This is a genomic window from Noviherbaspirillum aridicola (assembly GCF_019656455.1).
GTDB classification, from domain to species: Bacteria; Pseudomonadota; Gammaproteobacteria; order Burkholderiales; family Burkholderiaceae_D; genus Noviherbaspirillum; species Noviherbaspirillum aridicola.
This window is the reverse complement of sequence record NZ_BPMK01000009.1, coordinates 56,814-222,590: the sequence shown is the minus strand read 5'-3', so window position 1 is coordinate 222,590 and position 165,777 is coordinate 56,814. Positions and strand designations below refer to the sequence as shown.

The following is a 165,777-nucleotide window of genomic DNA, read 5'->3' as shown; positions in this document are numbered from 1 at the left end:
GCCGAAATGCTCCATCAGTGGAACCACCACTACAACTGGCACCGCCCGCACCAAGGTATCGGCGGCAAAGCACCAATGTCCAGACTCTCAACCAACCGAAATAACCTCTTGCAACTTCACACCTAGCGCTACAGCAGCATCGCCTGCACCGGCTCGCCGCCGGCGCGCCTGGGCACCATCAGGTCCGGGCCGGGACGGCGGATGTGATAGCCCTGCGCATAGTCGATGCCGAGCGCCGCCACCGCGGCCAGCACTTCCGCGTCCTCGACGAATTCCGCCACCGTCTTCACGCCGAGCTCGCGCGCCAGCGTGACGATGCTCTTGACGAAGGCCATGTAGACCTCGTCATGCAGCATGTTGCGGATGAACTCGCCCTCGATCTTGATGTAGTCCACCGGGAAGCACTTGATGTACTGGAACGACGAATAGCCGGAACCGAAATCGTCGATCGCGAAGGAAAAGCCCTGCAGCTTCGCGTCGAGCACGAATTTCTCCAGCAGCGCCAGGTTGCGCACCGTCTCGCGCTCGGTGATTTCGAACACGATGCGATCGGGACGGATGCCGTGGCGTTCGGCGAGGCGGCCGACGCGGTCGGCGAATTCGCCGACGATCAGCGCCTTGGGCGACAGGTTCACGAAGAGCATGCCCTCGTAACCCTGGCGTTCGATCTGCGCGAAGGCCTTTTCCACCAGCTGATAGTCCATCTTGTGCGCGATGCCCATGCTCTCGGCCTCGGCGATGAAATCGTTGGCGGCGACCAGCTGGTCGTCCAGCTGTATGCGCATCAGCAGTTCATGAATCACGATCTCGCCCGTGGCGGCGTTGCAGATCGGCTGGAAGCTCGGCACGATGCGGTCTTCGTCGAGCGCGTTGCGGATCATCAGGTTCTTCTCGCCCGCCTTGCGGAACACATCCGCCATCTCGTCCTCGCTCGGGATGGCGATGGCGTTCTTGCCGCTGCGCTTGGCCTTGTACACCATGTTGTCGGCCACCAGGAACAGGTCCTTCGGATTGTCGCCGTGCATGGGACTGACGGCGATGCCGATCGAGGTGGTGGCCTTGAGGCGGATGCCGTCCGCGGTCTCCATCGTGAAGCCGTCGAGCGCCTCGAGGATGCGCTCGGCCACGGTGCGCGCCTGGTTTTCCGACGCCTCGGGCAGGATCACGCAGAATTCGTCGCCGCCGTGCCGCGCCAGCATGTCGCCGTTGCGCACCGCGCCGCGCAGCACATCGGCGAACTCCTGCAGGAAGCTGTCGCCGACGTGATGCCCGAAGCGGTCATTGATGGTCTTGAAGTTGTCGAGGTCGAGGACCATCACCGCGAACTGCTGGTCATGCCGGCGGGCGCGGCCGACTTCATAGCCGAGCAGTTCCCAGAACATGCGCTGGTTGTACAGGTCGGTGAGCGGATCGCGGGTGGCGTAGTGCTCCAGGTCCTTGGTGTACTTGTAGATCGCCTTCACCGAGCCGACCAGGTTGAGCAGCGTGGTCAGGATGCTGCCGATCACCATGTGGCGCACATTGTCCTGCGCCATCAGCGACTGCACGCCGATGCCGACGATGCCGCCGATCTTGGGCGTGTCCAGCAGCAGCGTCTTGGTCTGCAGTTCGATGTCGTGCGTGCTCAGCTCGGGCAGGTGCTCGCCGTCGCCGGCGATGTTGTGGGCGATCTGCAGCTGCACGCCGTCGCCGAAGAAGGCATGGCCCTGCAGCTGCGCGCGCAGGATGCGCTCGAACAGCGCGCGCGTGCGCGCCGTCGGCGGGCTGCGCCAGAAGATCTCGCACTCATACGCTTCCTCTTCAACGCGGAAGATGGTGACCAGCGCATAGGCGTCGATGATGGGATGGATTTCCAGCAGCAGGTTCTTGATGAACTCGCGCCAGTCGCGCACCACGTTGGAGGTGATGATGAATTTTTCCAGCAGCCGGATCTCGAATTCCAGCACGCCCTTGTCGACCGCGACCGCCTTGATCTTCTCCACCAGCGTGGCCACATGGCTGAAGGCCTGGTTGAATTCCTCGAAGCCGAAATCGGCACGCCCGGGATGGAAGCGCTCGAAATCCTTGATCGTGTTGATCGTCTCCACCTCGTGCCGGAAGGCCGCCGCCGAGCGGTCGAGCCGCCGCGCCGCGCGCCGCGTCAGCAGGCCGGCCGCCGCCAGCACCAGCGTGCCGAGCGCGACGAACAGCGCGACGTAGTAGCCGCGCACCGTGGCGCTGACGGTCTGCAGGCCGTGCACGATCTCGACCGCGCCGAGCACGTCTCCCTCGCGGGCGGCGCGATGGCAGCCGAGACAGGCGGATTCCGCCGCCAGCGGGAAGACATGGCGGACCGCGCCGCGCTCCACTTCACGCACCGGCTCCCCGTCCGCCAGCAGCCGGCGCACCGCCGGCGTGGCCATGTCGCCACGCGCATCGCCGCGCCCGTCATCCCGGCCAGCCGTCACGGGTGCGGGCCAGACGCGGATTTCCCGCACCGTGCTGGGAAAGGTGGCGCGGATGCCGGCCAGCGTGTCTTCCAGATGCGGCTGGCGGCCGCCCTGGCGCAGCGCCGCGATCACGTCGTCGCGGTTCTGTTGCGCGATCTCGGCGGAGGTTTCCAGGTTGCGCTCTTCCAGCAGCCGTTCGTACAGGAGCGACGATGCCAGGGTGGCGCCGAGAAAGACCAGCGCCGCCACGCCGACGGTCGCGCAGAACACGTAGCCGGTGAGGGTATGCAGCAGCCGTGCCGGCAGGGCGAGGAGCGCGGAGAGGGCGGGGAGGCTAGGCAAGCTGCACCTGCTGCGCGTGCTGTTCTTCGGTCCGGCCGACGCAGCGGTCCCTGCCGCCGATCTTGGCCAGGTACATCCGCTGGTCCGCAATCTCCACCAGCTGCGGCCAGCCGGCCGCGCCGTCGGCGGCGCGTTCGGCGACGCCGAAGCTCGCCGTCACATGACTGCCGTCGGGCCGCTTGCCGAGCCCGCCTTCGCGCAGGCGGCGCACCACCGAGGCCGCGGTCGCGCCATCGGTATTGGGCAGGATCAGCAGGAATTCCTCGCCGCCCCAGCGCAGCAGGATGTCGCCGGTGCGCAGTCCGGCGCGCATCGTCTGCGCTGCGTGCGCGAGCACGCGATCGCCGGCTTCATGCCCGAAACGGTCGTTGATCTGCTTGAAATGGTCGATGTCGACGAAGACCAGGGAGAGCGGGGCGCCGCTGCGCTCGGCGATGTGAAACTGTATCTCCAGCAGTTCCTCGCCGCTGGCGCGGGCGAAGCAGCCGGTCAGACCGTCATGCGTCGCCTGCCGGATCAGCGACATCATGAAACTGAGCTGGCTCATGCCGGCCAGGATGGCCACCGTCGCGATCAGCATCAGCAGCCAGAAAGCGCCGAGGTGGGAGGCCCAGTTCAGCATGTCCAGCTGCATCAGCGCGATCACCGCTTCGGCCGCGAGCACTGGCACCGCGAACACCGCGCCTTCGGACGCGGTCAGCGGAAACACGCTGAGCCCGGCCACCATCACGAAGGGGAGAAAGGCGTAGCCGGCGGCGATCGCGGCCGCCGGGCCGGCCACGCTGAAATGCGACAGCAGGGGATGCGAATAGATGAAGAACAGCGTCGGGATGCTGAACATGAAGGCGAGCGCGCGGTAAGCGTCGAACAGCCGGCCGCTGGGCCTGGCCGACACCGCCAGCAGCGCAAAGGCCAGCGTGGTCACTACCCGCCCCGCCACCAGCAGGCCGGCGACCGGCCACGGAAACACGAGCGCGTCGACCAGGATCCAGAGCGGCGTGAGCACGGCGAACAGGCCGGCCACCATCCGCACCCGCGAAATGATCATGTCGGCGCGCTTGCGCGACAGCAGCGGCGCATGGCCGCCCGGCAGGAATAGGCTGCCGAAGAATTTTTGCGGGGCGACGCCGAGCACGGCGCGCGCGAGCGCTTGCGAGGTGTTTTTAAGAGTTTGCACGAGCGGGCCTTGCGCCGGGCAGGACGTCTCCGGGCCTGTATTATGTTTACGTAAAGCAACAATTGAGGCGGACTCTACCCGCCCAGGTCCGCAAATTTATTGCTCTAGGTCAAACCTTCCCGAATAACGCGCGCCGCGGCGTGCCCTCAGTGCACCGGCGGCTCGTCGTCGGCGTCGATGGCGATGACGCGGAAGCTGCCTTCCTTGTACCCGAGCCGCACCGCGTTTTCGCTGGCCTCGCCGGCGCTGGCCCAGCGCCCGGCCTGATCCTCGCGGTCGGTCAGCGAGGCGTCGCCCGCGAACGGATAGAGATAACCATCCTCGGTCTTGACGATATAGACATGCATGACGACTCCTTTTCTCAGCCCGCGACGGAATGGCGCCGGCGCGTGGCGACGGCGATGCCGGCCCCGATCACGGCCAGCCCGAGCAGGGTTTTCGCGGAAGGGCGCGGCAGGCTCCGCAGCACGCGCTGCGCCTTCTGCACCGGCGCCGCCGGCTGCAGCCGCGGACCGCCGGCCGCCGCCGCCCCGGCCTCGGCGAAAAGATCGCACATGGCGCGGATGAAGGCATTCATGTCCTGCGGACTTCTGCCGGTCACCCAGTTGCGGTCCCGGACCACCGCCTCGTCGCGCCAGGCCGCTCCCGCCTGGACGAACTCCTCGCGCAGACCCGGCCAGGAAGTCAGCATGCGTCCACGCGCCAGACCGGCCGAGGCCAGCACCCCCGGCCCATGGCAGAGCGAGGCGACCGGCTTGCCGGCGGTGTCGAAGGCGCGCACGAAGGCCCGGGCTTCGGCCGACTGCCGCAGCAGATCGGGATTGACGAGTCCGCCGGGGATCAGCAGCGCGTCATAGGCTCCGGCATCGGCGTCGGCCAGGCTGTGGTCCACGCGGATGCGACCGGCGGGTTCATGCAGATTGACGCCGCGGATGCTGCCGGGGTGCAGGGAGACGATCTCGACCCGTGCGCCGCGTTCGCGCAGCGCGTCCGCCGGCGCGGTGAGCTCGGCTTTTTCGTAGCCGTCCGCAGCCAGTACGGCAACCCGTGCGCGCTTCAGATTCTTGCTTCCGAACATGCATCTCTCCTTTCCGGCTTGAAGGACAGGCGCCGGGGCGGGCCTGATGCGCGTCAGAGCATGGCGGGACTTGTTAGTTCGCGGCGGGCGCCGGGCCGCCCTCGTGCGGCGGCGGCGAGAGGACTTCCGCGAGGCGGCGGGTGAATTCGGCGTCGGTCAGCGGCTTGCGCTTGAAGTAGTTCATTTCCGCGACTGCCTCCAGCGTCGGACGTTGCTCGGGCCGCGCCGCCATCATCCGCGCCGCGCACCAGGCGAGTTCATCGGTGGGAAGATCCTCGATCACCTCGGCAGGGAACCCGGCCGGCGGCAGTCCATGCTCATGCCCGTGCGCCAGGGCGTAGAGGACCGCGCCTGTACTGTAGACATCGCCCGAGGTGGCTGTATTGCCAGTCGCGTAGAACGGCTGGATATAGTGATCTGTGCCGACTCTGACGCCCGACATGAATTCGCCGTCATCCGAGTCCGCGACGCAGACGTCGAGATCGACGAGTCTGACGCTGCCGTCGCGGCTCAGAACGAGATTCTCCGGTTTGATATCCCAGTGACGGTAGCCGAGGGCGTGGAAGGCGCGCACCGCCGCAAGTATCCGGCAGGCCAGAGCGTGAATCATCACTGCCCTTGTATCCGGATCACGCGTCAGACGGGCATGCAGTTCGTTGATCACTGTCTGCAGACTTCCCCAGCGGGCGAGCTGGCCCACGAGATAGGCTTTGTCCGGCGTCAGTGATACGCCGTGACGCGGGATGACCGCAGTGCTTTGCCCGATGCCGGTCCACATTGCCCGTCCGTTCTCGCCCACCCGCCTGTCGAATGCTTTCTTTGGCGCGGCGTCGCTGATTTTCACCGCCACGAAGTCTTCGCCGCCGCCGTGCTCGGTCAGGTTCACACCGGGGTACACCTTGCCTGTCACGCCGCCTCCGACAGTACCGTCCTCGTTCAACGCAGGGCCGCCCACGCTGCGGTAGCGCTCCTGAACCGCGGGTGGCAAGCCTTGCGCGGGAAGCCAGTAGAAGTGCGGCCTGTCGCCGGCGACACGTATGATCGCCTCGCCATTGCCGGGAATGCGGGACAGCAGCCGCCCGCCATTCGCATCGGAGTATGTAATCCGCGTCGGGCGGCGTACCAGTTCGTAGCGCAGCCAGAAACCGGCACGCGCGCCGCCGCTGTCGCCCAGCTGTGCGCGGGCGGCGTCCTTCAGCGGCTGCCGGTACTGGCCGCCCATGAAGGCATCGAACTCCGCGCGGCCGATGGCCTGTCGCACGGTTTCCCGCGTCCTTGACCGCACAACCGCGTGCCCGTGGCCGTGCCCGTGCCCCTGCGGGGCGGTGAGCGCTTCCCGCGCCGCCTCCCGGAAGCGGGCGCGCCAGCCATGGTCGGCGGCGGGCGAATGCCTTGCCCGGCTCGTGTCGGAGGGTCCCGGGGTGACGGGGGCGGCCGTCGCTTGCCGGGGCGCGGGAGGCGGCACGGGCTCGATGCGGAGGGACGAAGAGGAAGGGGGGCGGACTACGCTGGCGGTCATGGTGTAAGAGCGTGCGTTTGGAACGTGCCGCATGAGTGTACGGCGCAGGCCGGCCGTTCCGTCGCGCGCGCCTGAACGCCCCGTCACGCTTGATCCAGGACATTTTTTCCGGCGCGGCGCGGTGCTACCGTCACCAGGTAAGCATCCGGGAGCGAAACATGAGCAAACGCATCGTTCTTATCCAGGGCCATCCGGACCAGGCCGCCGGGCGCCTGTGTCATGCGCTCGAAGACGCCTACGCCCGCGGCGCCGCCGAGGCCGGCCACGAGGTGCGGCGCGTGCGCGTGGCGGAGCTGGATTTCCCGCTGCTGCGCAGCCAGCATGAATGGGAAAAGGGCGCCTTGCCCGCCGGCCTGGCCGACGCGCAGCAGGCGATAGGCTGGGCCGAGCACATCGTGCTGTTTTTCCCGCTCTGGCTGGGCGACATGCCGGCGCTGCTCAAGGGCTTTCTGGAACAGGTGGCGAGGCCGGGCTTCGCCTTTCACGGCGAGCGCAATGCATTCACCGCCAAGGGGCTCAAGGGGCGCTCGGCACGGGTGGTGGTGACCATGGGCATGCCGGCGCTCGTCTATCGCTGGTATTTCCGCGCCCACAGCGTGAAGTCCCTCGAGCGCAACATCCTCGGCTTCGTCGGCATCGCGCCGGTGGACGAAACCCTGATAGGCATGGCCGGCAACCTCAAGCCGGAGGATGCCGCCAAATGGCTGCGCAAGATGGAGGCGCTCGGGCGCGAGGCGGACTGACTGACTGACTGACTATTTCCCGCCCAGCCCCAGCCGCTTCTTCATCGCCGCCGTCAGCGATTGCCGGGTGCGGCCGAAGTCCCGCCATGGGTCGTCCCGCAGCGACTGCAGCCTGCGCGGCAGGGTGGCGATCGTCCATTCCCCGCCGCCGCCGATGTCGTGCAGCTCTTCCCAGGCGATCGGCACGGACACCGGCAGTCCGGGACGCGCGCGCACCGAATACACCGAGGCCGTGCTGGCCTGGCGGCGGTTGCGCAGGGTATCGATGAAGATCTTGCCGACGCGGTTCTTCTCGCCCATCCTGGCGGAAAACAGCCTGGGCAGCGTGCGCGCCATGTGCTGCGCGATCGCGAGCGAGAAATCCGCCGCCTCGTCCCATCCCTGCCGGCGCGCGAGCGGCACCACCACGTGCAGGCCCTTGCCGCCGCTGGTCTTGAGGAAGCCTTTCAGGCCCAGCTCGTCCAGCATCACCTTCAGCAGCTGCGCCGCTTCCACCATCGCTTGCCAGGGCAGCGAGGGATCGGGATCGAGATCGAACACCATGTGGTCCGGCCGGTCGATGCGGTCGGCCGTGGCATTGCCGGTATGGAGTTCGATCGTGCCCATCTGCGCGGCGCCGACCAGCGCCCGCGCATCGTCGATCACCATCAGCGGATCGTGGTCGGGATCGAGTTCGGGGTCGAGGGTGCGCATGCCCGGCACACTGACCCGGCTCAGATGCTTCTGGAAGAAATGCTCGCCCTGTATGCCCTCGGGACAGCGCAGCAGATACACCGGGCGATCCTCCAGGTAGGGCAGCAGCCACGGCGCCACCGCTTCATAGTAGAGCGCGAGATCGAGCTTGGTCAGGCCGCTGTGCGGATCGATCACCCGGTCCGGGTGGGTGATCTTCACGCCCTGCACGGTATCGCCGCGCGCGCGGGGCGCGGCGGCATCGGCCTTTCCGTTCACCGGCAGCGCCGCCGCCTGTTCCCGTCTCACCTCGCGCGCACGCTTGTCCTTGCGCAGGCCGTGGAAGACGGCCTGGCGAAGCATGTGATCGGCGGTCCATTCCGCGAACGACACTTCTGCCACCAGCTGCGGCTTGACCCAGTGCGTGTCGCCGCGCCTGAGGCCTGCCGGCATGCGCTCGAAGGGCAGGCTGTCCTGTTCCAGCGACTTGAGCTTCCCGTGCAGGTCCGCCAGCAGGCGTCCGTCGAAGCCGGTGCCCACCCGTCCCGCGTAGCGCAGCTTGCCGTCCTCGCCATAGACCGCCAGCAGCAGCGCCCCGAAGAACTGCCGCGCCCCCTGCGGCTCGGTGTAGCCGACCACCACGAACTCTTGCCGGCGCCGGCATTTCAGCTTGATCCAGTTGGGGCTGCGCTTGCCGAGGTAGATGGAATCGGCGCGCTTGCCGATGATGCCTTCCATCGACAGCCGGCATGCGCTTTCCAGCAGCGAGGCCGGCGGCTGGGGGATCGGCGCGCTGTAGCGCAGCGTTGGCGCGGCATTCTTTTCCATGCGCTGCTGCAGCAGCGCATGGCGTTCGATCAGCGGCGTATTGCGCAGGTCGTAGCCGCCGCAGTAGGGCAGGTCGAACACGAAGTACACGATGTCGGCGGTGCTGCGGCTGTCGAAGGCTTTCTGCAGCAGCTGGAACGACGGCACGCCCTGCGCGTCGAGCACCACGATCTCGCCGTCCAGCCAGGCGCTGCCGAGACCCAGAGCCTTGACCGCCTTTGCCACGCCGGGCAGCCTGGCCGTCCAGTCATTGCCGTCCCTCGTGTACAACGTGACCTGCGCGCCGTCCACCCGCGCCAGCATCCGGTAGCCGTCGAATTTGACCTCATAGATCCAGTCCGCGCCGCGTGGGATGTCTTCCACCAATGTCGCCAGTTGGGGGCGCAGCGTCTCGGGCAGGGGCTGCTTCACGGCTTTCGTGAGTTTCGCCGGCGCGAGCGTGGTGCCCGGGGCCGGCCGCGGGTTCCGCGCGCGCGCCCGGGCCTGCCTCGCCTGCTCCGGCGCCTCCACGCTATGCGGCATGTCCTCGGTGATGTCATAGTCGCGCTGCGCGCGCGCCTGTTCGTCCTGTTCCTTGATCAGCAGCCACTGCTCCTTGTCGCCGCTGGCCTGCAGCCGGGTGCGCACCAGCGTCCAGCCGCCCTGCAGCTTTTCGCCGTCGAGCCGGAACTTGAGCTTGCCCTTGCGGTAGTCCGCCGACGGGTCGCCGAGCGGCTCCCAGTAGCCGGTATCCCAGACTTCCACGTGGCCGGCGCCGTACTGCTTCTCCGGGATGTCGCCGTGAAAGTCCATGTAGTCGAGCGGATGGTCTTCCACATGCACCGCGAGCCGCTTTTCGGCGGGGTCGAGGCTCGGCCCCTTGGGCACCGCCCAGCTCTTGAGCGTGCCGTCGAACTCCAGCCGGAAGTCGTAGTGCAGGCGGCGCGCATGATGCTTCTGGATCACGAAGCGCAGCCGCTCGCCGGGTTCGGCGACCGCGCCGCGCGGCTCGGGGGTGACGCTGAAGTTGCGCTTGGCATGATAGGTGGCGAGCTTGTCCGGCATCACGCGTCCTCAATGAGCGGTCTTGCTGCCGCGCACCCGGGCGGCGGACTTGCGCGCGGCGGGCGGGGGCGCCTTCTTCGCCGGCGCCGGCTCCTTGCGCGGCGCGCGGGCGCCGGCGCCCTGCAGGCTCTGCCGCAGCAGCTCGGTCAGGTCGACGACGTTGCCGGTGGTCTCGGGTTCCTCGACCTGCACGTCGGTGATCTCTTCGGCCAGGCCTTCGTCGAACTTCTTCTTCACCAGCGCCATGATGTCGTCGCGGAAGGTGTCGCGGTACTGTCCCGGATTCCATTCCTCGCTCATGCTGTCGATCAGCTGTGTCGCCATCTGCAATTCCTTGGGCTTGATGGCGACGCCCTTGAGGCCTTCCTCCGGCAGTTCCAGTTCCTCGGTGTCGCGCACCTCGGTGGCCCAGCGCAGGGTGTTGAGCACCAGCGCCCGCGGCGTCGCGATCAGCGCCGCGAGGTGCTGCTTGTTGTGCATGACCACCAGCGCCAGCGCGATCTTCCTCGCCTTGAGCATGGCTTCGCGCAGCAGCGCGTAGACCTTGTCGCCACCCTTGCCCGGGGCGAGATAGTAGGGCGTCTCGTAGAACAGGAAATTGACGTCCTCGGCATCGGTGAAGCCGACGATGTCGATGGTGTGGGTGGACTTGGGGTTGGCGGCCTTGATCTCCTCATCCGACAGGATGACGTAGCGGCCTTCGTACTTGACGCCCTTGATGATGTCGTCCTTGCCGACTTCCTCGCCGGTTTCCTTGACGACGCGCTTGTAGCCGACCGGCTGGAGGGTGTCGCGGCGCAGCCAGTCGAAGTCGACTTCGTCCTGGTGCGAGGCGGGGTAGAGGGAGACGGGGGCGTGCAGCAGGCCGAAGCTGATGGCGCCTTTCCACATGGTTCTGGGCATGGCAACTCCTTTTGGACAGAAGCTTGTTCTTCATGCCCGGGACCAGGCTTGGATCTGTGGCCTTGGCTCTCGTTTTCGCGCTTCTCTCCGCTGCCGCAAGCCCGGAGACTCCGTGGAGACAAGCCGCGACCGGCCCCGGCAGGCTGTTGAAGAACCTGAAATGTTATCGATTCGACCCGCCGGTCATCGGCCGAGTTCTGAAGATGAATCTCTGTCAAGTTATGCTACTTTTTCGAACATAGCACGCGGTTTTGTTCGCTTTTTTCTATTCTCCCGCGCGCGTAGGATGGCCGTCGCTGTGGCCGGGTACGGCCCAGGACATCAACTACGGAGGAAGCAATGAAAAAGTTTTTGGCTGCGATGATGGTTGCGGTCACGGCAATGTCGGTCGTGGTGACCGATGCCCAGGCCAAGCGCGTGGGCGGCGGCGGTTCTGTCGGCAAGCAGTCGCAGAACGTGAGCCAGCAGTCGGCGGCCCCGATGCAGAACCAGGCAGCACCCGCGGCCGCCAAGCCCGCAGCGCCGCCGGCAGCGGCAGCGCCCGCGGCCAAGCCGGCCAGCCCGTGGAAGGGTATCCTCGGCGGCGCACTGCTCGGCCTCGGTCTCGGCGCGCTGCTGTCGCACCTCGGCATCGGCGGCGCGCTCGCCAGCATGATCAGCACCATTCTGATGGTGGCCCTGCTGGCCGGTGCCGCGTTCTTCATCTATCGCATGCTCACGAAGAAGCGTGACGGCGGCGCGGTGGCCAGGAGCGGCATGCAGCCGGCCTGGGCCGGCCCCGGCAGCACCGGCGGCGCGAGCGCCACGCCCGAGATCGGTTCGCGCCTCGAGCCGTCGGCCCAGCCCGCCGGGCTGCAGGCTTCGTCCTTCGGCAGCAGCGGCGCGCAGGCGCCGGCCTGGGAAGTGCCGGCCGACTTCGATACCGCAGGCTTCCTGCGCCACTCGAAGACTTACTTCATCCGCCTGCAGGCGGCATGGGACCGCGCCGATGTGAACGACCTGCGTGAGTTCACCACGCCGGAGATGTACGCGGAGATGAAGCAGCAGCTGCTCGAGCGCGGCGCGTCGGCCAACCATACCGATGTCGTCTCGCTGGACGCCGAACTGCTCGGCATCGAGACCGCCGGCGGCGAGTACCTGGCCAGCGTGAAGTTCACCGGCATGATCCGCGAAGCGGAAAACGCGCCGGCCGAAGCCTTCACCGAGGTCTGGAACCTGTCCAAGCCGGTCAGCGGCAACGGCGGCTGGGTACTGGCAGGCATTCAGCAGCTGTCCTGATCCGCAATTTCTCAGCACTTGGAAAAGGCCGGGCGACCGGCCTTTTTTTTCGTGCTCGACGCAACACTTCCGACCTTCCGGCGCGTGTCATCCGCCAGTCTTGCCAATGTTTCCAGTAAGATACAGCCGCCCGGAGGCCGCCAAAGGGGGCGGCGCCGGTGAACAATCAAACAGGACAGAAATGAAGAAAATCACAGCAGCTTTGGGGATCCTGTCGTGCGCCCTCGCGGGCAGCGCGGCAGCGCAGACGAATGTCACGGTCGGTGGTCTGGTCGACGTGTTTGCGGGATCGGTTCAGTACAGCGGTGAGGCCGGCCGCAGGGCAGTCGTCAACAGCGGCGGCATGACCACTTCCTGGTTCGGCTTCAAGGGCAATGAAGACCTGGGCGGCGGCCTCAAGGCGGAGTTCGCGCTGACGGGCTTCTTCCAGGGTGATACTGGCGCGTCGGGGCGCTTCGGTGGGGATACCCTGTTCTCGCGCGATGCCAACGTCGCGCTGGCCGGCGGATTCGGCCGCGTGGAACTTGGCCGCGGCCTGGCCCCGAACTTCCTGCCGACCGTGCTGTTCAACCCGTTCGGTGACTCCTTCAGCTTCTCGCCGCTGGTCATTCATGGGAATGTTCCGACGTTCGCTGCCGACGGCAGCCTGCGCTGGGGCAGTACGAATGCAGCCGACACCGGCTGGAGCAATCAGATCATCTACACGACGCCGAAGCTCGGCGGCCTCACTGCGAATGTCCACTACCAGTTCGGCGAGCAGGCGGGCGACACCGGCATCAACAACGTCGGCATCAATGCGCTGTACTTCAACGGTCCCATCGGCCTGACCGCGTTCTACCACGACGCCGAGCTGCGCAATCCGATCCCGGCCGTCAGCGCTACCCGCCAGAAGACCGTGATGGTCGGCGGCAGCTACGACTTCAAGGTAGTGAAGGCTTTCGCAACCTGGCAGCGCAACAAGAATGAACTGGCGACCACCGGCGCCGAAGCCTCGACCGACAAGCTGTACAGCCTCGGCCTCTCGGCACCGGTCGGCAACGGCAACGTGCTGGCCGCGTACGCCAATACCAAGCGCGACCTGGTCGCCGCCGCCGACACCAAACGCAACACCTTCTCGGTCGGCTACGACTACTTCCTGTCCAAGCGCACCGACGTCTACGGCGTGGTCATGGCCGACAAGCTCGAAGGCTTCGACCGCGAGACCAGCGTCGGTCTCGGCATCCGTCACCGCTTCTGATCGCGGACGGCAGCAGTCAACCAACCGGGCCTCGCGCCCGGTTTTTTTTCGTCCGCACCGTCCGCGATCTTTCTCGGTGCATCGGGGCGGTGCGGCTTGCGCCGGGTTGGGGCATTTTCCGGGACCGGATTGTGAACAATCCGGGGTCGCGATCGAAACCCAAAGCACCAGCCTTGCTTCGCCATGCGCTCACCCACGGGGCAAAGGCGCGCGGCACCGGCCTGGGCGACAAATCACGGCGCGCATCGTGAGCGCGGGTGAGCCAGTGGCACGCATGTTGCTATTGAGCATCCAGTTCGCTTCCGGATCGCTTTCATGCCTGCCGTCCCCAAACTCGTTCCCGTAGTCCCGCCGCCGCACCCGCCGCTCGCGCCCGAGGAGCGGATGTACATCGACATCTACGACGCGATCATGGAGCACCGGCTGCCGGCCGGCACCAAGCTGACCGAGCAGGCGCTCGGCGAGATCTACGGCCTGGCACGCCACAACGTGCGGCGCGTGCTGGCACGGCTGGCGGCCGACGGCGTGGTCGACATCGAACGCAATCGCGGCGCCTGCATCGCCAGTCCCGGCGAGCGCGAGGCGCAGGACATGTTCGAGCTGCGCCAGGTGCTCGAGGCCAAGGTGATGGACAAGCTCGCCGGACAGCTGGGCGATGCCGACTACGCGAGCCTGCGCCGGCTCATCGATGAAGAGCGCGATGCCTACATGCGCGGCGACCGCCCGCTGTGGATACGGCTGTCGGCCAACTTCCACATCGAGCTGGCCAAGCTCGCCGGCAACCAGCTGCTGGTGGAGGCGCTGCGGCGGCTGGTGTCGCGCACCACGCTGCTGATCTCCACCGTCGATTCCGCCGGCCAGCAGCCGTGCTCCTTCGACGAGCACAAGGCGGTGGTCGATGCGCTGCGGGACAAGGACCGCCACCGCGCGCAGCAGGAAATGGCGCGCCATCTCGACCAGTGCGCGTGCCGGATGATGGCGCGCGGCTCCCGACGATTTGATTTGCGTACGGCCCTGGGCAAGCCGAACGCGCTCGGAACCAGTCCCGTCAACAACATCTAGGAAATACGAATGAAAAAAGTCAAAGCAGCTTTGGGGATCATGGCATGCGTCGCGGCGGGGAGTGCGATGGCGCAGACGAATGTGACGGTGGGAGGGTTGGTCGATGTCTATGCGGGCACCAGGCAGCTGAGCGGGCAAGCCGACCGCGCCGGCGTGGTGCACAGCGGTGGCATGACCACATCGTGGTTCGGCTTCAAGGGCAGCGAAGACCTGGGCGGCGGCCTGAAGGCGGAATTCGCGCTGACCGGGTTCTTCCAGGGTGATACTGGCCAGTCGGGACGGGGCTTTAATGGAGACACCTTGTTCTCGCGCGATGCCAATGTGGGTCTTGCCGGCAGCTTCGGCAGAGTACAGTTGGGACGGGGCCTGGCTCCGAACTTCCTGCCCACGGTGCTGTTCAACCCGTTCGGCGATTCCTTCGGCTTCTCGCCGCTCGTCGTGCACGCGAACACGCCCGGAAGCGGCGGATGGGGAAGCGGGGTAAACGCCGCCGATACCGGCTGGAGCAATCAGATCATCTACACCACGCCGAAGCTCGGCGGCCTGACCGCCAACGTCCACTACCAGTTCGGCGAACAGGCGGGCGACACCGGCATCAACAACGTAGGCGTCAATGCCCTGTACTTCAATGGTCCGATCGGGCTGACCGCGTTCTACCATGACGCGGAGTTGTCCAATCCGGTCCCGGCAGTCAGCACGACACGCCAAAAGACCTTCATGGTCGGCGGCAGCTACGACTTCAAGGTCGTGAAGGCTTTCGCAACCTGGCAGCGCAACAAGAACGAACTGGCCACGACCGAGGCTGAAGTCTCGACCGACAAGCTCTACAGCGTCGGCCTCTCGGCCCCCATCGGCAACGGCAATGCCCTGCTCGCGTACGCCAACACCAAGCGCGACCTCGCCGCCGGCGCCGACACCAAGCGCAATACCTTCTCGGTCGGCTACGACTACTTCCTGTCCAAGCGCACCGACGTCTATGGCGTCGTGATGGCCGACAAGGTGGAAGGCTTCGACCGCGAAACCAGTCTCGGCCTGGGTATCCGCCACCGGTTCTGACGTAACCCGGTCGTGCAGGTCTCCGTGCCTGCACCGCGGCGCACGCCCGGGCGGCGCCGCAAGCGATTTTTCTGCGGACGCCCGCAACGGTGCAGGCACGGAGGCCTGCACTACCTAGAAGAGGAAATATTCATGCGCTCATCACGCGTATCACGACTCGCCGCCGGCCTCGCGCTGTGCGTGCTCGCCCTGCCGGCCCTGGCGCAGGAAACCAGGATCAAGTTCCAGCTCGACTGGCGCTTCGAAGGACCGTCGGCGCTGTTCCTGGTCGCCAAGAGCAAGGGTTACTTTGCGCAGGAAAAGCTGGACGTCACCATCGACGCCGGCAACGGCTCCGGCAACGCCGTCAACCGGGTCGCCTCCGGCACCTATGACATGGGCTTCGCGGATCTCGCCGCCCTGATGGAATTCACCGCCAACAATCCGACCGCGCCGGGCAAGCCGGTGGGCGTGATGATGGTGTACAACGACACCCCGGCCGCGATCTTCGCGCTCAAGAAGAGCGGCATCAGGACGCCGGCCGATCTGACCGGCAAGAAGCTCGGCAGCCCGGTGTTCGACGCCGGCCGCCGCGCCTACCCGATCTTCGCCAAGGCCAACCAGCTCGATCCGGCCAAATCGACCTGGGTCAGCATGGATCCGCCACTGCGCGAAACCATGCTGGTGCGCGGCGACGTCGACGCCATCACCGGCTTCTACTTCACCTCGCTGCTCAACCTGAACGCGCGCGGCGTCAAGGATGAGGACGTGGTGGTCATGCCCTACCCGAACTACGGCGTCAAGCTGTACGGCAACGCGATCATCGCCTCGGATGCGTTCATCAGGCAAAAGCCGGAAGCGGTGAAGGGCTTCCTGCGCGCGTTCGCCAGGGCGGCGAAGGATGTGATGGCCAATCCCGAAGAGGCGATCAAGAGCGTCAAGGAGCGCGACGGCCTGATCGATGAAAAGCTGGAGCTGCGCCGCCTCAGGCTCGCCATCGCCAGCTCGATCGCCACGCCGAACGCAAAGGCCGAGGGCTTCGGCCAGGTCTCCGCGCCGCGCCTGTCGCTGATGGCGTCGCAGGTCTCGGATGCCTACGGCACCAAGACCCGCGTCGATCCGAAGGCGATCTGGGATTCGTCCTACCTGCCCGCCGCGGCCGAACTCAACGTCTTCCCGAAATAATCTTTCGGACCCCATCCCCCCGCCAACGACGGCGGGGGCAACCTGAAAAGCATCATGTCCGAAACCTTCGTCGATTTTCAACGCGTCTTCCTCGCCTACGGCAACTCCGACGAGTTCGCCGTCGAAGACATCTCGCTGCAGACCCGGCAGGGCGAATTCATCGCCATCGTCGGCCCCTCCGGCTGCGGCAAGTCCACCTTCATGAAGCTGGCCACCGGCCTCAAGCCGCCGACCCGGGGACGGGTCAGCATCGGCGGCGAACCGGTGACCGGTCCGCTCAAGTTCGTCGGCATGGCCTTCCAGGCACCGACCCTGCTGCCGTGGCGCACCACGCTCGACAACGTGCTGCTGCCGCTGGAGATCGTCGAACCCTATCGCAGCAACTTCAAGCGTGAGCGCGCGCGCTACGAAGAGCGCGCACTGAAGCTGCTCAGGACGGTCGGTCTGGACGGCTACGCCCACAAATACCCGTGGCAGCTGTCCGGCGGCATGCAGCAGCGCGCTTCGATCTGCCGCGCGCTGATCCATGAGCCGAAGATGCTGCTGCTCGACGAGCCCTTCGGCGCGCTCGACGCCTTCACCCGCGAAGAACTCTGGTGCGTGCTGCGCGACCTGTGGGCCGAGCGCAGGTTCAACGTCATCCTCGTCACGCACGACCTGCGCGAGGCCGCCTTCCTGGCCGACACCATCTATGTGATGAGCAAGCGCCCGGGACGCATCGTCGCCCGCCGCGAAAACCCGCTGCCGCAGCCGCGCGAACTCGACATCACCTATACCGAGCCGTTCACCGCGCTCGTGCATGAACTGCGCGAGCACATCGGCCGCGTGCGCAGCAGTTGAAGGAGACACCATGAATACCAAAGCCATCAAGACTTTCGCCCCCTGGGTGCTGCTGTTCGCCATCCTCATCCTGTGGCAGATCATCTGCAGCGCGTTCGCCGTCTCCGAGTTCATCTTCCCCAGCCCCTATGCGATCGGCCAGTCGCTCATCGAATACGCCGGCCCCATCGCCACCCATGCCTGGCGCACCTTCTGGGTCACCATGGCGGGCTTCGGCATCGCCGTCGCGGTGGGCGTCGCGCTCGGCTTCCTGATCGGCTCCTCGCCGGTGCTGTATGCGGCCGCCTATCCGCTGATGACCGCCTTCAACGCGCTGCCCAAGGCCGCCTTCGTGCCGATCCTGGTGGTGTGGTTCGGCATCGGCGCCGGTCCGGCGATCCTGACCGCGTTCCTGATCTCCTTCTTTCCGATCATGGTCAACATCGCCACCGGCCTGGCCACGCTGGAGCCGGAGCTGGAAGACGTGCTGCGCGTGCTCGGCGCGCGCCGCATGGACGTGCTGCTCAAGGTCGGCCTGCCGCGTTCGATGCCCTACTTCTTCGCCTCGCTGAAGGTGGCCATCACGCTCGCCTTCGTCGGCTCCACCGTGTCGGAGATGAACGCCGCCAATGAAGGCATCGGCTATCTGCTGGTGTCGGCGGGCTCGTCGATGAAGATGCCGCTCGCCTTCGCCGGACTGGTGGTCATCGGCGCGATGGCGATGGCGATGTATGAGCTGTTCGCCATTGTCGAGAAGCGCACGACGGGTTGGGCGCATCGCGGCGGCACGGCCTCCTAGTTGCCGCCGCTTCCTGCCCCGCCCGGCGGCGGCCGCGGTCGGGGCCGATTTCGTCGACCGCCGCAGACCGGGGCGGAATGTATTCGAAATCGCACTTCCGAAGGCCGCCACCAGCATCGCCGGACGGGAAATGGGTTTCTAATTGTTACCACGTCGCTGCGTTCGTTCCGCCGTTGCCCCGGCCGCTGATCTCAAAAGCGAAACACGCGGATAATTCCCCCGACACGCCAGGTTCGCGAGGCATCTCCCTTGTAAAACAAGGCCTCACGCTTGCGGCGCCACTGTTTCGCGCAGCACGCACCGTTTCAATCCTGCGACACTCCCTGCCCGCTTTTGCGCTACCGATAACGTAGCGAAATCATCGCATCACCTTGCACCGTTGGGCTCTTGCCACATTGACAGTTGAATACCTGTTAACTATCTTCCTCCGCTCGCTGTTGCTGTTTTTCTAACTCACCGTACAGGAGGACATCGTGGGCAGGCTTTCCATCAAGCGCAAACAGACGGGGCAGGGCATGACGGAGTACATCATCATCGTCGCACTGATCGCGGTGGCGGCGATCGGGGTGTATCAGTTCTTTGGGCAGACGATACGTAATCAAACGGCCGGTATTGCGCAGGAGGTGGCGGGTCAATCGGCAAGACCGGCGATTCAGCAGGCACAAACCTCCGCCGATGGCGCCATGGGCGAAACACGTGCGAAGGGTCTGGACAGCTACGACAACGCTACCGCGCGAGCTGCAGGCGCAGGCGGTGGCGGCGGAAATTAAGCATGTCCCATCGTACTTCGTCCCCCGTTCCAGCCAGCCGTACCACGCGCAGGCAGAGCGGCGCACGTTGCGGGAACAGGAAACAGCGCGGCCAGGCCCTGGTCTATGGTCTCTTCATCATGACCGGCGGCCTGGCGGCGCTGTTCTTCCTTTTCAATACCGGCCAGCTGTCGAGTGAGAAATCGAAGCTCGTCAATACCGCGGACGCGGTTGCCTACAGCGCCGGCGTCATGCATGCGCGGACGCTCAACTATCTCGCGTACACAAACCGGGCGATGCTGGCCAATACGGTGGCGATTGCGCAGTTGGTGAGTTTGTCTTCGTGGCGGCAGTATGCGGACACCGCGGCGCAGAGAGGGAGCCGGCTCGGTAATCCCGTCAAGTACCCGGCATATTTCTCGAGCTATTTGGCGCTTCAGGAGCGGAGTGACAACTCGAATGGCGGAGGCGAGAGAGATGAACTTGAAAAATTGGCTCGTCAAGCCGACGAGGCGATTTCGGGTTTGCTGAGGAATGCGCAGACGACCGCGTACCAGGGAATGCTGACCGCGCGTCAGCAGGTGATGGACGAGGTCGCGGAGGCCAACTACCGGAGGGGGGCCGACGGAACGGTCGTCGCCGAGCCGCTGCCGTCAGGACCGGATTCGTTTCGCTCTTTCGTCAAGGAGTACACCGGCAACGAGCGCGAACGATTTGGCGAATTGGCGCAGACCGCAGCGAAGCTGGACAGATTTCAGGAATCCCGCTCGTGGTCGCTCGACGCCACCTACCCGGACTGCTCCACTGCGCGGAATCACAATCATACCGACTGGATTGCGCGAGCCGGAGGAACAGAACTACTTGGCCTGGACGAGTGGAAAGCGATCGACACGATGTCCGAGCATGTGTGGAAGCCACAGAACCAATGGGACACGCAATGCTTGAGACCGGTCGAAAAGATCGTTGGGACAGGCGGGCAGTCGGCTGCCGAAACAGCGAGCGTGGACCCGGACCCGCGGCACTATGACTATTCAGTTCTGAAGAATAAGTTCAACACCCCGCTCGCCATGGCGACCTCATTGTCCTCTTCATGGGGTTACTCCGGCATACCCGAGTTTTTTGATCTGTCACGGGAAGATATTGAGTCCGAAGATCCCTCACTGCGTTTTTCCGTTCGTCTCAGACGCCATGTGGCGCAAACAAGCACATCAGAAGGTCGGTCCCGTATCGTCGTTACTCCACGCCTGAACAACAACCGGGCCAACGCCCCGTCGAATGAGCTTGTCGCGGTGTCGACAAGTAAGGTGTATTTCCGCCGGCCTCTCGGGAGCTGTGCGGGAGGCCTCGGGGGCTCACGGGACAACTGTCGCGGCGGCCACGAGACAGGCAGTCTGTTCAATCCCTACTGGCATGTGGGCCTCGTGCAGGACGGAAGCGTGGCTACAGCGCGAGCGCTTCAAGGAGTTGCCCTGCCATGACTGTCACTTTCCGCTTGCATGCCTCCTCGGCAGCCATCTTTATTCTGTCAACCATCATGAGTGCACTTGGATGTACCGGCGCAAGCGCCGCCGAGGATAAAGGAAGACTGGATGAGCGTGTCGTCGGCCACTACGTGCACCTCGTATCGAAACAGGAGAGGGAAACCTCGCCATACGGTATGAGAGACTTGATTGATCAACATAGAACCTGTGTGCGTAATAACAAGGCGGATGGAAAACCCTACCTCCTGGAACCCACAGGCGGCTGGCCTGCCACCCGCAGCCGGGCGGAACGCGAAATTTACTACTCTCGCACGCGCACGATCGCTTTCAATCGCGTGTATCGCTACCGGGTCAAGCGCTCAAACTGCGATCTAGAGGAGCGCTCGTATGAAAAGATCGTTCTCCGGTCTGCAGCAGGTAGCTGTCTTGCGCGGACGACGGAGAAGACTGCCTATGGACAGTGCGACGTTGCTGCCCACCGGCGCATGGTCGCACCGCCTCCCAATGCTCGCTATCCCGGTTTCCGCAAGGCGGGCGTTCGCGACATTGCCGGTTATCCGTGCAACGTGTATCTCGGCACGCCACCCATAGAGATCTGCATAGCGCAGCCAAAGAGCGACTTTCCGATCATGGATGCATTTCATGACGGACATCTGCCCGGTTTGCAGCTGCAGTGGAAAGATGCGGTGCACGACTTCAAGGCGGACGTCGTCCGGATGAACATCGAATTCCCCGAAAGCGTCTTTTCGATCCCGGAAGGCCTTCGTCAAATCCCCATGCCTCCGGTGGAGGACGATCACGAGGATAGGGAGAGGAAGAAATGAACTTTCGCGCATCCAATGTTGCCGGCCAGGCCCTCACCGAGTTCCTCGTCCTTGCCTTCGCCCTGATTCCGCTCTTTTTGCTGATTCCGGTCATCGCCAAGTATCAGGACATCGTTCATGCAACGCAAATGGGAAGCCGCTACGCCGCGTTTGACGCAAGCATCCGCAACCACACCGGCAGCTGGAAACCTGAAGATCAGCTTGCCAGCGAAATCAGGCGGCGCTTTTTCAGCAACAGCGAGGCATGGATCAAGACCGGCGACACGGCAGGCAACTTCGCGGCCCATCGCAACATGTTCTGGCACGGGCCGCGGGGAGACCCGCTTATCAATGACATCGACAGCGATGTCACCGTCAGCTTTGGCGAGAACGCCGGTTCACACCACGAAGACGCTTTCATCCGCTCTTCGGACCGCGGTAATTATCAGCCGCTCGCGGATCGCATCGGCGTTGAAACGCCGGGGATCTACCGCGCAGACGTATCGGTTCGCATTGCCAATCTTCCTTCCGGCTTGCGGAGCTATGAACCATTCGACCGCATCAACCTCGCTGTCACCCGCACCAGCAGCGTACTGATCGACCCATGGACGGCCTCGAGTCCGGACCATACCGACGAACGAGTGTATCGCGTGACGGAGCTGGACGGCCTCAGATCCCTTGGCGCCGAGGCGGACGCCGAGGTAACGCCGATCGACCTGGTCGGCGGCATACGAGGACCCCGCCTGGGGCAGCTCGATTTCTGGCAGGACCTCGTCCCGGATGATCGCACGCGTTGAAGGAGGCACTCATGCACATTTTTTCACTAGCTGAACGCCAGAAACGCGGCCGGTTTGTGGTCCGGCACGCTTGCTTGGCGCTGGCGATCGCCGCACTCGCTGCGGCGTTCTCCGCCCAGGCCGCCGACCATCCTCCCATTCCTCCGGAGGCCAGACGCGTCGACGTCGATGCCACGACGTTCAAGGTGAATGGGGTGACGTCTCGTGTCAGCGGCTTCATCTCCCCGCGCCCACCCTCCAGCGTCGTCAAGTGGTATCGCCAGCAGCTCGGTGAGCCGCTGGCCGAGAACAAGATGGGGAATCGGCAGATTCTCGGCAAGGAATGGGCGGGGCAGTACATCACGGTACAGCTGGAGTCCGCAGGCCAGGGTACCAAAGGCCTTGTTTCCATTGCTTCCCTGAAAGACATACAGCGCGGCCATGACGCAGAACTCGCCGCAAGGGAGCGCTGGCAGAACCGATTGCCCAACGGGTCGCAGCTGTTGAGTCGTATCGAATCGGTTGACGCGGGCCAGACGGCGACTTTCATCGCCTTCGTCAACGGTCACGACGAACTGCTCAACCAGGAGAGCCTCAAGCGCATATTGCGTGAAGAGGGTCTCCAGCTTGAGCGAACCACCGGCGGGGGCGTATCGCCGGCAGCTGCGTCAGGACGGGCCATGACAGGAACGACGATGTACTTCAAAGGCAGTGGCAAGGAGGGAATGGCCACCGTCTTCCGGACGGGCGAAGCCCAAACCGCCGTCATTCTGAATCTCACCACGGTCACCGGGAGCGAGCAATGACAGACCAGCGACTCCGTTCAGTCCGCCGCCACCGGGTAACGGGCCAATCCTCCATCGAATACGTCATCGTCTGCGCCGCACTCGCCTTCGCACTCGGCGTCGGCATGCAAGGCGAGGACAGCGTGCTCAGCCAACTGCTGTCGGCATTCCAGACCGCCTACCGTCGCTTCAGCTTTGCCTTGTCGCTTCCGTACTGACCATGCGCATTTCCATACCTGACACCATCCGCCAGAACAAGACGTGGGCCGTGCTCGCCGCCGCCATCGGCATCGGCCTGGTCGCCGCGCTGATTGCCTACAGCTACCTGTCGCGCCAGATCGCAGAGATCGAAGCCAGAGCGAAAGGCAAGACCGTGCCGGTGATCGTCGCCAAGCGGGACCTGAACAAAGGCACGCCGCTTACCTCGGAGACGGTCGCGATACGCAACGTGCCGGTCGATTACGCGCATTCCGTCGCCGTCACGCCCGAGCAGTTCGGGAATCTCAACGGACAGGCCCTGGCCTATCCCATGAAGGCGGGCGAGATGGTGATCTGGGGTCTGGTCGAGGGGCGGAAGACACCGACGTTTTCCGCGCGCGTCGCGAGCGGACGACGGGCGATGACGGTGCCGGTCGATGAAATCAATTCCATCTCCGGCATGCTGGAGCCCGGCGATCTCATCGACCTCATCGTGACGATCGACCGCAAGTCGAAAAAAGCGACGCTGCCCTTGATGCAGGGCGTGCAGGTGATGGCGACCGGACAGCGCTCGGTGGACGATCCAAAGAGCGGCGAGAAACGCTCCTATTCCACGGTGACGCTCGACACGACCGCGGAACAGGCCCAGAACATCATCATCGCGCGCGAGGCGGGCAAGCTGACGGCCTTGCTGCGCAACCCCAACGACAAGCAGCCGCTGACCGTCAACCACGCCGCGCTCGCTGCCCTGCTCGGAAGCGACGTCGAACTGCTGCAGGGCGACGGCGCCCGTGAAATCCCCGTGCTGTACGGGAACGCCTCGAAACTGACGCCGGAAGCGCTCAATCTGCAAGCGTTTCGCCCGCCACCCTCGTTCAAACCGCCGGAAGCAGCGACCACGCAGCCAGCGCAGCCCGCGGCACCGCCGGACAAGGACCGCGCCACGACTTCCCGCGCCGCCGCCGCCGAACACTGAAAAAGCGAAAACGCCGCACCGCCGTGGCGCGGACGGCGCTCGTCCCCGATTTCGTCACAGATGAGCAAGCACGACAAGCCTGATATGCCCGAATCCAAACATTCACGTCCACGATCAGATATTCCCTCGGCCGCCGGCGCCGGCCTGGTTCATGTTTCTACCTTCATTCTGCTGGCGATCACGGGCATCGCCCTTCCCGCCGTCGCCCAGGACGACCGGCCGCCAACGAAGCCGTCCGTTGAAGCACCGCAGCCGCCCGCGCCGTCGAACGCGCAGTCAAGCCCCCAGCCGAGCGCACAGGCGCCACGCAATGCATTCGGCGAAAACATCGTGCCGAAGGCAAGACCGGCAGGCGCGCGTGCCCAGCGCCCCTACGTCCCCATCAAGAAGCCCGACGACGAGACGGAGATCCCGGAAATCGAGATGTTCGTCGGCGAGTCTCGGGTATTTCCCGCGCCCGGGGTCGCCCGCATCGCCGTCGGCAACGGCCAGATCATGACTGCCGCCGCACTCGACGGAAAGGAAGTCATCCTGTTCGCCAACGGCGTCGGCACCTCTTCGCTGTTCGTCTGGAACGAGGACGGCCGCTACCAGCGGGTAAAGGTCAACATCGTCCCCGGTGACACGACGCGGGTGGCGCGCGAGGTCGCATCCTTTCTGACCACCATCCCGCATGCCAAGGCCTCCATCGTCGGCGACAAGGTGATCGTTGAAGGCGATGCGCTGACCGACGCCGATCTCGCCAAGATCGAACTGCTTGAAAAAAGATATCCGCAGATCGTCAACTTCACCAACCGCCTCGGGTGGGAACCCATGGTGATGCTCGACGTGAAGGTTGTCGAATTCCCGGTGAGCGAGTTGCGCGAGCTCGGCCTCAGATGGAGCACGACCGGCGGCGCCGCGGTCGCCGGCGTATGGAGTCCTTCGAGGAGGGGACATGACGGGCCCTATCAGCTCAACATCCATACGGGGCAGGGCAGTCAGCCGCCGGTGACCTCTGCGGACGGCGGTACCGACGGTGTGAAGCTGACGTCGTCGCTCAACGTGCTCACCGGCCTGAACATGGGCCTCAACGCGCAGCTGAACCTGCTGGCCCAGGACGGCAAGGCCACGGTCCTGTCCGAGCCGCAGCTCGCCGCGCGCAGCGGCGCCAGGGCGAGCTTTCTGGCCGGCGGCGAGTTTCCCTATTCCGTCGCCACGCGCGACGGCATCACGGTCCAGTTCAAGAAGTACGGCGTCAAGCTGGATATCGAACCCAAGGTGGACAGGACCGGTGCGGTACGCGCGACGATGGACGCAGAGGTCAGCAAGATCGATCCCTCGGTTTCCACCCCTAACGGTCCTGCGCTCCTCACTCGCACAACACGTACCGAGTTCAACCTGCGCAGCGGCGAGACCATGGTGATGTCCGGGCTGATCGAACGGGACCATAGTACGAACGTCGACAAGATTCCTCTGCTCGGCGACATTCCCGTCCTCGGGGCCTTGTTCCGGTCCAGGCGCTTTCAGAACCGGGAAACGGAGCTGGTCGTATTCGTCACGCCGCGCATCGTCGATCCGGGCTCGCCCGGACAGGCGGACCGGATAGAGAAGGTGCACGAGCGGCTGGGACAGAGGCTCGGCCCGAAACCCTATCTGAGCGATCCGCTGCTGCCCGGCGTCGATCCGGCGGGACCGTTCCCGGCAAGCAGCCAGCAGGCCCCCGTTCCCGCCGCGCCGGAGCAGGACTCCGCCAGCGCCGGCATCAAGGGACCCCTGCCCGTGGAGCCGGTGACTCCCGTGCCGGTTGCTTCTCCATCCGCCGCTGCTCCTGCGCGGATTGCCAACGCATCCGCCGCGTCCGCCTTGCCGGCTGTGTCACAGGTGCGGCGCGACCCGGGCGGCACGCCGCTGCGCGTCAAACACGACAAGGCGGCCGTGCGTGCCGCGCCTGATCATCGGGCCGATGTGCTGCTGCAGCTGGAACGCGGCGCTATCGTGCGTCTGGGCGACAAGGGCGTGGCCGGCGCCGCTGGCAGCTGGCGGCACGTCGCGGTCGGCGAGTTGCAGGGATGGCTGCCTGCCGATGCGGTCACCCCCCTGCAGGGCGAACCCGGCCAGTCATCTCACGGCCCGGCCTCAATTCCCGGCACCGAACAGCAGGGACGGAACCTGCAACTCGGCGCGTCCGCCGGCGTGCTTCCCGTCCCGGGACGCCGAGTGACTGCGGACTTGCCGTCAGGTCCGGCAGCCGGCCAGGGTCAGACAGGCTATCGCGTCATCCTTAATCGGCTGGCGCTGCGCGTGGCGCCGGACATCAACGCCGACGTGGTCACTCATCTGTCCGCCGGCCAGTCGGTCCGCGCCCTCGACCAGCCGCCGCGGCGGCAATGGATGGCGGTCGAGGCCGACGGCAAGCGCGGCTGGGTGTCGGGGCAGTGGCTCAAGCCCGATGATCAACAGCCGACCGGCGATGCGAAGAAATGAAGGAGGCGCAATGCTGCAGGTTGAGATAACCGGGCCGGACGGCAGGCAACGCATGGTCGAGGCACCGGAAGAATGCACGATAGGCAAGAGCGTGCAGAACGAAATCCGGCTCGACAGCTGGAGAGTGGCCAAGGAACACGCGCGACTGTTCTCGACGCCGTCCGGCGTGCTGCTCGACGACCTCGGCGGGTTCGGCGGCGTCAGCGTCAACGGCAAGCGCGTCGAGGTGCAGTATGGCCCCCTCAAGGAGACCGACCTCATTTCGATAGGCCCCTTCACGCTGCGGATCCTCAAGTCCGCGCAGTCTGCGCCTCCCGTGCAGGCCGCGTCGCCCCAGTCGCGCTCGGACACCGCGCCGCGGCGCAACCAGGCCGCGGCCGAAGAAATCCAGGCATCGCGGCGTCTCGCCGAGAAGGCGCAGAAGGCCGTCCTCGAACAGCGCGCCCGACCGACTCACACCGTGGCGGGGGACACGCCAGGGCCTGACGAACGGAAAGAAACGGCCCTGGTCGTCGCGCCCGATCCCACGCTCAAGGAACTCGAATTCGAATGGCGCAAGCGCATCCATGGCAAGCTGCTCGAGACGATGGACCTGAGGCGGCAGGATGTCTCTAGCATGAGCGACGACCGCCTGCGGGCCGAGACCGAAGCCCTGATCCGGCAGATCATCGAGGACCAGCACAAGCACATTCCCGAGGAGATCGACCGCGCGCTGCTGCGCGTGCAGGTGCTCAACGAGGCGATCGGACTCGGCCCGCTGGAAGAATTGCTGGACGACGACAGCGTGACGGAAGTGATGGTCAACCGCTACGACGAGATCTACGTCGAGCGGCGCGGCAAGCTGTTGCGGCATCCGCTGACCTTTACCGGCGACCGCGCCGTGCTCGGCGTCATCGAGCGCATCGTCGCGCCGCTCGGGCGCCGCATCGACGAATCCTCACCGATGGTCGATGCGCGCCTCAAGGATGGGTCACGGGTCAATGCCATCATTCCTCCGCTCGCGCTCAAGGGGCCGGCGCTCACCATCCGCAAGTTCGCCAAGCGCAAGCTGCAGGCAAGCGACCTGGTCGCGTTCGATGCCATCAGCCAGGAGATGGCCGACTTTCTCAAGGTATGTGTCGAGGCGCGGAAAAACATCGTCGTCTCCGGCGGCACCGGCTCCGGCAAGACCACGCTGCTCAACATCCTCTCCAATTTCATCCCCTCCGGCGAAAGAGTGATCACCGTCGAAGACGCGGCCGAACTGAAACTGCATCACGAGCACCTGATCAGCCTGGAAGCGCGTCCGCCCAACATCGAAGGCAAGGGCGCCGTCCTGATCCGCGACCTGGTGAAAAACACGCTGCGCATGCGCCCGGACCGCATCGTCGTCGGCGAATGCCGCGGCGCGGAAGCCCTCGACATGCTGCAGGCGATGAACACCGGCCACGAGGGCTCGCTTACCACCCTGCACGCGAACACCACACGCGACGCGCTCGCCCGGCTCGAAACCATGGTCCTGATGGCCGGCATGGATCTGCCGCTGACGGCGATCCGCGAGCAGGTGGCGTCCGCGGTCGATCTGATCGTGCAGCAAACCCGCTTCGCGTGCGGCAGCCGCAAGGTCACCAGCATCGCTGAAATCACCGGCATGGAGAGCGGCAAGATCCAGATCCAGGAGCTCTTCCGCTTCGTCCACCAGGGTTACGGCGGGCCGGAGGGCAAGGTGCAGGGCTATTTCACCGGCTGCGGGCTGGTACCGGGATTCTACGAGGAGCTGCTCGCGCGCGGCGCCGCGCTCGACATCGGCATCTTCAAGACCGTGCTCGCGGACGACGTCGCATCTCTTGCCGGCGAGGCCTACGAATGAACGCGACGATACTGCTGGTCACACTCATTTTCGCGATCGCGGCATCGCTGCTGGCGTGGTTCGTCATGGACGTCGGATCGGGCGCGATGGCACGTTATCGCGCCAGCTTCACCGAACGAGCGAGCTTCCAGGCCAAGGAGTTCTTCCTCTTCATCGATCCGCAAAAGCTGTTCGCCGCCAATCTCGCCGTCATGCTGCTTGCCGGTCTCGGCATCTGGATGCTCAGCGGCAGTGCGGTACTGGCGATCACCCTGTTCTTTTCCATGACCTTCCTGCCGCGGCTGCTGTACCGCCTGTTGCGCGCGCGGCGCCTGCGCAAGTTCGACGAACAACTGCCGGACGCGCTGATGATGCTCGCCGGCGGCATGCGTGCGGGCGTCGGCCTCGTCTCCGCGATCCAGCAACTCGTGATGGAAGCGCAGGCGCCGCTCGGGCAGGAGTTCGCCGTCCTGCTGCGGGAGCAGCGCATGGGCGTCACGCTGGAGCAGTCCCTGAACAACCTGTCGCGCCGTGTGCCGACGCAGTCGACCATCCTCATCATCTCCGCGATGCGCATTGCGAGCGAGACCGGCGGCGGACTCGCCGAAACCCTGGAGCGTACCGCGCACATGATCCGCAGCCGCCTGCAAATGGAAGGCAAGATCGGCGCGCTGACGGCGCAGGGCAAGCTGCAGGCCTGGATCGTCGGCCTGTTGCCCATGGTGATGATGTTCATTCTCGACCGCATGGAGCCCGAGGCGATGTCGCATCTGTGGCATACGCGCCTCGGCTGGGGCGTGCTTGCCGTGATCGCCTTCCTGGAAATCATGGGCATCTACGTGATCCGCCGCATCGTCGCCATCGACGTCTGACGCACAGGGGGAGCGCAAACATGACAGAGGGAGTCTTCAGGCACGCGGGCACGGTCATCTGGCTGGTGGCGTTGGCGATCGGCCTGTCGGCGGCGCTCGTCGGCTGGCTGCTCAGCCGCGCGCTGGCCGAAGTGCCGGAAGAGGATCGCCAGTACAAGGACCCGCCGCCCGCCGGCTTCCGCCTTGCATGGCTGCCGATCCAGTGGGTCAGCCATTATCTGGCCCCCTTCGTCCACGGCAAGGCGCGCGATCGCATCGCCGCCCGCCTGTTGCGGGCCGGACTGGATTACTGCCTGTCGCCGGCGCAGTTCATCGCCTCGCGCATCGTCTGCGGCCTGCTCTGCGGCGCCCTCGCATGGTGGACCCTCGGCTCATTCGACCAGCGCGAGATCGGCGAGCCGGGCTTCGGCAACGGCATCTATCTGCAGGTCTTCCTTTATGCGGCGCTGTTCGGCGGCTTCTATCCCGGCATCTGGCTCAAGGACAGGATCGCCCTGCGGCGACGCGAGATGCTCAAGTCGCTGCCGTTCTATCTCGACATCATCACGCTCTGCGTCGAAGCAGGCCTGAACCTGCAGGGCGCGGTCCAGCAGGCAGTCGCCAAGGGCCCCGGGGGCGTGCTGCGCGAGGAATTCCAGCGCATGCTGCGCGACGTTCGGGCCGGCAAGCCGCGGGCCGAAGCGCTGCGCAACATGGCAGAACGCCTGCAGGAACCCGCCGTGTCGCATTTCGTGATCGCCGTCATCCAGGCCGAGCGCATGGGCATGAACCTCGGTCCGGTGCTGCGCGCGCAGGCAGACCAGCGCCGCAGCGAACGCTTCCTGCGCGCCGAAAAACTGGCGATGGAGGCCCCGGTGAAGATGCTGTTCCCGCTGATCTTTTTCATCATGCCCTGCACCTTCGCGGTGCTGTTTTTCCCGATTGTCATGAAGTTCATGCATTCCGGCTTGTAGCCGTGTTGCCTGCTCAGCTTTTCGTGGGCGGCCCCGACAGGAGCCGCGCAAGTGTAGACCGTGACCGAATGAGGAATCGCCATGCCCGTCACCGAAGCCCTGATCCAGACCCGTTCCGCCAGTCACCCGCTCCGTCTGCGCGTGGCCAACAGTTTCTGCAGCCGTTTCGCCGGACTGATGTTCAAGAAGCGTCTTGCCGCCGACGAGGCACTCCTGCTCACCTGGTGCCAGAGCGTGCACACCGCCTTCATGCGCTTTGCGATCGACCTCGTCTACCTCGACGAGAACGGCTGCGTGACCAAGTGCGTCGAGAAGCTGAAGCCCTGGCGCTGCAGCCGCAGCAGCCTGCCAAAGGCGGACCGCTGTCCCGCCGCGCTGCCCGCGCGTCATGTGCTGGAACTTGCCCCGGGTACCATTGCCCGGCTGGGCATCCGCGAGGGTGACCGCGTGGTGTATCCGGAAGCCGAACGGCATCGGGCAAGAATGGCGGGCAGCACGGAAACGACGCGGCCGCGCCCATCCCGGCAGGGCGGCGCCGGCATGGTCGAATTCATCGTCGTCGGCCCCATCCTCACCATGCTCGGCCTGTCGGTGCTGCAGTACGGCATGCTGTTCTTCGCCAAGAACCAGGTCAATCACGCCGGCTTCATGGCCGCGCGCGCCGGAGCCATGATGAACGCCAGCGTGAACGCGATCGAAGACGCCTACGTCGATGCATTGATCCCGGCATACGGCGGCGGCACGAGCGCCGGGGAGCTGGCCGAAGCCCGTCAGCGCGCGCGCACGGACCTGACCGGCAGACCGGACGGCCGCATGCTCGCGATAGAAATGCTCAACCCGACGAAGGAAAGCTTCGACGACTGGAACGACGCCGGCCTGCAGCAGACCGTCGGCAACAGCCGCCGCGTCATACCGAACTCTGAACTTGCCCTGCGCGATCCCGGCCGCATCGGTTCCCAGTCGGGTCAAAGCATCCACGACGCCAACCTGATCAAGCTTCGCATCACCCACGCCTACGAACCCAAGGTACCGGTCGCCGGGACAGTCTTCAACCGCTATCTGCGGTGGATGGACAACGGCAGCAACCCCGACTACAGCCGCATGCTCAGCGCGGGCCGCATACCCCTCGTCACGCATGTGACGCTCAACATGCACAGCGACGCCATCGAGCCGCCCAATCCCGTCTCCATGCCGGGGCCGGGCAACAACGGCCGGCCATCCGATCCCGGCACGCCGCCCGCCAACGGCAATCCGCCGCCATCCTGCCTCACGGCCGGCTGTACGGTGGAGACGCCGCAGACCGCCTTTGCCCCCGGCGATACCGGCACCGGTGGCGGCGCGCAAACCGGAAGCCAGGAGCCCCCGCCGTGCATGTGACAACGATACTGGGCTTGCTCGTCGGGCGCGTATTCGGTCCGGCGCTCCTGCTGCTGCTGCTGACAATCCTGAGCCCGTCGCATGTGCTCGCGCAGACAGCAGGCGGAGCAGCAGAAACCGCGGGAACCTCGGTAACGACACCGGTCCCCGTCTTCAGAATCTGCGACCCGCCACCGGTCTGCTTCGCCAGCGTCGAGGCCCGCCAGGCCTGGGCCGCGCAGAACCGCTGCCGCTTCCTGGAAGACGTCTGCACGCAAACCACACCCGAAAACGATCATCGCGGCGCGCAGCAGGAAGACCGCGGGTTCTGGGGCAATCTGTGGCACGGCATCGAGTCCCGGCTCGTCTATGGATACGAGTTCGTCAAGGGCTTGCTGACCGGGTTGAAGGACCAGGTGGCCGACCTGTTCAGTCTGGTCACGAACATCGACGAGGCAGTGCAGGGCCTGGTCGCCCTCGGCCGCGCATTCCACGACGACCCGCAGGCCACGCTGCGCACGCTCGCCGGCCTGCTCGGTCAGGCCGCGGTCGACACGATCACGCGCGCCACGCACTGCGGCGCCTACGACCTCGGCCGCGTGGTCGGCCAGCACGTCAATCCCGCCGTGATGCTCAGACTCGCCACCCGTCTGTCCCGCTATGGCGATGACCTGGGCGCGGCGGTCAACGCGACGAGACACGACTTCGGCTGCGCAAGCTTCGCGGCCGGCACGCCCGTTCTGACCGACAGGGGACGCGTACCGATCGAGCAGATACGGATCGGACAGATCGTGCTGTCGCGAGACGGCCGGAGCCAGACAGACATTCCGCGGCCGGTGACCGACGTTTTCAGTCGAACCACAAGCAGTCATCGGATACTCAGAACCGAATACGATACGCTCAGAGTCACCGACGAACACCCGTTCTGGGTACAAGGCAAGGGCTGGACCCAGGCCAAGGACGTCACCGACGAAGATGTCATCGCCGGGCGCGAGGGCGACGCGCTGGTACTGAGCAATCAGGAGGTGAAGCAGGCCCTCAAAGTCTTCAACTTCAGCGTTGCCGATACGGCGAGCTACTTCGTTGGGGAGGGCGGGAGTTGGGCGCACAATGCATCTTGCGCCCTGGTACCCGGAGGTGGCTTGGCCGCACATGAAGCGGCAGGAGGGCATGCGATAGCACGCCATGTGGGGCGTACTGAACAGCAGCTACGTGCGCGCTTCGAAGATAATCCAAGAATGAAAATATCTTCAACATTCGTCGATCGTGTATCCGCTGAACGTTTTGTATCGGCCGCTATTAACGCTGAGCAAGAGAGAGTTCGCGAGTTTGCAGCAAGTGGCCGCCCTTCCCTCACGATCGATTATGTTGCGAAAGATGCTACAGGGATTTCAGTGCAAAGAGGAATCCCTGGAATAGTCCACGTGAACGGCGTAAGAATTGTTTTGATAAAAGCCCCAAGCATGCCGGACGGTTATTTGATCCTTACAGCGTACCCACAGCCATGAACTCGTCCCGATATCCTGCTCTTAGACATCTATTCGGCGCATACTTTCATCAAGATTTTGATCTCGAATACAAAGACGCAGAAGACGCAATCAATGGTTTTCTATCTTTGGAGCCCCAGCAAGAAATTGAGGCATCAGTTGTGGAGTTGCATGACTTACTGAAGTTGGGTCTTAGTGAAAGCGATCTGGAACGCTTGCTTATTCGACTGGGACTAGCTTATGACGCTACATCCACAGGGCTAACGAATTCAGAGTGGCTAGAACATGTCAAGCAGCGTTTGGAGACCCGCAGTAATTGGAATCGAAATTCGTGACAACTCCACATCGCGTGCACTGCCATTCTTCATCGAACTACTGGCAGAAGTTAACTGATATGGAAGAGGATGCAATCGCACAGGGGACGATATTCCGATTCCCGGCCAAATGGCCATATGAGGAGATGGTGGACCTGATGTTGCTGAACCTGCCGGAAGAGGGAACCGAACATTCCCTGGTCGTTACATCCGGACTCAAGGCAGGTCGCCTCTTGGTCAGACTTCCACTCGAAGCAGAACTACAAGGGCCAATTGCTGTAAGTAGAAAGTGGCTTATCGAGAACTGGGCGAAGTGGATTTACCCGGATTGCGAGGCGGAAGAGGTTATGTGTACGCGACATTACCCGGTTCCCAAGCGGCCAGTATTGACATCAGCTCCGCCTTTGCCCTAGTACGCCGGTGCTTCCAAGCCTCGACCTACGCCGTCAGGGAGATTTAAAGGATGAATAAACTGTCATGCGAATCGTTGGCTCAACTGCTCTGTTGCTACTTCCATCAAGATTTCATGGAGGAGTACGAAAGTCCCGACCACGCCATCGCCGCATTCATTGCGGAAGAGCCAATTGGATACATACAAAAGACACTGGAAGACATCGAGAAACTACTGTCCACGCGTATTTCTGATGAAGATATCGATAAACTAATTTCAAATCTCAGCTGCGCGTACGATCCGCATGCCGAGGGCAGGACGAGCAGGCTATGGCTGCAGCATGTCCAGCAGAAGATTAAAGAAGCCATGGAGTGACAATTTTGATGAGTAGAGACCAGAGGCGTTCTTATCCTGTCAACTTGGAACAGGTTTATCCGTCACTTCACCAGTTCTTTGGAGGCTATTTTCATGAAGACTTCAATCTCGAATTTAAGGACGAAGAAGATGCGATCAATACGTTTCTGACGGACGAACCATTGGAAAAGATTTCTTCGTCACTCGCTGAGTTGGATCAGGTTCTAGAGGTGGAGATTATTGAAGAGGAAGCCTCCCGGTACCTCGAAGATTTTGGATCCGCGTACTATCCTGCAGCCCGAGGAAGAACGGCCTTGGAGTGGTTGAAGCACGTCAGGGAGAGGCTGGCCAGCTATGTCAGTTCCAAGTCGAACGCTGACCAATGACGAATCCATAAGGGTGGCATGACAATAGTCTTGAGAATCGGTTGACTTAAGCCGGACACATGTACCTGGCAGCGCCCAACCTCAATCATGAACTCTCCCCAGTATCCTGCGCTTGGACATCTGTTCCGTGCGTACTTCCATCAAGATTTTGATCTCGAATACAAGGATGGGGATGAAGCAATCGAGGGTTTTCTTTCGTCGGAGCCGCAGGAAGAAATTGAGGCATCAGTTATCGAGTTGGAACTGGAAGTTTCTAAATTGACGACACACTGCGGACTATGAGCGCCTGGCAAAAACTTGTCTCGCTTAAAGCACGGTCCATCATCCGAGGAGCAGTATTCCGATTCCCGGCGAAATGGCCGTATGAGGGAATGGTTGATCTTCTGGTGCTCCGTCTGCCCGGAGACACCACATTGCATTCTCTAATTGTCACGTCTGGGCATAAAGCGGGCCACCTGCTTGTTCGGTTACCGATTGAAGCGGAGCTGCCAGGCGTGAATGCTTTGAGCAGGCAATGGATCGTCGATAACTGGGCAAAGTGGATTTATCCGGAGTGCGACGTGCGGGAAGTTCTTTACGCCAAACATTACGCCGTGCCCCGTCGTCCTAAGGACGCGCTTTGATTTCTGAATGGTGTCGGCTGCTTCGTGTACTTGCCGGCTAGCTGCGCCGACTGCATCCACTTTGTGCCCTTCGAAAGTAGTTTTGTACTCAAACTCATGAGGTGTAAATGAGCATAAGTTTCATCGCAGGGAATCTGCTAGGCCGCGCCGCAATCAGCTATCTCATCGTTCTGGTCATCGTCTCGCTGTTGAGTAAGCTCGACTGGCGTCTCGCTTTGCGGCGCAGTGTGCGATGGTACGGCCTGCTGTCAGTGCTGGTTCTGACATTGGCTGGAATCGGGGTCGCCGCATCGAGAGGGGGATTCGCCGCATGAGTACCGAATCAGGCATGAATCAGTTCGACAACAGGCGTCGCCGTCTTCTCGTCGCCGGTGGCCTGTATGTAAGTGGCGGCGTGTTTGCCGGCGTCGCCCGGGCGGGCAGTTCAGAAACGAACGCGCAGGCGCCGCGCGAGATGCAGATTCACAAGGTTCGCGAACTGGGTCTGGAGATCTGGGTAGAGAACCAGCCGCCCTGGCGCACCGAGCTGCAACGCGGGGCGCATCCGACTTTCATTGCGGAGGCACCTGAAGCGCATCATCCGCCTGCGGTGATGAGCTATTCGAGCTGGCCGAAGGAGCGTGTCGCCGAGGGGGCATTCGCGACGATGGCGAGGACCGCTATCACCCGTGCGAGTCAGAATTTTGGATTGAACGTCGCCGCGAGCCGGGCGCTGACGATTTTGCCGGCAAAGCATGCTTCGCTGAGCGGGCATGAGGCTGATTTCGTGGGCACGGTGCAGGGCGTTGCGATGGATGTCCGGATATTCGTCGGACAGGAGAAGGGGCGGTTTCCGGTGGTTCTGACGCTATATACCCGGAAGGGCAAGATTCATCACCTGGAACAGCATGTGCGGCGAGCCTGGGGACGGCTTGCGTATCTGTGATCCCCCAGTATGCGGCCGCACTGCCCGCATACTCAGGAACAATCCCCGTTGTCGCTCGGGCGATCAAAGACCATCGAGGAATTTGCCGCCGCTGCGTGGGCAGCACGATTTCATCCGCATACGTTGCCTGGGGATTACCGGTCGATGCAGTATCTGTACTGATACCAGACCCGTGAAGTGGCACGTCCCTGAACGGAAAGCACGCCTCCCGAGGAGACGTGTTCCCGGTCCCGCTCGGTGCCGCACATGCTTGCCAAAAGCTTACAAAGCAACTAGGTAGCAATGTCTCACCCGGCTTGTTTTATCCTGCGCTCTCTGGCTGTGTCGGAGAGCCGCTCATTTACGAGCGGTCTAGGGCCGCCGTCGGTGTAGACCACGGCTTTGATCCCGCCGTATTTATGATGGTAATGGTCCTCGATCCTGGTTACTCTGTCCGACTTGATTTCAACCCGGAACACGCAGGCGTATGGGAAGCTGAAACCAGCAACTGTCGTGCCTTCCTCGACGCCGAGAAAAGTCAACTTCTCTATTACTCTGACCGTCGTCGGCGGCTCGTTTCCATGTTGGCTTATCCAGTCGAAAGTGCTTGTTGTACTGTCGCCTGGCTTGTAGGGGGCGTTGCCGTTGCTGATATCCCCTAGTTCCAACGGTATGTGAGTGTAAGTGTAGTTTTGTACGGTATTACCTGAGACGGTCGTAAAGCCGGTTGTTTTCATCCAGTGCCTTGCGCCGCGAAGTGAAAGTTCTTCCGACACGAGTTTGGGGTAGTGGCCGTTTGCCGATACATGTTCGGGATTTTCATCCGTAATTAACACGCCCTGCCGTCCGGCGTACGAATAAGGGACAACTGCTGTCACGGTGTTCGTTTGGTGCATTGTCTCAATCTGATTTGTCCAAGAGTCAAATTCTTCAACGCCGTCCACAGCTATATCCCCAACCTGCACATCATCATGCCGCGGAAAGCAATCGTCGTAGGTCACCGAACGCGAACTCGCGGTAAACACCGGTGCCGGGCTGAGCTTGAGCGGGTTGTTGTCGATGGTGTTGATGTTGCTGGTTTGCGGGGCTTCGTTCCCGCTGCCTGCGCCCGCTTCGGTGCTGCTGCTTGCGGTGCTCGCGTCGCCGCCATCGCCGTCGCCGTCCCCGCCGCAGGACGTCAGACCCATTACGAGTGCCAATGCACAGACTGCCTTCACTTTCATGCTGCTCGCCTTTTCTCTTGTTGAAAAGACAAGATGCTAAGTTGGCGCTGACATGACAGGGGTTCCAAAATGTTAATGTTGCAACGACCGCTCTCGCGCTGCGTCGATTACAACGGTTGAACACCGGGCATGCGGCCCAAGATAGTCGAAACGCCGCGGCGTCCTGTCCGCGCGCGCTTCGACCGCGTATACCCATCCCATGCACCTGCCACGCTCCACCACCGTCATCCTCGCCATCCTCGCGTCGCTGCATGCCTACATCGGCTGGCGCATTCTTCCCGCGCTGCCGGTGCCGCTGGCGGTGCAGGTGCTCGGCGCGCTCTGGCTGGTGGCGTCGTTCGTCCTGATCCCGGCGAGCATGATGTCGCGCGGGATGCGGCAGCCGATGGCCGACCGGGTGGCGTGGGCGGGGTTTCTGGCGCTCGGCCTGTTTTCTTCGCTGTTCGTGCTGACCCTGCTGCGGGACGTGGCGCTGGCAGTCGCGGTGTTGTTCGGCGCGGGGTCGGAGTCGCTGGTGCGCGGCACGGGCATCGGCGTGCCGGTGCTGGCGGGCTTTGCGGCGCTGGCGGGTTTCTTCAATGCGCGCCGGGTGGCGCGGGTGGTGGAGGTGGACGTGCCGATCGCGGGCCTGCCCGAGGCGCTGCATGGTTTCACCATCGCGCAGATCAGCGACATCCACGTCGGGCCGACCATCAAGCATGGCTACCTGAACCGTATCGTCGATGCGGTCAATGCGCTGCAGGCCGACGCGGTGGCGGTGACCGGCGATCTGGTCGACGGGGCGGTCCGCCACCTCGCGCCACATACCGCGCCGCTGGCCAGGCTGCAGGCGCGGCACGGGGCATTCTTCGTGACGGGCAATCATGAATACTATTCCGGCGCCCATGCCTGGATCGCGGAGGTGCGCCGCCTCGGCCTGCGGGTGCTGATGAATGAGCACGTGGTGCTGGAGCATGACGGCGCTTCGCTGCTGCTGGCGGGCGTGACCGACTACACCGCGCATCATTTCGATCCCACCCACCGCAGCGACCCGCACAAGGCGCTGCTCGGCGCGCCGGAGGGGGTGGGGGTGAAAGTGCTGCTCGCGCATCAGCCGCGAACCGCGCCGTTTGCCGCCAGGGCCGGTTTCGACCTGCAGTTGTCCGGCCACACGCACGGCGGTCAGTTCTTCCCGTGGAATTTCTTCGTGCCGATGCAGCAGCCCTGGGTCGCCGGTCTCAAGCGGCTGGAAAACCTGTGGGTCTACATCAGCCGCGGCACCGGCTACTGGGGGCCGCCGAAACGCTTCGGCGCGCCGTCGGAGATCACCCGGGTGCGCCTGGTCCGCGCCTGAGTTCTCTTGACCGAACGCAACTAAGCTTGCGATTCCGGCTTTCATGCCGGTTTTCAAGCACGGTCGTTCGGAACAAAAAATTGCAGCTGATCCTCAAAACAGCAAACAAGGGGCGCCTGCCGGCGCTCCGATAACGAACGAGGAGACAGTCATGAAAAGACCGGAGACTTTCGGCCGTCATCGCGCAGCCCGCGCATCGCATCCCGCTCCCCGCACGCGCGAATGCCCCCGCATTCCGCCTCGCCCTCGCTGATTACCCCCATCCCTGAAACCGCCGCGCCTGCCGCGCCATAAGCGCGTTCGGCCGGCATTCCGTGCGACGCCGCGCGTCCCGCTGCGCCGGTGGTGGTCGCGCATATCCCGTTCATCAAGGAGCATCATGCGTAAAACAGGAAACGTCTTTCTGCTGCCCGTGCTGTGCAGCGCCGCCGTACTGCTGGCCGCCTGCGGCGGTTCCGATCCCGCCGGTACGGCTTATACCTCGGGGACCAGCATCAAGCCTTTGCTCGGCCTGCTCGATCCGCTCGCGCCGGAAACGGATCTCGGCGGCCCTGATACCCCGGAGACGGACTACAGCAGCCGGTCGCTCTACAGCGGGCCGGCGCCGCGCCCCGGTCCCGATCTTCTTTACGCGAAGCCGCCTCGTGCGCCGCAGCTTGAAAACACCGGCATCTGGCGCGCAAGGCCGATCCTGGTCTCGGGCGCGAGCGCTTACCGGCAGGGCGAATTCCTCTACCAGGACTATCTGTACGACGACCGCGGCGCCAACGGCACGCTGTTCGATCCCACCGATGCCCGGCGTTCCAACGAGACGTTCTCGCGCGGGAACGGTACCTACACCTATCCGAACGATCCGGCGTACGCGGGCAACGCGGCCGACATCGTGGAATTGCGCATCAAGCCGCAGTCGGGCTTTACCGCGTTCCGCGTGACGCTCAACAGCCTGATCGATGCCGAACGCGTCGGCATCACGATCGCGCTCGGCGATTCGGCCTCGCCGCGGGCCTTCCCGTTCGGCGCCAATGTCGCGGCGCCGGGGCAGTACTTCCTGACGGTGCACGGCACGCAGGCGGTGCTGACCGATGCCGCCACCGGCGGCGTGGTCTCGCCCGCGCCGGAGGTGAGCGTGGACATGGAGCGCCGGCAGTTCGAGGTGCGGGTGCCGGTCACCGCCTGGAATCCGGGGCGCAATGTGGTGCGGGTGGCGGCCGGCGCGGGCTTGTGGGACCGCGCGAACAATCGCTACATGACGCCGCAGGCGGTGGCGAGCAGCACGACACCGGGCGGCTCGGGCACGCTGACGCGGCCGGCAGCATTTTTCAATGTCGCCTTCCGCTTCAACGAGCCGATGCTGCGCATCAGCGAGATCGCGTCCGGCACCTCTTACTGGCGGGAGAATGCGCAGGCCTCGGCGCTGGCATCGGGGGACATCAGCGCCTTCCACGCCAGCGTCGACTTCGGCAAGCTGGCGGCAAAGGTGAACGATGACATGCCCGGCCAGCCGCAGGGCGTGCCGCAGACGGGACCGATCAATCGCATCTTCGCCAGCGCCGTGGAGACCAGGCAGGGAGTGGACTTCTCCGTCGAATGCGGCAGCGCGCCGACCTGCAAGGGAGAGTACCGCGGCCAGCTGCAGCCGTACACGCTGTACGTGCCGGTCAAGCCGCGCCCCGCCGGGGGCTACGGGCTGACGCTGCTGCTGCACTCCCTCGGCGGCAATCACAACCAGTACCTGGCGTCGCGCAACCAGTCGCAGCTCGGCGAGCGCGGTGCCGGCCACCTGGTCGCCACCGCGCTCGGCCGCGGCCCGGACGGCTGGTATGTGGATGACGCGGCGGCGGATACCTTCGAGATGTGGGCCGACATCGCGCGGCATTATCCGCTCGACCCGGAACTGACCTCGATCAGCGGCTATTCGATGGGCGGGCATGCGACCTTCAAGTTCGGCACCCGCTATCCGGACCTGTTCGCCCGCGCCCATGCCGTGGTCGGACCGCCGGCGCTCGGCATCTGGGTGCCGCCGGCGGAACCGACCGGCGGCGACGCGACCAACACCTATCACCTGCTGCCGGGCCTGCGCAATCTGCCGATCATGATGTGGGTGCAGGCGGCGGATGAACTGGTGCCCTATGCCGGGACCCTCGCCCAGGCGCAGCGTCTCGACCAGCTCGGCTACCGCTATCGCTTCGACACCTATGCGAGCGGCGAGCACCTGACGCTGGCCGTGCACGACCAGTATCAGGGCAGCGCGGACTTCCTCGGCGACGCGCGCGTCAATCGCAATCCCGCTCATGTGACGTATGTCGCCAACCCGGCGATGGATGTGCCGTCGCGCGGCCTGGTCGGCAATCACGCCTACTGGCTGTCGGACATCGCGGTGCGGGACACCGGCTCGTCCGCGCCGCGCGGCAGCATCGACGCGGTATCGCGCGGCTTCGGCGAAGGCGATCCGGCGGTGTCGCCGACGCAGAGCGGCGCCGGGGTCACCACCGGCGATCTCGGGCTGCAGGCCTATGTGAGCCAGTTCCGCACCTGGGGCCTGCCCACCGTCGCGCCGGCCGCCAACCGGCTCGATCTGGTCGCGCGCAACGTCGCCGCCGTCACCGTCCATCCCCAGCGCGCGAAACTGAATTGCGATGCGCAGCTGGTGGTGGACACCGACGGGCCGCTGACCGTGACGCTCGCCGGATGCAACCGGCAGCTGCGCTATCCGTGAAGAGATTTGAGCTGCCGCAACCGGCAGGGTGACTGGTAACACATCGACATAGTCCGATACGCGCGCCGCCGAACCCGCTTCGGCGGCGCCGGTCGAAATCCTCGCATTGCATCGAATTGATGCAACTATTGAAGCAAGGAAATCGGCTGAAGGAGAAGGACGTGGGCATATTAGGCAGCATCCTGGGCAAGCGTGACAACGGGATGCCATACCGGACCGTGGACGGGGGCCATCCGGCACCGTATCCGGACATGACCGACGAGCAGTTGTACAACTACGAGATGGCGTTCAACGTTCCACGCAGGACATTCGACCGGCCGCCGACGCCGGCGCCGGCACCCGGACAGGCACAGCCTGCGGCGCGCGGCGGCAGGCAGGAACCCTCGCTGGCAACCGACGGCATGGCCACCGAGCAGGCCGTCGAGGCGCCGCCGGCCGCGGCTCCGCGGCAGATGGAAGACGAGCAGGAAAGCGAAGAGCGCCGGTTCGACGCGCCGCGCTACACCGCCCGCGCGCAGACGGGCGCCGCCGATGCGAGCACGCTCGCCCGCACCATGGTCAACCCGGCGCTGCCAAGCAGGACGCCGGCGCCGCCGCTGGATTTCAGCCGGCCGGTGAGAATGATCACGACCAGGCAGCCGGTCGAGATCATCACCACCCGGGCGCGGCATCCCGTGTACAAGGTGCACGGCTACATCGGCGACGACGACGTGGTGACGGTGTTCACCAGCGACGGCCGCCTCTCGGAAAACGGATTGCCCTACCTGGAGAATGTGCCGGAGATGGAACGCCTTTACCTGAACATCTACCTCAACCGCGACGGCATCAGCACCGACCGTTTCGTCGTGACCCAGCATCCGACGCGCGAGGCGGCCGACGCCGAAGCCGAGGCCAATGCGCAGAAGGGCAAGGGCGATCGGATCAAGTGCGTCGACGTCGAACTCGATCTCTGACTCAGGCGCCGCGGAACAGCCGCTTGATGCCGTGCGGCGGCGCGCGGAAGTATTGCGGCGGCCCATCCACGTGGGCGCCGAGTTCGGCCGCCGCATGCCACGGCCAGCGCGGGTTGTAGAGGATGCCGCGCGCCAGCGCTACCATGTCGGCCTTGCCCGAGCCGACGATTTCTTCCGCCTGTGCGGGTTCGGTGATCAGGCCCACCGCCATGGTCGGCAGTCCCGACTCGCGCCGTATGCGTTCCGCGAACGGCACCTGGTAGCCCGGACCCAGCTCGATCTTCTGCAGCGGCGAGAGGCCGCCGGTGGAGACATCGATGAATGCGCAGCCGCGCCCGCGCAGTGCCTGTGCGAAGGCCACCGTCTGTTCCAGGTCCCAGCCGCCTGCTACCCAATCGGTAGCTGACACGCGCACGCCGACCGGCTTGTCGGCGGGGAAGGCGGCGCGCACCGCGTCATAGACCTCGAGCGGGAAGCGCATGCGGTTTTCCAGCGACCCGCCGCAGGCGTCGGTGCGCTGGTTGGACAAGGGCGACAGAAACTGATGCAGCAGATAGCCGTGGGCGGCGTGCACCTCGATCGCGTCGATCCCGAGGCGGTCGGCGCGGCGCGCGGCGTCGACGAAGCGGTCCCGTACGCGCCGCAGGCCCGCTTCGTCGAGCGCGATCGGGGTGGCGTCGTGGTCGGCGTACTTGAGTGCCGACGGCGCGGAGGTGATCCACCCGCCGTCCTCCGGCAGGATCGATTGCCCGCCTTCCCACGGCACCCGCGTCGATGCCTTGCGTCCGGCATGCGCCAGCTGCACCGCGATCGGCATCGGCGAATAGCGGCGCACCGCCTGCAGCACCCGGGCGAGCGCGGCTTCGGTGTCGTCGGACCACAGGCCGAGATCGGCCGGGGAGATGCGGCCTTCCGGCTCGACGGCGGTCGCTTCCAGAATCAGCAGGCCGGCGCCGGACAGCGCGAGATGGCCGAGATGGATTTCATGCCAGTCGGTGGCGCAACCATCCTGCGCGGAATACTGGCACATCGGCGCGATGACGATGCGGTTCGGCAGGCTGAGGCCGCCGAGGCTGATGGGAGAGAAAAGTGTGCTCATGCGCTATCCATGAAAGAAAACGCGCCGCAATGCCGGCGCTGGCGATTTCAACTATGCTGCTGCCATCTTCGGCAGCGGAAACGGCATGCGAGAACCAAGACTCGATTTGATCATTGTTTCGTCTTATCTGCTGGCGGCCGCCGCGCTCGCGATCGTGCTCTGGAAAGGACTGCTGGCGGCATTGTTCGCCGGCCTGCTGGTGTACTCGCTGGTCATCGTGCTGGCGCCGGTGCTGGGCAGGAACATCAGCGACCAGCGCGCGCGGGTGATCGCGGTGGCGCTGCTCGGCTCGCTGATCGTGCTGCTCCTGACGCTGACCGTCTGGGGGACGGTGAGTTTCTTCCGCAGCGACGCCGGCAGCGTCGAGGCGCTGATGCGCAAGATGGCGGACATCGTGGAAGCCTCGCGCGGCCAGCTGCCGCCGTGGCTGGAAGCGCGCATCCCCGACGGCGCGCAGGCGATACAGGAAGCAATCACGCGCTGGCTGCGCGAGCACGCGTTCCAGGCCCAGGCGCTCGGCCAGGAAGCGGGGCGCGTCATCGCCCACCTGCTGATCGGCATGGTGATCGGCGCCATGGCCGCGCTCTACGACACCACCACCGCCCCCAACTACAAGCCGCTGGCGGCGGCCCTGCATGAGCGGCTGGTCAACCTGCACCGGGCGTTTCGCAGCATCGTCTTCGCCCAGGTGCGCATCGCCGCGCTCAATGCGGTATTCACCGCGCTCTACCTGGCGGTGCTGCTGCCGCTGCTCGACATCCGGCTGCCGCTGACCAAGACCATGATCGCGGTGACCTTCTTCGCCGGCCTGCTGCCGGTGATCGGCAATCTCATTTCCAATACGGTGATCGTGATCGTCAGCCTGTCGCATTCGCTCGGCATCGCGCTGGCGTCGCTCGCCTTCCTGGTGGTCATTCACAAGCTGGAATACTTTCTCAACGCGAAGATCATCGGCCTGCACATCAATGCGCGCGCTTGGGAACTGCTGGCCGCGATGCTGACGATGGAAGCGATATTCGGCCTGCCGGGCGTGGTCGCCGCGCCGGTGTTCTATGCCTACCTGAAAAAAGAGCTGAGCGACCGCGGCCTGGTCTGACCGGATGTCACGCGTCGCCGACGGTGACGATCACCACGCCGGTGCCGCCGCAGTTGGGGCAGGGTGCAGAGGCGGCATCCCTGCCGCTGCCGGCGCACACCGGGCAGGTGTTTTCGCCGGTCTGCTCGGCGCCGGGGCTGGCTTCGTCGCCCGGATTGCGGGGCGCGGGCGTGGGCGCATTGGTATTGGTCGTGCTCATCCTTGCTCCTCTCTTCATCGTTCCGATGCCTGGCGGCCGATCGCCGCGCGCACCGCATCCGCATATTTGTCGCCGCGCGAAATCGCTTCGAAGTAGTTCTGCATCTGCTTGCGCGTGACCTGCGGCGGCAGCGGCGGCACGCTGGCATCGACCACCGCTTCCAGCAGGAAGGGGCGGTCGGCCGCAAGCGCTTCGTCCCAGGCGGCGCCGATCTGCTCCGGGCTGTCCACCCGCCTGCCGTACAGGCCGAGCATCCGCGCGTAGTCGGCATAGGCGAAGTCCGGCAGTTCCTGCGACACCGGGTACATCGGCTCTCCCTGCTGGCCGCGCTGTTCCCATGTGACGAAGTTCAGGTCGCGATTGTTCAATACCAGCACGATGAGCCGCGGGTCCCGCCAGGTGCGCCAGTCGCGGGCGATGGTGATCAAGGCGTTCAGGCCGTTCATCTGCATCGCGCCGTCGCCCGCCAGCGCGATCACCGGCCGCTGCGGGTGCGCGTACTTGGCGGCGATCGCATAGGGCAGCGCGCAGCCCATGGTGGCGAGCCCGCCCGAGAGCGAGGCCATCATGCCGGCCCGCATGTCGAGGTGCAGCGCATACCAGGCGGTGGCCGAACCGGAGTCGCAGGTCAGGATGCAATCGTCCGGCAGGCGCGGTGACAGCTCGGTGAAGACGCGCTGCGGATTGACCGGATCGGCCGGGTCCTGCGCCCGCCGCTGCATCAGGTCGCGCCATTGCCGGACCTGCTGTTCTATCTGGTGCTGCCAGCCGCGGTCGCTCTTGCGCTCCAGCATGGGAAGCAGCGCCTGCAGGGTCTGCCGGGCGTCGCCGGTCAGGTTGCATTCCATCGGATAGCGCAGGCTTGCCCGCCGCGCATCGATGTCGATCTGCACTCCGCGCGCCTGTCCCTCGGGCGGCAGGAATTCCGCCCAGGGAAAACTCGAGCCGACCATCAGCAGCGTGTCGCAGCCGTTCATCATGTCGGCGCTCGGCCGGGTGCCGATCATGCCGATGGTGCCGGTCACGAAGGGCAGGTCGTCGGGCAGGGCCGCCTTGCCGAGCAGCGCCTTGGCCACGCCCGCGCCGAGGACGTCGGCAACCGCCGCCACTTCGTCACCCGCATGCAGGGCGCCGGCGCCGGCCAGTATCGCCACCTTCTTGCCGGCGTTTAAGATGGCCGCGGCCTGGCGCAGGCTGTCCTCGTCCGGCACCAGGTTGCGCCCGGTCGTGCCGATGCCGGAATGCACGCTGCCGTGTTCGCGCGGCGGCGTCTCCACCGCGGCCAGTTCCTGCAGGTCGTTGGGCAGGATGATGCAGGTCACCGCGCGCTGCTCGCGTGCGATGCGCAGCGCGCGGTCGACCAGGTGCCGCACCTGCTCCGGCACCATCGCCGTCTGCACGAACTCGTGCGCGACATCCTTGAACAGCGACTGCAGGTCGACTTCCTGCTGGTAATCGCCGCCGAGTCCCATGCGCGCCTGCTGGCCGACGATCGCCACCACCGGCTGGTGATCCAGCTTCGCGTCATACAGGCCGTTGAGCAGGTGAATCGCGCCCGGCCCGGAAGTCGCCATGCACACGCCCACCTCGCCGGTAAATTTTGCATGCGCGCAGGCCATGAAGGCGGCAAGTTCTTCATGCCGCGTCTGCACGAAGTCGATGTCATCCTGGCGGCCGAAAGCCTCCATCAATCCGTTGATGCCATCGCCCGGATAGCCGTAGATGCGCCGCACGCCCCACTGGCGCAGGCGCTTGAGGATGAAATCCGCGACCGTCTCGCTCATTGCCGTGCTCCCGCAAAATGCCGGGATGGCACGCAAGATGCGCGCCGGATGGTGGATGGAACCCCGCTACCGCATGCGGGTCAACCCGCATTTGCGCGGAAAGGAAACAGCATGCTGCCCTCCCTCGGCTACGGCGCGACCAGCGCCACTTCTCCCCTGCAGGCGATCCGTTTCGAGCGCAGGGATCCCGGACCGCGCGACGTGCAGATCGACATTCTGTATTGCGGCGTCTGCCATTCCGATCTGCATACGGTGCGCAATGAATGGCACAACACCGTGTACCCGGTCGTGCCCGGGCATGAAATCATCGGCCGGGTGACCGCCGTCGGCAGCGAGGTGACGCGCTTCAAGCAGGGCGACATGGTCGGCGTCGGCTGCATGGTCGATTCCTGCCAACACTGCCCCAGCTGCGCCGAGGGCCTCGAGCAATATTGCGAGAACGGTTTCGTCGGCACCTACAACGGCGAGGAAATGCATTCCGGTGGCATGACCTACGGCGGTTATGCGACCAACATCGTGGTGACGGAGAAATTCGTGCTGCGCGTGCCAGAGGGACTCGATCCGGCGGCGGCCGCGCCGCTGCTGTGCGCCGGCATCACCACCTGGTCGCCGCTGCGCCGCTGGAAGGTCGGGCCGGGCCAGAAGGTGGGCGTGGTCGGACTGGGCGGACTCGGGCACATGGGCATCAAGCTGGCGCGCGCGCTCGGCGCGCACGTGGTGCTGTTCACCACCACGCCGGACAAGCGGCAGGATGCGCTGCGGCTCGGCGCGCATGACGTAGTGGTGTCGAAGAACGCGGACGAGATGGCCGCGCACGAGAACAGCTTCGACTTCATCCTCAACACCGTGGCCGCGCCGCACAGTCTCGATGCCTTCCTGGTGCTGCTCAAGCGCGACGGCACGATGACGCTGGTGGGCGCGCCGGCCGAGCCGCATCCCTCGCCGCAGGTGTTCAACCTCATCATGAAGCGCCGCCATCTCGCCGGCTCGCTCATCGGCGGCATCGCCGAGACGCAGGAAATGCTCGACTTCTGCGCGCAGCACGGCATCGTGTCCGACATCGAGATGATCCCGGTGCAGAGCATCAACGAGGCCTACGAGCGCATGCTCAGGAGTGATGTGAAGTATCGCTTCGTGATCGATATCGCCTCGCTGCGCGGCGCGCCCGCGCAATAGGGCGGCTTCAGGTCAGCGGCGCGTCCCGTTCCCAGCGGCGGTCGAAAACCTGCCGCATCGAGGCGCGCAGCGCCGGCCGCGCGACCTCGCGCAACTGGTCTTCCGCCTCGCGCAGCTGCTGCGACAGCGCCCGGTACCCATAGCTCGACGCGGTGCCGCGCAGGCGGTGCAGCTCGCGCCGCAGCGCTTCGGCGCTGTCGGCGCCGCCGTCCTCGTACGCATGCCACAGGCTCTCCAGCTGCCGCAGCCGCTCCGGCAGCCGCGCATCGAAGGCGGCCGCCACTTTCTGCAATGCCTCTTCCAGTCTCCGGCCGGCGTCGCTCATGACCGCTCCTCCTGGTGCCGGCGCCACATGTCGCGCAGCTGCTGCGCCAGGCGCGCGGCCTGGAAAGGCTTGACGATCACGCCGAGGGCGCCGATGCCCTCATAGTGCGCGATGTCCGACGGCTGCGCTCTGGCGGTCATGAAGACCGCCGGCAGCTCGGCGCAGCCCGGCAGGTCCCGCAGCGCGCGCAGCGTGGTCGGACCGTCCATCAGCGGCATCATCACGTCCAGCAGCACCAGGTCGGGCTGGAAGCCGGGCAGGGCCTCGAGTGCTTCCCTGCCGCCCGAGCAGATACGCAGGCTCAGCCCGCCGACATCCTCCAGCGCCACCTGCACGATGGCCTGGATGTCTTCGTCGTCTTCGATATACAGCACGCGCTGCAGGGGGCGCGCGCAGGCGCTTGCGTCAGTCATGTTCGTCGGGAAGCGATGGCTCGAAAAAAAAGACCTCGCGCCCAGCGCCGCGCGGGATGCGCTGCGGCTGAACGGGATGGACTCGTACTTGATGTTTTCCGCGGGCTTGCGTTCCGCACCGGCATGCGCAAAGCATCGGTCAACCTCAGGATAATATTTCCGCACGGAAATATAACCCATTAAATGCCGCATCCGGCGCAGGGCAGCGGCTCGCGCGTGAAAAAAAACCGACCGGCGACAAGAAAAACAGATTGGACGGGGGCCGAACTCTTTGCCATGCACCGCCACTCACCGTTGTTTTTTTCTGCAAGGGGATGGCAAGTGAGTGAACAGAACAAGCGGGTCGAGGAACTGCAGGCGCGTGTAAGCAAGACGGCGGCCGCCCGCTACCGTGCCAGCGAACGGCTGGAGAAACACCAGAAACTGTCTTTGTGGACGCTGGCATGCCTCGCGCTGGCATTGGTGCTCATACCGCTGATCCAGACCATGGAAGTGCCGACCGGAATAGAGCCGCTGTGGCTGCATGGCGCCGAGGCCGTGCTCGCGGTGCTGGTGCTGATCTATGCGCTGCTGGTCGGCATGGAGAAGTTCGTCGCCCAGACCAATGCCATGCGACGCAGCGGCGTGGAGCTGGACCGCCTGTCGCGCCGCATCGCCGCCCGCGACCCGAACAAGATGACCGAGGCGGAATTCAGCGCCTTCGTGCGGGACTATTTCGACATCATCGACCGCTACGAACATCATCAGCCGGTCGACTACCAGTTCACCCGGCTGGCGGCGATGCCGAAGAACGGCAACGAGTGGCCCGCCTATGCCTGGCTGTGGACGCGGGTGCAGGCCGGCAGCCTGTTCAGCTATCTGCACTATGTGGCGGTGCTGGCCTTCGTCGCCTTCGTCTTCGTCATGCTGCTGGGCGGGATCAAGCGCCACGCCGATCCCGATGCCTTGCTCCATCTGCGCAGCAGCGAGGGTCTTTCCGGCAGCGTCGCCCGCGCCGACGACAGCGGCGACGCGGCCGGGGAAAAGCGGCGCTGACAGGCGAGCGCCGCGTCGCTCAACCGGCGCGCGCCGGCAGTACGTCGCGCAGCACCAGGTGGGCGTCGCGGATCATCTTCTCCGTCACTTCCCAGCCCACGCAGCCGTCCGTCACCGAGCAGCCGTAGACGAGCCTGGACAAGTCTTCGGGAATGGCCTGCTTGCCGCCCACGATGTTGGATTCGATCATCACGCCCACCAGCGAGCGGTTGCCGAAGCGGATCTGGTTGACCACGTCCGCCATCACCAGCGGCTGCAGGTCCGGGTTCTTGAAGCTGTTCGCATGCGAGCAGTCGACCACGATGTTGGCCGGCAGCTTGGCCTTGGCCAGGGCCTGTTCGGCCATGGTGACCGACACCGTGTCGTAGTTCGGGCGGCCGTCGCCGCCGCGCAGCACCACGTGGCCGTAGCGATTGCCGCGGGTGCGCACGATGGATGTGCGGCCCTGGCTGTTCACGCCCAGGAAGGCATGCGGATGCGAGGCCGACAGGATGGCATTGATCGCGATGCCGATGTCGCCGTCGGTGCCGTTCTTGAAGCCGACGGGCGTCGACAGGCCGGATGCCATCTCGCGATGCGTCTGCGACTCGGTGGTGCGCGCGCCGATCGCGGTCCAGGCGATCAGGTCGCCCAGGTACTGCGGCGAGATCGGGTCGAGCGCCTCGGTCGCGGTCGGCAGGCCGAGCTCGGCAACGTCGAGCAGGAAGCGGCGCGCATTGGCCATGCCGCGCTCGATGTGGAAGGAATCGTCCATGTCGGGATCGTTGATGTATCCCTTCCAGCCGGTCGTGGTACGCGGCTTCTCGAAATACACCCGCATCACCAGCAGCAGCGAGTCGGCGACTTCTTCCTGCAGGCGCGCGAGCCGGCGCGCGTAATCCAGGCCCGCGACCGGGTCGTGGATGGAGCAGGGACCGACCACCGCGAACAGGCGCGGATCCTTGCGGTCGAGGATGTTGCGCAGCGCCTCCCGGCCCTGGGTCACGACGGTGCCGGCACGGTCGGACAACGGCAGCTGCGCATGCAGCTCTTCCGGCGTCGGCATCGCTTCGAACGAGCTGACGTTGACGTTTTCTACATTGAAGATGGTCATGAGGCGGCGCGCAAAAAAGCGGACAGTTTAGCGCGTGCCGGCGCCGGCGCAACCGCCGGGCAAAAAAAGACCCGCGCAAGGCGGGTCATGAGGGGAAGGGTAAATCGCTTAGGTTTCAGCGGCCGCCGAAACGGCCAAAACGGTCCATGCGTTCGCGTTCCGCACGCTGCCACTGCGCCAGACGGCGGGCAGCCGGGGTCGGGCCACTGCCGTTGTGGAACTTCTTGTCGGCCTGAACGGGTTGACGGGCCGGGTCGGACATGACGGGTTTGTCGAACATGTTTGCACCTCCTGAAGGGCAGCGCAAAAGCTGCGGGTCGCGGTTGATTGACGGGGATATTCCCATACAAGACTTAGACCAGCCTTAAGAAAGCGAAAATGACGACAAAACATGAAAAATGCGGCGTGATGGCGGCATTCGCACCGGTCGGGTGCATCCGGGCGCACCCGTCGGATGCTCAATCGAGCGTCACCGCACGATAACGGTTCACCTGGTCGCTGCCGACCAGGCTGGCCCGGTTGCCCCAGCTGTTGCGGATGTAGGAAACCAGGGTCGCGACCTCGGCGTCGTCGAGCTGGGCGCTGAAAGGCGGCATGCCGAAGGGCCGCGGATTGCCCGCCGTGCTGGGCGGATAGCCGCCGTGCAGCACCGCGCGGATCGCGTTGACCGGCTCCACGTGCAGCACCGCACGGTTGCCCGCCAGCGCCGGGAAATGCGGCGGCTCGCCGGCGCCCGTCGATTTGTGGCAGTCCACGCAGTGCTTTTCATACAGGCCGGCCCCGGCCCTGAGCACGCGATCCAGTTCCGGCCCGGCGGCCGGCGGCGGCGAGCTGCGGGTCTGCCCCTGCGGCAGCGTCTTCAGATAGACGGCCATCGCGCGCACGTCGTCTTCGCTCAGATGCTGCAGGCTGCCCGCCACCACTTCGGCCATCGGTCCCGACACCGCGCCGCGCGCTGATACGCCGTTGCGCAGCAGGTCGGTCAGTTGCTGCGTGTCCCAGTCGCCCAGTCCGCCGTCGGCCTCGCCGGTCAGCGCGGACGCGTACCAGTTGAGCATCGGGATCATGCCGCCGCCGAGGTCCGCGCCGGTATCGGTGGCGCCGAGCGCATTGCGCGCGGTATGGCAGGCGCCGCAATGGCCGAGACCCTGCACCAGGTAGCCGCCGCGGTTCCATTGCGCGTCGCGGCTCTGTTCGGGCCGGTACTCGCCCGCCCTGAAATACAGCGCCCGCCAGCCCGCCAGCAGCGGCCGGAAATTGAACGGGAAGCGCAGGTCCGGCTCGCTACTGGCCTGGCGTACCGCCGGCAGGCTGCGCAGATAGGCGTACAGCGCATCGGAGTCGCCGCGGGTGACGCGCGTGTAGTTCGGATAGGGGAAGGCCGGATACAGCAGCCGGCCGTCCTTGCCCTTGCCGTTATGCAGCGCCCGCCAGAAGTCGTCCGCGGTCCAGTCGCCGATGCCGGTCTCGCGGTCCGGCGTGATGTTGGGCGCAGGGATCGCGCCGAACGGCGTGCGGATCGCGCGGCCGCCCGCATAGGGGGAGCCGCCGCGCTCGGTGTGGCAGGCCATGCAGTTGCCGGCGCGCGCGAGATAGGCGCCGCGTTCGATCATCTGCGCCGCCGGCAGCGGCGACGGCGGCGGCGGACTGCCCGCATCCTCGCGCAGTCCCAGCCAGGCGACGACCGCCAGCGCGATACCGGCCAGCAGCAACAGGAGCAGCGAGGCTTTGATCCAGGTTCTCATGGCAGTCCCCTTCAGCCCGGCACGCTGCCGCAGGCGACGGGCAGCCTGACCGAGGCGGCGGGCGCGGGCGCGCTGTCGGTCGGCACCGGCTGGGTCGCGAGCCAGGCGGTGACGGCGCTGATGTCGTCCACGTTCAGCTGTCGCGTGATCTCCCCCATGCAGTCGGGCGCGGCCGCGCGCCGCGTGCCTTCGCGCCAGGCGCCGAACTGCGAGTTCAGATAGTCGCGCGGCAGGCCGAGCAGACCGGGAATCGCCGGTGCCACGCCGGTCAGCGTCTTGCCGTGGCAGGCGATGCAGGCGGGTATGCCGCGCTGCGCGTCGCCCTGCAGCACCAGCGCCCGCCCGCGCGCGAGCGTGTCGGCGGAGGCCTCCACCCGCTGCGGCGGCGGATAAGGCAGACGCTGGTCGGCGAAGAAGCGCGCCATTTCATGCAGGTAGTCGTCGGACAGATGCTGCACCGTATAGGTCATCAGCGGATACTGGCGCCGCAGGCCGTCGCGGAAATTGATCAGCTGGTTGGCGAGATACCCGGCCGGCTTGCCGGCGATACGCGGATAGTAGCCGTCGCTGGCGGCGCGCCCTTCCTTGCCATGGCAGCTCATGCACGGGGCGACGCGGGCGGCGATATCGCCGGGCGCCGGCAGTTGCTGCGCGTGCGCGGCGCCGGCGAGCAGCGCGGAACAAGCGAGCAGGGACAGCGGATGCGACAGGGAAAAAGCCATGGCGTTTGTGCGTATCGAAACCCCAGATTGTAGGGGAAGTGGAAAAACCGGGATGGCGGCAACGCGCCCGCGCGGATAGAAGCCGCGCCGCGTGCGGTCATACCGGCTTTGACCGGGGAAAATTTCATGCGCCCTGCCTGCCTGCTTCTGCCATGGCTGCTGACGGCATGCACCTCGGCCGACCCCTGGCGGCATTTTCCGCCGCAGTCCCGTCCGCAGCCCGACTTCGCGCCCGGCAGTCCGGGCGCGCAGGCGCCGGTGCCGTCTCCGCCGCAATCCCGCCCCGCCGCACCGCCCGCGCCTGAAGGACGGCGGGCGGTGCCCGCGCAGATCGTCCGCATGCCATCGCCACCCCCGCCGCCGCCCGCGGTACCGGCGCCGGTACTGCCGCCGGCACCCGGGGCCGATGGCCCGCGGCCCATCATCACCTGCGACGGCCTGTCATGCTCGACCCCCGAGGGCCGGATGCAGGGGGGCACCGGCAATGTCCATCTCGACCCGGGCGGCCGCCCCTGCCATGCCGCCGGCGGCTGGCTCCAGTGTTTCTAGCGGTACAGGCCGCGGGTGCGCGCGAAGAGCCGCACCAGGCCGAGCAGGGCGTCGATGTTCGGCGTCGGCACGCCCGTCAGTTCGCCGATCTCGCGCACCGCGCCCACCAGCGCATCGATCTCCAGCGGCTTGCCGGCTTCCGCGTCCTGCAGCATGGAAGTCTTGAACGCGCCGAGTTTGCGCGTGACCGCGATCCGGTCGTCGCCGCTCTGCGTGATCGGACAGCCGATGCGCGCGCCGATCGCCGCCGCTTCCGCCATCGCGGCCAGGCAGAAGCCGCGCAGCAGCGGATCGTCGAGGATGCGGTCGGCGGTGGCGCCGGTGAGCGCCGATACCGGATTCATCGTCATGTTCCCCCACAGCTTGTACCAGATGTCGGTACGGATGTCGGCGCTGGCCTCGGCCTCGAAGCCGGCCTTGCCGAGCAGCGTGCACAGGCTCTCCACCCGCCCGGACCGGCCGCCCGCGGGTTCGCCGAGGATCAGCCGGTTGCCGAAGCCGGGGCGGACGACGCCGGGTTCGGGGCAGGTACTCGACAGATGCACCACGCAGCCGACCACCTGTGCCACGGGGATGGCCTGCAGCAGCGCGCCGTCCGGGTCGAGGGACTGCAGGCGCGCGCCGGCAAGCGTGCCCTCGTGGGCGCCGAAGAACCACCATGGCACCCCGTTCATCGCCGTAAGGATCGTGGTGCGCGGTCCGATCAGGGGCGCGATCGCCGCTGCCACCTCGGGCAGGGCGGTGGCCTTCACCGCCAGGATGACCAGGTCCTGCGTGCCGGCCGATGCGGGATCGGCGGTTGCCCGTAGCGCGGCCGTCCGCGTGCCGTCCTGCAGCTGCAGCCGCGCGCCGTGCGTGCGCAGGGCTTCAAGCGTGCCGCCGCGCGCGATCGCCGTCACCTCGCAGCCGGCCAGCGCCAGCCTGGCGCCGATCAGCCCGCCCACTGCCCCGAATCCGTACACCGCAATCTTCATACCGGCCCTCCAGCCCGTTGTCTCGTCCGCCGGGAAGTGTAGCGCGGACCGGCGCGGCCGTTTCGCCTCACATATTCATGGCATGCGGGAGCCGGGCGGATATGGCAGGATGCGGCCCGACAATGGGAGGAGAATGCGCATGAAGACGCTGTTGTTACTATTGCTGGTCGCGCTGTGCGGCATCGCATGGCGCAGCCCCGACATCATGGACGCGCTCGGACGCGCACGTCCCCAACCGCAAGCCGTGCAGCTTGTCGTGCCGCCGGGCGGGCAGGCTGCCGGGCAGAAGGCGATGAGCCTGCATGAATACGCGGAGCTGGCCAGGACCGACCCCGATGCCTACCGCAAGCTGCTCGACAGCATGCGGGCCCCGGAAGAGCGCAGCGAGGCGGACAAGCTGATGAATTTTCTGGCGCGCGGAAAGCATGAGTGAGGCCGGAACCGGCTACTGCCACATCCTCGCCTCGAGCGGGCGCGGAGCCCCGATCCAGTTGCCCTGCGCATAGTCGATGCGCAGCTCCCGCAGGCGTTCGTAGATGCTGGCATCCGACACGTACTCGGCGATCGTGCGCCTGCCCATCACGTGGCTGATCTCGTTGGCGAAACGCACCATCTCGTGGTCGACCGCGCTCTCGGCCATCATCGTCACGAACGAGCCGTCGATCTTGATGAAGTCGACCGGCAGCAGCTTCAGATAGGAAAAGGACGTCATGCCCGCGCCGAAATCGTCGAGCGAGAAGCGGCAGCCGCGATCCTTGAGCGTCTCGATGAAACGGATGGTGCGCGCCGGGTCGGCGATCGCGCCGTTCTCGGTGATCTCGAAGCACAGCTTGTCCGCCGGCACCGACGAGTTGTCGAGGCAGGTCAGTGCGTACTGCTGAAAGGACTCGTCGGCCAGGGTCCGGCGCGACAGGTTGATCGTCGCCATCTCCAGCCGGTCCACATGTTCCGGCTCCCCCTCCAGCCAGTCCAGCACGCGCTTGAGCACCCAGCGGTCGATGGCGGGCATGAGGTCGAAACGCTCCGCCGCCGGCAGGAAGTCGGCGGGCCCGATGCGGCTGCCGTCCCGGTCCTTCAGCCGCAGCAGGATCTCATAGTGCAGCAGGCCGCCCTGCTGGTTCACCGCGGCGATCGGCTGGTAGAACAGTTCCAGGCTGTCGCCGCGCAGCGCATCGTTGAGGCGGCCCACCCAGTGCATGTCCTTGAGCCGGCGGGTCATCGCCGCGTCCTTGTCGCCGTGCACATGCACCCGGTGCCGTCCGTTCTCCTTGGCCAGGTAGCAGGCGTGGTCGGCCAGCCGCATCAACTGTTCGACCGAGGTCGCGCGCGCGGTGATCGGCACCACGCCGATGCTCGCCCCGATGCGGAACACCCGGCCGCAGTAGTCGAAGCGGAAACCCTCGGTCGCTTCCAGCAGCTTGTCGGCAACGCGGGCGGCCTCCGCCGCGCTGCAGCGGTCGACCACCAGCGCGAACTCGTCCCCGCCCAGGCGCGCGAAGGCATCGCGTTCGCGCAGCACGCCGCGGTAGGCCCGCGCCAGCTGCTGCAGCAGCGCATCGCCGGCGGCGTGGCCGCAGGTATCGTTGACGATCTTGAACTGGTCGAGGTCGAGATAGATGAGCGCCGCATTGCCGCTGCCGTCGCGCACATAATCGAGCGCCGACTGCAGCCGGGTTTCGAACTCGCGCCGGTTCAGCAGGCCGGTCAGGCTGTCGTGGCTGGCCTGGTGCGCGAGCGTCTGCAGCAGCGCATGCATGGGACTGACGTCGTGCAGCGCCAGCACGGTACCCAGCAGACGCCCCGCCGGGTCCTGCATCGGCGCGGTGCTGACATCCACCGCGAATTCGCGGCCGAAGCGCGAGCGCAGCATGCAGTGGCGGAACGTGGTGGCCGCGCCTGCCGCGCCAAGGCATTCGGCGAGCATGTCGGCATGCGCCGATTCATGCGGCGCATGCAACTGGAGCACGGAGGACACCGCGATGCCGCGCGCCTCATCCAGCGGCCATCCGGTCATGCGTTCGGCGGCAGGGTTCAGGTATTCGATATTGCCATTGGCGTCGCTGATGATCACGCTGTCGGTCAGCAGGCGCAGCGTGATATGGGCGCGCTCCCGCTCCACCGCCAGCGTGGCCTGGGTTTCCTGCAGCGCGCGCACATCCTCGAACATGTCCATCAGCACGCGGCCGATGGCGGCTTCGGAGCGGTCGCGGCGCATGCTGCCGGCGCAGGCCTGCAACGCGCAGGTGAGTTGCTCGCTCTCCTCCTGGGCGAGACGCGCCTCATGCACGTCGATGCCGGAACCGTGCAGCAGATGGGGACCCGTCATTCCGACCCGCTGCCACTGCGCGCGCAGCCGGAACCAGCGGTACTGGCCGTCGCCCGAGCGCAGCCGGAGGTCGGCGCAGACGGGCGCGGCGGTTTCGCCGCTCCAGGCGCGCGCCGCCGCTCGCCGCAGCGCGCGACGGTCGTCGCCGTGCACCAGATCCAGCCAGTCGCGTGCACGGCCGGGCAGCCGGTCTCCCATTCCCAGCATGTGCACGAAGCGCCGCGATACCGCCACGTTGTCGGTATGCGGATTCCAGCGCCAGCGGCCGGTCGCCGTCTGCTCCTCGAAGCGCCGGTACGGGGTCAGGTCGACCGCCAGCCGCGCAAAGAAACCGGCCGGCCTGCCCTCGCCCGCGAGCGGCAGCAGGCTGCATCCGGTCCAGATCAGCGAGCCGTCACGCCGCCGGTTCCAGGCGTCCGCGCGATGCAGGCCGTTCATGCGGGCGGCATGCAGGGCGTCCAGGGACTTCCGCCTGTCCTGCCCGTCGCCGTGCAGGATGCTGACATGCCGTCCGATCACGTCCCCCGCCGCGTAGCCGTACAGGCGCTCGGCGCCGGCGTTCCAGCTGAGGATGGTGCCTTCGGGACAAAGCAGCATCACCGCGCAGCGCGCGGCGCGGTCGGCGAGCATGCAAGCCTGTTGCGCGATGCCCTGCGCAGGCAGGGGGAGGGAGGGAATGGTCAGCATGGCGTCACTTCACTTGTCTGGAGCTGAGCGGAGGAAGCCGCCGGGGAGCGCCGCGGGCCGGCGCTCCCCGTTTCTGTGCACGGGCTCAGGGATTGGTATCGGCGCTGCCGCTCACGCCGGGCTTGCCGGCGTACACGCTCACGTCGCCGGAAGGCGTGACCCTCGACACCGCGTGGCTCGAGCGGTCCGCGACGTACACATTGCCGCTGCCGTCGAGCGCGATGCCCTCGAGCGACTGGAACGCGGGCGATGCGGCGACCACCGGCGAGATCGTGCCGACCGCGCTGACCCTGTGCACGCTGCGCGCCGCCGCCAGGTACACGTTGCCGGCGCCGTCGGTGGCGATGGCAAAGGTGTCGCGGAAGGCGGCCGGCCCGGTTTCTCCCCCGAGCGTCCCGGCCACGGTGCTCACCGCGCCATCGGCGGCGATCTTGCGCACCAGGGTGCTGCCTTCCGGCAGGTTGGGCGCCGGCGGGCCGTACCAGTCCGTCACGTACAGGTTGCCCGCGGTGTCGAGCGCGATGCCCTGCGGGTTGAGGAAGGTGGCGGTGGCCCGGCTGCCGTCGGCGCGGCCGCGCATGCCCTGCGTGCCCGCATGGGTGCTGACCGTGCCGTCGGTGCCGATGGCGCGCACCACGTAGTTGCCCGAGTCGGCGACGAAGACGGTGCCGTCGGCCGCGACCGCAACGCCCCAGGGGCGGTTGAAGCGGGCAGCGGCGCCGGCGCCGTCTGCGTAGCCGATGACGCCCGCGGCCCCGGCCAGCGTCGTGACGTTGCCGGCGGGCGTGATCTTGCGTATCGCGCTGTTGTCGGCGACATAGACATTGCCGCTGCCGTCGACCGCGATGCCTGTCAGCAGCGAGAAGCGCGCGGCGGATCCGCTGCCGTCGCTGCTGCCGCTGATGCCCGGCGATCCCGCAAGCGTGAGCACGGTGCCGTTGGCGGCAACCTTGCGGATCGTGAAGTTGGCGCTGTCGGCGACATACAGGTTGCCGGCGCCGTCCATGGCGAGGCCGACCGGCTGGTTGAAGAGGGCTTGCTGCGTGACGGGCACAGTGGTGGCCGAATCGCCGCCCGTCGGGGTTGAGGTGTTGGATGATCCGCTGCCGGTCGGGGAAACGCCCGAGGCCGGGGCCGCGCCGCTGGCGCCGCTTCCCTCGGCGCTGCTGTTGCCGGAGGACCCGCCGCCGCATGCGGCGAGCAATGCGCAAAGAAGACCTGCCGCGAAACGATTAGTTGATGTCGAATGAAACACGATGCACCTCAAACATGAATGTAGCTCCCTGAAAACTTGTTTTTTGGCCATCATCCACGAGGGGTGCGCGCATGCGCTTGAGAACCGTCAACGGGGCGCCTCAAGGGAGCAACGCTGTTGTTTCTGCGTCTGATTCTTCAAAGCAGTGCACTCGCGCAAGCGCCGCTTCCGGAGTGAAAAAACGAGAGGAAAAAAAAGCGCCGGCACGAGCGCCGGCGAAGCGATCAGCTGGCCTTGCCTGCCTGCAGCGCGGCAGCGGTACGCGCGTCGGCGGGAAAGAAGGATTCCAGCGCGAGTTCCGAGAGCGTGACATCCACCGGCGTGCCGAACACCGTGATGGTGCTGATGAAGGACAGCACGCCGGCCTCGGTGCGCAGGCGGAACGGCACCGCGATCGATGCGGACTCGTCGTGTTCCTGTCGAGGATGGTCTGCTCCCGGCGGCGCCGGATAGGCGGACAACTCCTCCAGCAGGCGGGCCAGCACCGGGTCGCCGCTGGCCGCGATCTGCCGCCGCAAGCGTTCCAGCAGATGGTCGCGCCACTCATGGTAGTTGTCGATGCGCGGCGCCACGCCCTCGGGACGCGGCGCCACGCCCTCGGGATGCAGGCTCAGGCGCAGCACGTTGACCGGCGGCGCCAGCAGCGCGGGCGGCACGCCGGCCAGCAGCGATTGCAGCGCCTGGTTGGCGGCCACCAGGTTCCAGTGGCGGTCCACCGCCAGCGCCGGGTAGGGTTCATGACCCGCCAGCACCAGTTCCATCGCTCGCCGGGCGGGCTCGAGCTGGGGGGCATCGATCGCGCGTTCCGGATACATGGGCGCGTAGCCGGCGGCGATCAGCAATCTGTTCCGCTCGCGCAGCGGAATGTCGAGACGCTCCGCAAGGTGCAGCACCATTTCGCGGCTCGGCAGCGAGCGGCCGGTCTCCATGAAACTGAGGTGGCGGGTCGAGATTTCCGCCTCCAGCGCGAGATCGAGCTGACTCAGGCGGCGCCGCTGGCGCCACTCGCGCAAGTGTTCTCCGACAGTGGGGGCATGTGCGTTCATGTCCGCCATCATAGCCGAGGCAATGATGGCGCCCCATTACCTGCCAGGTAATCGACCCGCGGCCGGGGCTGACCGAACATGGGATCAACGCGGCATGTTCGCCGCCGCGTACCGACCCTCAAACTTCATGAAAGGAATCGCCATGTTCAAGCTTGACTCGCCCCTGTTCCTGCGCCGCGTCCTGCTCGCCGATGCCGCCGCCAGCGCCGCGACCGGTCTGCTGCTCGCCTTCGGCGCCGATCCGCTTGAGCCGCTGCTCGGTCTGCCCGCGGTCCTGCTGCGCACGGCGGGCTATGCATTGCTGCCTTTCGCCGCGCTTGTCTGCCTGCTGGCGACGCGCAAGCACATTCCCCGCGCCGGGGTATGGGCAGTCATCGTCGTCAATGCGCTGTGGGTGGTCGACAGTGTCGTCCTGCTGGCGTCCGGCCACGTCACACCCACCGTGCTGGGGCAGGCTTTCGTCGTCGCGCAGGCAATCGTCGTCGCGACCTTCGCCGAACTCGAGTTCGGCGCGGTGCGCCGGGTGCGGGCCCTCGCGGCATAGCGGTCGCCGCGAGGCGGCAACGGGTTCGCTTCGGCGCGAACCCGTGTTCGTGTTCAGTAGCGGCTGTAGCGCGTCTGGCGGACCGCGCGTCCGGTCATGCGCGACTTGACCTTGCGCCACAGGAAGCTGGCCACCGCCAGCATGATCATCTTTCTCATCTGAACCTCCGGTATCGGCGCAGCGGATCATCCGCTGCCTACGCCGGTATGACCTCCACCCCGCGGGCTTGTTCCGGCCTGCGCCAAAGCAAGCGCCCGAACGCAGTGGCGATTGCACGATCTCAAGACGATCGGCGCCGAGCGCCACGATGATAGGCCGTTCCCATCCCTTTCCCGCATGCCACCGGGACCGCATGAAACACTCGGAGAAACGCAAGCAACGCATCCTGCACCTGTTCCGGGCGAGAGAGCTGCTCACGGCTGCCATGCTGTCGCTCGCGTTGCTCGTCACCTACAAGCTGTGGGAGACGGCACAGCGCGCCGCCGACCAGACGGTGCAGACGGCCTTCGATTTCGGCGTGCAGGAATCGAACGAGCGCATCCGCCAGCGCCTGGCGATATACGAGCAGGTGCTGCGGGCCACCGTCGGCTTCTTCAATGCCGCCGAGAACGTCACGCGCGAAGAGTTTCGCGCCTATGTCAATGCCTTGTCGCTGGCGGAAAACTTCCCCGGCATCCAGGGAATCGGTTTTGCCCGGCTGCTGCAGCCGGGCGAACTGGAGAAGCATGTGGCGGCGGTGCGGGCGGAAGGGTACCCGGAATACACCATCCATCCCGAGGGCCCGCGCGAGATCTATACCTCGATCGTGTACCTGGAGCCTTTTCACGGTCGCAATCTGCGCGCCTTCGGCTACGACATGTATAGCGACGCCAACCGGCGGCGCGCGATGGCGGAAGCGCGCGATCTCGGCCAGGCCGCCATGTCCTCCAAGGTCATCCTGGTGCAGGAAGGCGGCGGGGACATACAGTGGGGCTTCCTGATGTATCTGCCGGTGTATCGCAATGCCTTGCCGCACGCCACCGTGGAAGAGCGCCGCGCCAATCTCCTTGGCTGGGTCTACGCGCCTTTCCGGGTCGAGGATTTCATGCGGGGCATCGGGCGCGAGCACAGCGCCGGGCTGGACATCGAGGTCTATGACGGTCAGGGGCGGGACAACCTGATGTACGACGGACATGACGATGTGCGGGCGGCGTCGCTGCCCCTGCACCGCAGCGACGCGCTCAAGGCGGCCGGCCGCACCTGGATGGTTTCCCACGGCGCGCTGCCCGACTTCGACAGCCGCATGCGCTCGGACCGGCCGCAGCTGATACTGCAGGCCGGCATCAGCATCAGCCTGATGCTCGCGCTGCTGACCTGGCTGTTCCTCGACGACCGCGCGCGCGCCCTGCAGGCGGCGGACCAGGCGCTGCAGCTCGCGCTGTTCGACGCCCTGACCGGCCTGCCCAACCGCAAGCTGCTCGACGAACGCCTCGGGCAGGCGATGGCCAGCGCGAGGCGCCGGCAGGGACAGCTCGCGCTGCTGTTCATCGACCTCGACCGCTTCAAGCCGGTCAACGACAGTTATGGCCACGCCTGCGGCGACCTGCTGCTCAAGGAAGTCGCGCTGCGCCTGCAAAGCTGCATGCGCGAGTCGGACACCGCCTCGCGCCTCGGCGGCGACGAGTTCGTGGCGCTGCTGTCGGTGGTGGACGGCGAGGGCGCCGCGCGGCTGGTGGCCGAAAAGATCCTCGCCCGGCTCACCGAGCCCTACGAGGTGGCGGGGCATACCTTCGATATCTCGGCCAGCATCGGCGTCGCGCTCTATCCGCAGCACGGCGTCGACAGCAAGAGCCTGGTCAGGAGCGCCGACCTCGCGATGTATGAAGCGAAGAACGCAGGGCGGGCCACGGTGCGTTTCGCACCGGCGCCGTCATGAAGCGCGGTGCTTCTCGATGCGGTTGCGGCCGAGACGCTTTGCCTGCATCAGTGCACTGTCGGCTGCCTCCGTGAGCGCGGTCGCGCTGTCGACCAGCGGAAAGGCGGCGAGGCCGGCGCTGAAACTGGCATGGAGCGCGCCGTCGGGATGCGCATGCGGCAGCTCGGCAAAGTCGGACCGGATGCGGTCGATCACCGCACCCGCCTGATCGAGCGAGACTTCGGGCAGCGCGATGATGAACTCCTCGCCGCCATAGCGTCCGATCAGGTCCACCGAGCGCAGCCTGCCCTTGAGCAGCCAGGCCAGGCCGCGGATGACCTGGTCGCCGACCGGATGGCCGTAGGTATCGTTGATCGACTTGAAGTGATCGATATCGATCATCGCCACCGTCAGAGCCGAGCGCCCGTCGGATTCCTCCACCAGCGCGCTCAGGCGCGACTTGGCCGCGGTGTGGTTGAGCAGCCCCGTCAGGCCGTCGAGACGCGTGGAGCGCTGCACTTCGCGGAAGCGTTCGATCCGGGTTTTCACGACCGCCGCCAGCAGCACCGGATTGAAGGGCTTCATCAGAAACTGGTCGCCGCCCAGCCGCAGCGCCTCGACCTGCATCGCCACATCCGACTCGCCGGACAGATAGACGATGGGCAGCGAGGCATAGGCGCCCATCTGGCGCAGCACCCGCGTGGCCTCGACGCCGTTGAAGCGCGGCATGTGCATGTCCATCAGCACCAGGTCCGGGCGGTACTCTTCCAGCGCTTCCAGCAGGCGGCCGGGGTCGTTGATCGCAAAGGTATCGATGCCGTGCTGGGCCAGCGTGCGCTGGATCAGCGCCACCGCCACCCGCGAATCCTCCACCACCAGCACGCGGTACTGCTCCTGCTCGTTGGTCTGCACCAGGTCGAGCACGCAGTTGAGCGCGAGCGCCGGCTGGTCGTCCGAGGGGATGGTGATGTCGATGCCGGCGCGCATGAGTTCGACGACAGGTTCGATCGCGGACGGTACGCCGAGGTAGACCAGCTGGCTGGCGGGACAGCTCGCGCGGATCGCCGCCACCCGCCGGTACTCCGCCGGCGTCGCGGCATCCCCGCCGGAGACGAACAATACCGCGAGCGGCTTGTCGTCCGGCAGCAGCTCCGAGGACCAGTCGATGCGGGAGACGCGAAAACCGAAGAACTGCAGCTGGCCGCTGAGCGCATCCGCCATCTCCGCCTTTTCGGCGGCGGCGATCATCCAGATCGAGCGCGGCTTGATCCATTCGATCTCGCTGGCGGGGACCGTCTCCGCGTCGCGCCGCTCGTTTCGCACCAGGCGCGAGCTGGCGACCGAGCCGGCCAGCGTATCGATCTGCCGCTGCAGCGACTGCATTTCCCGCTGGGGAATGGGATGGGTGGAGACGTCGCCGAGACGCACCAGTGCCGCGTTTTCGAGGCCTTCGCACAAGCGCACGAGGCCGGGAAGCCGCAGGCGGTTGAAGTATTCGGCAAGGCTGTTGACCGCGACCGCGAATTCGATGAACTGCTCGAAGCCGCCTTCGGCCACGTATTTTTCCCACCGGCTGCGCAGCACGTAAAGCCGGTCCTCGATCGGATTGTGGGAAGTCGGTGGCATGGCGATTACTGGAAGTAAGCGGGCATTATGTCCGAACGAATAATCGAGGGCAATCTTGTTGCTCTTCGTGCACAGGCACGTATCGGGACCGCGTCTCATGCCGCGCGCGAACCAATCGCTTCGCGCCTGCCTCCAACCTGCATCCCGCCGCTGCGCGGAACACATTGAAAGTGGTCATGAACGAGAATCTGCGCAGTGTGCTGCGCTACCTGCAGGAAAACAGCCTGAAGCTGGTCACCGCGGAGTCCTGCACGGCCGGCCTGATCGCATCGACGCTCGCCGAGACGCCGGGCTCGGCGAGCTGGCTCGAGTGTTCGTTCGTCACCTATTCGCCCGAGGCGAAGATGAGCTGCCTCGGCGTCAGGCGCGAGACCATCGACCGTTTCAACCTGACCAGCGAAGAGGTCGCGCGCGAGATGGCCGAGGGAGCCCTGCGCCTGTCGCGCGCCAACGTCGCGATCGCCGACACCGGCCTGGCCGGCCCCGGCGGCGAGGGCGACATCCCGGCCGGCACCGTCTGCTTCGCCTGGTCTTTCCAGAAAGGAGAGCGGGTGGCCACTTATTCGGAGACGCGGCGCTTCTCCGGCGAACGCAACGAGGTCAGGCAGTCCGCGACCGAATACGCGATCAGCCGGATCTGGCATTACCACAATACCTTCATCGCGCAGCCGGCCTGAAACCAACTTTCCCCTGACAGGAGTCCGCACATGGCAAATCCCGTTATCCGTGCTTATGACACGCTGGAAGCCGCGCAGGCCGCGCGCCAGGCCCTGCTCGACGGCGGCTTCGACCCGGACGGCATCGAAGTGCGCGTGATGCAGACCGAGTCCGGCCCGGTGAAGAACAATTTTCTGCTGGACGAGAAGGACACTGGCACCGGTCCCAAGGATGAATTCGGTCTTGAGGAAAGGACCGATGCCTACGGCAACGGCTCGCCCGAATGGGGCGCCAATGTGCTGCTCACCGTCGCAGCCGGCGACGACGGCCAGGCGCGGCGGGCGGACGAGATCATGAGCGGATTCGGCGCCGTCGATCCACAGACGCGATCCGACGCGGCGCGACCGGGAAGGCCGGCCGCGGGCCGCTACTGATATTCGATTTTAGTGAAGTAATTCTCCTTTCAACTTCGCTTTTTCGATTGTTCGCGCGCGGTTAGTATCGGGGCTCCGCTTTATGTCTGGAGCCCCTATGAAACGCGTCATCCTGTTTGTCGCCACCAACCTCGCCATCATGGTGGTGCTGGCCATCTCGGCCAGTCTGCTCGGCGTCAACAAATACCTCACGGCCAACGGCCTGAACCTCGGCACGCTGCTGCTGTTCTCAGGCCTGATGGGTTTCGGCGGCGCCTTCATCTCGCTGTTCCTCTCCAAGCCGATCGCCAAGTGGTCGACCGGCGCGCGCGTGATCGAAAACCCGGCCAACGAAACCGAGCGCTGGCTGGTCAACACCGTCGCCGGCCAGGCCCAGCGCGCGGGCATCGGCATGCCGGAAGTGGCGGTCTACGACGGCGAGCCGAACGCCTTCGCCACCGGCGCGACGAAGAACAGCGCGCTGGTCGCGGTCTCGACCGGCCTGCTGCAGTCGATGACCAGGGAAGAAGTGGAAGCGGTGCTGGCGCATGAAGTCGCCCACATCGCCAACGGCGACATGGTGACGCTGACCCTGATCCAGGGCGTGGTGAATACCTTCGTGACCTTCCTGGCGCGCGTGATCGGCTACGCGGTGGACCAGTTCCTGCGTCGCAACGATGAACAATCCAGCGGCCCGGGCATCGCTTACACTGTCACGGTGATCGTCTGCGACATCCTGTTCGGCATCCTGGCGAGCGTCATCGTCATGTACTTCTCGCGCCAGCGCGAATACCGTGCCGACCGTGGCGCCGCCAATATCCTCGGCACGCCGCGCCCGATGATCGCCGCCCTGCGCCGTCTCGGCGGCGTGGCAGCCGGCGATCTGCCCAAGAGCATGGCCGCGCACGGAATTTCCGGCGGCGTCGCCGGCCTGTTCTCCAGCCACCCGTCGATCGAAGAGCGCATCGCGCGCCTGCAGCAGGCATGATCAGGCCGTCTTCATCCAGCCCGGACACGGTACCGTCCCCGCCGCGGGACGGTACTCGCATCCCACCTGGCCGGCACCGGCGGTCAATCGAGCCATGTCTCACTCATGCGCGATCGGCAGCTCGACATGGAAGCTCGAGCCTTCGCCGTAGACGCTCTCGAAATCGATGCGCCCGCCGTGCTCCTCGACGATGCGCTTGCAGATGTTGAGACCGAGGCCGGTCCCGCCGCGCCGGCGCGAGTCGCCGGAGTCTGCCTGCGAGAATTTCTCGAAAATGCGGTCCCGGAATTCATCCGGCATGCCTTCGCCGCGATCGATCACCGACATCCGCACCCGCTGGCCGTTGACCTGCGTGATCAACCGCACTTCGGCGCCGGCCGGCGAAAACTTGATGGCGTTCGACAGCAGGTTGATCAGCACCTGCATCAGGCGGTCGCGGTCGGCGCGCACCCGCAGTCCGGCCGGCACCGGCACGGTCTTGATCTCCACCCGGTACTGCGCCGAATAGCCTTGCATCGATGCCACCGCCTGCTCGACGATGGCATCGAGCGGTTGCATGCGCAGATCGAATTCCATCTTGCCCGACTCGATGCGCTCGATGTCGAGCAGGTCGTTGATCATCCTGACCAGCCGCTCGCAGCTGTTGCCGGCGATGCCCACGAGTTTCCTTGCCGCCTCCGGCAGCTCGCCCGCCATCCCTTCCGACAGCAGCGACAGCGAGCCCCGGATCGAGGTCAGCGGCGTGCGCAGTTCATGCGATACGGTCGCCACGAACTCGTCCTTGAGCTTCGCCATGCGCTGCAGGTCGGCATTGGCGCGCGCGAGCTGCTGCTGGCTTTCGGCCAGCGCCCGGAATGCCGCGTCGCGTTCCCGCTGATTGAGGTAGGCGGTGGAGTGCGCCCGCACCCGGGCCAGCAATTCGATGCGGTCGGGCCACTTGACGAGGTAGTCCCTCGCGCCCATGCCGAAGCCTTGCGCCTTGAGCTGCGGGTCTTCCTTGCTCGACAGGACGATCACCGGCACCTGCCGCAGTTCGGGATGGGTGCGGAACTGGCCGAGCAGCGCAAAGCCGTCGACCTGCGGCATGACCAGGTCCTGCAGGATGACGGTGGGGCGCCAGGAAAGCGCGCTGGCGACGGCCTGCCGGGGGTCAGGCTGGTAGCAGTAGTCGATGTCCGCCTCGCCGGCGAGCATGCGCCGCAGCGCCTCGGCGATGATGAACTGGTCGTCGACCAGCATGACCCGTATGCGGTCGGCATCCGCAGGCTGTGCGGCGGCTTGCGTATCGGACTGCGGCGAGGAAAAGGACATGGGCGGGTCGGGGAGAGGAGATACGTAAGTGTAGCGACAAAGTTTCCCGCCGTCGAAGACGCCCGATTCCGGCAGGTGCAGGCAAGCCATTCATGCGCCGAATATCGGGATATCGCTGTTCTAAATTGGCCTCGGCCCGCGGCTTGCCAGATGATGTGGATACCGCCACCGCGGTATGCCATGAAAGGAAGCATCATGAACAACAACAGTGAACTCACCGCATTCGACGCCTCCCGCGCACGGCGCGCGGCATCGATGAAAATCTCGCTCGCCGTCGCGCTGTTTTTCTCGCTCGCCTGGGCGCTGTTGCAGTGGTCGCTGCTCGCTGGCGAGCAGTTCGCCGATGCCGGCATCGCGCGCGCATTCGCGCGGGCCGAAGCCGCGGTCTGCGCCGCCGCTGCCATCGCCGCCATCCTGCACTTCGCATTCAATGCCGTGGCCGCCGTCGTCGAAGCGCGCCGTCACCACGCGGTGTCCCGTCCCGCCTCGCGTCTGCCCATCCTCGGCTGATGCCGCGTCCGGCCCGCGTGAAGCGGCGCCGGACTTGATAGTAAAATCCCTTCCATTACAGGCTGGGCATCGAATACAGGCTCGATGACGGTTTGCCAACCCATCGAATTGTATGAGAGAAACCGCCACGGCCTTGTCCGAACTGCGCAGCGCCACGCGCGCGCTCCATGAACAACTCGAAGCATCGCTGCCGGTAGCCGACGCCAACGCCGGACGCGAGGAATTCCTGCACTATCTGCAGGACATGTGGGGATGGCTGTCGGGTTTCGAGGCGCAGCTCTGGCAGGCCGAATGGCCGTCCGGGATGAATGCTGCCGCGCGCGACGGCAAGCTCGCATGGATCGAAACCGATCTGCGCGCCGCCGGCATGGCGGGCGCGGCGCTGGCATCGCTGCCGCAGGCCGGCTACCGGCCCGCGCTCGACACGCCGGCGGCACGTTTCGGCGTGGCCTACGTGATCGAGGGCGCGCAGCTCGGCGGACGGGTTCTCGGGCGCACGCTCGCGCCCGCGCTCGGCGACTGGACGCCGCGCTGGCTGCAGGGCTATGGCGAAGAACAGGCCCGTTACTGGCAGGCTTTCATCCGGTGCGCGGAAAGCGCGCTGGTCACGCAGGAGGCCCGACGCGAAGCCGCCGCCGCCGCCGCGCAGGCATTCTCCTCGCTGGCGGCATGGTTCGCGCAGCGGCAACGCATGCGCGCGGGGAACGAAGTTCGGCGTGTACCCGACGCCGCATAGGGACATCGATACTGCACATGGCGACAGAAGTAGACATCAGCGCTTGCGCGAACGAGCCTATCCGCATCCCGGGCAGCATACAGCCGCACGGCTTTCTGCTCGCGCTCGACGACAGGGGCGTCGTGGTCCAGGCCAGCGACAACCTCGCGGCGCATACCGGCCGCGACTGCCGCGAGGTGCTTGGCGGAGGCCTGGCCGCTTCGCTCGGCGACGAGGCGGCGCGCCGGGTGGCGGCCGAACTGGCGCGCGAAACCCCGGGTCAGCGGCCGTCCTATCTCGGCTCGGTCACCATCGGCAGCGGTTTCTACGACCTGCTCGTGCATGCGGCCGACGGCCTGACCATGCTCGAGTTCGAAAGCGTCTCGCGCAGCAAAGCGGCCGATTTCCGGCATCTCTATCCGCTGATCGGCAACTTCCTGTCCGCCCTGCACGACACCGACACGATCGTCGAGATGAGCCGGCTGGCGGCGCGGGAAGTCAAGCGGGTGTCCGGCTACGGCCGGGTGCTGGTGTACCGCTTCGACGACGATGGCCATGGGCATGTGATCGCGGAAGAGCTCGACTCCGGCTACCACTCCTACCTGCACCAGCGCTTTCCCGCCTCGGACATCCCGGCGCAGGCGCGCGAGCTGTATCTGTCGAGCCGCATCCGGATGATCCCCGACGCCGGCTACACGCCGTCGCGCCTGGTCCCGGAAAACAATCCGCTCACGGGTCTGCCGACCGATCTCGCGCAGTCCTCGCTGCGCAGCGTCTCGCCGGTGCACCTGCAGTACATGCGCAACATGGGCACCCATGCCTCGATGTCGGTATCGCTGGTGGTGAAGGGCCGCCTGTGGGGGCTGATCTCCTGCCATAACGCCGAGCCGCGCTTCATTCCGTTCGAGGCGCGCGCGTCCTGCGAGCAGCTCGGCCAGATTCTCGCGCTGCGCATCGAGTCGCGCGAGGACAGCGACGAATACCATCACCGGCTGGAACTGCGCCGCATCCTCGTCTCGATGCTGTCCGGGCTGACCCAGGGCCCCGACTTTGTCGGCAACATGAGCGGCGTGGCGCCGCAGCTGCTGCAGTTTGCCAGCGCCAGCGGCGCCGCGATCCTGTTCGAGAACCGCGTCACCCGCTTCGGCGACACGCCGGAAGAAGACGAGATCCGCGCGCTCGCCGCATGGCTCGGCGCCAATTCCCACGCCGACCTGTTCCACACGAATGCCCTGTCCAGCGTCTATCCCGACGGCGCCAGGCTGCAGCGCAACGCGAGCGGCGTGCTGGCCCTGCCGATCTCGCGCATCCACAATCACTACCTGATGTGGTTCCGCCCCGAGCAGCTGCACACCATCGAGTGGGCGGGCAACCCGCACGAGAAGCACGCGGCCGGTCCCGCCCGCATGCTCACCCCGCGCACCAGCTTCGACACCTGGCGCGAAACCGTGCACGGCACCAGCATGCCGTGGCGCGGCAGCGAGCTCGAACTGGCGCTCGAATTCCGCACCTCGCTGCTGGGCATCGTGCTCGAGCGCGCCGAGCAGATGGCGGAACTGGCCGAGGAGCTCGGACGCGCGAACAAGGAGCTGGAAGCGTTCTCGTACTCCGTCTCGCACGATCTGCGGGCGCCGCTGCGCCATATCGTCGGCTTCAGCGACCTGCTGCTGGAGTTCGAGAGCGGCGACCCCTCTGAACGCAGGGTGCGCTTCCTGCGCAACATCAAGGATTCGGCGCGCTTCGCCGGCAAGCTGGTGGACGACCTGCTCAGCTTTTCGCAGATGGGGCGCGCGTCACTCCGGCCCTCGCGGATCGACATGGGCGACCTGGTGCAGGCTTGCCGCGAGAAGCTGGCAATGGATATCGGCGAGCGCCGAATCGACTGGGAAATCGGCGAGCTGCCCGTCGTCCAGGCCGACCCGAGCTTCCTGCAGCTGGCGGTCTACAATCTGCTGTCGAATGCGGTGAAGTACACCGCGCCCCGCGAGCGCGCGCACATCAGCGTGACGGCGGAGCAGAACGAGTCGGAGTTTGTTTTTCATGTGCGCGACAACGGCGTCGGTTTCAACCGCGAGTATGCGCACAAGCTGTTTGCAGTGTTCCAGCGCCTGCACCGGATGGAGGATTTTCAGGGCACCGGTATAGGCCTGGCGAATGTGCGGCGCATCGTCGAACGTCACGGCGGCCGGGTCTGGGCCGATGGCGTGCCGGACGGAGGCGCCGTTTTCTCCTTCTCGTTGCCCAGGCAACTTTCGGTTGGACAGGGGGTAGCGTGCTGAAACCCATACTGCTGGTGGAAGACAATCCCAATGATCTCGAGCTGACGCTGATCGCGCTGGAAAAAAGCCATCTCGCCAACGAGGTGGTGGTGGTGCGCGACGGCGCCGAGGCGCTCGAGTATCTGGAATGCCGCGGCGCCTTCATCGGCCGCGTCTCCGGCAATCCCGCGGTGATCCTGCTCGATCTGAAGCTGCCGAAGGTGGACGGCCTGGAAGTCCTGCGCCACATCCGCCAGTCGGAGACCCTCAAGAGCACGCCGGTGGTCATGCTCACCTCCTCGCGCGAGGAGCAGGACGTGGTGCGCAGCTACGCGCTGGGCGTCAACGCGTACGTGGTCAAGCCGGTGGAGTTCAAGGAATTCGTGCGCGCGATCGCCGACCTCGGCGTGTTCTGGGCGGTGCTCAACGAGCCGCCACCGGGTTCCGTGCGCGCGATGCGAAGGACTTAGCGCCTGGCCAGGAGCTGGCGGATCTTCTGCGACAGGGCTTCGGCGGTGTACGGCTTGGGCAGCAGGTTGAGCCCGGGGTCGATGCGCCCGCCGTGCGCGATCACGCCCTCCGAATAGCCGGAGGTGAACAGCACCTGCAAGCCCGGCAGCATGCGGCGCGCCTGTTCGACGAATTCCACGCTCGACAGGGGCCCGGGCATCATCACGTCGGTGAAAACCAGGTCGACGCGCGTCCCGTCCTGCAGCAGGCGAAGCGCGGCAGTCGCATCGGCGGCCTGGCAGGTCCGGTAACCGAGGTTGTTGAGCAGGGCCACGGTCGTCGCACGCACGTCGTGTTCGTCTTCCACCACCAGGATGGTCTCCGCGCCGCCCGTCACCGCGGCGGTGGGTTCGGGTGGTGGCGCCGCGGCGGCTCCGTCGCAGCGCGGCAGGAAGATCTTCACCGTCGTGCCGCGTCCGGGCTCGCTTTCCAGCGCGATGTGGCCGTCGCTCTGCTTGACGAAACCGTAAGCCATGCTCAGCCCCAGTCCTGTGCCCTGTCCCGCCGGCTTGGTGGTGAAGAAGGGTTCGAAGGCGCGCTCGAGGACATCGGCCGGCATGCCGGTGCCGGTATCGGAGACCGAGATCAGCACATGGTCGCCATTGCCGCGCGGCGGGCGCTCGCTGCCGGGAATGCCGCTGCCCACGTTGCACGCCCGGATCGTCAGCCTGCCTTCGCTGTCCATCGCGTCGCGCGCGTTGAGCGCGAGATTGAGGATGACGTTCTCCAGCTGGCTGGGATCGACGCAGATCGTCCACAGTCCCTCGTCCAGCACGGTCTCCACGCGCGTCATGTCGCCCAGCGCACGACGCAGCAGGTCCGACATGTCACGCAGCAGGCGTGCGGGATCGATCACCACCGACTGCAGGGGCTGGCGCCTGGCGAAGGCAAGCAGATGCGCGGCAAGCTTGGCGCCGCGGTCGACGCCGACGGCCGCGGCGGCGATGCGGCTCTGCGCCGCCTCGTTCCCGCGCGTCATCAGGCGCAGCAGTTCCAGGTTGCCGCTGATGACCTGCAGCACGTTGTTGAAATCGTGGGCGACGCCGCCGGTCAGCTGTCCGATGGCTTCCATCTTCTGCGCCTGGTGCAGCGCTGCCTGGCTCTGCGCCAGTTCTTCGGTGCGCTTGAGCAGCTCCTGCTGGCTGCGGCGCAGGGACAGGAAGGCATCGTCGCGCTGCTTGCGCGCCAGGTTGGCGCTGGCGTGGTAGAGCACGCGCGCCACCAGTTCGCGCTTGTCCGGCCATTTCACCAGGTAGTCGTTGGCGCCCTCGGCGAAAGCCCGCACCTTCACGTCCGGGCTGTCTTCGGAAGAAAGCAGGACCACGGGAATGTCGCGGGTGGCGGGATCGGCGCGCAGCGCGGCCGTGACGCCGAAGCCGTCGAGCCCGGGCATGCGCAGATCGACGAGCACCACGCTCGGCTGCAGGACGATGGCGGTCGCCAGCGCCTTTGACGAATCGAGCAGGAAGTGAAGACGAAGGTCGGTCTTGTCGGCCAGCATCTGGCCGATCAGGTCTTCCGCCATCTGCTGATCGTCGATCAGCAATACGTTATAGGTGAGGGGCTCTGTCGTCATGTCTGCGGCTGCCCGCAATTCGTACGTGTGGGTCCTGCTGCGCGCATCCCGGGACGTGCCGGCGCGGCCGGCAGGAATTGTACTTCGGCTACGTCAGGACTGCTGACCGTCGGCGCCGTTGCGGCGCTTGCCCCGCACGTCGTTGAGCACGGCCTGCATCTGCGCGAACTTGACCGGCTTGGGGAAGACGCGATCGAAACCCGCCGCCAGCGCACGGTCGCAGGTCTCCTGATTGTCGTAGCCGGTCACGGCGATCAGCCAGGTATGGGCGAGCTGAGGATTGGCGCGCACTTCGCGCGCGACGTCGAAGCCGTTCTTTTCGCCCGGCATGCTGATGTCGCAGAAGATGATGTCGGGACGGGTGGCGTCTGCTTTTTCCAGTCCTGCGATCGCGTTCCATTCCACGTCGGCCTTGCAGCCGAGAACTTCCAGCAGATCGCTGAACAGGCGCGCGAGATCTCGATTGTCTTCGACGATGAGCGCGTTCAGGGGGGAGGTCGGGTCGGACATGGCAGTGTGGATATGCAACGATGCGTGCCGCAAGCATCGCCGTTTGATCGATGGAATGACGCTATTCTAACTGATCGTCCCTGTTGACCCTTGTCATACGTTAAAACGCCCGGAAGATGCGTGGAAGCATTCCGGGCGGCGTTCAGCGATAGGGCGGGCCGTAGTTGCGGCGGGCGATGACGCCGCCCGGCTTGCCGCGCAACCAGTAGGCAATGCGGGCAATGCCAAGCGACACCAGCGCCGTGACCGCGACTGCGACGGCGATGACGCCGGCCACTGCGATCAGCAGCACCAGCGCAAGCGCGCCGAGCGCAAACAGCGCCGCCACTTTCCAGCGCCACCACGGTCCGAGCATGGGCTGCGCGGCCGGTCCGGCGCGGCGGGCGCCCCCGGTTTTCGTCGTCGTCTCGTCGACGACTTCCCATTCGATCTTCTCGGTCATGGCTGCTTCCTTTCACATGCTGCAGGAGAGGGGCCATGCTAAGGCCCGTCTCCCTTAGAAAAAAGCGCAGAAAACCGGGTTTTGCCTTCGAAAAAACGGATCAGCCGTTTTCCAGCAGCGTCCGCAGTTTGTCCGCGCGCGACGCATGGCGCAGCTTGTTCATCGCCTTGGCTTCGATCTGGCGGATGCGCTCGCGCGTCACGTCGAACTGCTTGCCCACTTCTTCCAGCGTGAAATCGGTGGCCATGTCGACGCCGTAGCGCATGCGCAGGACCTTGGCTTCGCGCGGAGGCAGCGAGTCCAGCACTTCCCGGATGACTTCGCGCATGGACGAATGCATGGCCGCGTCGGCCGGCGCCACGGTGATTTCGTCGGCGATGAAATCGCCGAGCAGCGCATCGCCGTCGTCGCCCATCGGCACATCCATCGAGATCGGCTCCTTGGCGATCTTCATGATTTCGCGGATCTTCTTCTCCGGCATGTCCATCTTCGCGGCCAGCGTCGCGAGGTCGGGCTCGGAGCCGGTCTCCATCAGGATCTGGCGCGAGATGCGGTTCATCTTGTTGATGGACTCGATCATGTGCACCGGAACCCGGATCGTGCGGGCCTGATCGGCGATCGCGCGCGTGATGGCCTGCCGGATCCACCAGGTGGCGTAGGTCGAGAATTTATAGCCGCGACGGTATTCGAACTTGTCCACCGCCTTGAGCAGACCGATATTGCCTTCCTGGATCAGGTCGAGGAACTGCAGGCCGCGATTGACGTACTTCTTGGCGATCGAGATCACCAGGCGCAGGTTGGCCTCGGTCATTTCGCGCTTGGCCTGGCGTGCGCGCTTGTCGCCGGTGGCCATCTGCTTGTTGATGCTGCGCAGGTCCGACAGGGGCAGCGCCACGCGCTGTTCGAGATCGAGCAGCTTCTGCTGGTACTCGCGGATGGCGGGCGCGTTGCGGCGCAGGACCGGACCATAGGCCTTGCCGGCGTCGGCTTCGCGCTCGACCCAGTCGAGGTCGGTCTCGTGTCCCGGGAAGACCTCGATGAAGCGGGTGCGCGGCATGCCGCACTTGTCCACCGCGATGGCGAGGATCTGCCTTTCCACCTGGCGCATTTCTTCCACCTGGGCGCGCAGCGTGTCGGACAGGCGCTCGACGACCTTGGCGGTGAAGCGCATGCCGAGGAATTCCTGGGCGATCGCCGACTGTGCCTCGCGGTAGGCGGGCGTACCGTAGCCGCCGGCCGCGCGCGCCTCGCGCATGGTCTCGAAGTGCTTGCCGATGGACGCAAAGCGGGACAGCACCTGCTGGCGCAGTTCTTCCATCTGCTTTTCGGTCATGCCGCCCGAGGGCGTGACGGCACCGTCCTCGTCCTCGTCTTCCAGGTCTTCTTCCTGGTCGTCCTGGTCTTCGTCGTCGTCGCCGTCGTCGGCCGCCACCGCGACCGGCTCGGCCGTGTCCGCCAGGCCGTCGATGACGTCATCGACCTTGATCTCGTCGCGCTCGATGCGCGCGGCCATTTCCAGCAGTTCGGCGATCGTCGTCGGGCAGGCGGAGATGGCCTGCATCATGTCCTTCAGGCCGTCCTCGATGCGCTTGGCGATCTCGATCTCCTGCTGGCGCGTGAGCAGCGGCACCGAGGCCATTTCGCGCATGTACATGCGGACCGGGTCGGTGGTGCGGCCGAAATCGGAGTCGATCGCCGACAGGGCGGTCGCCACCGCGGCCTCGGCTTCGTCCTCGGAGGAGCCGGCGACCACGTTATCCGACAGCAGCAGCGTTTCCGCGTCGGGCGCCTGGTCGTAGATCTCGATGCCCATGTCGCGGAAGGTGCTGATGATGCCGTCGATCGCTTCCGGATCGACGATGTCTTCCGGCAGGTGATCGTTGATTTCCGCGTGGGTGAGATAGCCGCGTTCCTTGCCGAGGCTGACCAGGACCTTGACCTGGGCGCGCTGGGCTTCAAGGTCGCGCTCGCTGCGCGCGGCCGGTTCCTGGTCGCGCGAACGCGCGCGCGAAACGGCTTTCAGCTCCGCCCGTTCCACCGCGTTGAGCGCGGCCACTTCATCGTTCTCGCCCTGGAATTCCGACGGACGACGGCCGCGCCGCGCGGGCACCTTGGCGCCCGGCAGGGAATAGGAAGAGGTATCGATCTCGGCCAGCGCGGCCGGATCGGTGGTCTGCGTCACTTCCGACTGCGCACTCGCCGGCGCCGGCGCGGGTTCCGGCGACGCCGCCGGCTTGGCCGCGCGCACGCTCTTGCGCACCACCTTCGGCTTGTCGGCCGGCTCGGACGCCTTCGCGTCCTGCGCTTCCTGTGCCGCGGGGGCGGCCTCGGCGGCGGCATCCTGCAGCACCGCGCGGCGGCTGCGCTTGGTAACGACCGTTACCTTCGCCGCCATCTGCTGCTCGGCATCGGTGCTCTGTTCCACCACGCGCGCGTCGTCCTTCGGCGTTCCCATGCGGGAGGAGGCGGCGCCGGCGGGTTTTGCTGCGAGTGTCAAAGTCTTTGCTTGTTTAGTCATTGCGTGAATGTCTGGTACGAACATCAGGCCGAAGTCCGGCAAGCTGTGCCGGTGGCAGCGCAACGGGGCGCGCGACGGCGGACACGGGCTTGGCCTGACGGAGGCAAAAAATCAGAACGAACGAAGTGGGAGTTGAAGCTCGACGATTGGTTCGAAAAATGGCGGCCGCTGACGCAAACCGTTTTTTCCGACGGGAGCAAAAAACGCGAAGGCCGAATTATGTTTCATTGTGTCAAAGAAGTCTATCGCTACCGTCGGGTTTTCGACTGTGGCATGCGCCAAATAGTTGCGGCGGCGGCGCGCACCGTGCGGCAAGGGCGGCAACGCGATCGCCCTGTTGGTTTTTTGTGTCTGCTCAATCCGCTCGGTGCCGCATGTCACGGTCTGGTCATCCCCTGCTTTCTATAATTTCCGTTAAATGATGGAAGGCCGCCAGGGAGGATGAAATGGGCAGAACGCTGCATAACAGAATTCGACTCAGAAACCGCAACCCGCTGATCCGCATGCTCATGCGCGCGTTGCGCGTTCCCCGATAACCGCATTCCGCTTTCACCCGAAGCAGCCGTTCATTGGACTGCTTCCCCGGCCTTTTCCGCCGCGGCATAACCGCCGACGGCGCGTTTCCGGTAATTGGTGGCGAAGCGCCCGCAGTCAAGAGCCGTTCCGCCGCTTTTCGCGCCTGCGGCCCATGCGTTTTTCCGAATCGGCGTACGATGCCGTTTTTCTTGGCATTTGAAAAAGGAAAACCATGGCAGCCGCCCAAAAAACCTCGTTCCGCATTGCAGTCATTCCCGGCGACGGCATCGGCAAGGAAGTCATGCCGGAAGGCCTGCGCGTGCTTGAAGCCGCGGCCGAGCGCTTCTCGCTGACGCTCGAATACCAGACCATCGACTGGGCCAGCTGCGACTACTATGAACAGACCGGCAGCATGATGCCGGCAGACTGGCGCGAGCAGCTGGCGGGATGCGACGCGCTGTACTTCGGCGCGGTGGGATGGCCGGCGAAGGTGCCGGACCATGTTTCGCTGTGGGGCTCGCTGCTGAAATTCCGCCGCGAGTTCGATCAGTACATCAACCTGCGCCCGGTACGCCTGTTCGAGGGCGTGCCCTGCCCGCTGGCCAACCGCAAGCCGGGCGATATCGATTTCCTCGTCGTACGTGAAAATACCGAGGGCGAATACACGTCGCTCGGCGGCCGCATGTTCGAAGGCACGGAACGCGAAGTGGTGATACAGGAATCGGTGTTCTCGCGCATCGGTACCGACCGCGTCCTGCGCTATGCGTTCGAACTGGCCGCCGGCCGCGCGCGCAAGCATCTGACCGTCGCCACCAAGTCGAACGGCATCGCCGTCAGCATGCCGTACTGGGACGAGCGGGCCGAAGAAATGGCAAGGCATTATCCCGGCGTCGCCACCGACCGCCAGCACATCGACATCCTCACCGCGCGCTTCGTGCTGCAGCCGACCCGCTTCGACGTGGTGGTGGCCTCCAACCTGTTCGGCGACATCCTGTCCGACCTCGGCCCGGCCTGCGCCGGCACGATCGGCCTGGCGCCATCGGCCAATCTCGACCCGGAACGCCGCTTCCCTTCGCTGTTCGAGCCGGTGCACGGTTCGGCCCCGGACATCTACGGCAAGGGCATTGCCAATCCGGTGGCGATGATCTGGTCGGGCGCGCTGATGCTCGACTTCCTCGGGCGCGACCCGGCGCTGGCCGACGGCACGCCCTGGCTGCGGGCGCACGATCTGATTCTGCGCGCAATCGAAATCGTGCTCGCCGACGGTCCGCGCACGCCCGACCTCGGCGGCGACGCGAAGACCGAAGACGTCGGCCGGGCGATCGCCCGCCTGGTGCGCACGCTTGACATCGACTGAGGAGACGGGCCATGGAAAACCGGTTCAAGGCGGCACTCAGGAGCGGCAGGCCGCAGGTCGGCTACTGGCTGTCGCTGGCCAATCCCTATTCCGCGGAGATCTGCGCGACCGCGGGCTTCGACTGGCTGCTGCTCGACGGCGAGCACGGCCCGAACGATGTGCGCAGCCTGCTCGCGCAGCTGCAGGCGCTGGCGGGCCATGCTTCGCAGCCGGTCGTGCGTCCGGTGTCCGGCGATGCCGCGCTGCTCAAGCAGTTGCTCGATATCGGCGCCCAGAGCCTGCTGGTGCCGATGGTCGATACCGCCGAGCAGGCGGCGCAACTGGTACGCGCGGTCCGCTATCCGCCCGAGGGCGTGCGCGGGGTGGCGGCCTTCATTGCCCGCGCTTCGCAATGGGGCCTGGAGGCCGACTACATGGAACGCGCGAACCGGGAAATCTGTCTGCTGATTCAGGCGGAGACGCGCAGCGCGATCGAGAACCTGGATGCCCTGTGCGGGGTGGACGGCGTGGACGGCATCTTCATCGGGCCGTCCGACCTGGCCGCATCGCTCGGCCACCCGGGCAATGCCGGACATCCGGAAGTGCAGGCGGCCATCGATGACGGCTTGCGGCGCATCATCGCCAGCGGCAAGGCGGCCGGCATCCTCAGCACCGATCCGAAGCAGGCGCGGCGATACATGGACATGGGCTGCCACTTCGTGGCGGTGGGCATCGATGTGGCAACGCTGGCGTCGGGCGCGCGCTCGCTGCGTGCAGCCTTCGGCGGCGGCGCGGCGCAGCCGGCGGGAAGCGGATACTGACAAAAAATTAACCCGGCCACACTGTTACAAAGATTCCACGCGCGCCGGCTTTTCTTGTCCTTTAATATGAAAAGAGACTGAGGAGCAAACATGAACAGGCATATTCTTGGCGCAGGCGTGGCACTGGTGCTTGCCGGCATGAGCGGCGTCGTGATGGCGCACGATCGCGTGCAGTGGTCGGTGACGGTGGGCAGCCAGCACCGCGGCGTGATGATGGTGCCGCAACCGCAGTACAGCTACGGGGCGCCGCCCTCGGTGTACGCGCCGCCGCCGCCGATCTATGCGCCGCCGCCGGTCGTGGTGGCTCCCCCGCCGGTGATCTACGTGCAGCCGCCGCCCTATCCGGTCTACGTCAACCCGCCGCACAGCCACCGCCGCGAATGGCAGGACCGGCGCGACTGGCAGGACCGGCGGGACTGGCATGACCGCCGCGACTGGCACGACGGGCGGCCGGGACAATGGGGGTACGGCTACGGCCAGGGGCAGGGTCACGGGCATTACCGGCGCTGAAGCGCTATCATGCCGGGCTGCGCGCCGCCGCGTGTTGCCGGCGGCGCTTCCGTTCATTCTCCAGGTACATCATGAGCGTCAAACCCGCCCGCACCCTCACCTTCAAATGCAAGAAATGCGCGAAACCCGTCACCGTCTACCTTCAGAAGGTTTCCGCCTGTTCCCACATCCAGCCCTATCAGGGCATCTGTTCCTGCGGTGAAGTGCACCTGCATGCGACCGGCCAGAAGGATGCGGTCGCTTCCTACCTGGAATCCGGCGGCGCCTGGACGCACCACCACCATCACTGATCAGAGCACCTCGATCCGCCCGTCCAGCATGGGCAGCCATTTCTGCAGCAAGCGGTAGACCTCGCGCTCGAAGCGGCGCGGGCCGGCCTGCAGCAGGTCCGCCTTTTCCTTTTCGTTGCGCGCGGTGCCGAGCCAGGCCCAGCCGTCGATGAGGAGCCAGGCGCCGTTGTCTTCGATCGCGATGGCGCCGGGATAGGGCCATGCCTCCATCCGGTGGGATTCCAGCGCGGCGCGCAGCCGAGCATTGTGCTCGTCGGCGCTTTCCCGTCCGATGCAGGCGCCGCCGCAGCCGCCCCCGGCATGCGCGCTGCAGGCCTTGCCCGCGCGGGTCTTTTCAAGCCCGAGCAGCGCCGGGCACAGCCGCTGTGCGGCCGCGATCGCCTGCAGGGCTTCCCGGGCCCTGGCCGGTGCGGCAAAGAGTCCGTAGAGCTCGGGGTCATGCGCGAAGAACATGTCCTCGGCGCTGGCCAGCACCGGCCGCAGCAGGGCGCCGCGCTGCAGCAGCCGCCAGGCGCAGGTCTCGTCCTCCGCGCGCAGGTGGTTGTGCGGCGGCAGATGCTCGCGCAGCAGCGAGGTTTCCAGCAGCTGCGCCCCGAGTTCGCCGCCGTTTTCCATCCAGTCCACCGCCGCCGTGTCCGACGCCAGGCGGCGGTCGCGCGCATTCATCCTGTCCTTGCCGAAGAAGCCGTACACGCGCGCCTGCAGATTGGCCGCGCTGCCGATGAACAGCGGCCGCCGCTCCGCGTCGCGGAAGATATAGACGCCCGGGGAGGCGGGCAGCCGGTCGAGCTCGAGCTCTTCGATGCGCGAGGGCAGGGCGGGGCGGCTTACCAGCCGCTGCACCGCCTCCTCGATCTGCTCCGTCGCGTGCAGGTCGTGGATCTTTTGCCAGAACTGCCACAGCAGCTGCGCGTCGCCGAGCGCGCGATGGCGTTCGGTGACATGCAGCGCGTGGCGCTCGGCCAGGCTGTCGAGATTGTGCCGCTCGAACTGCGGAAACAGCCTGCGCGAGAGCTTGACGGTGCACAGCACTTCCGGATGGAAGTCTCGTCCGGTGCGGCGGAAGGCCTGGCGCAGGAAGCCGTAGTCGAAGCGCGCGTTGTGCGCGATGAAGATGCGGTCCTCCAGCCGGCGCGCGATCACCGCCGCAATTTCCGCGAAGGTGGGCGCCTCGCGCACCATGTCGTCGGTGATGCCGGTCAGCGACTGTATGTAGGGCGGAATCGGCATTTCCGGATTGACCAGGCTGCTCCATTCGCGCACGCCATCCTCGTCCACTTCGACGATGCCGACTTCGGTGATGCGGTCGAGGCTGGCGGCGCCGCCGGTGGTTTCGAGGTCCACGAAGGCAAGGCGCGGAAAACGGTGCAGGGAAGGCAATGTGTTCATCGGTGTGTGTCGGTGGCGAGTGCCTGCGCCTGGCGCAGGACCCGCACGATATCATCGAAGGCCGCGGCCTGCGCCTCGCGGTCCGGCAGGCGCAGCACGTAGGCCGGATGCCAGGCGGGGATCACCAGCCGGCCGCCGGATTGGACAGGGACGCCGCGCAAGTCGTTCAGCCTGGCCTCGGTGCCGAGCAGGGACGCCAGCGCGGTGGCGCCGAGGGCGACCACCACCCTCGGCTGCACCTGCGCGAGTTCCTGCTCCAGCCAGGCGCGGCAGGCGGCCGCTTCCTGCTGCGCGGGCGTGCGGTGCAAGCGGCGCTTGCCGCGCGCTTCCCACTTGAAATGCTTGACGGCGTTCGTCAGGTAGACCTCGTCGCGGCCGATGCCGGCGCGCGCGAAAGCATCGTCGAGCAGGCGGCCGGCGGGCCCGACGAAGGGCTGCCCTGCCAGGTCTTCCTGGTCGCCGGGCTGCTCGCCGACCAGCATCAGCGGCGCGCGGGCGGGGCCGCAGCCGGGCACTGCCTGAGTCGCGTTGCGCCACAGCGGGCAGCGGCGGCAATCGTCGAGCGTATGCGGCAGGGCGCGCGGCGGCATGGCCTTCTCCGCGTCGAGCGCAATCGCCTTGCCGCCGCGGGCGCCGACCGCGCCGGCCTGCGCCAGCCGGCTCGCGCCGCTTGCCGCCTCGCTCAGCATGGCCGGAATCAGCGGCGCTTCGGGCAGGTTCTTCCAGTAGCGCACGGGCATGTGCATGGTCAGGGCATCGGGATTCAGGCGCGCCGGATTGAAGGTGCTGCGATAGTAGGCCAGCCACAGCGCCTCGCCGCTGTCCCGCGCTTCGCATGCCTCGCGCGGCAGCGGCGGTCCGTAGGCGAGGCAGGCGCCGTCCCAAACCGCGCATCCCTGCGGCGTCGCGATCAGCCAGCTGTGCCTGCCCATGCGCTGCGCGAAGTGGGCCGCCGCGTCGCGCAGGACGTCATGTTCCGGCTCGAACCAGGCGATGAAGCGCGGCGCGCCCGCGTCCTCCGGCCGTTCGCGAAAGCGCAGGAAGGCGTGCATCTTGTGGGCCTCGCGCCTGACGGTCTTGACCATCGCGTGCAGCCGGGCGCCGTCCTCGTCGGCGGCGGACATCACGTCGCGTTGCCCCTGCTGCCAGCGCCAGAGGACGCGGTAGAGGAAGGCCCAGCGGTCCTCGCTGCGATGGCAGGCGGCCTGCTCCAGCATGGCCAGAAGCTTACCGGAGATGCGGGCCGCCGACGTGTGCGTGCCGTGCTCGGGTCCGCCGCCGCCGAAGAGATCGTCGGCGCTGCCCCATTGCGCGTCCTGCGGGGCGACGCCGGCCGCGAGCAAGGCCCGCGCGCGCCCGCGCCATGCCGCGAAGTCCATGACCGCGCTCATGCCGCCTGCAGCTCAGGCCACAGGCCGAGCTGTTGCGGCTGCTCCGACATCGCCTGCCGCAGCCGCTCCGAAGAGACGCTGTCGCCGCTGGGCCGGTAATCCGCGGTCTGGATGAAAGGCTTGAGCTTGTCCATGCTGCAGCGCAGACGCGCCAGGTCCGCATACCGGATCTGCCGCAGCCGCCGCAGTTCCACCAGCCGCCTGGCGCTGCGCAGGCCGATGCCGGGCACGCGGGCGATGAGCTCGGGCTCGGCCCGGTTGAGATCGACCGGGAACTGCTCGCGATGGGCGAGAGCCCAGCCGAGCTTGGGATCGATGTCCAGCGCCAGGTTGCCCGATGCCGGCAGCAGCTCCGCGGCGCGGAAACCATAGCCGCGCAGCAGGAAGTCGGCCTGGTACAGCCGGTGTTCGCGCAGCAGCGGCGCCGGCTGCTGCGGCAGCGCGGCGGGGCTCTGCGGAATCGGGCTGAAGGCGGAGTAATAGACCCGCTTGAGCTTGTAGGCGCCGTACAGGTTTTCGGCGGTGCCGAGGATGGTGCTGTCGTCGGTGGCGTCGGCGCCGACGATCATCTGCGTGCTTTGTCCCGCGGGCGAGAAGCGCGGCGCGCGCGGCTCGGCCTCTTTTTCGTCGAGCTTGCGCCGGATCGCGCCCATCGCCATCCGGATGGTGCGCACGTTCTTCTCCGGCGCCAGGCGCTCGATGCCCGCCGGCGTCGGCAGCTCGATGTTGACGCTCAGGCGGTCGGCGTAGCGGCCGGCGAGCGCGATCAGCTCCGGGGAGGCGTCGGGTATCGTTTTCAGGTGGATGTAGCCGCGGAAGCGCTCGTCTTCCCGCAGACGGCGCGCGATCTCCACCATCTGTTCCATGGTGTGATCGGGCGAGCGGATCACGCCGCTGCTCAGGAACAGGCCGTCGATATAGTTGCGCAGGTAAAAATCCGTGGTGAGCCGCACCACTTCCTCGACCGTGAAGCGTGCGCGCGGCACATTGCTGCTGCGGCGATTGACGCAGTACTGGCAGTCGTACTGGCAGAAATTGGTGAGCAGGATCTTCAGCAGCGACACGCAGCGGCCGTCGGGCGTGTAGCTGTGGCAGATGCCGTTGCCGGTGCTGGCGCCGAAACCCTCCTGTCCGCGCGACGAGCGTTTGGGGGCGCCGCTGCTGGCGCAGGACGCGTCGTACTTGGCGGCGTCCGCGAGAATCTCCAGTTTGTCGATCAGCTTCATTGCTCGGATGCTGTATGCGTGTACAGCATTGTAGGCGAAGGCCGACCGGTCTGCACCGGCAGATGGGGGCAATGCGGGCGAACATGGTCGCTTTGCTATCATAGGCGGTTATTTTTTCCGTTCGTCCCCGCTTTTCTTTCCAGAGGTTCAATGAAAATGCTTACTCGCCTGGTGTTCGTCGCCGTTGCGCTTTGCCTTGCAGCCTTCGCCCATGCCCAGCAGGTCCTGCGGGTGTCCGCCATTCCCGACGAAGCGCCGACCGAACTGCAGCGCAAGTTCAAGCCGCTGGGCAGCTATCTCGAACAAAAGCTCGGAATGAAGGTCGAGTTCATGCCGGTGACCGACTACGCCGCATCCGTCGAAGGCCTGGTCAACAACAAGCTCGACCTGGTCTGGTTCGGCGGCTTCACCTTCGTCCAGGCGAAGGCGCGCAGCAACGGCCGCGTCATTCCGCTGGTGCAGCGCGAGGAAGACGAGAAATTCAAGTCGGTCTTCATCAGCGGCGACAAGGCGATCACGCGCCTCGAAGACCTCAAGGGCAAGACCTTCAGCTTCGGTTCCGAATCGTCCACCTCCGGCCACCTGATGCCCCGCCACTTCCTGCTCGGTGCCGGCGTCAATCCGGATGCGGACCTCAAGCGCGTGGCCTTCTCCGGCGCGCACGATGCGACGGTGGCGGCGGTGGCCGGCGGCAAGGTGGATGCCGGCGTGCTCAATATCTCGGTCTGGGAAAAACTGCAGGCCCAGGGCAAGACCGGCAGCCTGCGCGTCTTCCACACCACGCCCGGCTACTACGACTACAACTGGACCGTGCGCGCCGACATGGATCCGGCGCTGCGCAAGAAGATCAGCGACGCCTTCCTCGCGCTCAACCCCGCCGACCCCCAGGGCAGGGAAATCCTCGAGCTGCAGCGCGCCACGCGCTTCATTCCGACGCGTGCCGAGAACTATGACTCGATCGAGAAGGCCGCCCGGCACGCGGGTCTGCTGAAGTAATGAGCTTTTCCCTGCAGCGTGTCAGCGTCAGGCATCATGCGAGCGACTCGCTCGCCCTGCACGAGATCGAGCTTTCGCTGGCGCCCGGCGAGCAGCTTGCGCTGATCGGGCCTTCCGGCGCGGGCAAGACGACGCTGCTGCATACGCTGGCGCTGGCGCACCGGCCGGCGGCGGGACGTATCGACGCCTTCGGCTGCGATCCCTGGGCGATCGGCGAGGGCGCCCGCCATCGCCTGCGCGCGCGGCTGTTCCTCGCGCCGCAGACGCCGCCGCTGCCGCCGCGCCAGCGCGTGGTGACCGCGGTGCTCGCCGGACGCCTGCCGCGGTGGTCGCTGCCGCGCGCCCTGGCCTCGCTGCTGCGGCCCGCCGATCCGGCTGCCGCGCGTGATGCCCTGGCGCGCTTCAATCTGCAGGACAAGCTCTGGTCGCGGGTGGACCGGCTGTCCGGCGGCGAGCGCCAGCGCTGCAGCCTGGCGCGGCTGCTGGTATCGGATGCCCAGGCCCTGCTGGTGGACGAGCCGCTGTCGGCGCTCGATCCCGCGCTCGCCGTCCAGACCCTGGAGGTGCTGCAGCAGGAGGCGGCCGCGCGCGGCGCGCTGCTGATCTGCAGTCTTCATCAGGTGCCGCTTGCGCGCGAGCGCTTCGGCCGCATCGTCGGTCTGCGCGACGGGCGCATCGTGTTCGACGCGCGCGCAGCCGACGTCAGCGACGACATGATCGCCGCGCTTTATCGTGACGCCCGCAACGATTCTCCGGCGCCGGACGCGCCGCCCCTGCCGGCCGCGCCGGTGAGCCGCTGCTTCTGAAACATGCCCCGCGCCGCATCATCCCTGCCGCATTCCGATCCCGCCTGGCCCGGCCGCATTGGCGCGGGCGTGCTGTTGCTGGTCCTGCTGTGGCCGCTGCTGGTGTGGAGCGAGTTCAGGCCCTGGCTGCTGCTGGACGCGCAGAGCCTGGCGGCCACCGGCCGCTTCGTCGCCGACTTCTTCCCGCCTGCGCATTCCACCGACTTCCTCCTGCTGGTTGCGCAAGCCGCCTGGCAGACGGTGGCGATGGCGACCGCCGGTATGACGCTCGCACTGGTCGGCGCCATCCCGCTCACGCTGATCGCCACCGAGCGCTTGTCCATCTCCCGCCTCGCCGGACGCATGCGCTGGCCGGCTCGCCTGCTGCGTCAGCTCGTGCGCTGGTGGCTGATCCTGCTGCGCAGCGTGCCGGAGCTGGTCTGGGCGCTGCTGTTCGTGCGCATCGCGGGACTCGGCCCGACCGCCGGCGTGCTCGCCATCGCGCTCACCTACTGCGGCATGCTCGGCAAGGTGTATGCGGAGATACTCGAGTCGACCGATGCGCACGCGACGCAGAGCCTGCTGCGCAACGGCAGCGGCAGACTCGCGGCGCTGCTGTACGGGGCGCTGCCGGAAGCCGCATCGGAGCTTGTCTCCTATACCGTCTATCGCTGGGAGTGCGCGATCCGCGGATCGGTGGTGATGGGCTTCGTCGGCGCCGGCGGCCTCGGCCAGCGCATGGACGAGTCGATGAAGATGCTGGCCGGGAGCGAAGTCTCGACCATGCTCATCGTCTTCATCCTGCTGGTGGCGGCCGCGGATGGCGTGAGCAAGTTCCTGCGCGCGAGGCTGGCATGAAGCAGGCCCCGGTCCGCCTCGCCACGCTGCTGCTGCTCGCCGGCCTGCTGCTGCTGGTGATCGCCAGCTTCGCCAGCCTGCCGCTGCAGTGGCAGGCGTTGCTGTCGGCCGACGCGCTGCGCAGTGCTACGGAATTCGTGGCGGGTTTCGCGCCGCCGGAGACCGCGCCCGCGTTCCTCGACAAGACGTTCGTCGCGCTGCTGGAGACGCTGGCGATGTCCGCGCTCGGCACCGGCCTGGCCGCCATCGCCGGGCTCATGCTGGCCTTGCCCGCGAGCGGCCGGCTCGGCAGGAGCCTGCGCGCGGTGACCCGCATCCTGCTCAACGCCACGCGCTCGGTGCCGGAACTGGTCTGGGCCGCGATGCTGCTGATCGCCGCCGGGCTCGGTCCGTTCGCCGGCACGCTCGCGCTGGCGGTGCACACCAGCGGCGTGCTCGGGCGGCTGTTCGCCGATGCGCTGGAAAACACGCCGCCGCTGCCGGAGGCGAGCCTGCGCATCAACGGCGCGTCCGCGCTGGCGGCGTTTCTGTACGCGACGCTGCCGCAGATTTCGCCGCAGCTGCTGTCCTACACGCTGTACCGCTGGGAAAACAACATCCGCGCGGCGGCGGTGCTCGGCGTGGTCGGCGCGGGCGGCCTGGGGCAGATGCTCAAGTACCATCTGTCGCTGTTCCAGATGCAGCAGGCTGCTACGGTAATCATAGCGATGCTGCTGCTCGTGGCGGCGGTCGACGCGCTCAGCTTCGCGCTGCGCCGCTGGATGATGCATTGAAGCGGGGAAAATTGTCACAGGCGCCGAGGAACTCCGCTACGCTTTCCGGCATCGAACCCCAGGCAGGACCCGCATGCCTGCGAACAACGAGAACAACGGGAACGTGAGCGTGCATTCGCTTTACGCGCGAGTGCTTTCCCTTCACCTTTCAGAGAGCCAGCCATGACGACCAAGCCGATAACCGGCCGGGCGGGACTGGCGTTGCTGCTGTCGCTGTCTTTGAGTGCGACCGCCTTCGCGCAACAGCCTTCCGCCGGCGAGAAGAAAGCATCGTCCGTGAAGTATGAATCGCCGCATGTGAAGCGCAAGCTCGATCGATCGGGCAAGGCGCGGCACGGCAAGGCGTCCTTCTATCATCAGAAGTTCGCGGGCCGCAAGATGGCCGACGGCACGCCGATGGACCCGAACTCCAACATCGCCGCCAGCAAGACCCTGCCGCTTGGCACCATCGCGCGGGTGACCAACCTGGAAAACGGCAAGAGCGAGATCGTCGAGATCCGCGACCGCGGACCCTATGTCGAAGGCCGCATCGTCGACCTCACGCCGAAGACCGCGAAGAAGCTCGACATCCACGAGCAGGGCGTGGCCGCGGTCCGTGTGGAACCGATCGAGGTACCGCTTGCCGACGGCAGCAAGCTGCGCGGCGAGGGATCGACGATGGAGATCGCCTCGGGCGAGTAAACGGGCCGGCGTCATCGCCACGGCGGTCCTGTCCGGCAGGCGTTGCCGGACAGCGGATCGCGCAGGCGTTCATCCACCGCATTCCGATTGGCGCCGGACAGCGCGCCCGCCACCCGCGGCGCCGGCGGGAACCTTCGCGGACGGCTCGTCCTCTATCATGTGACAAAAGCAACAGTCCTCGGAGCCAGCCATGTCATCCCTGCCCCCCGCCCGAAAGCATTTCTCGATGATCCGCGGTTTCCATCTCGCGGATTTCTTCACGCTCGCCAATGCGGCCTGCGGGGTGGCGGGCGTCTTCCTGGCGATGCTCTACCTCGGCAGCCGCGACACCGCGCATTTCCTGGCGGCGGCGGCGATGGCGCCGGCCGCGTTCATCTTCGATGTGCTGGACGGCCGCATCGCGCGCTGGCGGCAGCAGCATTCGCCGCTCGGGCGCGAGCTGGATTCGCTGGCGGACGTGATCTCCTTCGGCATGGCGCCGGCCGCGCTCGCGTTCGCGGCGGGCATGGAAGGCGTGTGGGACTGGGTGGCGCTGATCTATTTCGTCTGCTGCGGCGTCAGCAGGCTGGCGCGCTACAACGTCACGGCCGAGACACTGGCGGAAGGCGGCGACAAGGTGAAGTATTTCGAGGGAACGCCGATACCGACCAGCGTGCTGCTCACCGCCATCCTCGCGTTCGCGGGATGGCAGGGGCGGCTCGGCGACGAGTTGTACTGGGGAGTGTGGCAGCTGCCGGGCGGCACGCTGCATCCGCTGGCCCTGCTGTTCGTGCTGTCGGGCAGCCTGATGATCAGCAAGACTTTCCGGATTCCGAAACTCTGAGCGGACGATTGCTACGGCTCAAACCTGGCCGGGCCTCATCCACTAGACTCCTTGAACTTGTCAACAGGAGAGACAAATGACACGCCCGGAGACGCCTTTCGAGCAGCTGAGCTACGACCTGAACAAATTCAGGGAGAGGCGCATGGCCGAGCGCCGCGCCGTGCAGAGGGATACCCCCGACCGGAGGGCGCTGCGCCAGGCGCCGGACCAGCCCCCGCCCGCGGAAACCCGCGGCGGCGACTGACTCAGGCGGCCTGCAGCGCGGGCTGGCCGCGGTGCTGTTCCGGGAAGGCGCGCACCGGAGCCGGCTTGCGCTCGGGCAGACCGTGGCCCATGTTGCCAAGCCAGTAGCGCGTCTTGACGTCGCCCATGAGCAGGCGCAGTTCGCGGATGCTCAGATCGGTGGCCTCATGTGCCGCCAGCAACAGGGCGGAATTCACGGCCACCTGCTTGTGCCGGATCTTGCTGATGGTCGACGGCGGAATCTTGAGCACGCGGGCCAGCGCCGCGTCGCTTCCGACTTCCAGTTTTTCCATCAGCGTATCCAGCATGTGATTGGGCGTGTAGTTCGGCTGCTCGACGAGTCCGGATTTCTTTCTCATTATGGGCTCCCTGTTCAAGGACGAGCAATTTTGCCTTGACGAAACTTTAGCTGAGGCGAAAACACGAACGGAGCTTGATTTTCCGCAAGCGCCGCCCGTGCCCCCGGCCCTCCCGTCAGCTTTTCTCGCCCTCCGCGTAGCTGGTGGCTTCCAGATCGGCGCGGGTCGAATGGCGGCGCAGGCGGATGTTGAGCATCTCGACCACCACCGAGAATGCCATCGCGCTGTAGATGTAGCCCTTCGGTACATGATGTCCAAAGCCTTCCGCGATCAGCACCACCGCCACCACCACGAGGAAGGACAAGGCCAGCATCTTGATCGTCGGGTGGGCCGACACGAAGTTGCCGATCGGCCGCGCGAAGAACATCATCAGGCCGACCGAGACGATCACGGCGGCGATCATCACCGCGATTTCATCCACCATGCCGACGGCGGTGATGATGGAGTCGAGCGAGAACACCAGGTCGATGACGACGATCTGCATCACGATGCCGGCGAAGGTGCTCTTGATCACGCCGCCCTGGCCGCCGGCCGCGCCCTCCAGGGTTTCATGGATTTCGCCCACGCTCTTGTAGAGCAGGAACAGGCCGCCCGCCAGCAGCACCAGGTCGCGGCCGGAGAAGTCCGCGCCGAGCACCGAGAACAGCGGCTGCGTCATGCCGACGATCCAGGACAGCGTCAGCAGCAGCCCGATACGCATGAACATCGCGAGGAACAGGCCGAGGCGGCGGGTGAATTCCTGTTTTTCCTTGGGCAGCTTGTCGACCAGGATGGAAATGAAAATGATGTTGTCGATGCCCAGCACCAGTTCCAGTGCGGTCAGCGTGAAGAAGGCAATCCATATCTGGGGGTCGGCAAGCAATTCGATCATTTTTCGTTCCTTGAATAAAAAAACGTATTCCCGCAGTCCCCGGTTGGACTGCGGGAAAGCGCTCGGGTTTGAATAAAAAAGGAGGGCCGGCGCACAGCCCGGCCCTCCTGCGAAGGCTTACTCGTTGCTCGAGAAGCCGAGGAGGTGAAGCAGACTGGAAAACAGGTTGAAGATCGACACGAACAGGCTGACCGTCGCCATCACATAGTTGGTTTCGCCGCCGCGCACGATCTGGTTGGTCTCGTACAGGATCAGGCCCGACATCAGCAGCACGAAGACCGCCGATACCGTCAGCGAGAGCGCCGGGATCTGCAGGAAGATCGCCGCCAGGCCCGCCAGGAAGGCCACCAGGATGCCGACCGTGAGGAAGCCGCCCATGAACGACAGGTCGCGACGGGTGGTGGTGGCGTAGGCGGAGAGCGCGACGAAGATCGCCGCGGTGCCGCCCATGGCCAGCATCACCGTCTGGCTGCCGTTGGGCATGCTCAGGTAGTGGCTGATCACCGGGCCGAGGGTATAGCCCATGAAGCCGGTCAGCGCGAACACCAGCGCCACGCCGAGGCCGCGGTCGCGGTACCGGGTGACGAGGAAGAGCAGGCCGAAATAGCCGGCCAGGGTCAGCAGGATGCCGGGGCGGGGCAGCTGCAGCGCGGCGGCGGCGCCGGCCGTCAGCGCGGAAAAGGCCAGGGTCATGGCCAGCAGCAGATAGGTGTTGCGCAGTACCTTGCGCGCGGCGCCGTCGATGACGGCGGTCGAGGCATGCGCGCCGAACGCATGGCTGCGCAGCGGATGTTGACGTTCGTTCATGGCTGGTCCTTTCAGGGAAAAAGGCAGCGGGTTCCGGATGGCCCCCTCCTGCCAAAACAATGCAGGCATGATATAAGAGCGTCTACGCTACAAAAAGCGAACATAAACGGACACACTCTTCGGAAAATATAGCGCCATGAAAACCACCGGGCTCAACTTCAGGCATCTCTACTACTTCTGGGTCGTCGCCAAGGAGGGCAGCGTCACGCGGGCCGCCGAGCGGCTCGACGTCGCGATCCAGACCATCAGCGCCCAGATCGCGCTGCTCGAGCAGTCGGTCGGCAAGGCGCTGCTGGCGCCGCAGGGGCGCCGGCTGGTGCTGACCGAAGCGGGCCGCATCGCGCTCTCCTACGCGGACCAGATCTTCCTGCTCGGCGAACAGCTGCAGGAGGTGCTGACCGAGACCGACATCGGCAAGACCATGCGGCTCACCGTCGGCCTGTCGGATTCGCTGCCCAAGCTGACCGCCTCGCGCCTGCTGGAGACGGCGCTGAAACTGCCGCAGAAGGTCAAGCTGGTCTGTCACGAGGACGATTTCGAATCCCTGCTCGGCGACTTGTCGGTGCACAAGCTCGACGTCGTGCTGACGGACCGGCCGGTGCCTTCGGGCACCACGCTGCGCGTGTTCAGTCATCTGCTCGGCGAGAGCGACATCTCGCTGTTCGGCCTGCCGGCGCTGGCGGAGCAGTACCGCTCGGGCTTTCCGGCCAGCCTGAAGGGTGCGCCGGTGCTGCTGCCGACGCGCAATCATGCGGTGCGCGGCCGCATCGACCACTGGTTCGAGGCGCATGACGTGCGGCCGGACGTGGTCGGCGAGTTCGACGACAACGCGATGCTCAATACCTTCGGCCGCCATGGCCTCGGTCTGTTTCCGGCGTCGACCGCGCTGGCGGACGCGGTGCAGGAAGAATTCGGCGCCGTTCCGGTCGGCGAACTGACCAATGTGCACGAGCAGTTCTACGCGATTTCCAACGAGCGCAAGATCAAGCATCCGGCGATCGAAGCCATACTCAGCGCGAGTCACGGCAGCGTATTCAGGTAGGAACTTGCGGTAGCGTGCCTGGCTCATACCGGTGAACCGACGCCACCGGAGAGAGTCGATGCGCCATCCGTCTTTTCTGGCAGCCCTGTGGGCTGTGCTGCTGTGCATCGGGCTGCCGCTGCATGCGCAGGACAACGCCGCCACCCGCACACTGGAGCTGCCCGCGAGCGGCAAGCCGGCCGCCCGCGGCGGATTGCAATTCATCGGCAATGCCACGGTACTGATCCGCTACGGCGATCTGACCATCCTCACCGATCCCAACTTTCTGCACAAGGGCGACCACGTGCATCTCGGTTACGGGCTCAAGTCGCAGCGCCTGACCGACCCCGCCATCCCTTTCGACAAGCTGCCGCCGTTCGACCTGGTGCTGCTGTCCCATCTGCATGGCGACCACTTCGATCAGCTGGTGCAGAACAAACTGCGGCGCGACGTGCCCATCGTCACCACCGCGGAGGCGGCCAAGGGCCTGCGCGAAATGGGCTTCGAGCAGCCGCAGCCGCTGCAGCACTGGCAATCGATCGACATCCGCAAGGGGAACACGCGGCTGCGCATCACCGCCATGCCGGCGCGTCATGGTCCGCCGGGCGGCGCCGTCGCGCTGCCGGAAACCATGGGTGCCATGCTGGACTTCGGCGGTGACGGCAAGACGCCCGCCTATCGCATGTACATCAGCGGCGACACGCTGGTGTACGAGGATATCGAGGAGATCCCGAAACGCTATCCGGACATCGACCTCGCGCTGCTGCACCTGGGCGGCACCCGCATCCTCGGCGTGGTCAAAGTCACGATGGACGGGAAGGACGGCGTGAAGATGCTGCAGCTGGTCGCGCCGCATCACGCCATCCCCATACACTACAACGACTACGACGTCTTCAAGTCGCCGCTCTCGGAGTTCCAGCAGGAGGTGAAGGCGGCGGGGCTGGAGGGGAAAGTGACTTACCTCAGGCATGGGGACAGTTACAGTTTTCGTAGCAAAAAGCCATAGCGCTGACGCGTCGGTGTGCACGCCGTGGACGCTGGAGCGCGATCTATGGCGCTTGCGTAATTGCTTCGTCGTCGTTGCCGAAGGCCCGTTGCAGTGCTTGTTGAACTGCCGGCGCAATGTACACCTGGCTCGCATTGTCGAGCATGCGGCGCATCAGAACCTGGCGATCGGGATCGCCGGCGGGTGTTACCTTGTATATCTGGTACAAATCGTGGTTCTGCTCTCTCAATGCCAGGCTTTCCCTTGTGTGAAACTGGACCTCGAAAACCTGGTTCTCCGGCGACCTGAGGATGACATTGATCCCGATGTAGGGCACACCGGTGCGGAAGTTGTTCTGAACGAGCAGATTGGCGTATCCCGACTGGGTGAAAGTGCGAAGGACGCTTTGCACCCCTTCGGCGAGGCGGTCCGGTTCAAACACCATCGTATATCGCAAGGCGTCATTGATCTCTTGCGGCAGTCGATGTTCGAGCTTCTTCGCGAGTGCACCGGCAGTCTTGAATCGTCGCTCAAGTCCCGACAATTCCCCTCCGTAGCGTGACGCGGCCTCCTGGAGATGCCCGGTGATGCGCGGCTCAGCTGCCATTGCGGCGTTGAGTACGTCGTGTGCGACATCACCTGCGGGTCTTGCTGCCGGTGACTTGCCTGTCCGACTTGCCCGGTCCTCCTCGATGTCGATATCAATTATCTCAGCGTCGAAATCCGATTCCGAATCGGACTGCACCTCTTGCAACATTTCAGCTGCGCGAGATTGCGCAACGTCGATGCCGGCACGTGCGAGCGCCGCCCGGAAAGCGGAGGCGGAGGCGGAAGCGGAGCCGGGCGATCGCTTGGAGCCGAGAACGCGGCTTGCGGGAATCGCGGCGTCCGTTCGCAGCGAGCCGTCGCCCTCCTCGGAATCCGGGTCCGGCACCAGGGAAAACTCGTCGTGCGCGACAATGAATCGAACCAGTCCCGGGGCGTCGTCGCCCTTGGCCATTGACGCATAGGCCTTCGCGGCCTGCTTTTCAGGCGTCAGGTAGTTATAGTTCTTGGCATTCTCAAGCACCTCGGGGCGAAGGCTAGAGCGGGCGAAAACGGATGCCGCGGCGCCGGGGACCTTTTCGTTGGCGGTCAGACCATGTTTTCGGATGCTGCGGACACTTGCTCTGCTTGTGCCATGGAAAAGGCGATTCTGCAGGTAAACCGCACGAGCCGTCCTGCGCTCGCCTGCAGTAAGCGTGCTTCTTGGCCTGTTTGTATCGCGTTCACTGCGGGAAGCCTTGAGGGCATCGTGCAGTGCAGTCTGAAAATCCGGGATCAGCCGGTTGATGTGATGCGGCGATACTTTGTTCTCATTAAGATATCCTCCCGCACCCGTGGTCAGTTCGCGGTGGAGCGTCTTGACTGCATGCTTGAAGTCATCAATGCTGGAGCTGTTAGCGATTGCCGCCGCCAGTGCACGATAGTTCTCTGTCTCCTTGTAGCCGTACAGGAACTCACATCTGCGAATCTGTTCATGAAGATAGTCTTTCAGACCATCCACCGCGTCTGCGGAAAGCAGGGGCGGCATCGAGGTGCCGGCAACGGAGCTCGAACTTCTTGCTGCAGCACGATCCGCAAGTTCTGTTCCGGACTCTGCAGCGTCAGTCTTTTTGCGCCGCCCGAGCAGATGCTCCATCCTGTCGACCAATCGTTGTCTTGGGGCGGCGGCCCCGGAACGAGTACGTGACTCGGGGACCTCGACCTCGGGAGTGTTCGCCTGAGGCGCGGGTGAGGGTTTGTTGAAACAGGGCAGGCAGCTTGATCGAAGCGAGATTCGCATGGCAGGATTCCCCGGAAAGGATGTGGGTACCTAAGTGGCAGCGCTGGATCGCGTGGTTCCATCTGCCCCGCTAACCAGCCGGCGATGCTCGCGCACGGTGCGCTACACTTCCCGCATGTCCGCCAAAGAACCCTGGCGCATCGTGCGCCTGCTCGCCATCACCCAGATCGTGTCATGGGGCTCGCTGTTCTATGCGTTCGCGATACTGGCGGCCGACATGCAGCGCGAACTCGGATGGCGCGGCGAACTCATCTTCGGCGCATATTCGCTCAGCCTTCTGGTGGCCGGCGTGGCGGCGACGCCGGCGGGCATGCTGATCGACCGCGCCGGCGGACGCGTCGTGATGGGCTGCGGATCGGTGCTGGCCGCGGGCGGCTTCGCGCTGATCGGCGTCGCGTACACGGTGACGGCTTACTTCGCCGGCTGGATCATCGTCGGGATCGCCATGTCGATGGTGCTGTACGAGGCGGCCTTCGCCACCATCAACCGCGAATTTCTGCACGCCGCGCGGCAGGGCATTTCGGTGCTCACCCTGTTCGGCGGACTCGCGAGCACGGTGTTCTGGCCGCTGACGCTGAAGCTCAATGGGATATTCGGCTGGCGCGATACGCTGCTGATCTATGCCGCCGTGCACCTGCTGCTGTGCGCGCCCCTGCATGCGCTGCTCGACGTCTCGGCGCAACCCGCGGCGCGCAGGCTGCAGATGCGCGGGGCGACGCTCGGCGAAGCCTTGCGCGCGCCGGCGTTCTGGCTGCTCGCGGTTTCCTTCTCCTGCAACATGTTCGTATTTTCCTCGCTGGCGGTGCACCTGATTCCGCTGCTGCAGCGCTTCGGCCACGGCGCGGCGACGGCGGTGCTGGTCGCCACGCTGATCGGGCCGATGCAGGTGGCCGGCCGGGTGGCGGAGCTGGCGTTCGCATCGCGGCTGTCGGCGCGCGCGGTGGGCCGGCTGACCTTTGCGGTGATGCCCGCCGCGTTGCTCGCGCTGCTGTGCTACGGCGAGCATGCCGGCGCGGTCGCGATCTTCTGCATGCTCTACGGCGCCAGCAACGGCGTGCTGACCATCGTGCGCGGCACGCTGCCGCAGGAACTGTTCGGACGCGACAATTACGGCGCGATCGCCGGCGCCCTCGGCGCGCCCTCGCTGGTGGCCAAGGCGCTGGGACCGCTGGCCGCCGCGATGATCGTGGGCTGGAATCCCGAGCCGTCCTGGCTGCTCGGCATCCTGCTCGCGGTGGCGCTGTTTTCACTGCTGTGCTTCATGGCGGCGGTGCGCGCCCGCCCGGTCGTCATGGCCGGCGCGGCCGACCTATAATCGGCGCTTTTCACGAGGAGACCGGCATGGACGCGACACAGCGCGATGAGCAGTTCGATCAGGGCTTGCAGATGCGCAAGCAGGTCATGGGGGAGGACTTCGTCGAGCGCGCGTTCGCAGGCGCCGATCCGTTCTCGATGCCGCTGCAGGAATTCATCACCCGCAATGCCTGGGGCACCGTCTGGTGCCGCGACGGGCTCGACCTGAAGACCCGCAGCCTGATCACGGTCTCGATGCTGACCGCGCTCGGCCGCGCCCAGGAGCTCAAGGGCCATCTGCGCGGCGCGCTCAACAACGGCGCCACGCCCGAGGAAATCCGCGAGGTCCTGCTGCACGCCGCGGTCTACTGCGGCGCGCCGCTGGCGGTGGATGCATTCCGCACCGCGCAGGAAGTGGTCGCCGCCTGGAAGCCGCCGGAAAAGTAATGTGAGCGGCGCAGGCACGCTCCCTGCATAAGCCGAACCAAAGCGCCGCGTCGCGAGCGCCTTGGCGAGGAGGAGGGCGTGATCATGCGTAGTCTTTTCCAACGCTTGCTGGCACTGCTGTGCGCGGCCCTGCTGGTGTCCGCCTGCGGCGGCGGACACGACGATGAAGTCCCCCTGGTGCGCAGCACCATCCTCAGCGGCGAGGAAATCATACCGCGCAATATCAGCACCGCGCTGGCCAGCGGCACGGTGACGCTGGCGTGGGACGACAACGTCCTCCTGGCCAGCGTGTTCGTTTCCGATGTCATTCCCACCGCGGTGCACCTGCACCACGCACCGCCCGACAGTATCGGCCTGACCGTGCTCGAACTTCAGCGTGTCGGCACGAGCGCCGTGTGGCAGGGCAGCGCGCCGCTGACGGATGAGCAGATCCGGGCGCTCAGGTTCGGTAATTTTTACCTGGACGTGCATACGCTTGCCTATCCATCGGGCGAGCTGCGCGGCCAGCTGTTCGACGCCTTCCCACCCCAGGAACACGTGAGCGCGCTGCAACAGCTCGCGTCGCAATCGCCGCTGCTGAGCGAGCAGCTGCGCCAGCTCGAGGACTACGAGGACTGGTGGCACGACGACCATTCCGGCGTCGGCATCGGTCTCGGCCTCGCGTTCGGCTTCTGAGCATCCCCACGGCCTTCGTTTTTCTTGATCCAGGTCAAGCGCGCGGACGTCCGTCTTCCGATATAAATATTGCTGTACGGAAACAACAATAATGCCAGCATGGCATAGAGGAGACGCGTCATGAGGACCAACCTGCCGGTCAGTGACAATGAATTCATGCTGCGCGACGGTCTGGCGATCGTATCCCTGACCGATCTCAAGGGCAGGATTACCTACGTCAATCCCTACTTCGTCGAAGTCAGCGGATTCACCGAGGACGAACTGCTCGGTGCGCCCCACAATCTCGTCCGCCATCCCGACATGCCGCCGCTGGCATTCGAGGATCTGTGGACCTGCCTGAAGGCGGAGCAGCCGTGGACCGGCCTCGTCAAGAACCGCCGCAAGAACGGCGACTATTACTGGGTTCAGGCCAACGTCACCCCGGTGCGCGAAGCGGGCCGGGTGACGGGCTACATGTCGGTGCGCACGCGGCCGACGCGGGAACAGGTGGCCGAAGCCGACGCGCTGTACCGGCGCATGCGTGAAGACCAGGGACGAAGCATGGTGCTGCGCGAAGGCGCGGTGGTCGCGAGCGGCTGGCGGGGCCGGCTCGGCGCCGTCCTGAGGCTGCGTCTGGCGACGCGCGTTTCGCTCGGCATGGGCGCGCTGATGCTGCTGACCGGCACACTCGGCGCGATGGCCGCGGGCAGCGTGGCGTCATGGACGATCGCCGGCACCGCGCTCCTGCTGGAACTGCTGCTGTGGCGCACGCTGCACGCAGGACTGCTGCGTCCGATCGCGCACGCCACCCAGGTGGCGCGCCGCATCGCCAGCGGCGAGATGTCCGCCCATTTCGATGCCGGCAGGCGCGACGAACTCGGTCAGCTGCTCAGGGCGCTGGAACAGATGAACGTCAATCTGCAGGCCATCATCGGCGATGTCCGGGCCAATGTCGACAGCATGGCCATCGGCACGCACGAGATCGCCGTGGGCAACCAGGGGCTGTCGGAGCGCACCGAAGAACAGGCGGCGGGGCTGGCGCAGACCGCCGCCCGCATCGAACAGATGGCGGAGGCGGTGAAACGCAATGCCGGGCACGCCGCGGACGCCGGCCAGCTCGGCGTCGAGGCCACCAGGGTGGCGGCGCGCGGCAGCGACGCCATCCGCAAGGTCGCGCTGACGATGAAGGCGATCAGCGACGCCTCGGACAAGGTGGTGGACTATGTCGACATCATCGACGGCATCGCATTCCAGTCCAATCTGCTGGCGCTCAATGCGGCCGTCGAGGCGGCGCGTGCCGGGGAGCGCGGGCGCGGCTTCGCGGTGGTGGCCGACGAGGTCCGGCAGCTGTCCCGGCGCAGCGCCGAGGCCGCGCGGGAGATTCGCGGACTGATCCTGCGCGCCGCTCACGAGGTGGAAAGCGGCAGCGCCATGGTCGGCCAGGCGGACGAGACCGTCGGCGCGATCCTGGCCTCGATCGAGCGCGTGAGTTCGCTGCTATCGGGTATTTCGAGTGCGAGTGCCGAGCAGGATGCCGGCATCGCCGATATCAGCCGGGCCATGAGCGGCATGGATGAAGGCACGCGGCAGAACGCCGCGCTCGTGGTCGAGGCGGCCGCCGCCGCCGCCGCGCTGGCGGAACAGGCGACGCGCCTGACGCAGGCGGTGTCGGTGTTCCGTCTCGAGCCGGCCGGGCGCGCCGCCGCGCCGGCTCATTCCGGTTCGGCCAGATTGCGCAATGCCAGTTCCAGTCCCCTGACCGCCAACGCCAGCCTTTCATAGTCCAGCTTGTCGGGCGTGTCTTCCGGCGTGTGGTAGTACGGGTAGCGGTAGAACGCGGTATCGGTCACCATCAGGGCCGGGAAACCGAACTGGCGGTAGGCCCAGTGATCCGACCAGTCCACGCCGCGCAGCGAGGAGGGTGCGGCCACGCCCTCGGAGGGAAGGTTGGCGTGGCGCCGGAAAGCGGAGATCACGCCGTGCAGCAGATCGCGCGAACCGAGGTCGGAGACGAAGCCGACGAAGTTGCCGGTATCCGGATAGAGACGGCCGAGCTGCGCCGGATAGCGCTGGCTGCCGGGCTGGGATGAATAATAGCCGAGCGTCTCCAGCGACAGCATGCCGGCCACCTTGACCCCGCTGCGCGCGAGTTCGCGCGCATGCACCATGCTGCCCATCTGTTCGCCGCCGAACCAGGGCGCCTCTTCATTCACGTACAGCACCAGGCGGATCTCGTGGCCGCGCGCCGGCGGTGAGGCCTGGAGCGCGCGGGCAAGCTCGAGCAGGGCGGCGCAGCCGCTCGCATTGTCGTTGGCGCCCGGCGTGCCCGGCGCGCTGTCGTAATGGGCGCCCACCACCAGCACCTGGGGCGTCTGCCGCCTGTCCGCGCGCGGCCGTATCGTCACTTCCAGATTGCGCACCCGCACGCCCCCGGCGTCGAATTCCTGCCGCCTCACTGTCAGGCCGAAGCCGGTCAGCGTGCGCTCCAGGTATTGGGCCGCCTGTTCCAGCTGCTGCGGCAACCCCGTGTGGCGCTCCGACTGCGCCAGCCGCGTCACGTGGGCGCGCAGGCGGTCGGCGAGCAGTCTTTCCTCGGCCGCCGGTTCGGGCACCGGGCCGCTGAAGTTCTGGCCGGGCATCTTCGTCATGTAGCCGGCGCCGCCGCCCGCCAGCGCCAGTGCGGCAAGCAGGGGGGCGATGATCGCGCCGCGGGCGCGGCGCCGGCGATCGGGCTTCATGTCCGCGTCCAGGCGGCGCAGCCGGCGGGCAGGAGCGTGCCGCTGACGAGCAGCGCGCCGTGGCCGTACAGGCGCCAGCCCGCGTTGCCGACGCCGGACAGCACCCAGACGTCGCCGCTGGCGCTGCGCCAGACCACGCGTTCGCCCTCGCGCAGCTGGTTCAGCAGCGCCGTGGCCGGCACGTCGGGGCGCATCACGACGGTCACTGCCGCGTCTTCCGGCGCGCGTGCCGCGGCAAGGGCAGCCGCCAGCACCGCCACCGCCGCCGCCGGCGCCGCCCATGCATACAGTCCCGGCGCCACCCTGGAATGACGGCGCAGCAGTGCCAGCCCCGCGGCGATGAAGAGCACGCCGAACAGCGCGAACCAGAGCAGGTCCCACAGCAGCGGATTGGGGACGTCCATGCGGATGCGGTGGATGCCGAGCAGCCAGTGGGAAAGGATGGCGTCGACCATGTGCCAAGCGCCGAAACCGACGAGCGCATGGCCGGCGAGTTCGCGCCCCGCCTCCGGTGTCGCCAGCGCCGCGCGGGCACGCAGCAGCCGCCACAGGCCGACGGCGCCGATCAGATACATCAGCGCGTGGAAGACGCCGTCGGCCACGATCTGCGCGCGCAGGTCGTCGAAGGGCGGCGCGCCCATCCCGCTCAGCAGGTGATGCCACTGCAGTATCTGGTGCAGCAGGATGCCGTCGAAAAAGCCGCCGGCGGCGAAGCCGAGCAGGAAGCCGGCGCCGCCGAAGCGTTGCAGCCGCAGGACATTCATTTCCTCACCCCGCGCATGAAGAATCATTGGGATGCGCGCCAATGCAGGTTGCGTGCCCGCTTTCCGTTACGGCGCAGCGTCCCGCGGCGGCCGCACCAGCCCCTGCGCGGGCGGCCGCTACTTCTGATACAGCATGTAGATCGCCCCGGTCAGATCGTCGGAGATCAGCAGGTTGCCGCGCGCGTCCGGTATCACGTCCACCGGCCGTCCCCAGGCGTCGCGCGCGTCGGGGTCGGTGACGAAGCCGGTGACGAGGTCGATCTCCGCGCCCGCATTGCCCGCGCCGTCGAAGGGCAGCCAGCTCACCTTGTAGCCGGCGCGCAGGCTGCTGCAGTTCCAGCAGCCGTGCAGCGCCACGGCGGCCCCGCCGCGCCATGCCGCCGGCACCGCGCTGTCCTGCAGGAAGCTGAAGCCGAGCGGCGCCGAATGCGCGCGCAAGCCCTTGGCCGGACGGTCGATGGTGCCGCAATCGAGCACGCTGTTGTCCGGATTGAGGTCGAGATCGAAGACCGAGCCGAGATTGCTCATCGATGCATTCGGCTGGGCGTTGCAGAACGGCCAGCCGTAATTGCCGCCCTCGCGCACCGGCGTAAACAGCTCGGCCGGGTTTTCATCCACGTATCGCGGCAGCTGCTTGCCGAGATCGGAAACGCCGTCGCCGTCCACGTCGGCATCGGTCGGGATCCGAATCTCGTCGCGGTTGTTGACCGTCACCCACAGGGTGTTGGTGCCGGGCAGGAAGTCCAGGCCCTCCGCATTGCGGATGCCGCGCGCGTACAGCCGCGGCGCGCTGCCGTCGGCCTCGTACTGGTAGATCGCGCCGCGCACCGGGTCGCTCTGCGTGTCCTCGGCGCAGGCATTGCAGGCCGAGGCGATCGACACATACAGCTTGTTGTCCGGCGACAGCGCGATGTTCTTCAGCTCGTGGCCGTAGTTGCCCTGCAGGCCGGGCAGGGAACCGTCCGGCAGTCCGTCGACCACGGTCTGCGCACCGGCGCGCGCGGTTTCGCCGGAAGCGTAGACCGAGCGGGTGACGCGGTTGGATTCCGCCACGTACAGCCAGGTGGTGGCGCCGATGGTGTGAAAAACCATGTCGTGCGGCTGCGTCAGGCCGGTGGCAAAGTCGAATGCCTGCGGCGTCTCGTTGCCGCGGTCGCGCAACAGCACGATGCGTCCTTCGGACGGCACCGACACCAGCACGTCGCCGTTCGGCGCGAGCGCCATGAAGCGTGCCCTGTTGACCCGCGCCCAGACACGGATGCCGAAGCCTTCCGGCACCGTCAGCCGGCGGTCCGTCCCGAGATTGCCGCCGGCGAGGGCCTGGGGGACTTCCAGTGGCTGGGACACGGAAGCCGATGTCGCCTGCCGTGCCGGCGTCGCGTCCGGTTCGCCGCCGCCACCCCCGCCCCCGCAGGCGGCGAGCAGGACAGCGGACAAGGCCATGCCCAGCCAGCGCAGGCGACGATTGTGCGCGGCCGCAAATGCCGATGCTTCCATGATTTCTGCCTTGTCCTGATTCAGTTTTGATACGGAAGTGGATGCGGCACTGCGGAAATGGTTCTGAGCCTGAATCAAATTGAGACAATTGCAGGCAAGGAAGCGGATGGCGGGGAAGGCGGCGGTGCCGCGCGCGCACCGGCAGGCGGGGATGGCGCGGCCGGCGAGTCCGGCCGCGCGTGGGGGATTATTTCGCGGGAGTCGCCAGCGGCTTGTCTTTTTCGACGACGAACACGCCGACCAGCTTGAAGGGTCCGCTGCCGGTATTGCGGGCATCATGGACCTTGCCGGCCGGTACGACGAAGGCGTCGCCCGCCTTGAGCTTGCGCGGCGCTTCGCCCTCGATCAGCAGCTCGCCTTCGCCCTCGATCACGTAGCTGATCTCTTCGCCGAAGTGGCTGTGGCGGCCGGCCATGATGCCGGGGGCGACCTCGACCCAGGCCACGATCGCCTCGCGGCCCGGCACCGACAGGTCGGCGCGCTGCACCATCTCGCGCTTGATGCCGCTGGCCTGGGCGTGAGCGGCGGGCATCGCGGCGAGAGCCGCCACGCAGGTCGCGGCGGCAAGCAGTATGTTCCTGGTCTTCATGTCATCCTCTCTGTTCTGTTGTGATCCGCGGAATGCGGATACGCGATTATAGGAGGATGCCACCTTGCAACCTACAGCCAGTACTCCAGCAGGCGCACCGTCCATTCCCTGAGCCGGTGCCCGAGGCCGCGCCGGGCCCATTCATCGGCGGTGATTTCCACCGAATCCTGCAGGTCGCGCCGGAACAGTTCTTCCATGCGCGCGGCGAACGCGGTGTCGAGCACCACCGCATTGACTTCATCGTTGTGGAGGAAGCTGCGCATGTCGAGATTGGTGGAGCCGATGGTGGACCAGACGCCATCGACGACGGCGGTCTTCGCATGCAGCATCGCCGCCTTGCGCTCATACACCCTGATGCCGGCGGCGAGCAGCTCATCGTAATAGGAGCGGCCGGCGTAGAGCAGCATGCCGACGTCGGTGAAGCTGGGGAAGATGATGCGGACGTCCACGCCGCGCCGCGCCGCATCGACCATCGCCTGCACCACCTGCCGGTCCGGCACGAAGTAGGCGGTCGTGATGTAGGCGTTGCGGTCGGCGCTGGCCAGAGCCGAGATATAGGTCTTGTAGACCGAATACTCGCCGTCGTCCGGCGTGCTGCCGATGGCCCGCACCAGCGCCCGGCCTTCGGCCTTCAGCGGCGGGAAGAAGCCATCGTCCGGCAGTTCGCCGCCCGACTGCCGGCGCCAGGTATCGAGGAACATGCGCTGGAACTCCGCCACCACCGGCCCTTCGATCTGCATGTGCGTGTCGCGCCAGGCGGCGTCGTTGGCATCCTTGGGCGGCGGTTCGCTGCGCCGGCTCTTGAGGAAGGAGCTTTTGCCGTAGACCCGGCTGATGTTGACGCCGCCGGTGAATGCGACGCGTCCGTCCACCACCAGGATCTTGCGGTGGTCGCGCTGGTTGATGGTCCAGCCGCGGCGCGCCCTGGCGGGATTGACCGGATTGAACTCCAGCACCCGCACGCCGGCTGCGCGCAGGCGCTCGAAGTATTCCGGCGGCGTATCGAGCGAGCCGACGCTGTCATAGATCAGGTTGACCGCCACGCCGGCGCGGCGCTTTTCAATCAGTAGCGCGGCCAGCTTCTCGCCGACCTCGTCGGCCTCGATGATGTAAGTCTCGAGATTGACATGCCGCTTCGCCGCCCGCACCGCATCCATCATCGCGCGCATGGTTTCCGGTCCGTCGTCGAGCAGCACGACCTTGTTGCCGGCCACGAGCGGACGGCCGCTGATGGCTTCCTCGGCCGCGACATGGCGCGCCAGGATGTCGGTCGGGCCGGCACGTGCCTGCAGGCCGTCGAGCACGGCCTGCGTCCTGCCGCCGGACAGCACGCCGCCGGCGGCGACGACCGTGGGCTCGCGCTTGGGCGTCAGGCTGCGGTCGCGCAGATAGCTGACTTCCGGCAGGCTGGCGCAGGCGGCGAGCAGCCAGGCGGCCAGCAGCAGGCAGGCGCGCATCAGCCACGGCGGGAGCAGGGTATCCGGAGTGCGGCCCACGTTCAGCCTTGTTGTTGTCGTAATGCCGCTTGGAGCGCATTTTTCTGCCGATAATTCCGGCTGCGAGCACAGGCCTTGAAATAGAGCATGCTTTGGGTGTCCCGGGTACACTGCCCGCATGCACATCATCGGTGTCGACTTCACTTCCGCGCCCCGCAAGGCCAAGCCGATCACCGTCGCCCACGGCAGCGCCGAGGGCGACGCGCTCGTCATCGAAACGCTCTGCGCGCATCCCGACTGGGCTTCCTACGAACGCTGGCTGGCGCAGCCGGGGCCATGGGTGGGCGCCTTCGATTTTCCGTTCGGCCTGTCGCGCGAACTGGTCGAGCATCTCGGCTGGCCGCAGGACTGGGCCGGGCTCGTCAGGCATTGCGCGCGCCTGGAGCGGGCCCGTCTGCGCGAAACCTTCAGGGCCTTCTGCGACGCGCGCCCGGCCGGCAGCAAGTTCGCGCATCGCGCGACCGACGGCCCCGCCGGCTCCAGTCCCTCGATGAAATGGGTGAATCCGCCGGTGGCCTACATGTTCCACGAGGGCGCGCGCCGCCTGCTTGACGCGGGCGTGACGGTCTATGGCCTGCATGAAGGCGATCCGCAACGCATCGCGCTGGAGGGGTATCCCGGCCTCGTCGCGCGCGCCGTCACCCGCGCGTCATACAAGAGCGACGAGCGTGCGAAACAGACGGATGCACGCCGCGACGCGCGCGCGCTGATCCTCGGTGCGCTGCGCGACGGCAGCCATCCGCTGGGCATACGCCTGCATGTGAAACCGGCAATCGCCGCCCGCCTGCTCGACGATCCGACTGCGGACCTGCTTGACGCCGTGCTGTGCGCGGTCGCCGCCGCCTGGGCTGCGCGGCGGCCGCGTTACGGCATGCCGGAAAAGATGGATCCCGTCGAAGGCTGGACGGCGGGCGCCGCGTACGACGGGATGGTCTGAGGGGAGGGCCTAGGCGCGCGAACCCGAGGCGCTGCGCTGGCTGCTGGAAATCGCGTAGCCCTTGGCGTTGATCTGCGCCAGGGCGTCATCGGCGGAAAGACCGTCGACCGACTGGTTGTCCGGATCGAGGTCGATATTGTGCTGCTCGGTCTCCCAGTCCACCGCGGTGGCTTCTTCGGGGATCGGCCTGCCCTGCGGCACGGCCAGGTAGGAATACTCGCCGTTGGTGTCGGGGCGTTTGTACACGTCGACTTTCATGGTCACATCCTTATTAAAAACGGTGTCCGCTATTGACCCCTCGACATCGCAAAGGTTGCGCGCCAAAAAACTGAGCAGGATTTCACTTCTGTTGAACAAGCGTCAGCAAACGCGCACCGTTTCTTTCCCTATATGCAAAGCTTCCGTAAATAAATGTTTCGGAGTTGCATAAACATGCATTGACCACAGGCATCCGATATTTAGAATGGGCAACGTTGACTCACATCAATGATGTGAGGCACTCCGGCGGGCCGTGCAGCGGCCCGATGTTATCCATTCGACGTGTACCGGAAGTATGTTCTCTCTGCATCAGCAAGCACCCGCGCGCGGGACCCTCGGCAAGGCATTCGGCCTGCTCGCTCTCGCGGCATCCCTGTTCGGCGCATCCGCCGCCCAGGCTCAGGTTCTCGAAACCGCATTCAATGAACAGGTCGTCATGGTGCCCGCCCAGTCCGGCGCCCAGGCGGTCGAACTCGAAACCACCGTCTTCAGGCCGACCGGCGCGGGACCGTTCCCGGTGGTCGTGATGAATCACGGCAAGGCGCTCGGCAATCCGCGCAACCAGAACCGCGACCGCTTCGTCGTGCTCAGCCGCGAGTTCGTCAAGCGCGGCTATGCCGTCGTGATCCCGATGCGCAAGGGCTTTTCCAAGTCCAGCGGCGACTATGTCGATCCGGGCTGCGACATGACCGCGCACGGCCTGGCGCAGGCGGAAGACCTCGACGACACGATGGCCTGGCTGCGCGCCCAGCCATGGGCCGACAGCCAGCGCGTGGTGGTCGCCGGCCAGTCCTACGGCGGCCTCACCGCGCTCGCCTTCGGCACGCATCAGAACGGCGGCGTGCGCGGCCTGATCAACTTCGCCGGCGGCCTGAAGATGCACGGCGGCAGCTGCCGCTGGGAGCAGTCGCTGGTCGACGCCTTCGCCGCTTTCGGCAAGCGCTCCAGCCTGCCCAGCCTCTGGTTCTACGGCCAGAACGACAACCATTTCGGCCCCGAGCTGGCCTCCCGCCTGCACCAGGCCTACACCCAGGCCGGCGGCCTCGCGCAGCTGGTGGCGTTCGGCCCGTTCAAGAAGGATGCGCACGGCATGAGCGCCTCGCGCGACGGCGTGCAGGTCTGGTGGCCCGAGACGGAGCGCTTCCTGCGCCAGATCGGCATGCCGACCGAGACCGTGTATGCGCTGGCGGACGAGGTCAAGATTCCGGACGTGGAATACGCCGCGATCGACAATATCGACGCCATCCCCTACCTGCGCGGCAACGCCCGCGAGCAGTACAAGGTCTTCCTGACCAAGACCGGCCGCCGCGCGTTCGCGGTATCGCCGTCCGGCGCCTGGAGCTGGGCGGAAGAGGGCGACGACCCGGTGTACCAGGCCCTGTCCGACTGCCAGAAGCACAGCAGCCAGCCCTGCCGCCTGTATGCGCTCGACAACCATGTCGTCTGGGCCGACGAAGCCGCGCCGGTCACCGCCGCCGCCAATCCGGTTGCCGCGCCGACCGCCGCCATCACCGGTCCCTGAGCTCCGCTCCCTGTATCATGTTCGCCCTTTAGAGGGGCGAACATGAATCCTGCCTGCGGTGTCGATTTCGGCACCTCCAATTCCACCATCGGCGCGCATCGTCCCGGCCAGCCACTGCTGCTGCCGCTCGAGGACGGCAAGCCGACCCTGCCTTCGGTGGTTTTCTTCAATGCCGACGAGAACCGCGTGAGCTTCGGCCGCGCCGCATTGGCCGACTACCTGGAAGGCCATGAGGGTCGGCTGATGCGCTCGCTCAAGAGCCTGCTCGGCAGCGGCCTGATCGATAGCCATACCGAGGTCAACGGGCGCGCGCTGCGCTTTCGCGAGCTGCTCGCGGATTTCCTGCGCGAACTCAAGCGGCGCGGCGAACAGGCCGCCGGCACGCCGTTCGAGCGGGCGGTGTTCGGCCGGCCGGTGCATTTCGTCGACGACGACGAGGCAGCCGACCGTCAGGCCGAGCAGACGCTGCGCGAGATCGGCCACGCGGTCGGCTTCAGGGACATCATCTTCCAGTACGAGCCGATCGCCGCCGCCTTCGCCTACGAGGCGGGCATCGAGCGCGAGGAACTGGTGCTGGTGGCCGACATCGGCGGCGGCACCTCGGACTTCTCGCTGGTGCGCCTCGGACCGCAGCGCGTCGGCGGCGACCGCCGCCAGGACATCCTCGCCACCGCCGGCGTGCATGTCGGCGGCACCGATTTCGACAAGTACCTGAGCCTGTCCTGCGCCATGCCGCTGCTCGGCTACGGCACCCGCATGACCAGCGGCAAGGAAGTGCCGTCGAGCTATTACTTCAACCTCGCCACCTGGCACACCATCAACTTCGTCTACAGCCGCAAGATCTGGAGCGAGCTGCAGGATGTGCGTCGCGATGCGCAGGAGCCGGACAGGATCGCGCTGCTGATGCAGCTGATCGACCAGCGCGACGGCCACTGGCTGGCGATGAAGATGGAAGAGGGCAAGATCGCGCTGTCGCAGCAGGCGCATTGCCGGCTGCAGCTCGAGCGGCTGGCGGCGGACTGCCTGCTCGACGTGCGGCGCGAGACCTTCGACCAGGCCATCGGCCAGTTGGTCGACAGCGTGGCCGATGCCGTCGCCTCGCTGCTGAACCGCGCGGGCGTCGACGCCGGGAGGGTTGATACGCTGTTCTTCACCGGCGGCTCGAGCGGCGTGCCGTTGCTGCGCGCGCGCATCGCGGCGCTGCTGCCGCAGGCGCGCGCGGTCGAGGGCGACCTGTTCGGCAGCATCGGCGCGGGTCTGGCGCTGGACGCGTCCCGCCGTTTTTCCTGACATCATTTGCCGGCGCGCATGCGCCGAAACTTCGCCCTCCGCCGCTTGTCATTTCCGTCATGACGACCGAACAGAAGTGGCCGCAGCAGATATGGATCGTCCGCCACGGGCAGAGCGCCGGCAACGTCGCGCGCGACGCCGCCGAGGCGGCCGGCCTGCCGCTGATCGACATCGCCACCCGCGACATCGACACGCCGCTGTCGGCGCTCGGGGCGCGGCAGGCGCAGGCGCTCGGCCATTGGTTCGGCGAAATGCCGGCCGAGGAGCGGCCCGGCGTCATCCTCTGCTCGTCCTACGTGCGCGCGCGCGATACGGCGACCATCCTGCTGCAGGCGGCCGGCATCGACCGCGAGGACGTCAGCTTCGTGGTCGATGAGCGGCTGCGCGAAAAGGAGTTCGGCATCCTCGACCGTCTGACCAAGCACGGCATCGTGCAGAAATATCCCGAGCTGCATGAGCAGCGCGCTCATGTCGGCAAGTTCTATTTCCGCCCGCCCGGCGGCGAAAGCTGGTGCGACGTCATCCTGCGCCTGCGCAGCGTGCTCGACACCGTCAGCCGCGAATACCGCGGGGAACGCGTACTGATCGTCGCCCACCAGGTCATCGTCAACTGCTTCCGCTACCTGCTCGAGCGCATGGACGAGCAGCAGATACTGGAGGTCGACCGCCAGGCCGACGTGCCCAACTGCGGCGTGACTTCCTATGAGTTCGATCCCGCGCGCGGACGGCGCGGCAAGCTGGTGCCGCGCCTGATCAATTTCGTGGCGCCGCTGCGCGAAGCCGGCGCGCCCGTCACCGTCGAGCCGGACGTCCCGGCCGCGCCCAAGTCATGAGGGTGGCATGAACGACATGAACAAGCAGGCCGCCGTTCCCGTCGACGACGCATTGCTGCGCGAGTGGCTGCTGCCGATGCCGGCGCGCGAGGGCGACAAGGAAGAACGCGGGCGCGTGATGGTGATTGCCGGCTCGCGCGAGATTCCCGGCGGCGCGCTGCTGGCCGCACGCGCGGCGCTGCGGGCCGGCGCAGGCAAGGTGACGCTGGCCGCGCCGGCGGCGATCGCCCAGCAGCTGGCTTTTTCCATCCCCGAGACCCGCGTCATCGAACTGCCCGAGACCGAGGAGGGCGGCATCGCACTCGGCGCGGTCGATGCGCTCGCCGGCCTGCTGCCGCGCTATGACGCGGTGCTGATCGGCCCCGGGCTGCAGGATGAGCAGGCCACCTGCGCGCTGGTGATGGCGCTGCTGCCGCATCTGCGGGAGGCGAAAGTGGTGCTCGACGCCTCGGCCATGAGCGTGGTGCGGCGCCAGCTGCAGGCGGTCGACGCCTGCCACCAGGGACAGCCGAGATTCATCGCCAGCTTCGACACGCCCGTACTGCTGACGCCGCATCCCGGCGAGATGGCGCATCTCGCCGCGCTGGACAAGGAAAGCGTGCTGGCCAATCCGGTCGACGCCGCGCTGCAGGCCGCGCGCCGCTGGAACGCGCTGGTCGCGCTCAAGGGCGCGGTCACCTGGATCGCCGCGCCCGGCGGCCGGCTGTGGCGGCATGACGGCGGCAATGTGGGACTGGCGGTCTCCGGTTCCGGCGATGTGCTGGCCGGCCTGATCGCCGGACTCGCCGCGCGCGGCGCCGCGCTGGAGCAGGCCTGCGCCTGGGGCGTGGCGCTGCATGCGCGCGCCGGCGAGCGGCTCGCGCAGCGCTACGGCACGCTCGGCTACCTGGCGAGCGAACTGCCGGCCGAGGTGCCGGCGCTGATGCACGGCCTGTGCGCGCAGTAGAATGGGCGGCATTGCCGACCACCTGCGCCGCCATGACCGTCAAACGCTGCTCCTGGGCCAACCCGGCCAATCCGCGCTATCTCGCCTATCACGATGAAGAATGGGGCGTGCCCTGCCATGACGAGAACCGCCTGTTCGAAATGCTCAACCTCGAGGGCGCGCAGGCGGGACTGAGCTGGGAGACGGTGCTCAACAAGCGCGAGCATTACCGCAAGGTGTTCGACGGCTGGGACGCGGACAAGATCGCGCGCTATGACGACGCCAAGGTCGCCGCCCTGCTGGCCGACCCCGGCATCATCCGCAACCGTCTCAAGATCGCGGCGGCCATCGGCAACGCCCGCGCCTACCTGGCGCTGCGCGACGACACCGGCGGCCTCGATCCCTTCCTGTGGGCCTATGTCGACGGCCGGCCCGTGATCAATGCCTGGCCGCCGGGGCAGACGCCGGCCAGCACGGCGCTGTCGGACCGGATTTCGAAGGACCTCGGCAAGCGCGGCTTCAAGTTCGTCGGCTCCACCATCGTCTATGCCTACATGCAGGCAATCGGCATGGTCAACGACCACGCGCCGGACTGCTTCTGCCATCCGGCGCGCCGCTGATCCGGCGCGGCTTCCTCACGCCGCCCTGGCCGCCGGCGGCAGCAGGCCTTCGGCGCGCATCGCCTCCTGCACGGCCGGCCGGGCCTTGATCCGCTCGCGGAAGGCGAGCAGATGGGGGAAGGGCTTCAGGTCGACGCCGACGAATCCCGCCCAGCCGGTGACCACGAACAGATAGGCATCCGCGACCGAAAAGCCGCCGTCGAGCAAGTACTCATGCTGCGCCAGCCGCTGCTCGACGGTCTGCAGGCGCTGCGCGATCTGCTCCCGAAACATGGTCTTGGCCTGCGCCGGCATGCCCGGGTTGAACAGCGGTGAGAAGCCCTTGTGCAACTCCGAGGTGATGTAGTTGAGCCAGGACTGCAGCCGGTAGCGTTCGATGCTGCCGCTTTCCGGCGCGAGCCTGGCCGCGGGCGCGAGGTCGGCGATGTACTGCATGATGGCCGGTCCCTCGGTCAGCACCACGCCCGGCCGGATCTCGAGGGCGGGCACATAACCGTTCGGATTCACCGCGCGGTAGGCGGCGCGATTGCCGTCGTCGACCTTCTCCAGTTCGGCTTCCAGTCCCGCCTCCCGCAATGCAATGTGCGGGGCGAGCGAGCAGACGCCGGGGGTGAAGTAGAGCTTCATGGTCTTTCCTTTCCTTTCTGGTTGAGGTGCTGCTACTCTAGGTCTGCACCGTTACAAGGAAAATAGGCATTCATGAAAGCTTCGCATGCATCGCTGCAATCCGCGCCCGATCCGGCCGACCTCGCGCTGCTGCTGGCGCTGGTGCGCGGCCGCACGCTGGCGGCGGCGGCCGCGCGGCTCGGCGTCGATACCTCCACCGTGTTCCGTTCGATCCGCCGGCTCGAGCGCAGGCTGGGCGGACCGCTGTTCGAGCGCGGGCGGCAGGGCTATGCGCCGACCGAACTGGCACGCATGCTGGCGCTGCACGCGGAACGCATCGAGTCGCAGCTGCAGGAGGCGCGCGAAGCGGTCTGGGGACGCGGCGGCGAAGCCGCCGGCCTGCTGCGCATCACCACCACCGACACCCTGCTCAACGGGCTCTTGCTGCCGGCGCTGTCGCGCTTCGCCCGCCTGCATCCGGGGATCGAGCTGGAACTGCTGACCGCCAACGCACTGGCCAACCTGAGCCAGCGCGACGCCGACGTCGCTCTGCGCGCGACCCGCACGCCGCCCGAGCATGTGGTCGGCACCCGGCTCGGCACGCTGCCCTCCGGCGTCTACGCCGCGCGCGCCTACCTCGACGGACGCGAAGCGCCGCTCAGGCTGGAAGAGGCCGACTGGATCGCGCTGGACGACTCGCTGGCGGATCACCCGTCGGCGCGCTGGCGGCGCCAGCAGTATCCGAAGCTCAGGCCCCGCATCCGCTGCAACAGCGTGCTGTCGGTGGCCGGCGCGATCGTCAACGGTTTCGGCGTGGGGGTCTCGCCCTGCTTCCTGCTGCAGGCCCATCCCGCCGTGGAGATGATCGGCGAGCCGGTGCCGGCGCTGGAAACCGGGCTGTGGATGCTGGCGCACCCGGAGGTTCGACACTGGCAGCGGGTGCGCCTGCTGTTCGACTTCCTGCGGGATGAGTTGCGGCCGCGCCTGGGCTGACGGCGCCGCCGCTTGCGCGACCGCAAGCGGCGCCCGGGGACGATTCGGTATCGTCGGGGAGCCTGTCGTCGTGATTTCTGAATGCACTCCTTCACATGAACGTCCTGCGCACCATCGTGCCGATTTTCCTGCTCGCGCTCGCCGCTCCCGCGCCGGCGCAGACGGGCGACTACGCCGGGGCCTGGCAGGCCTGGCTGTGCCCCGAAGGCCTGCAGCGCGATTCAGGCCGGTGCTCGACCTTCGTGCTCGAACTGCACCAGAAGGAGGGGCGCCTGTGCGGCTCCCACATGTTTTCCAACGCGGACGCCTCGCGTATCGACGAGGGCGGCGCGCCCTCGATCACCGGGGAGTCCGGGGGCGAGACGGCCGAAGTGGTGCTGACCAGCACCTTCGGCAAGACGCCGGTCCAGATCCGCGGCGAGCTCAAGCGGGTCGGCAGCGCGCTGCAGTGGCAGCGGCTCGACGCGCCGCGGGGCGACTATCTGCTGCCGCAGAAGGCGCGGCTGACGAAAGCGAAGAAAAAGAGCCTGTTCGCGCCGGTGTTCGAGCAGGAGCTGCAGGCGATCTGCCTGTCGGCCTTCACCATGGCGGAGCAGAATGCGGCGCGGCAGCAGCAGAGCCAGACGGCGCCGGCTCCGGCGCAGCAGCCGTCAAAGGAATGAGCGGCGGCCGGGGCGGGCGCCGCCGAATCTTCTCAGCAGGTACCGCACGCTTTCCGCATTTTCTGCGGCGCGCGCACTGCTACATTCCCCTCCGGATCCTCGGCGTCTCCTGAGGACTTCGGAGTGGAGTCATCCACTCCGTTTTTTTCATGCCGGCATGGTCTTATAATCGGTCAGCGCTTCGCGCATTCCCTCCGATCCCGAGCCGCCGATGCCGATCCAGTATCTCGCTTCCCTCACAGCCCCCGCGCGTACCGCGCGGGCCAACCTGCACCTCGGCGTGTCCCTGGCCTTCGTCGCCGGCGCGCTCAACGCCGGAGGATTTCTCGCCATCGGCCAGTACACCTCGCACATGACCGGCATGCTGTCCTCGGCCGCCGACAATCTCGTGCTCGGCCAGGCCGGCCTGGTGGCGGGGGCGCTGCTGTCGGTGCTGGCCTTCATCCTCGGGGCCGGTTCCACCGCGGTGATGGTCAACTACGGCCGGCGCAACGGCGCCCGCAACGCCTACATGCCGCCGCTGCTGATGGAGGCGATGCTGCTGCTGGTATTCGGCCTGGCCGGCGCCAACCTGCGCCGGCATGAGTTCATCGACCTGTCGCTGACGGCCATCCTGCTGTGCTACACCATGGGCTTGCAGAATGCGCTGATCACCAAGATTTCCAACGCCGAGATCCGCACCACCCACGTCACCGGGCTGGTGACCGATATCGGCATCGAGCTTGGCAAGCTGTTCTACTGGAACCGCGAGCCGGGCCAGGCCGGCGCCGGGCCGGTGCAGGCCAACCGCCGCCGCCTGGGCGTGCATCTCAGGCTGGTCGCCGCTTTCGCCATCGGCGGCGTGGCCGGCGCATTCGGTTTCAAGCACGTCGGCTTTGCCGCGACCATTCCGCTTGCCCTGGGTCTTGTCGGCCTGTCGCTCGCTCCCGCGTTCAGCGGCGCGGCGGGATAGGGATCATCCGCGGCGGCCGCGCGCCGCCGTCACGCGCAGATGTCGACCTCGGTCCCGACCGGCACCAGGTCGAACAGCTCGATCACATCCGCATTGCGCATGCGCACGCAGCCGATCGACAGCGGCACGCCCATCGGCGCGGTATCGGCGCAGCCATGAATATAGATGTAGCGGCGCATCGTATCGACCTCGCCCAGCCGGTTGAAGCCCGGCTCGCGGCCGGACAGCCAGAGTATGCGCGACAGGATCCAGTCGCGACCCGGGTATTGAGACGCCAGTTCCGGCCCCCACACGTCGCCGGTCGGGCGGCGGCCGACGAAGACCGCGCCCGCGGGCTGGCCGGCGCCGATTTTCGCGCGCACCACATGCCTGCCGCGCGGCGTGCAGTTGCTGCCGCTGCGCTCGCCCGGGCCGTTGGCCGCGGTGGAGACCGGAAAGCTGCGCAGGAGTGCGCCGTCGTCGCCGAAAAGGCTCAGCGTCTGGCGGGGTATGCTGATGACGATGCGTGGCATGGGCAGGGAGAGGAAAAGCCTGCGGCAACGATAGCAGGCGGGGTGGCGCGGCACAAGCGCGACGCCGGGAAACTGCGCAATCGGGTACAAGCGGGGCCGCCGCGAACTGGGTAACATGCGGCGATTCTGTTTCAGGAACGTCCATGTCCCATCCCACCCGTCTGTCCAGCCTGGCCGCCGGGGCGCGCGATACGCTGCCGATGCTGGTCGGGGCCGCGCCCTTCGGCATGATCTTCGGCACCCTGGTGAGCGCCGGCCCGCTGTCGCCCTGGCACGGTCAGCTGATGTCGCTCGGCGTGTACGCCGGCTCCAGCCAGTTCATCGCCGCCGGGCTGGCCGCCAGCCATGCCGGCATGCTGGTGATCTGGCTCACCACTTTCATCGTCAACCTGCGCCACATGCTGTATGCCGCCTCGCTGCTGCCGCGCGTCGCGCATCTGCCGCCGCGCTGGCGCTGGCTGCTCGGCTTTCTGCTCACCGACGAAACCTTCGCCGTGATGAACGGCTATTACCGGCAGCACCCGCAGGCGCCTCTCGGCCACTGGTATTTTCTCGGCTCCGGCCTGTCGATGTATCTCAACTGGCAGATATGGACGCTGATCGGGCTGGTCTTCGGCGCGGTCTTTCCGCAGCTGCAGTCGCTCGGCCTCGACTACGCGATGGTCGCGACATTCATCGCCATCGTCGTGCCGCAGCTGAACCGGCTGCCGCATTTCTGCGCGGCGGTGGCGGCGGGCACCTTCGCCATGCTGCTGCGCGACCTGCCGTACAAGCTGGGGCTGATGTCGGCGGTGCTCGCCGGGGTGGCGGTCGGCATGCTGATGACGCAGTGGCGGCAGCGCGCCCAGACCGGGGAGGAAACGGCATGAACTACACGCTGATGGTGCTCGGCATGGCCCTGATCACGTTCGCCATCAAGGCCGCGATCTTCATCCTCGGCGGACGGGTCGTCTTTCCGCCGCTGCTGCAGCGCGCGCTGTCCTTCGTGCCGGTCACGGTGCTGACCGCGATCATCGTGCCCATGATCCTGGCGCCGCACGGGGAAGGGCTGGAGCTGCACTGGCGCAATCCGCAACTCGTCGCTTCCATCCTCGCGATCCTCGTCTGCGCCGCCACCGGCCGCCAGCTGCTGACCATCGTCCTGGCGCTGATCGTGTTCTTCGGCTGGCAACTCGCTGTCCTGTAGATCCGCATTGCGGAGAAGACCGAGGACTGGCAGAATTTCCGATAATCAACGCTGACGGAGCCGGCGTTGTCAATTCTGCAAGGGCGGCGCGGCCGCCCGTCAACCGGAGATCACATGGGGCGCGCGATGGGGCTACGCGGCAAGTCGGTACTTGCGCTGATCGGCACCTGCGTCCTCGTGCTGCTGCTGGCCAGCGCCATCGGCTGGCAGGTGCTGCAATCCACCCGCGACCAGCTCGGCGAAGCCTATGCCCGCAACCTCACCCTGCTCAACCGCGAGCGGGTGCTCGCGCCGGTGGCGCGCGAGCTGGCGCTGTCGCAACGGCTTGCCGGCTCACAGGCGGTCCGTCAGTGGCTGCTCGACGAGCAGAACACGGAAAAGAAGGTCATGGCCATGCGCGAAGCCGAGGATTATCGCCAGGACTTCACCGACAAGTCCTGGTTCATCATCTCGTCGCAGTCGCTCGCTTACTATTTCAACGACAGCGAGTCGGTCTACAGCCCCGAGCCGCGCTACTTTCTCAAACCCGAGGACGAGGACGACGGCTGGTTCTTCAACACCATGAAGAGCGACAAGCGCTTCAACATCAACGTCCATCCCGATGAAAAGCTCGGGCTGACCAAGGTCTGGTTCAATGTCCTGATACACGACGGCGAACGGCGCATCGGCCTGGCCGGCACCGGACTCGACCTGACCACCTTCCTCAAGTCCTATGTGCATGATGCCGAGGCCGGCGTCACGCCGATCATCGTCAACGCCGAGGGCGCCATCCAGGCCCATCCCGACGTGCGCCGCATCGCCTACAACTCCGGCACGACGGCGACCGGCAGCGAGACCTCGGTCTTCGCGCTCTTCACCGGAGACGCCGAGCGCGCGGCGATGCGCGGCGCGATGCAGGCCGCCGCCGCCGCGCCGGCCGGCGCCCAGCTGTTTTCCGCCAGGCTCGACGGCAAGCGCCAGCTGCTCGCGGTAGCCTTCATCCCCGAGCTGAAATGGCATGTCCTGACCGCGGTGGATCTCGATGCCGCCCGGTTGGTCGACGGCGGCGTGATCAGGCAGCTGCTGCTGGCGCTGCTGGCACTGCTGGCGGCCATCGTCGCCGCCTGCGTGTTCGCCCTCAACCGGCTGGTGCTCGCGCCGCTGGTCAGGCTCAAGCAATCGGCGCAGGCCATGGCGGCGGGCGACTACCAGGTGGCGCTGCCGCCGGCGCGCGGCGACGAGATCGGCGAGCTTACCGAGGCCTTCGGGCGCATGGCCGACAAGGTCCGGCGGCATACCGCCGAGCTGGAAAACACGGTACGCGAGCGCACGCGGGAACTGATGCAGGCCAACCGCGACATGAGCGCCGCGCACAAGAAGATCAGCGACTCCATCTCCTATGCCAGCCTGATCCAGCGCGCGATCCTGCCCGACCGCCTGCTCGCCGACAAGCTGGGCGACAGCCATTTCGTGCTCTGGCGTCCGCGCGACGTGGTCGGCGGCGACTTCTATGTCTGCCGCGAGGCCGACGGCGGCTGCCTGCTCGGCGTGATCGACTGCGCCGGCCACGGCGTGCCGGGCGCTTTCATGACCATGCTCGCGCGCGCGGCGATCGACCAGGCGATGGACGATTGCGGCGCGGCCGACCCGGCCGCCATCCTGGCCCGCACCGACCAGGTCATGCGCAGCATGCTCGGCAACGAGCAGGGCGGCACCGGGGTCGCCGCCATGATGGATGCCGGCCTGGCATGGATCGATTTCAGGGCCGGCTGCGTCACCTTTTCCGGCGCAAGGATCGCGCTGTACTGGAGCGATGGCGAGGAAGTCGGCGTCATCGCCGGCGCGCGCCGCTCGCTCAACGACCGCAAGACCGGCGATTACCGCAACGAGCGCGTCGCGCTGCAGCCACAGCGCACCTTCTGCCTGACGACCGACGGCTTCCTCGACCAGGCGGGCGGCGACAAGGGCTTCGGCTTCGGCAACCTGCGTTTTTCCGCCATGCTGCGCGAACATGCGCGGCGGCCCCTGTCCGAGCAGGCCGATGCCTTTTCCGCCGCCCTGGCCGCCTGGCAGGGCAGTCATCCGCAGCGCGACGACATCACCACACTTTGCTTCCGATTTGCCTGACCGACGATACGACATGGACCAGATCGACCTGTTCACCCTGCAGCAGACCTATAACCAGCAGCGCATCATGCTCTGCTTCAACGGTCCGCTCACCCGCAGCCTGATCGAAGAAATCGGCAACGCGCTGCGCAACTACATGGAGCGCGAGCATGCCACGCCGTCCTCGGCGATGGACGTGTTCGGCGCCTATATCGAACTCACCCAGAACATCCGCCACTACGCCGCGAGCAAGGGCTGGCACGACAGCGAGGCCTCCGCCACCGTCGTCATCGCGCGCGACGCCGAAGGGCGCTACCTGGTCTCGGCCGGCAACGTGGTGTCGGCGGAGGACGGACAGGCCCTCGTCGAGCGGATCGGCGCGCTGGCGGCGCTCGACAAGACCCAGCTCAAGGCGCGCTACAAGGAACAGCTGCGCAAGCCGCGCGACCCCGACAGCGGAAGCGGCGCGGGACTCGGCCTGATCGACCTGGCGCGCAAGGCGACGGCGCCGCTGATCTGTTCGCTCAAGACACTCGATGACGGCCGCGGCTTCTTCTCGCTGCGCGTCGTGATGTAAAGGAAACGCCATGCAAGACATCCAGATCGCAAGCACGCAATCCACCCCCGCCATCAGGACGAATTTCGCCGACGGCGTGATCGAGATGCGGGGCGACTCCTATCCCGAAAACTCCTACGAACTGTTCACGCCGGTGCTCGACTGGATCGAGGCCTATCTCCGCGAGCCGGCCCGGCCGCTGCGGCTGGTGCTGCACCTGCTGTATCTCAACACCAGCAGCGTCAAGGCGATGATGGACATCTTCGACCTGCTCGAGCAGGCCCATCGCGAACAGCGCGACGTGTCGGTGCGCTGGTATTACGACGAGCAGAATGAGCGGGTGGCGGAACTGGCGGAGGAATTCCGCGAAGACTGCAGCTTCCCGTTCGACATCCTCACCCGGGTGGAATGAGCATGCGCGACGACAAGGACCTCTCGCTTGCGGTAGAGGCGCTGCTCGCCGACCCCGCCTATGCGCGCAATCCCCTGCGCCAGGCGCTCGACGAGCTGTACACCGAATTCCGCAACGTGCTGCACCAGATCGACCGCGTCACCCGCATCTCCGATCGCTATCAGAGCGTCACCCGCGAGCGGACCCAGTCGCTGACGGAGCGCTACCAGAAACAGTTGCGGCAGCTGGAAAAGATGGCCCGCATTTCCGACCGCTACCAGTCGATGATGCGCGACCTCAACGAGGCCCTGAAGGAAGCCGCCACCCGCGATGCCCTGACCGGCATCGGCAACCGGCGCATGCTGATGGACAGGCTCAAGGCGGAAACCGCTCGCGCCCAGCGCATGGGCCGCCCGCTGGCGCTTGCCTTGCTCGACGTCGACCGCTTCAAGACGGTCAACGACGCATGGGGGCATGAGATCGGCGACCGGGCACTGGTCGAAATCGCGCGCGCCGTGTCGGACGCGGTGCGCGATTACGATATCTGCGGCCGCTGGGGCGGCGAGGAATTCATGATCATCATGCCCGAGATCGGCGCGCGCGAAGCGGTGCCGGTGGTCGAAAGGGTGCGCGAAGCGGTCGCGGCGCTGAAGGTGGCGACGCCGGGCGAGCCGCTGTCGCTGTCGGCCAGCTTCGGCGTGACCGAATGGCGGCCGGAAGAAAACATCTCGGACACCATCTGCCGCGCCGACGCCGCCATGTTCGCCGCCAAGCACGCGGGCCGCAACCGGCTGGAAGTGGCTGCCTGATCCGCCGCGCGGCCTGAAAACCCGGCGCATACACGGTAAACTCTGGCCTTTTCAGCGGGGACGGCCCCGCCCGCCACTCCCGGCGGAACGCACGTGGACGGCCACGTCACTTCAAGAGGTTGAACATGGCATGGTTGGTCCTGTTGCTGGCCGGGCTGCTCGAAGTCGGCTGGGCGGTCGGTCTCAAATATACGGAAGGCTTCTCCCGTCTCTGGCCCTCGGTCTGGGTCGGCATTTCCATGATCCTGAGCGTGGCGCTGCTGAGCGTGGCGATGAAAACCCTGCCGGCGGGCACCGCCTACGCGGTGTGGACCGGCATCGGCGCGGCCGGCACCGTGATACTCGGCGCGGCGCTGCTCGGCGAGCCGCTCGGCATCGGCCGGGTGGTGTGCCTGGCCCTGATACTGTGCGGCGTGATCGGCCTGAAGCTGGTCAGCTAGGCGGCCGGCCGCGGCCCGTGCTCAGGCGGCGCGCTTCTTCCGCTTCGGCGCCAGCAGCGTCTGGCGGCAGCCGGGCGTGCCGCACAGGCAGCGGTAGGCTTTCTTCAGCGCCGGCGTGTAGCGCTCTTCCATGATCAGCCCGTAGTCGTAGTACAGCTCTTCGCCGCGGCGGATGTCGCGCAGCGCGTAGATGAAGACCTTGCCGTCTTCCTCGCGCGCTTCGCAGTTGGGCTCGCAGGAGTGATTGATCCAGCGCGCGTCGTTGCCCTCGTCGCCGCCGTCGATGATCTTGCCGTTGTCCAGGCTGAAGAAGAAGGTATGGAAATCGTCCGGCGCCTTGAGGTTCTCGCGCCGCACGGCTTCCTTCCAGCTGATGCGCTTGCCGCCGTACTCGATGATGCAGGTGCCCTCGGGTATCTTGCGCGCGGCGAAGACGCCGTTGCCGTGGATTTTCGAGTTGCGGACCTTGTAGAGAGGGGACGGCGACGGGCTTTCGGCTTTGCTGGTCATGTGTCTGGATCGGTGCGGAACGAAAGGCTGAAGTGTAATCAATCGCGCCCGCCCGCGCACGATCAAATCGCGCCGCTACAATGACGGCTCGCTTTCTTCCCGCCGCTGCCCCGATGTCCCGACGCCTGATTCCCGCCGCGCTCGCCTATGCCGATGGCGTGCCCTACGCCGCCGCCTACGGCGATGTCTATCACTCCGCCGACGGCGGGCTTGAACAGGCAAGGCATGTCTTCCTCGGCGGGAACGATCTGCCTCGGCGCTGGCGCGATGCCGCGCGCTTCACCCTGCTCGAGACCGGATTCGGCCTCGGCCTGAATTTCCTCGCCACCTGGCAGGCATGGCAGTCCCATGCGCCGGCGCACGCGCGGCTGCATTACGTCGCCATCGAAAAGCATCCGTTCGCGCCCGACGACCTCGCCCGGCTTCATGCGCGCTGGCCGGAGCTGGCGGCGCTGTCGGCGCAACTGCGGGCGGCCTGGCCGCCGCTGGTGCCGGGCTTCCACCGCGTGCTGCTCGATGGCGGACGGGTGACGCTGACGCTCGCTTTCGGCGACATCGCCGACTGCCTGCCGCAGATCGCGATGGCCGCCGACGCCTTTTATCTCGACGGTTTCGCCCCCAGCCGGAATCCCGACATGTGGTCGCCCCAGGTGCTGTCGCGGCTGCACCGGCTGGCCGCCCCGGGCGCGACCGCGGCGACCTATACCGTGTCGGCGGCGGTGCGCCAGGCGCTCGCCGCCGCTGGTTTCGCCTGCGAAAAGCGGCCCGGCTTCGGCCGCAAGCGCGACATGCTCGCCGCGCGCTACGCGCCACGCTGGCCGCTGCCGCCGGCCCGGCCGGAGCCGGCGCGGCGGGCGGTGGTGATCGGCGCCGGCGTCGCCGGCAGCGCGGTGTGCGCCAGGCTCGCCGCGCGCGGCTGGCAGCTCACGCTGGTGGAGCGGCATGAGAAGTGGGCCGCCGAATCCTCCGGCAATCTCGCCGGCATCGCCATGCCGCTGCTGTCGCGCGACGACAATATTCCATCCCGGCTGGCGCGCGCCGCCTTCCTGTTTTCCACGCACCTGTGGCAGCAGCTCGGCGGCGTCGGCAGCGCCTTCGCCGGCGAAGCCTGCGGCGTGCTGCAGCTTGCGCGCGATGCCGGACATGCGGCGCTGCAGCGCGAGACGGTGGAAGCGCTCGGCCTGCCTCCCGACTTCGCCCGCTTCCTCGGGGCGGAGCAGGCCGCCGCGATGACCGGCAATCCGGCCGCGGCCGGCGGCTGGCTGTTTCCCCGCGGCGGATGGGTGACGCCGTCCAGCCTGTGCGAAGCCATGCTCGCCTCCTGCGGCGGGCTGCTTGAACGGCGCTTCGCGCAGCAGGCGTCCTCCCTGCGACACGACGGCAGCGAGTGGACGGTGCAGGGCGACGGAGGCGCATGCATCGCGCGCGCGCCCGTGGTCGTCATCGCCAGCGGCACCAACGCCGCGTCGTTCGCCCAGACCCGGGAGCTGCCGCTTGCCGCCATCCGCGGCCAAGTGACCCACATTCCCGCAGGCGAACTGCCGTCGCTGCCGGTCGTGCTGTGCGGCGAGGCCTATGTCACCCGGCCGGCCAACGGCATCTGCTGCGTCGGCGCGACCTATGACATCGATACGGATCCTGCGCTGCGTCAATCGAGCCAGGATGAAAACCTGGAACGTCTGGCACAAGTCTTGCCACAAACGAGCATGGGAAAAGATCGCCCGCTCGCCGGCCGTACCGGCTTCCGTGCGGTGTCGCCCGATCGCCTGCCGCTGGTTGGCGCGCTGCCCGATCCGTGTGCCGCCATCGGCGGCAGCCGGCTCAGCGACGTGCCGCGCTTGCCCGGCATGCATGCGGTGCTCGGCCTGGCGTCTCGCGGCATCATCTGGGCGCCGTTTGCCGCCGAGCTGCTCGCCTCGCAACTCGAGGGCGAGCCGCTGCCGGTGGAGCGCGAGCTGGCGGCGGCGCTCGATCCCGCGCGGTTCGCGCTCAAGGCGTGGCGGCGGCGGAACGGGTGAATCTTTTCGGCGCTGCATCGACCCGATGTAGTGCATCGCACCGAAGTGCTGCACGCATAGCGCGCGCAGTCCGGAGTCGTTTGCTTAAAAAACAGGCAGAAGTAAGAGCGGATGGGAAGTGCCGGCATCATCCGCATGCGAGGCGGAAACTATCACTATAAGCAAACTTCATCTTCGCGCAAGAAAAACACGGCGCATCGCATGTACCCTCGAATCAACGTGGCCACCACCGCACGCGGCATGTAGCGTTTTCGCCTCGCCCGACAAGGGCGGAACGCAAATTCATGCAAGCGCATGCGAGCGGCGCGACAACAAAAAACGCTTAGTCTTCAACGCACTGCGAGTTTCGCGCGGTGCAGCAAATTTCGGCGCGCATGCGCTTTTGAAAACCTTCTTGAGACAAACGCGTCGCACGCATAAAAAAAGTCGGAAATACTCCTATGGACAGATGCATGCAGCGCGTATTATTAAATTGCGGAATGGAAATCCAGCACCAATATCCGCCCCTGTTTTACCCCGTAGTATTCATATCAAAGGAGCCCCATGAAGATCTTTGACAACTACGCAGCACGGTATGAACGGACACGGGAAGAGGAGTACTCCCTGCAAGAATATCTGGAGCTGTGCAAGCGCGATCGCCTTGCATACGCAACCGCCGCCGAGCGCATGCTCGCCGCGATCGGTGAACCCGAACTGCTGGACACGCGTCACGACTCGCGCCTCTCCCGCATCTTCGCCAACAAGGTCATCAAGATCTATCCCGCCTTCCGCGACTTCTATGGCATGGAAGAAGTCATCGAGCAGGTCGTCTCCTACTTCCGCCACGCGGCGCAGGGTCTCGAAGAGCGCAAGCAGGTGCTCTATCTGCTCGGTCCCGTCGGCGGCGGCAAGTCTTCCATCGCCGAAAAACTCAAATCGCTGATGGAGCAGGTGCCGTTCTACGCGATCAAGGGATCGCCGGTGAACGAATCGCCGCTCGGCCTGTTCAGCGAGGAAGAGGACGGCGCCATCCTCGAAGAGGACTACGGCATCCCGCGCCGCTACCTCAAGCCCATCCCGAGCCCGTGGGCGGTCAAGCGCCTGCATGAATTCAACGGCGACATCAACAAGTTCCGCGTGGTCAAGCGGTATCCGTCCATCCTCAAGCAGATCGCGATTTCCAAGACCGAGCCGGGCGACGAGAACAACCAGGACATCTCCTCTCTGGTCGGCAAGGTCGACATCCGCAAGCTGGAAGACTATTCGCAGGACGACCCGGACGCCTACAGCTATTCCGGCGGCCTGTGCCTGGCCAACCAGGGCCTGATGGAATTCGTCGAGATGTTCAAGGCGCCGATCAAGGTGCTGCATCCGCTGCTGACCGCGACCCAGGAAGGCAACTACAAGGGCACGGAGGGTTTCGGCGCGATTCCGTTCGACGGCGTGGTGCTCGCGCACTCCAACGAGTCCGAATGGAAGGCCTTCCGCAACAACAAGAACAACGAAGCCTTCCTCGACCGCATCTACATCGTCAAGGTGCCCTACTGCCTGCGGGTGTCGGAAGAGATGAAGATCTACGACAAGCTGATCCGCAACTCTTCGCTCGGCGACGCCCCGTGCGCACCGGGCACGCTGAAGATGATGGCGCAGTTCGCGGTGCTGTCGCGCCTGAAGGAACCGGAGAACTCCAGCATCTTTTCCAAGATGCAGGTGTATGACGGCGAAAACCTCAAGGACACCGATCCCAAGGCCAAGTCGCGCCAGGAGTATGTCGACTACGCCGGCGTGGACGAGGGCATGAACGGCCTGTCGACGCGCTTCGCGTACAAGATCCTCTCCCGCGTGTTCAACTTCGACAATACCGAAGTCGCGGCCAACCCGGTGCACCTGCTCTATGTGCTGGAGCAGCAGATCGAGCGCGAGCAGTTCCCGCCCGAGGTCGAGCAGCGCTACATGTCCTACATCAAGGACTACCTGGCGCAGCGCTACGTGGAGTTCATCGGCAAGGAGATACAGACCGCCTACCTGGAGAGCTATTCCGAGTACGGCCAGAACATCTTCGACCGCTACGTGACCTTCGCCGACTTCTGGATACAGGACCAGGAATTCCGCGATCCGGACACCGGCGAGAGCTTCGACCGCGAAGCGCTCAACGCCGAGCTGGAAAAGATCGAGAAGCCGGCCGGGATATCCAACCCGAAGGACTTCCGCAACGAGATCGTCAACTTCGTGCTGCGCGCGCGGGCCCAGAACGGCGGCAAGAACCCGGCCTGGACCAGCTATGAAAAGCTGCGCACCGTGATCGAGAAGAAGATGTTCTCCAACACCGAGGACCTGCTGCCGGTGATCTCGTTCAACGCCAAGGCCAGCGCCGAGGATGCGAACAAGCACCAGGAGTTCGTCTCGCGCATGGTGGCCAAGGGTTACACCGCCAAGCAGGTGCGCCTGCTGTGCGAGTGGTACCTGCGGGTGCGCAAGTCCTCGTGAGAGTGAAGTAGACAAGGCGCCGCCCACGCAGGCGGCGCCGGCCTCCCCGCCGCGGGCCGCGGCGGGAGAGGGAACGCCCATACCGTATCAGGAGGCATCTTGGCTTACCTCATCGACCGGCGACTGCAGGGCAAGAACAAGTCCGCTGGCAACCGCGAGCGCTTCCTCAGGCGCTACAAGGGCCAGATCAAGGATGCCGTTGCACGCGCCATCAAGGGCCGCTCGATCACAGACATCGAGAAGGGCGAAAAAATATCCATCCCGGTCAAGGACATCAACGAGCCGACCTTCGGCCATGCGCAAGGCGGCGTGTGGGAAGTGGTGCGGCCGGGCAACGAGCAATATCAGAAAGGAGACCTGGTGCAGCGGCCGAAAGGCGGCGGCGGCGCCGGCCGCGGCAAGGCGGGCAACACTGAGGAAATCACCGAAGACGACTTCACCTTCGAGCTCACGCGCGAAGAGTTCATGAACTACTTCTTCGAAGACCTGGAGCTGCCCAACCTGGTCAAGACGCAGCTGACCTCGATCACCGAGTTCCGCAGCCAGCGCGCCGGCTACACCATTGCCGGCACGCCGACCAACATCCATGTGCTGCGCTCCATGCGCGGCGCCATCGGGCGGCGCATCGCGGTCGGCGCCGGCTCGCGCAAGCGGCTGCGCGAGGCGGAGGAAGAGATGGAAGCGCTGCAGCGCACCGCATTCGAGGACGATCACCGCCTGATCGCCCTGCGCAAGGAGATCCACCAGCTCAGGACCAAGCTGCATGCGATCCCCTTCCTCGATCCGATCGACCTGCGCTACAGCAATCGCATCAAGGTGCCGAAGCCATCCAGCCAGGCGGTGATGTTCTGCGTGATGGACGTGTCGGGCTCGATGGACCAGCAGAAGAAGGACGCCGCCAAGCGTTTCTTCATCCTGCTCTACCTGTTCCTCGAGCGCGCATACGAAAAGATCGAACTGGTCTTCATCCGCCACCACACCCAGGCCACGGAAGTGAGCGAGGACGAGTTCTTCAACTCGCGCGAGTCCGGCGGCACCGTGGTGTCCTCGGCGCTCAACCTGCTCGGCACCATCATCGAGGAGCGCTACGCGAGCAGCGACTGGAACGTATACGTCGCGCAGGCTTCCGACGGCGACAACTGGGACAACGACTCCGCCACCTGCCGGGATCTGCTGATCAACCGCATCATGCCGCTGGTGCAGTACTACGCCTACGTGGAGATCACCGAGGGCGAGCCGCAGAACCTGTGGGAAGAGTACATGCAGATCCCGCCGCTGTGCCCGCACTTCGCGATGCAGAAAATCGAGTCGCCGGCAGACATCTACCCGGTATTCCGTGAATTGTTCAAGAAGCAGCCGACCAAATGACGACAACCGAACTGACCAAGAAACCGGCGAAGAGAAGCCGCAAGAAGGCCGAGCGCTTCCGCCTGCCCGAGCAGTCGGAATGGACGTTCGAGCTGATCGAGCAGATCCATGAAGAGATCGGCCGCGTGGCCCGCGACTTCGGCCTCGACACCTATCCCAACCAGCTGGAGATCATCACCGCCGAGCAGATGATGGATGCCTATGCCTCGGTGGGCATGCCGGTCAGCTACGGCCACTGGTCCTTCGGCAAGCAGTTCCTGGCGACCGAGAAAAGCTACCGGCGCGGGCACATGGGACTGGCCTATGAGATCGTGATCAACTCCAATCCCTGCATCGCCTACCTGATGGAGGAAAACAGCCTGACCATGCAGGCGCTGGTGATCGCGCACGCCTCCTACGGCCACAATTCCTTCTTCAAGGGGAATTACCTGTTCCGCACCTGGACCGATGCGGAGGCCATCATCGACTACATGGTCTTCGCCAAGAACTACATCGCCGAATGCGAACAGCGCTACGGCGTGGAAGAAGTGGAGCTGCTGCTCGATTCCTGCCATGCGCTGCAGAACTACGGCGTCGACCGCTACAAGCGTCCGGCGAAGCTGTCGATGGCCGAGGAGCGCGAGCGGCAGGAAGAGCGCGAGCGCTACCTGCAATCCCAGGTCAACGACCTGTGGCGCACGCTGCCGCGCAAGGAAGCCGTGGAGCAGGAAAAGGAAGTCAGGCGCTTCCCCGCCGAGCCGCAGGAGAACCTGCTGTATTTCATCGAGAAGTTCGCGCCGCTGCTGGAGCCCTGGCAGCGCGAGATCGTGCGCATCGTGCGCAAGATCTCGCAGTACTTCTATCCGCAGCGCCAGACGCAGGTGATGAACGAGGGCTGGGCCACCTTCTGGCACTACACCATCCTCAACCAGCTGTATGACGAAGGCGTGGTCGGCAACGGCTTCATGATGGAATTCCTGCAGAGCCACACCAACGTCGTCTTCCAGCCGCCGGTCAGCAGCAAGTACTTCAGCGGCATCAATCCCTATGCGCTGGGCTTTGCCATGATGCGCGACATCCGCCGCATCTGCGAGGACCCGACCGACGAAGACAGGCACTGGTTTCCCGATATCGCCGGCAGCGACTGGAAGAAGACCCTCGACTTCGCGATGCGCAACTTCAAGGATGAGAGCTTCATCTCGCAATACCTGTCGCCCAAGCTGATCCGCGACTTCCATTTCTTCTCGGTGCTCGACGACGACAAGAGCGACCACCTGAAGATCTCCGCGATTCACGACGAGGAGGGCTATCGCCATGTGCGCGAGCAGCTCGCCGGCCAGTACAACCTCGGCAACCGGGAGCCGAACATACAGGTGTGGTCGGTCGACACCCGCGGACAGCGTTCGCTGACGCTGCGCCACAACCAGTACATGCGGCGCCCGCTCAACAATCAGGCTGGAGAAGTGCTCAAGCACGTGGCGCGGCTGTGGGGTTTCGACGTCATGCTCGAAACCGTCGATCCGGACGGCAAGGTCCTGCACACGCAGGAAGTCAGAACCGAAAAGAGGGGCTAGGGACTGGCAGGGATGCCGTAACAAGGGGAGCGCCGCAAGGCGCGCGGCATCCTTCGTCCCGTGCGGCTCGTGCTTTTCGCCGGGCGCGAGGCTGCGCCTCTCTATCATGGGCGCTTGCCGGAGCAATCCGGCAAGACTTGATGCCAGGGTGAAAACCCTGGCATTTTTTTCGCCGCCGCGGGCCTGCCTCTATCTGTAATTTTTTCCGTGTCTCGCGGCGGGTTCTACAACTTCCGCCGGCGCTCTGATTCGCCGCCGCCCGCTTGCCGCAACTGCTTGTCGTATTGGCATGGGCCTTGCGTCCACGGGCCTCGCATGAACATGCAGGCTATTGCATTGACGCATACAAAGGAGAACGAATATGAAGAAGACGCAACAATTGCTCAGCATCGCCGCGCTCGCGCTGATGTTTGGCGGCGCCACGGTGCACGCACAGACTTCCTCCGGTTCCGCTTCGGGCGGCAGCAGCGCGCAGTCGGGCGCATCCGCCAGCAGCGACAAGGCCGGCTCGGCTTCCTCCAGCAAGAGCGGCGGCAAGTCCTCGCTCAGCAAGGCAGAGCAGAATGTGATGCGCGACCTCGCGCATGCCAACCTGTCGGAAATCGCCACCGCCGAACTGGCGCTCAAGCAGTCGCAGAGCGACCAGGTCAAGGCCTATGCGCAAAAGATGATCGACGATCACACCACCGCGCAGAAGGAGCTGGAACAGCTGGCGCAGTCCAAGGGCGTGGAACTGCCCAAGGAGCCGGACGCCAAGCACAAGGCCGCGATGAAGGCCATGCAGGCGGTGGAGGGAGAAAAGTTCGACAAGATGTACATGGCGCAGGGCGGCACCCGCGACCACAAGAACACCCATGAGAAGCTGACCAAGGCGCAGAAGAGCGTCAAGGATCCGGAACTCAAGGCGCACGTGCAGAAGGTGACCCCGATCGTCGAGCAGCACCTGACCATGGCGCAGGAGCAGCGCGGCAAGAAGGAAGGCAGCTCGGGCTCCAGCGGCGCCTCGTCGTCGAAGTCCGGCAGCGGTTCGTCGGGCAGCAGCGGTTCGTCGGGCAGCAGCGGTTCGTCGGGCAGCAGCGGTTCGTCGGGCAGCAGCGGTTCGTCGGGCAGCAGCGGTTCATCGGGCAGCAGCGGTTCCGCCGGCAGCGGCTCCACCGGCGCCGGCACATCCCCGGGCACCGGCAGCGGCGGCACGGCGAGCAGCACCACCTCGACCAGCCCCGGCGGCAGCACGCCGTCCGGCTCGGCCGGCACCGGCGGCACCTCGGGCTCTTCCAACAGCGGCGGCGGCAGCCGTTAAGTCCCTCCATCCGGATCGCGCGCCTTCCGCCTCGCGGCGGAGGGCGTCGCACGTCCGGCGCCAACATGTATCGGGAGCAGAAAATGAACAACGACGACGTGGTATCCACGCTCAACGACCTGATCGAGACCAGCAAGGATGGCGAGGACGGCTTCCGCCAGTGCGCCGAGCAGGCCACCGATCCCACCCTCAGGAGCTTTTTCGCCAATCGCGCGCAGTCCTGCGCCGCCGCCGTGCTCGAACTGCAGCAACTGGTGCGCAACCATGGCGGCAATCCGGAGACCAGCAGCGGCATCGGCGGCACCCTGCACCGCCGCTGGATGGACGTGAAGACCCTGCTGACCGGCAAGGACGACAAGGCGGTGCTGCAGGAGTGCGAGCGCGGCGAGGACTATGCGAAGTCCAGCTATCAGTCCGCGCTGCAGAAGAACCTGCCGCCGGAAATCAAGAGCGTGATCGAGAAGCAGTACCAGGGCGTGCTGAAGAACCACGACCAGGTCAAGAGCCTGCGCAACCAGTACGGCGCCTAGCGCCCACGAGCCCCGGGCCGGGGCAGCCTCTGGGGTAGAATAGCGGCCTTCCACGGCCGCGCATCACGCATCGCGGCTTGCGTTCGCCGCGCCGGCCACTTCCTGCCGCGGCGGCCGCCAATCTACCCGGACCACCCCGCATGCTGCGACTGACCAACGTAATTCTTCCGCTCGACCATCCGGAGGCGGATCTTGCCGCCGCCATCCTCGAACGCCTCGCCATTCCCGCGCAGGATCTGCTCGGATTCACCGTTTTCCGCCGCGGCTACGACGCCCGCCGTCGCTCGGCGATCACCCTCGTCTATACGCTGCACGTGGAAGTCAGGGATGAGCCGGCGGTGCTGGCGCGCATGTCGGGCCGCACCGATGTCGTCATCGCACCCGACACCAGCTACAAGTACGTGGGCCAGGCCCCGGCGAATCTGGCGACGCGGCCGGTGGTGATCGGCTTCGGCCCCTGCGGCATCTTCGCCGCGCTGATCCTGGCGCAGATGGGCTTCCGTCCGCTGATCCTGGAACGCGGCAAGGTGGTGCGCGAGAGGACCAGGGATACCTGGGGCTTGTGGCGCAAGCGGGTTCTCAATCCGGAGTCGAACGTGCAGTTCGGCGAGGGCGGCGCCGGCACTTTCTCCGACGGCAAGCTGCACAGCCAGATCAAGGATCCGAAGCATTACGGCCGCAAGGTGCTCAGCGAGTTCGTGCAGGCCCATGCGCCGGAAGAGATACTGTACGTCAGCAAGCCGCACATCGGCACCTTCCGCCTGGTGAAGATGGTGGAAGCGATGCGCGAGACGATCGAGTCGCTCGGCGGGGAATTCCGCTTCGAGTCCCGGGTGACCGATCTCGACATCGAACGCGGACAGATCCGCGGCGTGGTGCTGGAGAACGGCGAGCACATCGCGAGCGACCACGTGGTGCTGGCGGTGGGCCACAGCGCGCGCGACACTTTCCAGATGCTGTACGACCGCGGCGTGTACGTGGAAGCCAAGCCGTTTTCGATCGGCTTCCGCGCCGAGCATCCGCAGTCGCTGATCGACCGCGCGCGCTTCGGCAAATTCGCCGGCCATCCGCTGCTCGGCGCCGCCGACTACAAGCTGGTGCACCATGCGAAGAACGGCCGCTCGGTCTACAGCTTCTGCATGTGCCCCGGCGGCACGGTGGTGGCGGCCACCTCCGAACCCGAACGCGTCGTCACCAACGGCATGAGCCAGTATTCGCGCAACGAGCGCAATGCCAACAGCGGCATCGTCGTCGGCATCACGCCGGAAGACTATCCCGACCATCCTCTGGCGGGCATCGATCTCCAGCGCGAGCTGGAGTCCCGCGCCTTCGTGCTCGGCGGCGGCAACTACGACGCGCCCGGCCAGCTGCTCGGCGATTTCGTCGCCGGCCGGCCGTCGACGCAGCTCGGCTCGGTCATTCCGTCCTACAAGCCGGGCGTGCGCATGACCGATCTCGGCCCCTCGCTGCCCGACTACGCGATCGAAGCGATCCGCGAGGCCCTGCCGGCCTTCGACCGCCAGATCCGCGGCTACGCGCTGCCCGATGCGGTGCTGACCGGGGTGGAGACGCGCACCTCGTCGCCGGTGCGCATCAAGCGGCTCGACAATTTCCAGAGCCTCAACACGCGCGGCCTGTTCCCGGCCGGCGAAGGCGCCGGCTATGCCGGCGGCATCCTGTCGGCGGCGGTGGACGGCATCAAGGTGGCCGAGGCCGTGGCGCTCTCCATGCTGGGCCGCACCGACGTGCGCGGCGGCGAGCAGCAGGGCGAACAGCTGTACTAGCGGGCCGCCGGCCTATGCGCAGCCCCGCGGCTTGAGCACGCGCTCGGAGGAGGGGGGATGCTTTTCGAGCAGGGATGCCGGCCGGCGCGGCCGCGCCCTCAGTTCCCCGCCGCAGTTCGGGCAGACGCCCCGCAGAACACCGTCGGCGCAGTCGGCACAGAACGTGCACTCGAAAGAGCAGATGCGGGCATCGTCCGCCGCCGGCGGCAGATCCTTGTTGCAGCATTCGCAGTTCGGCCTGAGTTGCAGCATGGTTTTCTCCAGTGAACGACCGTCGATGATAACGGCCCGCGCGGCTGCCTGCTTCGGGGGCGGCCAGAACCGCCGCAGGCGCCCGGTGTCAGACCGGAAGCATGCGCAGACAGACGCAGGCCGGACCGCCGCCGCGCGCCGGCCTCACAGACGCGGCACCGCGCCGCTACAGGGAGACATCGTGGATCGAGAAGCCATTCTCAACTTCATCACTCAGGTCGAGACCGAAGACATCGACCCGGTCAATGTCGCCAGGGCTTATGCAACCGCGCTGGTGGACATGCAGTCGCGGATCACCGATCAGGATTTGCAGCGGCTGCTGCTGGTGGGCGCCGCCATGTTCAGGAACAGCATCAAGGGCACGCAGGCCGAGATGCAGCTGCCGCCGGAGCCGGAGGAGGTGGATCCGCGCTACGTGCTGGAGGCGGAACCGTTCAAGGGCGTGCTGCACTAGTGCGCAGGGTGCCGGGCCGCTAATCCACCTCCAGCACCTGCAGCCGCGCCGTCGCCTCGCCGTTCGCGATCTCCAGGAAGGCGAGCGAGATCGGCAGCCGGAAGCGCCGCGGTCCGGCGCTGCCCGGGTTCAGAAAGAGCACGCCGGCTTCGCGCACGATGTTCGGCTTGTGCGAATGCCCGGTGATCACCACGTCGGCGCCCGCCGCGCCGGGGTCGGCCTCGGACTTGTCGTGCACCACGAGTATCCGCACGCCGTCGATTTCTTCCACGATCTGATGGCGCAGCGCTTGCGCCCAGTCGCCGCGGTCATTGTTGCCGCGCACCGCCGTCACCGGCGCGATCGCCGACAGTTGCTCCAGCACCTCGGGCCGGCAGATGTCGCCGGCGTGGATGATGCGGTCGACGCCGGCCAGCGCCAGGCGGGCTTCCGGGCGCAGCAGATTGTGCGTGTCCGAGATGACACCGATGCGTAATGTTTTCATGTTCCAGCGGCGCTGCCGCCGGCGGCGCGGATTTTCGCGGGGGCGACGGAATTGTGCTTTAATGCCGGCAGCAACGAAGTTTGCATATTGATATACGGATTTTGCTTAGACGCATGCGCAGCCCGCTTGATTCCCTGTCGATCTGTTGTTTTCCGCGGCCACGGCGGCAGGCGGGATAGCGAGCGCGCGTTTTGTCCGGATTCCGATGGCCGCAGTGATGATGACGCTGCGGCCATTTTTGTTTTTGGGCGCCGGTGACCGGCGCATGGAAAGGATCATCATGAATCGAGCAGAAGCAGGCGACCGGTTTGCCGACGCAGCGGTGATGTCGCACGCCGTGCTGGTCGCGCCGCCGGCGAACGACCGCTCCGACGAGGTGCTGCTGTGGTCGATGATACGCGAGGCGGCGCAGCGCAGCGCCGAGGCCGAGCCCCTGCTGCGGCCGAGGCTGCATGCGCTGGTGCTGGAGCGCGCCTCGCTGCCGGCCGCGCTGGCGGCGGTGCTGGCGCGCCGGCTTGCCTGCCGCGACCTCGACGAGGAAGCGCTGCGGGCGACGATGGATGCGGTGCTGGCCGACCATCCGGAGGCGGTCACGCGTTTCTGCGCCGACCTGCTCGCGGTGCAGGAGCGGGATCCGGCCTGCGCCGGCTATCTCCACGTGCTGCTCAACCTGAAAGGCTTCCAGGCGCTGCAGACCTATCGCATCGCCCACGCGATGTGGAACGCCGGGCGGCGCGACGCCGCCTTCGCACTGTCCAACCAGGCCTCGGTCGTGTTCGGCGTCGATATCCATCCGGCCGCCCGCATCGGCGCGGGGGTGATGATCGACCATGGCACCGGCGTCGTGATCGGCGAGACCACGGTCATCGAGGACAACGTGTCGCTGCTGCAGAACGTCACCCTTGGCGGCACAGGCAAGGAGCATGGAGACCGGCATCCGAAGATACGCACCGGCGTCATGATCGGCGCGGGCGCGACCATCCTCGGCAATATCGAGGTCGGCGCCATGAGCAAGGTCGCCGCCGGCAGCGTGGTGCTGCGACCGGTGCCGCCGCACTGCACCGTGGCCGGCGTCCCGGCGCGGGTGGTGCGGCATCAGCAGGCCGACAGCTGTCCCTCGCAGGAGATGGATCAGACGCTCTGACGGCGCGCCGGCCGGCAGGGCTCCCGGCACCGTCGGCATGTGTTGCTGTGCTCTGTCATGGCGGATTTTTCTTCATCTGGCAATGTAGGCGCTGATTCCGGCCATGCGCGCTCCGGTCCGGGGAAGATGTTCCCGGCGGGAAGCGGCGCGCCGATCCGACGAGAGGTCACGATGATTCGCATCTGCCTGTGCCTGCTGCCGATGCTTTCCGCGCTCGCGGGCTGCTCGACGCCGGCCACCCATCCTTCGCTGCGCGCGGCCGCGCTGCCTCGATTGCTGCCCGCGAGCGGCTTCGCTGCCGCCGAACCGGTCCCGCCGGGGCTTTCGCCCGACGGCCGCAGGGTGTTCCGCGTGACGCGCGGCCGGCTGCAGGTCGGCGGCATCGGCGAGATCGGCGGCGGGCCTGCTGCCGACCTGGAGGCCAGGCCCGGGGCGATCGCCTGGGCGGGCGACAGCCGTCATCTGGCGTGGGAGCAGGACGACGGCGGCGAGAGCCGCGTCATGCTGTTCGACGCCGAAGCGCCGCATGCCGCCCCGGTTGCCCTGACACCCTCGGCGGGCACCCGCGTCCGCCTGCTGCACGCGGGCACGCGGCGGCTGCTCTTGCTCGGACGCCGGGACGGGCAGGCGGCGCCGGATGTCTGGTCCTACGATTACGCGGCGAGGCGGCTGGAAAGACTGCTGCAAAGCCCGGACGACGTCGTCGATTACGTGATGGATGTCGACGAGCGCATCGGCGCGCGCATCCGCCGCCAGGACGACGGGCGCATCCTGCAGCTTGCCGACGAGCGCGGTCGCTGGAAGTCGGTGCATGCCTGGTCGGTGTTCGACGATGTGCGGGTGCTGCGGACCGACCGCGCGGGACAGCGCGTGCTGCTGCTGTCCAACGTCGGCCGCGACAAGACCGCGCTGGCGGAACTGTCGCTGCGCGACGGCAGCGAGAAGCTGCTGTTCCTGCATCCGCAGGTCGATGCGCACAAGGTCGTGCTGGACCCGGGCGGGCAGCCGGTGGCGGTCTGGTACGACCCCGACCTGCCGCGCACCCTGCTGCTCGACGAAGGTTTTCATGCGGCGCTGACGCAGGCCCTGCCCGACGGCGTGAAGGCCTGGCGCGTGCATGGCACCGACCGCGGCGCAGGACAGGCGGTGGTGCGGGCATGGACCGCCGGCGGCGGCTTCGACGCGGTGTTCGAGCGCGCCAGCGGCAGGCTCACCATGCTCGACGAGCGCAGCGACGATCCCGCGCTCGACACCCTGGTCGCGACCCGGCCGGTGCGTTTCGCCGGCAGCGACGGCCTCGTCATTCCCGCCTATCTCACGCTGCCGCGCGCCGCGCAGCGACCGCTGCCGCTGCTGGTCTGGCTGCACGACGGTCCGTGGGAGCGCGCCTGGTGGTCGCCGACGGCGATGCATGCGCCGCCCCAGTTTCATGCCAACCGCGGCTATGCAGTGCTGGAAGTGAATTACCGCGGCAGCGCCGGCTACGGCCGTGCGCACATGGAAGCGGCGAGAGGCGAGATCGGCGGCCGCCTGCTGCAGGACATCGCCGATGGCGTCGACTGGGCGGTCGCGCATGGAATCGCCGATGCGCGTCATGTGGCCGTCGGCGGCAGCGGCTTCGGCGGTTTTGCGGCGATGCAGGCCGCGAGCAGGGAACCCGGCCGTTATGCCTGCATCATCGCCGATGCCGCGATCGCCGATCTGGCCGGCGCCATCGCCAATCCGCCGCCCGCCTGGCGCGACTCGCTGCACCTGTGGCGCCGCTACGCGGGCGACCCCGGCGCCGCCGAGGAGCGCGCCAGGCTCGACGAGATATCTCCCCTGTATGGCGCGGCCCGGCTGCGCGCGCCGCTGCTGCTGGTGCAGGGCGAGCGCGACGTGCTGACGGCGCAGGAGCATGCGCAGCGCATGCTGCGGGCCTTGCGCAGCCAGGACAAGCCGGTGCGCTATCTGTCGTTCGCCGGCGAAGGCTGGCCGCTGCGGCAGCCAGAAAATCGCGTCGCGCGGCACCGCGCCACCGAGGATTTTCTCGCGCCCTGCCTCGGTGGACGCAGCGAGGGCGTGGTGCCGTTCTGAGGGGACTCAGCCCTTGATCAGGCCTTCCGCCACCATCGCCGCGTGCACCGCGGGCCGCGCGCCCACCCGCTGCAGATAGGCCTGCAGATTGGGCCAGCGCGACAGGTCGATCTTCAGCGGCCTGGTCCATGCGAGCACGGTGAACAGATAGCCGTCGGCCACCGTGAAGTCGCCCATCAGGTACTCGCGCCCCTGCAGCTGCCGATCCGCGTGGTCGAAGCGCTTGCCGAGCTGCGCCAGCAGACCCTGCCTGGTTTCCTCGGGGACGTCGGGCTTGAAGAAGCCGGAGAAGGTCTTGTGGATTTCGGTGGAGATGAAATTGAGCCACTCCGCCAGCCGGTAGCGTTCGAAGCTGCCGGGAGGCGGCGCCAGTCCGCGCTCCGGCACCTGGTCGGCGACGTACTGCACGATGGCGGGGCCTTCGGTCAGCACCTCGCCGTTGTCGAGCACGAGCGCGGGCACATAACCCTTGGGATTGATGGCATTGTAGTCGGCGCCGTCGGCGGTTTTCTTGGTCTGCAGATCCACCTTTTCGGCATCGAACGGCAGGCCCGCTTCCAGCAGCGCGATGTGCGGCGACAGCGCGCAGGTGCCGGTGGCGAAATAGAGCTTCATGGTTCTTCTCCTTGTCGGATTCATGCGCCCGCGGGCCCGGGCGTTCAGCCGGACAGCCGGTTGACGTGGCCCTCGGGCGTCATCTCATGCACCAGCACGCCCGCGCCCTCCGGTGCCGGCCGCCGCCAGGCGCCGTCCTCGATCGCACGCAGCGCGTCGCGGTAGCCCTGGTCCCAGCGCCACTCGATGGAGCCGCGCGAGAAATTGATGTCCTTCGACGCCATCTGCCAGTCGCGTCCCGCATAGGCCAGCCGCACGATCTGCATGGTGGTGTCGCGTCCCACGCTGTCGAGCTCGCGCAGTTCCGCTTCCGACAGCGCGCCCTCGGGCAGCTTCTCGCGCAGCATGCGGATCAGGCGGCGCAACCGGTGGCCGCGCAGGTAGGCATCGATATGCCGGCGCGAGCGCGAGGCATACATCACATCCTTTTGCCGGGTGTGCACCTGTTCCAGCGTGGCCGGCTCCGGCCCTTCCGCGCTCCACAGGTCGACCATGAAGCAGACGGTATCGGTACGCGGCTCGTCGGTCAGCACTGTCTCCAGCGGCGTATTCGAATACAACCCGCCGTCCCAGTACAGTTCGCCGTCGACGCGCACCGGCGGCAGGCCGGGCGGCAGCGCGCCGCTCGCCATCACATGCGCCAGCCCGACCCGGCGCCGCGCGCTGTCGAAATTCTCGAGCCGGCCGCAGGTGACTCTGATGGCGCTGACCGTGATGCGGATGCCGCTGGCGGAATTGAGGCAGTCGAAGTCGACCAGCCGCGACAGCGTGTCCTCCAGCGCGCGCGTGTCGTAGAAGCTCGCCTCCTCCGGCGCCACCGGCAGGCCGAAGGCGAAGGGGCTGGCCCAGCGCGGCGCGTAGAAGCCCGGCACGCCGGTGGCGAATGCGCTGAAGGTGGTGAGCAGGATGTTGAGACGGCGCACGCTGTCGGGTACGCGGCGCATGTCGAGCAGGTCGCGGTACGCCACCTCGTCCCAGAAAGTCTTGAGTTTCTCCACCCGGCGCGCGCCCTCGTTGCCGGCGATGAGGGCGGCATTGATCGCGCCGATGGAGGTGCCCACGACCCAGTCCGGCTCCAGCCCGTGCTCATGCATGGCCTGGTAGACGCCGGCCTGGTAGGCGCCGAGCGCGCCGCCGCCCTGCAGCACGAGCGCGACGCGCGGACGATGGCCGATGGATGTGACAGAGAAAGGCATGCGGTCCCCCGGACGGTGGCGATGCTGGAGGAATCAGGCAAGCGCCGCGCGCTTTGGTTCCCGCAGTGCAGCATGAAACGGCGCTCCGGAACGCGGCCAGCCACGCTTTCTTGGCCGGGATCAAATCCGCCGCCGGCGGCGTCCCGGGAAATGCAGCCGGCAGGCAAAATACCCGCTCCCCGGCGGGCCCTGCATGACGCAAGGAGCCGGCCTATAATGACTTTCGCCATTACAACAACCACAGCCGGAGACAAATGAACACGACTCACTACGCCCACTGGCCGGCAGGCATGCCGCACGCCATCTCCACCCCCGACACCAGCGTCTACGTCAATCTGCAGGTCTCCGCGATGCGCTATCCGCAGCGTCCCGCGATCATCTTCTACGACACGGTGCTCACCTACGCGCAGGTGCATCAGGACGTGCTCGCGCTGGCGGGCTACCTGCAGCAGAAATGCGGCATCCAGCGCGGCGACCGGGTGCTGCTCGACATGCAGAACAGCCCGCAGTTCATCATCGCCTACTACGCGATCATGCGCGCCGACGCGATGGTGGTGCCGGTCAACCCGATGCTGATGACCGACGAGCTGCAGCACTACATTTCCGATAGCGGTGCCAAGGCGGTCGTCGCGTCGCAGGAGATCTTTGCGCGCGTCGCGCCGCTGGTCGGGCAGGGCAGCCTGCAGCATGCGGTGGTGGGCGCCTATTCAGACTATCTGCGCGCGCCGACCGAGCTGGCGGTGCCGGACTTCGTGCGCGCGCCGTACGCGGTGCCCGAGGCGCCGGGCGTGGTGTCCTGGCAGCAGGCGCTCGCCGCCGGACAGGCGCCCGGTCCGCATCTCGCCGGTCCGGACGACCTCGCCTGCATGCCCTATACATCCGGCACCACCGGCAAGCCCAAGGGCTGCATCCATACCCACCGCTCGGTGATGTTCAATGCCGTCGCCAGTCCGACCTGGTCCGGGCCGATGGCGCCCGACCATGTCACGCTCGCGGTGCTGCCGTTCTTCCATGTGACCGGCATGCAGTCGGTGATGAACGCGATGATCTATACCGGCGGCGCCATCGTCGTGCTGCCGCGCTGGGACCGCGATGTCGCCGGCCAGCTGATCACCCGCTACAAGGTGACCACCTGGACGCTGATCCCGACCATGATGATCGACTTCCTGTCCAACCCCCGGCTGCCGGAGTACGACATCTCCGGCCTGCGCCGCATCTCCGGCGGCGGCGCCGCGATGCCGGCCGCGATCGCGCAGAAGATGCTCGACCTCACCGGCCAGCAGTACATGGAAGGCTACGGCCTGTCCGAGACCATGGCCGCCACCCACGTCAATCCGCCCAACCGGATGAAACAGCAGTGCCTCGGCGTGCCCTACCTGAACGTCGATGCGCGCATCGTCGACCCGGTCACGCTCAAGGAACTGCCGCAGGGTGAAGTCGGCGAGATCTGGCTGCACGGACCGCAGGTGTTCCAGGGCTACTGGAACGACCCGAAGAAGACGGAAGAATCCTTTGCCGAACTCGACGGCAAGCGCTTCTTCCGCTCCGGCGACCTCGGCTACATGGACGAGGAAGGTTTCTTCTTCTTCACCGACCGTCTCAAGCGGATGATCAACGCCAGCGGCTTCAAGGTCTGGCCGGCGGAGGTCGAGTCGATGATGTACCAGCATCCGGCGGTGCAGGAATGCTGCATCATCGCGGCGCGCGATCCCTATCGCGGCGAGACGGTCAAGGCCGTGGTGGTGAAGCGCCCGGGCGCGGAAGCCGGCGAGGAAGACATCATCAGGTGGGCACAGGAGAAAATGGCCGCCTACAAGGTGCCGAAGATGGTGGAGTTTGTCGACACGCTGCCGAAGTCGGCCACCGGCAAGGTGATGTGGCGGGCGCTGCAGGAAAAGGAAATGGCGAAGTAGGGCGCCGCGCCTCGATCTCCCGGTCGCATGGCCCGGCGCAATGCCGGGCGCGCTTCGGGAGGAGACACGGAGAAGGGCGGGATTTTCCCCGCCCTTTTTTGCATCAGTTCTTCGGGCGGCAGACGGCTGCGGCGTCGAACGGATCCGAACCGTATCCGTCAAGTTCGACCACGGCCAGGCTGGAAGACAGCGGCAGGAATACCACGCCTTCCGTCAAGCTGTCGCCCTGCGCCACCGAGGTGATAAAGCCGTTGGCACTGGTGCCGACCACCTTGTTGTAGTGGAAGGTTTCCGACGTGCTGTCGCCATTGGTTCCGGTTGCCTTCATCGAGTTTCCGTTCGCGACGACGGTGAAAAGCTTGGTTCCCAGGTACGAGCATTCCCATGTGCCGTCGGCCTCATTTCCCTTGAGCGCCTGTTGCTTGACCGCGTACAGCGCGCCGGTGCGCGCCACACCTCCGCTCGTGCCGAAACGGTCAATCACCAACACCGGCCCGCGGTCGCCGGCCTGCAGGCTGACGATGCCGAAATTCTCGCTGCCGAGTTTGATACGGGTGATGTCGCTGGTGCTGTCCTTTGCCAGCGTCAGGCTTACACGCACGTTCGCCGACACGCCGTCGATCGAATCGCAGTTGCCGCTCGCATTGATCAGGCCGCCATCGCACAGCGTGACATCCGTGCCGTTCTCGGCAATCCGGAAGCTGCCGCCGATCACGCCGGAATCGGCGCCGCCGACTGCATTGCGCGTGGAGCCGAAGTACACATAGTCGCCCGCCAGCTTGCTCAGGCTCGCCGGGATGGCATAGCCGGTGCCGACGACCGACGATTTCTTGCCCTGGATCGTCATCGTGCCGACTATCGTGCTGGTGCGCTTGTCCAGCGTGACGACGAAGCTGTTGTTCGCGCCGGTGAAGGTGACGAAGCTGCCCTGCGTGGTCTGCGAATAAGTGCCGGTGATGTCGGTCAGGCCATACTGCGTCGCCAGCACCTTGACGGTGAATGTGCCGTCCTGATTCAGCAGCAGGCGCCAGGTGTCGCCGATGTCCGCGGTCAGGTCATAAGCCTGCACGGTGGCGCTCGTGCCGCTGACGGGCTTTGCATCGAGCTGGGCCACGACGGCGGCGGAGCTGGCGGCAACGGTTTCGCTCGGTGCCGGGTTCGAGGCGCCGCCGGTGTCGCCGGTGCCGCCGGCGTCGTCATTACCGCCACCTCCGCCGCCACCGCAAGCAGCCAGGAACAGAGGAAGAAGAGCGAGTGCTGAAACTTTACGCATGGTTGTTATCTATCGATTGGTTGAGGAAGGAATGCTCGCGAAGCCAGGCCGCCGCCGCAGAGTGGCTTTGATTCTTTCCAATACTAAGTGTTGATAAATAGAACAACCATAGAACGAATGTTCCATGCGGCGGGATCAGGTGGATTGGCGCAGGGATTGAAGGACGCCGGCAAGCGACGTCTTGTTTGAAACGCCCAGCTTGCTGTAGGCCGAATGCAGCTGGTTGCGTATCGTTGCCGGCGACACGCCGAGCAGCTGGGCGATTTCCTTGTACTGCAATCCCTGTGCGGCCAGGCTTGCCACTCGCTGTTCCGCGCGCGTCAGTGCCGGCGTCTCGCGCTCATGCGCGGTGATCACGAGGCAGATCGCATGGGCCTGCAGCGAGGCCCGCACGGAAATCGCCCGCCCCGCATAGACCATCTCTCTGTCCTGCCTGAGGGCGTCCATCAGGACCGACGGCAGAAATGGAGGCGTCCACTGGCTCCACTCGCGCTGCAGCAATCGGATGACCTCGGGTTCGACCAGATACAGGACGCCGTCCGGGGTGGCAAACGCGACGGAGCGGCCGACGGGTTTGCTGGAGGAAGACAAGGCGAGGCGCTTGTTGATCTGGTTGCCATGGACGAGGTGCGGCAGCAAGAGATCGGCGGCGGCACCGTGCGCATCCGTGTAGGCGTTTTTTCGGGTCGCCCGCCACAGCGCGACGGCCGGTATCGATCCGGCCGGCGTCTGCCCCGCGATAAACGTCAGCGAGTGCGCGGTGTCGTACTTGCGGCAATAGCGGAGTATCGTCGGGTCGGAGAACGACTCGGCGATGTCGACGACGACGCTCTTGCCCCGCCGTGCGAGCGCCTTCGTCAGTATCTTGTCGCGGCTGCGCACCGCGCCGCTCTTGTCGAGCATCTCGGTGCCGACGGTTTTCGGTCTGTCGAGCAGCTTTTCAAGTGGCGCCGCATGAAGATGCAGCCCCTGGATGACAAGCTTCTGCTCCTCCGTGACTGAAAAATCCACGACCGCGGCGGAGTCGAAATGCAGGACTTTCTTCAGCGTGCGCAGCGCATATTCGTTGTACTCGTTCACGCCGCAGTGCTGCGCACTGTCGTAGATGTCGAGCAGCAGCTTGTTCGGGATTTCCATTTTCGACTCTGTTCTATTGTTTTCGTCGTGAAGACCGGCGAGAGGCGCGCGCGCCATATCCGTTGCGGAGCCTGGGGTCTTCAGTCATGTCGAAAGGATAAGCGCTAAGCCTCTGGAAAGTGTCTCCCATACATATGGGATTCCGGCCCTTCGGCGCGCAGATGCTCGAGGCGCCGTCGGTTTTTCTCCGACGCGTGGCCGAAGTCCGGGATGGCAGTAGAATGCCTCCTCGCCTCCGCGCCGCCACGCCATGACCATCCTCCTCGCCACCCTCAACGCCCGTTACACCCACGCCTCGCTCGGCCTGCGCTATCTCTACGCCAACATGGGCGAGCTGCAGCCGCGGACCCGGATCATGGAATTCGTGATCGGCGCCAAGACCGCGGACGTGGTCGAGCGGCTGCTCGAGGCGCAGCCGCAGATCGTCGGCTTTGGCGTCTACATCTGGAACGTCGAGGAAACCGCGCGCGTCGTCGCGATGCTCAAGCGCGTCGCGCCGCAGGTCAGGATCGTGCTCGGCGGTCCCGAGGTATCGCATGAGCCGGAGCAGCAGGACATCGTCCGCCTCGCGGACTATCTGATCACCGGCTGGGGCGACGTCAGCTTCCCGCAGCTGTGCAGGCAGATCATCAACGGCCCGCAGCCGCTGATGAAGATTCATGCAGGCGTGCAGCCGAAGCTCGATGAGATCGCCCTGCCGTATGCGTACTACAGCGAACAGGACATCGCGCACCGGACGGTCTATGTCGAGGCTTCCCGCGGTTGTCCATTCAAGTGCGAGTTCTGCCTGTCCTCGCTGGACAAGACGGCCTGGCCCTTCGATCTCGACCGCTTTCTGCGGGAGATGGACAGCCTGCATGCGCGCGGCGTGCGGCTGTTCAAGTTCGTCGACCGCACCTTCAACCTGAATGTGCGCGCCAGCCTGCGCATCCTGCAGTTTTTCCTCGACAAGCTGGCCGCCGCGCCGGACGATCCGGTGTTCGCGCACTTCGAGCTCGTGCCGGACCATCTGCCCGATGCCCTGAAGGAGGCGATCCGGCAATTTCCGCCGGGGACGCTGCAGTTCGAGATCGGCATCCAGAGCTTCAATCCCGAGGTGCAGGCGCTGATCAGCCGCCGCCAGGACAATGACAAGTCGGCGCAGAACATTGAATGGCTGCGCACGCAATCGCATGCCCACCTGCACGTGGACCTGATCGCCGGCCTGCCCGGGGAGGATATCGACAGCTTCGGCCGGGGCTTCGACCGGCTGGTGGCGCTGGCGCCGCATGAAATCCAGTTCGGCATACTCAAGCGGCTGCGCGGTACGCCGATCATCCGCCATACCCAGGCCTTCGGCCTGGTGTTCGATCCGCATCCGCCGTATTCGATACTGGCGACCGACCGCATCGACTTCCCGACCATGCAGCGCCTGCAGCGCTTCGCCCGCTACTGGGACCTGGTTGCCAATTCCGGGCGCTTCGCCCATACGCTTCCCGTCCTGCTCGGCGATGCGCCGTTCGCCGGGTTCCTCGCCTTGTCGGACTGGCTCTACCGCCGGACCGATGCCACGCACCGCATCGCGCTCGATCGTCTCGCGCTGCTGGTGGAACAATGGCTGGTCGAGCGCGGCATGGGTGCGCAACAGGCCGCCGCGCTCGTGGGCAGCGACTATGCCGGACAGGCGTCGAGACCGCCGCGCAGGGAAAAGCCGCAGTCCGACGCGGCGCCGAAACGGCAGGCGCGCCACATGACGGCATGAAAGGGATGTGGCAGGGATGTCTGCAGTGCATCGCTTGCCGCGCCAGCTGTGGTATCGCCGCCGCGGGCGCGCGAGGCAAGGCCGCTTGAGTTGCGATGTCTCAGATGGCGCGGGTGTGGGAGACGGTATCTTTCTCCCTGTGCCGGCTTAGCTCAACTGGTAGAGCAGTTCAACTGTAATGAACAGGTTGGGGGTTCGATTCCTTCAGCTGGCACCATGCATTTCCCCCCGCCTCCCGCCGCCTGTTCAGGGCGTGCCCTGGTACTTGCGCCAGTTCTCCATCAGTTCCCGTGCCTGCGGTTCCAGCGTGTCCAGCGGCACGCTGCGCCGGCGGTGAAAGATCATCAATGCGTAGACCGTCGCCAGCGCGTCGACTTCCGGCGACAGCGCACGCTCCTCGCCCCGCGAGGGGCGCAGCGCGCGCCAGTGGTTGATGGCTTGTTCGAGTTCGGTGAGGGAAATATCCATCGGCATATTTTAAGACGCCTTGCTATCATGCGCGGCATCGCCGTCATCCGACCCGGAGCCCGCCATGGAAAAAGTCGCCCTGATCACCGCCGCGTCGCGCGGCATGGGAGCCGCGTGCGCGCGCGAACTCGCGCGCCGCGGATATCGCCTGGTCCTGATGTCGCGCTCGCAGGACATTCACGCCCTCGCGGCCGAACTCGGCGCCGATGCGCTGCAGGGCGCGACCGACAATCCCGACGATCTGCGGAAGCTAGTGACGCTCGCCATGGACAGGCATGGCCGCATCGACGCGCTGGTCAACAATACCGGCCATCCGAAGAAAGGTCCGCTGCTGGCCCTCGGCGACGACGACTGGCATGCCGGCCTCGACCTGCTGCTGCTCAATGTGGTGCGCCTGCTGCGGCTGGTCACGCCCGTGATGCAGGCGCAGCGCGGCGGAGCCATCGTCAACCTGTCCACCTTCGCCGCCTTCGAGCCCTCCGCCCGATTCCCGATTTCGGCATCGCTGCGCGCGGCGCTGGCCGCCTTCACCAAGATCTACGCGGACGAGCATGCGCGCGCCGGCATCCGCATCAACAACGTCCTTCCCGGCTACATCGACTCGATCACGCAGAGCGAGGAGACGGTGGCCGCGATCCCGATGGGCCGCCAGGGCACGCGCGAGGAAATCGCGAAAACCGTCGCCTTCCTGCTTTCCGCGGATGCGGGCTATATCACCGGGCAGAACATCCGCGTCGATGGCGGCATCACCCGGCACGTATGAACGTCCTGATCGTCGAAGACGACGCCGAGATCGCCGCCAATCTCTATGACTGGCTGGCCGCCCGCGGATGGCAGCCGGATGCCGCGGCCGACGGCCTGACCGCGCTGCACCTGGTCGCCACCCGGCATTTCGACGCCTGCATACTCGACCTCGGCCTGCCCGGCATGGATGGCCTGACGCTGGCGCGCCGCATCCGCGAGGATGCGCGTTCGCCGCTGCCCATCCTGATGCTCACCGCGCGCGACACGCTCGATGACAAGCTGGCGGGATTCGAGGCCGGCGCCGACGATTACCTGGTCAAGCCGTTCGCGCTCAGGGAAGTCGGTGCGCGGCTGCAGGCGCTGGTCAAGCGCTCCCAGGGGCGCGTCGGCGAGAGCCCCCTGCGGGTGGGCGGATTGTGCTACGACCCGTTCAGCGGCGAGGCCAGCTGGCAGGGGCAGGCGCTGAAGCTGTCGCCGAAGAGTCTCAGTCTGCTGCAGACGCTGATGCGCCAGCCCGGCCGCCTGTTTTCCCGGGAAGAGCTGGAGCAGGCGGTATGGGGCGAACCGCAGGCCAGCAGCGACACGCTGCGCGCCCATCTGTCGCAGCTGCGGCGCGAGCTCGCGGCGCCCGGCGCGCAGGGCCTGATCGAAACCGTGCACGGACGCGGCTACCGGCTGCGGCAGGCCGATGCAACGTAGCCTGCGGTGGCGGCTCGCCTGGAGCTTCACGCTGCTGTCGGTGTTCGCGGTGCTGCTGCAGGCGGTATCGCTGTTCATCAGCACCGAAGAGCAGGAAGAAGACATGATCGACGAGGTGGTCAACGCCGCGCTCGACAATTACCTGCGCCAGCCCGGAACGCCGCTGGATGCCGCCGCCTCGCTGCACATGGAGATGCACCGGCTGCCGGCGGGCGCGGCGACCGCGGCGGTGCCGCCGGAGGTCGCGCGGCTGCCGGCCGGCAATCACGAATGGTTTCGCGGACAGACCGAGTTCCACGTCGGCATCCGCAACCTCGGCGCGGAGCGCATCTACGTGATGTACGACACGACCGAACATGAGGAACGCCTGGCGGAGCTGATGTGGCGGCTGGCCGGCGGGCTGCTCGTGCTCACCCTCATGTCGCTGGCGCTCGGCTACTGGCTCGCCGGGCGCATGCTGTACCAGCTGCAGCGGCTGGTGCGGCAGATCGGCGAGGATGCACCGGGACCGCTCGCCGAACCCGGGCTCGACCGCGAGGTGGCGCAGCTGGCAGGCGCCATCGACGACTACCGGGGCCGCAACCGCGAGCTGCTGGCGCGCGAGCAGGAGTTCACCGCCAACGTCAGCCATGAGCTTCGCACGCCGCTCACCCGCATCCGGACCGGCGCCGAGCTGCTGGCCGACGAACCCGGACTGCCCGAGCGTGCGAAGGAGCGCGCGGTCCGCATCCTCGAAGGCGTCGATGCGATGGAAAACCGTCTGCGCGGCCTGCTGTTCCTCGCGCGCGAGCCGCGCCTGGACGACACCGGCCTGCTCGACCTGAAGGCGGCGGTCGAGGCCAGCGCGGCGCCGCTGCGTCCGGCCTGCGAGGCGGCCGGCGTGACGCTCTCGGTCGAGGTGCCCGAGGGCCTGCGCCTGCGGGCCGACGCCTCGCTGCTGCAACTGCTGCTCGACAACCTGCTGGGCAACGCGGTGCGCTATACGCAGCACGGCAGCATCACCGTCTCGGCCCGTCCCGGCGAGCTGGTGGTGGCCGACACCGGCGCCGGCATCGCGGCCGAACACCAGCCGCATGTGTTCGAACGACATTACCGCGCGAGCGCGCATCCGGACGGCAGCGGACTGGGCCTGTCGATCGTGCGGCGGGTGTGCGCGCTGCACGGCTGGCAGTGCCGGATCGACAGCGTCGCGGAAGCCGATTCGCCGCGGCGCGGCACGCGGGTGACGGTCGGTTTCTGACGCCGGCGCGACTTCACATTCCCTTCACAATTCGCTTCCCGGATCTTCACAAGGGGCTTCCTATACTCCGCGCATCACATTCAGGAAGCCTCTCATGCGCACTGCTTTTTCCCCGCTGTTCCGGCGCGTCGCCCGTTGCGCCGGCGTCTTTCCGCTGCTGATGCTCAGCCTGTTCCTGGCCGCATCGCTGCTGACCCGCATCGTCCTGCTGCTGATCGCCCGGCACGAGATCGGCGCCGCCGGCCTGCCCGCGGTGCTGCTGCTCGGCGCCGGCCGCGATCTCGTCACCGGTTGCCTGGCGGTGCTGCCGGCGGTGCTGCTGCACCTGCTGCTGCCGCGTGCGCGCCTCGCGTTCTGGATCAGGCTGCCGGTGGTGCTGGCGACCATCTATCTGCTGCTGTTCAACCTGGTGTCGGAAATCCTGTTCTGGCGCGAATTCGGCGTCCGCTACAACTTCATCGCGGTCGACTACCTGGTCTACACCCAGGAAGTGATCGGCAATATCCGCGAGTCCTATCCGGTCGGGACCATCCTTGCGGCCTTGCTGCTGGCGACGCTGGCGTTCGCCTGGCTGCTGCGCCGGCCGCTGCTGCGGCTGCTGCGCGCCGGCGACAGCCTTCGCGCGCGGCTGCTGCATGCCGCCGCCTGGAGCCTCGCCGCGATTGCCGCGATTGCCGCGGTGCTCGGCGCGCCGCTGCTCGACACCGAGTCGCTGTCCAACCGCTATCACGCCGAGCTGGCCAACAACGGCCTGTACAGCTTTGTCAGCGCCTTCCGCAACAATGAACTCGACTACAAGCACTTTTACGTCACCCGGCCCTCGGCAAGCGTGCGCGCCGACCTGGAGCGGCTGCGCGCCGGGCCTGCCACGATCAGGCGCATAGCCGCCCGCCCGGAGCGCCGGCTGAACGTGGTGCTGGTGTCGGTGGAAAGCCTGTCGGCGGAATTTCTCGGCGCCTTCGGCAACCGCAAGGGACTCACGCCCAACCTCGACCGCCTGGCGCAGGACGGCATGCTGTTTACGCGGCTGTATGCGACCGGCACGCGCACCGTGCGCGGACTGGAAGCGATCTCGCTGGCGCTGCCGCCGACGCCCGGGCAATCCATCGTCAAGCGGCCCGGCAACGAGGACCTGTACACGCTGGGCAGCGTATTCCGCGGCAAGGGCTATGACGTGCGCTATGTCTACGGCGGCTACGGCTATTTCGACAACATGAATGCCTTCTTCGGCGGCAACGGCTACCAGGTGGTCGACCGCCTCTCCATCCCCGACAACCGCATCCCGTTCGAAAACATCTGGGGAGTGGCCGACGAGGCGCTGTTCGACCAGGCGCTCGACGAAATCGACAAGTCGTTCCGCGCCGGCAAGCCCTCGTTCACCCATGTGATGACCACCTCCAATCACCGGCCCTATACCTACCCCGAGGGCCGCATCGACATCCCTTCCAAGACCGGGCGCGCGGGCGGGGTCAAGTACACCGACTACGCGATCGGCCGCTTCATGCGGATGGCGAGCGAGAAGCCCTGGTTCCGGGACACCGTGTTCCTGATCGTCGCCGACCACTGCGCGTCGAGCGCGGGCAAGACCGAGCTGCCCGTCAACCGCTATCACATCCCGATGATCGTGTATGCGCCGGCGCATGTCGCACCGCGCCGCGTGGACCGGCTGGCCAGCCAGATGGACGTGGCGCCGACGCTGCTCGGCCTGCTCGACGCCGGCCATGAATCCCGCTTCCTCGGCCGCGACATCCTGCGCATGACCGAGGCCGACGAGCGGGCCTTCATCAGCAATTACCAGTCGCTCGGCTATCTGCGCCACGGCATCCTGACGGTGCTGCGGCCGAAGCGGCAGGTGCAGGCCTACCGCATCGCCGACGATTCCAGCGCCACGCCCACCGCGGTCGACCCCGAACTGCTCGACGAAGCCATCGCCTACTACCAGGGCGCCGCGGAGCTGGTGCGCAACGGCGAATACCGGGCGCCGCGATGAGCGCCGGAGACGCGTGGCGGCGGTGGTGGCGCCTGCTGCTGCCACTGCTGCTGGCGCCGCTGCTGCTGGCGCTGTTTTCGCTCACGCCGCTCGACCATGCCCTGACCCGGCCCTGGTTCGACGCGACGACGCACAGCTTTCCGCTGCGGCACAGTTTCATCTTCGAGGGGCTGCTTCATGAAGGGATGAAGTTCATCGTGCTGGCGGTGGCGCTGGGCGTGCTGCTGGGCTGGCAGCTCAGCTTCGTGGCGCCGGTGCTGACGGGTCGGCGGCGGCAGCTGCTGTGGACACTGGCGGGCATGGCGCTGTCCACCGGCATGGTATCGCTGCTCAAGCATCACAGCGGGTTGCATTGCCCCTGGGATCTCGCCGAGTTCGGCGGCTATGCGCCGTTTCATGGCCTGCTCGACCGTCTGCCGCAGGCGACCGCACCGGGCCGCTGTTTTCCCGGCGGTCATGCCTCCGGCGGCTATGCGCTGATGGCGCTGTATTTCGGATTTCGCCGGACCGATCCCGCGCCGGCACGCGCGGCGCTCGCGGCCGCGCTCGTGGCCGGCACGGCCATGGGCTGGGCGCAGGTCATGCGCGGCGCGCACTTCCCGTCGCACAATCTGTGGTCAGCCTGGATCGCGTGGACGCTGCTGGCGGTCCTGTATCACCTGGTGCCGCCGATGAAGCGCGACAGCCGGTCCGCGCCGTCCTCCAGCCGGGCGAGCGAGCTGGCGAAGCACCAGCGCACATAACCCTCGCCCTCGGTGCCGAAGGCGCTGCCCGGCGCCAGGCCGAGCCCGGCTTCGCGCACCAGCCGCTTGCACAGCGCGAGCGTGTCGCGTTCGCCGTCGATGCGGAAAAACAGGTACATCGCGCCCTTGGGCAGCGGTGCGGTGATGCCCGGTAGTTCGTTGAGCCGCGCATGCAGGAAATCACGTGCGGCGCGATAGCGCTCCACCGTGTGGGCAATGATCTCGTCGCCGCGTTCGATGGCGACGATGCCGGCGCGCTGCACGAAGGAGGGCGCGCAGGAGGTGTTGTATTCGATCAGCTTGCCGAGGTCGGCCATCATCGGTTCCGGCGCCACCACCCAGCCCAGCCGCCAGCCCGTCATCAGCCAGGACTTGGAAAAGCTGTGCGCCGACACCAGCCGGTCTTCCGGCGTGGCGATGTCGAGGAAAGAGGGCGCGCAGGCGGCGCCGTCGTACACCAGCCGCTCATAGACATCGTCGGCCAGGATCCAGATGCCGTGCTGCCGGCAATGCGCGAGGATCCGTTCCTGCTGCGCGGCGGTGATGGTCCAGCCGGTCGGATTGTTGGGCGAATTGATCAGTACCGCGCGCGTGCCGGGCGTGAGCGCGTCGAGCAGGCGGTCGAGGTCCAGCTCCCAGGTCTGTCCGAAGCGCAGCGGCACCTTCACCACTTCCGCGCCGAGGATCCTGGGGATCTCGACCAGGTTGGGCCAGAGCGGCGTCACCGCCACCACCCGGTCGCCCGGGCTGACGATCATCTGCGCCAGCAGCATCAGCGCCGAGACGCCCGACGAGGTGACCGCCACCCGATCCGCGCCGACCCGGCCATGCAACCGCGACAGGTAGGATGCGATCGCCTCGCGCAGCGGCGCGATGCCGAGGTTGGGCGTGTAAAAGGTCTCGCCCGCGTCGAGCGAGGCATGCGCGGCCTCGCGGATGAAGTCGGGGGTTTCCTGGTCCGGTTCGCCGAACCAGAAGGGCAGCACCCCCGTCAGGCCGATGCCGGCGTTGGCGACTTCCCGGATGCGCGAGGCGCCGAGATTCTGGACGACGGGACGGGCGGCGGGCGCGGTCAGAAGCATAGGATGATGCGGTTGGCGAGATCGAAGACGAAGGCCGGACGCAGATAGCCGACGAAGGCGAGCGCCAGCACCGCCGCGAGGGCGGTGTAGAGCAGTGCGCGCTTGACCGGTTCCGGCATGGCGTTGTCAGGCAAGCGCCGGCTGCTGCCGGACGATCGCCTTTTCATTGATCGGCAGGTTCACCAGCGCCGCGAATACCCCGAGCGCGATGGTGATGCCCCAGACGGTATTGTAGTTGCCGTCGCGGGTGAACAAATAGCCGCCGAGCCAGACGCCGAGGAAGCTGCCGACCTGGTGCGAGAAGAACACGAAGCCCGACAGCATCGACAGATACTTGACGCCGAAGATGCCGGCGATCACGCCGTTCGTCAGCGGCACCGTCGACAGCCACAGCAGGCCCATCGCGCAGGCGAACACATACACCGACCAGGGCGTCAGCGGCGCCAGCAGGAACAGCGAGATCACGATCGCCCGCGTGAAGTAGATGGACGACAGCAGGTAGCGCTTGGGCAGCATGCCGCCGAGCTTGCCGGCGTAGTAGGAGCCGAAGATGTTGAACAGCCCGATCAGCGCCAGCGCCATCACCGCCACCGACGGGTCCATGATGCCCTTGTCCTTCAGATAGGCCGGCATGTGGACGCCGATGAAGACGACCTGGAAGCCGCAGACGAAATAGCCGGCCACCAGCAGCAGGAAGGGACGGTAGCCGAAAGCCTCGCGCGTGGCTTCCCACACGCTCTGCTGCGGGCCGCTTGCCTTTTCGGCGGGCATTTCGCGCAGGCCGAAGGCCATCGGCAGCATCAGCAGGCCGACCAGGCCGGCCAGCACGAAGAACGCGCCCTGCCAGCCGGCGGCGGAAATCAGCTGCTGCTCGACCGGCATCATCACGAACTGGCCGAAGGAGCTGGCGGCCGACGAGATGCCGAAGGCCCAGGAGCGCTTGTGTTCCGGCGCCGTGCGGCCGATGATGCCGCTCACCGCGCCGAAGGCGGTACAGGCCAGCGCGGCCCCGATCAGCACGCCGCTGCCGACCACGAAGGCGGTCGGATGGGAAACGCTCGCCATCCAGATCAGGCCGGCCACGTACAGCAGCGCGCCCACGATCACCACCCGTGCCGTGCCGAAGCGGTCGGCCGCCATTCCGGCGAACGGGCCGAAAGCGCCCCACATCAGGTTTTGCAGCGCCAGCGCGAGGGAATAGGTCTCCCGGGTCCAGCCATGCGCCTGCGAGATCGGCTGCAGCCAGAAGCCGAAGCCGTGACGCACGCCCATGGCCAGCGTCAGTACCACGCCCGCAGCGATCAGGACGGTTTTCAGTTGCGGTGCGCGGGTCGCGGTCAGCATGGCTTGTCTCTTGTTGTGGTGGGAACAGGCGACCGAGTGTAGCGCAAAGCAAAAAAGCATGTGGACCGCCGGATTCACCGGGCCAGGCCGGCGATGGCGCGCAAACGGCGCGCCGGCCGGAACCGGCGCGCCGTCACCGCATGTGCGCCGCGGACGACTACTGCTTGCGGGCGATGAAGCCGCCTACCGCGGTCGCCTTGCTGGTGGCGTTGTTGAGCATGAAAGTGCCGGCGGCCTCGGCCGGGCCGGCGCCGCTGCCACCGCTCGCCACCGCGCCGAAGAAGCGCCCGCCGATGCCGCCGGTCAGGCTGCCGGCGGTCAGCGGGGCGGTCATGTAGTTCGCCATATTGCTGCCGGCGGCGCCGATGCTGGCGGTGCCGCTGAAGTTCAGCGGCACCGCGGCGCCGGTGTTGTCGGCCCTGGCGTCCTGCACGACGATGCTGGCCTGGCGGTTCGCGAAGTTGACCGTCAGCGTCGCGCTGCCGGAGAACGGCGTCGGATCCCCCGTCCCGTCCGCCGAATACCAGCCACGCACCGTGCCGGCATAGCTGGCGCTGCCGCTGGCGGGAACGACCGCCGGATCGGTGACCTCGCCGAACGCGACCATGCCGCGCCGGACCTTGTTGTGTTCTTCGCCGATCGTGGTCCATTCGCGGATGAGCACGGTGTCCTGCGTCACCCACGAGGCGAGGTTGGCATAGCGCAGGCTGGAGTTGCCCAGCTCGCGATAGCCCTTGGAGCCCGGGAAGGGCACGCCCGGCCCGTTGCCGCCGACGATATAGGTCGGATTGCCGTTCGCGTCGTTCGGGCCATTGCCGGCGTGGACGTCGCCGTCGCCGTGTACCCGCACGGCCCGGGTCTGCTCCGGATTGATGCCGCCGGTGCGCCAGTCGCCGGTACTGATGACGCTCAGTCCGCTCGTCTCGGTGGTCGCGCAGCCGCCCGCGGGCTGCGGATCGGGACAGCGCGAGGGATTGCGGCGCGGGAAGTAGCGGTTGTTCGCATAGTTGGCCTGGGTGGCGGTGGCGCCGAGGTTGGCTTCCCGGTAGTTGAAGAAATTCAGGTCGGTTTCATCCGGCAGCGTGGCTTCCTGCAGCGCGCCTCCGGTGCCGAGCACGGTCCTGCCATAGGTCGGATTGAAGGTCTCGATGATGAGCGGACGATCGTTTCTGCCGTCCCAGCGCAGATCCAGGTTGCTCAGCAGCAGGGCGGCGCGGGCGACGCCCTGTTCCGCGTTCCTGTTGACACGCAGCTCGGCCAGGCCGCCGGAAGCCGGCTCCAGGCCGAAGGCGCCCGTTGGTTCGGGATTGCGGGACTGCAGGTCGCTGGTCGAGCGGCCATAGACCTGGACGCCGGAGTTGGTCAGGGTGACGCCGTTATCCTGACGCAGGTAGCCGCCGCTGCATTGCCAGCCGGCGCCGTCCGGGCACGACATCATGGTGCTTGCGACGCCGCCGGAAGGCGTGCCGCCCGAGGGAGTGCCGCCCGAGGGAGTTCCCCCGGAAGGCGTGCCGCCGCCGGCGGTCGGGTTGTCGTCCCCGCCTCCGCCGCCGCCGCCGCAGGCGGCGAGCATGCCGGCCGCGAGCAGCGCCATGCAGAGCGGACGAAGGGCATCGAGGGAGAGTGTGCGAGACGCGTCGAGCGGCGAGCGGCGGCGGTTATCCATGGCAATCCTTTGCAAGGTAAAAACGGTTGGAAGGTCCGGCTCTTGTCCAGCCCGGGGCTGGCAGGGGTACGGGCAGACGTGCGGGCAAGGATCGCAGCCGGAGCGATCATGTCGTCGATCGATATTCCGCTGTTCGTGCAGATGCCTGTTTGATAACAGTTAAGCTGACACGGGATGACGTTGCGTGATCGCCACGAAGCGTGACCGGCGTCAGGTAGCGCGGCGGAAAGCCAGTCCGCGCTTGACCGCGCGCATGGTGCGCAGCAAATGGGCGGTGGCGCGGGCACCGGCCGGCAATTCATCGAGGCGCGCGCCGGGCTCGAGCAGCGCCGCGGCGCGGTGGCGCGCGCCGGCCAGCGCGAGCCCGGCGGCCAGCCGTCCCTGCGCCAGCTGATGCAGGCGCGAGCGGTAGATCACGACGCGCTGCAGATCGCGGCGGCGAGCGCCGAGCGCGTACTTGTACTCATACTCGTTCCACATGAAGTTGAATTCGCTGCAGCCGCGCTCGATGCAGGCGCGGATCATCAGATAGCAGCAGAGTATGCCGAGCGAGCACGGGTTGTATTGCGGATCGTGCCCGATGATCTTGAAGAAGTAGCGCCCGCCCACCCGATACCCCAGCGCGCCGCAGCACACCCTGCCGTCTATCCTGCCGATGCCGGCCATGCCGCGCTCGCCCAGCAGCGCCAGGATCCGTTCTTCCTCATCGTCGATGGAATACGCCTGCTGCTTGCCGGCGATGCGCGCGCGATTGAGGTCGATGACCGCGCGCGCGTCCGCGGGCGATATCGCCTCGCGTTCGAGGATCTCGAAGCGGAAGGACGGATGCAGCTGCAGCAGCCTGTCCATGTAGCGCCGCAGGTTGCGCCGCATGTTCTTGCCGAGCGAGGCGAGATAGGTGTCGGCATCGGGCGGCAGCGCGAGCGGCATGTCGGCCGTGCATATGGCTTGCTGCACCGGAAAGCCGATCGTCAGCGGTGGCGCTTCCACCGCATTGAATTCGATGGCGGACAGGTGGGGCCGCGCGGCGAACGCATGCCGCGCGAAGTCCTCCAGCGCGGCCGCCTCGAGTCGCATGCCTTCGTTGATCACGCGAAGCCGGCGGCCATCGTCGCGCAACAGCAGCACCGCCGACAGCGCCTCGTGATCGCGGGCCACATAGACGGCATTGACCTCGTCCAATCCGCCGTAGATACGCAGATGGGCAGGCGTCGAATGGATATTGCCGTACAGCCGGCTCAACGCATCGTCCAGTTCGACGGGCAGCGCGCTGCCGCCGAGGTCGAGCAGCCCTCGTGTCCCGGCATGCGGGAGCCTGTCGTGAAGCGCTGTTGAAGCAGGCGTCATTCGGTTCAGTGAGCGTGAACTTCGTCGAGAGTGGCGATGTCACTGTATCCGGCACGGCGCCGCTTGTCATACGCATTGCGCAGCAGGCTTGCGCTGGCATAAACCGGTTTCGCATTTGCATGGGGACGCGGACAGTCAGTCGGCGACAAGGGGAGCGGCATGCAGGGACAGGAAGAGACGATTTCCCTCTACGAAGGGACAGTGCCGGAGTTCGTCGCCGGCGAGCTGGAGCGGCTGTATCGCAATCCGTATTGCACGCTGCTCCATCATGCGCTGCACGGCGCGCTCGACGGCGGCACGGGCGCGTATGTGGCGCGCCGCGATGGCGAGGTCAGCGCCGTGCTGCTCTTCCGCCGGCATGGCGAGACGCTGCGGGTGCTGAATGAACAGTTGCGTATCGACGCCGCCGAGGTGGACCGCTTCGCGCGTCATGTCTTCGCCGCCTTCGCCGGCGTCAACATCATCGATCTGAACGCGGTGGCGATACGCGGCGGGGCCCTCACGCTTCCGGCTCAGCATTTCCGCTGCACGGAAGACATCGTGCTCGAACTGCCGGCGACGACCGAGGCTTACCGCGCGCGCCTCGGCAAGGCCACCCGCAGCTATGTCAGCCGCTATCTCAACCGCCTGCGCAAGGATTTCCCCGACATGCGGCATGAGTTCGTCGACGGCGCGCATGTCGCGGAGGAAGACCTGCTGGCCATCATCCGCATGAACGCCGCCCGCATGCAGGGCAAGCGGCACGAGAGCTACATCGATGCGGAGGAAACCCGCCGCATCCTGACGATGGTGCGGCAGCACGGCATGGCCAGCCTGCTGCGCCTCAACGGCAGGCTGTGCGCCGGCGCCATCAATCTGCACTACCGCGGCAGCTATTTCCTCAAGGTGATCGCCCACGACCCGGCATACGACAGCTATCGTCTCGGCACGCTCTGCTGCTTCCTCAATATCTGTGCCTGCATCGAGCGCGGCGGTGACGAATACCACTTCCTGTGGGGCCGCTATGAATACAAGTACCGGCTCGCCGGCGTGCAGCGCGATCTCGAGCATATCGCGCTCTACCGGTCGCGCGCGCAGATGCTGCGCCACGCGCGGCTGGCGATGCGCAATGCGGTCACCGGCGCGCGCATGGAGGCGCGCGACTGGCTGCTGGCCAAGGTGCGCGAGCAGGGGTCGATGGGTGCGGTCCTGCGGCGCACCGTGCATGCGCTGAAAAAACTGCGGCAGGGCGGTGCGCTGGAGACGCGGCCGCCGGCCCGGGACGGCGGCTAGCGCTAATTTATCGCGCCAGCAGCATCTGCTCGAACGCCTCCGGCGGCAACGCGCCCGATATCAGGTAGCCCTGTCCGTAGTCGCATCCCGCTTCGACCAGCGCATGTCTCTGCTCGTCGTTCTCGACGCCTTCCGCGACCACCCGCAATCCCAGTTCGTGCGCCATCGCGATGATCGAGCGCACGATCGCGCGGTCGCCGCTGTCGGTCGCCACCTGCTGCACGAAGGAGCGGTCGATCTTCAGATAGTCGATCTGGAACTTGCGCAGATAGGCCATCGAAGAATACCCGGTCCCGAAGTCGTCGATCGCCACCTCGATGCCCGCGCCGCGCAGCTGCATCAGGCGGTCGATGATGATCGGCGACGCGTCGAGCAGCAGGCCTTCCGTGATCTCCACCGAAATGCTGCTTCCCGCCAGCCCGAGATCCTTCAGATGGCCGCCCCAGTCGCTGTCGCGGCCGCGTCCCAAAAACTGCACCGGCGACTTGTTGACGCTGATCTGGAACGGCTGCCCCAGGCGTTCGCCCCAGCGCCGCGAGTGCTGCGCGGCCTGCCGGAACACCCATTCGCCGATGTCGTTGATCAGCCCGGATTCTTCCGCGCAGGGGATGAAGCGCTGCGGCTCGACGAGGCCCATCTGCGGATGGAACCAGCGCAGCAGGGCTTCCGCCTTGGCGATCCTGCCGCTGCGCAGGTCCACCACCGGCTGGTACCAGACCTGCAGTTCTTCGCCTGCGAGCGCGCCGCGCAAGTCGGCGATCAGCCGCAGTCGTGTCTGCGCCTGCGCCTGCATCGCCGGCGTGAAGTAGCTGAAGCGGTTGCGTCCGCCGTTCTTGGCGGCATACATCGCCTGGTCCGCGTTGCGGATCAGGGCTTGCGGCGTCTGCGCATCGCTGGGATAGAGGGTGATGCCGACGCTGGCCGACAGATAGACCACCTCGTTGCCGAGGCGAAAAGGCTCGGACAGCGCGCTGATGATTTTTTGCGCGATCCACTCCACATGCGCGAGATCGACGAGGTCGGTCAGGATCGCCGTGAACTCATCCCCGCCCAGTCTTGCCACGGTGTCGGACGATCGCACGCAGCGCGCGATGCGGTGTGCCGCCTCCACCAGCAACTGGTCGCCGACATCATGCCCGAGCAGGTCGTTGGCTTCCTTGAAGCGGTCGAGGTCGATGAACAGCAGCGCCATCGGCAGGCCGTTGCGGCGCGCCTTGAGCACGCTGAATTCCAGCCTGTCGCGAAACAGGCGCCGGTTCGGCAGCTTGGTCAGGCCGTCGAAATTGGCATGGCGCCAGATCACTTCCTCGGACTGGCGCTTTTCCGAGATGTCGGTGACGGTGCCGGTCATCCGCAGCGCGCGCCCGTGTTCATCGCGCGCCACCACGATGGCGCGCGCCAGCACCCATTTCCAGTCGCCGCTCTTGCACAGCAGCCGGTGTTCGTGGCGGTAGGCGGCGCTGCGTCCCGCCATGCAGGCGTCGAGCGCCTCCTGCGCGCCCTGCCTGTCCTCCGGATGCGTCCGCTGCGCCCAGTCCTTCACTGAATCGAGGCGGTCCGCCGCGTCGTAGCCGAGCATCTGGCGCAGCCGGTCCGAGCAGATCACCCTGTCATGTGCGATGTCCCAGTCCCAGACGCCGTCGCCCGACCCTTCTATCGCCAGCTTGAGCCGTTCATTACTGACGGCAAGCTCTTGCTGGGTGAGCACGAGGTCGGTGACGTCGATCGAAATGCCCACATGCCCGGCGTAAGCGCCGCCGGCGCCAAACCACGGCGAGGCATGGGTTTCCATCCAGCGCCAGTCGGCGTCGGCGCTGCGCATGCGCAGCCGCCCGCGCACCGAGGAGCGGCTGCCGCGGGCGTGCGCGAGCTGCTGCAGCCAGGCATCCCGTTCGTCCGGATGCAGTTCCGACGTCCAGTTGCGCTCCAGGTCTTCCGCCGAGCGGCCGGTGAGGGCGAGGTAGCGCCGGTTCAGATAATCGATCTTTCCGTTTGGATCCAGGTGCCAGATCAGCGCCGGGGAGGCGTCGGCCAGGGCGCGGAAGCGCGCTTCGCTTTCGGCCAGCGCCTGTTCGGCGAGGCGGCGGGCGCTGAGGTCGACGGTGACGGCCAGCACCGTGCGGCGGCCGCCATGGTCAAGCAGGTTGAGGCTGCTGCGGGCGTAGATCACGCGCCCTTCGGCATCCAGGTAGCGCTTGTCCACCGACACCGCCTCGCGCTCCTGCAGCAGCCTGCCGAAGGCTTCGAGGCTGCGCATCACATCCTCGGGATGGGTGACGTCGGCCACGCCGGCCGCGAGCAGTTCCTCGCGGCTGCGGCCGAGCATGCTGCACAGGGCGTCGTTGACGCGCAGGAAACGTCCCTGGTCCGAGATCTCCGACAGTCCGACCGGGGCGCGCGTGACGATGGCGTTGAGCCGCGCCTCGCTGTCGCGCAGCCGGCGTACCAGTGACGGCAGGCCGCCGTCGCCGCTGGCCAGCGCCAGCATGCCTGCGGGGCCGCCGCCCTCATCGGACACCGTCGCGTAGTCGAAGCGCAGGCGCTGCGCGGGACCGCTGGCGGAGGCCAGCTCCACCGTCCGGCCGTCGCTGCCGGCGCGGTCGAGAATCGCGACCAGGCTGCGCATGTGGGCCACCCAGGGATGGGCGGTCTCGTCCGCCATCGCATTGCCGAGCCGCCCGGCATGGTCGTCGCCGGCCAGCGTGCGCCACGCGTCGTTGTAGAACAGTACCCCGCGGCGGCCCCACAGCAGCATCGCGGGCAGCGGCAGGCCAAGCATGATATCCACCGCGGCGCGCAGGCACGAAGGCCATCCGCATAATTCGCCGAGCGGGCTGGCGGACCAGTCATGCCGCCGTATCCGCTCATGCATGACGCCGCAGCCCGCCGGCCACTCCCGGACATCGCTCTCGTTCATCTCAGTCCCCGTAGTCCGGCCTGTCTGACAAGAATGCCGGCGGGCGGGAAAAGTTCGGACACGTGCGATATAAGTTTTCGATTGAAGCAGGGCGCCCGATGCCTGCCGCATTGCCGCCGGTGCCGTGCCCTCCCGCTACCTGAGGCGCATCTTCGCCGGCGTGGCGGCGGCTTCGCCTGTCGGGCACGCTCCCGCCCGCGGCCACGGTGTTGCCGCCTGAGATATCTCCCGCGCGGCGCATCGGCACTCATGTCCGAAAACGGCTGGCAAGGGGGCGGCCGCCAGGAGTATAAATGCGGCATGCCCGCATCCATCTCCAGCCCGCCGTCCGCATCGCCCGCGCTTGACCGCCTGAGCTGCTATCGCGCGCTGTCCGCGCGCGACGCGCGTTTCGACGGCGTGTTCTTCACTGGCGTCAAGACCACCGGCATCTATTGCCGGCCGGTGTGCGGGGTGAAGACGCCGCGCGAATCCTCCTGCGAGTTCTTCTCCAGCGCCGCCGCCGCGGAGGCGGCCGGTTTCCGTCCCTGTCTGCGCTGCCGCCCCGAGCTGGCGCCGTATGCGCTGCAGCAGAACCTGGCGCACGCGGTCTGGCAGCGCATTGCCGGCGGCGCGCTCAACGACGGCAAGCTGGAACGGCTCGCCGCCGAGGTCGGTCTCTCCTCCCGCCAGTTGCGGCGGGTGCTGTTGCAGCATTTCGGCGTCACCCCGGTGGAGCTGGCGCAGACCCAGCGCCTGCTGTTCGCCAAGAAGCTGCTGCAGGAAACCGGCCTGCCGATGACGGAAGTCGCGTTTGCCGCCGGATTCGGCAGCGTGCGCCGCTTCAATGCCCTGTTCGCCGCACGCTACCGCATCGCCCCGGGCGAGCTTCGACGCAGCGCACCGCGGCGTACCTGCGCCGATGGCGCGCTCACGCTGCGGCTGGCCTACCGTCCGCCCTACGACTGGGATCGGGTACTGCGCTATCTCTCGGGTCGCGCCGCGGCAAAGGTGGAGTCGGTGGATGCAAGCGCGCGCAGCTATGCGCGCAGCATCCGGGTCGGGGAGCTGACCGGCTGGCTGCGCGCGACGCCGGTCGAACACCGCAGCCAGCTGCAGGTGGAAGTTTCGCCCTCGCTCGCAGGCGTCCTGATGCCGCTGCTGGGCCGGGTGCGACAGCAGTTCGACCTCGACGCCAATCCGGCGGCGATCGAAGCCCATCTCGCTGCCGACAGCCTGATCGCCGATCGTATCGCCGCCTCGCCTGGCCTGCGCGTTCCCGGCGCCTTCGACGCGTTTGAACTGGCCGTGCGCGCCGTCCTCGGCCAGCAGGTCAGTGTCGCCGGCGCCACGACCCTGTGCGGGCGGCTCGTGGAACGCTTCGGCGACGCCTGCGAAACGCCGCTGGCCGGCATCACGCACCACTTTCCCTTGCCTGCCCGCCTGGCCGCCGCCGACCCTGCGGACATCGCGGCGATCGGCCTGCCGCGCGCACGCGCCGCGACCCTGTGCGCGCTGGCCCGCTTCGCCGCCGGCGGCGGTTTGCAGCTGCGTCCCGGCGCGAGCCTGGAGCAGGCAGTCGCCCGTCTCAAGTCCGTGCCCGGCATCGGCGAATGGACCGCGCAATACATCGCGATGCGAGCGCTACGCTTTCCGGATGCCTTCCCGGCCGGCGACCTCGGCTTGCAGAAACAGGCGGCGCCGGGTGGCGGCCGCCTCACCGAAAAACAACTCGCCGCGCGCGCGCACGCCTGGTCCCCCTGGCGCGCCTACGCCGCGCTCGCGCTCTGGATGGAGTAAAGCCATGATCAGTTACATGCCATACCCCGGTCCGCTCGGCACGATGCTGCTCGCCGCCACGCACGAGGGACTCTGCGGCGTCTACTTCGCGCAGCACAAATACTTCGACGGTCCGCAGGACTGGCGCATGGACGAGCGGCATCCGCTGCTGCGCCAGACAGCATCCGAACTCGACGGGTATTTCAGCGGAGACCGGCATGCTTTCGACGTGCCGCTGGATCTGAAGGGAACGCCTTTCCAGGTCGCGGTATGGACGGCGTTGCGCCGGCTGTCGTTCGGCGTGACGAGCAGTTACCGCGAGATCGCCGCGGTCACCGGCAGGCCTGCGGCGGTGCGCGCCGCAGGCACCGCCATCGGCCGCAATCCCGTATCGATCATCGTGCCCTGCCACCGGGTGCTGGGCAGTTCCGGCGCGCTGTCAGGATATGCCGGCGGCCTCGATCGCAAGCGCTTCCTGCTGGCTCACGAGGCTGCCGCCCGTGGTTCGATATCGGGAGCACAATAAAAATCGCCGGCAGCGAAAACCGCTGCCGGCGATATTGCTACATGATGAGTAGCGTGGCGGATTAGCGCGAACCGCTGCCCGACCCACCAGCGCCACCAGCGCCCGAGCCACCGGCGCCCGAACCACCGCTGCCCAAGCCAGATCCGCTGCTGCCCGAACCCGGAGCGTTTGTGCCGCCGCCCGGCACAGGAGAGGTGGAGGAGCTCGGGAGGGGACTCGTCGTGGCGCCGGAGCTGCTTGGGCTCACGCTCGGCGAGGACATAGACGAGCCGGAGGAGCCATAGCTGCCACTGCCGCTTGTCGCGGCCCCGGAGGTTGCGCCAGTGCTGCCGGCAGCGCCAGCAGCGCCAGGTGCGCCCGACGCGCCGGGAGCATCAGTCGTGCCGGCACGAATGCTGGGAGATGAAGACGGGGGCAGAGTCGACGAACTTGCGCCTGAGGACGAGGCGCCCGAGCTGCCGCTAGTGCCCGAGGTTCCGCAGGCCGTCAGCACGAGTGCGCATACGAGAGGAACGGTCCATTTGATCATTTGAATTCTCCTTAAAGGTCAATCGATTCCTGAATTGCTCAGGCGCGGATGTGATGCATGCGGCTGTGTAGAATCTAACAACATGCGAAAGTTCCGGTGCTGCCAGTCAGCGCAGACCGCGGGTGAGATGCATCAGGCCCGTAACGATTCGTAAGCGTCACGGGCCGTGATGCGAAGCCATGCCGCATTACTTGGAGACCTTGTTGCCGATGACGCCGCCGACAGCGGCGCCGCCCACGGTGCCGAGCGTGCTGCCGCCGGATACCGCATGACCGGCCGCGCCGCCGAGCGCGGCACCGCCGACGGTACCGACGGTCGAGCGGCTTGCACAGGCAGACAGGGAAGAAGCGAGCGCGACGGCGCTCAGGACGGATGCAACGAGACGAGTGTTCATGTGATCCTCCGGAAATGGTATTCCACGCAGGTGGATATGTTGTCAAGACAAGGGTTCGACCTTGCCTTCACGGAGGGAGTTCACAAGTGGTTATTGCCCCTCAAACAGGGTTTGGAACAGCACAAACACAAACAGCCGCGGAAGGCATCCGCGGCCGTTTGCTTTCGACGCCGGCGCAGGGCCGCGAACGTCAGGCAGCCTTCTTGGCCGCCGCTTTCTTCACCGCCGGCTTTTTCGCGGCGACTTTCTTTGCCGCGGGCTTGGCCGCCGCCGCCGCGGTCTTCTTCGGCGCTTCCTCCTTGGGCTCGTCCTGCTCGCTCTTGCCGCGCGCCGGCGCCTTGCCCTTGCGTTCCTCGAACTCGAAGCCGACCTTGCCGTTCTTGTCCTTCACCAGGTAGGCCTTGAAAGGCCGCCTGGTGCGCTGCGAGATAAAGCCGGGAAGCAGGTCGGTGCGCCCGTCATTGAGCAGCTTGGCCATCTGCTCCGGCACGATCTCCTGCTGCAGGATGATGCGCCCGCTACGGAAATCGCAGGCCTTCGGTTTGGCCACCGCTTTCTCGCACACATAGGCCAGGCCCATCTCGTATACCCCGCTGCCGCATTTCGGGCAGTGGCCGAGCGCGGTCTGATTGGAGAAATCGACCCCTTCGCCATCCTCGCCCTCGTCCTGGTTCTGGCCGAAGTCGAATTCGAGCTTGTAGTTGTTGATGTCTTCGTCGCGGTTGATGCGAAGGATCGCGGCGAACGGCCGCCCCATCTTCGAGCGGAAACCCTGCAGCGGCCCGATTTCGCGCCTGGCCAGCAGTTCCTCCACCTCCGGGATCTCGAACTGGCGGCCGCCCGGCGTCTTGCTCATCGAGAATTCGCACTTCGTGCAGGCGAAGCGGCGATAGTTTTCCTTCACCACGCCGCCGCAGTTCGGGCAGGGCGTCTTGAGCGTCGCATAGTCGCCGGGGATGGTGTCCTTGTCGTACTCCTTGGCGCGCTTGACGATGATCTGGGTCATCTGCGCGATCTCGCGCATGAATTCCTCGCGGCTGATCTTGCCGCGCTCCATCTGCGCCAGCTTGTATTCCCATTCGCCGGTCAGTTCCGGCGCGGTGAGTTCGTCGACGCCGAGTCCGCGCAGCAGCGTCATCAGCTGGAAGGCCTTGGCGGTGGGGATCAGTTCCCGCCCCTCGCGCAACAGGTATTTTTCGTTGAGCAGGCCTTCGATGATTGCCGCGCGCGTGGCAGGCGTGCCGAGGCCCTTGCCCGCCATCGCCTCGCGCAGGTCTTCGTCATCCACCAGCTTGCCCGCGCCCTCCATTGCCGACAGCAGCGTGGCTTCGGTGTAGCGCGCCGGCGGCTTGGTAACGAGGCCGTTGGCGTTGACCTTGTCGGTCTTGACCTGCTCGCCCCTGGCGACGGGCACCAGCGTACCCGCATTGTCCTTGTCGTCGTCGTTGGCGGCTTCGCGACCGTAGATCGCCAGCCAGCCGGGGTTGGTCATGACCTTGCCCTCGGTCTTGAACTGATGTCCGGAGACCTCCGTGTAGCGGGTGGTGACCATGTACTCGGCCGCCGGGAAGAACACCGCCATGAAGCGCCGCGCGACCAGGTCGTACAGCTTCTGCTCGGGCTCCGACAGGTTCTTCGGCACCTGGGTGGTCGGAATGATCGCGAAGTGGTCGCTGATCTTGCTGTTGTCGAAGATGCGCTTGTTCGGCTTGACCCAGTTGTTCTTCAGGATCTGCTTGGCGAACTGCATGTAGTTATTGTTTTCGGAGATCGCTTCCAGCGTCTGCTTCACGGTGCCCAGATAATCCTCGGGCAGATGGCGCGAGTCGGTACGCGGATAGGTGAGGACCTTGTGCTTCTCATACAGCGCCTGTGCCAGCGCCAGGGTGTTCTTCGCCGAAAAGCCGAAGCGCGAGTTGGCCTCGCGCTGCAGGCTGGTCAGGTCGAACAGCGCCGGCGACAGCTGGGTCGCCGGCTTGGCTTCCTCGGTCACATTGCCGGGCTTGCCGCGGCAGGCGGCGACGATGGATTCGGCGGCTGCCTTGCTCCACAGGCGCTCGGCGCGCTTTTCCGGGTCGGTTTCGTCCTTCCTGAACTTGGTGTCGAGCCAGCGGCCTTCGTAGACGCCGGCCGCGCATACGAACTCGGCGCGTACTTCCCAGTAGTCGCGCGGCACGAAATTCTTGATCTTCTCCTCGCGCTCGACCACGATCGACAGCGTCGGGGTCTGCACCCGGCCCACGGTGGTCAGATAGAAACCGCCGTCCTTGGAGTTGAAGGCGGTCATCGCGCGGGTGCCGTTGATGCCGATCAGCCAGTCCGCCTCGCTGCGGCAGCGTGCCGCATCCGCCAGCGGCATCATTTCCTTGTCCTCGCGCAGGCGCGCAAAGCCTTCGCGGATCGCGGCCGGCGTCATCGATTGCAGCCACAGGCGCTTGATCGGTTGCTTGGCCTTGGCGTACTGGGCAATGAGACGGAAGATCAGCTCGCCTTCGCGTCCGGCGTCGCATGCGTTGACGAGGGCGGTGACATCCTTGCGCTTGATGAGCTTGTTCAGCACTTTCAGCCGCGACTCGGTCTTGGCGATGGGATTGAGCGCGAAGTGGGGCGGGATCACCGGCAGATGGGTGAAGGTCCATTTGCCGCGCTTGACGTCATATTCTTCAGGCACGGCGATTTCCACCAGGTGGCCCACGGCGGAGGACAGCACGTACTCATTGGATTCAAAGTACTCATCGTGCTTCGTGAAGCCGCCGAGCGCCTTCGCGATATCGTTCGCGACAGAGGGCTTCTCTGCGATGATGAGGGTCTTGGTCATAAACTGGTCTCGAAGTTGGCGCGGCGCGGTCGCGCACAGTGAAGTGTTCGGACGGCCGGTCGGCGGCGTCCCGTCGGGTTTGCTCACGCGCAAGCCCTACAAATATAACAACCTTCCGGGAAGAGCGGCCAATGATAAGCGGGTTGCGGCGAAAACCGCAAGCGAGGAGGAAAGCGCCGGCGGTGCGGCGGCTTGACAGACGGACAATGGCGGCGGCTCAGTGCAGTTGCCGTGCCTCGGCGTCTTCTTCATCCGAAAAGAGTTCGTCGAAAATCAGCGCGTCGGGTTCCTTGCCCTGGCTCCAGAGCACCATCAGCACGATGACCTTGATCTTGTCGAGCGAGACCTGCGGGTCGGCCGCGGCCAGCGCGCGCTCGATGATGATTTCGCGCTGCAGGGAGTCGATCACCTTCGCCGATTCCAGGAACTGGAGAAATCCCACGGTCTCCGTGCCGAGCACGTCCATTTCCTGCGGCGCATAGAAGCGCATCCCGAACGAGAACGCGGTCTGCTGCGGATAGCTTCTCGAGTACTCGTTGGTCGCCTGCGCAAGATCGGTCAGCCAGCCGAGCGCCTTGGAGATCTCTTCCGCTTCGAAACCGACGGCGGAGAGCTTCTTCACCAGCGCCTCGGAATCCGGGCAGGCTTCGGGACGATAATAGGTTTCGTAGAGATAGACGAGAACGTCGAACATGATTTTCACTGTACCGTTGGGACCGGCCGCTGGGAGCGACAGGCCAGGTTGCGAATAAATGACACTCTCGTGATCATCTTTTCTTGCATGAATACACT

General features: G+C 66.4%; 161 protein-coding genes and 1 tRNA gene. 103 read left to right on the top strand and 59 right to left on the bottom strand.

The genetic code is table 11. From position 1 onward, the window contains the following. Positions 1 to 6 precede the first annotated feature (6 nt). Positions 7 to 126: a hypothetical protein gene (locus NCCP691_RS12080; protein ID WP_373870352.1), complete on the top strand. Its 120-nt coding sequence runs from the start codon at positions 7 to 9 to the stop codon at positions 124 to 126. 2 nt (positions 127 to 128) lie between these two features. Here the strand turns inward: NCCP691_RS12080 and NCCP691_RS12075 are convergent, their stop codons facing one another. The 5 genes from NCCP691_RS12075 to NCCP691_RS12055 form a co-directional block, all read right to left on the bottom strand. Continuing rightward, on the bottom strand, positions 129 to 2,771 hold the full coding sequence (locus tag NCCP691_RS12075; RefSeq protein WP_220808611.1) for a putative bifunctional diguanylate cyclase/phosphodiesterase: 2,643 nt from the start codon (positions 2,769 to 2,771) through the stop codon (positions 129 to 131). Beyond that, positions 2,764 to 3,948 carry a GGDEF domain-containing protein gene (locus NCCP691_RS12070; protein WP_220808609.1) on the bottom strand — a complete coding sequence of 395 codons (1,185 nt, stop codon included), beginning with the start codon at positions 3,946 to 3,948 and terminating at the stop codon, positions 2,764 to 2,766. The genes NCCP691_RS12075 and NCCP691_RS12070 overlap by 8 nt, the downstream gene beginning before the upstream one ends. A 146-nt stretch (positions 3,949 to 4,094) precedes the next feature. Next, positions 4,095 to 4,295, bottom strand: a complete 201-nt coding sequence (locus tag NCCP691_RS12065) for a hypothetical protein (RefSeq protein ID WP_220808607.1) — start codon at positions 4,293 to 4,295, stop codon at positions 4,095 to 4,097. A gap of 14 nt (positions 4,296 to 4,309) precedes the next feature. Then, positions 4,310 to 5,026: a type 1 glutamine amidotransferase domain-containing protein gene (locus NCCP691_RS12060; protein WP_220808606.1), complete on the bottom strand. Its 717-nt coding sequence runs from the start codon at positions 5,024 to 5,026 to the stop codon at positions 4,310 to 4,312. Between the two features lie 73 nt (positions 5,027 to 5,099). Next, entirely contained in the window at positions 5,100 to 6,287 is a 1,188-nt protein-coding gene (locus NCCP691_RS12055; RefSeq protein WP_220808604.1) for a protein kinase domain-containing protein, read from the bottom strand. Between the two features lie 416 nt (positions 6,288 to 6,703). Between NCCP691_RS12055 and NCCP691_RS12050 the strand changes: the two genes are divergently transcribed. Beyond that, the gene (locus NCCP691_RS12050; RefSeq protein ID WP_220808603.1) at positions 6,704 to 7,288 is read left to right on the top strand and encodes an NAD(P)H-dependent oxidoreductase; all 585 of its coding nucleotides are present in this window, start codon (positions 6,704 to 6,706) and stop codon (positions 7,286 to 7,288) included. Positions 7,289 to 7,300: 12 nt separating this feature from the next. Here the strand turns inward: NCCP691_RS12050 and ligD are convergent, their stop codons facing one another. Together ligD and ku are read right to left on the bottom strand one after the other, a co-directional pair. Then, positions 7,301 to 9,832 carry a DNA ligase D gene (gene ligD, locus NCCP691_RS12045; protein WP_220808601.1) on the bottom strand — a complete coding sequence of 844 codons (2,532 nt, stop codon included), beginning with the start codon at positions 9,830 to 9,832 and terminating at the stop codon, positions 7,301 to 7,303. 9 nt (positions 9,833 to 9,841) lie between these two features. Further along, entirely contained in the window at positions 9,842 to 10,735 is an 894-nt protein-coding gene (ku, locus tag NCCP691_RS12040) for a non-homologous end joining protein Ku (protein ID WP_220808600.1), read from the bottom strand. A 339-nt stretch (positions 10,736 to 11,074) separates the two neighbouring features. Between ku and NCCP691_RS12035 the strand changes: the two genes are divergently transcribed. From NCCP691_RS12035 to NCCP691_RS11900, 28 genes are all read left to right on the top strand, one after another. After that, positions 11,075 to 12,013 carry a Tim44 domain-containing protein gene (locus tag NCCP691_RS12035; RefSeq protein ID WP_220808598.1) on the top strand — a complete coding sequence of 313 codons (939 nt, stop codon included), beginning with the start codon at positions 11,075 to 11,077 and terminating at the stop codon, positions 12,011 to 12,013. A gap of 181 nt (positions 12,014 to 12,194) precedes the next feature. After that, entirely contained in the window at positions 12,195 to 13,250 is a 1,056-nt protein-coding gene (locus tag NCCP691_RS12030) for a porin (protein ID WP_220808595.1), read from the top strand. 315 nt (positions 13,251 to 13,565) lie between these two features. Further along, the gene (locus NCCP691_RS12025; protein WP_220808593.1) at positions 13,566 to 14,312 is read left to right on the top strand and encodes a GntR family transcriptional regulator; all 747 of its coding nucleotides are present in this window, start codon (positions 13,566 to 13,568) and stop codon (positions 14,310 to 14,312) included. Between the two features lie 9 nt (positions 14,313 to 14,321). Beyond that, entirely contained in the window at positions 14,322 to 15,368 is a 1,047-nt protein-coding gene (locus NCCP691_RS12020; protein WP_220808591.1) for a porin, read from the top strand. Between the two features lie 132 nt (positions 15,369 to 15,500). Continuing rightward, on the top strand, positions 15,501 to 16,532 hold the full coding sequence (locus tag NCCP691_RS12015; RefSeq protein WP_220808590.1) for an ABC transporter substrate-binding protein: 1,032 nt from the start codon (positions 15,501 to 15,503) through the stop codon (positions 16,530 to 16,532). Between the two features lie 54 nt (positions 16,533 to 16,586). Next, positions 16,587 to 17,372: an ABC transporter ATP-binding protein gene (locus NCCP691_RS12010; protein WP_220808588.1), complete on the top strand. Its 786-nt coding sequence runs from the start codon at positions 16,587 to 16,589 to the stop codon at positions 17,370 to 17,372. A 10-nt stretch (positions 17,373 to 17,382) separates the two neighbouring features. Beyond that, positions 17,383 to 18,150 (top strand): ABC transporter permease, encoded by a 768-nt coding sequence (locus NCCP691_RS12005; RefSeq protein WP_220808586.1) that lies wholly within the window; start codon positions 17,383 to 17,385, stop codon positions 18,148 to 18,150. 515 nt (positions 18,151 to 18,665) lie between these two features. Then, complete coding sequence (locus NCCP691_RS12000) at positions 18,666 to 18,920, top strand: Flp family type IVb pilin (RefSeq protein WP_220808627.1); 255 nt, start codon at positions 18,666 to 18,668, stop codon at positions 18,918 to 18,920. A gap of 2 nt (positions 18,921 to 18,922) precedes the next feature. Continuing rightward, positions 18,923 to 20,377 carry a pilus assembly protein TadG-related protein gene (locus NCCP691_RS11995; RefSeq protein WP_220808585.1) on the top strand — a complete coding sequence of 485 codons (1,455 nt, stop codon included), beginning with the start codon at positions 18,923 to 18,925 and terminating at the stop codon, positions 20,375 to 20,377. Then, positions 20,374 to 21,204, top strand: a complete 831-nt coding sequence (locus NCCP691_RS11990) for a hypothetical protein (protein WP_220808583.1) — start codon at positions 20,374 to 20,376, stop codon at positions 21,202 to 21,204. Before NCCP691_RS11995 ends, NCCP691_RS11990 begins: the two co-directional genes overlap by 4 nt. Then, positions 21,201 to 21,980 (top strand): hypothetical protein, encoded by a 780-nt coding sequence (locus NCCP691_RS11985; RefSeq protein ID WP_220808581.1) that lies wholly within the window; start codon positions 21,201 to 21,203, stop codon positions 21,978 to 21,980. The genes NCCP691_RS11990 and NCCP691_RS11985 overlap by 4 nt, the downstream gene beginning before the upstream one ends. A gap of 11 nt (positions 21,981 to 21,991) precedes the next feature. Then, entirely contained in the window at positions 21,992 to 22,765 is a 774-nt protein-coding gene (locus NCCP691_RS11980) for a hypothetical protein (RefSeq protein WP_220808579.1), read from the top strand. Beyond that, positions 22,762 to 22,962: a hypothetical protein gene (locus NCCP691_RS11975; RefSeq protein WP_220808577.1), complete on the top strand. Its 201-nt coding sequence runs from the start codon at positions 22,762 to 22,764 to the stop codon at positions 22,960 to 22,962. The genes NCCP691_RS11980 and NCCP691_RS11975 overlap by 4 nt, the downstream gene beginning before the upstream one ends. A 2-nt stretch (positions 22,963 to 22,964) precedes the next feature. Next, positions 22,965 to 23,918: a Flp pilus assembly protein CpaB gene (gene cpaB, locus NCCP691_RS11970; protein ID WP_220808575.1), complete on the top strand. Its 954-nt coding sequence runs from the start codon at positions 22,965 to 22,967 to the stop codon at positions 23,916 to 23,918. 60 nt (positions 23,919 to 23,978) lie between these two features. Then, positions 23,979 to 26,384 carry a secretin GspD/PilQ domain-containing protein gene (locus tag NCCP691_RS11965; RefSeq protein WP_220808573.1) on the top strand — a complete coding sequence of 802 codons (2,406 nt, stop codon included), beginning with the start codon at positions 23,979 to 23,981 and terminating at the stop codon, positions 26,382 to 26,384. A 10-nt stretch (positions 26,385 to 26,394) separates the two neighbouring features. Then, positions 26,395 to 28,233, top strand: a complete 1,839-nt coding sequence (locus NCCP691_RS11960) for a TadA family conjugal transfer-associated ATPase (RefSeq protein WP_220808572.1) — start codon at positions 26,395 to 26,397, stop codon at positions 28,231 to 28,233. 65 nt (positions 28,234 to 28,298) lie between these two features. Beyond that, positions 28,299 to 29,084: a type II secretion system F family protein gene (locus NCCP691_RS11955; protein ID WP_373870354.1), complete on the top strand. Its 786-nt coding sequence runs from the start codon at positions 28,299 to 28,301 to the stop codon at positions 29,082 to 29,084. Positions 29,085 to 29,104: 20 nt separating this feature from the next. Beyond that, complete coding sequence (locus NCCP691_RS11950; protein ID WP_220808569.1) at positions 29,105 to 30,037, top strand: type II secretion system F family protein; 933 nt, start codon at positions 29,105 to 29,107, stop codon at positions 30,035 to 30,037. 81 nt (positions 30,038 to 30,118) lie between these two features. Then, complete coding sequence (locus tag NCCP691_RS11945) at positions 30,119 to 31,414, top strand: DUF192 domain-containing protein (RefSeq protein ID WP_220808567.1); 1,296 nt, start codon at positions 30,119 to 30,121, stop codon at positions 31,412 to 31,414. Then, positions 31,405 to 32,901 carry an RNase A-like domain-containing protein gene (locus NCCP691_RS11940; protein ID WP_220808565.1) on the top strand — a complete coding sequence of 499 codons (1,497 nt, stop codon included), beginning with the start codon at positions 31,405 to 31,407 and terminating at the stop codon, positions 32,899 to 32,901. Before NCCP691_RS11945 ends, NCCP691_RS11940 begins: the two co-directional genes overlap by 10 nt. Continuing rightward, on the top strand, positions 32,898 to 33,215 hold the full coding sequence (locus NCCP691_RS21625; RefSeq protein WP_220808563.1) for a contact-dependent growth inhibition system immunity protein: 318 nt from the start codon (positions 32,898 to 32,900) through the stop codon (positions 33,213 to 33,215). Before NCCP691_RS11940 ends, NCCP691_RS21625 begins: the two co-directional genes overlap by 4 nt. Continuing rightward, a complete protein-coding gene (gene imm45 / locus NCCP691_RS11930) occupies positions 33,197 to 33,607 on the top strand; it encodes an Imm45 family immunity protein (protein WP_220808561.1) in 411 nt (136 codons plus the stop codon). Before NCCP691_RS21625 ends, imm45 (NCCP691_RS11930) begins: the two co-directional genes overlap by 19 nt. Positions 33,608 to 33,657: 50 nt before the next feature. Next, a complete protein-coding gene (locus tag NCCP691_RS11925; RefSeq protein ID WP_220808559.1) occupies positions 33,658 to 33,960 on the top strand; it encodes a contact-dependent growth inhibition system immunity protein in 303 nt (100 codons plus the stop codon). A gap of 8 nt (positions 33,961 to 33,968) precedes the next feature. Then, positions 33,969 to 34,325 carry a contact-dependent growth inhibition system immunity protein gene (locus tag NCCP691_RS11920; RefSeq protein WP_220808557.1) on the top strand — a complete coding sequence of 119 codons (357 nt, stop codon included), beginning with the start codon at positions 33,969 to 33,971 and terminating at the stop codon, positions 34,323 to 34,325. Between the two features lie 87 nt (positions 34,326 to 34,412). Continuing rightward, complete coding sequence (locus NCCP691_RS11915) at positions 34,413 to 34,607, top strand: contact-dependent growth inhibition system immunity protein (protein ID WP_220808555.1); 195 nt, start codon at positions 34,413 to 34,415, stop codon at positions 34,605 to 34,607. Further along, a complete protein-coding gene (gene imm45, locus NCCP691_RS11910) occupies positions 34,604 to 34,948 on the top strand; it encodes an Imm45 family immunity protein (protein WP_220808553.1) in 345 nt (114 codons plus the stop codon). Before NCCP691_RS11915 ends, imm45 (NCCP691_RS11910) begins: the two co-directional genes overlap by 4 nt. A gap of 107 nt (positions 34,949 to 35,055) precedes the next feature. After that, positions 35,056 to 35,262, top strand: a complete 207-nt coding sequence (locus NCCP691_RS11905) for a hypothetical protein (protein WP_220808551.1) — start codon at positions 35,056 to 35,058, stop codon at positions 35,260 to 35,262. A 14-nt stretch (positions 35,263 to 35,276) separates the two neighbouring features. Then, positions 35,277 to 35,873, top strand: coding sequence for a hypothetical protein (locus NCCP691_RS11900; protein ID WP_220808550.1), 597 nt, complete (start codon positions 35,277 to 35,279; stop codon positions 35,871 to 35,873). Between the two features lie 287 nt (positions 35,874 to 36,160). Here the strand turns inward: NCCP691_RS11900 and NCCP691_RS11895 are convergent, their stop codons facing one another. After that, positions 36,161 to 37,075, bottom strand: a complete 915-nt coding sequence (locus tag NCCP691_RS11895; RefSeq protein ID WP_220808549.1) for a hypothetical protein — start codon at positions 37,073 to 37,075, stop codon at positions 36,161 to 36,163. Between the two features lie 205 nt (positions 37,076 to 37,280). On the opposite strand from NCCP691_RS11895, the gene NCCP691_RS11890 reads away from it, so the two are divergent. The 3 genes from NCCP691_RS11890 to NCCP691_RS11880 all read left to right on the top strand — a co-directional run bounded on the left by NCCP691_RS11890 (position 37,281) and on the right by NCCP691_RS11880 (position 42,077). After that, positions 37,281 to 38,408 carry a metallophosphoesterase gene (locus tag NCCP691_RS11890; protein WP_220808625.1) on the top strand — a complete coding sequence of 376 codons (1,128 nt, stop codon included), beginning with the start codon at positions 37,281 to 37,283 and terminating at the stop codon, positions 38,406 to 38,408. Between the two features lie 379 nt (positions 38,409 to 38,787). After that, positions 38,788 to 41,124, top strand: coding sequence for an alpha/beta hydrolase-fold protein (locus NCCP691_RS11885; protein WP_220808547.1), 2,337 nt, complete (start codon positions 38,788 to 38,790; stop codon positions 41,122 to 41,124). A gap of 161 nt (positions 41,125 to 41,285) precedes the next feature. Next, positions 41,286 to 42,077 carry a hypothetical protein gene (locus tag NCCP691_RS11880; protein ID WP_220808545.1) on the top strand — a complete coding sequence of 264 codons (792 nt, stop codon included), beginning with the start codon at positions 41,286 to 41,288 and terminating at the stop codon, positions 42,075 to 42,077. Position 42,078: 1 nt separating this feature from the next. On the opposite strand, the gene NCCP691_RS11875 is transcribed toward NCCP691_RS11880, so the two are convergent. Next, a complete protein-coding gene (locus NCCP691_RS11875) occupies positions 42,079 to 43,176 on the bottom strand; it encodes an NADH:flavin oxidoreductase/NADH oxidase (protein WP_220808542.1) in 1,098 nt (365 codons plus the stop codon). 85 nt (positions 43,177 to 43,261) lie between these two features. On the opposite strand from NCCP691_RS11875, the gene NCCP691_RS11870 reads away from it, so the two are divergent. Continuing rightward, positions 43,262 to 44,272, top strand: a complete 1,011-nt coding sequence (locus tag NCCP691_RS11870; RefSeq protein WP_220808540.1) for an AI-2E family transporter — start codon at positions 43,262 to 43,264, stop codon at positions 44,270 to 44,272. 7 nt (positions 44,273 to 44,279) lie between these two features. Here NCCP691_RS11870 and NCCP691_RS11865 read toward each other — a convergent pair whose 3' ends face one another. Together NCCP691_RS11865 and NCCP691_RS11860 are read right to left on the bottom strand one after the other, a co-directional pair. Continuing rightward, the gene (locus NCCP691_RS11865; RefSeq protein ID WP_220808538.1) at positions 44,280 to 44,471 is read right to left on the bottom strand and encodes a hypothetical protein; all 192 of its coding nucleotides are present in this window, start codon (positions 44,469 to 44,471) and stop codon (positions 44,280 to 44,282) included. Between the two features lie 14 nt (positions 44,472 to 44,485). Beyond that, a complete protein-coding gene (locus NCCP691_RS11860; protein WP_220808537.1) occupies positions 44,486 to 46,255 on the bottom strand; it encodes a thiamine pyrophosphate-requiring protein in 1,770 nt (589 codons plus the stop codon). A gap of 111 nt (positions 46,256 to 46,366) precedes the next feature. Here NCCP691_RS11860 and NCCP691_RS11855 point away from each other — a divergent pair, with 111 nt between their 5' ends. After that, entirely contained in the window at positions 46,367 to 47,431 is a 1,065-nt protein-coding gene (locus NCCP691_RS11855; RefSeq protein ID WP_220808535.1) for an NAD(P)-dependent alcohol dehydrogenase, read from the top strand. A gap of 7 nt (positions 47,432 to 47,438) precedes the next feature. On the opposite strand, the gene NCCP691_RS11850 is transcribed toward NCCP691_RS11855, so the two are convergent. Both NCCP691_RS11850 and NCCP691_RS11845 read right to left on the bottom strand, forming a co-directional pair. Then, entirely contained in the window at positions 47,439 to 47,756 is a 318-nt protein-coding gene (locus tag NCCP691_RS11850) for an Hpt domain-containing protein (protein WP_220808534.1), read from the bottom strand. Beyond that, entirely contained in the window at positions 47,753 to 48,169 is a 417-nt protein-coding gene (locus NCCP691_RS11845) for a response regulator (RefSeq protein WP_220808532.1), read from the bottom strand. The genes NCCP691_RS11850 and NCCP691_RS11845 overlap by 4 nt, the downstream gene beginning before the upstream one ends. Positions 48,170 to 48,490: 321 nt before the next feature. On the opposite strand from NCCP691_RS11845, the gene NCCP691_RS11840 reads away from it, so the two are divergent. Then, the gene (locus tag NCCP691_RS11840; RefSeq protein ID WP_220808530.1) at positions 48,491 to 49,204 is read left to right on the top strand and encodes an SLATT domain-containing protein; all 714 of its coding nucleotides are present in this window, start codon (positions 48,491 to 48,493) and stop codon (positions 49,202 to 49,204) included. Positions 49,205 to 49,223: 19 nt separating this feature from the next. On the opposite strand, the gene NCCP691_RS11835 is transcribed toward NCCP691_RS11840, so the two are convergent. The 4 genes from NCCP691_RS11835 to NCCP691_RS11820 all read right to left on the bottom strand — a co-directional run bounded on the left by NCCP691_RS11835 (position 49,224) and on the right by NCCP691_RS11820 (position 52,764). After that, positions 49,224 to 50,297 (bottom strand): 3-deoxy-7-phosphoheptulonate synthase, encoded by a 1,074-nt coding sequence (locus tag NCCP691_RS11835; protein WP_220808528.1) that lies wholly within the window; start codon positions 50,295 to 50,297, stop codon positions 49,224 to 49,226. 115 nt (positions 50,298 to 50,412) lie between these two features. Further along, the gene (locus NCCP691_RS11830; RefSeq protein ID WP_220808527.1) at positions 50,413 to 50,577 is read right to left on the bottom strand and encodes a hypothetical protein; all 165 of its coding nucleotides are present in this window, start codon (positions 50,575 to 50,577) and stop codon (positions 50,413 to 50,415) included. A gap of 178 nt (positions 50,578 to 50,755) precedes the next feature. After that, positions 50,756 to 52,042, bottom strand: a complete 1,287-nt coding sequence (locus NCCP691_RS11825) for a cytochrome c (RefSeq protein ID WP_220808525.1) — start codon at positions 52,040 to 52,042, stop codon at positions 50,756 to 50,758. 11 nt (positions 52,043 to 52,053) lie between these two features. Beyond that, positions 52,054 to 52,764: a c-type cytochrome gene (locus NCCP691_RS11820; RefSeq protein ID WP_220808524.1), complete on the bottom strand. Its 711-nt coding sequence runs from the start codon at positions 52,762 to 52,764 to the stop codon at positions 52,054 to 52,056. A gap of 126 nt (positions 52,765 to 52,890) precedes the next feature. Here NCCP691_RS11820 and NCCP691_RS11815 point away from each other — a divergent pair, with 126 nt between their 5' ends. Next, positions 52,891 to 53,313 (top strand): hypothetical protein, encoded by a 423-nt coding sequence (locus NCCP691_RS11815; protein WP_220808523.1) that lies wholly within the window; start codon positions 52,891 to 52,893, stop codon positions 53,311 to 53,313. Here NCCP691_RS11815 and NCCP691_RS11810 read toward each other — a convergent pair. Next, a complete protein-coding gene (locus NCCP691_RS11810) occupies positions 53,310 to 54,287 on the bottom strand; it encodes a 2-dehydropantoate 2-reductase (RefSeq protein WP_220808522.1) in 978 nt (325 codons plus the stop codon). The genes NCCP691_RS11815 and NCCP691_RS11810 overlap by 4 nt on opposite strands. 139 nt (positions 54,288 to 54,426) lie before the next feature. Between NCCP691_RS11810 and NCCP691_RS11805 the strand changes: the two genes are divergently transcribed. After that, positions 54,427 to 54,720: a hypothetical protein gene (locus tag NCCP691_RS11805; protein ID WP_220808520.1), complete on the top strand. Its 294-nt coding sequence runs from the start codon at positions 54,427 to 54,429 to the stop codon at positions 54,718 to 54,720. Between the two features lie 12 nt (positions 54,721 to 54,732). Here NCCP691_RS11805 and NCCP691_RS11800 read toward each other — a convergent pair whose 3' ends face one another. After that, a complete protein-coding gene (locus tag NCCP691_RS11800; protein WP_220808517.1) occupies positions 54,733 to 57,300 on the bottom strand; it encodes an EAL domain-containing protein in 2,568 nt (855 codons plus the stop codon). Positions 57,301 to 57,385: 85 nt separating this feature from the next. Then, positions 57,386 to 58,354 (bottom strand): NHL repeat-containing protein, encoded by a 969-nt coding sequence (locus tag NCCP691_RS11795; RefSeq protein WP_220808515.1) that lies wholly within the window; start codon positions 58,352 to 58,354, stop codon positions 57,386 to 57,388. Positions 58,355 to 58,358: 4 nt separating this feature from the next. Here NCCP691_RS11795 and NCCP691_RS11790 point away from each other — a divergent pair, with 4 nt between their 5' ends. Continuing rightward, positions 58,359 to 58,550: a hypothetical protein gene (locus NCCP691_RS11790; RefSeq protein WP_220808513.1), complete on the top strand. Its 192-nt coding sequence runs from the start codon at positions 58,359 to 58,361 to the stop codon at positions 58,548 to 58,550. A gap of 229 nt (positions 58,551 to 58,779) precedes the next feature. On the opposite strand, the gene NCCP691_RS11785 is transcribed toward NCCP691_RS11790, so the two are convergent. Next, a complete protein-coding gene (locus NCCP691_RS11785) occupies positions 58,780 to 59,601 on the bottom strand; it encodes a helix-turn-helix domain-containing protein (RefSeq protein ID WP_238482405.1) in 822 nt (273 codons plus the stop codon). A gap of 142 nt (positions 59,602 to 59,743) precedes the next feature. Here NCCP691_RS11785 and NCCP691_RS11780 point away from each other — a divergent pair, with 142 nt between their 5' ends. Both NCCP691_RS11780 and NCCP691_RS11775 read left to right on the top strand, forming a co-directional pair. After that, on the top strand, positions 59,744 to 60,145 hold the full coding sequence (locus tag NCCP691_RS11780; RefSeq protein ID WP_220808509.1) for a hypothetical protein: 402 nt from the start codon (positions 59,744 to 59,746) through the stop codon (positions 60,143 to 60,145). 352 nt (positions 60,146 to 60,497) lie between these two features. After that, entirely contained in the window at positions 60,498 to 62,060 is a 1,563-nt protein-coding gene (locus NCCP691_RS11775; RefSeq protein WP_220808507.1) for a CHASE domain-containing protein, read from the top strand. On the opposite strand, the gene NCCP691_RS11770 is transcribed toward NCCP691_RS11775, so the two are convergent. Further along, on the bottom strand, positions 62,055 to 63,665 hold the full coding sequence (locus tag NCCP691_RS11770; RefSeq protein ID WP_220808505.1) for a diguanylate cyclase: 1,611 nt from the start codon (positions 63,663 to 63,665) through the stop codon (positions 62,055 to 62,057). The genes NCCP691_RS11775 and NCCP691_RS11770 overlap by 6 nt on opposite strands. A gap of 176 nt (positions 63,666 to 63,841) precedes the next feature. Here NCCP691_RS11770 and NCCP691_RS11765 point away from each other — a divergent pair, with 176 nt between their 5' ends. The 3 genes from NCCP691_RS11765 (at position 63,842) to htpX (ending at position 65,723) form a co-directional block, all read left to right on the top strand. Further along, positions 63,842 to 64,342 (top strand): CinA family protein, encoded by a 501-nt coding sequence (locus NCCP691_RS11765; protein WP_220808504.1) that lies wholly within the window; start codon positions 63,842 to 63,844, stop codon positions 64,340 to 64,342. 30 nt (positions 64,343 to 64,372) lie between these two features. Continuing rightward, positions 64,373 to 64,756 (top strand): hypothetical protein, encoded by a 384-nt coding sequence (locus tag NCCP691_RS11760; protein WP_220808502.1) that lies wholly within the window; start codon positions 64,373 to 64,375, stop codon positions 64,754 to 64,756. Between the two features lie 97 nt (positions 64,757 to 64,853). Beyond that, positions 64,854 to 65,723, top strand: coding sequence for a protease HtpX (gene htpX, locus NCCP691_RS11755; RefSeq protein ID WP_220808500.1), 870 nt, complete (start codon positions 64,854 to 64,856; stop codon positions 65,721 to 65,723). Between the two features lie 99 nt (positions 65,724 to 65,822). On the opposite strand, the gene NCCP691_RS11750 is transcribed toward htpX, so the two are convergent. Next, positions 65,823 to 67,034 carry an ATP-binding response regulator gene (locus NCCP691_RS11750; RefSeq protein ID WP_220808498.1) on the bottom strand — a complete coding sequence of 404 codons (1,212 nt, stop codon included), beginning with the start codon at positions 67,032 to 67,034 and terminating at the stop codon, positions 65,823 to 65,825. A gap of 195 nt (positions 67,035 to 67,229) precedes the next feature. Between NCCP691_RS11750 and NCCP691_RS11745 the strand changes: the two genes are divergently transcribed. The 4 genes from NCCP691_RS11745 to NCCP691_RS11730 all read left to right on the top strand — a co-directional run bounded on the left by NCCP691_RS11745 (position 67,230) and on the right by NCCP691_RS11730 (position 70,987). Continuing rightward, entirely contained in the window at positions 67,230 to 67,544 is a 315-nt protein-coding gene (locus tag NCCP691_RS11745) for a hypothetical protein (protein WP_220808496.1), read from the top strand. Between the two features lie 112 nt (positions 67,545 to 67,656). Further along, positions 67,657 to 68,280 carry a biliverdin-producing heme oxygenase gene (locus NCCP691_RS11740; RefSeq protein WP_220808494.1) on the top strand — a complete coding sequence of 208 codons (624 nt, stop codon included), beginning with the start codon at positions 67,657 to 67,659 and terminating at the stop codon, positions 68,278 to 68,280. A gap of 17 nt (positions 68,281 to 68,297) precedes the next feature. Next, positions 68,298 to 70,538 (top strand): ATP-binding protein, encoded by a 2,241-nt coding sequence (locus tag NCCP691_RS11735; RefSeq protein ID WP_220808492.1) that lies wholly within the window; start codon positions 68,298 to 68,300, stop codon positions 70,536 to 70,538. After that, entirely contained in the window at positions 70,532 to 70,987 is a 456-nt protein-coding gene (locus NCCP691_RS11730; protein WP_220808490.1) for a response regulator, read from the top strand. Before NCCP691_RS11735 ends, NCCP691_RS11730 begins: the two co-directional genes overlap by 7 nt. Here NCCP691_RS11730 and NCCP691_RS11725 read toward each other — a convergent pair. The 4 genes from NCCP691_RS11725 to rpoD form a co-directional block, all read right to left on the bottom strand. Next, positions 70,984 to 72,603 (bottom strand): response regulator, encoded by a 1,620-nt coding sequence (locus NCCP691_RS11725; protein ID WP_220808489.1) that lies wholly within the window; start codon positions 72,601 to 72,603, stop codon positions 70,984 to 70,986. The genes NCCP691_RS11730 and NCCP691_RS11725 overlap by 4 nt on opposite strands. A 93-nt stretch (positions 72,604 to 72,696) precedes the next feature. Beyond that, positions 72,697 to 73,113, bottom strand: a complete 417-nt coding sequence (locus NCCP691_RS11720; RefSeq protein WP_220808487.1) for a response regulator — start codon at positions 73,111 to 73,113, stop codon at positions 72,697 to 72,699. A 142-nt stretch (positions 73,114 to 73,255) separates the two neighbouring features. Then, positions 73,256 to 73,555, bottom strand: a complete 300-nt coding sequence (locus NCCP691_RS11715; protein ID WP_220808485.1) for a hypothetical protein — start codon at positions 73,553 to 73,555, stop codon at positions 73,256 to 73,258. A gap of 100 nt (positions 73,556 to 73,655) precedes the next feature. Continuing rightward, positions 73,656 to 76,073: an RNA polymerase sigma factor RpoD gene (rpoD, locus tag NCCP691_RS11710; RefSeq protein ID WP_220808483.1), complete on the bottom strand. Its 2,418-nt coding sequence runs from the start codon at positions 76,071 to 76,073 to the stop codon at positions 73,656 to 73,658. A gap of 132 nt (positions 76,074 to 76,205) precedes the next feature. Here rpoD and NCCP691_RS11705 point away from each other — a divergent pair, with 132 nt between their 5' ends. The 5 genes from NCCP691_RS11705 (at position 76,206) to NCCP691_RS11685 (ending at position 79,546) form a co-directional block, all read left to right on the top strand. Continuing rightward, complete coding sequence (locus tag NCCP691_RS11705) at positions 76,206 to 76,481, top strand: hypothetical protein (protein WP_220808480.1); 276 nt, start codon at positions 76,206 to 76,208, stop codon at positions 76,479 to 76,481. Positions 76,482 to 76,821: 340 nt separating this feature from the next. Continuing rightward, positions 76,822 to 77,946: a tartrate dehydrogenase gene (locus NCCP691_RS11700; protein WP_220808478.1), complete on the top strand. Its 1,125-nt coding sequence runs from the start codon at positions 76,822 to 76,824 to the stop codon at positions 77,944 to 77,946. Positions 77,947 to 77,957: 11 nt separating this feature from the next. Next, positions 77,958 to 78,746, top strand: coding sequence for a 4-hydroxy-2-oxoheptanedioate aldolase (gene hpaI / locus NCCP691_RS11695; RefSeq protein ID WP_220808476.1), 789 nt, complete (start codon positions 77,958 to 77,960; stop codon positions 78,744 to 78,746). A gap of 90 nt (positions 78,747 to 78,836) precedes the next feature. Next, complete coding sequence (locus NCCP691_RS11690; RefSeq protein WP_220808474.1) at positions 78,837 to 79,256, top strand: hypothetical protein; 420 nt, start codon at positions 78,837 to 78,839, stop codon at positions 79,254 to 79,256. A gap of 71 nt (positions 79,257 to 79,327) precedes the next feature. After that, the gene (locus NCCP691_RS11685) at positions 79,328 to 79,546 is read left to right on the top strand and encodes a hypothetical protein (protein ID WP_220808473.1); all 219 of its coding nucleotides are present in this window, start codon (positions 79,328 to 79,330) and stop codon (positions 79,544 to 79,546) included. Here NCCP691_RS11685 and NCCP691_RS11680 read toward each other — a convergent pair whose 3' ends face one another. From NCCP691_RS11680 to NCCP691_RS11670, 3 genes are read right to left on the bottom strand one after another with little or no spacing between them, the layout of a single operon-like run. Beyond that, positions 79,547 to 80,935: an exonuclease domain-containing protein gene (locus tag NCCP691_RS11680; protein ID WP_220808471.1), complete on the bottom strand. Its 1,389-nt coding sequence runs from the start codon at positions 80,933 to 80,935 to the stop codon at positions 79,547 to 79,549. It abuts the gene before it with no gap. Further along, positions 80,932 to 82,326 carry a UdgX family uracil-DNA binding protein gene (locus NCCP691_RS11675; protein ID WP_220808469.1) on the bottom strand — a complete coding sequence of 465 codons (1,395 nt, stop codon included), beginning with the start codon at positions 82,324 to 82,326 and terminating at the stop codon, positions 80,932 to 80,934. Before NCCP691_RS11675 ends, NCCP691_RS11680 begins: the two co-directional genes overlap by 4 nt. After that, complete coding sequence (locus NCCP691_RS11670; protein ID WP_220808467.1) at positions 82,323 to 83,552, bottom strand: putative DNA modification/repair radical SAM protein; 1,230 nt, start codon at positions 83,550 to 83,552, stop codon at positions 82,323 to 82,325. The genes NCCP691_RS11675 and NCCP691_RS11670 overlap by 4 nt, the downstream gene beginning before the upstream one ends. 156 nt (positions 83,553 to 83,708) lie before the next feature. On the opposite strand from NCCP691_RS11670, the gene NCCP691_RS11665 reads away from it, so the two are divergent. From NCCP691_RS11665 to NCCP691_RS11635, 7 genes are all read left to right on the top strand, one after another. Then, positions 83,709 to 84,548 carry a putative selenate ABC transporter substrate-binding protein gene (locus tag NCCP691_RS11665; RefSeq protein WP_238482407.1) on the top strand — a complete coding sequence of 280 codons (840 nt, stop codon included), beginning with the start codon at positions 83,709 to 83,711 and terminating at the stop codon, positions 84,546 to 84,548. Further along, positions 84,548 to 85,354, top strand: a complete 807-nt coding sequence (locus NCCP691_RS11660) for a phosphonate ABC transporter ATP-binding protein (protein WP_220808463.1) — start codon at positions 84,548 to 84,550, stop codon at positions 85,352 to 85,354. The genes NCCP691_RS11665 and NCCP691_RS11660 overlap by 1 nt, the downstream gene beginning before the upstream one ends. Before the next feature lie 3 nt (positions 85,355 to 85,357). Beyond that, the gene (locus NCCP691_RS11655; RefSeq protein WP_220808462.1) at positions 85,358 to 86,191 is read left to right on the top strand and encodes a PhnE/PtxC family ABC transporter permease; all 834 of its coding nucleotides are present in this window, start codon (positions 85,358 to 85,360) and stop codon (positions 86,189 to 86,191) included. Next, entirely contained in the window at positions 86,188 to 86,964 is a 777-nt protein-coding gene (gene phnE / locus NCCP691_RS11650; protein ID WP_220808460.1) for a phosphonate ABC transporter, permease protein PhnE, read from the top strand. The genes NCCP691_RS11655 and phnE overlap by 4 nt, the downstream gene beginning before the upstream one ends. Positions 86,965 to 87,126: 162 nt before the next feature. After that, positions 87,127 to 87,645: a septal ring lytic transglycosylase RlpA family protein gene (locus NCCP691_RS11645; RefSeq protein WP_220808458.1), complete on the top strand. Its 519-nt coding sequence runs from the start codon at positions 87,127 to 87,129 to the stop codon at positions 87,643 to 87,645. A 190-nt stretch (positions 87,646 to 87,835) separates the two neighbouring features. Next, the gene (locus NCCP691_RS11640; RefSeq protein WP_220808456.1) at positions 87,836 to 88,468 is read left to right on the top strand and encodes a CDP-alcohol phosphatidyltransferase family protein; all 633 of its coding nucleotides are present in this window, start codon (positions 87,836 to 87,838) and stop codon (positions 88,466 to 88,468) included. 76 nt (positions 88,469 to 88,544) lie between these two features. Continuing rightward, a complete protein-coding gene (locus NCCP691_RS11635; protein ID WP_220808454.1) occupies positions 88,545 to 88,712 on the top strand; it encodes a hypothetical protein in 168 nt (55 codons plus the stop codon). Position 88,713: 1 nt separating this feature from the next. On the opposite strand, the gene NCCP691_RS11630 is transcribed toward NCCP691_RS11635, so the two are convergent. From NCCP691_RS11630 to NCCP691_RS11620, 3 genes are all read right to left on the bottom strand, one after another. After that, on the bottom strand, positions 88,714 to 89,070 hold the full coding sequence (locus NCCP691_RS11630) for a helix-turn-helix domain-containing protein (protein WP_220808452.1): 357 nt from the start codon (positions 89,068 to 89,070) through the stop codon (positions 88,714 to 88,716). 115 nt (positions 89,071 to 89,185) lie between these two features. Beyond that, positions 89,186 to 89,941: a TerC family protein gene (locus NCCP691_RS11625; RefSeq protein ID WP_220808450.1), complete on the bottom strand. Its 756-nt coding sequence runs from the start codon at positions 89,939 to 89,941 to the stop codon at positions 89,186 to 89,188. 117 nt (positions 89,942 to 90,058) lie between these two features. Then, positions 90,059 to 90,748 carry a Bax inhibitor-1/YccA family protein gene (locus NCCP691_RS11620; protein ID WP_220808448.1) on the bottom strand — a complete coding sequence of 230 codons (690 nt, stop codon included), beginning with the start codon at positions 90,746 to 90,748 and terminating at the stop codon, positions 90,059 to 90,061. Between the two features lie 136 nt (positions 90,749 to 90,884). Here NCCP691_RS11620 and nhaR point away from each other — a divergent pair, with 136 nt between their 5' ends. Continuing rightward, complete coding sequence (gene nhaR, locus NCCP691_RS11615) at positions 90,885 to 91,790, top strand: transcriptional activator NhaR (RefSeq protein WP_220808446.1); 906 nt, start codon at positions 90,885 to 90,887, stop codon at positions 91,788 to 91,790. A gap of 58 nt (positions 91,791 to 91,848) precedes the next feature. Then, positions 91,849 to 92,775 carry an MBL fold metallo-hydrolase gene (locus NCCP691_RS11610; RefSeq protein WP_220808444.1) on the top strand — a complete coding sequence of 309 codons (927 nt, stop codon included), beginning with the start codon at positions 91,849 to 91,851 and terminating at the stop codon, positions 92,773 to 92,775. 43 nt (positions 92,776 to 92,818) lie between these two features. Here the strand turns inward: NCCP691_RS11610 and NCCP691_RS11605 are convergent, their stop codons facing one another. After that, positions 92,819 to 94,435 (bottom strand): hypothetical protein, encoded by a 1,617-nt coding sequence (locus NCCP691_RS11605; RefSeq protein WP_220808443.1) that lies wholly within the window; start codon positions 94,433 to 94,435, stop codon positions 92,819 to 92,821. 259 nt (positions 94,436 to 94,694) lie between these two features. Between NCCP691_RS11605 and NCCP691_RS11600 the strand changes: the two genes are divergently transcribed. The 4 genes from NCCP691_RS11600 (at position 94,695) to NCCP691_RS11585 (ending at position 98,755) form a co-directional block, all read left to right on the top strand. Next, entirely contained in the window at positions 94,695 to 95,894 is a 1,200-nt protein-coding gene (locus NCCP691_RS11600; RefSeq protein WP_220808441.1) for an MFS transporter, read from the top strand. 26 nt (positions 95,895 to 95,920) lie between these two features. Continuing rightward, complete coding sequence (pcaC, locus tag NCCP691_RS11595; protein WP_220808439.1) at positions 95,921 to 96,319, top strand: 4-carboxymuconolactone decarboxylase; 399 nt, start codon at positions 95,921 to 95,923, stop codon at positions 96,317 to 96,319. A gap of 84 nt (positions 96,320 to 96,403) precedes the next feature. Beyond that, the gene (locus tag NCCP691_RS11590) at positions 96,404 to 96,994 is read left to right on the top strand and encodes a CHRD domain-containing protein (RefSeq protein ID WP_220808437.1); all 591 of its coding nucleotides are present in this window, start codon (positions 96,404 to 96,406) and stop codon (positions 96,992 to 96,994) included. 120 nt (positions 96,995 to 97,114) lie between these two features. Beyond that, positions 97,115 to 98,755, top strand: a complete 1,641-nt coding sequence (locus NCCP691_RS11585) for a methyl-accepting chemotaxis protein (RefSeq protein ID WP_220808435.1) — start codon at positions 97,115 to 97,117, stop codon at positions 98,753 to 98,755. Here the strand turns inward: NCCP691_RS11585 and NCCP691_RS11580 are convergent. The 5 genes from NCCP691_RS11580 to cls form a co-directional block, all read right to left on the bottom strand. Then, the gene (locus NCCP691_RS11580; protein WP_220808433.1) at positions 98,686 to 99,711 is read right to left on the bottom strand and encodes a M28 family peptidase; all 1,026 of its coding nucleotides are present in this window, start codon (positions 99,709 to 99,711) and stop codon (positions 98,686 to 98,688) included. The two genes, NCCP691_RS11585 and NCCP691_RS11580, sit on opposite strands and share 70 nt — an antisense overlap. Continuing rightward, positions 99,708 to 100,475, bottom strand: a complete 768-nt coding sequence (locus tag NCCP691_RS11575) for a DUF2243 domain-containing protein (RefSeq protein ID WP_220808431.1) — start codon at positions 100,473 to 100,475, stop codon at positions 99,708 to 99,710. The genes NCCP691_RS11580 and NCCP691_RS11575 overlap by 4 nt, the downstream gene beginning before the upstream one ends. Positions 100,476 to 100,592: 117 nt before the next feature. Continuing rightward, on the bottom strand, positions 100,593 to 101,972 hold the full coding sequence (locus tag NCCP691_RS11570; protein WP_220808430.1) for a PQQ-dependent sugar dehydrogenase: 1,380 nt from the start codon (positions 101,970 to 101,972) through the stop codon (positions 100,593 to 100,595). Between the two features lie 187 nt (positions 101,973 to 102,159). Next, positions 102,160 to 102,561, bottom strand: a complete 402-nt coding sequence (locus NCCP691_RS11565) for a cupin domain-containing protein (protein ID WP_220808428.1) — start codon at positions 102,559 to 102,561, stop codon at positions 102,160 to 102,162. A 71-nt stretch (positions 102,562 to 102,632) separates the two neighbouring features. Continuing rightward, positions 102,633 to 104,057, bottom strand: a complete 1,425-nt coding sequence (gene cls / locus NCCP691_RS11560; protein ID WP_238482404.1) for a cardiolipin synthase — start codon at positions 104,055 to 104,057, stop codon at positions 102,633 to 102,635. Positions 104,058 to 104,175: 118 nt separating this feature from the next. Here cls and NCCP691_RS11555 point away from each other — a divergent pair, with 118 nt between their 5' ends. Continuing rightward, complete coding sequence (locus tag NCCP691_RS11555) at positions 104,176 to 104,994, top strand: DUF429 domain-containing protein (protein ID WP_220808427.1); 819 nt, start codon at positions 104,176 to 104,178, stop codon at positions 104,992 to 104,994. 9 nt (positions 104,995 to 105,003) lie between these two features. On the opposite strand, the gene NCCP691_RS11550 is transcribed toward NCCP691_RS11555, so the two are convergent. Then, complete coding sequence (locus NCCP691_RS11550; protein WP_220808426.1) at positions 105,004 to 105,252, bottom strand: DUF6139 family protein; 249 nt, start codon at positions 105,250 to 105,252, stop codon at positions 105,004 to 105,006. A 295-nt stretch (positions 105,253 to 105,547) separates the two neighbouring features. Here NCCP691_RS11550 and NCCP691_RS11545 point away from each other — a divergent pair, with 295 nt between their 5' ends. The 5 genes from NCCP691_RS11545 to NCCP691_RS11525 are packed head-to-tail and all read left to right on the top strand — an operon-like array spanning position 105,548 to position 110,442. Further along, the gene (locus NCCP691_RS11545) at positions 105,548 to 106,774 is read left to right on the top strand and encodes a dienelactone hydrolase family protein (RefSeq protein WP_220808425.1); all 1,227 of its coding nucleotides are present in this window, start codon (positions 105,548 to 105,550) and stop codon (positions 106,772 to 106,774) included. 42 nt (positions 106,775 to 106,816) lie between these two features. Continuing rightward, positions 106,817 to 108,064 carry an Hsp70 family protein gene (locus NCCP691_RS11540; RefSeq protein ID WP_220808424.1) on the top strand — a complete coding sequence of 416 codons (1,248 nt, stop codon included), beginning with the start codon at positions 106,817 to 106,819 and terminating at the stop codon, positions 108,062 to 108,064. 59 nt (positions 108,065 to 108,123) lie between these two features. Beyond that, complete coding sequence (locus NCCP691_RS11535; protein ID WP_220808423.1) at positions 108,124 to 108,897, top strand: histidine phosphatase family protein; 774 nt, start codon at positions 108,124 to 108,126, stop codon at positions 108,895 to 108,897. A 7-nt stretch (positions 108,898 to 108,904) separates the two neighbouring features. Then, positions 108,905 to 109,843: an NAD(P)H-hydrate dehydratase gene (locus tag NCCP691_RS11530; RefSeq protein ID WP_309295120.1), complete on the top strand. Its 939-nt coding sequence runs from the start codon at positions 108,905 to 108,907 to the stop codon at positions 109,841 to 109,843. Positions 109,844 to 109,875: 32 nt separating this feature from the next. After that, entirely contained in the window at positions 109,876 to 110,442 is a 567-nt protein-coding gene (locus NCCP691_RS11525; protein WP_220808422.1) for a DNA-3-methyladenine glycosylase I, read from the top strand. 15 nt (positions 110,443 to 110,457) lie between these two features. Here the strand turns inward: NCCP691_RS11525 and gstA (NCCP691_RS11520) are convergent, their stop codons facing one another. Further along, a complete protein-coding gene (gene gstA / locus NCCP691_RS11520) occupies positions 110,458 to 111,069 on the bottom strand; it encodes a glutathione transferase GstA (RefSeq protein WP_220808421.1) in 612 nt (203 codons plus the stop codon). 72 nt (positions 111,070 to 111,141) lie between these two features. On the opposite strand from gstA (NCCP691_RS11520), the gene NCCP691_RS11515 reads away from it, so the two are divergent. From NCCP691_RS11515 to NCCP691_RS11505, 3 genes are all read left to right on the top strand, one after another. Next, a complete protein-coding gene (locus NCCP691_RS11515; protein WP_220808420.1) occupies positions 111,142 to 112,041 on the top strand; it encodes a LysR family transcriptional regulator in 900 nt (299 codons plus the stop codon). A gap of 95 nt (positions 112,042 to 112,136) precedes the next feature. Next, positions 112,137 to 112,703 (top strand): hypothetical protein, encoded by a 567-nt coding sequence (locus NCCP691_RS11510; protein WP_220808419.1) that lies wholly within the window; start codon positions 112,137 to 112,139, stop codon positions 112,701 to 112,703. 211 nt (positions 112,704 to 112,914) lie between these two features. Then, positions 112,915 to 113,655, top strand: a complete 741-nt coding sequence (locus NCCP691_RS11505) for a YoaK family protein (RefSeq protein ID WP_220808418.1) — start codon at positions 112,915 to 112,917, stop codon at positions 113,653 to 113,655. A 29-nt stretch (positions 113,656 to 113,684) separates the two neighbouring features. Here NCCP691_RS11505 and NCCP691_RS11500 read toward each other — a convergent pair whose 3' ends face one another. Beyond that, positions 113,685 to 114,167, bottom strand: a complete 483-nt coding sequence (locus NCCP691_RS11500) for a L,D-transpeptidase (protein WP_220808417.1) — start codon at positions 114,165 to 114,167, stop codon at positions 113,685 to 113,687. 143 nt (positions 114,168 to 114,310) lie between these two features. Here NCCP691_RS11500 and NCCP691_RS11495 point away from each other — a divergent pair, with 143 nt between their 5' ends. From NCCP691_RS11495 to sugE, 7 genes are all read left to right on the top strand, one after another. Then, positions 114,311 to 115,036: an AzlC family ABC transporter permease gene (locus tag NCCP691_RS11495; protein WP_220808416.1), complete on the top strand. Its 726-nt coding sequence runs from the start codon at positions 114,311 to 114,313 to the stop codon at positions 115,034 to 115,036. Then, positions 115,033 to 115,353: an AzlD domain-containing protein gene (locus tag NCCP691_RS11490; protein ID WP_220808415.1), complete on the top strand. Its 321-nt coding sequence runs from the start codon at positions 115,033 to 115,035 to the stop codon at positions 115,351 to 115,353. The genes NCCP691_RS11495 and NCCP691_RS11490 overlap by 4 nt, the downstream gene beginning before the upstream one ends. A gap of 114 nt (positions 115,354 to 115,467) precedes the next feature. Further along, entirely contained in the window at positions 115,468 to 117,459 is a 1,992-nt protein-coding gene (gene siaA, locus NCCP691_RS11485) for a biofilm regulation protein phosphatase SiaA (protein WP_220808414.1), read from the top strand. A gap of 13 nt (positions 117,460 to 117,472) precedes the next feature. Beyond that, entirely contained in the window at positions 117,473 to 118,015 is a 543-nt protein-coding gene (gene siaB / locus NCCP691_RS11480) for a biofilm regulation protein kinase SiaB (RefSeq protein WP_220808413.1), read from the top strand. 10 nt (positions 118,016 to 118,025) lie between these two features. After that, on the top strand, positions 118,026 to 118,406 hold the full coding sequence (gene siaC / locus NCCP691_RS11475) for a biofilm regulation phosphoprotein SiaC (RefSeq protein ID WP_220808412.1): 381 nt from the start codon (positions 118,026 to 118,028) through the stop codon (positions 118,404 to 118,406). A gap of 2 nt (positions 118,407 to 118,408) precedes the next feature. Continuing rightward, the gene (gene siaD, locus NCCP691_RS11470) at positions 118,409 to 119,194 is read left to right on the top strand and encodes a biofilm regulation diguanylate cyclase SiaD (RefSeq protein WP_220808411.1); all 786 of its coding nucleotides are present in this window, start codon (positions 118,409 to 118,411) and stop codon (positions 119,192 to 119,194) included. 125 nt (positions 119,195 to 119,319) lie between these two features. Continuing rightward, positions 119,320 to 119,634: a quaternary ammonium compound efflux SMR transporter SugE gene (sugE, locus tag NCCP691_RS11465; protein ID WP_220808410.1), complete on the top strand. Its 315-nt coding sequence runs from the start codon at positions 119,320 to 119,322 to the stop codon at positions 119,632 to 119,634. Between the two features lie 21 nt (positions 119,635 to 119,655). On the opposite strand, the gene NCCP691_RS11460 is transcribed toward sugE, so the two are convergent. Then, a complete protein-coding gene (locus tag NCCP691_RS11460; RefSeq protein ID WP_220808409.1) occupies positions 119,656 to 120,144 on the bottom strand; it encodes an SET domain-containing protein in 489 nt (162 codons plus the stop codon). 113 nt (positions 120,145 to 120,257) lie between these two features. Here NCCP691_RS11460 and mnmC point away from each other — a divergent pair, with 113 nt between their 5' ends. The 7 genes from mnmC (at position 120,258) to NCCP691_RS11425 (ending at position 131,163) form a co-directional block, all read left to right on the top strand. Beyond that, on the top strand, positions 120,258 to 122,162 hold the full coding sequence (mnmC, locus tag NCCP691_RS11455) for a bifunctional tRNA (5-methylaminomethyl-2-thiouridine)(34)-methyltransferase MnmC2/FAD-dependent 5-carboxymethylaminomethyl-2-thiouridine(34) oxidoreductase MnmC1 (protein WP_220808408.1): 1,905 nt from the start codon (positions 120,258 to 120,260) through the stop codon (positions 122,160 to 122,162). Between the two features lie 543 nt (positions 122,163 to 122,705). Then, positions 122,706 to 124,628 (top strand): PrkA family serine protein kinase, encoded by a 1,923-nt coding sequence (locus tag NCCP691_RS11450; protein WP_220808407.1) that lies wholly within the window; start codon positions 122,706 to 122,708, stop codon positions 124,626 to 124,628. 99 nt (positions 124,629 to 124,727) lie between these two features. Next, positions 124,728 to 125,996, top strand: a complete 1,269-nt coding sequence (locus NCCP691_RS11445; RefSeq protein ID WP_220808406.1) for a YeaH/YhbH family protein — start codon at positions 124,728 to 124,730, stop codon at positions 125,994 to 125,996. Further along, entirely contained in the window at positions 125,993 to 127,549 is a 1,557-nt protein-coding gene (locus tag NCCP691_RS11440) for a SpoVR family protein (protein WP_220808405.1), read from the top strand. Before NCCP691_RS11445 ends, NCCP691_RS11440 begins: the two co-directional genes overlap by 4 nt. Before the next feature lie 361 nt (positions 127,550 to 127,910). Continuing rightward, on the top strand, positions 127,911 to 128,849 hold the full coding sequence (locus tag NCCP691_RS11435; protein ID WP_238482403.1) for a DUF4142 domain-containing protein: 939 nt from the start codon (positions 127,911 to 127,913) through the stop codon (positions 128,847 to 128,849). 83 nt (positions 128,850 to 128,932) lie between these two features. Next, positions 128,933 to 129,379, top strand: coding sequence for a PA2169 family four-helix-bundle protein (locus NCCP691_RS11430; protein ID WP_220808404.1), 447 nt, complete (start codon positions 128,933 to 128,935; stop codon positions 129,377 to 129,379). Between the two features lie 140 nt (positions 129,380 to 129,519). Then, entirely contained in the window at positions 129,520 to 131,163 is a 1,644-nt protein-coding gene (locus tag NCCP691_RS11425; RefSeq protein WP_220808403.1) for an NAD(P)/FAD-dependent oxidoreductase, read from the top strand. 12 nt (positions 131,164 to 131,175) lie between these two features. Here the strand turns inward: NCCP691_RS11425 and NCCP691_RS11420 are convergent, their stop codons facing one another. Then, complete coding sequence (locus NCCP691_RS11420; protein ID WP_220808402.1) at positions 131,176 to 131,415, bottom strand: DUF1272 domain-containing protein; 240 nt, start codon at positions 131,413 to 131,415, stop codon at positions 131,176 to 131,178. 181 nt (positions 131,416 to 131,596) lie between these two features. Here NCCP691_RS11420 and NCCP691_RS11415 point away from each other — a divergent pair, with 181 nt between their 5' ends. Next, on the top strand, positions 131,597 to 131,869 hold the full coding sequence (locus tag NCCP691_RS11415; protein WP_220808401.1) for a hypothetical protein: 273 nt from the start codon (positions 131,597 to 131,599) through the stop codon (positions 131,867 to 131,869). A gap of 19 nt (positions 131,870 to 131,888) precedes the next feature. On the opposite strand, the gene NCCP691_RS11410 is transcribed toward NCCP691_RS11415, so the two are convergent. Then, complete coding sequence (locus NCCP691_RS11410; RefSeq protein ID WP_220808400.1) at positions 131,889 to 132,353, bottom strand: metallophosphoesterase family protein; 465 nt, start codon at positions 132,351 to 132,353, stop codon at positions 131,889 to 131,891. A gap of 280 nt (positions 132,354 to 132,633) precedes the next feature. Between NCCP691_RS11410 and cysE the strand changes: the two genes are divergently transcribed. Both cysE and NCCP691_RS11400 read left to right on the top strand, forming a co-directional pair. Next, positions 132,634 to 133,497 carry a serine O-acetyltransferase gene (gene cysE / locus NCCP691_RS11405; protein WP_220808399.1) on the top strand — a complete coding sequence of 288 codons (864 nt, stop codon included), beginning with the start codon at positions 132,634 to 132,636 and terminating at the stop codon, positions 133,495 to 133,497. A 171-nt stretch (positions 133,498 to 133,668) separates the two neighbouring features. Next, positions 133,669 to 135,573: an alpha/beta hydrolase family protein gene (locus NCCP691_RS11400; protein WP_220808398.1), complete on the top strand. Its 1,905-nt coding sequence runs from the start codon at positions 133,669 to 133,671 to the stop codon at positions 135,571 to 135,573. Positions 135,574 to 135,579: 6 nt separating this feature from the next. Here NCCP691_RS11400 and gstA (NCCP691_RS11395) read toward each other — a convergent pair whose 3' ends face one another. Together gstA (NCCP691_RS11395) and NCCP691_RS11390 are read right to left on the bottom strand one after the other, a co-directional pair. Then, a complete protein-coding gene (gene gstA / locus NCCP691_RS11395) occupies positions 135,580 to 136,188 on the bottom strand; it encodes a glutathione transferase GstA (protein WP_220808397.1) in 609 nt (202 codons plus the stop codon). Between the two features lie 44 nt (positions 136,189 to 136,232). Continuing rightward, entirely contained in the window at positions 136,233 to 137,384 is a 1,152-nt protein-coding gene (locus NCCP691_RS11390; RefSeq protein ID WP_220808396.1) for a patatin-like phospholipase family protein, read from the bottom strand. A gap of 254 nt (positions 137,385 to 137,638) precedes the next feature. Here NCCP691_RS11390 and NCCP691_RS11385 point away from each other — a divergent pair, with 254 nt between their 5' ends. Then, positions 137,639 to 139,297 carry a long-chain fatty acid--CoA ligase gene (locus NCCP691_RS11385; RefSeq protein ID WP_220808395.1) on the top strand — a complete coding sequence of 553 codons (1,659 nt, stop codon included), beginning with the start codon at positions 137,639 to 137,641 and terminating at the stop codon, positions 139,295 to 139,297. Between the two features lie 103 nt (positions 139,298 to 139,400). Here the strand turns inward: NCCP691_RS11385 and NCCP691_RS11380 are convergent, their stop codons facing one another. Together NCCP691_RS11380 and NCCP691_RS11375 are read right to left on the bottom strand one after the other, a co-directional pair. Further along, positions 139,401 to 140,570, bottom strand: a complete 1,170-nt coding sequence (locus NCCP691_RS11380) for a hypothetical protein (protein WP_220808394.1) — start codon at positions 140,568 to 140,570, stop codon at positions 139,401 to 139,403. Positions 140,571 to 140,705: 135 nt separating this feature from the next. Then, positions 140,706 to 141,707: a helix-turn-helix domain-containing protein gene (locus tag NCCP691_RS11375; RefSeq protein WP_220808393.1), complete on the bottom strand. Its 1,002-nt coding sequence runs from the start codon at positions 141,705 to 141,707 to the stop codon at positions 140,706 to 140,708. Between the two features lie 250 nt (positions 141,708 to 141,957). On the opposite strand from NCCP691_RS11375, the gene NCCP691_RS11370 reads away from it, so the two are divergent. Beyond that, complete coding sequence (locus tag NCCP691_RS11370) at positions 141,958 to 143,448, top strand: B12-binding domain-containing radical SAM protein (RefSeq protein ID WP_220808392.1); 1,491 nt, start codon at positions 141,958 to 141,960, stop codon at positions 143,446 to 143,448. A 141-nt stretch (positions 143,449 to 143,589) separates the two neighbouring features. Next, positions 143,590 to 143,665 (top strand) — tRNA-Thr (locus NCCP691_RS11365). A 29-nt stretch (positions 143,666 to 143,694) separates the two neighbouring features. On the opposite strand, the gene NCCP691_RS11360 is transcribed toward NCCP691_RS11365, so the two are convergent. Further along, on the bottom strand, positions 143,695 to 143,916 hold the full coding sequence (locus NCCP691_RS11360; RefSeq protein ID WP_220808391.1) for a DUF3717 domain-containing protein: 222 nt from the start codon (positions 143,914 to 143,916) through the stop codon (positions 143,695 to 143,697). 64 nt (positions 143,917 to 143,980) lie between these two features. On the opposite strand from NCCP691_RS11360, the gene NCCP691_RS11355 reads away from it, so the two are divergent. The 5 genes from NCCP691_RS11355 to NCCP691_RS11335 all read left to right on the top strand — a co-directional run bounded on the left by NCCP691_RS11355 (position 143,981) and on the right by NCCP691_RS11335 (position 149,332). Beyond that, positions 143,981 to 144,679 carry an SDR family oxidoreductase gene (locus tag NCCP691_RS11355; protein WP_220808390.1) on the top strand — a complete coding sequence of 233 codons (699 nt, stop codon included), beginning with the start codon at positions 143,981 to 143,983 and terminating at the stop codon, positions 144,677 to 144,679. Beyond that, positions 144,676 to 145,359 carry a response regulator transcription factor gene (locus tag NCCP691_RS11350; RefSeq protein WP_220808389.1) on the top strand — a complete coding sequence of 228 codons (684 nt, stop codon included), beginning with the start codon at positions 144,676 to 144,678 and terminating at the stop codon, positions 145,357 to 145,359. The genes NCCP691_RS11355 and NCCP691_RS11350 overlap by 4 nt, the downstream gene beginning before the upstream one ends. Continuing rightward, the gene (locus tag NCCP691_RS11345; RefSeq protein WP_220808388.1) at positions 145,349 to 146,599 is read left to right on the top strand and encodes a sensor histidine kinase; all 1,251 of its coding nucleotides are present in this window, start codon (positions 145,349 to 145,351) and stop codon (positions 146,597 to 146,599) included. The genes NCCP691_RS11350 and NCCP691_RS11345 overlap by 11 nt, the downstream gene beginning before the upstream one ends. Before the next feature lie 94 nt (positions 146,600 to 146,693). Further along, positions 146,694 to 148,589, top strand: coding sequence for an LTA synthase family protein (locus NCCP691_RS11340; protein WP_220808387.1), 1,896 nt, complete (start codon positions 146,694 to 146,696; stop codon positions 148,587 to 148,589). After that, positions 148,586 to 149,332 (top strand): phosphatase PAP2 family protein, encoded by a 747-nt coding sequence (locus NCCP691_RS11335; protein WP_220808386.1) that lies wholly within the window; start codon positions 148,586 to 148,588, stop codon positions 149,330 to 149,332. The genes NCCP691_RS11340 and NCCP691_RS11335 overlap by 4 nt, the downstream gene beginning before the upstream one ends. Here the strand turns inward: NCCP691_RS11335 and NCCP691_RS11330 are convergent. The 5 genes from NCCP691_RS11330 to NCCP691_RS11310 all read right to left on the bottom strand — a co-directional run bounded on the left by NCCP691_RS11330 (position 149,245) and on the right by NCCP691_RS11310 (position 154,771). Further along, positions 149,245 to 150,414 carry a pyridoxal phosphate-dependent aminotransferase gene (locus tag NCCP691_RS11330; protein WP_220808385.1) on the bottom strand — a complete coding sequence of 390 codons (1,170 nt, stop codon included), beginning with the start codon at positions 150,412 to 150,414 and terminating at the stop codon, positions 149,245 to 149,247. The genes NCCP691_RS11335 and NCCP691_RS11330 overlap by 88 nt on opposite strands. Continuing rightward, on the bottom strand, positions 150,405 to 150,548 hold the full coding sequence (locus tag NCCP691_RS11325; protein ID WP_220808628.1) for a hypothetical protein: 144 nt from the start codon (positions 150,546 to 150,548) through the stop codon (positions 150,405 to 150,407). The genes NCCP691_RS11330 and NCCP691_RS11325 overlap by 10 nt, the downstream gene beginning before the upstream one ends. Beyond that, positions 150,541 to 151,758 (bottom strand): MFS transporter, encoded by a 1,218-nt coding sequence (locus tag NCCP691_RS11320; RefSeq protein WP_220808384.1) that lies wholly within the window; start codon positions 151,756 to 151,758, stop codon positions 150,541 to 150,543. The genes NCCP691_RS11325 and NCCP691_RS11320 overlap by 8 nt, the downstream gene beginning before the upstream one ends. A gap of 157 nt (positions 151,759 to 151,915) precedes the next feature. Further along, positions 151,916 to 153,424, bottom strand: coding sequence for a HupA family protein (locus tag NCCP691_RS11315; protein WP_220808383.1), 1,509 nt, complete (start codon positions 153,422 to 153,424; stop codon positions 151,916 to 151,918). Positions 153,425 to 153,634: 210 nt separating this feature from the next. Beyond that, the gene (locus NCCP691_RS11310) at positions 153,635 to 154,771 is read right to left on the bottom strand and encodes a GNAT family N-acetyltransferase (protein ID WP_220808382.1); all 1,137 of its coding nucleotides are present in this window, start codon (positions 154,769 to 154,771) and stop codon (positions 153,635 to 153,637) included. A gap of 159 nt (positions 154,772 to 154,930) precedes the next feature. Here NCCP691_RS11310 and NCCP691_RS11305 point away from each other — a divergent pair, with 159 nt between their 5' ends. Next, positions 154,931 to 156,043 carry a GNAT family N-acetyltransferase gene (locus tag NCCP691_RS11305; protein WP_220808381.1) on the top strand — a complete coding sequence of 371 codons (1,113 nt, stop codon included), beginning with the start codon at positions 154,931 to 154,933 and terminating at the stop codon, positions 156,041 to 156,043. 7 nt (positions 156,044 to 156,050) lie between these two features. Here the strand turns inward: NCCP691_RS11305 and NCCP691_RS11300 are convergent, their stop codons facing one another. Continuing rightward, on the bottom strand, positions 156,051 to 158,960 hold the full coding sequence (locus NCCP691_RS11300) for a sensor domain-containing protein (RefSeq protein WP_220808380.1): 2,910 nt from the start codon (positions 158,958 to 158,960) through the stop codon (positions 156,051 to 156,053). 300 nt (positions 158,961 to 159,260) lie between these two features. Between NCCP691_RS11300 and NCCP691_RS11295 the strand changes: the two genes are divergently transcribed. Continuing rightward, positions 159,261 to 160,739, top strand: coding sequence for a DNA-3-methyladenine glycosylase 2 family protein (locus tag NCCP691_RS11295; RefSeq protein ID WP_238482402.1), 1,479 nt, complete (start codon positions 159,261 to 159,263; stop codon positions 160,737 to 160,739). A 4-nt stretch (positions 160,740 to 160,743) separates the two neighbouring features. Further along, entirely contained in the window at positions 160,744 to 161,244 is a 501-nt protein-coding gene (locus NCCP691_RS11290; protein ID WP_220808378.1) for a methylated-DNA--[protein]-cysteine S-methyltransferase, read from the top strand. Positions 161,245 to 161,960: 716 nt separating this feature from the next. On the opposite strand, the gene NCCP691_RS11285 is transcribed toward NCCP691_RS11290, so the two are convergent. The 3 genes from NCCP691_RS11285 to NCCP691_RS11275 all read right to left on the bottom strand — a co-directional run bounded on the left by NCCP691_RS11285 (position 161,961) and on the right by NCCP691_RS11275 (position 165,679). Then, positions 161,961 to 162,167 carry a glycine zipper 2TM domain-containing protein gene (locus NCCP691_RS11285; RefSeq protein WP_220808377.1) on the bottom strand — a complete coding sequence of 69 codons (207 nt, stop codon included), beginning with the start codon at positions 162,165 to 162,167 and terminating at the stop codon, positions 161,961 to 161,963. A 190-nt stretch (positions 162,168 to 162,357) separates the two neighbouring features. Beyond that, positions 162,358 to 164,985, bottom strand: coding sequence for a DNA topoisomerase III (locus NCCP691_RS11280; RefSeq protein WP_220808376.1), 2,628 nt, complete (start codon positions 164,983 to 164,985; stop codon positions 162,358 to 162,360). 217 nt (positions 164,986 to 165,202) lie between these two features. After that, positions 165,203 to 165,679, bottom strand: a complete 477-nt coding sequence (locus tag NCCP691_RS11275; protein WP_220808375.1) for a Smg family protein — start codon at positions 165,677 to 165,679, stop codon at positions 165,203 to 165,205. Between the last annotated feature and the right edge of the window lie 98 nt (positions 165,680 to 165,777).

Coding starts and splice junctions, on each gene's coding strand:
- NCCP691_RS12080 (WP_373870352.1), top strand. CDS start 7: ATGCTCCATCAGTGGAACCACCACTACAACTGGCACCGCCCGCACCAA.
- NCCP691_RS12065 (WP_220808607.1), bottom strand. CDS start 4,295: ATGCATGTCTATATCGTCAAGACCGAGGATGGTTATCTCTATCCGTTC.
- NCCP691_RS12060 (WP_220808606.1), bottom strand. CDS start 5,026: ATGTTCGGAAGCAAGAATCTGAAGCGCGCACGGGTTGCCGTACTGGCT.
- NCCP691_RS12050 (WP_220808603.1), top strand. CDS start 6,704: ATGAGCAAACGCATCGTTCTTATCCAGGGCCATCCGGACCAGGCCGCC.
- ligD (WP_220808601.1), bottom strand. CDS start 9,832: ATGCCGGACAAGCTCGCCACCTATCATGCCAAGCGCAACTTCAGCGTC.
- ku (WP_220808600.1), bottom strand. CDS start 10,735: ATGCCCAGAACCATGTGGAAAGGCGCCATCAGCTTCGGCCTGCTGCAC.
- NCCP691_RS12035 (WP_220808598.1), top strand. CDS start 11,075: ATGAAAAAGTTTTTGGCTGCGATGATGGTTGCGGTCACGGCAATGTCG.
- NCCP691_RS12030 (WP_220808595.1), top strand. CDS start 12,195: ATGAAGAAAATCACAGCAGCTTTGGGGATCCTGTCGTGCGCCCTCGCG.
- NCCP691_RS12025 (WP_220808593.1), top strand. CDS start 13,566: ATGCCTGCCGTCCCCAAACTCGTTCCCGTAGTCCCGCCGCCGCACCCG.
- NCCP691_RS12020 (WP_220808591.1), top strand. CDS start 14,322: ATGAAAAAAGTCAAAGCAGCTTTGGGGATCATGGCATGCGTCGCGGCG.
- NCCP691_RS12015 (WP_220808590.1), top strand. CDS start 15,501: ATGCGCTCATCACGCGTATCACGACTCGCCGCCGGCCTCGCGCTGTGC.
- NCCP691_RS12010 (WP_220808588.1), top strand. CDS start 16,587: ATGTCCGAAACCTTCGTCGATTTTCAACGCGTCTTCCTCGCCTACGGC.
- NCCP691_RS12005 (WP_220808586.1), top strand. CDS start 17,383: ATGAATACCAAAGCCATCAAGACTTTCGCCCCCTGGGTGCTGCTGTTC.
- NCCP691_RS12000 (WP_220808627.1), top strand. CDS start 18,666: ATGACGGAGTACATCATCATCGTCGCACTGATCGCGGTGGCGGCGATC.
- NCCP691_RS11995 (WP_220808585.1), top strand. CDS start 18,923: ATGTCCCATCGTACTTCGTCCCCCGTTCCAGCCAGCCGTACCACGCGC.
- NCCP691_RS11990 (WP_220808583.1), top strand. CDS start 20,374: ATGACTGTCACTTTCCGCTTGCATGCCTCCTCGGCAGCCATCTTTATT.
- NCCP691_RS11985 (WP_220808581.1), top strand. CDS start 21,201: ATGAACTTTCGCGCATCCAATGTTGCCGGCCAGGCCCTCACCGAGTTC.
- NCCP691_RS11980 (WP_220808579.1), top strand. CDS start 21,992: ATGCACATTTTTTCACTAGCTGAACGCCAGAAACGCGGCCGGTTTGTG.
- NCCP691_RS11975 (WP_220808577.1), top strand. CDS start 22,762: ATGACAGACCAGCGACTCCGTTCAGTCCGCCGCCACCGGGTAACGGGC.
- cpaB (WP_220808575.1), top strand. CDS start 22,965: ATGCGCATTTCCATACCTGACACCATCCGCCAGAACAAGACGTGGGCC.
- NCCP691_RS11965 (WP_220808573.1), top strand. CDS start 23,979: ATGAGCAAGCACGACAAGCCTGATATGCCCGAATCCAAACATTCACGT.
- NCCP691_RS11960 (WP_220808572.1), top strand. CDS start 26,395: ATGCTGCAGGTTGAGATAACCGGGCCGGACGGCAGGCAACGCATGGTC.
- NCCP691_RS11955 (WP_373870354.1), top strand. CDS start 28,299: ATGGACGTCGGATCGGGCGCGATGGCACGTTATCGCGCCAGCTTCACC.
- NCCP691_RS11950 (WP_220808569.1), top strand. CDS start 29,105: ATGACAGAGGGAGTCTTCAGGCACGCGGGCACGGTCATCTGGCTGGTG.
- NCCP691_RS11945 (WP_220808567.1), top strand. CDS start 30,119: ATGCCCGTCACCGAAGCCCTGATCCAGACCCGTTCCGCCAGTCACCCG.
- NCCP691_RS21625 (WP_220808563.1), top strand. CDS start 32,898: ATGAACTCGTCCCGATATCCTGCTCTTAGACATCTATTCGGCGCATAC.
- NCCP691_RS11925 (WP_220808559.1), top strand. CDS start 33,658: ATGAATAAACTGTCATGCGAATCGTTGGCTCAACTGCTCTGTTGCTAC.
- NCCP691_RS11920 (WP_220808557.1), top strand. CDS start 33,969: ATGAGTAGAGACCAGAGGCGTTCTTATCCTGTCAACTTGGAACAGGTT.
- NCCP691_RS11915 (WP_220808555.1), top strand. CDS start 34,413: ATGAACTCTCCCCAGTATCCTGCGCTTGGACATCTGTTCCGTGCGTAC.
- imm45 (WP_220808553.1), top strand. CDS start 34,604: ATGAGCGCCTGGCAAAAACTTGTCTCGCTTAAAGCACGGTCCATCATC.
- NCCP691_RS11905 (WP_220808551.1), top strand. CDS start 35,056: ATGAGCATAAGTTTCATCGCAGGGAATCTGCTAGGCCGCGCCGCAATC.
- NCCP691_RS11900 (WP_220808550.1), top strand. CDS start 35,277: ATGAATCAGTTCGACAACAGGCGTCGCCGTCTTCTCGTCGCCGGTGGC.
- NCCP691_RS11895 (WP_220808549.1), bottom strand. CDS start 37,075: ATGAAAGTGAAGGCAGTCTGTGCATTGGCACTCGTAATGGGTCTGACG.
- NCCP691_RS11885 (WP_220808547.1), top strand. CDS start 38,788: ATGCGTAAAACAGGAAACGTCTTTCTGCTGCCCGTGCTGTGCAGCGCC.
- NCCP691_RS11875 (WP_220808542.1), bottom strand. CDS start 43,176: ATGAGCACACTTTTCTCTCCCATCAGCCTCGGCGGCCTCAGCCTGCCG.
- NCCP691_RS11870 (WP_220808540.1), top strand. CDS start 43,262: ATGCGAGAACCAAGACTCGATTTGATCATTGTTTCGTCTTATCTGCTG.
- NCCP691_RS11865 (WP_220808538.1), bottom strand. CDS start 44,471: ATGAGCACGACCAATACCAATGCGCCCACGCCCGCGCCCCGCAATCCG.
- NCCP691_RS11860 (WP_220808537.1), bottom strand. CDS start 46,255: ATGAGCGAGACGGTCGCGGATTTCATCCTCAAGCGCCTGCGCCAGTGG.
- NCCP691_RS11855 (WP_220808535.1), top strand. CDS start 46,367: ATGCTGCCCTCCCTCGGCTACGGCGCGACCAGCGCCACTTCTCCCCTG.
- NCCP691_RS11850 (WP_220808534.1), bottom strand. CDS start 47,756: ATGAGCGACGCCGGCCGGAGACTGGAAGAGGCATTGCAGAAAGTGGCG.
- NCCP691_RS11845 (WP_220808532.1), bottom strand. CDS start 48,169: ATGACTGACGCAAGCGCCTGCGCGCGCCCCCTGCAGCGCGTGCTGTAT.
- NCCP691_RS11835 (WP_220808528.1), bottom strand. CDS start 50,297: ATGACCATCTTCAATGTAGAAAACGTCAACGTCAGCTCGTTCGAAGCG.
- NCCP691_RS11830 (WP_220808527.1), bottom strand. CDS start 50,577: ATGTTCGACAAACCCGTCATGTCCGACCCGGCCCGTCAACCCGTTCAG.
- NCCP691_RS11825 (WP_220808525.1), bottom strand. CDS start 52,042: ATGAGAACCTGGATCAAAGCCTCGCTGCTCCTGTTGCTGCTGGCCGGT.
- NCCP691_RS11820 (WP_220808524.1), bottom strand. CDS start 52,764: ATGGCTTTTTCCCTGTCGCATCCGCTGTCCCTGCTCGCTTGTTCCGCG.
- NCCP691_RS11815 (WP_220808523.1), top strand. CDS start 52,891: ATGCGCCCTGCCTGCCTGCTTCTGCCATGGCTGCTGACGGCATGCACC.
- NCCP691_RS11810 (WP_220808522.1), bottom strand. CDS start 54,287: ATGAAGATTGCGGTGTACGGATTCGGGGCAGTGGGCGGGCTGATCGGC.
- NCCP691_RS11805 (WP_220808520.1), top strand. CDS start 54,427: ATGAAGACGCTGTTGTTACTATTGCTGGTCGCGCTGTGCGGCATCGCA.
- NCCP691_RS11800 (WP_220808517.1), bottom strand. CDS start 57,300: ATGCTGACCATTCCCTCCCTCCCCCTGCCTGCGCAGGGCATCGCGCAA.
- NCCP691_RS11785 (WP_238482405.1), bottom strand. CDS start 59,601: ATGAACGCACATGCCCCCACTGTCGGAGAACACTTGCGCGAGTGGCGC.
- NCCP691_RS11780 (WP_220808509.1), top strand. CDS start 59,744: ATGTTCAAGCTTGACTCGCCCCTGTTCCTGCGCCGCGTCCTGCTCGCC.
- NCCP691_RS11775 (WP_220808507.1), top strand. CDS start 60,498: ATGAAACACTCGGAGAAACGCAAGCAACGCATCCTGCACCTGTTCCGG.
- NCCP691_RS11770 (WP_220808505.1), bottom strand. CDS start 63,665: ATGCCACCGACTTCCCACAATCCGATCGAGGACCGGCTTTACGTGCTG.
- NCCP691_RS11765 (WP_220808504.1), top strand. CDS start 63,842: ATGAACGAGAATCTGCGCAGTGTGCTGCGCTACCTGCAGGAAAACAGC.
- NCCP691_RS11760 (WP_220808502.1), top strand. CDS start 64,373: ATGGCAAATCCCGTTATCCGTGCTTATGACACGCTGGAAGCCGCGCAG.
- htpX (WP_220808500.1), top strand. CDS start 64,854: ATGAAACGCGTCATCCTGTTTGTCGCCACCAACCTCGCCATCATGGTG.
- NCCP691_RS11750 (WP_220808498.1), bottom strand. CDS start 67,034: ATGTCCTTTTCCTCGCCGCAGTCCGATACGCAAGCCGCCGCACAGCCT.
- NCCP691_RS11745 (WP_220808496.1), top strand. CDS start 67,230: ATGAACAACAACAGTGAACTCACCGCATTCGACGCCTCCCGCGCACGG.
- NCCP691_RS11740 (WP_220808494.1), top strand. CDS start 67,657: ATGAGAGAAACCGCCACGGCCTTGTCCGAACTGCGCAGCGCCACGCGC.
- NCCP691_RS11735 (WP_220808492.1), top strand. CDS start 68,298: ATGGCGACAGAAGTAGACATCAGCGCTTGCGCGAACGAGCCTATCCGC.
- NCCP691_RS11725 (WP_220808489.1), bottom strand. CDS start 72,603: ATGACGACAGAGCCCCTCACCTATAACGTATTGCTGATCGACGATCAG.
- NCCP691_RS11720 (WP_220808487.1), bottom strand. CDS start 73,113: ATGTCCGACCCGACCTCCCCCCTGAACGCGCTCATCGTCGAAGACAAT.
- NCCP691_RS11715 (WP_220808485.1), bottom strand. CDS start 73,555: ATGACCGAGAAGATCGAATGGGAAGTCGTCGACGAGACGACGACGAAA.
- rpoD (WP_220808483.1), bottom strand. CDS start 76,073: ATGACTAAACAAGCAAAGACTTTGACACTCGCAGCAAAACCCGCCGGC.
- NCCP691_RS11700 (WP_220808478.1), top strand. CDS start 76,822: ATGGCAGCCGCCCAAAAAACCTCGTTCCGCATTGCAGTCATTCCCGGC.
- hpaI (WP_220808476.1), top strand. CDS start 77,958: ATGGAAAACCGGTTCAAGGCGGCACTCAGGAGCGGCAGGCCGCAGGTC.
- NCCP691_RS11690 (WP_220808474.1), top strand. CDS start 78,837: ATGAACAGGCATATTCTTGGCGCAGGCGTGGCACTGGTGCTTGCCGGC.
- NCCP691_RS11685 (WP_220808473.1), top strand. CDS start 79,328: ATGAGCGTCAAACCCGCCCGCACCCTCACCTTCAAATGCAAGAAATGC.
- NCCP691_RS11680 (WP_220808471.1), bottom strand. CDS start 80,935: ATGAACACATTGCCTTCCCTGCACCGTTTTCCGCGCCTTGCCTTCGTG.
- NCCP691_RS11675 (WP_220808469.1), bottom strand. CDS start 82,326: ATGAGCGCGGTCATGGACTTCGCGGCATGGCGCGGGCGCGCGCGGGCC.
- NCCP691_RS11670 (WP_220808467.1), bottom strand. CDS start 83,552: ATGAAGCTGATCGACAAACTGGAGATTCTCGCGGACGCCGCCAAGTAC.
- NCCP691_RS11665 (WP_238482407.1), top strand. CDS start 83,709: ATGCTTACTCGCCTGGTGTTCGTCGCCGTTGCGCTTTGCCTTGCAGCC.
- NCCP691_RS11660 (WP_220808463.1), top strand. CDS start 84,548: ATGAGCTTTTCCCTGCAGCGTGTCAGCGTCAGGCATCATGCGAGCGAC.
- NCCP691_RS11655 (WP_220808462.1), top strand. CDS start 85,358: ATGCCCCGCGCCGCATCATCCCTGCCGCATTCCGATCCCGCCTGGCCC.
- phnE (WP_220808460.1), top strand. CDS start 86,188: ATGAAGCAGGCCCCGGTCCGCCTCGCCACGCTGCTGCTGCTCGCCGGC.
- NCCP691_RS11645 (WP_220808458.1), top strand. CDS start 87,127: ATGACGACCAAGCCGATAACCGGCCGGGCGGGACTGGCGTTGCTGCTG.
- NCCP691_RS11640 (WP_220808456.1), top strand. CDS start 87,836: ATGTCATCCCTGCCCCCCGCCCGAAAGCATTTCTCGATGATCCGCGGT.
- NCCP691_RS11635 (WP_220808454.1), top strand. CDS start 88,545: ATGACACGCCCGGAGACGCCTTTCGAGCAGCTGAGCTACGACCTGAAC.
- NCCP691_RS11630 (WP_220808452.1), bottom strand. CDS start 89,070: ATGAGAAAGAAATCCGGACTCGTCGAGCAGCCGAACTACACGCCCAAT.
- NCCP691_RS11625 (WP_220808450.1), bottom strand. CDS start 89,941: ATGATCGAATTGCTTGCCGACCCCCAGATATGGATTGCCTTCTTCACG.
- NCCP691_RS11620 (WP_220808448.1), bottom strand. CDS start 90,748: ATGAACGAACGTCAACATCCGCTGCGCAGCCATGCGTTCGGCGCGCAT.
- nhaR (WP_220808446.1), top strand. CDS start 90,885: ATGAAAACCACCGGGCTCAACTTCAGGCATCTCTACTACTTCTGGGTC.
- NCCP691_RS11610 (WP_220808444.1), top strand. CDS start 91,849: ATGCGCCATCCGTCTTTTCTGGCAGCCCTGTGGGCTGTGCTGCTGTGC.
- NCCP691_RS11605 (WP_220808443.1), bottom strand. CDS start 94,435: ATGGAGCATCTGCTCGGGCGGCGCAAAAAGACTGACGCTGCAGAGTCC.
- NCCP691_RS11600 (WP_220808441.1), top strand. CDS start 94,695: ATGTCCGCCAAAGAACCCTGGCGCATCGTGCGCCTGCTCGCCATCACC.
- pcaC (WP_220808439.1), top strand. CDS start 95,921: ATGGACGCGACACAGCGCGATGAGCAGTTCGATCAGGGCTTGCAGATG.
- NCCP691_RS11590 (WP_220808437.1), top strand. CDS start 96,404: ATGCGTAGTCTTTTCCAACGCTTGCTGGCACTGCTGTGCGCGGCCCTG.
- NCCP691_RS11585 (WP_220808435.1), top strand. CDS start 97,115: ATGAGGACCAACCTGCCGGTCAGTGACAATGAATTCATGCTGCGCGAC.
- NCCP691_RS11580 (WP_220808433.1), bottom strand. CDS start 99,711: ATGAAGCCCGATCGCCGGCGCCGCGCCCGCGGCGCGATCATCGCCCCC.
- NCCP691_RS11575 (WP_220808431.1), bottom strand. CDS start 100,475: ATGAATGTCCTGCGGCTGCAACGCTTCGGCGGCGCCGGCTTCCTGCTC.
- NCCP691_RS11570 (WP_220808430.1), bottom strand. CDS start 101,972: ATGGAAGCATCGGCATTTGCGGCCGCGCACAATCGTCGCCTGCGCTGG.
- NCCP691_RS11565 (WP_220808428.1), bottom strand. CDS start 102,561: ATGAAGACCAGGAACATACTGCTTGCCGCCGCGACCTGCGTGGCGGCT.
- NCCP691_RS11555 (WP_220808427.1), top strand. CDS start 104,176: ATGCACATCATCGGTGTCGACTTCACTTCCGCGCCCCGCAAGGCCAAG.
- NCCP691_RS11550 (WP_220808426.1), bottom strand. CDS start 105,252: ATGAAAGTCGACGTGTACAAACGCCCCGACACCAACGGCGAGTATTCC.
- NCCP691_RS11545 (WP_220808425.1), top strand. CDS start 105,548: ATGTTCTCTCTGCATCAGCAAGCACCCGCGCGCGGGACCCTCGGCAAG.
- NCCP691_RS11540 (WP_220808424.1), top strand. CDS start 106,817: ATGAATCCTGCCTGCGGTGTCGATTTCGGCACCTCCAATTCCACCATC.
- NCCP691_RS11535 (WP_220808423.1), top strand. CDS start 108,124: ATGACGACCGAACAGAAGTGGCCGCAGCAGATATGGATCGTCCGCCAC.
- NCCP691_RS11530 (WP_309295120.1), top strand. CDS start 108,905: ATGAACGACATGAACAAGCAGGCCGCCGTTCCCGTCGACGACGCATTG.
- NCCP691_RS11525 (WP_220808422.1), top strand. CDS start 109,876: ATGACCGTCAAACGCTGCTCCTGGGCCAACCCGGCCAATCCGCGCTAT.
- gstA (WP_220808421.1), bottom strand. CDS start 111,069: ATGAAGCTCTACTTCACCCCCGGCGTCTGCTCGCTCGCCCCGCACATT.
- NCCP691_RS11515 (WP_220808420.1), top strand. CDS start 111,142: ATGAAAGCTTCGCATGCATCGCTGCAATCCGCGCCCGATCCGGCCGAC.
- NCCP691_RS11510 (WP_220808419.1), top strand. CDS start 112,137: ATGAACGTCCTGCGCACCATCGTGCCGATTTTCCTGCTCGCGCTCGCC.
- NCCP691_RS11505 (WP_220808418.1), top strand. CDS start 112,915: ATGCCGATCCAGTATCTCGCTTCCCTCACAGCCCCCGCGCGTACCGCG.
- NCCP691_RS11500 (WP_220808417.1), bottom strand. CDS start 114,167: ATGCCACGCATCGTCATCAGCATACCCCGCCAGACGCTGAGCCTTTTC.
- NCCP691_RS11495 (WP_220808416.1), top strand. CDS start 114,311: ATGTCCCATCCCACCCGTCTGTCCAGCCTGGCCGCCGGGGCGCGCGAT.
- NCCP691_RS11490 (WP_220808415.1), top strand. CDS start 115,033: ATGAACTACACGCTGATGGTGCTCGGCATGGCCCTGATCACGTTCGCC.
- siaA (WP_220808414.1), top strand. CDS start 115,468: ATGGGGCGCGCGATGGGGCTACGCGGCAAGTCGGTACTTGCGCTGATC.
- siaB (WP_220808413.1), top strand. CDS start 117,473: ATGGACCAGATCGACCTGTTCACCCTGCAGCAGACCTATAACCAGCAG.
- siaC (WP_220808412.1), top strand. CDS start 118,026: ATGCAAGACATCCAGATCGCAAGCACGCAATCCACCCCCGCCATCAGG.
- siaD (WP_220808411.1), top strand. CDS start 118,409: ATGCGCGACGACAAGGACCTCTCGCTTGCGGTAGAGGCGCTGCTCGCC.
- sugE (WP_220808410.1), top strand. CDS start 119,320: ATGGCATGGTTGGTCCTGTTGCTGGCCGGGCTGCTCGAAGTCGGCTGG.
- NCCP691_RS11460 (WP_220808409.1), bottom strand. CDS start 120,144: ATGACCAGCAAAGCCGAAAGCCCGTCGCCGTCCCCTCTCTACAAGGTC.
- mnmC (WP_220808408.1), top strand. CDS start 120,258: ATGTCCCGACGCCTGATTCCCGCCGCGCTCGCCTATGCCGATGGCGTG.
- NCCP691_RS11450 (WP_220808407.1), top strand. CDS start 122,706: ATGAAGATCTTTGACAACTACGCAGCACGGTATGAACGGACACGGGAA.
- NCCP691_RS11440 (WP_220808405.1), top strand. CDS start 125,993: ATGACGACAACCGAACTGACCAAGAAACCGGCGAAGAGAAGCCGCAAG.
- NCCP691_RS11435 (WP_238482403.1), top strand. CDS start 127,911: ATGAAGAAGACGCAACAATTGCTCAGCATCGCCGCGCTCGCGCTGATG.
- NCCP691_RS11430 (WP_220808404.1), top strand. CDS start 128,933: ATGAACAACGACGACGTGGTATCCACGCTCAACGACCTGATCGAGACC.
- NCCP691_RS11425 (WP_220808403.1), top strand. CDS start 129,520: ATGCTGCGACTGACCAACGTAATTCTTCCGCTCGACCATCCGGAGGCG.
- NCCP691_RS11420 (WP_220808402.1), bottom strand. CDS start 131,415: ATGCTGCAACTCAGGCCGAACTGCGAATGCTGCAACAAGGATCTGCCG.
- NCCP691_RS11410 (WP_220808400.1), bottom strand. CDS start 132,353: ATGAAAACATTACGCATCGGTGTCATCTCGGACACGCACAATCTGCTG.
- cysE (WP_220808399.1), top strand. CDS start 132,634: ATGAATCGAGCAGAAGCAGGCGACCGGTTTGCCGACGCAGCGGTGATG.
- NCCP691_RS11400 (WP_220808398.1), top strand. CDS start 133,669: ATGATTCGCATCTGCCTGTGCCTGCTGCCGATGCTTTCCGCGCTCGCG.
- gstA (WP_220808397.1), bottom strand. CDS start 136,188: ATGAAGCTCTATTTCGCCACCGGCACCTGCGCGCTGTCGCCGCACATC.
- NCCP691_RS11390 (WP_220808396.1), bottom strand. CDS start 137,384: ATGCCTTTCTCTGTCACATCCATCGGCCATCGTCCGCGCGTCGCGCTC.
- NCCP691_RS11385 (WP_220808395.1), top strand. CDS start 137,639: ATGAACACGACTCACTACGCCCACTGGCCGGCAGGCATGCCGCACGCC.
- NCCP691_RS11380 (WP_220808394.1), bottom strand. CDS start 140,570: ATGCGTAAAGTTTCAGCACTCGCTCTTCTTCCTCTGTTCCTGGCTGCT.
- NCCP691_RS11375 (WP_220808393.1), bottom strand. CDS start 141,707: ATGGAAATCCCGAACAAGCTGCTGCTCGACATCTACGACAGTGCGCAG.
- NCCP691_RS11370 (WP_220808392.1), top strand. CDS start 141,958: ATGACCATCCTCCTCGCCACCCTCAACGCCCGTTACACCCACGCCTCG.
- NCCP691_RS11360 (WP_220808391.1), bottom strand. CDS start 143,916: ATGGATATTTCCCTCACCGAACTCGAACAAGCCATCAACCACTGGCGC.
- NCCP691_RS11355 (WP_220808390.1), top strand. CDS start 143,981: ATGGAAAAAGTCGCCCTGATCACCGCCGCGTCGCGCGGCATGGGAGCC.
- NCCP691_RS11350 (WP_220808389.1), top strand. CDS start 144,676: ATGAACGTCCTGATCGTCGAAGACGACGCCGAGATCGCCGCCAATCTC.
- NCCP691_RS11345 (WP_220808388.1), top strand. CDS start 145,349: ATGCAACGTAGCCTGCGGTGGCGGCTCGCCTGGAGCTTCACGCTGCTG.
- NCCP691_RS11340 (WP_220808387.1), top strand. CDS start 146,694: ATGCGCACTGCTTTTTCCCCGCTGTTCCGGCGCGTCGCCCGTTGCGCC.
- NCCP691_RS11335 (WP_220808386.1), top strand. CDS start 148,586: ATGAGCGCCGGAGACGCGTGGCGGCGGTGGTGGCGCCTGCTGCTGCCA.
- NCCP691_RS11330 (WP_220808385.1), bottom strand. CDS start 150,414: ATGCTTCTGACCGCGCCCGCCGCCCGTCCCGTCGTCCAGAATCTCGGC.
- NCCP691_RS11320 (WP_220808384.1), bottom strand. CDS start 151,758: ATGCTGACCGCGACCCGCGCACCGCAACTGAAAACCGTCCTGATCGCT.
- NCCP691_RS11315 (WP_220808383.1), bottom strand. CDS start 153,424: ATGGATAACCGCCGCCGCTCGCCGCTCGACGCGTCTCGCACACTCTCC.
- NCCP691_RS11310 (WP_220808382.1), bottom strand. CDS start 154,771: ATGACGCCTGCTTCAACAGCGCTTCACGACAGGCTCCCGCATGCCGGG.
- NCCP691_RS11305 (WP_220808381.1), top strand. CDS start 154,931: ATGCAGGGACAGGAAGAGACGATTTCCCTCTACGAAGGGACAGTGCCG.
- NCCP691_RS11300 (WP_220808380.1), bottom strand. CDS start 158,960: ATGAACGAGAGCGATGTCCGGGAGTGGCCGGCGGGCTGCGGCGTCATG.
- NCCP691_RS11295 (WP_238482402.1), top strand. CDS start 159,261: ATGCCCGCATCCATCTCCAGCCCGCCGTCCGCATCGCCCGCGCTTGAC.
- NCCP691_RS11290 (WP_220808378.1), top strand. CDS start 160,744: ATGATCAGTTACATGCCATACCCCGGTCCGCTCGGCACGATGCTGCTC.
- NCCP691_RS11285 (WP_220808377.1), bottom strand. CDS start 162,167: ATGAACACTCGTCTCGTTGCATCCGTCCTGAGCGCCGTCGCGCTCGCT.
- NCCP691_RS11280 (WP_220808376.1), bottom strand. CDS start 164,985: ATGACCAAGACCCTCATCATCGCAGAGAAGCCCTCTGTCGCGAACGAT.
- NCCP691_RS11275 (WP_220808375.1), bottom strand. CDS start 165,679: ATGTTCGACGTTCTCGTCTATCTCTACGAAACCTATTATCGTCCCGAA.